The organism is Alteromonas sp. AWJ4_199 (assembly GCF_056159165.1).
In genome coordinates, this window is sequence record NZ_JBSWUR010000001.1 from 173015 (window position 1) to 403700 (window position 230686).

The window sequence follows — 230686 nt, forward strand, 5'->3', positions numbered from 1 at the left end:
TTCACGACCAGCTTTTCTTCATCAATGGCGTAAACCGTTCGTTAGTAATTTCACTATTCTCTCCATCTACACGCTTTACTGAAATAGTGGAGGGTGGTTTCGCTGGCGGCCCGGTCATACCAGCAGACTTCGACTCATCAAAGCCAGAGGCTCTGGAGCTTGTGGCTGCGAACGTGGAAAAAGCGAACATCGTTGGTAGACAGGTTTCAAGTGACTACAGTTGCGCAATGGTAACAGCACAGTTGCTAGATATTGACCCACAAACAGGCGAGCCGCTTAATACACTCGCTCTGGCTGCAGAGCTAGAAGAGCAGCTTCGCGGACAGTATGAAAACGAAAACACGTCTATCCATATTATCGGTTTTGCGAAGATGATTGGCGATGTAGCCGATGGCGCTAAAGACGTACTGTTATTCTTTGCCATTGCAATCGCGATCACTGCGGTGATGGTGTACTTCTTCTCACGCAGCATCATGCTGACCTTATTGCCATTGGTATGTTCAATTATTGCCGTTATCTGGCAACTTGGGCTTTTGACTTCCATTGGCTTTGGCATGGACCCTATGTCAATTTTGGTGCCGTTCCTTGTATTTGCTATCGGTGTAAGCCACGGCGTTCAAATGATTAACGCGGTAGAAAAGCAAGCAGTGACGGGCATTGGCGCGAAACGGGCTTCAATGGCGGCATTTAGAAACCTTCTAGTACCCGGCGGAATCGCCTTGCTGTCTGATACTGTAGGTTTCATGACCTTACTGGTTATTGATATTGGTATTATTCGCGAGCTAGCAATAACAGCAAGTATGGGTGTTGCTGTTATTATACTTACCAATCTATTGTTACTTCCTGTTCTAATGAGCTTTTTAAAACTAGACCAGAAGTATGTCGAAAAATTTGCGGGTAAGGAAAACGCAAATTCTAAATTCTGGGAAGTAATTGCAGCGTGTTCACGTAAGAAGCCAGCCGCGTTTATTTTAATTGTCACCGCGATTTTGTTCGTGCTCGGTCATTTCCAAGCGCAGAACATGAAAATAGGGGACTTACACGCCGGCGCACCAGCGCTACATGAAACTTCTCGTTACAATGAAGACACGTTTTTAATCACTGACAAATACGAAGTTACAGTGGATTATATCTCTATACTTGTAGAGACGACCCCGGAAGCTTGTACTTCGCATAGTGTGATGAAAGCCATGGATGACTTCCAGTGGAAAATGGAAAACGTACAAGGCGTGCAGTCTGCAGTGTCACTTGCGTCAGTAGCCAAAATTGTTAATGCCGGTTACAACGAAGGAAACGTAAAATGGCAAGTTCTCCCGCGTAATCAACAGACGCTAGTTCAGGCTATCTCTCGCGTACCTACCTCGTCTGGGCTGCTTAATGGCGATTGCTCAGTTATGCCTATTATCCTGTTTATGGAAGATCACAAGGCAGAAACTATCTCTCGCGTTGTTGATGCAGTTAAGTCGTATCGCGATGAGTATCAAACTGACGATATGAAGTTTAGCCTTGCTTCTGGACCTGTTGGCGTAATGGCTGCAACCAATGAAGCAGTGAGCGCGGCGCAAGATCCTATGATGCTTTACGTATTTGGTGCTGTTATCGCGCTTTGCTTAATTAGCTTCCGGTCAATTCGTGCTACGCTAGTTGTCGTAATACCGCTATATGTGGTGTCTGTTTTGGCTCAAGCACTAATGACATACCTTCAAATTGGCCTCACCGTTTCTACATTGCCAGTTATCGCACTTGGCGTGGGAATCGGCGTGGACTATGGTATTTATATTCTTTCTACCAAAAGCCTAATGTTGAAGAAGGGTGCTACCGTTCAAGAAGCTTATTTCGCTGCTTTGAAAGAACGCGGAAGTGCAGTGCTGTTTACTGGTATAACGCTAGCTATAGGCGTAAGCACTTGGGTATTCTCTTCACTTAAGTTCCAAATGGATATGGGTATATTGCTAACATTTATGTTCGTTGTGAACATGCTTGGGGCAATAATTGTACTGCCTGCCTTAGCTAGGTTCCTGTGGTGGAATAAGAATGACCCTGATGCATAAATTATTTTTGCATAGCTACGCATAAAAAAGGGCCTTTAGGCCCTTTTTTTTATGTGTTTTCTGCATAGTTATCTATGCTGTTAATATAAGGTTAAAAATGGGCTTTCATTAGCGTCATTTATTAGAGAAAATAGTTTGGTACTCGGCACTTATACCAAGTTGAATTGGTATTACGACATTCAAAAAAGGTTAACAAATGACAGTCACCTCACAGCGACACTCAGTACTGCTAGACAACGTATTTGCACTTATTGATAAAAAAGTAGATACAAAGCAGAAGTCTCTTGTGCAGCAATTCGGACGTCTGTTGTATAAAAACATATCAAGCGATGATTTAGAAGATCGCAACGACAGCGACCTTTATGGTGCAACACTTAGTTTATGGAATGGTTTGGCAAAGTTTGAATATTCTTCGCCTTTCATTCGTGTATTCAACCCTGAAATAGCTAAACACGGCTGGCATTCAAGCCACACTATTGTGGAAATAATAGTGTCGGACATGCCGTTCTTGGTTGACTCTGTACGTATGCTACTGAACCGATTGAACATTACTGCACATTTATTTCTTCATAGCCCTATCGGCGTTAAACGCGACAAATCGAACAAAGTCGAAACCTTTGCAGAGCCAGGAAAAACCCTAGGTGGCGCTAAAAAAGAGACTGTCATTTTCATCGAAATCGATAGACAAACTTCAAAAAAAGATATCGATGCATTAACTAAAGAACTTTATTCAGTGGTTGATGAAGTCTCTTTAGCTGTTGAAGACTGGCAGGGCATGACCAGCACTTTACAAGACGTTATTAAAAATAACGCGAAATACAATTGGCCTGTCTCCGCAGATGCAAAAAAACAGACTAAGGCATACCTTGAGTGGTTAGGTGACCATAACTTTACCATGATGGGATATCGCTATTATGAGGTTAAAGCAATTGAAGGCGACCATAGATGGATACCGAAAAACGACACCAGCTTAGGCCTTCTTAAAAATTCAATAAATGACCGCGAACGTCTGTTATCAAGATTGCCTGCATCAGCAAGAGCTGAAGCGTTAAGCAAAAACCCGTTGATACTGACCAAAACAAATTCTCGTGCTCGCGTGCATCGCCCAGCATATATGGATTATGTCGGTGTAAAAGTCTTCAATAAAGACGGCCAAGTTGTTGGCGAGCATCGCTTCTTAGGTTTGTATTCAGCATCGTTTTATAACAATAGCGTTACTCAACTGCCGATTTTGCGTGAAAAGATTAAGCGTATCTGTGAGTTATCCGGTTTTGAGCCTGGCACACACGCCTATAAAGCGTTCGCTAATATTATAGAAACCTATCCACGCGACGAATTGTTACAAACGCCAGCAGAAGAACTCGCACAAATTGTGATGGGCATTTTTCAAATGCAAGAGCGTGGTATATCTCGTTTGTTTATTCGCAAAGACACGTTTGGTCGTTTCTTTTCTTGTATGGTGTTTGTACCGAGAGAGCGCTACAACACTCAACTGCGCAAAGAAACACAAGCGCTGCTTAAAGCGTCATTAGGTGCAACTGAAGAAGTGGAATTTACCACTTTCTTTTCAGAGTCTGTATATGCCCGTACGCATTACATTGCAAGAGTCAACGACAACAACGCGGAATTCGATGTGAAGGAAATAGAGCAAAACATTATTGAGTTGACCAAAACTTGGAATGACAGACTCGCGTCAGCTATTTCAGCAGCGCACGGTGAAGCATCTGGTAAAGCCCTTGAGCGTAAGTACAACAATGCGTTTTCTCGTAGCTACATGGAGCATAACCTTCCATCAGCCGCGCTAGTTGATATCGGCAAGCTAGAGATGCTTGACGACAACCATACGTTGGACATGTTGTTCTACCGCCCTCAAGAAGAGGATGCTGACAGCCAAGTTGTTAAGCTGAAGCTTTTCCACCGCGCAGAACCTATTCATTTGTCTGACGTGTTACCTATGCTCGAGAACTTTGGGTTACGCGTAATCGACGAAAGTCCTTATAAAATTACCTGTTCAGAAGGTGAGCGTAACTGGGTGATGGACTTCACCATGTTGCACAAAAGCGGCCAACATTTTGATATGGAAGCGGCGCAAACCCTATTCCAAGAAGCCTTCGCGAAGGTGTGGTATAAAACACTTGAAGATGACGCGTTTAATCGCCTTATTCTGGGTGCCAATATGACGGGTCGAAAGGTGACGGTTCTGCGTGCCTACGCTAAATATATGCGCCAAACTGGTAGCTCATTTAGCCGTGACTATATTGCAAATACCCTTTCTAACTACCCAGATATTGCCCGTTTATTGGTAGACTTCTTTGACCAACGTTTTGACCCCAAGAAAAAGCGTAATCAGAAGAAAGAAGACGCGATACTAGAGACCATCAAGACACAGCTAGATAACGTAAGTAACCTTGATGACGACCGTATTATCCGCCGTTATTTAGATATGATGTCAGCAACGCTACGAACCAACTTCTATCAGCCAGACGATGCAGGCAACGAAAAGTCTTACGTGTCATTTAAGATGATGCCAGAGCTTATTCCAGAAATGCCGCTTCCGTTGCCTAAGTTTGAAATTTTTGTGTACAGCCCTCGCGTTGAAGGTGTGCATCTGCGTGGCGGTAAAGTTGCCCGTGGTGGCCTTCGCTGGTCTGACCGTCAAGAAGATTTCAGAACCGAAGTTTTAGGTCTGGTTAAAGCACAGCAGGTTAAAAACACAGTTATTGTCCCTGTTGGTGCGAAAGGTGGCTTTGTTTGTAAAAACTTGCCAGTAGGAGAAGGCCGTGCCGCTATACAGGCTGAAGGTCAAGCATGTTATCGCACTTTCATCACAAGCTTATTGGATATAACCGATAATATTGTAAACGGCGAAATAGTACCGCCTAAAGATGTAGTACGCCTTGATGATGACGACCCATATTTGGTTGTTGCTGCAGATAAAGGTACAGCTACCTTCTCAGATATTGCCAACGGTATTGCAGAAGAGTTTGGCTTCTGGTTGGGCGACGCATTTGCCTCGGGTGGCAGCATAGGTTATGACCACAAGAAAATGGGTATTACTGCGCGCGGCGGTTGGGAGTCAGTTAAGCGTCACTTTAGAGAGATAGGCATTGACTGCCAGACCACTGACTTCACCGCTGTGGGTGTTGGCGATATGGCTGGTGATGTTTTTGGTAACGGTATGTTGTTATCAGAGCATACGCGACTAATCGCTGCGTTTAACCATTTACATATTTTCTTCGACCCAAGTCCAGATGCGGCAGCAAGTTACAAAGAACGCCAACGTTTATTTGAAAACCCAAGCCTTAGCTGGGAAGACTACGATAGCAAACTGATTTCTAAAGGTGGTGGTGTATTCAGCCGTGCCTCTAAGTCAATCAAGCTGACACCTGAAATGAAAAAGTGGTTAGGAACGCGCCAATTAACAATGACGCCTAACGAGCTTATTCACAACATTCTTAAAATGCCAGTTGATCTACTTTGGAACGGCGGTATCGGTACCTATATTAAGAGTAAAAAAGAGTCTCACTCTGAAGTGGGCGATCGTGCGAACGATGACTTGCGCGTTAATGGCCGAGACGTTCAGGCTAAAATTGTGGGCGAGGGCGGCAACCTAGGTTTGACCCAATTAGGCCGTATCGAGTATGCCTCTAATGGCGGACGCGTTAACACCGACTTTATCGATAACGTAGGCGGTGTGGATTGCTCAGATAACGAAGTTAACATTAAAATTTTGCTTAACAGCTTGGTCAATGATGGTGAATTAACGCTCAAGCAGCGCAATAAGCTTCTTTATGATATGACTGACGATGTTAGCAAAATTGTTTTGAAAGACTGTTACCGTCAAACCCAGTCTATCTCTATCACTGAGTTAGCGGGCGTGAAACAGCTTAAAGAGCAGCTTCGCTTTATTCACGGCCTCGAAAGAGAAGGGCAATTAAATCGTGAGTTAGAGTTCATACCGAGCGATGATGAGATCTCCGATCGCGTAGCAACCGACCAAGGACTAACTCGCCCTGAACTTAGCGTGTTAATTGCCTACGGTAAAATGGTGCTTAAAGATGCGCTCAATATTCCAGAAATCACTGACAATCCTTACCATGGTAAGCTGTTAGTTGAAGCGTTCCCGAAGGTACTTCGCGAGAAATTTGCAGCACACATGCAGCAGCACCCGCTTAGAAGCGAAATTATCGCCACTAAATTAACCAATAATATGGTTAATGATATGGGCCTTAACTTCGTGTTCAGAATGCAGGAAGAAACCGGTGCAAGTGTAAGCGAAATTGCTGACGCCTACGCGATTGTGCACGGCATCTTCAACATGGATACGCTGTGGGAGCGTATAGAGGAATTAGACAACGTTATCCCAGCTAAGCTTCAGCTTAAAATGTTGGATGAAGCACGCCGAATTATGCGTCGCGCTTCACGTTGGTATATTCGCCACGGCAATAAAGCGCAATCCATTGAAGAAGCCATTGCTAGCTACCGCGGTACATTCGATAAACTGTCGAAAAACTTACAGCATTATTTGGTTGAAAGTGAATATGCGCAGTTAGAAGCGGCAACGCAGAAGTATATCGATAAAGGTGTACCTCAAGATATTGCATATCAAGTTGCGAGTTTCTCAAACATGTTCTCTAGCTTCGACTTGGCACAAATCGTTGAAGCCGACAAACACGATACCGATGTTGTCGCTAAGCTATACTATCAATTAGGTTATCGCTTAGAGCTTCACTGGTTCTTGGACCAAATCAACAATCAAGCAGTGAGCAACCATTGGCAAGCGTTGGCGCGAGCTTCATATCGCGAAGAACTGGATTGGCAGCAGCGTTCAATCGCAGCGAACCTGTTGTCTTCTCGTGAAGATGTCGGTGATGCCGACCAAATTCTAGATGAGTGGATTGAGAGTAATCAGGTACTTCTTAAACGCTGGTATCACATGATGTCAGAGTTTAAGACCAGTACTACACATGAATTTGCGAAATTTTCTGTCGCTTTACGTGAATTGATGCTTTTAAGCGTGAAGTCTAACCATTAGAATACACGCACCTTAATATTTTAAGCCCTGTTAATCAGGGCTTTTTATTGGCCGGTTGAACATTATTGTATAGTTTCACAGCATTTTCATCGAATATGAGACCTGTGCAACCCCTCATATAGTAACGTTCTTTAGGCCCTTAATAAGCGAGCGTTTAAAACAACCATGCAATCTCTAGTGCAAAAACTTTTACTTCAGTGCGAGCCTGAAAAAAGTCACGATTTCACCATTAACTGGCTGAACAAGACCCAACATACCCCGCTGAAATGGATGTACAGCACACCAACAATCAAAAAGCCCGTTACCGTTGCAGGTATGACCTTTGACAACCCTGTAGGTTTGGCGGCAGGCTTAGATAAAAATGGCGATTGTATCGATGCATTTTCGAGCATGGGATTTGGTTTTGTTGAAATTGGAACGGTTACGCCTCGTCCTCAACCAGGAAACCCAAAACCTCGCTTATTCAGAATACCTGAAAAGCACGCAATTATTAACCGCATGGGATTTAATAACAAAGGCGTGGATCATCTAGTAGAGCAGGTAAAGCAAGCACAATTTAAGGGTCCTATTGGCATAAACATCGGTAAGAATAAAGATACTGAAGAGTCCAATGCCCTTGACGACTATCTTATCTGCCTGAATAGGGTTTACCCCTATGCAAGTTATGTCACTATCAATATTTCATCGCCTAACACGCCAGGGCTGAGAAACCTGCAGTACGGTGAAGCACTTGATAAACTGTTAGTTGGCTTAAAAGCCGCACAAGAAACGCTCACACAAACCCACGGTAAGTATGTGCCACTATTCATTAAAATAGCGCCTGACCTAAGTGATGTTGAAATCGAAAGCATTGCTGCATCGTTAATCAACAGCAATATGGATGGCGTGATTGCTACCAATACCACGCTTTCACGAGATTCGGTTACTGGACTAGAGCACGCTGATGAAATGGGTGGACTAAGCGGTTCTGTTATGACCGATATGAGTTTGGAAGTAACCCGTAAATTAAATAAGGCACTTGACCGCGCTATACCTATTATCGGCGTAGGGGGCATCGACTCTCCTGAAGCGGCGCAAGCGCGCTTAGATGCAGGCGCATCATTAGTGCAAGTCTACTCGGCCTTTATTTATCAAGGCCCATCTCTCGTTAAACGCATCGTAAACGCGTTATAATACAGCCGAAACAAAGTACACCCGAAACCAATCTCTCGTGTACGCGCTTTATGTTAAGCGCGTACATCAAAAACAGGTACATGAATGAATACTATTCTGGTTACGACCAGTCGCGGTCTTGACGAACTATTGAAACAAGAAGTACTAAGCCTTTGCCCTGATGCACAAATTAAACAGGGGCCTGGTACCATTCAGTTTGAAGGGTCAAAAGAAGACGCTTATAAACTTTGCCTATGGTCACGCTTAGCTAATCGTGTAATTTGGGTGCTAGCATCTGGTAAAGCTGGCGATGCAGATGCGCTTTATAACACGGCGATGGGCATTGACTGGCAAATGCAGATGGATTCACGTCATACATTATCTGTACAGTTTATCGGAACTAACTTTGCTATCAAGAACACCCAGTTTGGCGCAGTTCGTGTTAAGGACGCCATCGTAGATTCATTCGTAGAGCAAGGTTTACCTCGCCCGTCAGTAGAGCGCAAAAGCCCTGATATCTCTGTGTATGCCAGACTGCACCGCGACAATGTAATTTTGGGTATAGACCTAGCTGGAGCAAGTTTACACCAACGCGCATATCGGCAAGAAACCGGTGACGCACCGCTAAAAGAGCATATCGCCAGCGCAATGCTTATGCGCAGTGGTTGGACAGAGAATACCGAAGCGCCATTGGTAGATTTAATGTGTGGTTCAGGCACTATTGCAATTGAAGCTGCCTATATTGCTCGAAATATTGCACCTGGTATAAAGCGTTCATACTGGGGCTTTACTAAATGGCTTGGCCATGAAGCTAAGGTTTGGGATGATTTGGTTGAGCATGCCATTTCAGTTCAAAAGCCGAGCTGCGGCGGTATTTATGCGGGCGACTTCAGTCGTAAAATGGTGGCGATTGCAAAAGCTAACGCTGATTTTGCAGGCGTGTTTAACGATATTTCGTTTTCTCAGCAAGACGCTACCAAGTCATCGCCGCCAGTCAGTAAACCTGGCTACGTGGTTTCTAACCCGCCATATGGAGAGCGTTTAGGTGAACTGACTTCGTTAATCCCGCTATTTAGCGATTGGGGTAAGCGCTTTAAAGAAGCTTGGAAAGGCTGGCACGTGTCGCTACTTAGCAGTAACCGCGATTTATTACGTGTATTAAAGCTTCGCGCTACTAAAGACTACGCCATGAACAATGGTAAGTTAGAGTGCCGTTTAGCTAACTATGTGCTTGATGAACAAAACACGGTTCAATTTAGTGAAGACGCCGGCAATCATGAGTTTGCTAATCGTTTGAAGAAAAACCTCAAGCGTATGAAAGGCTGGATCAAAAGTGCAAACACGAATTGCTACCGAATTTACGACGCTGATTTACCCGATTACAACGTGGCGGTAGATAGGTATGGCGATTGGCTGGTCGTCCAAGAGTACGCGCCACCAAAAACCGTGTCAGAAGATAAAGCCCGTAAACGCCTGCAAGAGGTATTGTTACACTTACCAGCAGTTACCGGGGTCTCACCTAAGCACATTGCGCTTAAAGTGCGTAGCCAGCAAAAAGGGACTAAGCAATACGAAAAAATTAATCAGTCTGGCGAAATGATGGAAGTGTTCGAAAATGATGCTCGCTTTTTGGTAAACCTGACTGATTACTTGGACACGGGTCTTTTCTTAGACCACCGCAATACCCGTCAAAAAGTAAAAACCTTGTCTAAAGACAAAGACGTGTTGAATTTGTTTTCTTACACGGGCAGCGTATCGGTATTTGCAGCTATGGGCGGCGCCAAATCTGTAACCACGGTAGACATGTCGAATACCTACTTGGAATGGGCGAAGAAAAATATAGCGCTTAATAAATTAAGTGGTCCCCATGCCTTTATTCAGGCCGACTGCACCACATGGCTAGGTACGCACAAAGGTAAATATGACCTAATATTTATCGACCCGCCGTCATTTTCAAATTCAAAGCGAATGCAGAACACGTGGGACGTTCAGCGCGACCATGTAAAAATGCTTACCAACGCAAAAGCCTGCTTAAAAGAGCAGGGGACTATAATCTTCTCTAACAATAAACGTGGTTTTAAGTTAGACGAGTCAGCCATCAATGACCTTGGCTTGAACATTGAAAATATCACCCACGAAACCATACCCGAAGATTTTGCCCGTAAGGGTAAAATACACCAGTGCTGGATTCTACGTTCATGAAAATAATCTTCTACACGGGCCCGCAATGCAGCCTCTGTGATTTAGCCGATGTTGAACTGCAGCAAACGTCTATGTTTTCATCGCTTATTATTGAAAAAGTTAACATTCGTACAAGTACCGAGCTTTATCACTTGTATGGCGCTCGTATTCCAGTTTTGAAGCGGGCCGATAATGAGAAAGAAATTGGATGGCCCTTTAGTGCCGCCGATTTAGAGGAGTTTCTTCAGTGAGCATTTTGCAGTTAAAAAACATCACTGTTATTTATGGAAATCCGCCGCTTTTAGACGGCGTTGAGCTGGTTGTTCAGCCTAAAGAGCGCGTATGTTTGGTAGGTCGCAACGGAAGCGGAAAATCTACCCTTATGAAAGTTATCGCAGGCGATATTATTGCCGACGATGGCCAGCGTATTATTGAGAACAATACTGTAATCGCGCGTTTAGAGCAGGACCCACCTCAAACCACAGATGTAACTCTGTTTGACTATGTTGCTGAGGGGTTATCTGACGTAGGTGAAACGCTAAAAGCCTATTTCCATCAAACTCGTATTGTGGGTGAAGACCCTAGTGAAGCTAACTTAAATAAGCTACAGCGGTTGCAAGAGCAATTAGAGGCCAGAGACGCTTGGCAGTTCGAGCAGCAGATTGAGCAAACGCTTACCATGCTAAAGCTTGACCCTGAGATATCGTTATCAACATTATCAGGGGGCTGGCGTAGAAAAGCCGCTTTAGCGCGCGCGTTAGTACGTCAACCAGATTTATTGCTGTTAGACGAACCTACTAACCACCTTGATATTGAGATGATCCGCTGGCTTGAGTCGAGCTTGAGCAACTATCAAGGAGCAATTGTATTTGTAAGCCACGACCGTGCTTTCATTCGCGCCATGGCAACACGTATCATTGATCTTGATCGCGGCTCTGTAACTAGCTACCCGGGTAATTACGAAACCTATCTTGAGAAAAAGCAGCACGATTTAGAAGTTGAAGCGTCACAAAACGCTGAATTCGATAAAAAGCTAGCACAAGAAGAGGTATGGATTCGACAAGGTATCAAAGCTCGTCGCACCCGTAACGAGGGGCGTGTAAGGGCGCTGAAAAAACTACGGGAAGAGCGCAAAGCACGTCGCGCAGTGCAGGGCAATGCTGTGGTTAACCAACACCAAGGCGCGCGCTCTGGCAAAATGGTGTTTGAGGTAAAAGATTTAAGCTATAGCATTGAAGGTAAGCCAATCGTTAAAGGCTTGAACCTAAATGTATTGCGAGGCGACAAGCTTGCACTTATTGGCCCTAACGGTAGTGGTAAAAGTACGCTTATCAAGCTTCTTTTAGGAGAGCTGCAGCCGGACAGCGGGAATTGCAAACAAGGCACTAATTTAGAAGTCGCTTATTTCGATCAACATCGACACGGATTAGATTTAGAAAAGACCGTTATTGATGCGGTTGGCGATGGTAAACGCGACCTTATGGTGAACGGCCACCCGCGCCACGTTATTAGTTACCTGCAAGACTATCTATTTACGCCTGAACGCGTTAATGCGCCGGTGAAGTCACTATCAGGTGGTGAAAAAAACCGCTTAATGCTTGCCAAGCTCATGCTAAAACCAAGCAACGTTTTGGTTCTCGATGAGCCAACCAATGACTTAGACGTTGAAACATTAGAAATGCTTGAGACCTTACTCAACGAGTATACTGGCACCGTGCTTTTAGTGAGCCACGACAGGGAATTCGTTGATAACGTTGCCAACAGCAGCGTAGTTTTTGAAGGTAATGGCCTGCTTCGCGAATTTATTGGGGGTTTCACTGACGTAGAAAACTGGTATAAAGAGCAACAGGAAAAACGTCAGCAAATCGAAAAGGAAGAGAAAGCCAAGGTAAAGAATGAAACTAATTCAGCTTCAGACAGTCCTAGTGCTAAGTCTTCTCCCCGTAAGACGAAAAAGTTATCATACAAAGACCAGCGTGAACTTGAGTCCTTACCGAAAGAACTAGAAACACTTGAGGAAGAACTTGAGGCTATGCAAGAGAAAGTTAACGATCCAGACTTTTTCAAACAAGACAGTGACACTACTGCCAAGGCATTAGCCGAATTGGCAGATAAAGAAGAATTACTTTCCCAGAAATATGCGCGCTGGGATGAACTAGAAAGTATGCTGGAAGATAATCAGCAGTAAATAGGATTTTAAATGAAACGAACTCAGCTTGCCGCCGCCGTTCTGTTGGCAACAGGAAGTGTTTCGGCATTTGCCGCGACCTATTCAGTGACGCCTCTTCCTTTGCAGGATACCGCTAGAAACAATTTTGCTCGTTCAATTGATAATTCAGGCAAAATGTTGTCTGTAGTGCAACTTGAATATAACCCACCTATAGATGTGGAGCAGTTAGAAGAAGATACCACTTTCTTCGATGTTAACGGTGAAGATTTAGAAAACGAAGATGATGCACGTCAAGGTGTATTCACTGATGCAGATTACTCAACAATTGTTAACTATCTGCTTTCTAGCACCAATGCAGTCACTGGTCAAAAGCTTGCACCGTTTAGAACTTATATCACCGACACCCAAGATATTTCTTTGGTTCCGGGCTTAGACGAAGTTACTGAAAAGTTCGATGATTATACGCGTTCTGTAGAAGCGATAGGCAGAGATAGTCTGAATGGCAACTTCATAGTAGGTGATTCATCTGGGTTGGTGGTGTTAGACCCTTATGAGAATGAAGATGGTGATACCATCAATTATACCTACCCTGAATCAGCGCAGCAGGGCTTTGTTCAGACCTCCGGTGCGACTAAAGCGTTGCCAGCTGTAGACACGACAGCGGGCGGTTTCTCGTCGGCCCGGGCAATCAACTCGAACCTGCAAGTTGCGGGCTTCAGTACAGTAAGTTTCCAAGATGATGTCGATGAGGCAATTGAAACCTGTGCCGACGCAGAGCTTCGTGGAGACCAATCTGAAGGACGTTGTCTTTTTACCGTTTATAATGGTGACTTTTCGGTACCGCGCATCTCTAGCTACTACTTGAATACATCCACAAACTATTTGCCCGGTTTCGTTTTATTGTCTGAGGTTAATGCCACGATTTGGCAAATTGACGTCAATGGTGATGTGATTAGTACAGATACGTATCCGCTGTTATTTGAGCCAGATGAAGATGACTCAGCACACTATTTCACCTACGCATATGACATCAATAGTCAGGGTATTGCCGTTGGAGAGGGTCTAACAGGTGATCGTATTACGATTACTCGCCCTAACCAGTCTGGATTAACAGAAAGCGAGCGTGTTGCCACAGTATTTAGAGACGGCGAAACTATTGAGCTCCTCCCTCGAGAGGAAAATATTATCAGCCAAGCCATTGCTATTAATGATGAAAACTGGGTAACTGGTGCAGTGCTTCGTTCGCAAAGCGATATTGCACGTTCACGCCTCTTTGTTTACAACCTAGATACCCAAGAACAGAAATATCCCGATGGGTTCTTCGTCAGTGCAGGTGTAACTGCAAACGCTATCAACAATAACAATATTGTGGTGGGCAAGGCGGATGTTGATGCAACAAGCGACACCCTACGCGAAACTGCTGCATTTATGTACAACATCGATACAGAAGAGTTCTTAGACCTCAATGATCTAGTGTCTTGTGACAATACTTATGAATTGATTGAAGCCGTTGATATCAATGATGATAACGAAATTATCGCCAATGCGCGTATTAAAACAAACAGTAAATACGTAACTGGCGTTGACATTATTAACTCAAGCGGAGAAACACAATTAGTTGACTCTATTGTAGCGGTTAAGCTTACGCCATTGGCTAATGGCTCTGTCGATGATTGTGAAGTGCCTGAAGATGAACAACCGTTTGAGCGCAGCGGTGCATCGACAGGTTGGCTCGCATTTTTCGGTTTATTTGCTGCCGCCTTTGTACGTAGACGTTTTAGGAAACAATAGAACGCTATAGTCGATTTTTAGACCGCGTTAGAAAGCCACATTCGTGTGGCTTTTTTTATGCTAAAAAAATGAAAAAACAGACATATTTATGCATAAAAAATGTAACATAAATTTCATCGAAACTTCATTTGTTTAAAGTTTGTCAAGCGTTTTAATTTTATATTTTTCTTGAACCATTTTGTTAATTGCACTATCAAAGTAGTGTACGCAATTAATTTTCCGGCACTATCAACCGATATGACGTAGAGCGCTCGTGAAAATGATTTGTTGTACATTCAACAAACAAAAGAGGCTAATCAATGAAAAGACAAAAAAGAGATAAAATGACTCGCGCCCATTCTAAAGGCTATCAAGCTGGTATCAGCGGTCGTTCAAAGGAAAATTGTCCATTTCAGCAAAACGATGCACGTTCACAGTGGTTAGGTGGATGGCGTGAGGCAGTAGAAGATAGACACTTAGGTTTAAGTGTTAAATAACACTTCTCTTTTATGAACTGATTATGCAAAAAGGAAAGCCCCTGAAAAGGGGCTTTTTTTTATTCTATCGCTTGTTATTCAATGTCGATTAAACAGCGATTAAAAATTCGATGTATCTTGGAACAAGCCTACTTTCAAATCTTTCGCGACATAGATTTCGCGACCGTCGACTTCAACAGAGCCATCAGCCATACCCATAAAAAGTTTTCGCTTAATCACACGCTTCATCGTAATCTTGTAAGTGACCTTTTTTGCTGTAGGGAGTATTTGGCCGGTAAACTTAACTTCACCAACACCAAGCGCACGACCTTTTCCAGGGCCGCCGCTCCAACCAAGGAAGAATCCAACAAGCTGCCACATTGCATCTAGGCCAAGACAGCCAGGCATAACGGGGTCACCTGGAAAGTGACAGTCAAAAAACCATAAATCTGGCGTAATATCTAATTCAGCAACAATTTCGCCTTTCCCATGTTCGCCGCCATCGTCAGTAATTGAAACTACGCGGTCCATCATCAGCATATTAGGGGCTGGTAGTTGACTGTTGCCCGGACCAAACATTTCACCGCGGCTACACGCCAATAAATCTTCTTTGTTAAAACTACTTTTCTTCTCTGACATTCCCAACTCATTGTTGTTATTAAAGTGACGGTGTTAATTTAGCGAACACTTGTACGCCAAACAACTCTGAACAGTCATTTTTCTGAAGAAAAACGCGTGCTAAGATACTTAACGTTAATTTAACCCGTACGGATATCGCCCTACAAGTTCAATTTATAAACAGCGATTAAACTACGCTTCACAATATCGTATCTATGTGTGAAAACTATGACAGAACAAACAACAAAAAGAACCAGTAAAAAAAGCCCTGTAGATAGAGCAAAAGCAAACGCTGATAAACAAAAACGCTTTAGAGAGAGACAAAAAGACGCAGGAAAAAAGTTAGTGAGAGGTTATGTTAGCCCAGAAGCAAAAGTATGCTATGACGAAATCCGAGATAAAACAGGCTGGACCGACAGCGAAGCTATGTCTAATGCTATGCGACTTATGTATGCTGCCTACAAATGTGGCCAAATTAAGCTTCTAAATGAATGGCTTAGAAAAAATAACCGTTAAGTTTTTTTATTAACTTTGTTGTTTAACCACGCGCGGCTTGGACTGTTTTGCATGGTATGACGCCTAACAATACGCTGCGCTTCTTCAATGACATCATCGCGCTCACGAAAGTCCCACAACCTTTTAGCAGTCATACGGTTATTTTGAGCGATATCTATAATTGGTGCGATATAATCACGGTCAATATTAAAGCCTAACATCTGCGCTTCTAATGGCGGTAATAAATAGGGAGCATGAACCGCTTCATTAGGTAGACTCGCCAACTCAGGTACCCATTTCTTTATAAAGACACCCTCGGGGTCTAGCTTTTGTGACTGTGTTGCAGGGTTATAAAGGCGCACAGTGTGAATACCAGTCACGCTTGCCTGCATTTGTATTTGTGGATAATGGATACCGGGCTCAAAATCTAAAAATTGAGAAGCTAGATAGTGAGCCGCTTTTAACCAATGCACATTTAAGTGATGGCACAAAAAACTGGTTACCATTGCTCGCATACGAAAATTAATATAACCAGTATGTTTTAGTGCTCGCATGCATGCGTCTACCAACGGGTATCCAGTGCGGCCAGTCGACCAGCGATAAAAGCGTCGTTCAGATTCAGGTCCATCTATGAAAGGAAATTTTTCGTATGCGCTATTCATAGGTCGCCACTCGATACTAGCTTCGCTTTCAAATTTTTGAATAAAGTGACAGTGCCAGTGCAGTCTCGATGTTAAGGCAGATAGGGCGCGACTCCACTGTTTGCGCTGTGGTGTTGATAAAGCTTTCTTAGCTAGCTTTTCTAGCTGAACGCTTTGATAAACCTGCTTTATTGAGATATTGCCCCATGCGAGATAAGGGCTCAATCGCGAACATGCTCGACGTGCATATTCAGGCTTTGAGATATGCTGGTGATAGTACTGCCCACGATGGCTGAAGAAGTCTTTTAACACCTGCCAAGCACGTTTTTCACCGCCAGGCTGCATTGTAGCTATATCGGATGCCACTTCATTTTTGGTGTACTCAGACTTGTATACGTTACATTCAACTCCGTCAGAATAGTCTTTAGGACGGTCGGATGGAAAGGATTTTAATTCAGCTATTTCCTCAAAAGATTTAGACGCTTTTTGAAGACTAGAATGCTCGCGCCAATTAACCCATTTTGCTGCTTCTATATCAAAATCATAGGTGGCAGTTGCGAAATGATGCTCCCAGTTTTGCTGCCATTGTGTTCGATGTGGCAACCCACGTATTACTGCACCATACTGAGATTCAGAAAATGAAATGGTTTTATTTTTCAGATGCCTAGCGACCGCCAAGTCACGGTTATGCGTAACCGAAAGGCCGATTTCTTGGTAACTCCTAACCGCACCAATGTTGTAATTTTGAGCAATAAGTTCAAGTGCATCTATTACTTCACAGTGCAAGGTCAAAACACGTGCATGAGCGGGTAATTGGCTGTTAATGTCATCTATACTCTGCTGCATAAATCGCCAATGACGAATGTCCATATGCGGGTCGGCAATAACCGAAGGTTCCCAACAAAATAGTGGGAGCAGCTTTTCTCCTGCCTCAATAGCGCGATAAAAAGGCTCGTGATCACGTAAGCGAAGGTCTCGCTTTAGCCATATAACCGTGACTGTATCTTTTGAGTTATTTGAGTTAGCTTTTTTTAAGTTATCTGAGGCCATACAGTTAAATAACTACAGCCATTTATTACGAAATTCGCCTGCCGGATCGTAAATTTCAGTCTGTTTTTGAAGGTTGAATTGCCTATGCCCACGAGGGTCACTACCGACACCCGCAAGATAAAGCCAATTTCCCCAGTTACTTCCAACATCAAAATCTACTAATTGATGTTCAAACCACGCTGCACCATATCGCCAGTCTTGTCGAAGTTCGTGTACAAAGCAGCTAGCGACAAGCTGCCTGCCGCGGTTCGACATATAGCCTGTCTCTGCAAGTTGTCGCATACACGCGTCTACAATAGGGTATCCAGTATTGCCTTCACACCACTGCGCAAAGGTCTCAGGGCAATGTGAAGTGGAAGGAGTTTTACCTTGAATGCCGCTAAAGCGAAACCATTTAGCGCCATATTTACACTGTAACCAGTGAAAGAATTCTCGCCACAACAGCTCGAAATAAATCCAATAGGTGGAATCATTTTTTTCAACGGTCTCTTCAAAGTTATGTACCTGCCTCATCACTTCGCGCGCAGAAAGTGAACCATTAGCTAACCAGGCAGACAGCTTTGTACTGTCTTTCCATGTATCTAGTGCATTACGTGTTTCCTTGTAGGATGCCGCAGCATGCCAGTCAAATAGATACCTGTTTAAATGCGAGAGCGCCGCAATTTCACCACCGACAAAAGATAATTCAGACGGTTCCGGTAAATCGTGGGCGAGAGTTAATAGAAAAGATTCGTCTAGCGTTGGTTTAAAGGGCGGAGGTAAGCGCTCTGGGGTAGCGTGGACCGCTAGTGGTTTACAATGTTTCTCTACTTTCCTTCGAAACGGACTGAAAACGTCGGGCATCTCTTCTATGCCAAACGGTAGTGTTTGCTCATCAAATAAACCAAAAGTCGAGGTTTCGATAACGGCTAATGAATTAAAAAAACGTTTTACTGTGTTTAGCGCTGCTGTTTCGTCATAACCACAGTACTGACTCACTCCAAGGTGGGTGTACTGCCCCGACCTTAACAGCTCAACTAAACACTCTGCAGTGCTACCTTTTACAATAAGTAAATCGTGCCCAAGCTTTGCTAGTTGTTGCTTTAAATCTACTAATGTCTGCAATAAGAAGGTGCGTCTGTGCTCGCCCATTGGAGTAAGCCTGAACGCGTTAGGCTTAAAATTCTTATCGTCTAAAATATAGACGAATGTGACTTGGTCGACCTTTTCGCATAACGCGGAAATAGCCGCATTATCGTGCAGCCGTAGGTCGTGCCTGAACCAGAATAGTCCTCTGTTATCACTAGATTGAGGTTTATCGTTGGAATGCTGATTTATCATACTAATTTTAAGCGTTATTTTTGATAATTTGACGGATCTTGAATCCGCTTTTCTACGTAAGACATTAGATACGAATAATATTTAAATTTGGCGCAACGCCTGAGGAAAAAAAGTGACCGTTCCCGTTAGTATCATGTGGTTCAGACAGGACCTACGCGTAAAAGACAATCCGGCATTAAATGCAGCTTGTGATATGGGCAAAATAGTCCCCATTTATATTTATGATGATACAACCCCTGACGGAAGAGTACCTGGAGGAGCCAGTAAATGGTGGCTTCATCATTCTTTAGCTTCTCTGAATCAGCGCCTTAATGGCCACCTACAAATTTTTAAAGGCAACCCAAAGGATATCATTTCAACATTAATGAAATCCTTTGACGCAAAAGCTATCTTTTGGAACCGGTGCTATGAACCATGGCAGATAAACCGCGACAAAGAGATTAAGCAATTTCTCATTGATAGTGATTACGAAGCGCACAGCTGCAATGGAAGTCTTTTATGGGAGCCAATGAAAGTGCTCAAAAAGGACGGCACGCCGTATCGCGTATTTACTCCTTATTACAAGAAAGGTTGTTTACAAGTAGAAGAGCCGCGATACCCCAAAGCACCACCAGCACGGATAACTTATGCAGACGTAGAAAATGAGGGTATTGAATTAGCGTCGCTAAACTTACTGCCTACTATCAACTGGGACGAGACTATTTCGAAAGAATGGTCGCCGGGTGAAGACGGTGCTGCGGATAATCTAGCAGATTTTATTGAAAACTCTGCGCGTAAATATAAAGACGGACGAGACATCCCTTCAGCTCGCGGCACATCGCGCTTATCACCCCACCTGCATTTTGGCGAGGTTTCACCCAACCAAGTGTGGTATGCGATAAAAGATAAATTTGGAAATAGTGAAGACAAAAGCATTGAAACCTATTTGAGCGAGTTAGGGTGGCGTGAGTTTAGCTATTACTTGCTATTTCATTTTCCAACGCTTCCAAATAAAAACTTCAACGATAAGTTCGATAAATTTCCCTGGCGTACAGATGCGAAGGCACTTGAAGCGTGGCAAACAGGAAAAACGGGGATTCCTATTGTTGACGCCGGTATGCGAGAACTATGGCAAACAGGCTACATGCATAATCGCGTGCGCATGATTGTTGGCTCGTTTCTGGTTAAAAACTTATTGCTAAGCTGGCATGAAGGAGAAAGATGGTTTTGGGATACGTTACTAGACGCCGATCTTGCCAGTAACAGCGCTAGTTGGCAGTGGGTTGCGGGTTCTGGTGCAGACGCTGCACCTTACTTCAGGATCTTCAACCCAATATTACAAGGAGAGAAGTTTGATAAAAAGGGCAAATATGTGCGCAAGTATTGCCCAGAATTGAACAAGCTATCGGATAAGTACATACACAAGCCATGGGAAGCACCTAGTGCAATACTAAAAGATGCAGGGATTGAACTTGGTAAAGAATATCCTAAGCCGCTAGTTGATTTAAAAGCATCACGGCAGCGTGCTTTAGACGCATTCCAACAAATAAAAGAGTAGGGTATGGCAGCACTTATTTTAGTTTTAGGCGACCAGCTTACCGAAACCTTACCGGCTATTACCGATGCTGTAAAAAGCAAAGACACCATTTTAATGGCGGAGGTCCGTGAAGAAGCCACTTACGTAAAACATCATAAGAAAAAAATTGCGTTTTTATTTAGCGCTATGCGCCATTTTGCCAATAGTCTACGTGATAAAAACTATAACGTTAACTACGTTCACTATACCGATAGCGCTAACAAAGGCGACTTACTTGCCCAAGTTAAGCACGCATTGAGCGAAAAGGATTTTGATGAAGTAAAAGTGACCATGCCTGGTGAGTACCGCTTGTTAAAGAGTATGGAACAATGGGAACACGTGCTTGGCATACCCGTTACCATCTGCGATGACAATCGATTTCTATCCACGCCCCAAGAGTTTACTGACTGGGCGGAAGGTAAAAAACAGCTTCGCATGGAGTTTTTTTACCGTGAAATGCGTCGCAAACACAACGTACTTATGGAGGGGAAAAACCCTATAGGTGGTAAGTGGAATTACGATGCCCAAAATCGTGAATCTATGCCAGAAACTCACAAAGTGCCTAAGCACACCACATTCGATATTGACGATATCACTTCAGATGTTATCGAGTTAGTAAAAAACGAATTCAGCGATCATTTTGGCGATATTGATAACTTTCACTTTGCGGTCACTCGGGAAGATGCCCTTACCGTTTTAAACACCTTCATAGAAGAAAGGCTGCCTAATTTCGGTCAGTATCAAGACGCCATGGTCGAGGGAAAGCCTTGGCTTTATCATTCTCATATCGCGTTCTACCTAAACTGCGGATTATTAACCCCAAAAGAAGCCATTCAAGCCGCCGAGCAAGCGTACCATGCTGGGCAAGTACCTCTTAATTCTGCCGAAGGGTTTATTCGACAGATATTAGGCTGGCGTGAATACGTGAGAGGTTTTTATTGGCATTTTATGCCGAATCTAAAAACGGATAACTACTTTAACAACAGCCGCGCGTTGCCTTCGTTCTTTTGGGATGCACAGACCAACATGAACTGTATGCGCCAATGTATTAAAGAGACCCAACAAAACGCATATGCCCACCACATACAGCGGCTGATGGTGATTGGTAACTTCAGCCTGTTAACCGAACTGAGCCCTGAAGAGGTACAAGCGTGGTATTTGCTTGTTTATGCCGATGCTTATGAATGGGTTGAGCTGCCCAATGTAGCGGGAATGATCTTGTACAGCGACGGTGGAAACTTAGCAAGTAAACCCTATGTCGCTAGCGGTAGCTATATCAATAAAATGAGTAACTACTGCAAGAACTGTGGCTATCAGGTTTCAAAGAAAACGGGACCAAAAGCTTGTCCCTTTAACTACCTATATTGGCATTTTATAGATAAGCACAAAGAAAAGTTAAGTAACAATCACCGTATGGCCATGATTTATAAAACCTACGGGCGAATGAAAGAAGAAAATATAGAAACCATGAAACAGGATGCGGCGATATTTCTAACAAAGCTGACTAAAAATGAAGAAGTCTGACTTACCCACCAAGATGTGCCCGGTCTGTGATAGGCCGTTTACTTGGCGCAAGAAATGGGAGAAAAACTGGGAAAACGTGCGTTACTGCTCAAAGCGCTGTGCCGGGAATAAAAACAAACGTTCGACCCTCTGATATAGCTGTATGCGGCGACATTCTATATACGAGAAGTCAGAGTTTTAACATGCCTAGCGCTCGTTATGCTTACTCAAGGAATGTCCGATTAAACATTCGCACCGGTCATCTCGTATACATTAGAAGAGCCATACAAGGAGTGTGTTATGGAAGCACCAATAACCGTAGATCGACTGCGTTTTCTTATCTTCAATGCTAAAGAGAAATTATGGGTAAAACCATTGGGGTTCTGCCTTCTTTCTATTTTAGTTGTATTTCTAGCCAAAGTGGCAGACGGAACATCGTTGGCTGAGCATATTCCTGAAATAAAACCTGAATCAGTTGAAACGCTGCTTTCGATAATGGCATCAAGTATGATGGTAATTGCCACATTTTCTGCGGGTACCATGGTCAATGCATATGCTTCAGCTAGCCAGTCATCAACGCCGCGATCGTTAAGCCTTATTATTTCTGACGATGTATCCCAAAATGCATTGTCCGTTTTTATTGGGGCATTTATTTACAGTGCTGTTGCACTTACAGCAATGACCCAAGCTTTTTTTGATGAAGCAGGGCTCTTCTTATTATTTTGTTTAACGTGCTGTGCATTTGCGATAGTAATTTTAACCTTTATTCGATGGGTAGACAGCGTTGCTCGGTTAGGCCGCGTGGGTTCTACCATATTAAAAGTAGAAAAAGCTACACAAAGAGCAATTGAACATCGAATTAAAACGCCATGTTTAGGGGCTGTTCCCTTAAAAGCGATATCTCAAAGTAAGATAAAAGAGCAGGGCACTCAGCCAGTTTTTAGTCAGCGAGTAGGGTACATTCAACTTATCGATATAGCGCGAATTCAGCGGTGGGCCTGTGAAAACGACGCGTTCATTAATGTAAATATGCTTCCAGGGGAATTTGTTACGCCAGATAAAGTACTTGCCTATGTTAATAAAAAAGATGATTTGGACGCTATTGAACAGGCATATACGATATCTGAGGAGCGTTCATTTGAAGCGGATCCACGTTTTGGTTTTGTTGTATTAGCCGAAATCGCTTCCCGAGCACTTTCACCCGCAATCAATGATCACGGAACAGCCATTAGCATTATTAGCAGTGTGACTAGACTGCTGCTGTTGTGGCAACCATCAGAACATACCACAGCGGATGAACAAGAACGTCAGGATAAAAATTATCAATACGACCGAATTTCGGTACCAGAATTATCTATTCATGACCTGTTTGACGACGCCTATACCAGTATTAGCCGTGACGGTGCTGCTAATATAGAAGTCGCTATTCACATTCAAAAGTCACTCAACGCTATTATTAATTGTTTTGATAACAACAGCGGATTTAAAGAGACAGCCACACATTTCGCGAAACAAAGCTTTAAAAGAAGTGAGCAGGATTTAACGTTTTCTGATGATATCGAGAGGCTTAGCAAATGTTTCAATCAAAGTTCAGATTAACGAATGCTTACAAACAGATACTTGTGTTGTAAATGCGATGCCAATATGTTTACCTGGAATTAAAAAACGAGGAGATTCATATGTTTAAGCAACTTTTGGCAAGTGTGGGTATTGGTAAGGCTAAGGTCGACACTCTGCTGCTTTCGGATAAATTACAAGCGGGACAAACATTTGATATCGAAGTTGTTATACGAGGCGGCGACGTTGAACAACAACTTCAAGGGTTAGAGTTTGCTGTTATGGCTAGCGCGAAGACAGAGGCAGATTTAGGCGACAATGAAGTCGAATACAATAAGAGCGTCGTCCTGCAAAGCTGGCAACAATCGTTCAGCTTGTTGATACAGCCAGGTGAAACCGTCACTAAACAGTTCACGTTAGATTTGCATCCAGAAGTACCGGCAACTTATCTATTTGGTCATCAAATTGGTACAGTATGGTTGCAAACAGGACTAGATATTAAATCTGGAATAGATGCTAGCGACAAGGATGGCCTAACGATAGAGCCGTCTAAAACGCAATTAGCGGTGCTGAAATTAATTTCTGACAGCGGATACCGATTATTCAAATCTGATATAGAATCTGGTGGAGTTCGCGCTCGTGAATTTGTATCACATTTACCTTGTTATCAAGAGTACGAATTCAAGCCAGAATCACGTAGCTTATTTGGCGCTCGAGAACTAGAAGTTACGTTCGTTGATAATGGCAATGAAACTGGCGTACTGATTGAAGTCGATCGCGCATTTTTAGGTGATGGGTATAAGAGCACATCTATACCTAATAGCTGTGTTACGACAGAATCAGTTCGCCACTATATCGAGCCACTTCTAGGGTAAATTCATGACAAGGTGCCGAGTAACTAAACTTTTATTCGGCTCTTATGTGCTACTCATTATAGTAGTTTCTTTATAACCGTATCCTTTAAACTGTTTTCTGAAAGTGCCTCAAATATATCGCATGAGCCTAGATAAAAAAAAGGGCTATTGAGTACGACACATGTTGAATGATTGACCAATTCAATTACTAACTCATTTAATATTCCTGCAATAATGTCACTAAAATTAGCTTTAATTAATACTATGGAAAAATACACCCGATATTTAAAGCCTAACGATTCAAGTAAAAACCTCTTTTAATACACATCAATTTAAAGGCTAACCAGTTTAAAACGGTTAAATATAGAATCGTGCGCTATGTGAATGAAATAGAAAAATCAGGGCTGTCATGCTGCAGATTTCACGTAGCGCACGATTCAATTTATCACGCCTAAATCAAATCATCTGAGCGGTTTTAAATTAAAAACATCGACGTAAGTTAGACGTTTACGCACAAGCCCAAAACAAAACACAGTGCCAACGCAGCAACCACGCACAAAAGTCTGTAAGTAATCACAGCCAACAAACCAACCAAATAGAGCGACATCATCGCCCTAATCGTCCACACGCTTAATTACGCATAATGTATATTATGTTAAATAGAGTATTAAAGTTGATGGTGAATGAGCCAGATTGAGCTTTGCAAGGAGTACTGCGCTATCCTTCCCCTAATAATTAGGTATACGTAAGGTTTAATGACAATTAGCACAGACAAACAATAAACTTAATCATGCTCCTAAAAATATGTATCAGGCTTTAGTCTTCTTTACTTTTTATAATGAAAGTACAGCCAGTAATATTAATTATTAACTAAATCAGCCAAAGGCTTTACGGTGATGAATTAAATAAAGGAAACTAATTATTTCTAAGATAAGACGACTAGCTGTAAGGTTAAGTTTTTTCTAACATTTAGCGTTAAATGTAATAATTGAGGCCGCTAAAACCCATTTATTAGTAGCTCTTTATTTTAAATATCATCAATTATCTATACTTTTTATTAAATTAAACATCGTGCATGGAGACCGTTCATTGTTTTAAAGTTGGGTGGCGTGGATAGCACGTAGAATTAATAATTATCGACGCGATGTTTATTGAATTCATATCTGCGTAGACGTCGTTTATTCGGCAAGGTACCGTAGTCGCCATTAGATAGGCGCTCTATGAAAAGCATATAAAAAGCAAAGGTAATAACTACTAGGTTATCGCCTATTCCGCTTTTGTAACGTTTATTTTTAACTCGTTTGGTTTTGAAAAATGTGCGATTAACCAGCAAACATGTTGGAAGTAAATCATGTGAAGTACTTCTTTTATAAATAAGCTCTTAGGGTGTTTTTTCATCACTTTTCAGCTCATTTTTTAGGCGTCTCTACGTGAAATCTGAGCGCGCATTCGGGGTGTTACCTTGCAGATTTCACGTAGCGCACGATTTAAATTACACAAAAAAGCACTATCTCAGCAGGCCACAAGCGTTATCGAGCGATATGGTTTGGAATAATTACGAGATAGACCAACAATCGACGGCATTGAAATACCTAAGCTGTATATATTTACAGTGGTATGGTAGAGTAGGAATGTACTTGAGATTATAATAGCAAAGCGGTTTGTGGAATGATGAATGGATTAGTGCGTAGCTTCACGCATGATAATTACAGTTATCATGCGTGAATATTGTTGTATATCAATAGTTTATCAAGTTCTGTTAAATCTAGCATAATAGTTACATTAATGTCTTCACCAGGTTGCTCAATGCCCTCAAAAACTAATAGCTCATACTTGCTCACAACTCAATTAGTTAACAGCAACAGTGATAGCAGCTCACAGCCACAGGAGTCAAGCAGTGCGACGGTTCCAGCTTTTGGTATCGAGTACTCTCGTGGTAAGCAGCACACGTCAGGTTCTGACGACCTAACAACAAGTCAATTTTCATCTTCTGAAAAAAACGTTGAAAGCTATTATCAAGATATTTTTATCAAGCTTCCATACAACACACAACGGGCATACATTAGTGACTACAATGAGTTCGCAATTTTTTGTAAGCAAGCTGGATTAAATGGCTTTAAGAACAACTTCGAACACAATGAGATCTGCATTAAACAATATGTTGAAGCCTTGTGTCGTTCTCCCCTAGCCTATAGAACCATTAAGCGTCGGTTATCTGCCCTTAGTAAATTTTTAGGCGTGGCTAAATTGCCAAACCCAATTATTAGATCTGCGTATCTAAGAGACTTCATCCGTTTATCGCTTATAGAGAATAGAAAGTTTCGCTTGTCTCACAAACAAGCGGTTCCGCTTACGATAGATATGCTTGAACAAATAAACAATGCAATTATTCCTGATTCTTTATTAGAGCTCCGCGACCTTGCAATCATTAACCTGATGTTTGATGCATTGCTTCGCGCTGATGAACTAGTTCGAGTTTGCATCGAGGATATATCTGCGCGTAATAACACGCTGTTGGTTGTTTCTTCGAAAAGCGACCAGTCTGGTCAAGGTCAATATCGCTATGTTTCTTCCAGCACTATATCTATGGTTCAAGAGTATATTAACGAAGCTAATCTTGACCCAAAAACTAAAGCAACCCGCCTTTCTTCAGATTTACGCGGCCTGCACAAAGGCGTTTTGTTTAGACGACTAACAAACCATAAAACAGCACTTTTGCCATTTGATGAGAACATTCCTAGCCATAAGGCAAATGTACTTAACTATTCGAGTGTCTATCGGATTTGGCAACGCATTGCTCAACGCGCAGGTATTAGCGAAAACATTACCCCTCATAGCGGTCGTGTTGGTGGTGCAGTTTCTCTAGCCGAAGATGGCGCATCTTTACCCGAGCTTCAACTGGCTGGAGGTTGGCAATCACCGGAAATGCCTGGGCATTATACAAAACAGGCTAACGTAAAGCGTGGTGGAATGGCAAAATTGTCGGCAAAACGGAAAAGATAAAGCTCATTAAATACAGTAACTTAATTAATGCAGGGTTACGCATAACCAATAACATCAGTAACAATGTCTTACTCACCTACTCTCTCCATTCTTTTACCAATCTGAAACTGTATTACTCGCGTATCAAAAGGTAAATTTGCCCTAAACCTATATTAATGAATAGGTTTTCTAAGTTGGCAAACATTCAAGTAAAAGGAGTGATATATGAGTAGCGGTATTGATACAAAGCACGGAAAATTACTCGCGGAAATGGTGGTTCCCTCGTCGTCATGGAATGTCCAACCCGAGAAGCAAGACCCTTTCAAGTCACAAGAAGCAGCACTAGATTATTTAAACTCAAACAATGAGCCGTTATATCTCCACGTGCCATTAGCTCAATCTGATGATTACGTGAGAATCTGCGTAACTTCACGAGGCGATGATGTTGTTTTTACGATAAAAGATATCAATAACGGTGGTGAAACTTCATTGCATTATTCGCACATTAAAAACTTAGATAGCACAATTAGAACCTTAGTATCAGAATGTTGTGACCAAAAAATTAAAGCCCTTTAAATTAGGGCTTTCTTTCCGCCTATAAATTGCAAATTGCACTACCAAAGAATGCTAATCCACGTAAAGCCGGCCATCATTAAGCTAATGAACACCGCTGCCGAGCCGATATCTTTAGCACGCCCTATTAACAAATGGATGTCTGTACTGACATGATCACAGAGTTTCTCAATAGCGGTGTTGAGTAGCTCAGTGATAAGCACTATCAGTAAAGATATCACCAGCAATATACGTTCTACATGCGTAACGTCGATGAAAAACGCTACAGGTGTCATTATCAATATTGCGAAAATTTCTTGTCTGACCGCAGCTTCACTTAAAAAGGCTGCTCGAAGCCCCTTAAGTGAATAGTAAGTGGCATAGAGTACGCGTAAAATACCTGTCCGTTTTCTTATCATGATAAGTAATTTTAAGATTAGTTACAGCCTTACAAAACGTAACTGACCTTCGTTACATCTACATGACGGCGAAGGTATTTATCATGGATATTTAAAGCATTTTCGACGCTATTCGCCGCATTAATTTATACTTTCACAGCTAGCACGTCTGTTTTAACACCATGTAGTACTGCATTGGCCGTTGACCCAAGTAACAAACGAAGACCGCTCTGGCCATGGGTGCCGACAACAATGAGATCTGCATTAATCTTTTCGGCCATATGGTGAATCTCATCAGCAGGAGAACCTATCTCTACATTGATGTGGCTGTAAGGTATATCATGTTTTGCAGCAACGTCTTTTAATTGCCTTAATGCCTGCTCTCTTACTTCTTCTGAAAAATCCCGTTCTAAAAATAGTCCGTAAGGCTCTACATTGGTTTGTGGATAAGCAACATACAGGAGGTGAATTTTGTGACTATTGCCCGCTATAGCGATGGCTTTCTCCACCACTAATTCGTAGTCAGAATAAATATCTATAGGTACTAAAATTGTTTCGTAACCTTGCATTGTGGCTGTCCTCAATTTTTGTTAGGTAGCAGTGCTTTTCTACCATACCGTTAACTGATTCCCTTAAATAGTAGTGGTACACAAATAATTATTCTTTGAGCTAGGTCAATGATTAGTCTGTAGCCTCATTCATAATCAGTGTATACACATTAGTTCTAGCGAACGTTACGTATCCTTACCGTAAAAGAATGAGAGAAATGAGTATGAAAACGGCAATAGTTGTTATAGCAACACTTCTCCTTTTCGCCTGTGACCAGGGCGCGCAGTCACCTCGCGGCTTTAGCTTGCCCGAAGGCAATATGGAAAAAGGCTATCTGGTATTTAAGAAGTATCAGTGCCAAGACTGTCACAGAATCGCAGGAGAAAAAGAGTCCGACAATGCGCAGTACCTAGTCGCGAAGCCTATTCCGTTGGGAGGCAGCAGTGGAAGAATTAAAACTTATGCAGAGTTGGTGACAAGTATTATTAACCCATCACACAAACTTACTCCTCGACAGCCTGCCAGTTTCACCAGCGAAGACGGTGTGTCATTAATGCGAGTTGTAAATGACGAGCTAACCGTTTCTGAACTAATAGATTTAGTGGCGTATCTTCAGCCTAAATATAAAGTAACACCCTACAGAACTAGTGATTACCGCCTCTATCAACTGCGTATTCCAAGCGAGCCATCTAAAGATTAACTCGCAGTTTTAGGCATTAAAAAACGAACAGCGTGACTCCACAATCGCTATTTGATTTGGAGTCATGGCTTAGCCGTTTTTAAGATACCGCTTTCGTTTCTTTCTCAATTTCTGCCAATAAACTACAAGGCATAAAGCTTTCAGCATTTGCTTCTTTTAAGTGTAATTTAAATCTATCGGGAACGTCGTCGGTTAAGAAACTTCCTGTTTTCACTAACGGGAAGATTTCGTCGTAACGCGCAATATGACACTGATCTACCCGTCTGAATATATGGGTACGATTTAGTTCGCTAGTTCTCACATGTCCTGTAGAAGACAAGATATCCATCAGCGCATGAATGGTTTTTTTGTGAAAGCGGTACACGCGCTCATACTTGTCTTCAACGTTTAAGCCCTTGGTAAGCTTAGGGTCTTGCGTTGCTACACCGGTCGGACATTTATTCGTATTGCATGACAGCGACTGAACACATCCAAGTGCCAACATCATTCCCCTAGCGCTGTTGCACAGATCTGCTCCCAAGCTCAGGTTTTTAGCCAACTGAAAAGCGGTAATGATTTTACCCGATGCAATTATTTTGATTTTGTCGCGCAGGCCAAAACCCGTCAGGCAATCGTCCACAAAAGCTAGTGCTTCACGAAGAGGAAATCCAATAGAATTGGTGTATTCGAGTGGTGCCGCTCCTGTGCCGCCTTCGCCGCCATCAACCGTTATAAAGTCTGGCGTAATCTCCTTTTCAACCATGGCCTTACACATAGCTATAAACTCACTTTTTCGGCCGAGCGCAAGTTTAATTCCAACCGGTTTAGACCCACTTAATTCTCGTAACTGGCTTATAAAATCAATCATTTCTAACGGCGTTGAAAAAGCTTTGTGTCTAGGTGGAGAATCAACTTGAGTGCCAGGCTCAACGCCACGAATTTCCGCTATTTCGGGCGTGTTTTTATACGCTGGAAGAATACCGCCGTGCCCGGGCTTAGCTCCTTGGCTTAGCTTTATTTCTATCATTTTTACATTGTCGAGTTTGGCTTTTTCTTCAAAAAGAACAGGATCGAAACCGCCATCTTTACTTCTACAACCAAAGTATCCCGTACCAATTTGCCAAACTATATCGCCACCGTTTTCGAGGTGATATGGGGTTAAACCACCCTCACCTGTGTTATGGTAAAACCCGCCTTTTGCAGCACCTTTATTTAGCGCCAAAATGGCATTTTTTGACAAGCTTCCAAAGCTCATTGCGCTTATGTTAAGTATGCTTGCACGATACGGCTTTTTGCAGTGAGGACCACCTACCGTCACTCGGGGATCTTCATCCATGTCTTCCACTTCGCGAGCAGATAAAGAATGGCCAATCCACTCATAGCCATCTTTATAAGTATCAAGTTGTGTACCGAAAGGGACTGTTTCTCTACTGTTTTTCGCACGTTGATAAATAATCGAACGAAACATGCGGGAAATAGGTGCTCCGCCAGTATCGGTTTCTATGATGTATTGCTGGATGTAGGGCCTTAGTCCCTCGACGGTCCACCTCACTCTGCCAATTAATGGAAAGTTCCGTAAAATGGCATGCTTGGTTTGGAAGGCATCATATAGACCAAAAATGAGTAGCGTGACTGATAAAAGTAAAAACCACCACACTGGCGACCACAACATGCCAATCACCACATTAAGGGCGACCAGCAAGATGAGTATGCTTAAAATTGTTAAACGCATTCAAAGTCCTTCTTAATTTCGGCCATATCAAAATCAGATAATATGCCTATAACCCTGTTCAATACACCTGAAATCGGGAACTAGGTTCACTTTAGCGATAAACAACTGATTTTACATCTAAAACCACTTAGCCTGATTTTACAAAGTAGAGGTTACGCGTTACCAATTCATGACTTATTGATACTTTTTTAGCTGCGAAAACAAGCTATTACATGCTAATCTAAAAGCATTAGAATATTAGATTCATCCAGTGTTTATTATATTGGGTTAGAAATGATGTGACCTGTAAAGGGCAACGGATTTTACGTTCAACATTTTTGAAAGGTAATTCATGGAGTATGCATTTCTTCTTTTCGCATTTATATGCGGCTTATCAGTAAAACTAATTGGCATCCCTCCTCTTGTCGGCTATTTGGTAGCTGGCTTTTTATTAAACTTTGCAGGTTACACACTCACTGAAGACTTAAGCCAGATAGCCAATTTGGGTATTACTATTATGCTCTTTACCATTGGCTTGAAACTTAATATCCGCGATTTGAGTCGTCGAGAAGTTTGGGCGGGAAGTGTTTCACACACCTTAATATGGGTGGGCGTTATTACTTGTTGTGTTTATGCAATAAGTACGATTGCCGCCAATTTCGTTGACGGCCTTACTTGGAAAAGCGCTACGCTTATCGCATTTGCACTTAGTTTCAGCAGTACCGTGTGTGTAGTTAAGGTGTTAGAAGAAAGCGGTGAAAGTAAAACCCGCCACGGCCGCCTTGCTATAGGCATTTTAGTTATGCAGGACGTTTTTGCTGTTATCTTTCTTGTTGCAGCAACTGGAAAGCTCCCCTCTGTGTGGGCGCTTGCGTTGTTGGCCTTATTCCCAGCAATGCCAATCATAAACAAAATGATTAATAAGTCGGGCCACGGTGAACTGCTTCCGCTTACTGGCTTTATCCTCGCCTTGGGTGGCTATCACTTGTTTGAGCTGGTAAACATTAAAGGCGATCTTGGGGCACTAATCTTTGGAATCATGTTAGCGCAGCATGAAAAGGCTTCGGAGCTAGCGAAGTCGCTGCTTAGTTTTAAGGATCTCTTCTTAATCGGCTTCTTCCTTACTATCGGTCTTACCGCCCTTCCCGATCTCAGTATGATTGTCCTTGCTATCGTGTTCTGCTTATTTATACCATTAAAAGCAGCACTCTTTTTCGGCTTATTTACGTCACTTCGCCTTCGCGGTCGCACGGCTTACTTGAGCAGCTTGGTGCTTTCAAATTACAGTGAATTTGGGCTTATTGTTGGCGCACTAGCCGTTTCATTAGGTTTATTGGCAAACTCTTGGTTAGTGGTCATTGCTTTAGCCGTCTCTATTTCATTCGTTATTACCAGCGTGCTCTATCGCAATTCTCATTCTCAATATCACAATCATAAACAAACCATTAAACGTTTTGAGAAAAACGAGCGCTTAAAAGAAGACATTTATCCTACTCTCCACAACGCGGAGTTTTTAGTGTTGGGGATGGGACGAGTTGGTCGCGGTGCCTTCAATGCGTTATCTAAATTAAGTGATGTGAGCGTATGGGGAATGGACGCCGACCGAGTAAAAGTAAAAGAGTTATCAGACGAAGGCTTAAACGTAATATGCGGCGACGGTGAAGACGTCGATTTGTGGGATAATTTAGATATCAAACAGATTCAGCTTGTTTTGCTTGCTCTGCCTTCTATCCAGGACTCAATAAACATCACACGTCAGCTTAAAAACGCGGGCTATGTTGGAAAAGTTGCAGCCATTGCACGCTATGAAGATGAAGTATCACATCTATTAGAAAACGGTGTAGATAAAGTCTTCAACTTCTTTACCGAAGCAGGGCTTGGTTTTGCTGAAGAAAGTCTTGCTTATGCGCGTGCACAACAGTAATGCTGTTCTAAATGCGAACAATGGATGAATTGAGAAACGTTATCGTTTGTAAACAACTGTTTTGCAAAGACTTTTTTGACATGTGGTCAAATTTAGACTAAACTTCACGCAAATACGTTAATAGGGTTTACACAATGCAAGGTGATAAACAAGTTGTTGCAAAATTGAACGAAGTACTGACAAGTGAACTTACTTCGATAAATCAATACTTTCTGCACGCTCGTATGTTCAAAAACTGGGGTTTTTCTGAACTTAACGAAAAGAATTATAAAAAGTCTATCAAGGACATGAAGCAAGCGGACGATCTTATCGAGCGCATTTTATTCCTTGAGGGCCTTCCTAATCTTCAAGCCTTAGGCAAGCTTTATATCGGTGAAGATACCGTTGAAATGCTGTCATGTGATGCGCGTTTTCAAAAGGAACAGCTTCCACTACTTCGTGAAGCTATCGCGCTGTGTGAAGAAAAGCAGGATTATGTTTCTCGAGATTTGCTTGAAGACCTTCTTGAATATGAAGAAGAGCACCTAGACTGGATTGAAACGCAAGAATACCAAATTGATGCTATGGGTATAGAGAACTACCTACAAGCGCAAGTAATGGGAGATGACTAATGAAAGGTAACCAAGCAATCATCAATGGCTTAAACGAACTACTCTCTTATGAGTTAGCCGCCATGGATCAGTATTTCATTCACTCTCAGATGTATCTTGATTGGGGTTTGAATAAGCTTTACGAACGCATCGATCATGAATTTGATGACGAGCGTGGACATGCAACTAAGCTAATTGAACGCATGCTGTTTTTAGAAGGTACGCCTGACATGACGAAGCGCACAGGCTTCAAAGTTGGTAAAGATGTACCTGAGATGCTAGAAAGCGATTTACGTGTTGAATATGAAGTTGATGCAAAGTTACGTGAAGTTATTGCGCTTTGTGAAACCGAGAAAGACTATGTTACTCGTGACATGCTAATTGTACTACTAGACGATACAGAGATGGATCACGCACACTGGCTAGAGCAGCAGCTTGGCCTTATTAAGCGTTTAGGGCTTCAAAACTATTTGCAGTCGCAAATGTAAAAAATAGCGTTCACGCTACAATTTACAGGTAATTAATAAAAAGGCCGCTCTTTAAATAAAGAGCGGCCTTTTTTGTTCGTTTACTCTCCCTTCTATAGAAAGTATTAACAGTTACTGCTGCGTAACAAAATACAAATAGCTGGGGCTTTCTATATCTTTAATATTTAGACGCAACTGCCATTTCATCACTGGCTCACTACAGCTACCTAACATAAACCAACCTGACCATTTACCTTCCCCGTCGTTATCTAACAGCACGGGAATTTTGCCCATATACATGTTTACCCCTTCAATCCATGCACTTTCTATTTCCTCTCCCTCAGGAACTAAGAGCTTAACCGTTACTGACTCTTCGGCGTCAGGCATGGTTGAAAAAGTGGCAATGGCCAACTTGTCATCAATTAAGAATTCGCAAGTTTCATTGACAAAGTTGCAGCTATTTCCTATTCCATTAATTACATTTGTATCTTTTAATGCCGATGATTGGAATTTATGAGCAAGGTACACGCATACGGCTACGACGATAATGGCCACTAGCGGAAGCTGGGAATGTAAAAATTTTGATCGTTTATTGTTATCGTTATTTAGCATTTCTTAAATTTTGTGTATTTCTTCATTGACGGAGATCAAGCTTAGGTAGTTTATGGTATCTTTTTGTAATTAAAAACCTTATCATCCGCGTACCAACTGGCTTGGAGACAATAATTATTACTCTTTCCGAGCTCGGTGTGAAGCGTTATTCCTTAGCTGATACACGTCTCGACCGTACTATTCCGGCAGTTGGAGACCATAGTTCATTTGAAGTGGAAGATTCATTAAAATGAGTGAAATAAGCCAAGCACAACCTGACTACAATTATAAAGTAGTTAGGCAATTTACCATCATGACCATAGTCTGGGGTATCATTGGTATGGGCCTAGGGGTATTTATTGCCGCGCAGTTATTTGCACCTATGCTTAACTTTGACACACCATGGCTAACATTCTCACGTTTGCGTCCGTTGCACACTAACGCCGTTATTTTTGCCTTCGGCGGCTGTGCGCTATTTGCAACGTCGTACTACATCGTTCAGCGTACCTGCCAGGTAAGACTGTTCAGTGACAAACTTGCCGCATTTACCTTTTGGGGTTGGCAAGCCGTTATCGTTTTAGCTGTTATTACCCTGCCTATGGGTTTAACCAGCTCAAAAGAATACGCTGAACTAGAATGGCCAATTGATATCCTTTTGGCACTGGTTTGGGTCGCTTATATCATTAACTTCTTCGGAACCCTAGTAATCCGTAAAGTTTCGCACATCTATGTTGCAAACTGGTTCTTAGGCGCGTTCATGTTAACTGTTGCAATTCTCCATATTGGTAACAGCATGGCTATTCCGGTATCTTTCACTAAATCGTATTCACTGTATGCAGGCGCAGTAGACGCTATGATGCAGTGGTGGTACGGCCATAACGCGGTAGGCTTTTTCCTAACTGCGGGCTTCCTTGGTATGATGTACTACTTCGTACCTAAGCAAGCTGGTCGCCCGGTTTATTCATACAGACTTTCAATTGTTCACTTCTGGGCACTTATCTCTCTGTATATCTGGGCTGGTCCTCACCACCTTCACTACACTGCCCTACCAGACTGGACTCAGTCATTAGGTATGGTGATGTCTATTATCCTATTCGTTCCATCTTGGGGTGGTATGATTAACGGTATTATGACGCTATCTGGCGCGTGGCATAAACTTCGCACCGACCCAGTATTGCGTTTCCTTATTGTTTCATTGTCTTTCTACGGTATGTCTACCTTCGAAGGCCCAATGATGGCAATTAAGACCGTTAATGCACTATCACACTACACTGACTGGACAATTGGTCACGTACACTCTGGTGCTCTAGGTTGGGTTGCAATGGTTTCAATTGGTTCAATTTACCACTTAATTCCAGTGCTATTCGGTCAGCGCGCTATGTATAGCACCAAGCTAGTTAACGTACACTTCTGGTTCGCAACTATCGGTGTTGTTCTATACATCGTAGCAATGTGGATGTCTGGTGTACTACAGGGTCTAATGTGGCGTGCAGTAAATGCTGACGGTACGTTAACCTATAGCTTTGTTGAGTCATTAGAAGCATCTAAGCCTTTCTATGTGGTTCGTTTCATTGGTGGTTGTTTCGTGGTAGCAGGTATGCTTGTTATGGCATACAACACATGGAAAACCGTTCGTGCACCTAAAGGTAGTATCGCTGCAGATCCAGCGACTCAGCCAGCGTAGTAAAGGAGACGAATAATGAAAAACGCACATGAGTTAATTGAAAAGAACGTCGGTCTGTTAACGGTATTAATCCTTATCGCTATCAGCTTCGGTGCCATGGTTCAAATTACGCCGTTGATGTTTCAACAGCAAGTAATGGAACCAGTAACAGGCCTACGTCCATATACAGCGCTTGAGCTTGAAGGTCGTGACATCTACATCCGTGAAGGTTGTGTAGGGTGTCACAGCCAGATGATCCGTCCATTCCGCGCAGAAACAGAGCGTTATGGTCACTACAGCGTTGCCGGTGAGTCAGTATGGGAGCACCCTTTCCTTTGGGGTTCTAAGCGTACTGGTCCTGACCTAGCACGTGTGGGTGGTCGTTACAGCGACGAATGGCACCGAGTTCACCTGCTTAATCCTCGTAACGTAGTACCAGAGTCGAACATGCCAGGTTTCCCTTGGCTTGCGGAAAACACGCTTAATGGCGAGTTAACAGCTGAAAAAATGGAAGTATTCCGTGGATTTGGTGTTCCGTATACCGACGAAGATATTGCGGGTGCGAAAGCGGCAGTACAGGGTAAAACGGAAATGCAGGCCCTTATTGCTTATCTACAGTCTCTTGGCACACATTTGAAATAATATGGACCAGGGAATTGTAGGCAGCATTTTTACTGTCATCGTCTTTGTAAGCTTCATCGGCGTCGTGTGGTGGGCGTTTAGCGGCCGCAACAAGAAAAAATTCGATGAAGCTGCAAACCTAGTGTTTGCAGACGAAGAAAAAGAAAAATCAAAAGAAGATTAGCAGGAGTCTCGAACTCATGAGTATGTTTTGGACAATTTGGATTTCAGTGATAACCCTAGGGTTAATCATTGGTTGCTACTTCCTTCTTCGCTGGTGCCTGTCTAACAAGACTGGCGTAGCTGAAGGTGAGTCAATGGGTCACGAATTTGATGGTATTGAGGAGTTAAACAATCAACTTCCTCGCTGGTGGACAATTATGTTCTATATGACCATCGTTTGGGGCTTTATATACCTAGCGCTTTATCCTGGCCTAGGTGCGTATGAGGGTATTTGGGGTTGGAAGAGCTCTAACCAAAATATTCAATCACTAGAAGAGTCAGCTCAGGCGCGTATCGATGCAAAAGAGCAAGGCTACCTAGTAGAGTATGACCGTGAACTAGATTTTGCTGCTGAGAAGTTCGACCCGATCTTCGAAGCGTATGCACAAGTTCCTGTTGAAGAACTGGCTAAAGACCCAGAAGCAAACAAAGTAGGTCAGCGTTTGTTCCTACAAAATTGCTCTCAGTGTCACGGTTCTGATGCTCGTGGTCAAAATGGCGGCTTCCCTAACCTAACGGACAACGACTGGTTGTACGGTGGTTCAGGTGCGAAAATCGTTGAAACTCTTACGCTTGGTCGTAAAGCAGCTATGCCAGCATGGCTAGATGCTATGGGTGAAGACGGTATCGAAGAAGTGGTTAACTACGTACTTAGTTTAAGCGGTCGCGATGTAGACCCTCAGCTTGCAGAAGCAGGTAAAGCTCGTTTCGCAGCGTGTGCGGCTTGTCACGGTATGGACGGTAAAGGTAATCAAGCACTTGGTGCACCAAACCTTACTGACAATATCTGGCTATACGGCGGCAGTCACAGAGCGGTAACAGAAACGCTTACTTACGGTCGTAACGGTGTAATGCCTTCATTCAAGAAAACCTTGGGTGATGACAAAATTCACGTTGTTGCAGCGTATGTTTACAGCCTTTCAAATGATTAATGATTTAAATCATTAAATATCTTAAAAAGCCTCGTTACTACGGGGCTTTTTTTATGAGAAAATACAGCGATATAGGGAGTGCTGTACGAACAATCTTTGTTCACATTTAGTATGTCTCGCAAACATTATATTTATTCTTATTTCCCGGCTAAACATGTAGTTGGGGCAGTAAAAATAAATATGTTGTTAGCGAAGTAAACACGAGAAAAGATTTCAATGAATAGACCCTGGTATAAAGAGTTCTGGCCCTGGTTTTTAATTGCCGTTCCTATTATCACGCTCATTATGGGCGGCGTATTATTAAAGCTTGCTATTAGTACTGAAGATAGCCTAGTGGTGGACGACTACTACAAGGAAGGAAAAGCAATTAATGCGCGATTGGATAAAGAAGCCGTAGCCCGTCGCATGAATATCACTACCGATTTAACCATTGAAGATGGCAGCATAGCGCTAGAGTTTCATTCAGGTATTCCACAAGAAGGTAATGCGGTTAAACTAAGCTTTTATCACGTAACGCTTGAAGAGCGTGATGTCAGCGTTTTATTAAGCCGCGATGCTAGGGGTATTTATCGCGGTTTTGTCGAAGAAGATCTTGATGGTAAATGGCGCGTATCGCTAACCCCTATTGATGATAGCTGGAAAATTCAAAATACCATCTATCTGCCCCACTCTGGCAAGATGAAATTCAATCCATAATGGCCAAGCACGACTGTTACCATTGCGGCTTGCCTATTGCGGGCTCCGACGATGGAAAATTTACTACCGTCATATTAGGGCAGCAACGCGACATGTGTTGTCCTGGATGTTTAGCCGTGGCCGAAGCCATTGTAACCAATGGTCTTGAAGACTATTACCAGTTTAGAACCGAACCGGCGCAAAAATCTGACGATGGCATTCTAGAGACACTCGACAAACTCAAAGTGTATGACGACCCTGCTCTTCAAGAAGAATTCGTTTTTGATGAGGGGCAAGATAAGCAGATTCAATTAACCCTTGAAGGTATCACGTGCGCTGCGTGTGGATGGCTTATCGAAAAGCAATTATCAAAAGTAGAAGGGATAAAGCAAGTCGCGGTAAACGTCCAAGAGCGTCGCGCTTTAGTTACTTGGTCACCGTTTCAAATTAAGCTTAGCCAAATTCTTTCTACACTAAAACGCATTGGTTATATTGGGTCGCCATTTCACCCCGATGAACACGAAGCCAGTTATAAACGCGAACAAAAGACCTTTCTGAAGAAGCTTGGCCTTGCAGGCATTATGACCATGCAAGTAATGATGCTGATGACAGGGCTGTATTTTGACTGGTTTGGCGCTATTGAATTAGAAACTCGACAGTATTTTTACTGGGTTGCCCTTACGCTTACTACACCTGTAGTACTGTACTCAGGCAGCACTTTTTATGTGGGCGCCGCGAAAGCGCTAAGCGCAAGAACGGTTAATATGGATGTACCCGTTACGCTCGCAATATTCGGTACTTACATTGCAGGAATTCGCTCTACTGTATTAGAGCAAGGTGAAGTGTATTTTGAATCTATTTGTATGTTCATTTTCCTGCTATTACTTAGCCGCTTTTTAGAACATCGTAGCCGTCATCGCGCCGCACAGATCTCTGCCAATATGATGCAGTATGTTCCTGTGTCAGCGACTAAATTAATGCCAGATGGCAGCGTTACTGAATGCTTAGCAAAGCAATTAAAAGTGAACGATGTAGTGCTGGTTAAGCCTGGTGAAACCATCCCCATTGATGGGCTGGTAACAGAAGGTAACGCTGCGGTTGACGAATCTATGCTTACCGGTGAGTTTAGCCCGGTGCGCAAGTCAAACAGTAGCACCGTATATGGTGGTACTGTGTGTCAAGACGGCAGCCTTACCATTAAAGTGACACAAACTCTCAAAAATGCACTGGTAAATCAAATTGTAAGGCTGCAAGCAAGTGCTATGGCGAATAAGCCTAAAGCGGCACAAATAGCTGATAACTTTTCTCGATATTTTGTGACAGCTGTCTTGCTGGTTTCTGCCTTAACTTATGGCTTTTGGGCCTATAACGGCAGTGATGATGCGTTTTGGATCACCATTTCCGTGTTGGTAGCAACCTGTCCTTGCGCATTAGGGTTGGCTACACCATCAGCGTTAACCTGCGCTATGGCAAAGTTAAACCGACAAGGTATTTTACTAAAACGCGCCGATGCGCTTGAGCAAATCACTGGCATTGACACTATCGCACTGGATAAAACCGGTACGCTGACACAAGGCAAATTTACCATTTCAAATGCCTGGTATGCTGACGGTGTAGACAGTGACAGTGCACTTTCAATTGCCCGTGCTCTAGAGTCGCGCTCTGAGCACCCTATTGCAAAAGCCTTTAGCCCAAATAAAACCCTTGGCGGTAGTAACGTCCATGGTACGGATAATTCCTCCAGCAGACCTACTATCCACAATGTGGTTAATTTTAGCGTGACGCCAGGAGGCGGCATCAGCGGTGAAATTAACGACACCTTGTTTTCAATGGGCTCTGCCCAATTTTGTGTCCACGAATCACAACAAAATCTTCTTAAGGATTATCCGTCAGCCAATGTCTTTCTCACGGTGAAGGGCCGTATTATGGCGGCGTTTGAGGTAAGCGACACGTTGCGAGAGGATACTCAAGAAACCTTAAATATTCTGGCAAAAAGTCACACCCTTGCAGTATTAAGTGGCGATACACAACAAAACGTGGACGCTCTTACCGCTTCCTTGCCAATATCAACAGCTAAAGGTGGGCTCACACCAGAGCAGAAATACGATGCTGTACAGGCTATGCAGCAATCTGGCGCGAAAGTGATGATGATGGGTGACGGTATTAACGACGCGCCCGTTCTTGCCAGCGCTGATGTGGCAATTGCAGTGGGTAATGCCACAGACGTGGCTAAAACTGCTGCTGATGTCATATTACTTGGCGATCAGCTACTTTCTGTACCTGAACTGATTAAAACCGCTCACCAAGTGAAGCAAAAAATTAGACAAAATATAGGATGGTCGGTAGGTTACAACGTTTTGATTCTGCCTTTCGCCGTGTCTGGCCTACTTTCACCGTGGATGGCTGTTGTTGGTATGTCGTTAAGCAGTATTATTGTAGTCACAAACTCAACGCGACTTTTGAGCAAATAGCATGAGTATTATTTACGTATTAATTCCAATCGCCATTATCATAGTCGCTGTCGCTATCGTGATATTCTTTTGGGCGGTGAAAACTAATCAATTCGAGGATCTAGACCGTCAGGGGTACAGTATTCTATTTGACGATGACCTTCCGCCAGAAGAAAAAAAGCTAGCTGAGCAACGCAAGCAACTTCAAGACAATAAAGTAGACAAAAGCCAAGCGCCAAATGGAAGGGATTAACTACTTCTCTGCCTTTCTTATCGGCTTAGCCGGCGGAGTTCACTGTGTGGGAATGTGCGGTGGAATTGTCGCTGCGCTAAGGATGGTATCGCCTAAAGGCGCTTCAGCACTACCCTATACCCTTGCCTATAACATGGGACGTATAGTGAGCTACACCATCGCCGGAGCAATAACCGGGGCGCTTGGCAAAATAGCAGCCGACTACGTGCCCCTTGCCAACTATGCCCTATCCTTGCTAAGCGGCCTTATGCTGTTGTTGCTGGCCTGTTATTTAGGCAAATGGTGGACGGGTTTAACGGTGTTGGAAAACGCAGGAAAAGGTTTATTTTCCAAACTGCAGCCATTATCTAAGCGTTTTTTACCTTTTAAAACCCCTTTTAGCGCTATTCCCTATGGTTTTATTTGGGGTTGGCTTCCTTGCGGGTTGGTGTATTCCACACTTACCTGGTCTCTCGCGGCGGGGAATGCGCTAGAAGGCGCTGGCATTATGTTCTTCTTCGGTTTAGGTACATTACCCACCTTGCTCGCCGCAAGCGCTGGTAGCCAGTATATAGTTCGATGTTTTCAACATAACCATGTTAAACAAATTATTGCAGGAATAATGGCCATATATGCCGCTTATCTTATTCATAGCGCAATCGTTTAAAAATGGGTGTATTATTGTCGGGTATTCTTTTACAGAGCGTGCATTATGAGCAAAGGAAGCCAATTTTCTATTCACTGTCAAAACTGTAGTTTCAGTCACCTGTGTTTACCGGTGGCGTTAAACAAAACAGAAATCGAATCTCTTGACGATATTATTGAACGCAAGAAGCCGCTTCATAAAGGTGACACTCTGATTCAAACTGGTGATAAATTCCGTTCTCTATTTGCAGTGAGAACCGGTTCATTCAAATCATTTGTGACTAATACCGAAGGTGAAGAACAGATTACCGGTTTCCACTTTCCTGGTGACATTATCGGTTTCGATGCATTAAGAGAGAACAAACACCAAAGCTACACCTCTGCGCTAGAAACAGCCATGGTGTGTGAGCTTCCCTACGAGACTCTCGACGAAATGTCAGTGCAATTTCCAAAGCTGCGCCACCAGATCATGAGCTTCATGAGCGCTGAAATAAAACAAGATCACGACATGATCATGCTTTTAAACAAGCGTACTGCAGAAGAGCGTTTATTATATTTTATCTCACATCTTTCTCAGCGCTTTGAGGAACGCGGCTTTTCCCATAGAGAATTCCACTTAACCATGACGCGCAACGAAATTGGAAACTATTTAGGCTTAACGATAGAAACCATTAGCCGTTTACTGAGCCGTTTTCAGAAGGAAAACATTATCAAGGTTGACGGTAAATTGATCTCTATTTTGGATTTTGATCGGTTAAATACCAAGTTAGAGGCGTTAAATGGCCCTAGCGTAGTCTGTAACGGTTAATTTATTCTTCTGGTATCTTTAGCGCGCTACATGCGCGCTTTTTAGTTTTAACCTTTAAAGTTTCACTGTATTCCCTCACTGGGTTACACGATATCCATCCATTGGGCGTTAAAGCTCCCGTAACATTTGAATTGGCCCTTTTTTTATCAACGAATTATTTAATCCTTGATCGAAAACAACTCACGTTTTTCTAAATGTCGTTTATAGTTAATGTAAACGGTTTTGAAACAATATCGATGTCGACAGCCATACAAAGCTTTGTAGTTGAGGAGACGTTATGATTGAGTGTAAACGAATTCTTGCCGTGGTGGACGCGGAACGTGACAACCAGCCTGCCCTAAGCCGTGCCTATGAACTTGCGTCAAAAACCGGCGCCACGGTTACCGCTATGATGGTGGTATATGATTTGTCTTACGATATGACAACCATGCTTAGCCCCGACGAACGTGAATCAATGCGCGATGCCGTTACAAAAGAGCACGCCAAATGGTTATCTGCCCAGCTAAAAGAACAAGGCTTTTCAGAGACCGATATTGTGGTTGAGTGGAATAACCGTACTTATGAGTCGATTATTTATTACGCCCTTAATAACCAAATCGACTTAGTGGTAAAAGCCACTAAAAAACATGACGACCTTGCCTCAGTGATCTTTACCCCTACAGACTGGCATCTAATGCGCAAGTGCCCACGCCCTGTACTGCTCGTTAAAGAACACGACTGGCCAGAAGGCGGTGAAATTATAGCTGCAGTAAACGTAGGCAGCGAAGATGACGAGCATGCTGCGTTAAACGACAAGCTTACGATCATCGCTAACGATTATGCTTCTTTGTTGAAAGGTAACGTTAATTTAGTGAATAGCTACCCTACAACTCCACTTAACATTGCCATTGAAGTGCCAGAGTTTGACCCTGATACATATCACGATGCGGTAAAAAATCATCATATGAAAGAAATGCGTAGTCACGCGCTGAAATATGGTATTGCAGAAAATAAATGTGTGGTGAAAGAAGGCTTGCCTGAAAAAGTTATCCCGCAAGTGGCTAAAACACTCGATGCCGAGTTAGTTGTAATAGGCACCGTGGGACGGGTTGGTATTTCGGCGGCGCTTATTGGCAATACTGCCGAGCACGTTATTGATGAACTAAATTGTGACGTACTTGCGATTAAGCCAGATGGGTTTGGATCACCGATAACCGTGTAGTTAACGACTTAATTGCGCTTAAATACCAAGACACTTGGTGGCGACAAATGGCGAATCGGCGATGGGCGTTAAAAAACCTGCGCATTTAGCGGTTAATTCCGAGAGTTAATCATACACGCTTAAATCAGTACTTAACGCTTCTCGATAAATTTAACAACACAGCCATAGTCTCGAAAAGGCGCTTTAATGTATAATGGCGCCTTTATCACAAACCAAGCTAGTTAATTATGAGTTTAGGCACAAGCAGTGCTGATGCGCCGACGTTAAACGCCGCGCAAAGTAAGCAAAAGTACAACTTCAACAAACTTCAGAAACGACTTCGTCGCAACGTGGGTAAGGCCATTGGCGATTTCGGTATGATTGAAAACAACGACAAGGTTATGGTGTGTTTATCGGGCGGTAAAGACAGCTATACCATGCTTGATATTTTATTGTTTTTAAAGAAGATTGCGCCTATTCATTTTGATATTATTGCGGTAAATCTTGACCAGAAGCAGCCTGGTTTTCCTGAACATATTTTGCCCGAGTACTTAGACAGCATTGGCGTTGACTACAAGATTGTAGAAGAAGACACCTACTCTATTGTTAAAGACAAAATTCCTGAAGGAAAAACGACTTGTTCGCTTTGCTCTCGTTTGCGTCGTGGTATTTTATACCGCACGGCGAAAGAATTAGGCGCCACTAAAATTGCATTAGGTCACCACCGCGACGATATGCTTGAAACGTTTTTCCTAAATATGTTTCACGGGGGCAAGCTTAAATCTATGCCGCCAAAACTGGTTAGCGATAACGGCGAACATATAGTAATTCGTCCTTTGGCTTACTGCACAGAAAAAGACATTGAAAAATACTCTCAAGCTGCTGAGTTCCCGATTATTCCTTGCAACCTTTGTGGTTCACAGGAAAATCTACAGCGCCAGAACATAAAAGCAATGCTTCAAGACTGGAACCGCCGTTTCCCAGGTCGTATTGAATCAATGTTCCGCGCGCTTCAAAACGTGGCCCCTTCACATCTTGTAGATAGTAACCTTTATGATTTTAAATCTATCGTCACCCAAGACGGCCCCGTTGCTGATGGTGATATAGGATTTGATGAACCTTCTTTTGCTACAGAAAATAGCGCAGATCCCAGTGATGAAGACAACGCTATCGAAGTAGTAAATATTATGGAACCAAAGTAGATGAAGATTGGACTTGCATTAGGTGCCGGTGCCGCAAGGGGCTGGACACACATTGGTATAATTGAAGCTTTGGAAAAACTTGGCGTTAAAATCGACGTTGTTGCTGGTTGCTCCATTGGTGCTTATGTTGGTGCTGCCTACGCAAGTGGCAAGCTAGAAGGTTTAAAAGAATGGGCCTGTTCACTTAGCGACTGGCAGGTACTCGCTCTTATGGGTGTTGGATTAAGACGTGGCGGTATTGCCAGCGGTCAAAAGGTTTTCGACAAACTTGCCAGCGAGTTTTGTGTCTCCTCCTATGAAGAAATGCTGAAGCCCTTTGCGACGGTGGCAACTGACCTCTATACCGGCCGTGAAGTGGTATTTAATTCAGGTCCTATTGGCGATACCATTCAGGCATCCTGCGCTATTCCAGCGCTTTTTGCCCCCGTTGCTCATGGCGATCGCTGGCTAGTGGATGGCGCTGTTGTGAACCCTGTACCGGTGAACTTGTGTCGCCAATTAGGGGCTGATTTTGTGATTGCGGTTAATCTTAACGCCGATTTTCGCCCGCTTCGGTTGGAAAAGTTAAGGCAAGATCACGAAGAAAACCAACGTAAAACCGAAGACTTTTTTACTAAAAGCCAAAACGTATTGCGCCAATGGTTTTCGCCAGACAGTAAAGATGACAAAACGTCAGACGAAAATGAAGAGCAGCTTCAAGTCAATGCTTCTGAAGATGTGAATACCGAAGAAAGCATAGCCTCTGATGTTATTGAAAAAGTAGAAGAAGAATTTACCGAAGTGCCTGCAAAGGTGAATAAGCGCAACCCGCCAGGAATTATGAGCGTAATGAGCAGCTCACTTGAAATACTTCAAGCTCGTGTTACTCGGTCTCGTTTAGCCGGCGACCCGCCAGATATACTAATAGAACCTCAGCTTACTGATGTAGGTATCATGGAGTTTCATAGGGCGGAAGAACTGTGCGCAAAAGGCGAAGAGACCATCGCGCGAATTGCAGAGCAAATTAGGTATCAGTTACTAACCTGATACCTAATTGTTCAAAAGATAGATTAACTTGAGGCCATAGCTGTAACACGCAGCGGCGCGTGTGGTAGCGTTAAGCCTTTCGCTTCGTTGATCCACTCTTGTTCTAAATGCAGAACGCCATTGTTAATTTGTACGCCCTGCGGCGTAATGAAATCTAAATTTTTGTCTTCGAACTGAATCATCAAGCCCTTCACCGATGGCATCATAAAAGACAAAAAGCTCCCCATTTCATTGAAAAAGGCTTCATACTGTTCGTATAAGAAAGTGAGTTCTTCTTTTTTGTAATACTGTTTTAGGTACTCGGGCTTGGTTTCAAGCTGCACCGACATATCACAAACGTTCGCACGTTCGTTTAAGTCGATACGTACCAGTGCATTAGCCAGTTTTAGTGCTTTTTCAGTGGGTACGGTAAAACGTCCTTCATCAGTAACGTCTAGTGGCATTGTTTTCTTGTCGGTAACGATAGATGCACCGTTAACCTCGCATAAACGCCCTTCACCTACACGAACAAAACCAAAGGCAAACTGAAGCGCTTGGGTATCTTCGTTATCTAGCTTTTTAACATGGCTGTAGAAACGGCTGTACTCTACATCTATCGTTTCAGCAGATACGGATGTACTAGCAAAACCGACAAACAGAGATGAAGCAAGAAATAATGCAGCGCGTATCATTCGGATAAAAACTCCTCGTTAAATAGGATCATTGTTTGAAGCTCTTCAACATAAGCGGCTCCTCGCTCGGAATAGTTCATCAGCCCTTCAGCTAGTGCAATACCTGTGATGGGTAATTGGTTAGCTCTCAGTCGACTGCGGATCTCTCTTAAGTCAGCATAGGCATCGTGTCTGTTGAGGTTACGCATATAGGTGTACGTAGCTCGAGACAAGTTGTCAAACTTGGCCACTTCATGAGATGCGCCGTCGTTTCGACGACTTGGAACGAAACCACACCCTTTTGAAAAACACCACAAACCGAAGAAGTTGTAGCCCTTCCTTGCAAATCGGCTTGTTCCCCATGCAGATTCATTCGCAGCCTGAACAAGTACCAGTTCTTCAGGTAAAACATCAATTTTCTGCAGTAAGGCTAATAGTTTAGTCTTTAAAGGCTGTGTGGGTTTTACCCGATATTCCTCTTCAAGCCACTCAAGCCTAGTCATGTCGTCTTCAGACAGTGACTCATTAGCTAACGTCTTTCTGTAAAGGGTTTGTACATAGTGTCTCAAGGTAAGTAAGTAAGCGTTTTGTTTCTCTACCTCGGGGCGTAGATAATTAAAAAACGCCTCTTTTTTCTCTTTTACGTCACTATAACCAGAGAAATCAGGCACCGGCTTTTTCGCCTCCACCGTTTGAGGTATATCTAGAATATCAGGCTCGTCCTCGGTAAAAATAATGGCGTTAATGACGATAACCGCCAGAACACCCAACGTTATAAGGACAATTTTAAAGGTTTCTCGTTTATGCATCGAAGCTCGACTCATTCACATCGTTTTCAGATGCTTCCGTGCTTACTCCTTGCTCGCCAATTAATTCCTGATAGAGCAACCCCATCATACTAAAATAAAAGGGTAACACCCAAATTAGGGAAACCCCGAACGTCAGCGGTACCGACACGAACAATAAGAAGAGAACGCCGAAAATACTGGCTATTTGAGCCCAGTACGCATTAAATACTCGGCAGGAAAGAATAATTGCGCTTATTGGCGTTAGCTTTCTGTCGGCCACTAACATCAGAGAAAAAGAAGACGCTAAATAGAAGTACACACCTGGAATGATGAGCAGCATCATGCCTAACTGCACAAGGATACTGTTGACTAGCTGGGTTAACGCTACCAAAAATATTAAGGGGAAAAACTGAAATACTGTAAATACCGATGTTTTTACACCACGCGCTACAAAAACCCCCATCATATATAAACCAGTCAGTAACGGAGCAACGATGCAGATTGCGACAATTTCAATGATTGACTGGTGCTCAAAAACATAGGTTCCATCGTCATTTATAGTAATGTATTGCTGAGCAAATACACCTAACACGACAAACGTAAGAAATAGAACAACACTTCCCTGCAGTAATGATGAAAAGTTTGCTTTTGTTAGACCGGCAGCGCGGCGCAAGAGACCTTTGGTATCGAATTGATACTGTTTGGACAACGTACTGTTGAGGCGGTCTGGGTTTACGTCTTTCACACAACTCTCTTATATTTTTAGAAAAATCGGCGCGATTATATCAATTCACGAAAATAATTGCCTGTTTGTGTATTAAACAAAAATTACCCCAACACCAACTTAGCGGCTAACCCGACTAAAAGCACGCCCATAGCCCTATCCAACCAATAGCCCTTTTTGCCAATAAGTTCAGCAACTTTACTGGTACTTAAAAGGTAGGAAAGGAAACAAAACCAAAGCCCGGTGGCAAACGCTAAATAGATACCATAACCAAGCTTTACGCTAAATGGCGTATCAATGCTGATGATGGCGGTAAAAAGTGAAAGGAAAAACAGCGTTGCTTTTGGATTAAGCCCGTTTGTCAGAAACCCCATCCATACAGCACGTTTTGCCGAGATTTGTGATGTCTTTTTTTCCGCATTTACGTGTTGCTCCTGCTTAACAGGGCCGCTTCTAAGCGCTCCGAAAGCAAGATAAAGTAAATAGGCAGCGGCAGCGTAGCTAAAAGTGGTAAATAGCCAGGGCGTAGTCGCAATTACCACACTTAGCCCTACTAGCGAGTAAGCAACATGCAATAAGATTGCTAGCCCAATACCGATACTAGTGTATATAGCGATACGCCTTCCATAAGCCACGCTGTTTCGAACCACCACCGCAAAGTCAGGGCCTGGGCTGGCAACAGCCACAAGATGTACCAATGCAATGGTAAGAAATTCATTCATATACTGCATGTTTTGCGCCTCCTACAGCGCATATTTTGAAATCAATTCATCAACCCACTGCGGAACTATGCGCGAGGCAGGACCAGTAAGTGATTCGTCGAACAAAGCATTGGATACACCTGGTTCTAAATTCGCTTCTATTGTGTGTGCCCCATTTTCTTTAGCAATCTGAACAAAGCCAGCAGCGGGATACACATTACCCGATGTACCAATAGCTATAAATACATCGGCCTGTGAAAGCGCCTCGTAAATTTCTTCCATATACATAGGCATTTCGCCAAACCACACAATATCCGGTCGAAGGGTTACTCTTTTACAGCACGGACATTTAGTGGTGTGATCAAAACTCTCACGCCAATCAAAAGTTTGCTGGCTAATAGCACAGCGCGCCGAAAGTAGTCTACCATGCATATGATAAACCGACTCACTTCCCCCACGCTCATGTAAGTCATCTACATTTTGCGTCACCAACGTTAGCTTATGACCGAAGGCTTTCTCGAGTTTAGCAAGCGCCATGTGTGCTGCGTTGGGCAAAACATCATTCTGTTGAAGCTGTGCCCGGCGCGCATTATAAAAGCGATAAACCAAGCTAGGGTTTTGCTCGAACGCTTCGGGTGTAGCGACTTCTTCAACGCTGTGATTTTCCCAAAGGCCGTCATTATCACGAAAGGTTTTTAGCCCAGATTCAGCGGAAATACCCGCACCGGTGAGAATAACAATATTGGGTAAGGATTGATTAGCTGACATTGGGTTGTACTTACTCTGTTGCTATAAAGCGAGTTATTCGGTTTTCCTATGAAGCTCGCGGTAATATCGTGCTTAGGCATACATCGCACATAAATGATTTTAGTATTTAAAGGATTTTATGCTTTTACACGCCTTTGACTACCGGATACTGGGTATTAGCGCCCCACTCAGACCATGAACCATCATATACCGAAACTTGCGTAGCACCACACATAAGAGCTGCAACACCAATGATACAAGCGGTAACGCCTGAACCGCAGGTGCAGATAATAGGTTTACGCAAATCGACTTTTGCTTGTGCAAAAACAGCGTTAAGTTCATCTACAGGTAAGAAATGGCCGTCTTTTATTAGTGTATCGAAAGGAACATTGAATGCGCCAGGCATATGCCCTGAGCGCACGCCTTCACGGGGCTCTGAAACTTCGCCTTTAAATCGCGGACTACTTCTCGCATCAAGCAGTTGCGCTTCGGTATTTATAGCCTGCAGCACTGCACTAGAGTTTGCAAACCACCCAGGTCGAGGCGTTGCTTGGTAGGTTAATTTTCCATACTGCTGTTGTTCTGAAACGGGAAGCCCAGCCCCCTCCCACGCAGGTTGGCCACCATTTAATATATATACATCTTTATGCCCTAGTGCCTTTAGCATCCACCACACTCTAGGCGCAGAATACATACCTCGGGTGTCGTAAACCGCTATGGGAGTATTTGCTGTGATACCTTGATTGCCAAGATAAATAGCAAGGTCATCAGCTGAGGGCATACTGTGCGGTAAACCTGTAGTGTGATCGCTGCCTTCGCTATCTAGATCAAAATCCACTGAAGCAGGCAATACCATTGCCGTTCGTGTATCCGGCGTTTTTGACACAGGATCATCCATCAACGCCCTTACAAGCGTAACTGGTTTTTGTTGCATTGCATTGGCTAACTCGCCGACTGACAGCAATACTGATGCCATTACATCCTCCTGGAAAGCGCTCACATGAGTGAGCGCCTTGTAATACCGCGATAAAAACGAATCGGTTGGTATTTATTCACATTAACTATGTACTATTTCACTTAGTGACTAAGTGGGCTTCTTAGCTTAATGCAGCAATCGCAGACTCGTAATTTGGTTCTTCAGTAGTTTCTGCTACTTGCTCTGTATAAACCACTTTACCTTCAGTATCGATAACAACAACCGAGCGCGATAACAAACCCGTCAGCGGTGCTGATTCGAAGGTTACACCGTAATCATCGCCGAAGCTTGAACGGAAGGTAGAACCTGTAAGCACATTTTCGATGCCTTCTGCGCCACAGAAACGGCCCGCAGCAAACGGCAGGTCGGCTGACACACAAATAACCGTTGTATTATCTAATTTTGCAGCTTCTTCGTTAAATTTACGCACTGACATTGCGCAAGTTCCTGTGTCGATTGAAGGAAAGATATTCAATACAATGTTTTTACCTGCAAGTTCTGACAGCGTTACTTCGCCCAAATCCGCCTTTACTAAGGTAAAGTCTGGTGCCGCTGTACCTACTTCTGGTAACTGGCCCTTAGTTGTAACTGTGTTGCCTTGAAAAGTAACTGATGCCATTCGCTTTCTCCGTTTTTCATTAATATAAAATAGTGGATGTAAAACAATACTTTCGCAAATAAAAGTGACACTTTTTAGATGTTATCTTTAACCTGCGACTCTGCAAACGCGAGCTTATGCTGTAAATGGGGCTTACCTTTTAAGTATTCCCGCCTAAACACGCTAAAATAGTGCGCTAACGTTTGTGCCCCTTGCTGCTGCTCAGCTAGTGCCAAAACGCTAATACCTACTTCTGCGGTGCAATGTTGGAAATCATGGGTAGACTCTCTTAGCAGATAGTCTGAAGCCACTTCCATGCTAACGCCCAGCACAGGGAAATTATGCAAATAAGGACTTTTTACAAACATCTTCTTTGCTTCACGCCAGGTTCCATCCAAGAAAATAAATAGTAACGTTTTACCAGTATTCAATGGTGGTGCGTCAATACAGCGTTCAGCTGCAGCATATTCGTGTGGAAATACCACAATGGGAAAGTATTTGTCGTCGCTTAGAAGTTTCAGTAACGCTTCATCAGGTTCCGTTCGTTTCCATAAAAACGCGTGGTTGTCTTTAACCACATCCGCTATCAAACGGCCTGTATTGGTAGGTTTATAGTATTCGCCTTTGTACATTAAGAACAAAACCGCCACGTCTGTGCCAGCTTCAGGCTTAAATTCACAAATACAGTTTTGCGTTGGAAGCAAACACGCATCACAGCGAATCACCTTGCTACCACGTGCGTGAAATGGACGCTCAGCACGAGATAGCTCGTCTAAACGAAGTGACATAACAGAATTCAAGATAGTACGTCTTTGCCAAAGATTTTTACGGATTTTACCATAGTAAAACGCAGTAAAAGAGCGAGATTAATAAATACCATTTTTAGATTAGCTAGTTTATGCCTTTACGCGGCTATCATTTATATTGTTACTTAGTTCAGAGTAATAATATCCATACGCACACAAAGTTATAGTTACATATGAATGTAACGTCATAGGTTTAAAAATGAAGAAGATAACCGTTAAAGACGCATTTTTGCACGCCAATATCAAGACGCTTTTTCTAGGTAAGCGTAATAAATTATATAAACTTTAAAAAGTTATTAACTACATGACCTTAAATTATAATGGAGGCGACTCTAGGTTTTGCTGTGACGCCAATGGCCCGCCTAGATATAATTTCGAGCGTTTCCTCTTCGCTAGAATCTCAGTACGTAGACTTAAAGATTCTGTTCAAATTGTCACTTTCAAGCCCCCTTCTAAGGCGTATTTAGAAAAACATGGGAACCTCAAAACTGTCGTGGCGAAGAGGCAAAAAATGTGGATATTGGAGATTCGGGATGAAACAGACTTTGATAAATTAAACGATTTGCTCTCGACAAAGCAATACGCTTATTTTTGTGGAAGTGGACAGTAGCTAACATACCTCACTGCATCAAGATAACGCGAAATCTTAAACTTACCGTTCTTTAGAACGTGTGTGTAACTAACCAAGTTATCAGTAAGTCTCGAACATTTCGGGATCACTGATAGTCGCATTAATGTTGTCTATCAGTTCTTGGTTAATGCTTTTCTTAAACTGCGCAGGCAAAGCAGATTTGATTTCATCTACTGTTAGTTGAGTCATGGTGGGATAAGTTGTAAGAAAGGAATTGTGGAAGGAAATTGAAGGTATTACGAAGGCTTATTAAAGCCAAGCATTGCGCTTGGCTATGGGTATTACTTTAGCACAAGGTATCCAGTTATTTGAATACTAGAGGTATGATGTGATTCATTTCAATGATGCTCACGTGGGCCTTACCAAAAACAACGTTCAACTTAGATTTTAACCGGTAGTAATCTTCTTCATTAACTGTTTGCGAGTGTGCAGCTTCAAAGAGAACAGGTGCTAATTCTTTTTCATAATCTATGACAGGTTCTTTAAAGAACCTTTTCCAATGAGGTAAAAGGTATTCAGGCAAGAGTGCTTCGATTTTTTTAGAAACGAAAGTGACTTTTTTCTCAAATTTAAAAAATTCATCAAAGTCTGAATTTTGTCCGTAGTAACAATTCCTGAAAGATTCAATAGCGTACTCTTCATATTCAATAAGCAAGTCGTTAAATGAATCTAGAGCGCTATTTACCATATTGTAGTTGTACTGTCTCTGCCACCTTTTATAAACCATGAACGCTATGTATGCGGTAACTAATGCCCCTAACCCTGCTAATACAGAGCCCATACCAGACATGAATTGGGATAAGTCTTTATCCACTAAATCAGCAATACCCAACCCAAAGGTTAAGCCTGTAAGTGACCCCATAACAAAGGTCTTAATATCGAAATTCATCATCTATCCTTGTAAAACATCAACTATCCGTCACATATCATAGTTATCTCTCAACTCCTACGGGCGTATGGCTTACCTGAACTAAAATTGCTTACGTAAATAAAACTCTATGCCGTCTACTGAAATAAGGAGTTGTGCAAAATCTCCCTCAACAATTTTGTCAGAAATATCAGGTAGTGTCCCTAGGTTGCCTTCCGAGACTTCTCTAAATAGTTTATAAACATGTTCGATGACTTTAACTATTTCAGTGTCCGTTCCACGATGTATTTCTAGCACTTTTTTGATTGATTTAAGCTTATCTAGAAATCTTATTTTTTCTGTGATGAACTCATTATAAATCTCATTAGGATTATCGGTTCTTCTAAGTATACGAAATTGATAAAGTATTTTAGCTAACTCCCTAGCATGCATTTTTGCTTCTAAGTGAAGTTCTAACGCCTTTTCAAAGTTGTCTTTAACTTTCCAACTTTTTAATGCTTTAGCTGCAATGAACATCGTTCCCACAGCACCAACACCGGCTAAGAATGTACCAGTAGTATCGATAGCTGAAGAGAAATCCAGGTTAAAGATATTGGCAAAACCTAACCCTGACAAAATACCTAACAACAACGCTATGATGAACCCCTTTATATCGAAATCCATTTCATTCCCCTCATAGTGAATTTCCTGATCAAATAATATACCGCAACTTTTTGAAAATTTTCATAATTTAGTATGAGTGTATTACTACCGTATTTTCGTTAGAAACGAAACCTACCCCCCCTATCTTCTGACACAAAGCCTAATTGGCTTTTAGTGGCAATTGTGCCTCAATCATCGGGAGATTTATCATGGTTAAAGTAATCGCTAAAATGCTTAACGTTCTATCAAAGTTCCTAGACTCAGCTGAAGACGTAGCTGAATCTGTAAACGGAGCAACAAAGGTTATGCGAGCTAATGCAGAGAACTTGTAGAAGTTAGAGGTAATCAAACTCCTGACAAAATACGTGCGCAACATGAATCTACTAAAGCAAGCAAGGATGCAAGCGACAAGGATGTTGATGGTAAGGAAAGCTAAGAAGAATTTGTTTCCTATCTTTTATATTTACACTCACTGAAGTATCAAGGCACTGTTAAAACCAGCAACCATTACTGCCGTTATTTATCTTGTTGACCTGTTGAAACAAATAAACGACACTAAATTTACGCAAACTCGATGCTCCAATTTGACAAAATTGTTGAGGCATATTTAGGAAGGCTACTGCTTATTCACTAGGTTTTTAGTCACTCCGTTGGAAACTCAAATGGATCTTGTCAATGTCGTTTATTCACAATTCGCTTTCTAACAAAGAAAAAGTCCAGCACCTTTTCAGTTTTCATTGGCTCATATGGCTCAGACCTTTCCTGTTTGGCCTGTTCTCGATATTAACGCTTATTTTTGGCTCTTTAGTCGACACTACTGTTTATCAATTAGGTATCAGCTTAACTCTTGGCTGTGTGATTTACGTTATATACCTTTTCTTTGATATCAAAAATTCAGAAAGAGGAATCACTGAAAGAAGAGTTATTGCAAAAGAAGGTATATTTACCACTACGAGTAATGAACTGCGTTTGGATGAAGTGGAGTCAATAAATCTTCATCAAGATATTGCAGAGAAAATAGTGGGATCAGGTAAGCTCGTACTTTCAGGCACTGGAAACAAACGTTTAGTTATGACTTTTCTAGAAAACCCTTTTTTAGCTAAGCGCCAAATAGAAGAACTAGTGGAGAACTCTAGAGTTTAGGTCAATTTATAATAACAAGGATGTTTATGATTTCAGAACATGACTATTTAGCAAGAGCAGCACAAGCAAAACATGAAGCCAAAGCCGCAGTAAAAAATAAAAATTTTGATCTAGCTTGGCGCAACTTCCACATTCAAAAAGACAACTACTTAAAGCATGCCACCAAATGTAATTTTACGCTGAGACAAACTTTAGCCCTAGATGCATGTGTTCACGAAGAAATGGCAAATGTGTTAAGAATGGAAGGTCGTCACTTTCAAGCGTTTACTGACATTCTTTATTGGGTCATCGCGCAATCAGAAAGAACTAAAAAACGCCATCACACCAAACTGAAAGCATACTTCAATCGTTGCAAATTCAAGAAGATTGAATTTGAGGATGTTGAAAAATTCACTCAGCTTTATCATGGGTCTCCAGACTTCTTTACAGCCAGTAACATGGTACAAGAATGGATGGCACTAGAGGACTAAGCCAACTTAGACCGTTACTCGGCGAAACTACCCCGCCCTACGTGCATTGTATATAACGAAACAAAAGCTTACCCGTTTCGTGCTGATGAAAACAATGAACCAAAATCGGATGGCGAAAAAATTACCTCAATTTTTAGAGCTTCTTGCGCAGCTGCATCAAAGCCCCTCAAACTCTTAGCGAAGACCTTGATGTCCTGGGTACAACCGATAGTGGCAATATGGCGCTTTACACGAAACAACGGGATCACTGAAGGCTTCCACAACAAAATGGAAATGATATCGAGAAGAGCGTATGGTTTTAGAAACTTTGAAAATTATCGAATAAGAGTGATGACCCATTGCGGATGGGATGGTGGGCTCTTCATCATTAACGGGGGACATCCGCATTCATTAAACTGATTTTGCGAAGAATCATTTAATGGAGAGTACAGATGTCCCACGCAGGTACTATTTTAGGCATAAGTGAGTTAGAAATAGAACGTGTTCATCGACATGATTTTATTGAAGTGTGGGCAAAGCCCACTAAAAAGCCGCTATGCAAACATTGTGAGAGTCGACATTTACGCATAAAAGCCACACATAAGCGTACTGTGAAGCACACGCGCCAAGGTAATCAGGTGCTAACACTACATTTAAAGGTACCTAAGTATCACTGTCGATGCTGTGGTCGTTATTTCAGGCACCCTTTTGTTGGGATCCGGCCACGCTATCGGGCGTCGGAGTGCTTTCGCTTAGAAGTCTTTGAAGCGCACCACGGTGGTGTTACGCAGCGTGGTATCTCACGCACACATCGCATTAGTCCCACTACGGTAGAGCGTTGGTACCAATCACACATCAGCCAAAAATATAAAGAGATTATCAGTCGCCCCTGCCCAGAGATGCTGGGGATAGATGAACACTTTTTTACCCGTAAGAAGGGTTATGCGACGACGTTTGTAGATTTACGACATCGTAGTGTGTTTGATGTAAAACTGGGACGTTCTGAATTAAGTTTACGCTCGTACTTACGCCACCTTCCCAATAAAGAGAACGTTAAGCTCATCGCGATGGACTTATCGGAAACCTATCGTGGTATTGCCAAACGCTATTTCCCTAATGCTACGATAGTCGCTGACCGTTTTCATGTGGTGCGCTTGATAAACCATCACTTCTTAAAAGCGTGGCAGCAACACCACCCTGAAGGACGTAAGAATCGGGGTTTACTTAGTTTGATGCGACGGCATCAATGGCATTTAAGCGAGGAGAATAACAACAACCTACAACGCTACTTAGCTGACTATCCGGTGTTAAAAACACTGTATGAGGTCAAACAGAAGCTCATCAGGTATATGCTGTTAAAGACTATGAATGAAAAACGAATGGAGCAGACATTACCGAGGTTCTTAGACTTGCTTGAACAGTTACATCACAGTCCACTTCGTACACTGGCCAAAACCTTAACTTCGTGGTTGCAACCTATCATCGCCATGTGGCGCTTTACACGAAACAACGGGATCACTGAAGGCTTCCACAACAAAATGGAAATGATATCGAGAAGAGCGTATGGTTTTAGAAACTTTGAAAATTATCGAATAAGAGTGATGACCCATTGCGGATGGGATGGTGTTATCAATCGTGTAAGGTGAATGCTGATCCCCCGTTTATGGGGTAGAGCCGGATGGTGTTATCAATCGTGTAAGGTGAATGCTGATCCCCCGTTTATGGGGTAGAGCCGTTATCAATCGTGTAAGGTGAATGCTGATCCCCCGTTTATGGGGTAGAGCCTAGAGCCTTATGGGGTAGAGCCAGCCGTAAATGGTGCCCGGGGCCGGACTTGAACCGGCACGCTGTTACCAGCGAGGGATTTTAAATCCCTTGTGTCTACCAATTTCACCACCCGGGCATCGGGTTGCTTTTCAGCAAAGGTGTCAGGCGTAGAACCTGATGCTGCGTTGCAGCGTTTGGAGGCGGAACCCGGAGTCGAACCGAGATAGACGGATTTGCAATCCGCTGCATAGCCATTCTGCCATTCCGCCAGATGCGTCTGGCGCGTGATTAAAACTTATCTCAAAGAGATTGGAGCGGGAAACGAGATTCGAACTCGCGACCCCGACCTTGGCAAGGTCGTGCTCTACCAACTGAGCTATTCCCGCACGTCTTAATCGAGCATTTCGTTTGGTTGATGTCCTCTCGAAATGTGGGGTGCATTCTACCTACCCATTCAAAACTGTCAACACAAAAAAGCGTTTAAATTGAGATAAATGCGGTTTTTTATGATCGTTTGCTATTTTTTTATTCACTTTGATTAAACCGCGATCAATTCTACTTTGCCGCGCCACTTCGAAGGTGTGGCCACGCCGCTTTTGTATATACAAACATTGACCAAATAGACAGCACCGCTGAGAAATATAAAAGAATATACCCCAAAGAAACCCAATAAATAGTTATACCCATAAAGGTCTCTAACCCTGACAATAGCCCAATTAAGGCTAACATTTGTGCAGTTGTTTTTGCTTTGCCTATAAATGATACTTTAACAGCGTCCCTCACCCCGTTCGATCCCATCCATTCACGAAGCGCTGATACATAAATTTCGCGAACCAAAAGAGCTATAGATGGCAAAGTGATCCAAAGACTCGCATAGCTATGAGTAATCATAAGAAGAGCAGCACCTACAATAAGTTTATCTGCTACAGGATCTAAGAACGCACCGAAAGGGGTAGATTGCTGTAGTTTCCTTGCTAAATAACCATCGAACCAATCGGTAATAGCCGCTAGCCAAAAAATAAATGCGCCGGCTTCATGTGCCCAACGCCAATCAAGAAAATAAACAACTACGAATACAGGAATAAGGATTACTCGGAACAAAGTAATACAGTTTGGAATAGTCCACATAAAAAGTACGTCTCGGTGTTATGCCTCTATGGGCGTTTTAGCGCGCAGCTTGCAAGCTCTGCTTCTTTCATTTCCACAACACATTACCTTAATTTGCAATGCATTGCTTGTTACTCAGTCATTTATTGATGAAGGTGATCGTAAATAGTATCCGCCAGTTCTGGGCTAATGCCTGGTACACTTGCTATTTCATCTTTACTGGCCTTTTTAAGACCTTGTAAGCCGCCCATAAACTTTAACAACGTCTGTCTACGCTTAGCGCCAATACCAGGAATACTTTCAAGACTCGATGTCGTTTTCACTTTCTGACGACGATTGCGGTGCCCAGTTATAGCAAATCGGTGAGATTCATCGCGAATATGCTGAATAAGATGAAGTCCAGGCGAATGGCTATCCATAGGAAGCACCTGATGACTGCCCGCAAGGATTAGTGTTTCTAAGCCTGGCTTACGGGTAGTGCCCTTTGCTACACCTAAAAGCATGGGCTTTTTGTCATGAGGCCAGTCTTCAAAAAATGCTTCAGCCTGAGCAAGTTGACCTTTACCACCATCAATTAATAGTAGATCTGGAATTTTTTGCACTTCTTTCACTGACTTGTAGCGACGTTTTAACGCCTGTGCCATGGCCGCGTAGTCATCACCTGGGGTGATGCCTTCTATATTATATCGGCGGTAGTCACTTTTATGTGGCCCTTCTCGATTAAATACCACGCAGGACGCCACTGTTTGTTGACCAGAGGTGTGAGAAATATCAAAGCATTCCATGCGCTGAATAGGCGTATCAACTTCCAGTGCCGCTTCTAGGTCTAGATAGCGTGCAAACACAGACTTTTGTTGGCTATATTGAGCATCTAACGCAGTTTGTGCATTTGATTGGGCCAGCTGTAGATACTTGCGCTTCTCTTCCCTCGCCCCTTTGAAGAAATGCACCTTGTGCCCTGCTTCACTGGCAAGTACATCTGCAATAGCATCTTCGTCACTGAGTGTATTACTTAACACAATTTGTTTAGGAATGACTTTGTTGCCCGCTAAATAAAATTGCAGAAAGAAGGATTCGAAAACTTCTTGTTCATCGGCAGTGTTGGGGACTTTGGGAAAATAGGCCTTGCTGCCTAACAACTGCCCTTCGCGAATAAACATTACCTGGATACAGGCCATGTTGCCTTTGAACGCGAACCCAAACACATCCATTTCGTCTTGGGTACCGGCAACCCATTGTCGCTCTTGTACTTTCCTCAAGGCGTTTATCTGATCGCGATAGCGCGCGGCGGCCTCAAAGTTTAATGCTTCGCTGGCTTTTTCCATTTTGTCCACCAGCCCGCCAATGACTTGCTGGTTTTTACCTTTTAAAAATAAGCGAGCAAAATTGACCTGCTCTTTATATTCTTCATCGCTCACATAGCCTTCAACGCAAGGCGCGCTGCACCGCTGCATCTGATACTGAAGGCAAGGTCTGCTGCGCGCACGGTAATAGCTGTCTTCGCATTGACGTACAGGAAAAATACGCTGCATAGAGCGTAAGCTTTCTCGAACCGACCATGCACTAGGGTATGGCCCGAAATATTCGCCCTTTTTCTTTTGAGGGCCGCGATGGAAAGAAAGCCGAGGATGCTCGTGATCTGATAAAAAGATAAAAGGGTAAGATTTGTCGTCACGCATTACTACGTTGTAACGCGGTTTGTATTTCTTGATGAAGTTGTTCTCAAGCAAGAACGCTTCGGTTTCGCTGTTTACAACCGTGACATCCATATTCGCAATCTGGCTGACTAACGAACGGGTTTTGGCATTATCAAGGTTACTACGAAAGTAGCTTGATACACGCTTTTTGAGGTTTTTGGCTTTTCCTACGTAAATAACCTCTTCCTGATTATTGTACATGCGGTACACACCAGGTTGAGAGGTTAGATTCTTAAGAAATGCTGCTGAATCAAATGCAGACATAATCACTTTGACGTTGCGCGTCTAGTGACGCTTAAAAGGTGTTAGGATTAATAAGCTTATGACGATAGGCCAAGTGCGTTAGCTCTACATCAGAATTTACACCTAACTTTTGAAACATTCTGTAACGGTAAGTATTAACCGTTTTTGAGTTAATACTGAGTTCTCGGGCTATATCCGGCACTTTGTGACCTTCGGTTAATCGCATTGCTATTGTAAGTTCTCTACTCGATAGCTCGTCAAACGGATTATCCGAACTAGGCAATAACTTACCGATGGCTATGCTATTGGCCACTTCTTGATCAACATACTTTTGTCCTGCCGCAACTTTATGGATAGCGCGTATTACTTCGTCTGGCTCAGCATCTTTTGACAGAAAACCGTATGCGCCTGCGTCCATAACTTGCATTGGAATAGGACTTTCCTTGTGCATTGAAACACAAATAACACGCGTATTTTCAGACATACGAACAATTTTTTTTGTCGCTTCCAGTCCACCAATACCGGGCATATTCACGTCCATGAGTACCACATCTGGCGCGTTTTTTCGGCACAATAGTACCGCGTCTTCACCGTTCTTCGCTTCTGCGAGGATAGTAAAATCGTCTACGTCTTCCAGAATCCGGCGTATCCCTGTTCTGACCAAATCATGGTCATCTGCTAGGATTATTTTTATCACTCTAGTATCTCACTGACTTCGGTTTTACATACAACTGGAATAAAGACTGGTAATGCTCATTAATGAGAAGTATTACCAGCCTTTAACCTTATCCGAGTCATCATACCACGAGATAAGAATTCGTGAAGTAGAGATACACAAATTGAAACTAAATTATTGATCTAGATTACTTTTAGGCAGCTATTTAGGTAATTCAAACCACAAGGCCACACTTTCCTCTGAGGCTTTCAGACGAATGATGTCTTGTTCGTAAATACCCAAAGCATCGCCTGCCCCTATTTCAACTGCATTCGTTTCACTGTCTACCACAGCCTGTACATTACCGCTAATCATATGAAGGTAACCCTTTTGGTCTTCAGTGCCATGCTCCCATGTTTCGCCAGCTTTCAAAGTTAAACGGCTGATTGCCGCATTTTGCTTAATGCGTAATGACCCTTCCCTTCCGTTATCACTTACTAATAATTCAAGCTTTGAATCATGGTTACTTCCACCCGCCTGTGTGCCAAAGGTTTTTTGCGCATAGCTGGGCGTACCGCCTTTTTCATTGGGCATAATCCAAATTTGCAGAAAGTTAACAGGCTCTTCAGTAGAAGGGTTAAACTCCGAATGCATGATACCCTTACCTGCACTCATTACTTGCACGTCACCCGCAGGCACTACGTACTCATTACCGGTATTGTCTTTGTGCTTTAAAGCACCGCTCACAACATATGAAATTATCTCCATATCTCTGTGACCATGGGTTTCAAAACCTCTACCGGCCTGAACAACATCGTCATTGATAACCCTTAGCGCTGAAAACCCCATATGTTTTGCGTCATAATAGTGTCCAAACGAAAAGCTATGTTGGCTTTTTAGCCAGCCAAAGTTCACTTTTCCTCTTTCATTCGCTTTTCTCAAATACATCATCTTGCATTCCTTATAACCGTAAGCCGCCACTGACTCTTCTACCCAACAGGAGTAACGCTGGGCGATAGAACATGTGTTAAGGGCTAATTATTTAATAAGGTCATTTTAATCCTCTTTAATAGAAATAAAATGTCATATATTTGAGTTTATTATTCTAATATTTAGAATTAAAGTAACTATCGCTCAACCGATGCGGGTTAAGCTAAGAAATAAAGCACAGTCTTTGCAGCGCGGTTTCTACAACCGCAGGGTGACAGGCTAAATTTAGCCTAATATGGTGTGGAGAACCAAAGGTCGCGCCGTCGTTACCTATCACGCCGCGCTCAATACATCCTTCCACAGTGGTCACGGGTGAATATTTGAGAGGTTGACGAGAAGCGTCACCTAAAGGAGCTTCATCCACAGAAGGGATACTGTTCGGCTGTGTAAAATGCGACGGGAATGTTGAAAGGTCTAGCCACAAGAAATAACCAGCGCCGCCCATTGTATAATTAACAGATAAACCATAGTGCTCAAAGAAGCGCACAACAAGCTTTCGATTGAAGCTCAACGCACTTTTTACGCTGTCTAACCAAGTACTTCCCTTCTCATAGGCGGCAATCAACGCAACTTTTCCTAAGTTACTTGCGTTAAGGTGCCTGCTATTAATAGCTTGGGCAAACGTCTCTCTGATCGTTTTATCCTTAATGACCGCATACGATGCACCTGGAATACTCGCTAGGTTAAACGCCTTAGATACGCTATTGATGTGGATAATGCGTGGCAGTTGATGAGTATGGATGTTACCACCGTTTTGACTTTCTTGGCGCCTCTCGCTCTTATTGCTTATCTCTGCACCAAACATGGGGATTAGCGTTGGTTCATTTGACGAGTTAAATGCAAACTCGCTGTGTACCTCATCAGTGATCATTAAAATATCGTTCTTGGCGCAGAAGCTCATAATAACACGCTGCTCTTCTGCACTTAACACTGTACCTGTAGGGTTATTAGGATGGCAAATCACGAATGCAGCCGCAGCACTATCGAAGGCTGAAGTATCTATAGTTGCGTTAGAACCTTCGACGTATTCCTGACGACTCTTGTCGCTATCCTTTGTCGCGGCAACTTCAGAAAGCTTAGTCTGAATTTGACGCGCGTTTTGAATGACTGGAATGGATACTGGCGTTAAGCCGTTATTATTAATAGCCTCTGTTAAAGGGAAATAGGTTGGTGTTAAAACCATGACTTTTTGACCAGGTTGGCAAAAAGTGTGAAGCGCAACGTCTATTGCTCCTATTACGCTCGCAACATCCACAACATCGCCACTTTCTACGTTAAAGCGACTACTTTTTTGCGTGGTACGCTCAAAACGTTTTGCTACCGCGTCACCGATATCAAGGGACTGATATCCATAAGTAGAGCGAAGGTTCTGTGTAATCGCGCTGAGAATTTCATCACAAGGCGGGATGTCCATATCCGCTATCCACATTGGAATAGGGTCTTGCTGAGACGCGACAACGTTCGCTTGAGATGAAGACGCGCCCTGAAAGCGGCGAAATATCGCTGAATATTTAAGACGAGTTTGATCGAGTTTCAGGTGAGAAGGTGCCTGCCATACATCCTTGTAAGGCATAAACTCGCTTTGCATAGCGTTGAACACGGGGAGATGGCTTAGCGCGTTGCTCACCTTCACATTATCCTATTTTTATAGCCTTGCGCATTTACTATTGGCTAAAGGCCTTCTGAAATCTATTATAATTATAAACACGTTACACGCGTACCGCGCTCACTTTATACTGCACACACGCTTTAAAAGACACAGCGCTTCAACAGACACCGCATTATTCTATCTTTTCAAACACGTTAAATTCAGAAAGCGTATGTTGGTATTTCCGCTTTGTTTCTCGGATGACAAATGGAATGTCTTTAGGTTCAGCAATTCGTTTAAAGCTATGACCTAATGCATCTTCAAGCGCCTGAGTAGAGCTAAGCGTTTCACCATTTTCATCTTTGTAGCCGCCCAACCATTCACTTCTTTCGGTATACTCTTCCAACCATGTAAAGGGGCTGGCGACAACGAGCAATCCACCTTTATTTAGCCGCGTAGCCATGTCCGTTAATACCTTTCTTGGACTATACACTCTATCAATAAGGTTGCCTAAGAAGATCAAGTCGTAGCCTGTGAATTGCGGCTTCAAATTACACGCATCACCTTGTGCGAAAGCAACGTTGTCTACACTGTCATCTAAACCGAGCGCAGAAAGCTTGCGCGCCTTAAACGACGTAAGTTCACCTTCTTCTATAAGGTTATAGCGTATTTCACCACGTTCTTGCATCTCAAACGCTGTTTTTATAAAGCGTGCAGAAAAATCGATGCCATCGACATGATCGAAGTATTTTGCAAGTTCAAAGGTAGACCGACCAACAGCACACCCCAAGTCTAACGCTTTAGCGTGTTGACGCCCTTGCATAGCGTCAATACAAAACTGCGCACTGGCTTTAGCAAAATTAGGAACGCCGTAATACTCGTCGCCGTAATGGAATTCACTGTATTGCGAAACCTGTGTATCACTTTCATAATCAAAATCGTTCACTGCTATAACTCGCTTTCCTTGAACATACCGAAACCCCGCGTGCTGAAAGAAGTGGCGCCTAAAAGCGTAACGACTATCTTTCATTGCTTCGTTACCTGTAGATACCCAACTACCGCCTTTAATGAGGTTATGCTTATTGTCGAATGTTGGTGTTGTAAAGTCGTCATATAAAGGGTGAACGTTGAAGCCCTCAAACGGATAGATGGGTGTTTCTGTCCATTGCCATACGTTGCCAACAACATCATAAAATTCGCCGGACTTATTAACATTAACAGGTTCACTCGACGCATACTTTTGCAGCGCTATGTTGAATCCTTCGCTGTATACGGTTTGTGTTACACCAGCCTGCTGACGTAACGCTTGCCATTCATTCTCAGTCGGCAGACGGATAAGCTCACCGCTTTTTTCACTCAAGTAGTTACAAAACGCTTTCGCTTCATGATAATTCACATCCACAGGCCAATCTAAAGGAAGTGGATGCTCTTCAAGCATGCTGCGATATAAATAATCATCACCCTTTTTAATCCAAAATACAGGATACTGAGCCTTCGTATATTCACGCCACTTATTGCCTTCAGCCTCCCAGTATTTTGCGTTGTTATAGCCGCCGTCTTGCACAAACGATAAATACTCACCATTACTTACAAGAAATTTAGACGCACTAAACTCGCTAACGGATTCTTGCTGAGAACCATATTCATTGTCCCAGCCGTAATAAGCACTGTTCCACGCTTTGTCATTTATAACTTTCTGTGCCGGAACGGTGATTAAAACATTAGCCTCTAACGCTTCAGCATTAGTTTGCATAGTGCTACATGCAGGCCATTCTGGGCTGGGGCGTACCGATGCAATGGGTAGCTGTCTGATTAGAACAGATGAGGTTTCTAAATGAATGCGTTCGTGTTCTATTCCCATCACTACAGGCCACATTGGGCTGTCCCAGTCGATAGGCATGGTGAAAGTCATGGTATCTATAAGGTCACATACCAAGGTGCGCACTTGATTGCGATATTGACGCACCTCTTCCACCTTCGGCCAATCGTAATTTTCATCGTTAAGATCATCCCAACTCATTTCATCGACACCAATAGCAAAAAGCGATTCAAATTTAGGGTTAATTCGCTCGTTAATAGCCTTTGAGAGCACGAGCTTATTGATAAAAAACGTGGCGGTATGGCCGAAATAAAAAATTAACGGATGACGCAGTTTTTCAGGTCGTTCGTAAAAGACCTCGTCATTCGCTAGGCAAGAGAAAAGTGATTCATATGTGTTGAATGAGTCGAGGAAATACGCCTTTATTTCCCGTCTTTTTTGTTCAACCGTGCCTTCCCGAAGATTAAGTGTGGGCATTGCCTGCATAATGTCCTCTTGAATTCTTGTTATTACTATCAACTGCGTAGGACCAGCGATATACGTACACGTACACCGCTTTTATATGCCGTAAAGATTTCAGTTGATTGTAAACCTTTTTATATATATCAAGCTTTTGTGAATAAAGCGCGACATAACTTGGTTTTTATGAAATGTTTTGTAATTACAAGATACAGACAGGATGAGATCAGAAAATATTTCACCCATAAAAAAACCCGCAACAATGTGCGGGTTTCTTGTATATGGCGGAGAGTGAGGGATTCGAACCCCCGGTGGGTTTGACCCCACGTCTGATTTCAAGTCAGGTGCATTAAACCAGGCTCTGCCAACTCTCCTGAAGTGACGCTCATCTTAATGATTTACGGCACGCTGTAAAGCACTAATTTCAATTAAATCAATCAACTGGTGAAATATTCATCTTTTTGCAAGAATAATAACCATCTTTGTATAGAATGCTCTTGTTCTCATTATTTTAAAACGCTTCCAGCGTTAACCTAATATAAATGAGCGTAGAAAATGCAACACAGTTTTTTAAAGCCATTGATGTTCTTGCTTAAGAATTCGCACTAGGTCTCGATTCACATCGACAGATGATGATGCCAAAAATGACTATGCACGTTTGAATTTGATCGATGTGATTATGTGCAGATTAAATACTTGGCTATAGCCGTATATTAAAGAGAGTAAATTTATCCCATAAAAAAACCCGCAACAATGTGCGGGTTTTTCGTATTTGGCGGAGAGTGAGGGATTCGAACCCCCGGTGGGTTTGACCCCACGTCTGATTTCAAGTCAGGTGCATTAAACCGGGCTCTGCCAACTCTCCTGAAGTGCTGCGTATCTTAATGATTTATGTGGGACTGTAAAGCACTAATTTTAACATTTTTACTCAAACGACCAATTGATAATCAAACTGTTCAAAATTTAATTGCTCTCGTTTAACGCAACCGTTATCCAATCAGGTGTTGCACTGACGCGGCAATGTTAAGCACTGGTCAATCACTCCACACAAACATGCTTGCAGGTTTAGTTAATAGCGTTAAAGACATCGCTTTATCAGCTGCTCTGTTATTAACGCCATAACAAACATGGAGTGGAAGAAGGTGCTCTTCTCTAGGATGGGCGTATCGAGCATCCGGCGCGCTGTACCAATCAACAAGACGAGCTTTGCGTTCATTCTCGCTGTAGCCACTGGTCTGCATAGTTGTCTGAAGCCAGTTATTAAAGCGCGTTGCTTTTCGTATTGCCTCATCGGAGCTATCAAAAAAGCCCTGCATATTGTGAAAAGAAGAACCCGAGCCCAAAACTAAAATATTCACTTCGTTCTTTGCTTCACTATTTACAGGCTCTACCCCGAGTTCAACAGCTTTCCTAATTGCTTCCCCCAATAGCACATGCTTTTTTGAATCCAAATCAGACGTAATGGATAGTTGAATACAGGGTACATCAGCACTGGGATACATAATACTTAGGGGAATGAACATTCCATGATCGAAACCACGTGCCCTATCCTCCCGCACAGCGATGCCTTGTCCTGCTAAACGCTTTAGTAATAAAGTTGCAAGTGCTGCTTCCCCTTTTGCCGGATATTCAAGGTAATACGCCTCTTTAGGGAAGCCATAATAGTCATAAATCAAGGAAGGTTCTGGGTGAGTAGTTATACAGACTTCAGTGTCTTCCCAATGGGCACTAATCACTATGACTGCATCAGGTTTGGGTAAATCTGTTGATAATGCTTTGAGCGCTTCAATCATTTCAATGTGATAGGCAGGCGTTCTCGCCTCTCCTACTGACTGCATTTCAAGAAGTGGAAGCGGCCCTCCACCATGAGAGATATAAGCGGTGTTAATTCGCACAGACGGGCGAGTTTGCGTTCGCTGTTGCATAAAACCATACCTTGTTAGATGTAGAGAATACCATTCCTGCATTCCCACGCTTCGTTAGGAAACTTGCCAGCGTCTTCTGAGTGGGCAATTATCTATGCGGATTGATATAAGGGCTTTATAGCCATTGAAACCGGCGCATTTGGGCCGGTTTCGTTAGTCGTAGAAATCTCACAACCGCTATTTATCAAGCTTGTGACTAATAAGAGAGTCGATTGAAAATTTACCGCCGCCTTGAATAGCTAGGGCACCTGTTGCAGCAAGTAGCGTTAGTGCAAACTCGTAACCGTTGTTAGTCATAAATAAACCGTTTGCTGCATGTACACTAAAAATCGCAATCACCATTGTGAATGCACTTACTAAAGCGGCTGGGCGTGTTAGAAAACCTATAATAAGCGCTAGCCCGCCAAAAAACTCAGCGCTGCCGGCCAGCAATGCCATTAAAAAGCCTGGCGCTAAACCAATGCTTTCCATCCACTGGCCTGTGCCTTCTAATCCATAACCACCAAACCACGCAAAAAGCTTTTGTGCGCCGTGTGCGGTAAGAATAATGCCCACAGGCACACGTAAAACCAAACTAGAAATACTGTTGTTAGAAGTAAAAATGTTTTTCAGAAATTGCTTGTTCATTGTTGAATCCTCAAAGTCTCTCGTAATTGAAAGTGTCATATTTAAAAAGTGTTGAACGCTCCGCCGGACTTCATTGAGTTGGCACAGCGCTAACCTGATGCATATAGAATAGTTACCAACACCTATTGAATAAAGCGGTTAAATATTGAATGATTACCAACAATTTGTTGTTTATTGAGACGAATGGCTGAACGATGGATAAACTATCGCTACTGAAAACCTTCTGCGTTGTTGCGAATGAAGGCAGTTTTACAAAAGCTGCAGAAAAGCTAGACACTTCAAATCAACTCGTAAGCAAGTATGTTGCCGAATTAGAGAAGCAACTTGATACGCGTTTATTCAATCGCACTACAAGAAAAATTCACCTAACCGAGGCTGGTCAGCAGTGTTTGCAACATGCAAATCATATTCTTGAAAGCGTAACCGATATGGAAAGTCAGCTTGGGTTGCTCAATACAGAAGCAAAGGGAGTTCTGCACGTAAGTGCCCCTGTCTCTTTCTCAACATTACATTTAGCGAGTGCACTCAGTGCGTTTCAACAAGCACACCCTCACGTATCGATAAACTTGCAGCTAAACGATAGAAAGATTGATGTGATAGACGAAGGGTTTGATGTAGCAATTCGTGCAGGCCACCTAGCAAACTCGTCGCTGGTGGCCAAGAAAATCACAACGATAAAGCTGGCCCTGTGCGCTTCACCAGCCTACCTGGAAAAATATGGCACACCGCAACATCCAGCTGAATTAAAACCTGAACACTATCTTGAGTACTCCTACGTCAACTACGATAACGATAAATCAGCGCTTATTGCGGCGCTCAAAGCAAATGCCCAGACTGTGACGCCTAAGCTAACCGCCAATAATGGAGAAGTCCTAACCAATGTAGCAAAGCAGGGTGAAGGTTATGTACTTCAACCTACCTTCATTGCCGGTGAAGCGCTCAGAAACGGGGAACTCGTGTCCATACTGGACGATTTCGTACCGCAAGCCATCTCTTTGTATGCGGTCTATCCTCATCGTAAGCTCATTTCTAATAAGCTAAGAGTTTTCATTGACTTTTTATCAAGCTATTTTGAAAGTACGCCCTACTGGGACGAGTAAATCGCGGTACGCGTAACGCTTAATTTATATAGTAGAAACATAACTTCAGTGGATGAGAGATATCAGCTTAATAAATTAAATAAAAACGGCGTGGAGAAACACCTCCGACGCCGTTCGCGTAATAACATATCTGGTTTCAGTAACGTAAACTTTAAAAGAGTAAACTTACCCTAAAGCCCTCATCACATTCTGAAGGTTTCCATAATCGCGGGCACACCCGGGAACATACCAATTAGTGCCATAACGGTACATAGCACCAAAAACGTAATTCCTGGAATTAGCCAACGCCCTGCTTTGCCGAGCTCTCCAGCTCTATCTTTGCACCCAACGAGCCCCAAATTATCCAAAAGCATGGTAAAAGACCATCCGAATACCGGATTAACTAATACAGATGAGATCACAACCAATGCGGCAGACTGGGTCGTTTTACCTTCACGCGTCATCTGCATACCGGCTTCCATTAACGGCAGAAAGACCCCAACAATAAGCGCTACGCAAAGCACTGGCGGCCAAATTGCTAAATCCATGGGGTAACCCCAAAGTGCCGCTACAACGCATAAAAAGCCCGTTACCAAAGCACCACCGGGTATGGGTCTGCGCGCGATTGAAGCCGGAATAATGTAGGTCCCCCACGAAGATGAGATATTCCCCCCTCCCAGGAGGCTTCCAACTGCCTGACGGCTAGATGCAGCAATCATGGTGTCATCTATATTCATGTGCGCTCGTTCACTATTCTTCGGGTAGCTAAGCTTTTGGAAGACTTGATGGCCTAAGAAATCCGGCGACCACATAGACACAGCCAGCACAGCAAAAGGCAGCACTGCAATAAAATGCGACCAGTCTGGCAGGCCTAGTTTCCAGCCTGTATCTTCGCCCCACCAATACGCAGGATTGAGATTAGGCATGCCAGGCGATGTAGTGAACTCAAACGGCGCACCAAAAGCAAAAGCTATTGCTGCTGCCATTACCGCACCAAGCGGAATGGCTAACCAGCGCTTTTGAATATGCTCTAGCCATGCATACATTAAAATAGTGGCAATGATCACCACGAAGGCTAAGTAAGCCATATCGAAGCTTTCTGCCCACGCAAAGAGTTTCTTTACCTGGCCTGTAATGCCAATAAACCCTAAGTACAACAGCAATCCACCGCATACACCGTTACTGGTTAGCCTAGCAAGCACACTGCCGCCCTTCGTTATTCCTAAAATAAAACCAAAGAGTCCAATGAGCAGACCGAGCGCCATGGGGTGGCCACCAGATGCAACAATAAGGGGTACCAAGGGCAGTAAGGGGCCGTGTGTACCTGCTAAATTAGCTGACGGGTTCAGAAAACCGGAAATCAGTACAACGAACAAGACTGCTGCAATGAGTAATTCAAAGCGCACGTTTTCAATAACAAACTCCGGAGATAGCCCTAACGGTGCTGCGAAAGCACCTACTACGGCGGCAACCATAACTATTTTACCTATAGTTGCAGCCATCCCGGGTACAAAGTCTTCCCATTCAACGCGGTAGTCTTTACCGGGCAGGTTTAACCGCCAGCGTTTAGGAGAAAGTATTTGTAATTCGTGATTTAAATAGTCGTCTCGTGATTCAAAGCTACTACTTGGTTTGTGAAGATTTTGATAAGAAGAACTTTCTTGTGACACATAACACCTTTAGATTGCGCGAAGAAAACGCAAGCCTAAACATGTGAATGGAATGTAACAATGCGACTGTGGTCTTATACGAAAGTTTAACGTAGTAAACAGGCATAAAAAAACCCGCAACAATGTGCGGGTTTTCCTAATATGGCGGAGAGTGAGGGATTCGAACCCCCGGTGGGTTTGACCCCACGTCTGATTTCAAGTCAGGTGCATTAAACCGGGCTCTGCCAACTCTCCTGAAGTGCTGCGTATCTTAATGATATTTTTATGACTGTAAAGCGAAAAATTAAAAAATTTGGTTAAGTGCCCAGATTTCAACCAAATACGCTGTTTAGCACGTATAAAAGATGTTTTTATATTCACCTGACACCATTTTCATCTGAAACTACTTGAAAATGGGAACTAAAACCCATACAACATACACTAAATAATTGTGTACCATTTTGGTCATATCATAAGTCCTGTTGGAGGAAACAATGGATCAACGTTCGATGTATTCAAGTGCATCTCAACCATCGGTATTGCAGACGAACAAGGTTCTACGCAACACCTATATGCTGCTTGCGATGACACTAGCGTTTAGTGCGGTTTGTGCTGGTATAGCAATGGCGGTAGGCATTTCTCCTATGATGTCTCTTGTTATGACTATCGGCGCTTTTATTACGTTATTTGTAGTTCAGAAAAAAGCTGATTCAGCATCTGGTATCTACTGGGTGTTTGCATTCACAGGTTTAATGGGTGCATCACTAGGTTACACGCTTAATTTCTATTTAGGCGTTGCGGGTCCAGGCTTAATCATGGAAGCGCTAGGTGCAACAGCCCTTGTGTTCTTCGCGCTATCTGGTTACGCGTTAACCACTAAGAAAGACTTCTCGTTTATGGGCGGCTTTTTAGTTGTAGGTCTAGTTGTAGTGCTTGTAGCTGCTATCGCGAATATCTTTTTTGCAGTTCCAGCGGTAAGCTTAGCAATCAGTGCAGCGATTGTATTTATTATGTCAGGTTTCATCTTGTTTGATACAAGCCGTATCATCCACGGTGGTGAAACAAACTACATTCGCGCAACAGTTTCGCTATACTTGAACATATACAACTTGTTCACGTCTATCCTTCACCTTCTAGGTGCGTTTGGTGGCGACGATTAAAACAGCGTTAAAGGTTGAAAAGAGAAACACCCCTTAACCGGGGTGTTTTTATTTGTATGGCAGAATATTCAGTACTTATCACATCATCACCGTTTCAAGGCGATACCGCGTTACGTGCCCTCGCCTTTGCACAAGGTGTAATCGATAATGGTGATGTAATAAATAACGTTTTCTTTTATAGCGAAGGTGTACACCACACCAATAACTTAATGCTAAAGACGGGTGACGAGCTGTTCGTACTTGAAAGCTGGAAGACTCTAGCGACTGAACACAACGTGAAATTACTTGTATGCATTACCGCCGCCGTTAAGCGAGGTATTGTTAGTGAGTTAGAGGCGAAAGAGAATGGGTTGTCTCAGGCCAACTTAACCGCGCCTTTCGAGCAAGCAGGCTTGGGCGAATTCTTCACTGCGCTCCATGATTGCAACAGGCTGGTACAATTCTAATGGCGCAACTACTTATTAGGTTTACGCAAAGCCCCTTTTCCAATGCTAAAAGCCAAGACGGTTTAGATTTTGCGCTTGCTGCAACAAACTATGGGCACGATGTTAAAGTGCTTTTTGAAAACCAAGGTGTACTGCAGCTTGTTAAGGCAGCGTCTACCAAAGGACTAAAAAATCACACCAAACGTTTAGCTAGCATGCCGTTTTTCGATATCGAAGAATGCTTTGTGTGTAGAGCAAGTGCAGATACCTACGATATTGAACAGGTTCTTGCTAATAACAGTTTAGTTGATGAGTTAGACTGTAAGTGGCTAACCCCAGAAGAAAAAGTCGCGCTTATCCAAAGCGTAGATCATGTGGTGACATTCTAATGCTTATTACTATTTCAACGCCAAATTTGAGCACTGAATACAAACAGCTTATTGAAGCCACCTTTCAGCAAGCGACCTCTGCATATGTAGTATTCGTTGGTGATGGCGTTTATGCCCCTACGTTAAACACCGCGTTTTTTGAGGAACTAGTCAATACGGCAAAAGACAAACCAACGCTCAACCTGTCGTTCTTGAGTACAGATGCGGCTACTAGGGGCGCAAATCTGCCTGAACATATTAACCCAATTTCCTACAAAGAACTTGCTGCAATATCAGCGAAAAATCAGCACTGGATACCCCTTTCATGACACAAGAAACCTATAGCTTCAATTATAAAGGGCAAGCGATCCCTACTGACAAAGCTGGCTATTTGCTCGACTACACGCTTTGGGAAGAAGACATGGTTGAGTTGCTGGCGCAAGAAGAGAGCATTGAGCTCACAGAGGCTCATTGGGAAGTGGTGCGTTTTGTGCGCGCATTCTATGAAGAATACGAAACCAGCCCAGCGATTCGTGCTTTGGTGAAAGCCATGGCCAATAAGTTTGGGCCAGAAAAAGGTAATAGCCGGTATCTGCAACGGCTATTTAAGAAAGGCCCGGCTAAACAAGCCACTAAGCTGGCTGGGTTGCCCAAACCGGCTAAGTGTCTATAAACGTTTTTTGAAAAGCTTTCAAAGTGGTGCTTTCTCATAATATCGAATGGCTAGCGAAACATGCTAGCCATCTTTTTGAATCTAGTTTTAGGTCGACTTCGTTTGGACAACCCAGCCAATATACGCTACCGCTTTAAGCAATAAACTAGTGTTTTTCCCTACCCTTTTACTTTTTCGTTACCAGTGCAATCTAAGCATATAGCTTTAACTACTACTTATCTTAATTAAGTTCTTACTTCATGAGCCTAGTTTTGTTTCATTTTAGCATTGGTGCTGATATTGCAACAACTCCTTTACATTAGCGTTTTATTTGCTGTTTCAGGCACATTTTTCATACTTGCCTTTGCAAAACACCAGAAACGTGAATGTTTTACATAAATGGACATAGGAGGCTGTATGACAGTTCAAAAACACTACGTAATCGTTGCCAACCACGACAACGCCATTGCTTACACCTATACCAATCATGGAACCGCGCTTGTTGAAGTTAAAAAGTGGCATAACGAATTTAGTGACGCCAGCGATCAAGATATCTACACCGACAGGCCGGGAAGACAGTCGGCTCCTGCGTCGCAAGTACCCGGCGTGGACATTATGAATCGAAAAGACGCAGCTGAAATTGAAGATGAGCGTTTCGCCAGTGATATTGCAGACTGGCTAGATAGCGAGCGTAAAAGAGGTGCGCTAGGTTCATTAGATATTATTAGCGGACCAGGTTTTCTAGGAAAACTCAGAAATGAAATGTCATCCTCGTGTACCGACGTTGTCGATAAAGAAGTAACGAAGAATGTTTTAGGTGCCGATGAGGAAACTCTACTTTCTTATCTTAGATAGCACTCCCCTTAATAAATAGATAAATATAGGCGGCTGTCGCAGACTGAGCCGCCTGCCTTACACATAATGAAAAACTTGTACCTTGGTAGATTCTTGCACTGAGCCACTATTGCACTTATAAAAAACGCTACTAAGCCTTAAGTAATTGCGTGTCTCCTATTGCCTCTGCACTTTTAAACGTCTTTACTCGTGTTACTTCAAGGTGGGTATAAATACGAGGATTATTCAAAATATACTCTACTTCATTATTTAATGAGCCTTGTTTGTCAGCCGTTAGCCACGCATTAATAGCGTGACTATCGTGAGGAAGAAAGCATGGAATCGACTTTTCATGATACTGACTAAAGCCATCGATAGGTGGCCGCGTCACAACTGCACAGGAAAACAGCCCATTGCTAAAGCGCCGGTATACCGCGCCAATGAGCAATGCTCCGCTTGTGGGTTTCATTAGATAATGTGCTTTTCCTTTTCCAACCGGGTTAGACTCACCTACGGCAGTTGCTACAACCACTGCTCGCCGCTCACGGATAAACTTTCCCCAATAAGGGCTCTCTAAATTACGGGCGTTAAACGTGGTTCTATCACCAATTTGCAGTGTGTCACCAACGGGCTTGGCGTCAAACCACCATGTTGCATCTATGGTGCTATCACCCGATACAATTAAATTGGTAATTTGCTTTTCGGGCGCTCTACCAAATGCTGGATAGAAGTTGATAACATTGCTTGAGGAGTGCTCGTTAACAAAAAGCGGAATGGTTTGTGTAAGCCCTACTTCTTCAAGTAGTGCTATAACGTGAGGTGAGTCTGTAATACGTTGTATAAATCCGCACATAAAACATCTAGAAAAGACTGCCTACAGTTTAAAGTACAGAAGTTGTTTGGAAAATAACAAAAAAAGAGCCATCACATAACGCGATGGCTCATAGTATTTAGCAGAACTTATTCGAAGCGAACAGTAATGCCTGCATTCAATCTGCGACCTAATAAGTCATATAACGGATTGAACGTGTAGCCAGGTGGTACTTTATTGAAAGCGTTTCTTAAGCCCACATAAACATCAACATTTTCGTTGTAGGTATATTCAATGCTGAAGTCATGAGTCCAAATACTTCCAACAAAGGCAGGAGACACGTCTTCCGGAGAATCAGCACCTGGTGAAACGTCGAATAATGCAGAACGGTCAATAAAGCGACTCGTGTAGTTGAAGTTCCACTCATCAAGACGATAGTCAACAATGGTTCTGAACTGATACTCAGGGTCACCTACCTCGCCTACTTCTACGTTGATTTCATCTGGGCGGTCTTGGAACGCATACTCTTCAAGTTCGTTCACTTTATTCCCTTGAAGGTTTAAGCGAAGTTCACCTGGTAGACCTAAATCACCCAGTTCAGTGGTATAGCGGATTTGGAATTCAACGCCCGACGTTTTAAGTGCAGAAGCGTTGATAAAGCCTGATCGTACAACTGCAACGTCATTATTTTCGTCACGGTCAATTTGAGAGCAGAAGCCTGCGTCAGGGCCACCGGTTGCATCCACACAGTTATCTAGAATATCTTGTGCGCCAACTTCCGTGATCGCATCTTCAATTTCAATGTCGTAGAAATCAAGAGTTACAGAGAAGTTTTCCAAGAATTCTGGGGTCCAAACAACACCTACGGTTTTTGATTCACTGCTTTCAGAAAACAGGTCAGGGTTACCGCCAGATACTGTTTCAATACTTACGTTATCGTTTGCTTCGAAACCAGCAGGAATACCAAGTGCTAGGCAGTTTGCCGCGCGATCAGGATCGTCATTAATGTTATCGGCATCACACGGGTCGTTAATATTAGCGAAACCTGGTGATTGAGGAGAGAATGCTTCATCAACGTTAGGTGCACGAACAGCCTCACCTACTGTACCGCGAATTCGCACATCTTCTATTGGCGCCCACATAAAGCCTACTTGCCACGCATCTGCACTACCTGCGTGAGAATAGTCAGCTGTACGATATGCCGCATCAAGTGATAGCTCTTTTGCCAACATAACGTCACTAAGCAGTGGTAAGCGAAGTTCGACGAAGAACTCGCTAACATCATAACCACCAAAAGAGTTGGGCGTGGCGGCATTGGTGAATACGCCTTGTTGCGTTAATTCATCGGTCGTTGTCTCTACCTCTTCTTCACGGTACTCGTAGCCTAAGGCGATACCTAATGGACCACCGGGAAGCTCAAACCACTCAGCAGAATCGAATGCGAGAGTTCCGCCAATCATTTCTTGAGTGATTTCATCTTCGCGTTGTACATCACCAGCGATGAAGTCTGCAGCAGCAGCACTTGCTTGACCGAATCCAAACGGATTAAACGGGGCACAGTTTTCTGGGTTAACCAATGCTGGGTCTTCATAGTCATCGCCCTGAAGCGCAGGAACTTGGCTGCGGCACGCCGCTTGACCTGTTTCCGGATCAATGACCGAATCCAGTGCTGCTAAGAAGTTTGAAGGAATTAAATCGTTCAAGGTACGACGCACGTTCGACACTTCACCTCGCGTGTAGTATACGTCGTAATCGAACTCAGTATCGCTTAGCGAGAAATAGCCTTCAAAACCACCAATGAAGCGGAAGAGCTCTCGGTCGTTAGACGCTGTTCGGTTACCAATATCGGTAAAGAAGCGTGACATTTCTACCACGGATTGACCGCCATCAAGAAGGCGAGATCGCGTAGAGTCATCTAAAAAGGCATTATCTTCAACGTCGACGAAAACACCGCCAAAGCGGAAAGATGGTTGAAATTGCTGCTCAATCTTCTTATCTACATGTTTAACGTCACCATAGAAACGTACGTTGTCTGTAATGTCATAGCGGAACGTACTTGCTAATGTAACTGTTTCTTGGTCAGGGATGTAGTTAACATAGTCTTCACCGAAGAAAACCGTATCATAACGCTGGTCAAAACTTCCAAACGCAAAGCTGTTTGTTTCTAGCCGAGACACTTGGTCCATAGGTGTGCCGTCAGGCATAAACGTGATTCTAGGACCACCGCCAAATGGGTTGATAACGCCAAACTCGTTGATCATCTCTGAACCAACAAATGGAACGCGAAGTCTATCTGCGATACCATCGTCTTCACCAGTGTCTAGCGGGTTTACTATAGTTCCCCACGCTGCTGCTTGCTGAAGGTCAGGCTCCATAACTTGGTTGATGTTGTTCTTTTCAGCAAAGAAGGTAATGTTACCTTTACCATCATCAGTCGTATGACCATACAGCGCACTAAAGTTATTAGTTCTATTACCAACACCTTCAAGGTCGGTAGTACCGTCAAATCTAAACTCTAGGCCTTCATAGTCATCTCTTAAGATAACGTTAATAACACCTGATACGGCATCTGAACCGTAAATAGCTGATGCACCGCCGGTAATAACTTCAATTCGCTCAATCATCGCGGCAGGAATTGAACCTGTGTCTACCGCATTTGAAAATGGTGAACCTGCCACGTGACGTTTGCCGTTAACAAGCGTGAGCGTTCTGTTTTCACCCAAAGAGCGTAAATCTGGCGAGCTAAGCCCAGCATTAGCGTTACTATTATTGTTGCCGATTAGCGTTGAACCTGCTGCAATTGCAGGAAGTTCAGCGAGAATACTACCTAGATCAGGCGTACCGAAACGCTTAATTTCTTCAGCACTTACTGAAACAATCGGTGCTGGAGTAGAAAGCTCTGCGCGCTTAATACGCGAGCCTGTCACTTTGATTTTTTCAACTGACTCCTCATCTACAGGAGTTTCTTGTGCTAAAACTGGATAGGCAATTGAGCCTACAAGACCAACCAACGCTGCATTTCTCAACGTCGTGGTAATGAGGTTTTTCTTAAACATGTGTGTTCCCTGAAACTTTTTACGGATATGGAAATTCCAAGACGGATATCTCCCATATTCCCAAAACATTTTTGTAAATTTATGGTTCGATTTTTTTACGCGTAAGTAAGCTGAATATTTCTTTTTATTACGCCCGCCAAACATTAGCCAAAAGTATAAACCATGTAAAGAAGTGTAAATAATGACATTAGTATATGAAAAGTATGATTATTTTGCCGAAAATAAATGGCTATTCACAATTTGAAACAAATTAATTCGCGTAAAAATACACTTATAAGCTTTTGATTATATTAAATATATTTAATTTAAAAGGTTTTTTTAAGGCACGTTACTAATTCAAAGCTGAAAAGTATAGGTTTTTATACAGGGTGGAGAATGAAAAAATCCGACACTGAATTGCAATGTCGGATTTTGTATGATCTAGCTTATGAAGGCCTCTGTTTTGAGGCGGAGCCCAGTTAATGTGCTCCATAAATAGCTCGCTAAGAAGCCTTAATCACTTCCTGCCCGGCCATATAAGGCACTAGCGCTTTTGGAATCGTAACGCTTCCGTCTGCTTGCTGGTTATTCTCTAAAATAGCAACAAGCGTACGCCCTACCGCTAAACCAGAACCATTCAATGTGTGAAGAAGTTCAGGTTTATTCGTTTCTGGGTTACGGAATCTAGCCTGCATGCGTCGTGCTTGGAAGTCCAACATGTTTGAACATGAAGAAATTTCACGATAGGTATTTTGCGCAGGTAGCCATACTTCAAGATCGTAGGTTTTACATGCACCAAAGCCCATATCACCAGTACAAAGCAACACTTTGCGGTACGGTAATTCTAGCTTTTGAAGAATAACTTCTGCGTGTCCTGTAAGTGCTTCTAGCGCGTCAAAGCTATCTTCCGGCTTAACTAACTGTACAAGTTCTACCTTATCGAACTGATGCTGACGAATAAGGCCACGGGTATCTCGACCGTACGAACCAGCTTCTGAGCGGAAGCAAGGCGTGTGAGCCGTCATTTTCACTGGCAGTGTTTTCGCATCTAATATTTCATCACGGGCAATGTTTGTCAGCGGTACTTCTGCCGTTGGAATAAGACTTAGCCCCTGCCCTTCTTCGGTTGCTGGCTTAGTATGGAATAAATCTTCTCCAAACTTAGGCAATTGGCCTGTGCCGTACAAGCTATCAGCATTAACCAAGTAAGGCACGTACATTTCTTGGTAGCCGTGTTCTTGTGTATGGGTATCAAGCATAAACTGAGCAAGTGCACGATTTAGGCGAGCAATATCGCCACGCATCACTACAAAGCGGCTTCCCGTAAGCTTACTTGCGGTGGCGAAATCTAAGCCGTTGTTTAAGCCTTCAGCAACATCTACGTGATCTTTAACTTCAAAATCAAACGTACGCGGCTCGCCCCAACGAGAAATTTCCACGTTGTCGTTTTCGTTTTCACCTTCCGGCACCGATTCATGTGGTAAATTAGGAATGCCTTGGGTAAAGGTATTAATTTCATCTAGCAGTTCGCTAAGCTCTGCTTTAGCGGCATCAAGCTCGTCACCAAGCTTACCCACTTCTGCGAGAAGCGGCGCAATATCTTCACCTTGCGCTTTTGCTTTACCAATGGATTTACTTCGTACGTTTCGCTCGTTTTGCAGATCCTGTGTTCTGGACTGAAGTGTTTTTCTTTTTTCTTCAAGCGAACTGAAAGCTGCTACATCGAGGTTAAAACCACGGGCAGCCAATCGCTTAGCTGTTTGTTCTATATCGCTTCGCAAACACTTTGGATCTAACATGTGTTTCTAATTATCCTTTCATTAATTGAATGGCTAGCCAACCTGCTATTAGGCAAGCGCCAACGTTAAGAAATACATTTGCTGCGGCTTTAAGCCACAACCCGTTTTCTAATAAAGTTAAGGTTTCAACGGAAAATGTTGAGAATGTGGTAAAGGCACCTAATAACCCTACACCGATAAGCGCTCGGTAAGGAGAGTCGCTTAAATCATGACGTTCGATAAAACCGTACAGTAATGCGAGTGCAAACGACCCGACCACATTCACCGTTAGTGTACCAAACGGCATGTGTTTTCCAAATAAGGAATCAACACTTGTGGTAACAAAATAGCGTAAACAGGCGCCGGTCGCACCGCCAGCGGCAATAAAACAATACAAAGCTAACCCTTGAGGCACGAAAACTCCCTAGCGCATTTTTTTATTAACTAATTCATATAATCTGAACTAGTTGAGTTACTTGTCTGCAACTTTACCTTTTATTGTTACTTCTCGCATTAAGTGAATCGAGAAATTCACGCTTGGCTTTCAAAGCTTTCTCTAAACCGCGTTCATTAGGGTTATACAAGCGAGTTCCGGTAAGGCTTTCTGGCAAGTAAGACTCACCCGCGGCAAACGCGTTCGGCTCGTTGTGCGCATAGCGGTAACCATCGCCGTGGCCTAGCTCTTTCATTAGCGACGTAGGCGCATTGCGTAAATGCATGGGAACCGGAGCGTCGGATGTTTTACGTGCCAATGCTTTTGCTTCGTTGAATGCCATATATACCGCGTTACTTTTTGCAGCTAATGCACAATATACCGCAGCTTGAGCAATAGCGCGCTCGCCCTCTGCGGGCCCTACACGGTGAAACGTGTCCCAGGCATTAATACAAAGCTGCATTGCTCTTGGGTCTGCATTACCAATGTCTTCAGACGCGATAGCAAGTAGACGTCTTCCTACATACAGCGCGTCTCCCCCGCCATCAAGAATTCTTGCATACCAGTAAAGTGCAGCGTCAGGATCTGAACCCCTTACAGATTTATGAAAGGCTGAAATGAGGTCGTAAAAAGTATCGCCTTTATTATCATAGCTGGCTACTTTCTCGCCTACCGCATGTTCAATATCGCTGACTGTAATGTCGCTTGAGCTTGTGAAGTCTGCAGCTAGTTCCAAATACGTGAGAAGACGACGTGCGTCGCCGCCACTTAAATCGATAAGCGCGTTTCTGGCTGTTTCTTCAATGCCAAGAACTCTGTCGCCGAGGCCTTTTTCGCTATCACTCAGCGCTCTATCGATTAATTCAGATAACGCGTGTTGTTCAAGTGTTTTTAGCACGTAAACACGGACTCGGGACAAAAGCGCTTTATTTAATTCAAATGAGGGGTTTTCTGTCGTTGCACCAATAAAGGTGACCACACCCGATTCAACAAATGGCAAAAACGCATCTTGCTGGCTCTTATTAAACCTGTGAACTTCATCTACAAAAAGCAACGTTCGCTGATTGTAGCGAGCGTTTTCTTCTGCCGTATCCATAGCGGCCCTAATGTCTTTCACTCCGGATGTAACGGCTGAAATACGCAATACAGACGCATTAGTGTACTGAGCGATTAGCTCCGCAAGAGTAGTTTTTCCGGTACCCGGCGGCCCCCACAAAATCATAGAATGACAGTGACCTGCCTCTAACATTTTACGAAGTGGCTTGCCTTCACCAAGTAAATGGTCTTGGCCGCTGTACTCGCCTATGGAAACCGGGCGCATTCGCGCCGCCAGCGGCGCAAACTCTTGATTAACGTTGGTCATCAACTATGAAGCTATCTGGAATATCAACTGAGAATGTATCGGCGGGTACTGGAAAGCGAGTCTCAATATTATTGAACACTAACGTGCTGATTTGCTGTTGTGCATCAAGCATATTAAGTGAAGTGAGCTCGTTATCTTGATTGAAGGTTAAAGTTAGCGTGAGAATTTGACCGCCTTCTTCTTTTGGCGTGATTTGATAACTTCGCAAGGCATTATCACTTTTGACGTCATTGGCCGAATTACCAGCAGATACACCACTGTTCATTTGGCTGATAGAAAACTTCGACCAAGTTGCTTCATCTGTCGAGGTAAGCAAAACGATAGGGTTATCCTTAATCGCATTATCTTGAGAAAGCACCGTAACCTGCTCTACGAAAGTATCTACATTCCACACCGCTTCACCATCAGCTACCAGCAAAGTTTCATCAGGAAACGTGGTTTCCCAGCGAAGCTTATTGGGACGGGTCATGGTTAGCTTACCCTGGGCCTCGTGCACCACATTTTGCTGGGCGTCTACCACTGTTTGGTCGAAGCCTGCACGAAACTGTTTCATTTTGCTCAATCGCGCCTGCAACGATGAGCTCACTGAGTCATTGTTACTTTTTTGGTGCGCCATACCTGTGGTGTCTATGCGGCTACTAGTAGCTGATTCTGTAAAAGCTAATTCCGCCGATGCGTTGGCAGCATTTATCGTTAGTCCGCCGGCGGCTAGTGCGCTTATAAAATAAACCGAAACTGCTTTATTCATTTATTCAATCCATTCGTTATTCTTTGTGGGGCGGCGGTGCAAGCACCTCACGGTTTCCGTTATGCCCCTGTGCACTTACGACACCACTCATTTCCATTTGTTCAACTAAGCGCGCTGCGCGGTTGTAACCAATTCTAAATTTACGCTGCACGCTTGAGACACTCGCACGACGGGTTTCGGTAACAAATGCAACGGCCTCATCGTAGAATGCATCGAATTCTTGGTCTTCGCCCTCTGGCTGTTCGCCTGGCAGTAAGACTTCCGCCGTTGCCTCGCCATTCAGGATCTCGTCTATGTACTCTGGCTCACCGCGTTTTTGCCAATCGGCCACTACCGCATGCACTTCGTGATCGTCTACAAACGCACCATGCACTCGGGTAGGTACTGGGCTTCCCGGTGGTAGGTAAAGCATGTCCCCCATACCTAACAAGGTTTCTGCGCCTTGTTGGTCGAGAATGGTTCTTGAATCTATTTTGCTTGATACCTGGAATGCACAACGGGTTGGAATATTCGCTTTAATCAAGCCTGTAATTACATCTACAGACGGACGCTGGGTAGCGAGAATAAGGTGTATACCCGCAGCACGGGCTTTCTGTGCAATACGCGCAATAAGCTCTTCTACTTTTTTGCCCACAATCATCATCATGTCGGCGAATTCGTCCACTACCACAACAATAGCTGGTAGTTTTGCTAAGTCTGGCGCTTCGGCATCCATACTTTCTTCATTCTTCCAAAGCGGATCTTTAATTGGTGTGCCGTTCGCAATAGCTTCTTCTACCTTGGCGTTATAGCCTTTTAGGTTACGTACGCCAAGAGCGCTCATTAGGCGGTAACGACGTTCCATTTCACCTACACACCAGCGAAGTGCATTGGCGGCTTCTTTCATGTCGGTTACAACCTCAGCAAGCAAGTGAGGTATGCCTTCATATACTGAAAGCTCAAGCATTTTAGGGTCTATCATGATCATGCGAACGTCTTCTGGCGTGCTTTTATAAAGCAAACTCAAGATCATCACGTTCACACCCACAGATTTACCTGAACCTGTAGTACCTGCAACAAGAAGGTGAGGCATTTTAGCTAAATCAACCACTACCGGCTGACCAGAGATATCTGCACCTAAAACCATGGTTAATGGCGATTTGTTAGACTGGAAGGTATCGCAGCTAATTACTTCACTCAAACGCACCATCTCACGTTTTTTGTTGGGAAGTTCTAACCCAATAACCGACTTACCTGGAATAACCTCTACTACACGAACTGAAATAGCTGACATTGCACGGGCTAAATCTTTAGATAACCCTGTAATTTTGCTCACTTTAACGCCAGGCGCTAAATCAAGCTCAAAACGCGTTATTACTGGCCCTGGGTACACACCCACTACAGTGGCTTCAATATTGAAATCAGCCAGCTTTTCTTCAACAAGGCGAGAAATACCTTCAATCTCTTCCGGCGTCAGCGGATTTTCGTGTTTGTCAGCACGTTCTAGCAAATCAAACGACGGCATAGGTGGTAAATCAGGGTCAACCTCATTCGATCTCGCTTTAACCGGCTTAGCACCAAGTGCAGCAGGGGTGAATGCTTGATTGCTTTCTTGGCTCGCTGTTTGTGCCTGTTCTGCAGGTGCTGGTGCTGGTGAATCGCTAACACTTACCGAAGGCGCGGGCTTACTTCCTGTTTCATAGGGTAAGTCTTCGTCAAATTCTTCTAGCTCATCAAAATTAATATGCGGGCTTTGCTGAACCTGAGGCTCACTTTGAATACTTTCACTTTCTGACGACACTGGCTTATCTTGGTTAGATTTACCCGAGCCTGATTTATCTTTAAAGCTACCCGTTACCGCATTCCGCATACTTGATAATGAAAATGCTGACTTCTTCGTTTCGGGTTCACTTTCGCCCGCATTTGAAAGCGCTTCATCGCTTCGTAAGTTTTCGCTATCTTGCGTCGACTTACCTTCATCTTGCGCCTTATCACCGCCATCATAAGTATAAAACGGTGGTTCATTATCAAGCTCATCAATACTGAAAGAGGGTTCATTGCGAGTCGGAGTAGCTCTCTGCGTAGGCGTTTGCGGTTGCTGTGGCTGTTCCTGGGCTTTCACTGAAGACGCCAAGGGTTCTGCTCGCATACTGGTAATATCCAGCTCGGCAGTATCGGTGCTTTCTTGATTTGAAGATTTATTGGCCAGCGCCAGGCGTGGCATTTCAAGTGCCAATAAACTTTGTGGTGCAGACAGGGTTTTACGCCCCAACCACAGCGTTCCTTCCCCTAGCCTATCGATAATAGTAAGCCAGCTTATACCTGTTAATAGAGTAAACCCGGTACAAAAAAAGCAAAGCAACAAGAGGATCGTTCCAGCGGTATTAAAATAAGGTATAAGTGCCGAACTAATAACGTCCCCAACAAAACCGCCCGCTGAAAAGTTGTAAATGTCGTCAAAATTTATACTGGCGATGCCCGTTGCACCAAGCGCCATTAACAGCCCACCGATAATTCTTAATCCAATAGTGAGGTAATCGAACTCATCAAGTTCTTTGATGTGTTGAAATAAGAACCAGCCTAAGAAGGCAGAACCGAACGGAAGTAGATAGGCGAGAAAGCCAAATGAAAACAACAGTAAATCTGCAACCCACGCACCTGTTGCCCCTACCCAATTGTGTATGTCTAATTGTAAACCAGCCTGACTCCAACCTGGATCACCTGGATGAAAAGATACTAGTGCCAGCAATAAGAAGAAGGCGAAAACACAGGCGATAATCATGCCTGCTTCCCACACTCGCTGAACCCCTGTTAATCGCGCCATAACCCTAAAGAACCTTCAATTTCTATCGCATGTAGTTTTATATCGACTAATGGTCTTAGCCTATACGTACTATCTTTGCGTTAAACGCTACAAAGAGCTTAGCGAACTCTTTGCAATCCCTAAATAATTATTATTTGAGTAATGTTGGTAAGTAGCTGAGCCTATTAAGAAAGCTATTGGGATGCTCCCCTACCCTATTGTATGTGAACCGCAACAATCCTTTCGTTGCACACAAATACTGTATTTTTGCACAGCCTACCATAAAAACACGCTATTGAGCCATGCTTTCATTACTTCAAATTAATGCGCAGTGATGATGTGCTTTTTACTTCTTCCATCACAACATAGGTCCGAGACTCACTTACACCCGGTAAACGCAATAAGGTATCACCCAACAGTTTTCTATAACTGCCCATATCCGCAACACGGGCTTTTAATAAGAAGTCGAAATCACCAGATACCAAGTGACACTCTTGAATATCGTCATGCAGTTTTACCGCAGCAGAAAATTCTGCAAAGATATCTACCGATGTTTTGGTTAATGTAATCTCAACGAACACGAGCATAGCAGCGCCAAGCTTTTCTGGGTCAACTAACGCGTGGTAGCCCTTTATATAGCCCTGAGTCTCTAATCTCTTGACTCTCTCTAAGCAAGGGCTTGGACTTAAGCCCACCTCTTTAGCAAGTTCGACATTAGATATACGCCCGTTTTTCTGCAGTTGTACCAGTATATTCCTGTCTATCCGGTCAAGGTGTTTAGGCGTCTTTACCAACATATAAAATACCTTTCAAGCTATCTTTTAAAGGATTATATGCTACATAACTTCATTATTCAGCAGATAGTTCGTTTTTTTATGACGTATACTCGCCAAATAGGTTTACGGGCTTTCAAGACCGATTGCTACGAAACAAAGTTCAACCAGAGCCGCATAGAAGCTCGTTATAAAATTGAGGACGATACATGTTAGTTGGTGTACCAAAAGAAATTAAGAACCACGAATATCGTGTTGGCTTGACGCCAGCAGCAGTAAAAGAATTTGTTACTCACGGTCATAGTGTTCTTGTTGAAACTAATGCCGGTGATGCTATCGGTTTCACTGACGAAATGTATGTCGAAGCAGGCGCAGCCATTGCACCTACTGCTGAGCAAGTGTTTGCTGAAGCGGAAATGATTGTAAAAGTGAAAGAGCCTCAACCAAACGAATGTAAAATGCTTCGTAAGGGCCAAACACTTTATACATACCTTCACTTAGCCCCAGATCCTACGCAAACTAAGTTGTTAGTTGAGTCAGGCGCTACCTGTATTGCTTATGAAACAGTAACTGACGACCGCGGTGGTCTTCCATTGCTTGCACCAATGAGTGAAGTAGCGGGCCGCATGTCTGTTCAAGCTGGCGCGCACTACCTTGAAAAAGCGCACGGCGGCAGCGGTACCCTTCTTGGTGGTGTACCAGGTGTAGCGCCAGGCAAAGTATTGGTAATTGGTGGTGGCGTTGTAGGAACTAACGCTGCGAAAATGGCACTAGGCCTTGGCGCAGACGTCACCATCCTAGACCGTTCGCTTCCGCGTCTTCGCCAGCTTGACGATATCTTTAACGGTCAAGTTAAGACGGTTTACTCTACGGTTGATGCTATCGAGCATTACTCTTCTAAAGCCGACCTTGTTGTTGGCGCAGTCCTTATTCCTGGCGCAGCAGCACCTAAACTACTTACTCGTGAACAAATTAAAGCGATGAAGCCAGGCTCTGTACTTGTAGATGTTGCTATTGACCAAGGTGGTTGTTTTGAAACGTCTAAAGCTACTACGCACCAAGACCCAGTTTACGTTGTAGACGACGTGGTTCACTACTGTGTAGCAAACATGCCAGGCGGCGTTGCGCGCACTTCTACTATGGCGCTTAACAATGCGACCTTGCCATTTGGTTTGGCTCTGGCAAACAAAGGCCCAGCGAAAGCTATGTTAGAAGACAAGCACTTGCTAAACGGCTTGAACGTTCACGAAGGTAAAGTAACCTATAAAGCGGTAGTTGATGCACTAGGTGAAGAACTAGGTTTAACCTATACGCCAGCTGAAGTAGCGCTTAAAGGCGAATAAGGTTTTTCGATTATTTTAATGGCTCTTGAGCACTCTCGTGAATAAAGAGCCTTAAAAATGGCTTAAAGAAAAAAGCTCGGTATGTGAACGCCACATCCGAGCTTTTTTGTATTTGCATTAAGTCTAACCGTTTATTGATTCGTTTACGGACTTCAATACTGCAATAGGGTCATCTGCTTTCGTGATAGGTCGCCCCATAACTAAATAGCTTACGCCTGCTTTCATTGCATCAGGTGGCGTCATAACACGTTTCTGGTCGCCAGCGTCAGCGCCTACAGGGCGAATACCTGGCGTAACTAATAGAAAGTCATCGCTGTGTTTTTCGCGCAACGCGCTGGCTTCCTGTGCTGAACAGACGATGCCGTCTAAACCTGCTTTTTCTGTTAGTGCTGCCAAGCGCAGTACTTGTTGCTCTGGTGTTACACCGCTTACCACATCAGCCAGCTGTGTCTCGTCCATGCTGGTAAGTACAGTAACCGCAATAAGCTTAGTGTGTGGGTTGCTGCTTGTTGCAATCGCCTCTTTAGCCGCTTGCATCATAGGTAGGCCGCCCGAAGCATGTACGTTTACCATCCATACACCTAGCTCCGCCGCTGCTTTACACGCTTTCGCTACTGTATTTGGAATGTCGTGGAATTTGAGATCCAAGAAAACGTCAAAGCCTTTAGCTATTAGCGCTTTTACAAATTCCGGCCCGAATAAGGTGAACATCTCCTTGCCCACTTTTAGCTTGCATAAGCTTGAATCTAATTTGTCAACAAACGCCAATGCAGTGTCTTTATTGTCGTAGTCTAATGCAACAATAACGCGTGGGTCATGCATGTTCTTTTATTCTCCGTCTAGCCCTTTAATAGGTTTTACTACACCCCACTTTTTGCAGCTAGGGCATAACCAATATAATTTTCGACCGGAAAAGCCACAGCTGCCACAGCGATATTTAGGGCGCTGCAACATTTGCTTTTCCACCAATTCTTTAAGTAAGCGTAAACTATCAGCCGTAGTTTTATCTGAAAGCTGATCTATATAAAGCCCCATAAGGGTTTTAAATCCGCGCATGGTCGGGCGTTTACGAAGCTGTTCTAATAAATATTCTGCGGCTTGGGCTGTTTCACCGCGCTTCATTAGCACATCAACCATGGCTAAATAAGACGTTGCACACTCTTGCCAATGCGCTTCTAAGTTTTTCTGAAAACTATCCCAGTCGTCCGTCTCTTCGGCAATTTTTTCTAAGCTAGGCACGGCTTCGCTGAACCAATTAATATCGCGTTCGGCTACTTGGGTAAAATACGCGTTGGCATCAGTAAAGCGTTTCTGATCAAGCGCTATATCACCTAACATAAGCCACGGCCTAACCGCATGTTCGTCGGCGTTTACCGCTTTTTGTAATAAGGTCAATGCCGCCCCTTGGCTATCGTTCTTCAATTCAACCGATGCCTGTTCACAATAAAAATGGGCTAAGCGTTCGCACAGGTCATCATTATCACCATGACATTGCACCATACGCTCCGCTAACTCTATCGCTCTTTCCCACTCTTTCGTGGTTTGATAGATGCTAAACAGCTGCTGCTGAGCAACCAAGTAATGTTTTTCACTGTTTAAAAGTTGAAGAAATGCGTTTTCCGCGCGCTCTAAAAAGCCGGCTTGCGTATAATCGTGACCGAGTTCTCGAAGTGCATTTTCTCGTTGGGCGGGCTGGAGTTCGTCGCGACTAACCAAGTTTTGGTGAACTTTAATAGCCCGATCTATTTCACCGCGGTGACGGAAAAAGCTGCCCATGGCAATATGGGTTTCAACCGTATCGCTATTCACGTTAATCATTTTGATTAACGTATCAACGGCCTTATCGGGCTGGTCTGAAAGTAAAAAGTTTAGCCCCTTATAATAATGCTTAGATAGGATACTTGACTGTTTTCGCTGCGCTTGACGGACACTATTGCGCCCCATTATCCAACCATACCCTGCCGCAACAGGTAAAAGGAGAAACAGCAGTTCGAGCATTAGTGGTCTTGTTCCAAACTCTGTATTTTAGATTGCGCAGACATTAACTGAACACGTAGTTTCAGCCAACTCATTAACATGATTAAAATGCCGATACCCACGCCTATTGAAAGTGTAATCGCAATCAATGTTGATAAGCGAAGATTCGCCTGAGCAATGAGATAATTAACTGTTACTTGTGCTTCATTTTGAGAGCCAATCACAAATGCGATGGCAAGTAGCACTAAGATAATGAGAAACGCTATGATCCCTTTCAACACTCAACCCTTTTTTATTGATTTATTTACAAGAATAGCAAAATGCGAAAAGAGATAACACTAAAAGCGTGTTGGAAATGCTTTTATACCAATGCACATAGATAATTGTCTACTCAGAAGGCGCAGGCAAGTTTCCTAGCAAAGCGTGGGAATGCAGAAATAATATTAAGCTGCACCTTCACCTTCAATTTCATGGCGCTGAGGTTTTGCTATGAGATTATCCACCACTAAATCATGGTGAAGCGCAGACATATTCGTAATGAAAATACAGTGCGTATAACCTGCCTGCATAGTTTCAAGCTTGTCATACATAGCTTTATCTAACTTCGAAAGCTGAGCTAGCCGCTTTTTGGTCAACGGTGTTATAGCCCCGTGGCAGCGTATTGCGGTGACGTCGGTTGCACTAAGCTGGATTTTTTCTTCATCTAACTGGGTTTTGATTTGCATACGTAGCTTAGAGAACAAAAAATCGCGTTCTTTTATGTATACGAGACGGCTGTCGCTTTTTCTCACGCAATGCACAACTAAAGCTTGTTCAGAGGTTTCTTTAAACATGGCTTCTAATATTTGGGATTTAGGCTTTGCCTGACCTTTGTCTGCAAAGAAACCATGAAGCGGGATGATATTTTGTGTACGTGAAAAGGGATAAAGATCGTCAGATGCATCGCTTTGATAGACGGTTTTTAGCCTGTCGAGTGTAAACCTATTCATTACGCAAAGTACCGATAGCGACGGCATATGCCTTACGGCAAGCTCCCAAATGTAACGATGTGTTAATCGCTGAATACGAGCAATATCTCTCACTTTAAAATAAGCCGTATTCTCTTCAACCATGTGATCGACGTTAGAGCTCACTTTAGCTTTGCGTGTGTCTTCTACGAGGCATAGCCTGACCACGCCAGTTTCAGCTTGGTAATGCACAACCTTATATTTTTCGCCTTTAATTTTTAGTTCCGGCACAGAAACTCGTATCTCTTTTTGCAGATCGCTGTGCGGCGCAACTGTCAATTTCATACCGCTGGCGCTTAAATCGGCCACTCGTGCGTCAAGAGAGGTAAGCAAGCCTACTTTAATGGAAGCGGGTTTATCGATAACGTAGCGAGTTTCACTCCGTCTATCTAAATCTTCTTCCATGACATAATCTATGCGCCAGTTGTCACCGCTAGCTTTCAACGTTTTAGACAAAGGCTTGAAATCGCATTTAGCAGAAAGCGTTAAGTTTGTGAGGTAGGCTGATACATCTTTGCAGTATAAAACATGGGAGATCTGGGCAAGCTGCTCAAATTCTTTACTCGCAATATCGTGAATAGCAAAGGCTTTTTGTTTATCTTCACGGGTTACACTATCGAGTCGACAGTGCGTACAAATGAAGTCACCACCTTTAGCAAGCAGATACACAAGCGCATTAAGTTGTTTAAGCGCAAGGAGTTGCCTATGCGTTGCGGTTATCTGTACGTTACCATTTTTGGTTTTAATGTTGCCGTGAAATACATAAGCTTCGTTGTACTTTCGCAACTCATCAACTAACGTTTCGAATATAGGCTTATCTTGCAAGCTTGCCAGTAGCTTATCTGCATCATTGTGTTCAACATTAGCTTTGGTAAAAAGTGCAATGATAGGTTTGAGCGACTTTCCTTCTGGCGCGAGAAATACCGGCATCCATGGGCTATTTTCAAGTATTCGGTCGCGCTCTAGTTCTTGCATAGCACGCTCTATTTCTAAATCTCGCTGCAGTGGTTGCTTATAGGCAGTTACCGCAACATAACGTTTGAGCGTTGCTAAAAACCCCTTATCGACGTCATCTAAAAAATTAAATGACGTTTCGTATTTCCCTAAATGTTTATTGTATTTTACAGACTCTAGTTCAAGGGTAATTTCAGTAGGTTCTTTGGTTAGGCCTTTAACTTCTGGGATAGTGAAAGTGATAATATCGCCAGTTGATGCATTGGGGGGCCTTTTTGTTTCCAGTGCAATACCTCTATGCGACATAGAGCTTATGGAGCAATGTCGACCTTTCTCAAAGTCAGGAGAAGACAGAGTAAAGTTTGGGCGGATGGCAATGTCATCACCGAAGTCGATATCAGTAAATGATTGACTCTCAACATTGAACGCATCAACGATTTTTTTAAACTGTTCTTTTTTTATCTGGTTTTGGTAGAAGTCTGAGTTCATTACTGACTCAAACACACCTACGGTGTACCTGTCTTGATAAAGCGATGTCTCGTTTTTGAGGATCTGCGCGCCAACTTTATCGAGGCGCATCTGAACACCGAAGTGCTTGAATTTCATTACAGGGAATTGGGCAAAGGCAGAATTATCAGCAGGTGCGTCGGTTAACGATGTTAATCGAACAACCTCTTCTTTCACGACTTTTCGGACACTACTGGGCAAACGCTTCGAAAACTTGTTAATTCCCTCTAACAACCTATTTTGTTGTTCATAAGGAATTAACGCGCGAATGAGCGGCTGGTACTGCTTTATTATTGCTTGTTCGTCGCCGGCTGACATTACATCTATGTATACCGTTTATTATTATCAGAATAATATATAACCCTATTTAAGTCGGGGTCAATAGGCATTAAAAATTAAACAAAAGTATATGGAGATATTCGTAAAATTAGGGGGAATTAGAATAAAAACGAGTAAAGCCTGCACAAAGAATATAGTCAGACACAAAAAAGCCGCTTTACAGCGGCTTTTAAAATGCATTATGCGATTGAGGCGTCTACTCTTTCGCGAAGCTCTTTACCAGGCTTAAAGTGCGGTACATATTTACCGTCTAGTTTCACTGTTTCACCCGTTTTTGGGTTTCTACCTACGCGTGGAGCGCGATAGTGAAGAGAGAAACTGCCGAAGCCTCTAATTTCAATACGCTCGCCCTTTTGAAGGGTCTGCGCCATTTGCTCTAGAAGTTCTTTAATAGCCAGTTCGAGTTCTTTCGCCGGAATATGACGCGCTTGATCCGCGAGCCGTTCAATTAATTCAGACTTGGTCATGCTTAACCTCATTGTCAATATTATTGTTTAAACAGCTATCGCGAATTGGGTGTGCAGATGCACACCCACAAAAGCATTATTCGCCTTTAGCAGCTTTAAATGCTTCTGCCATCGCGTTAGCGAAACCAACATCTTCTTGCTGGTTAACTTTATCGATAGCTTCTTTTTCGTCAGCCTGATCTTTCGCTCTAACAGATAGGTTAACAGTGCGGTTCTTACGGTCAACGCCCATGAACTTCGCTTCGATGCTATCACCAACGCTTGCTACTTCAGTTGCGTCTTCAACACGCTCTACAGCAAGATCTGCAACGCGGATGTAGCCGTCAACTTCTTCAGCTAGGTTTACAGTAACGCCTTTCGCATCAACTGCTGTTACTGTACCAGTAACGATAGCACCTTTCTTGTTATCTGTCAGATACTTGTTGAAAGGATCTTCTTCGATTTGCTTAACGCCAAGAGAGATACGCTCACGCTCTGGGTCGACTTGTAGTACAACTGCAGAGATTTCGTCGCCTTTCTTGTAGTCGCGAACCGCGTCTTCACCAGACTTGTTCCAGCTGATGTCAGAAAGGTGAACTAGACCGTCGATGCCGCCGTCAAGACCGATGAAGATACCGAAGTCAGTGATTGACTTGATCTTACCAGATACTTTGTCACCTTTTTCGTGTGACTCAGCAAATGTTTCCCAAGGGTTAGCAATGCACTGCTTAAGACCTAGAGAAATACGACGACGCTCTTCGTCAATTTCAAGAACCATTACATCTACAGTGTCACCTAGGTTAACAACTTTAGATGGGTGGATGTTCTTGTTAGTCCAGTCCATTTCAGAAACGTGTACAAGACCTTCAACGCCGTCTTCGATTTCAACGAAGCAGCCGTAGTCAGTAAGGTTAGTAACCTGACCGTTGATCTTAGTACCTTCTGGGTAACGAGACGCAATTTCTTGCCATGGATCGTTGCCCATTTGCTTCATACCAAGAGAAACGCGCTGCTTCTCTTTGTCGAACTTAAGTACTTTAACGTTGATTTCGTCACCAACATTCACGATTTCACTTGGGTGCTTAACGCGCTTCCAAGCCATATCAGTGATGTGTAGAAGACCGTCTACGCCACCAAGGTCAACGAACGCACCGTAATCGGTAAGGTTCTTAACGATACCCTTGATTTCGTGACCTTCTTCAAGGTTAGCAAGAAGCGTTTCGCGCTCTGCGCTGCTTTCTGCTTCGATAACTGCACGACGAGAAACAACAACGTTGTTACGCTTAGCGTCTAGCTTGATAACTTTAAATTCAAGCTCTTTACCTTCAAGGTGCGTAGTGTCACGTACTGGACGTACGTCAACAAGAGAACCAGGTAGGAACGCGCGTACACTGTTAACTTCAACAGTGAAACCGCCTTTAACTTTACCGTTGATAACGCCTTTAATTGTAGCTTTATCTTCGTAAGCTTTTTCCAGCTCAACCCAAGCTTCGTGACGCTTCGCTTTTTCACGAGAAAGAATAGTTTCACCGAAACCATCTTCAACTGCATCTAGTGCAACGTCTACTTGGTCACCGATAGCGATTTCTAGTTCGCCTTCAGCATTTTTAAATTGGTCAGCTGGGATAGCACTTTCTGATTTCAAGCCTGCGTCAACAAGAACGATGTCTTTGTCGATAGAAACAACAGTACCTTTTACAATTGAACCAGGACGTGTTTCTAGTTCTTGTAAGCTTTCTTCAAAAAGTTGTGCAAAATTTTCAGTCATAAGTCTCAAATAACTTTTAAGTTGATATCCACGCTTCTTATCCGGATAACGCGGGGTTATTAAAATTAGTCGCCACTTCCTGTAGCAACACTGCTTTGGATGCGATCAGCTCCCGTCATTAAAGGCGTGAGGAAATAATATCCATCGCTTTTTCAAAGACTTGGTCAATATCCAAGTCCGTTGAATCTATAATTACTGCATCTTGTGCCGGTACCAAAGGAGCCACTGCACGTTGTGTATCGCGCTCGTCTCTTGCCTTGATATCGGTTAAAAGGCGCGCAATATTAACATCCATGCCCTTTGCTTTCAACTGACTATAGCGGCGTTCAGCACGGGCCTCTGCGCTTGCTGTAAGGAAAATCTTTACAGGCGCATCAGGAAATACCACGGTCCCCATGTCGCGGCCATCAGCAACAAGACCTGGATCTTGTTGGAAAGCACGCTGTCTGCGAAGTAGCGCTTCGCGAACACGAGGTAATGCTGCAACTTTTGACGCCACGGCGCCAACTTCTTCAGTACGAATATCGTCTGTAACGTCTTCGCCTTCTAAGATAATGCGAGTGGTATCGCCATTCGTCTCGAAACTAACATCAAGACCGGTTGCTAGAGGAACAACACATTCTTCATCATCACACGGAAGGTCGTGGTGAAGTGCAGCAACTGCTAATACGCGGTAAATTGCGCCGCTATCTAGAAAGTGCCACCCTAATTTTTTTGCTAGCAAGCTACTTAACGTACCTTTGCCTGCACCACTAGGACCGTCAACCGTGACTACGGGTGTGGAATGCATACCTGCTCCATCGTTTAAATTACTAAAAATCGCGCGCAATTATACGCTTTAGTGAGAGATAAGCAATGCCGCCTCTTAGAGTCGGCATTGTACATTAGGATAAATCTGATTCAGATCAACGAAGCAACTAAAGGGTTAACCTACATTGCCCTTCATTAACCTCTGACTCATTTTTACAAGGCTTTTACGCGCTATATAAAGTTTTAAAGCGGGTAAAATAGTCTGGGAAGGTTTTGCGTGTACAACCTGGGTCGTTTATTGTGACCGGCGTATCGCTTAATGCAACTAGTGAAAAGCACATTGCAATACGGTGGTCGTTATACGTATCTATTTCAGCATGTTTTAGCGAATCAGTCGGCCATACTTTTATATAGTCGTGCCCTTCTTCTACTTTCGCACCTAGCTTTTGAAGTTCGGTTGCCATAGCCGCAAGTCGGTCTGTTTCTTTAACACGCCAGTTATAGATGTTAGTCATGGTCGTAGGGCCTTCAGCAAACAGCGCTGTAGTGGCAATGGTCATGGCGGCATCCGGAATATGGTTCATATCCATGTTCACACCTTTAAGTGGCGCACCGGTTATTTCAACATATTCATCGTTCCACACTACCTTTGCACCCATGGCTTCGAGCACGTCAGCAAAGCGGATATCACCTTGAATGCTTTTCTGCCCAATTCCGGTTACGCGTACCGTTCCGCCTTTAATGGCGCCGGCTGCAAGGAAGTAAGATGCAGAAGAAGCATCGCCTTCTACCATAAATTTACCTGGCGCAACGTACTTAGCGTTGCCAGAAACCGTAAACGTCTGGTAGTTGTCATTCTCAACAGTAACACCAAATTTAGCCATGGTGTCTAGCGTGATATCGATATAAGGCTTAGACACTAATTCGCCTTTAATACGAATAGTCACATCTCCTGAAAACAGGGGTGCTGCCATTAAAAGCGCCGTTAGAAATTGGCTAGACACGCTGCCATCAACCGACATTTCGCCACCGTTTAACGTCTTGCCTTTAATTTGAAGCGGAGGGTAGCCTTCATTTTTAAGGTAAGACACGTCAGCATCTGCTTCGCGTAGCGCATCAACTAAATCGCCAATTGGGCGCTCTTCCATACGCGGCTCACCAGTAAGTACGGTATCAACGTTACTTGCAGCAAGTGCTGCACATAAAGGACGCATTGCGGTACCGGCATTACCTAAGAAAAGCTCAAGTGGTTCAGCTACGTTAAAGGCCCCACCGTTACCTTGAACAACACATTGAGTTTTGTCTTCGCTTAAGCGATAGCTAACACCTAACTTCGTAAGTGCATTAAGCATATGCTCGATATCTTCGCTATCGAGCAAGTTGGTTAATTCAGTTTCACCTTCAGCCAACGCGGCAAGCAATAGTGCGCGATTAGACAGACTTTTTGAGCCAGGTACATTGACCTCTCCCGATACTTTTGCAATCGGGTCTAATGTTAACTGCTCCATTTTATCCATTCACTCTTTCAAATTCGCGCATAAATTCAACTAGCGCAACAATGCCCTCTACCGGCATTGCATTATAAATACTGGCACGCATGCCCCCTACCGAACGATGCCCTTTAAGAGCAAGTAACCCTGCTTCTTGTGACTTTTTAAGGAACAACCCGTCAAGTTCAGCATTGGCTAAATGAAACGGCACATTCATTTTTGAACGGTTATCAGGGTGAACTTTACTTGAATAGAAGTCAGAACTGTCGATAGCTGAATACAATAACGCCGCCTTTTCAGCATTGCGTTTAGCCATAGCTTCAACGCCGCCCATGTCTTTAAGCCACTCAAATACAAGCCCCGCTAAGTACCATGAAAACGTTGGCGGTGTGTTGTACATAGAGTCAGACTTTGCCGCTAATGCATAATCAAAAATTGACGGTGTTTCTTTACGTGCTTTGCCAACCAGGTCTTCGCGAACGATAACCACAGACAAACCGCTTGGGCCGATATTCTTTTGTGCGCCGGCGTAAATAACACCGTGTTTTGCCACGTCTAGCGGTTGTGACAATATGGTCGAGGACATATCAGAAACCAGCGGAACCTTTCCTGACTCCGGTAACCAATCGTAAGCAATACCGTCTACCGTTTCGTTCGGGCAAAAATGGTAATAGGCAGCAGACTGATCGATATCACTCAGAGCAGGCTTAGCGATGTAGTGAAGCCCGTCCTTTTCTGTAACGTCGCCCACAACTACCGCATTATTGTATTTATTCGCTTCACTCACCGCGCCTTTTGACCAAGAGCCGCTCACTAAATGAAGGCTGGTATCACCGGCGGATGACAAATTGAGGGGAACAGCGGCAAATTGACCGCGTCCACCACCGTGTGTGAAAAGCACATGGTAGTTAGATGGCACGGATAGCAAGTCACGCAAATCCTGCTCTGCTTTTGCGGCTATCTCAATGAAGTCTTTGCCACGGTGGCTCACTTCCATTACAGAGCAGCCTAGTTCGCGCCAATTTGTAAATTCTGATTGTGCTTTTTCCATCACTTCTTTGGGAAGCATGGCGGGGCCAGCACTAAAGTTAAAAACCTCTTTCATCGCGTTTTTCAACACCTGTAGATAATTACCGTTTAACTCGCTTTGTTTTCAACGTTTTGCGGGTCTATTAGGTAAACAAGCGGCTAAAGCCGCTTGTTTGAAAGAACACTGATAATGCGCATAGCCTAAGCCTGCGCGCTATCCCTACTCTTCTGTCGTTGAGCTATCACCGTCTTCTGCGGCGTTTTCTTGCTCTTGAACAGCAGTTTCTGCTTGTTCTGGCGTATCGTCAGAAATGATTGGATTACCGTCCTCATCGAGTTCCTGTAACTCTGCCACTTCTTCAATACGCTGTAACCCTACAACATGCTCGCCTTCTACTGTACGTATTAAGCGAACGCCCTGTGTGTTACGGCCTACTACTGACACTTCGCCTACACGAGTACGAACCAGTGTACCTTGGTCACTAATAAGCATAATTTCATTGGTTTCGTCTACCTGTACAGCGCCAACTACTTTACCATTACGCTCAGATACTTTGATAGATACAACGCCTTGAGTCGCACGGCTCTTCGCCGGGTAATCTTCTAGCGGAGTACGCTTACCAAAACCATTCTCTGTAGCTGTCAGGATTGGACCATCGCCTTTTGGAACAATAAGTGATACCACTTTTTGTCCATCTTGAAGACGAATTCCGCGAACCCCTGTTGCAGTACGTCCCATTGGACGAAGTGCAAGAAGCTCTTCACCCGTCTCTGGGTCACGCTTCACTTCACCCGTTTCGCTGTCACGAAGCTTCTCGTTAAAGCGAACTACTTTACCCGCGTCAGAGAACAACATGATGTCGTCATCACCGTGGGTAATATCAACACCAATTAGCTCATCACCTTCATTTAGGTTAACAGCAATAATACCGCTTGAACGAGGGCGAGAGTATAGGCTTAGGTCAGTCTTTTTCACTGTACCGTTTGCCGTTGCCATCAGTACAAACTTGCCTTCTTCGAATTCTTTAATAGGAAGAATAGCAGTAATACGTTCATTATCTTCTAGCGGCAATATGTTCACAATCGGGCGTCCGCGTGCATTTCGGCTAGCGAACGGCAATTGATACACTTTCAACCAGTACAAGCGACCTCGGGTTGAGAAGCAAAGTATGTGATCGTGGGTATTCGCAACAAGAAGCTTTTCAATGAAGTCTTCATCTTTCATCTTAGTTGCAGATTTACCACGACCGCCACGACGTTGTGCTTCGTAATCTGTAAGTTTCTGGTACTTCACATAACCTTCGCGAGAAAGCGTTACAACGACGTCTTCTTGCTCGATTAGATCTTCAATATCAATATCGTGACTTGCAGCGGTAATTTCAGTGCGACGCTCATCACCGAATTCATCGCGGACTTTTTCAAGTTCTTCTTGAATCACTTCCATCAAGCGCTCTGGGCTATTAAGGATGTGAAGAAGTTCTGCGATTAGCTCTAGAAGCTGCTTATATTCTTCAAGGATCTTCTCGTGCTCAAGACCCGTTAGCTTATGTAAGCGTAGGTCAAGAATAGCTTGCGCCTGCTGTTCCGTTAAGTAGTACTTGCCGTCGCGGATACCAAACTCAGGCATTAACCAGTCTGGACGTGCAGCGTCATCGCCCGCGCGCTCAAGCATTTGCGCTACGTCACCTAAGTCCCAACCTTGTGCTACAAGCGATTTTTTCGCATCTGCTGGGCTTTGCGACGCTTTAATCAACTCAATAATTGGGTCGATATTCGCAAGCGCGATTGCCAAACCTTCAAGGATGTGGGCACGATCACGCGCTTTGCGTAATTCAAACACAGTACGGCGTGTTACCACTTCACGGCGGTGAAGAATAAAGGCTTCAAGCGTTTCTTTAAGGTTAAATACCTTAGGCTGACCATTGTCTAGCGCAACCATATTGATACCGAATACCGTTTGAAGCTGTGTATTGGCATATAAATGGTTAAGCAGAACTTCGGCAGATTCGTTACGTTTAACTTCAATTACAATGCGCATACCGTCTTTATCAGACTCATCACGCAGTGCCGAAACGCCTTCAATACGCTTCTCTTTTACCAGTTCAGCGATCTTTTCAATAAGACGTGCTTTATTAACTTGGTAAGGAATTTCGTTAACAACAATGGTTTCTTTTCCATTGTTGTCTGTCTCGATTTCGGCTTTAGCACGAAGATAAATTTTACCGCGACCAGTGCGGTATGCATCTTCAATACCTTTACGACCGCTGATCATCGCTGCCGTTGGAAAATCCGGGCCAGGAATATGGGTCATCAAATCATCAATAGTAATTGATGGATCTTGAATTAAGGCAACACAGCCGTTGATGACTTCGGTAAGGTTATGCGGCGGTATGTTTGTCGCCATACCAACTGCGATACCTGACGAACCGTTAACTAATAGGTTTGGAACCTTAGTGGGTAATACTTCAGGGATAAATTCAGTACCGTCGTAGTTAGGTACAAAATCAACGGTTTCTTTATCTAAATCGGCAAGTAATTCGTGCGCAATTTTCGCCATGCGTACTTCGGTATAACGCATCGCAGCGGCAGAGTCGCCGTCTACAGAACCAAAGTTACCTTGACCGTCAACCAGCATGTAGCGCAGTGAAAACGGTTGGGCCATACGAACGATAGTGTCGTAAACCGCAGAGTCACCGTGAGGGTGATATTTACCAATTACGTCACCTACCACACGGGCAGATTTTTTGTATGGCTTGTTAAAGTCGTTTTTCAGTTCGTTCATTGCGAACAGCACACGACGGTGCACTGGCTTCAAGCCATCTCTTACGTCAGGCAAGGCTCGCCCGACAATAACGCTCATCGCGTAATCAAGGTAGGAGTTCTTTAACTCTTCCTCAATATTAACGGGGAGGATTTCTTTAGCGTTATCAGACATAAACTGCTTAATCCCTTTATTTTGGTTTGTTCTGCGTTATCCAGTGCTTTACTTCACATCATTGTGAAAGCAAGGCATGGGAGCGCACTGTTGTTATTATGTGGGTCATAATCGTGCTTCGAGTGTACCACTTGATGAGAGAATTATGTAGCGCTTAATTGCGCTTATTAATCAACTAAAAGGCAAGCGATTATTTTTCGTTCATCCCTTCGTATAATTTAGCTATTTCTGTTTAAAAACAGTGAAACACAACATGAATTTACGATATCTTAAAAAGAGATAGGTTAAGGATTGTTTTACTAATGACGAACGTCGATCAACAAGAAATCAATAAATTCTCTGAACTTGCGTCTCGCTGGTGGGATCCAGAAGGCGAATTCAAGCCATTACACCTTATTAACCCACTCCGTTTAGACTTTATAAATCAACACAGTGAAGGTTTATTTGACAAGAAAGTCGTGGACATCGGTTGTGGCGGCGGCATTCTCGCTGAATCTATGGCCCGTGCTGGAGCAATAGTTACAGGGCTAGATATGGCAGAGGCTTCGTTAGAAGTGGCCAAGCTTCACGGTTTAGAATCTGGGGTTAAAGTTGATTACGTCTGCTCTACAGCGGAAGAATTTGCTGAAGCAAACGCAGGTCAGTTCGATGTAGTCACCTGTATGGAAATGTTAGAACATGTGCCCGACCCTGCTTCTGTTGTCATGGCTTGCGCGAAGTTAGTAAAACCTGGCGGCCATGTTTTCTTCTCTACACTGAACAGAAACCTGAAGTCATATCTGATGGGGATCCTTGGCGCAGAATACATTCTGAAATTAGTACCTAAAGGTACGCACGATCACGGTAAGTTTATCAAGCCTTCTGAACTTATGGCGATGACGGACCAAGCAGGTTTGCTTCCTCGCGATATGACAGGTTTGCACATGGACCCGATCTCTCAAGGCTTTTATCTTTCGTCTAATAATGTAGACGTAAACTACTTACTATATACAGTAGCGCAAAGTTAATTTAACACTATATGTTGGGCTGCGGCGATATTTTAAACACCATATATCGTGTCTGTATAAAAATTGAATTCTAAGAATAAATTAATTTTTATACTTAAGATTTTGTTTAAAACGCTTGCATTCCAGATATTTTACGCTTGTAGAACGCTAAAAAGTTAGTTGTTACTAACATAAATTTCATGCCAGATTGAGTGCTTGAAATACCACCAGATATTGGGTTGCAATCAAGACAAAACCTCACTATCTTGTGTCTAATTCAGCACGGGATCCCACCGATAATTTTACGGGATCTCAACTAATGACAAACTGTCTCTGGGACACCACTTATAGTTTGAAACAATAATCTCGCTGAAAACAAAAAAGCAGTAAAGAATTTAACGAGCAGTCTCTACTACAATACTTCTTGGTATTAGTTTAGGCCGCTTTTTGTGTGTGTTTTTAACTGGCGTGAGCCAACAACGTTAACAACATACGCATTTAAAATTAAAACGAAAATGGGCAACAGATAGCCCACGCATCAAGCGCTAACAGACAAACGGCCAGTAACATGAACAACAACTTATTCGTCACCAAACGAAACGGTGAAAAAGAGTCCATCGACTTAGAAAAAATCCATAAAGTCGTTACATGGGCAGCCAAAGGATTAAACAACGTTTCTGTTTCACAAGTTGAAATAAAAGCGCAAATTCAGTTCTATGACGGCATTAATACCAGCGAAATCCACGAAACACTGATTAAGTCAGCGGCTGACCTGATCTCTACTGATGCGCCAGACTACCAATACTTGGCCGCGCGCCTGGCTATTTTCCATCTTCGTAAAAAAGCGTACGGACAATTTGAGCCGCCAGCGTTACTTGAACACGTTGGAAAAATGGTAGATTTAGGAAAGTACGACAAGCATTTACTTGAAGACTACACGCCTGAAGAATTCGCAGAAATGGAAACCTATATCGACCATTGGCGCGACATGAACTTCAGCTATGCTGCGGTTAAGCAACTTGAAGGCAAATATTTAGTTCAAAACCGTGTTACTGGTGAAATTTACGAAAGTGCACAGTTCCTTTATATTCTTGTAGCGGCATGTCTTTTCGCAAATTACGACAAAGCGACACGTATGGATTATATCCGTCGTTTCTACGATGCTGCTTCAACGTTTAAGCTATCGTTACCTACCCCAATTATGGCCGGCGTACGAACGCCTACGCGTCAGTTCAGCTCGTGTGTACTTATCGAAACCGGCGACAGCTTAGATTCAATCAATGCAACGGCAAGTGCTATTGTTAAATACGTAAGCCAGCGTGCGGGTATCGGTGTAAATGCAGGCCGTATTCGTGCACTAGGCAGCCCTATTCGCGGTGGTGAAGCATTCCACACTGGCTGTATTCCATTCTACAAATACTTCCAGACTGCAGTGAAAAGCTGTTCACAAGGTGGCGTTCGTGGCGGTGCGGCTACGTTGTTCTACCCTATCTGGCATATGGAAGTAGAATCGCTACTAGTGCTTAAGAATAACCGTGGTGTAGAAGAAAACCGTGTACGTCACTTAGACTACGGTGTTCAGTTCAACAAACTCATGTATCAGCGCATGATGAAAGATGGCTACATTTCATTATTTAGTCCATCTGACGTTCCAGGTCTTTATGATGCGTTCTTCGCTGATCAAGACAAGTTCGAAGAGCTATACGTTAAATACGAGAACGACGACAGTATCCGTAAGAAGCAAATCAAAGCGATGGAACTGTTTAGCTTGTTCATGCAAGAGCGTGCAAGCACAGGTCGTATATACCTTCAAAATGTTGACCACTGCAATACGCATAGCCCGTTCAACCCAGAAGTTGCGCCAGTTCGTCAAAGCAACTTGTGTCTTGAAATTGCGCTACCGACTAAGCCGCTACAGCATGTAAACGACGAAAATGGTGAAATTGCCCTTTGCACACTGTCTGCATTTAACTTAGGTGCGATTGAGTCAGTTGATGAGTTTGAAGAACTCGCCGATCTAGCAGTACGCGCTCTTGATAATCTACTTGATTACCAAGACTACCCTGTCCCTGCTGCGTACAACGCAACTATGGGCCGTCGTACTCTAGGTGTGGGTGTTATCAACTTCGCTTACTACCTTGCTAAGAACGGCGTTAAATATTCAGATCATAGCGCAAACGGTTTAGTCCACCGCACGTTTGAAGCAATGCAATATTACCTACTGAAAGCGTCGAACAACCTGGCTAAAGAGAAAGGCGCGTGCCCTAAGTTTAACGAAACGACTTATTCGCAAGGCATCATGCCAATTGACAGCTACAAGAAAGACCTTGATAGCGTATGTAACGAACCACTTCATTACGATTGGGATGCACTTCGTGAAGAAATCAAAACTCACGGTTTGCGTAACTCTACCCTTTCAGCATTAATGCCTTCAGAGACATCTTCACAGATCTCTAACGCGACCAACGGTATTGAACCGCCACGTGGTTTCATCAGCATTAAGTCGAGTAAAGATGGTGTTCTTAAGCAAGTTGTACCTGAGTACGAAACGCTAAGAGACCAATACGAGCTACTTTGGGATATTCCTTCAAACGATGGTTACCTGCAACTTGTGGGTATCATGCAGAAGTTTATCGACCAAACTATCTCAGCAAACACAAACTATGACCCAAGCCGTTATGAAGGTAACAAGGTACCAATGAAGCTTCTGCTTAAAGACCTTCTTACTACTTACAAGCTTGGTGTTAAGACACTTTATTATCATAACACTCGTGACGGTGCTTCAGACACCTCGGCGCTAGACGCTAAAGCAAACGAGCCTATGCCACGTCAAGAAGAAGTCGTGGTAGAGGAAGATGATGATTGTGCAGGCGGTGCGTGTAAAATCTAAAACACGCCCTTTTGCAAAAATGGCAGGTTCGTAAAAGGATTTTACGGTAACGCCTGCCATTAACGTTTCGCAGCAAGAACACAAACAATAATACGCGTTAATCATTAAGTTTTTAGTTAGGCCATCATGAAATACACTACGTTTAATCAGCAAAGTACTAATCCATTGATCGAGCCGATGTTTTTCGGTAATCCCGTAAACGTTGCACGCTATGATCAGCAAAAGCATGCCATTTTCGAAAAGCTTATTGAGAAACAAATTAGCTTTTTTTGGCGCCCTGAAGAAGTAGACGTTTCTCGCGATCGTGTCGATTTTCAAAAATTAACCGATCCAGAAAAGCATATCTTCATATCAAACCTTAAGTACCAAACCCTTTTAGATTCGGTACAAGGTCGAAGCCCAAATATTGCGTTCTTGCCTATTATCTCGCTACCCGAGTTAGAAACATGGGTTGAGACATGGTCTTTCTTTGAGACTATTCACTCGCGCTCATATACCCATATCTTGCGTAACTTGTTCTCAGACCCAAGTGAAATATTTGAAGATATCGTAGTAAACGACGAGATTAAGCGCCGTGCCGCTGACATTTCGAAGTATTATGACGACCTTATTTTCGCCACTCAACTTTGGCAAACACAGGGGGAAGGCGTTCATACCGTTAATGGTACTGCGTACACAATTAATATGTACGAGCTTAAAAAGAAGCTTTATCTGTGTATGAACTCGGTAAATGCGCTTGAAGCAATCCGCTTTTATGTTTCTTTTGCTTGTACGTTCGCCTTTGCTGAGCGTAAGTTGATGGAAGGTAATTCTAAAATCATTCGATTGATTGCCCGTGATGAGAACCTTCACTTATCTTCAACTCAGCACATTCTAAACTTGTGGGCCAAGGGTAAAGATGACCCTGAAATGGCGCAAATAGCAGAAGAGTGTAAAGAAGAAGCCCGCGCTATCTTCATGAATGCGGTTGAGCAAGAAAAGCAATGGGCTGACTATCTGTTCCAAAACGGGTCTATGATTGGCCTTAACAAAGAAATTCTTTGCCAGTACGTTGAGTACATTGCGAATCAACGTATGTCTGCCATAGGTCTAGATACACCATTTGAGATTAGCAGCAACCCGCTACCTTGGATGAATAACTATCTAAATTCAGACAATGTACAAGTAGCCCCACAAGAATCTGAAATCAGTTCTTACCTAGTTGGACAAATAGATTCTGCAGTAAGCGAAGACGACTTTGCTGATTTTGAGCTGTAAACCTACAGCTTAATGAGCAGTAACGATAAATCACTCCGCATCGACGTTGTCGATGTGGGGGCGATTAATTCCCCCTCTGATACCACTATCTTAAACGCCTTAGAGTCAGCGGGCGTTAATATTCACTACCACTGCCGTGAAGGTTTTTGCGGTGCGTGTCGAACTAAGCTTATTGAAGGCGAAGTTGAATACACTACCGATCCCCTCGCTTTTATTGACGATGATGAAATTCTTCCTTGTTGCTGTGTGGCTAAATGCCCGCTAAAAATAAAAGTCCCCCTGTAGCCTCTTCATTCACCGCTCTCATCAGCACTCTCACAGCATTTATACGAATTAATGTAATCCACTTCAATACTTAGACGTAGCAACTTACAACTAATCAAACGTAAGGATAATGTTATGAATGAAGTTTCTGGAAAAGTAGTCATCATCACAGGTGCAAGTAGTGGCCTTGGAGAAGCTACTGCGAAAATGCTAGCGGAAAAAGGTGCTAAATTAGTGTTAGGCGCTCGCCGTGAAGACCGTCTTAAAAAACTTGTAGATGAAATTGAATCTTCAGGTGGACACGCAACCTATAAAACGGTCGATGTCACGAAAAAGGAAGAAGTTAACGCGCTTGCAAAAGCCGCGATAGATACCTACGACCGCATTGACGTGCTAGTCAATAATGCTGGCCTTATGCCCCTCGCTCCGCTTGACGAGATGAAGGTTGATGAGTGGGACCAGATGATAGATGTAAACATTAAAGGCGTTATGTACGGTGTAGCAGCGGTTTTAGGGCGCATGCGCGAACAACAAAGCGGACATATTATCAATCTATCCTCTGTGGCGGGTCATGTGGTTTTCCCAGGAGCTACGGTTTATTGCGCCACTAAATTTGCAGTTAAGGCAATAAGCGAAGGTATTCGCAAAGAGTCAAATGGTCAAATTCGCTCAACGAATATTTCACCAGGTGCAGTGGCGACTGAGCTTACTGACCACATATCTCACAAAGACTCAAAGCAAATGGCAGAAGATATGTACGACGATGCTATCGACGCAGATGCAATTGCCCGTGCTGTAACTTTTGCCATTGAGCAGCCTGGCGATGTAGATATCAACGAAATGATCATCAGACCTACCAATCAGGAACTCTAGTGCTGATTATTTTTTGCGTATAAGAATGGGACAGCCATTTACTAAAAAAGCCTGCTAGATGCAGGCTTTAAAAAACTTCATGTGCTCAAAGGACTTTTTCGATGGCATATAGTTCTTCATCAACAACTTGTAATCGCGATGCTACAACCGCTCTAGCATCACTTATGCCTTTGTTATAAAAGGTTGCGCCCATTTCCTTACTGATAAAATCGAGAAGAAATTCTCCGTCAAATTGACCAAGTTCCACATTTAACTCGTCATCAAAATATCGTTGCAGTTTAGCAACTAACACGTCTTTTTCTTCACGGGTAAATGCAATTTCGTTCATTTTCATCCTTCTTTTGTAATGTTCAAAGTATTAGGCTCTTCGCTTATGCCAAAGGATAGCTTTCCATACCCTCAGCTATGAAGACAGTTCAACATTATCACACCAACGGCTTGTTTACCTTTGGCCCACCACTTTTACGTTTAATCAACGCCTTTAATCGCGGAACAGCCTTCCTGCCTAGTGCGTAAACTAATATTACTGTGGTTGAGTTTAAGCAGCCTTAATAACTAAACTTTCTATAGTTTCATGGCAGTAAGCTATAGCCTGGTACAGTTTTCGCTTACTTCAACTAGAAAGATTTTTCGTTACTGGGTTTACAGTAATTCGTATTTCAAAAGAAGGGCCTGATAGCCCTTTAAGCTAGAGGCGCTAACGAACAATTATACTAGGATATCTTGTATAACAATTTCAAAATGGTTTAGCGCTTATATGGAATTTGTGAGGTTAATAATGAAAATTTTACCCGTTATCGGTGTATCGGTTGCGATTGCGATCTACAGCCTACCTGCTAGCGCCATCCCCAATAACCCCCACAAGGGTAAATCCTTGCCACCGGGCATAGAGAAAAAATATGAACGGACGGGGGAATTACCGCCAGGTTGGGAAAAAAAGTTAGCCGTTGGTGAGCGATTGGACCGTGATATTTACGACCATTCCCGCATAATCGTACCGTTAGGACAAGACGGGGTAGTAACGGTTCGTATCGAGAACAAGGTGATACGTCTTGTACAAGCGACAAGGGAAATTATAGAGATTTTAGACTAGCCATACCTTAGCTTGATAAGGGCTCTTTTAAAAGAGCTCTCAGTTCATTCTTACTTATGCCCTACTATCAACATTTGAAAATTGACTTAACCTACCTCACTAGTAGTATCTGGTATCAACCACAATTGCTATAACGTGGCAGTAATTGATAAAGCCCCGCGGGGCCGGGTCTTAGATAAACACTAATTAAACTCCTTATTTAAGACCTCTAAAATAATAACGGTGTCTCAGTTATTTAATAAACATACCAAACGCAAAAATAAAATCAGGAACAAAAGATGGCATCTAACGCACTGTTTAAGCCTTATTCACAAGGCAACCTATCGTTATCAAACCGCATTGTGATGGCGCCTATGACTCGCCAGTTCTCACCTAATGGCATACCTACCAGCGATGTGGCCGGTTACTATAAGCGCCGCGCTCAAGGTGGTACTGGTTTAATCATCACCGAAGGTACTACCGTAAACGACAAAGTCGCTACCATGGATGCGAACATTCCCCAATTCCACGGTGACGAGGCCTTGGCCGCATGGAAAAACGTGGTAGATGAGGTTCATAGTGTAGACGGTAAAATCATGCCACAGTTATGGCATGTGGGTATGGCACGGGTTGCAGAAAAAGCCCCCTACCCCGAGCTTCCAAGCGCTGGGCCATCGGGACTCTTCAAACCTGGTAAACAGGGTGCTGAACCCATGACAGTCGAGCACATTGAATCTGTAATATCCGCATTCGCCCAAGCTGCAGCCGATGCCAAAGCAATCGGCATGGATGGAATAGAAATTCACGGTGCACATGGATATCTAATCGACCAGTTCTTCTGGGAAGGCACTAATCAGCGTACTGATAGCTGGGGCGGTAGTATGGAGAATCGTAGTCGCTTTGCGGTGGAAATAATCAAAGCTATTCGCGCAGCAACTGGCTCCGATTTCCCTATTGTGCTGCGCTACTCACAATGGAAACAGCAAGACTACACCGCCCGTTTAGCACACACGCCACAGGAGCTAGAGAAGTTCTTGCTCCCACTCAGTAATGCTGGCGTAGATATTTTTCATTGTTCACAGCGCCGCTACTGGGAGAGTGAATTTGAAGAAAGTGAGTTAAACCTTGCAGGCTGGACTAAAAAGATTACTGGAAAACCTACCATTACCGTTGGTTCAGTAGGGCTTAATGATGACTTCTTCGGTGCCTTCAAAGGCCAAGATTCAAGCACGCGTGCTGTTGACGATTTACTCGAGCGCCTTGATGCCGGTGAATTTGATTTAGTCGCGGTTGGAAGAGCCTTGTTACAAGACCCCAACTGGGCCAATAAGATTAAAGAAAACCGAACTCAGGAACTAGAACAGTACTCTGGAAAGGCCCTAGCTACCTTGTCCTAATTCGATGAGCTAATTGAGCATTTCAACTAGCACTGCATACCGTGCTAGTTGCTTCTAGAAGAGATTCGAAGTTAACCTTACTCATGGGCCTTGCTATGTAATACCCTTGACCATAATCGCACCCCATTGCTTTGAGAATTTCAAACTGCTCTTGAGTTTCAATACCCTCTGCAACCACTTTTATTCCAAGCTTTTTAGCCATAATGATAATAGCTTCACACAGCACTTTATCGTTACTTACGTCTGTCATCGTTTTGACAAAGCTTTTGTCGATTTTTATAAAATCGGTAGGAAACTTTTTCAGATACGAAATGGAAGAATACCCCGTACCGAAATCATCAAGGGCTATACCAACACCAGCTTGCCTAAACTGAAACAACTTTTTAGAAACCTCTTCGTCGGCCTTCATTAAAAGGTTTTCTGTGACCTCAAGTAAAATGGATTTCGCTGAAACATTTATCTCGAGCAATTTGTTAAGCCAGTTCGTAATATTCGACTCTTGATGAAAATATTGGCAGGGTGATGTGTTTATACTTATTTGAAGATCACGGCGATAATGTGACTGCCAATGCTTTACATTCCTACACACTTCATCAAAAACCCATTCGCTAATTTCGATAATTAAACCAGACTCTTCTGCTAAAGGAATAAATTCATCCGGCGGAATTCGCCCTTTTTGAGGATGCTGCCATCGAAGCAAAGCTTCCGCCTTTAAAATCTGACCATTACTAAGTGTCGTTATAGGCTGATATTCAACGAAAAGTTCATTGTTTTTAACGGCATAGCGGAGGTCATTTAAAAGAGACAGTCGCTTTACCGCAGCTTCATGCAAGTCTAAGGTATAAAATTTGTAACTATTTTTCCCCGACGCTTTCGCTTGGTACATGGCTTGGTCTGCGTACTTCAACAAGTCTTTCGTATTACTAGCATCGTCTGGATATAGAGTTACCCCCACACTACCACTTGTATGTACGCGCTCAATATCGATAACAAACGGCTCTGCAATCACTTCGAGCAGCTTCTGTATTATGGCGTCTACTGAACTTAAGCTATTGATGCTATTTAAAATGATAACAAATTCATCACCACCTAGCCTACAAACAGTATCATTAGCGCGTACGTTTTGCGTAAAACGCTTAGCACACTCTTTTAAAAGCTCATCGCCTACATCATGTCCGAGGGTATCGTTTATATCTTTAAAGTTATCGAGATCTAGAAAAAGAACAGCAACCTTGTCATTTTCTCTTTTAGCTGTCTTGATCGCTAAGTCGAGGTGATCCAGCATAAGGTTTCTATTCGGTAGATCAGTAAGCGTATCGAAGTTGGCTTGTTTCCAAATAAGGTCGTTAGCCGATTCTCTCTCTATCGCTATACTCGCGATATGTGCAAACTGTTCTATAAGAATGATTTCTTCGGGCGTGGGTACCGCTTTATAACTATGATAGATTGCGAAGGTGCCAATTACGTTCCCATTTGCACCTCTAATAGGTTGAGACCAGCAAGACGCTACCCCCGCCTGTGCAGCCAATTCTTGATAGCCATCCCAAAAAGGGTGTGTACGAATATCTTCCACGACTGTAGGACTGTTAGTGGCTGCTGCATTGCCACAAGAGCCTACACCATGCCCAATTTCAAGGCCGTCTATAGCATCATTATAAAAATCAGGTAAGGATGGTGCTGCACCTTTTCTTAGCTTGCCCTCTTGCAGCAGCAGAATACTACAGAGTTTATTCGGATACTCCCCTTCAATGGCATCAACTATATCGAAAAGTACACTGTGAAGAGATTCCGCATTTACTACTTTTTCGAGAATAGTACTTCTGACCCGCGTAAGTTTTTGCGTTTGCTCGAGTTGATTTTGGTACTCAGTAATTTGCTTTGATAGCTCAGTATCTTCTTTCCTACAAATCTCTGAATTTGCCAACTCAGCTAGCTTTTCTAGCTGAAAAAGCTGGCTTTCATTAAAGTCATGAGGCTGTGTGTCAAGTACACATATAGTACCCACAGCGCATCCATCTACAACAAGCTTTATCCCCGCGTAGAAGCGAATATGGGGCTCGCCCAAAACAAATGGATTATCTGTAAAGCGAGGATCTTTTTTGGTGTCAGGGATAATTAATGGGTCTGTTTCACAAATAGTGTGGCTGCAAAAGGCAATATCGCGAGCGGACTCTTTAAGATCAAGATTGACCGAAGATTTAAACCACTGTCTGTTCGTATCGACAAGAGTAATAGTTGCGAATCGGCAATTAAGTACACTACTCGCTAATTTGGTTATCCGGTCAAAACGTTCTTCGTTAGGTGTATCTAAAAGCGCTAACCTTTTGAGGACAGATACTCTCTCGACTTCGTTAGTTAATGCTTCAGGAATTTCCACTCTTTGCTCCAATAAATTTAATCGCCTTTAGCCGCCTTTTATTTTGCCACTCAGGAACAACGACATACCAATTGTTAATAGTTGAACTTTAGCATTACGGAAAGCAATATAACATTTTGCTTTAGTCTAAAAAGATATGAACCTCTCGATAGGTCTTACCACAAACATCTGAGCATGAACAACCTGTAGAAAAGACCCACAATAAAATTTGAGGTACTTAAAAGGGAAATGCCCTATCGTCCGCGTGGCAAACTACCCTTTTATAACCAAATAGATGCCGCCCAGCGTCATGATAGAAGCAATGACAACCTGAATGTTAAGTTGTTCACCCAGTAAGCCCCATCCCATTAAAGTTGCGATTACTGGAACGCTCAATTGAACTGTGGCAGCGGTAGTTGATTTTATAAGTGGCAGCACGCTATACCAAATTGCATAACCACATCCTGACGCCACAACGCCGGAAACAATCGCTGACAACACACCAGTACTATCGAATACTAATTCAGTATTATTTAGCAATAATAGACACACAACTAATGGAATACATAAAATAGATGCGTATATAAAGTTGCCCGATGTTGCAAACAGTGCGGACTTGCTTTTTTTGCCTAACAGAGAGTACACACCCCACGCGATACCTGCGGTGACCATGATTATGCCAGCTAAAAGCGGTGGCGCCGATGAACTCGGTAGCAACAAAATTACTAGACCGGCAAATGCTAAAAGAAAGCCTAGCCACTGAAATGGCTTAAAAAGTTCTCCTTTCACTAAACCAAAAGTAATCATAGTTAGCTGTACTGCACCAAATAGTAACAATGCGCCTGTGCCGGTAGCCATGGAAATATAAGCGTATGAAAAGCACAATGCGTACAAAAACAGTGATGCGCCACCGAGAAAAGTAGCATTACTTTTAAGATTCACCCAAATGCTTGATTCCCCCGGTGCTTTTCGCAAAGATAAGAGCGACAATACTGTAAGAACTGATGCACCACTTATTAAACGCAACGCAGTAAAGCTCGCAGGGTCAATGTCTGTATTTGCTAGTGCCATTCTGCACAATAGTGAATTTGCGGCAAACGCAACCATTGCCACCGTGACTAAAAAAAGTGTTTTAAACAATGTCCGCTCCTTTGCGCTGATTTTTAATCCTTGGACAATCATTCTTTTAAATAATCTAAACTTAAAATAACTACTGAAGAATGTTTCATTTAAATAAGTTACTACAAGAACGGTATTTTTAATGCACTAAACGAAAAAGAGGACCAGAAGGTCCTCTATTATTCAAACTGTAAGCAGGTCAATGACTATAAAGACAAACCCAAACGCTCTGCAACTTCTATGTAAGTCTCTACAACTGAGCCAAGCCCTTGTCTAAAGCGGTCCTTGTCCATTTTCTTACGGGTTTCTTTATCCCATAAGCGACAACCATCAGGCGTAAATTCATCGCCTAACACGATGTTGCCGTTTTTATCGATACCAAACTCAAGTTTGTAGTCAACTAGCAACATACCTGCTTCGTCAAACAAAGCTTTAAGTACATTGTTAACTTTGAAGGTAAGCGCCTTCATTTCAGCAATCTGAGCTTCGGTTGCCCAACCGAATGATAGAATGTGATAGTCATTTACCATTGGGTCGTGAAGCGCATCGTTTTTAAGGAAAAACTCGAAAATAGGTGGGTTAAGCTCTTTGCCTTCTTCCACACCTAGTCTGCGCACTAAAGAGCCAGCAGACAAGTTTCTCACCACACACTCGACAGGGATCATGTCGAGCTTTTTAACCAAAGACTCAGTATCAGAAACCAAAGCTTCAACTTGTGTTGCAATGCCCGCTTCTTCAAGCTTAGTCATTATAAAGTGGTTAAACTTGTTGTTTACTTCACCCTTGCGATCAAGCTGCTCTATTTTTTCGCCATCGAACGCTGAAGTGTCATTTCGAAAGTGAAGAATTAGTTTATCGCTATCATCAGTGTAATAAACAGTTTTTGCTTTACCTCGGTAAAGCTCGTCGCGTTTTTCCATTCTCAGTCTCAGTTATATATCAAGGTTATCTTCTGACATGACCTCAGCGAATGCACTGTAAAGGTCGGAAACCTGATTTGCTTCAAACGGTACACTTTCATTATTCATGAAAGTAACTGATGTGCGATCCGCACCCGCTTTTGCAACTTTCAAGCGATAATCACCCTTTTCAAGTAATTCGACATCGCTTGAGAATAAACCATCCCACCAACTACCTTGATCGCCATTGTAAGTGACGAATAGCAGGCCATTTGATTTATCTAAATCTTTTACGTCAAAGCCAAGTTTGCGCAGAACGAGAAGCATTCTTGGCCATGCAACATCATATTGCGCCTCCACGATGTACGCTGCTTCACCGTCATCATTGAAACCCATTTCCGTGTTAATGCCTTGACGAATTTTCGCTATTCTTCGCGTTTCGGCAAGCTGAATTTGAAATTCGTAATGACCAACAACCTGGTTCAATACTTCGACCTCTTCGCGGCGTTCTTCCATCGAAGATACTTCAGCAACAACATCGTTACCAATGGTTTGCATATAATCTTTTAAATCAACCGTCAATGCGGCACTGCGGCCGTGAGGTTTTACGTCTAGGCTGAATTCGAAGCGACGACCTATTTCACTTTCTTCATCGACAAAACTATACCAAGGGCCGTCAATTTCTTTAGTCATGACCATCCAATCTGTGATCAAGACTTTATCTTCCGGGCTAAAGCTATCTACACCAATCCCCTGCTCATCTAAGAAGCTCAATAGTGAGTTCCAGATTGCTTGGCTCAGCGGCTGGCTATCGTCAACTTGGTCGAACCAAATCGTTGCTGAACTCTTACCTTCCTCCACGTGAGAACCAGTAACTAAAGGTAGTACCAGCGCTGGAGAACGGACCATTAAATCTTTACCCACCAACGACGGGTCTGCCTCTTTACCCACCTCAGGGATGGCAAAGTCTCTTGAAAAAGTAGGTACGTCTAAACCAGAAGGCACTTCTAACGTTTTTTGTTCTTTAGTTTTTAAGTACTCGTAGCTACCCGACGCGGTCTTTCTATCAATTTGGCTTGAACAACCTGCAAGTGCAACCATCGCTACTGAACTTGCTATAGCCAGCGTTCTTTTCATCTGTGTTCCTTATTAACCAGAAATCAATGCGTATTTTTTTAGTAGTTCTTCGATACGTTTTTGGCTTGATAGTTCCGGTAAAACCATAGGTAATCGCATAACAGCGCTTTCCATCATGCCCATTTTGTATAACGCCCACTTCGGCATTACAGGGTTTGGCTCTATGAAAAGGTCGTTGTGCAATAGCTTGATTGATTCATCGATCGCTCGGCATTTATCGAAATCATTATTAAGGGCTGCCTCGCACATCTGTGAAATAGCTCTTGGTACGATATTAGCGGTGACAGAAATAACACCATGCCCGCCCTCGCACATGAATTCAGCACTTGTACCATCGTCGCCACTAAGAATAACAAAATCATTAGGCACAAGTGGCTGGGTTTCTTTTAATCGAGCAATGTCACCGGTCGCATCTTTAAGGCCGACAATGTTTTTGTGGGAAGATAATTCAGCAACGGTTTCAGGAAGCATATCTGCGACGGTGCGGCCCGGAACATTGTAAAGAATCACAGGCAAATCACTCGCATCGGCAATAGCGTTAAAATGAGCAATCATACCGGCCTGTTGCGGCTTGTTGTAATAAGGTACTACGCTTAGGAAACCATCGATACCTGTAGCACCTAATTGCTCGGTAAGAAAAATTGCTTCGGCAGTTGAGTTTGCACCACTACCCGCTATAACTGGAATAGCGCCTGACGCCATTGCCACTGTTTCTTTGACCACGTTGATATGTTCATCGAACGGTAGCGTTGCTGACTCACCCGTAGTTCCAACGGACACAATACCATGAGTGCCCTGCTCTACATGAAACTTCACAAGTTTCTCTAAAGACTTGTAATCAATGTCGCCGTTTTCGAGCATCGGCGTGACGAGTGCTACGTAACTACCAGTAAACATAATCTCTCCGCAAAATGTGAGCGCACATGGTAATTATCTCGGTGCTTAAACACAAGTAATAGCGCATGTAAAATGACAAGAATTTGACAATATCTTATTCAAACGCAAGAAAAAGGCACTGACTTACGAAAAAACTCTGTGCTAACATCCCGACATTATTACCATTGAAGTGAAGAAGATGTCGAAACACCAACTTATCGTTACCATTCTAGGTACAGACAACACTGGCATCCTCAGCGAAATTGCAACAACGGTATCAGAAGCTCAGTGCAATATTTTAGATAGCAGACAAGCTATTTATGGCAAAGAGTTCTCGTTGACTATGATAATCGAGGGAACACAGACTGCCATTACAAAGGCAGAGTGTATACTTCCTGCATTGTTTCAACGCCTTGATTTACTATCTATGATGAAGCGAACAAGCCATCATGAGAAACAGAATCTCGCGCATCTCTTTAATGTTGAGTTTAGTGGTGAAGATGCGGCGGGCCTTATCAAGGCTGTTACCGGCTTTTTCGCACAGCGAAATGCCATGATTAGTGCGTTTAGGCAGCGTACCTACAACGATAAAGTCACTGGAAAAGATAACATGCGATGCAAATTTGTTGTTTCGCTTCCGTCAGATGAAAGTATTGATCTTTTAGAATCTGATCTAATGTCCCTGTTCGAATCGTTAAATGTGACAGGCAAAGTAGTAGACAAACACAAAAAGGATCCCAATGAAAACGTTACAAGCTGGTGATAAAGCTCCACTATTCTCATTGCAGAACCAAAATGACGAAGCCGTATCTTTAGCTGACTACGCAGGTAAAAAAGTGCTTGTGTATTTTTACCCTAAGGCAATGACGCCAGGCTGTACGGTGCAGGCACAGGGTTTACGTGATGTTAAAGACGAACTGACCGCGAAGAACGTGGTTGTGTTGGGCATAAGCCCAGATGCGGTTAAGCGACTGCCTAAGTTTATAGAAAAAGAAAACCTTAATTTCACCCTGCTATCTGATGAAGACCATGCCGTTGCCGACGCATTTGGTGTGTGGGGACCTAAAAAGTTCATGGGTAAGGAATATGATGGTATTCACCGTCAAACTTTCTTGATAGACGAGAACGGTGTAATTGAGCATGTTTTCAATAAGTTCAAAACAAAAGAACACCACACGGTTGTTCTTGATTACCTGAACAGCTAAATTGCTTACTTAGAAAAAAGCCCCGATAACGTAAAGCTATCGGGGCTTTTTTACACTTAGCGTTTGCTACTTTGCCTCTTCGGGAACTGCAACAGGATTGCTTGACCATGCAGTAACCACAGCTTTTACCAGCGTAGCAAGTGGTATGGCGAAAAACACCCCCCAAAAACCCCAAAGGCCACCAAAGACTAAAACAGCAACAATAATATAAAGTGGGTGAAGACTTACCGCTTCAGAGAATAATAGCGGAACCAATAAATTACCATCTAATGCCTGAATAATGCCGTAGGCAATCATTAGGTACCAAAACTCTGGCGATATTCCCCACTGAAACATTGCAACAACAGCAACAGGTATTGTGACCACTGCAGCACCGATATATGGAATGAGTACAGAAAAACCTACTAAAACGCCAAGCAAAATGGCATAACGCAAATCCATAAGAACAAAAGTCACACAACTCGCTACACCCACTATAATAATCTCAATCACTTTCCCTCGTATATAATTAGCGATTTGAGAATTCATTTCGTGTCCCACTTGGGTAATTAAACGGCGTTCTTTTGGCAATAAACGAGAAATGCTATCTAGAAAGAAAAGCTTGTCTTTCAACATGAAAAATACCATCAAGGGCACCAGCACCATATAAACTAGCAGTGCGGCTAAATTGGCGATATTACTGAACGAAGCGGAAATCAGGGTCTCTCCTACTTCTACCAGCTTTTCATTTAACCCTTCCATCATCTGATGGATTTGATAAACCTGTACGTAATCTGGGTATTTATCAGGTAGCGTTAAGATCCATTCTTGGGCCTTTTGCCAAATTAACGGCGTTTCTTGAATAAGATTCACGCTCTGCTTTGAGATAATTGGAACCAATCCAATCAGGGTTAAAATAGTGATAGTGATAAATCCGAGCATAACCACGCCGCATGCCAGAGTTCGGCTAACGCCAGCACTCACCAAACGACTTACCGGCCAGTCAAGCAAATAAGCTATAACCGCTGCAACCAGTACAGGCATAATTAGCTCGCCCCACAACAGCAATACTGTTGTGGTTAAAAGAATCAAAATGAGCAGCATTGCCGCGTCAGGGTCGGAAAATTTGCGTCGGTACCATCGACCAAAAACGCTAATCATAGAAATGCCTAGAAATAACCAAGAATAGGACACGCATCATAGTTGATAGCACTAGCAATTAGCAATAAGTAGTAGTTAAGAATCTTTCAAAATCAAACTGGTATGATGTTTTTACAGTATAGCTATTACTGTGTAGAGTAATAGTATCGACAAATGTTAAATAAAGCGCGCTAGCTTGTCGTAATATGTGGTAAGCGGATGGCTAGGACACTCATTAGCTGAAAATTCTGCTAAGCAGTTATTTAACACGAGTATTCAACACTAGTTTGGAAAATCTTGTCCACTCAAAAAGTGGTTAAAAGAAAAAATAAAATTTGAAACTGTTTAGCAACTTAGTGCTCTAAGTGTTATGCAGTATTAACCATATACAATTATTGTAGGTTCATGAGAAAACATTTTTCAGCGTCTTTAGTCGCCCTTTCTTTCGTGCTCACATTGAGCTTAACGGCCGTTGCACAAGATGCCAATTACAACAATAAAAATACGCTGCCCGAAATAGGCGTGGTTGCCTCAGATGCCATATCACTTGATAAAGAGATGATCGTAGGCGATGCCGTAATGCGCCAAATGCGCGGACAAAGTCCCATTATTTCAGACCCTGTATTAGATGAGTATTTGCAAGATATTGGCAATCGTTTAGTGGTGCATGCCGACAACGCAAAATTTCCCTTTGAGTTTTTCTGGGTTAACAACGATGCCATAAATGCATTCGCGTTTTTCGGCGGTCATATCGGTGTTCATTCAGGGTTAATGCGTAGGGCTAAAAATGAAAGCGAATTGGCTTCGGTGCTGGCGCACGAAATCTCTCACGTTACCCAGCGACACATTGCGCGACGTATGCAGGCACAAAAGCGCTCGTCGCCTTTAGCATTGGCTTCGCTGATTGGTGGTGTTCTTATCGCCATGGCTAACCCAGAAGCTGGGATCGCTGCCATGCAAGCAGGCTCAGCGGCATCGGCCCAGTTACAAATTGATTACACGCGAACAAATGAACAAGAGGCAGACCGAATTGGTATTGCTATGCTGGCAAGAGCTGGTTATGACCCAACTGCTGCAGCCTCTTTCTTCTCTACTATGGCAGAAGAGTATCGTATGGTTTCTAAGCCGCCTGCGCGTCTTCTAACCCACCCCTTAACCGAAACCCGTATAGCAGACGCGAGAAGCCGAGCTGCTGATTACCCCAAACGCTTCCTACCGATTAACAAACAATTTGAATTAGCGAAAGCAAGAATAAAAGCACGCTATTCGTTTAAGGCTGATTACGCTGTCGAGTATTTTGAAGCAGCGGTAGAACAAGATGTTCAGCGGAGTAAAGAAGCATCCCTATACGGTTTAGCACTTGCCTACATGCGAAACGAAAAAGTTGATAAAGCAAAAAAAGTGATGGATAAGCTTATTGCCGGCGATAGCGATAACCTTTTCTATCTTGATGCTATGACAGATATTTACATCTCTTTGGGACAACCTTTAAAAGCCATAGAAATGCTAACGCCTCATGTTAAGCACAATCCGAGAAATCAGGTTCTAGCGCTAAATCAGGCGAATGCCTACATCAGTGCACAGAAGTATGACGACGCTATTTCGTTACTTAAAGATTTTCTACTGGTTAGGAAGGATTATCAAATAGCCCACCAATTGATGAGTGAAGCGTATCAAAAAGCTAAGCAGTTTTCGCAAATGCATCAAAGCAAAGCTGAAGTCTATGCCCTTTATGGCGCCTACAATCGCGCAGTGGATGAGCTTCAGTACGCATACAATTTTGCTGGTGACAATCACCTTGCGAAACAGCGGATTAGGGCGCGCATAAAGCAGTTTCGCGAGCAAGAGGAACGCTTAGAAAGGCTGTAATGCGGAAGCGTGAAGCACTGACATAAGCCTCAAATTTGGGTTTCATTAGTCAGTGTTGCCAGTACCTTTTAACTCTCTGAGGCGTTGATGTAAACTTGATGCCGTCACTTCCCCCATCATCGTATCTTTTACATTGCCATCTGGGCCCACGATAAAAGTAGCAGGTAAATATGGGGGCTTGGACATAGGAAGTTTGGTATCAGAAGTGCTAACAATCACTGGCAGCGCAATACCGTACTTTTTTGTCATCTCTATCAGCTCAGCCTTTGTTTTGGGGTCGTAGTTCACTGCAAATAGTTGGGTATCATCAGGCAAGGATTGATTAAATGACGCTAATTCAGGCATCTCTCGAAGACATGGCGCACACCAAGGCGCGAAGTAGTTCACAACAATCCATTGCCCCTCAAGTTCACTCCAACTATACGTTTTACCTTTCAAGGTTTCAAAATCACTCTGAAGACTTTTAAAGGTAAATACCCCAGCTAGGGCAGCGGTAGTAAAAAGGATAATAAGAAGAAGCGCTTTAGCTTTACCCACATTGCGCTTTAATGGTGAGAACGACATGCAACCCTCTAATTACTTTTTATTTTGAACATAGTGCCAGATTCTATTCCCCTTCTCTAATAGTATTTCAAGCGTCACTATTACGCGTTTAACAGATTGTTGCGGCGTATAATATATTGCTCACTTTAGTAACAACTAGGTGTAAACTGCTTGATATTAGGAAGCAAAAACGCAATAGTTCGCGCAAAAGTTATAACCTTAAGAAGGGCTCGTATGTCAGACATAACAATTATTCACAATCCACGCTGCTCCAAAAGCAGACAAACGCTTGCACTACTTGAAGAAAAAGGCGAAGCGCCAGTTGTTGTTGAATATTTAAAACACCCCCTAGATGCACAAGCGCTTAAAGCAATATTTAAAAAACTTAACCTTGAATCGGTTAGGGATATGATGCGTACAAAAGAGACAGAGTACAAAGACGCTAATTTAGGGGACGATGCATTGTCTGATGAAGCACTTTTTGATGCCATGGCTCAGACGCCTAAGCTAATCGAACGCCCGATTGTTATCAAAGGCGAGAAAGCACGTATCGGTCGACCGCCTGAATCGGTATTGGACATTTTGTAGTGCAACCCGTTCTTGTACTTTATTACAGCCGCCATGGCAGCACCAAACGTTTAGCTGATGCTATTGCGCAGGGAATATCATCACAAAATGTGCCGGTTATAGTACGCACAGTTAAAAGTATTAACGAATCGAGCAGCACTTCTGAAGATGTCTCAATTGATGCTTCTAATACAGTCCCTGAGGTTACACTTCAAGAGCTTGAGCAATGTAGCGCACTGGCCCTTGGTAGCCCTACTCGCTTTGGCAATATGGCCGCGCCTGTTAAACACTTTTTAGACTCAACTAGCAGTCAATGGCTAAAGGGAGCATTGATCGATAAACCTGCCTGCGTATTTACATCATCTTCATCGATGCATGGTGGGCAAGAGTCAACGTTACTTTCAATGATGGTGCCACTTATTCATCACGGGATGATAATTTGCGGATTACCGTACAGTGAGCCTGAATTGCACAACACTACAATGGGCGGAAGCCCCTACGGCGTCACACACGTAGCACACCACAGTTTGAGTGCGCCAGAACAGCTAAGCGAAGAAGAGAAAGCGCTGTGCATTGCGCAAGGTAAGCGCTTGGCTACGTTTGCGAAAAAGCTAGAAAACGGCGATTGAATCGCGGCACAACAGGCGCGATTTGACTTAATTTAAGATAAACATTAAAACCTGATTTTTTCGGAGAATAAACATGGGACCAGATACGCGTTTTTTTCGCTATCTAGCATTAATAAGCCATACTGGGTTGATAGTATGGATTACCCTTTGGCAATTTACATTTACTAAAGCGCATACATACTCCCCCTTATTTATTGCCTTATTTTATATTTTACCTTTATTGTTACCCTATTGGGGTGTTTTAAAAGGCAAGCCTTATACTCACGCTTGGGCAAACTTTGTTGTTTTATTCTACCTAATTCACGGCTGTACTGTCGCATATGCAGTACCTGATGAACGCTGGTATGCGATAGTAGAAATAATCTTGTGCACCGGAATGTTTGTTGGCTGTAGTGCATTCGCCCGAAAACGTGGTCGCGAATTAGGGTTAGGTCTTAAAAAGCTAAAAGAAGAAATGCAGGAAGAAAAAGCGCGTTTCGAACAAAGCAAGCAATAGCTTATAGTCTTCAACCCTACCGGTAAGTTAAAAAATGCCAGCGTGTAAAATACAAAGCAAAGCGCATTAGAAAATAATTATTAAGGGGTTGAGATGGCACGCCGTTTAACTGAGTTCCTATCAATATTTATTTCTGTAATATTACTTGCAGCGTGCGGAGGTTCAGGGTCAAACGACAGTTCAGCGCCTGCTTCGCCCGCCCCAACGCCAACAATCAGGATTTCAGGTTCTACCACTGCGGTTGTTGGCGATGCCGTTGACTTCGTTGTTACCGCCCCAAATGGCATGATAGTCACCGATATAAACTGGCAAGTTTCAGGCATGGAAACGCAGCCGCTCAATGCCCATACCCAAGCTATTGGTTTTGATGCTACTTCTTCTGGCAGTTTCGATATTTCTGTGAATGTGAGTCTGGAAAACGGCGCAACACTGTCTGATACTTTAACACTGCAAGTCAACGAAAACACGGCACCATTGGCTGCGTTACGGTTAGGTCATGAAGCCTCAGAGGGTGGAAGAGTTTCTCTGCGCGTCGACACGGTTAATGCGCAAGGCTTAAATATTGCTGGTATAGAGTGGCGCCAGCGCTCAGGTGCCACGGTCAATAGCTTCAATTACGATGAGGGCGATTACTCCCATTCTATCTACTTTCAAGCCCCCAGTGTCAATAGCGACGCTGTCATAGAAATTGAAAGTATCGTTACGCTTTCAAACGGCGACGTAGTCACTGACGTGGCCCAAGTGTTGGTCAAAAACATTGACGTTAATCGTAATGGCTATTTCGTTGATAATGAAACGAGCACTCCAGAAACCGTCAGTGCGCATATGCAGCCCTATCGTGTGAATAGCCCTTATGCTTCTGCGCTGAACGATTGCGTATACAACAACCAGGTATCAAGCAGCTGTAGCTTCTCCAAACTACCTTTGATTGGTCAAATGACAGAAAATCCGACTATTGACGATATTTTAGATAGAGCATATGTGTCACACCCTTGGATGGGTGATGCATTTAAAGCATTCTTAGAGACATCGGCCACTCGTGACGACATGTTACAACTGCTGCGGGCAACAAATGCTATTGTTATATCCTACGACATTCGCCCTTCTTTTTATTGGGTTGCCACAGGTGCTATATATTTAGACGCCAACAATTTCTGGCGTACGCCGCAAGAGCGGGATACGTTGAACACTCGGCCTGACTACAGAAGCGGCTTTGGTAGTGATTTGGATTTCACAACGTCGTGGAGGTATGTAAAAGATGGCGCCTACTATTTTCCTATTATCAGCACTTCAAATGTCGCAGAGCGACAATCACGAAGCACGCTAGATATTGAAGCCGCGCTGAGCTATTTGCTATATCACGAACTGGCTCACGCCAACGATTTTTTTGATCATACAGAATGGCAGCAGCTAAGTGGCAACGCGAGTCCTCTTTCTTCTTATGACGATACTTCACCTATTTCGACCGGGCTAACATCTTCTTTACCCTTAAGATCTTCGCAGCTACATGCACTTGCAGAAGTGATGTATGGCGGAACAACGGCATCGAGTGCGCAGCGAAATTACACAGCGTTGCAGGTTGCTAATTGGTTTGAAGAAGACGCTGCGGTAACCTTCTACGCTTACTTTACAGAGCGAGAAGACCTTGCCACCTTGTTTGAACGATTCATGATGCTTTATCGCCTTGAGGCGGAGGCTGATGTTGGTGTATTCACACGTGAGACACTGGAAGATGGTACATTTATACCCACCTGGGCACAGCGAAATCGCGTGAGTGATGATAACGTTACTCTGCGCGTAGATTATGTAGTGAGTAGGATCTTACCTGAACTCAATGTGCCTTTTATTCAAGCTTCGTTACCTGCACCCTACCTTCTTCCTAATGATGTGACATGGCGTGAGTCTGCATCTAGTGCCAATCCGAATGAGCAATCGGATGTTAATGATGTGCTTATACAAAGCAATAAGGAGCAAACAATAACTTCTAGTCACAATTCGATGACATTGGCTGAAGAGTTTGCTGCTACCTCTAGGCATAGCAGCAAGAAAGCAAAGCATTAGTTGATGTATGGTTTAAGTTGAGATTCGAATCATCAGTAATGTAACTTAACTATTACTATTTATCGCTTACACGTGAGTGTGGCTTGCAAATGCGCGCATTTAATAATTCAGGTCAAGCGCCCGCTTTAACTAATTTAGGTTAAGCTCACGCTTTAACTAATCTAGGTTAAGCTCTCGCTTAACCATGCCCACCGACAAGCGTTTCTGTTCTTGGAGTGAGCGTGTGTCTAAACGGGCTAGTAAAGACATGAGACTTTTTAAATCGCGTTTACTGTGGTGTAAAAGAAACTGTAATGCTTGGTTTGAAAGCTTTAGGCCCCGTTCTTCGGCACGCAGCCGTACAGCCTCTTCACGGCCACTATCATCCAGCTGATTCACGTGATAGATAACGCCCCATGCCAAACGGGAACGCAAGTCGGGTAGTGCGAATGCCGGGTTTGACGGGCCTAGATGGCTGGTACAAATAACCATGGCTTGCTTGGCTTCCATAACGCGATTGAATAAATCAAATAGCGCTTCTTCCCAGCGCTTATCACCTGCTATAGCGTGTATATTATCTAATGCGATAAGCGATAGATTTTCCAGCCCCTCGAAGATATCTAATGACCACGCTTTAAAGTCATTAAGATTTAAATACAAGTGATTAACCGACCTGCCTGCCAACTGGTGGCATGTAGCAAACAGTAAATGACTTTTACCAACGGCACTGCTGCCTAATAAGGTGAGTAAAGGAAGTTGCAGCGACGCTAACGCGCTCAACTTCGAGGCGTCTCGCCAAAGTGGCTGCGCTTGTGAGATCTGCTCGAGCACTGAAACCACTTCTTCATTACCTGTGGAAACGAAACTATCAAAGTTTTCATCGACAGGTAACGTAACAGGCAAAGGCAGCTGCATGCTAGTTTAATTACTCCAATAAAAGCTGTTGCCGTTAACGGTTTGTCCGTAGGCGTCGGTTACAGGGCGTAACTTATTTTCTAGTTTAACGCTATTAAGTAAATCATCAACGGTACCCACTAAAGTTAACGAGTAGGTTGCCACTGTGCCTGACTGTTCAATAAGTGTCGCACTCTCAATAACGCTTAAACTGTTTAAGTAGTCTGTGGCGCTGGCATAGCTTGAAATTGAGCCAATGTTAGCGATTGAGACCTCGATCACCTCGCGCTCAGACTCCTCAATCCCCACAACCGCATAAAGCGATGACAAGTAATTTGAGTATGCGTCAATCAGTTGATTACCCAAGGCTTCCGGTGAATCACCATAAATGCTGCCGTAACTTACTTTACCACCGCCGATGAATACCCAATCCAGCGCGAAGTTACCTTCATCTGCTCGCTTCGCGTAATTGGTAAATTCGTCCATGGTAAATGGCATTGTCATAGTTTCTACTTGTCCCACAGGCTGAGCTTGACCAGTATTTCCTTCAAGCTGAGTACCTGAGACTTCATCATAACTTTCCTCATTACCAATCACGGAGAGGCGTTCTTCGTTCGCTGAATCGTTGATTTGTTCATCGGGCAACGAATCTGCATCGCGGTGATCGTAAACACCCTGCTGATCATTTTGACGACTAATCTGCGCCTCACCATTAAGCACATTATCCAATGACTCAACTGTACCAGACGGTATCACGTTTGCAGGCAACTCAGGAATGGCACTCGGGTCATTGCGATAAACTCTGGCACCGATAATGTTGTCGACACTATAACGCTTGGAAGCTTTTCTTAGCGGCTCTACAAATCGTCCCCACACGTCATAGGTAGAAATATTGACGTTATCGGTTAAATCCATCAACGGTAAGCTGAGAGGTAACCCACGCTCTTTGGCTGTTTGCTTCAAGGCATTCTGTAGCCCCGTATCAAGTGACTCATCAAGGATAGTATGAGTCTCGCTTTCGTCTTCAAGAGCCAGCCACACTATGGTCTCGGGACGTCTATCACCCCATAACGGAAGCAGTTCTCGCTGCAAAATTTCATTGAGTTTCGCTTGGTCGAATTCAGCAATGTAATAGGTTCTGTTGTTATCAAACGCAAAGCGGTATGAACGAAGTAACGACTGTGGCGACGTCAATGCCGCTCTCACACCCGCATTGTCGAGTACACTCGTGCTGCCCGACATTTTGATGAATACTTGCTTTAGCGCTTTTTTGAGCGCTGTTTGTTGAGTACGCTGTGTTTGATCTTCAACTTCAATTTGCGCTTCATTAACAACAACGCGCTGAGCGGCGTGCGTGACTGCACTGTAGTTAAGTATTGCAATAAGGGAGACACTCAGTATTCGTTTCAAACTTATTCTCTGCTTGTTTGTCTTATCGGTGTTACGCATTACTGCCGTCAACATTGACACTCCATACTCTCTAAAATTCAATTCCTTACCCACCCAATTATGAGCCATACACATTTCAAATAAAGCTTGAAAGCTGCCCAACGTTCAGGTTATTTACTCCGAATATCAGAGCAAACCAAATTATTAAGCAAGATGTTCACCAAAAGGTAGCGCTCTATTGTCTTTTATATTCGGTTTAATTTCATCCTTAAAATAAAAAAGATCAAAAAGGGCATAAAATAGCCGTCACAAATTGGACTTGTGCCGACTTGCTGGTAGAATCCGCGGTTTTCTACCTCTTAGTTTCAGGGCCCAACCGTGAGCGAAAATAAAACCTCTTTAAGTTACAAAGATGCAGGCGTAGATATCGATGCAGGCAATCAACTTGTTGAACGCATCAAATCAGTTACCAAGAAAACCCACAGACCAGAAGTAAAAGGTAATTTGGGTGGTTTTGGTGCACTTTGCGAACTACCTACAAAATACAAAAAGCCGCTACTTGTTTCAGGTACTGACGGCGTAGGTACTAAACTAAGAGTGGCAATGGATGCGAATCGTCACGACGGTGTAGGCATTGACCTTGTAGCAATGTGTGTAAACGACCTAATAGTGCAAGGTGCTGAACCACTATTTTTCCTAGACTATTACGCAACAGGTAAGCTTGATGTTGACGTTGCGGCGTCAGTTGTTACTGGCATTGGTGCTGGGTGTGAACAGGCGGGATGTGCACTTATTGGCGGTGAAACCGCTGAAATGCCCGGTATGTATCACGATGGCGATTATGACATTGCGGGCTTCTGCGTTGGTGTAGTTGAGGCTGATAACGTTATTGACGGCACGAAGGTTAAACCTGGCCAGAAGCTCATTGCTTTAGGTTCGTCAGGCCCCCACTCAAACGGTTATTCATTAGTAAGAAAAATTATCGAAGTAAGCGGCGCTGATGTAAATGCTGACCTAAATGGTAAGCCAATCATTGACCAGCTGCTTGAGCCTACTCGCATTTACGTTAAGTCGGTATTGGCGTTGCTTGAAGAGGTTGAAGTTAGCGCAATTTCACACATTACAGGTGGCGGCTTCTGGGAAAACATCCCTCGCGTACTTCCTGAAGATGCGAAAGTGGTAATTGATGAAAGTTCGTGGGAATGGCCTGCTATCTTCTCTTGGCTACAAGAAAACGGTAACGTAACGCGCCATGAAATGTACCGCACCTTCAACTGTGGTGTTGGCTTAGTTATTGTTGTTGATGAAAGCGATACCGATGTAGCGCTAAACATCCTTAAGCAACATGGTGAAAATGCGTGGGTTATTGGTGACATCGCTGCAAAAGACGGCGAAGAGCAAGTAGAGATCAACGCGTGAGTAGTAGTGTAACTAAAATATGCGTACTTATTTCTGGTAATGGCAGCAATTTGCAGGCCATTATTGATGAAATAAAAGGCGGCCGTCTTAACGCTAAAATCAGCGGCGTAATTAGCAATCGTCCTAACGCTTATGGTCTTGAGCGCGCAAAAGAAGCAGGGATCGAAGCCGTGTGCCTTGACCACACTAATTTTGATACTCGCGAGTCTTATGACGAAGCACTTAAAGCACAAATTGATGCTTTTGGCGCTGACTGTGTTGTGCTAGCTGGCTTTATGCGCATCTTAACTCCAGAGTTTGTCGATAGCTTTGCTGGAAAATTAGTGAACATTCATCCATCTTTGTTGCCGAAGTACAAAGGTTTGAATACGCATCAGCGAGCCATCGATAATGGAGATAAAGAGCACGGTGTAAGTGTGCACTTTGTTACACCAGAACTTGATGGTGGCCCAGTTATCATTCAAAGTCGTGTGCCTGTATTTGATGAAGACACAGCTAGCGACTTGGCTGAGCGTGTTCAGGAACAAGAACGCCGCATCTATCCGCTAGTACTGTCATGGTTTAGTGCTGGTCGATTGACGATGCGAAACAATAAGGCAGTTTTAGATGAGCAAGAACTACCAGAATCTGGTTATGCGAGCGATTAAGCCTTTTGCTGTTGGTGCACTGTTTGCGATATCCCTCTCCGGGAACGCGCAAACAATGTCCAGTGCAGAGAAAGCTGAGCTACCGCTTCAGCCCTACAAGGCTACTTATACGGCTTATAAGTGGGGAGATGATGTAGGAGAAGCGAATATTGAGCTTTCAAAGTTAGGCGACAAGCAATATTCCTTAATCTACACATCGAAGGTCTCAAAGTTTTTCTTGTCAGACAAGCGAAGCGAGCACTCAATCTTCGCGGTAAACGAGGAGACGGTTGTACCCTCTGAGTATTACTACAACCGCTCGGGAACTGGGCCGGATAAAGCGCTTAAGGTAACGTTTAGCCAGCAAGGTCAAGGTAAGATTGAAGTCGAAAATGGCGAAACCTTTGATTGGAACGGTGAGTTTGATAATCAAATTTATCGCATCGATTTAGCTAAGCAGCTAGCCGAAGGTAAAACGTCGCTAGACTATAACTTTGTTAACTATCGAGGTCAGCTACGTCACTATGGCGTTCAAGTGTTAGATGAAGAAGTATTGTCATTGCCTTTTGGAAAAGTTGAAGCAATTAAAGTAAAGCTTATTCGCGACTCTAAGAAACGTGAAACCTTTGCATGGTTCGCACCTTCGCTTAACTATACGCTAGTCAGACTTCAGCAGTTTAAAGAAGGTGATGAGCAAGGCGATATTAAGCTTAAGTCGTTTGAGATGCTGTAAAATATGCCAAGAAGACCCAATATTTTTTATAAAACTTATCTAAATATTGATAAAGCACGCTCTGTTTAAAATTTAGGCGTGCTTTTTTACAAGCAACTTTCAATGAAATTTAGCTTTAGTGCATTCCCATCACAGCAATCTACCTAGATAATTGATATTTACAGTCGCACTTCATATTTTTAATCACCCTATATAAGTAACGTCTATACTTAACACTAGTGAAGCCCACTACCCTATTATTTAAATCGTTGTTAATAGAATATTCATGTAAAAATCTTGATCTTTGCCCTATTAAATAATAGGTTTACAGCATGCTGGTCAGACCTCGATCATTGACGTTTTTCTATCGAAGCGTTTTGCAGGTCGGAGCGTATGGCAAGCGTAACGATTAACGCCTTTCAGGAGTGAAGTATGGCAGATTTTATATGGTTTTTACTGGTCGTTCTGACGCTAGCTATTGCTAGCTATCAGCGTACCAGCTTGGTAACGGCTGTTGCCATGGGCGCAGGTGTTATGATTTTAGGCACCCTTTTCGGTGATATCGGCCTGCTAGGCTGGGTAGTGTTCCTTGCTTTAACACTGCCGTTCACACTTGCTAATATCAGACAACAGCACATCTCTAAAAAGTTGCTAGCCTTCTATCGCAAGGTTATGCCGGAAATGTCGAGCACAGAACAAGAAGCTATTGATGCGGGTACCGTTTGGTGGGACGGCGATATCTTTAGCGGTAAGCCAGACTGGGACAAGCTTCATCGCATTCCTAAAGGCCGCTTAACCGCAGAAGAGCAAGCGTTCCTAGATGGCCCTTGTGACAAAGTTTGCTCTATGGTCGATGAATGGCAAATAAACCACAAAGATGCAGACCTACCTCCTGAAATCTGGCAGTTCTTAAAAGAACACAAATTCTTCGCCATGATCATCAAGAAAGAATACGGTGGTCTTGAATTTTCAGCCTACGCGCAATCACGTGTTCTGCAAAAGCTAGCCGGTGTAAGCGCGGTGCTATCAAGCACAGTTGGTGTACCAAATTCACTAGGCCCGGGTGAACTACTGCAGCACTATGGGACTAAAGAGCAGCAAGATCACTATTTACCTCGCCTTGCAGAGGGTGAAGAAATCCCTTGTTTCGCGTTAACTGGTCCTGAAGCAGGCTCTGATGCTGGTGCAATTCCAGATGTAGGTGTGGTATGTAAAGGCGAATGGAACGGTGAAGAGGTATTGGGTATGCGCCTTACTTTTAACAAGCGCTATATCACTCTTGCACCTGTGGCTACAGTAATCGGCCTTGCTTTTAAACTGCAAGATCCTGAAGGTCTTCTTGGCGATAACAAAGAGCCGGGTATTACCTGTGCGCTTATCCCTCGCGACACTAAAGGTCTAGAAATTGGCCGTCGTCATTTCCCTCTTAATACGCCATTCCAAAATGGCCCTATCAAGGGTGAAGAAATCTTTGTACCTATCGATTACATTATCGGTGGTCCAGCGATGGCGGGTCGCGGATGGCGCATGCTTGTAGAATGTTTATCAGTAGGACGTTGTATTACCCTGCCTTCTTCTGCTGCTGGTGGCGCAAAATCTGTTTCACTTGCAACCGGTGCATATGCACGTATTCGTCGTCAGTTCCGTATGCCGGTAGGTCATATGGAAGGCGTTGAAGAAATGCTTGCGCGTATTGGTGGTAATGCTTACTTAATGGATGGCGTAACGCGCTTTTCAACAGTGGGTGTTGACCTAGGCGAGAAACCTTCTGTTATCTCGGCAATCTGTAAGTACCATTTAACTGAGAAAATGCGTCAAGTCATCAACGACTCGATGGATGTTCACGGTGGTAAAGGCGTAATGCTTGGGCCAAACAACTACTTGGGCCGCGGCTATCAAGGCGTACCTGTATCAATTACGGTTGAAGGTGCAAATATCCTTACTCGTAACATGATGATATTTGGTCAAGGCGCAATGCGTTGTCACCCATACGTGCTTAAGGAAATTGAAGCTGCATCTATTGAAGACAAGAAAGAGGCCCTTCAAGCGTTTGATAAGGCAGTATTCGGTCATATCGGCTTTGCGGTAGCTAACACGGTTCGCAGTATTTGGTTCTCATTAACCAATGGTGCGTTTAGCAGTGCGCCATTTACTGATGAAACAGCGCGTTACTATAAACTGCTTCAAGGCTATAGCGCTAACCTAGCACTTCTTACTGATGTATCTATGGGCGTACTTGGCGGTGACCTTAAGCGTCGCGAGCGCTTGTCTGCGCGTTTAGGTGACATTTTAAGTGGCCTTTACATGGGTAGCACTACTTTGAAACGCTTTGACGAAGAAGGTCGTTTGAAAGAAGATCTTCCGCTTCTTCATTGGGCGATGCAAACCACATTGCACGACATTGAAACTGCAATTGATGACTTCTTAGCGAACTTCCCTAACCGCGCAATTGCGGCAGCACTTCGCGTTATGGTTATTCCATTTGGTCGTCGTATTGGTAAGCCTTCTGATAAAACAGAGCATGCTATTGCGCAAATGCTTCAAACGCCTTCTACTGCACGTAGCCGTTTAGGCTATGGCCAGTACCTCACCCGTGAGGAAGGAAGCTTATTTGGCGACCTTGAGCAGACTCTTGATGATGTATTAGCAAGTGAACCTATCTTCGAGCGCATTTGTAAGCACAAGAAAGCCAAGCTACCGTTCACGCGATTGGATGTATTGGCTGACGAAGCACTCGCTGAAGAAGTTATTAACGAAGAAGAAGCGAACTTGCTACGCAAGACGGAAGCAGGACGACTTCGCACCATCAACGTTGATGATTTCGATCACGAAGAGTTAGTAGCGAAAGTTAATTCAACTTCAACTGCTAAGAAACGAGGTGGTAAAGCTGCTTAATTCAAACCCCAGAGCAAAAGGCCGCGAAAGCGGCCTTTTTTGTCAAAATCTTATTATAGCTACACTGATTACTCTAACTGCACAAAGTAATAGCTTTGCCAACCCTGTAACCTGCGGTAATACGGAGCAAGCCAAAGCCTTATCTTTACTCATTGCTAACGATAAAGGGCAAAAGCGAAAACTCTTGCGGTGTAACCCAGCCCTTGTTGAATTAGCTGAAATTAAAGCAAAAGACATGGCCGAAAGAGGCTTGGTTTCGCACTTTTCGGGCGCAAGCCCAAATACTCGCATCCGAAATGCAGGGCTCACTCTACCTGAATACTATGGCGATGCTATGAGTAACCAAGTTGAGGCGCTAGCTGGAGGATATATTACCGCTGACAGTGTTTGGCATGCCTTAAAAACATCAACGACTCATCGGCAGCATTTATTAGGCGAGCTTCCTTTTTATGAAGAACAAGACCAGATTGGCATCGCCTTTTATAAAGACTATTCAACACCCCATGTTGAATACTGGGCGGTCTATCTTACTAAGTTAGCTGATGCTTTGACTTCATCACAGGGCAGTACCTCGGGGGAGACGCTGTTGTTGAAACGCAAAAAGAAATTTGAGCATGTACCTGATAAAGGTTTGGGCATCGTAACCGAGGGCGGTGAGATTATTTTAAAGACAAAAAAACCGGATGAATAATCCGGCTTTTTTATACATGATGCATTTAGCTAAGCTGAAGCTTATCCATCAGCAACACAGCCTGTGTACGTGTATTAATTTCAAGCTTACGCAATATAGCACTGATGTGCGCTTTGATTGTTGCTTCAGTAACGTTCATTTCATGAGCAATTTGCTTATTCATCAAGCCAGCTCTTAAATAAGAAAGCACCTGAATTTGTTTTGGCGTTAGTTCACGGAAGCGCTGAAGTAGTACTTTCAATTCATCATCAACTTTCTCAAGCTCTTCTTCCATGCCTTGCGGAAGCCATTTTTTGCCAGCAATGATGTCTACGATAGCTTGAGCCATTTCTCGCGTTTGCGATACTTTAGGAATGAAGCCCTGTGCACCTAAGCTCATTACTTGCGCTACCACCTCAACCGTATCACTACCTGAAACTACACCGATAGGGATATTTGGATACTGTTCGCGTAGCGTGATAAGGCCGTTGAAATACTCACCGCCAGGCATGTTGAGGTCAAGAAGAACAAGCTCCACGCCTTCAAATTCGTTAAGCTTTGCCAATGCGTCGTCCAAGCTTCCAGCTTGAATTATCTGTGCATTATCAAAGTAAGGTTCCAACGCGCCGCTCAATGCTTCGCGAAACAATGGGTGATCGTCTGCAACTAGAATTCTCGTCATTAGCGTTACTGCTTCCTTTTTGTATTATCTGTATAGATTAATACTTTAGAATAGTAACTAAAAGACCTAATACCGAAATTACGTGTAAAAAACTAACAAATTTAGTGTTTTCCATTGGCATTTACGTATCAGACGGTAAAATTGCGCCCCAAATTGGCTAATAGAAGATTCACAGTGAAGAAACACGACAATATTTATGCAAAGGCACTCAATAAAGTAGATGACTTTAAATTTGATGAGTCTGTCGTTGATGTGTTTCCTGATATGATTCAGCGTTCAGTCCCTGGGTACGAAACCATTGTTCACACCATAGGCGAATTGGCTAAAACTGCAGTCACTTCAAATTCAGTAGTTTATGACCTTGGCTGTAGTTTAGGTGCTGCGAGTCTATCTGTAGCTAGGGCGCTGCCTAGCGAAACATGTAAAATTATAGGTGTGGATGCATCTGAAGCCATGGTTGAACGCTGTAAGCGTGTTGTTCAAACGTTTTCACTTCCAAATCCTATTTCCATACAGCATGGCTTTGCACAAGATATTGAGATAAGTAACGCGTCTATGGTTGTAATGAACTTTACTTTACAGTTTATTCCACCCGCTGACCGCGAAGCACTATTAAAACGCATTTACGATGGGTTAAACCCAGGCGGTATTTTAGTATTGTCAGAAAAAATTCGTCACCCTACCCTCAACGGAAACGAATTGCTTGTAGACTTACACCACCAATTTAAACGCGACAATGGGTACAGCGAGCTAGAAGTAAGTCAAAAACGTGCAGCGCTAGAGAAGGTCATGTTAACCGACACCTTCAATGAACATGAAACGCGCCTGAAAAAAGTAGGGTTTACAGATGTAGTGATGTGGTACAAGTGCTATAACTTTACGTCCATGGTCGCCATTAAAAGTTAGGCACTAGCGTCTTTCAAACTTCGTGTTATTTCGATTTCAATACATATAAAGAAGACTATGAGTAAACTAGAACAGACTTGGTTTAACGATTGCTACAAATCCTTGATAGACAGCCCTCTTTCTCATTGGCTGCAAACCCTTCCAGCCCAAATGGACGACTGGCAGCGAAATGCTAAGCACGGCGAATTTGATAAATGGTGTCGCATGCTTGGAAAACTTCCTTCGACCTCTCCAAGCCATGTTGATCTTTCATCGAGCGTTTCGATAGGCACAAAAGACGATGTTAACGAATATACGCAAAAGCAAATAGAAGGTTTACTGAAACAATTTATGCCATGGCGTAAAGGGCCTTTTCACTTGCATGGCATTCACATAGATACAGAATGGCGTTCAGACTGGAAATGGGACCGTGTAGCGCCTCACATTACCTCTTTAAAAGGCCGTAACGTTTTAGACGTAGGTTGTGGTAGTGGCTATCACATGTGGCGTATGCTTGGTGAAGGGGCCGAGAAAGTAGTGGGTATAGATCCTACTCAATTGTTTCTTATTCAGTTTCACGCTATTAAGCAATTTATCAGAAATTCCACTACGCTTTATTCCAACTCGCCCTGCGACAACATTCACTTTTTGCCATTAGGCATTGAAGAGATGCAGCCATTGAAAGCCTTTGACACTGTATTTTCGATGGGTGTGCTTTATCACCGCAAAGATCCTATGGCCTTTCTACAGCAGCTTAAAGATCAGCTAAGAAAAGGTGGGGAGTTAGTACTTGAGACACTTGTCGTTGATGGTGACGAAAACACTGTGCTAATGGCCGGTGAGCGTTATGCTCAAATGCGAAACGTTTGGTTTTTGCCGAGTACCGCCGCACTCTCTGTATGGCTAGGTCGCCTAGGATTTGAAAATATTCGCGTGGTAGATGTTAACCACACTACCCTAGACGAACAACGTGCAACGTCATGGATGGAATCGCAATCTTTGAAAGATTTTCTCGATCCAGAAGATATTACTCGCACCATTGAAGGCTACCCTGCACCACAACGGGCCGTAATCGTAGCGAACAAGAAGTAACTCTTAGGGGAAACCCGCCAGTTCACCGATTGGCACAAATGTTGTTATCTTAATCAAGAAGAACGTGCGAATTCTGCATTGATTAAGGTGACAACATGGATATACATAGCTTTTTAACGACGCACCAATTGCCAAGTAGCTATGCAGAAACTGCACAAAAATGGTTCAAGCCATTATGTAAGCAGCTGCTAAAGCACCAAGAGGGTGCAAAAAAACCTTTTATCGTTGGTATAAACGGTAGTCAGGGCTCAGGTAAATCTACTCTGACCAGTTTTATCGAATCTTTCCTCTCGTCAGTACATAATAAACAAGTTGTTTCACTCTCTATTGATGACTTTTACTACGACCAATCTCAGCGAAACGCGCTAGCAATTAAAGTGCATCCGCTACTCGCAACACGCGGTGTACCGGGTACACATGACGTAACTTTAGCTTTAAATACGCTTCGTAGTTTAGCCAAGGGAACGCGAACATCTCTACCTCGTTTTAACAAGGCAACGGATAACCCATTCCCGCAAGAGCAGTGGCCTGTCATAGAATCTTCACCTGATTTCATCATACTAGAAGGATGGTGTGTAGGTGCGCCTCCTCAGGCTTCTAGCGAATTAAAACGCCCCGTGAATCATCTTGAAGAAGTTGAAGATCCACTAAGCATTTGGCGTTCGTTCGTTAATACTGAATTAGCGGGTGATTACCAAACACTTTTCGACAAAATTGACTATCGCATCATGCTTAAAGCACCCAGTTTCGACTGCATATACCAATGGCGCTTAGAACAAGAGCATAAACTTGCCCAAAAAGCCTTAAAAGATAGTGACGGCATCATGTCTGATGAAGAAGTGGCAAACTTTGTGCAACACTATCAGCGTATTACTGAACACGCATTAGCGCATATGCCTGAAATGTGCGATACCGTATTCTATCTTGATGAAACAAGAACAATAACTAAACAGGACGTAAAACGATGACGAAAACGCTTGTTTTCACCGATATGGACGGCACGCTGTTAGACCACCATACCTACTCTTTCGAGGCGGCGAAACCGGCTTTAACGGCATTAGAAGCACAAGACATTCCCGTTATTCCCACTACCAGTAAAACCTTTGCTGAATTACAGCCATTACGTGAACGAATTGGCTTAGACGGGCCGTTCATTATCGAGAACGGCGCCGCTATCTTCATCCCTCACGGCTTTTTCAAACAAAAGCCTAGTGGCACGGTTTGGGTGGACGGTTATTGGTGTAAAGCGTTTATATCCAATAAAAATTACTGGATTAAATTATTAGAAAAAATCGGCAGCGAGTTTGAAGGTAAATATAAGCAATTCTCAAAAATGTCGATATCCGAAATTCAGGAATGTACAGGTCTTGATGAACGTTCAGCGTCTCTGGCGGCAAAGCGTCAGTTTGGCGAACCTGTATTATGGTTAGGCAGCGACGAAGAAAAGCAGCGATTTTTAAAGGTTGTAAAAGATCGCGGCGCTTTTCCATTAGAGGGTGGCCGTTTTATTCATATTTCAGGTAATTGCGATAAAGGCCAAGCGCTTAAGTGGCTGGCCAATGAATACCAAAAGCAACATACCACCAAAGTTAACACCATCGCTCTTGGCGATGGTAAAAACGACGTAGCAATGCTTGAAGCAGCGCACGTCCCAATTCGCATTTTATCACCGGTAAATCCTCCACCAGCTGTAAAAAAAGAAGAGGTCTATACCAGCACCCTAACCGGCCCTGAAGGCTGGAACGAAATGCTTACTCAATTATTATCCCTATGATCAGGAGGACACATGGCTGATTTTTATCAAAATGGTGTGGTTACTACGTTACATAACTTGGCTCGTCGTCCTACCGAAGAGTTAGAAACAGAGCTATTACAGTTTGCACAAAAGCGTCCTATGGCACTTATTCTTCCGTCGCTGTTTTCTGAACTAGAAGGTGATGCACTTCCGCATATTGTTAACGAACTCACTGGCGTTCCCTATCTATCAGAAATTGTTATTGGCTTAGACCGAGCCAATGAAGAACAGTACAAGCACGCGCTAAAATTCTTTGGAAAACTTCCTCAGCATCACAGAGTCCTTTGGAACGACGGGCCACGTCTTAAGGCCCTTGACGAAGAACTTCAAGCTCAAGGTTTAGCGCCTAAAGAATTAGGTAAAGGCCGAAACGTATGGTACTGCATGGGCTATGTGTTGGCGTCTAATCGCGCTGAATCTGTTGCACTACACGACTGTGATATTGTTACCTACAACAAAGACTTGTTAGCTAAGCTTATCTACCCTGTCGCCAACCCCATGTTCAACTATGAATTTTGTAAGGGGTACTATGCACGTGTAGCTAACGGCAAAATTAATGGTCGTGTTTCACGTCTTCTGGTCACCCCCCTACTTCGTGCACTGAAACGCATTATGGGTGATAACGAGTACCTGGAGTTTATGGACAGCTTCCGCTACCCACTTGCAGGTGAATTTTCGTTTAGAAGAGATGTATTAAACGATATTCGTATACCAAGCGACTGGGGCTTAGAGATTGGCGTGTTGTCGGAAATGCACCGCAACTATTCACACAATCGTCTGTGCCAAGCAGATATATGCGATATTTATGACCATAAACACCAAGACCTTTCGCTTAATAATGACCAAGGCGGCCTGTCTAAAATGTCTATCGACATTACAAAGGCAATTTTCAGAAAGCTCGCTACGCAAGGCTACACGTTTAGCAATGAAATGTTCCGTTCGATTAAAGCGACCTATTTCAGAATTGCGCTAGACTTTATAGAAACTTATCACAATGACGCGGTAATGAATGGACTGAACTTAGACATTCACAGTGAAGAGAAAGCGGTAGAAATGTTTGCCAGCAACATAATGAAAGCAGGGCAAAATTTCTTAGAAAACCCCATGGAAACACCGTTTATACCAAGCTGGAACCGTGTAACCAGTGCGGTGCCGGATATTTTAGAACGATTATTAGAAGCGGTTGAAGCCGATACTGCAGAATATATGGAGTAAGTAATATGGCATGGGACCAACTCCATGACAAAGTAAAACACCATTTAGAAAGCATTTATGCTGATGTAGCGCTAGACGTCTCTTATGAGACGCTAGCGACGGATTTAATGAATACAATAGGCATTCAGCAGCAAACGGACATTGCGTCACCTAAGTCACACCACAATTATTGGGATGAGGACGACATCATCATGATTACCTATGGTGATAGCGTTATTGACGACGGTGAGCGCCCGCTGGTTACATTAAACAAGTTTCTGCATCGCTATTGTAAGAATACGGTGAACAACGTGCATATCTTGCCATTTTTTCCGTACAGTTCAGACGATGGATTCTCGGTTATTGATTATTCCACCGTGAACGAATCTTTAGGCTCATGGGAGGATATTGAAGCCATAGCCGCTGATTACGGACTGATGACAGATTTAGTGATCAACCATTGCTCTGCAAGAAGCGTGTGGTTCGATAACTTTATTAAAGGCGAAGGGCCGGGATCTGACTTTTTCTTCACAGCCGACCCAAGCGATGACTTATCTATGGTGACGCGCCCTCGCGTGTCGCCATTACTTCGCGAAACAGAAACCGCGAACGGTACTAAACACGTTTGGTGTACCTTTAGTCATGACCAAGTTGACTTTGACTTTAGAAACCCGAAAGTACTGTTGGCCTTTATTGATATTATTAAGCTTTACATCGACAAAGGCGCAAAGATTTTCCGTTTGGATGCCGTTGCGTTTCTTTGGAAAATTGTAGGTACAAACTGTATCAACTTATTCCAAACCCACGAGGTTATTCGCTTAATAAGAACCCTTATTGAGCATGTAGACCCATCCATCATAATCATTACCGAGACCAATATTCCTAACAGGGAAAATTTGACGTATTTTGGTAATGCAAACGAAGCTCACGCTATTTACAACTTTTCACTTCCCCCGTTACTTGTTAACACCTTGGTGACTGGTGATTGCTCGTACTTGAAAAGTTGGATGATGAGTATGCCGCCGGCGCAAAACGGCACGGCTTATTTCAACTTTATTGCATCCCACGATGGTATTGGACTTCGCCCAGCAGAAGGCTTGCTTTCTGAAGAAGAAATATCTGACTTAGTGCATGCCATGCAGCATTTTGGTGGAAAAGTATCGTGGCGCGCATCTGATCACGGACAGCAAAAGCCTTATGAGATCAATATAACGCTATTCGACGCTCTGCAAGGCACTATAAAGGGCCCAGACAAATTTCAGGTTGACCGTTTTATCTGTGCCCATGCCATTATGTTAGGTATGGAGGGTATTCCAGGTATTTACATCCACAGTTTACTAGGCACATCTAACGATTATGAGAAGGTTGCTAATACCGGCCAAAATCGCTCAATAAATAGGAAACGTTGGGACTTCAGTGAACTAGAGGCTCAGTTAGACTCGCCTTTTTCTCAACATCATAAAGTACTAACGCGAATCTCGCAGCTGATACGCATACGTAAAGCACAGCCTGCATTCCACCCCAATGCTACGCAGTTTACTTTGCAGCTTGGTGACCAATTATTTGGCTACTGGCGCCAAAGCTTGGACAGAAAACAAAGTATTTTCTGTATTAGTAATATTTCAGATGAAGAACAAACTATTCTGCTGTCTGACATTAATCTTATTGGTACCGATAACTGGATTGACCTTATCACCCGTGATGAAATAGCACTATCCAGCGGTTTCTTACAAATGAAGCCTTATCAAGTACTTTGGATCAGCAACCAAGATTTTGAGTAAACAGTTTACGAGATTTAGGTGGCTATAAAATCTACCGCGGTACGGATACTGCGGTGTTATGATTATCACATTCGTTAGTTAATCAAAATTGTAATGCAAGAAATTAATACCTTTTTTTTCGACTTAGACGGAACGTTGGTCGACTCTGTGCCTGATTTGGCTACTGCCCTTAATAAGATGCTAAGTGATTATCAACTGCCAACTTATGGCGAGCACGTTATACGACACTGGGTGGGAAATGGTGCCCGGGTTTTAGTGGAACGCGGGTTAAGTGGAGATACGAAAATAAACCACAACCGTAAGCAATTAGAGGTTGATACTGCGTTAGATAAATTTCTTTTCTATTATCGAACGTTAGAAACTAAAAGCACTGTGCTTTACGATGGTGTTTTTGACACGCTACATGCGTTAAAACAGCGTGGTTATACGCTAGTATTGATAACTAACAAGCCTTCAGAGTTTATTGAGCCTATCTTGTCTTCATTCTCGTTGTCGTCTCTGTTTTCACTTACTATTGGCGGCGACAGTTTAGCGGAGAAAAAGCCGTCTGCCCTGCCCCTCTCGTACGCCTGCGAACAGTTTAAGGTTTCACCTTCACAGTGTGTAATGGTAGGCGATTCCAAAAATGATATTCTTGCTGCAAAGGCCGCCAACATAAAAAGTATTGGCCTTACCTATGGCTACAATTACGGCGAAAGTATTGCGACCTATCAACCTGACTGGGTGTTCGACAGCTTTAGTGAAATCCTGACACTGCGTTATTGATAAAATTCTATAGATGTCACTTGGGTAGAATCCGTGACTGCGCTTTACACGCATTGCTAGCTACTTTCTTTTATTTCACGCTTTAACCTTTGGTATAAGGATGTTTTTTCTGTAATATCCGCCTGTTAAATAATTAATTGGAGTTGTTGGTATGTCATCTAAATGGCTTTCACTCGAAGAAGCCCTTACTAAAGCGCTTAACGCTGCAGAAACGATAAGCGACATTGAACATGTGAGTATTTTTGACGCCAACAACCGCATCTTAGCAGAAGATGTTATCGCTCATATCAATGTTCCACCGTGGGACAACTCTGCGATGGACGGCTACGCCGTTAACGTTGAAGACCTTTCTGATAACGCTGAGCTTGAAGTGCAAGGTGTTATTACCGCAGGTATGAGCGCTGACGAGCCGCTTGAAAATGGCAAAGCGTTTAAAATAATGACTGGCGCGCCCATTCCGGATAATGCCAATGCCGTCGTGATGGTAGAAAATACTGAAACCCGCGACAAGGCTGTAGTCATAAACAAACTTCCTTCTGCCAAAGAGAATATTCGCAAGAAAGCCAATGACATTGCCTGTGGCGATACGCTAATTAGTAAAGGCACCCGCCTTCACGCCGAGCATCTTATGTTGCTTTCCTCTCAAGGAAAAAGCACCGTAGCCGTTTACCGAAAGCTTCGCGTTGGTGTGGTAGCAACCGGCTCTGAACTTGCCGCCCCTGGTGACGCCCTTAAACCAACTCAAATTTTCGAGTCGAACCGCGTTGGCGTAAGCAGTATATTACGCAATGAAAACGTAGAACTTGTAGATTTCGGTATTGTGGAAGATGACGAAGCTTCTTTGCGTACGCTATTTATTGAAGCCAGCGAGCGTGTAGACGTGATGATAAGTAGCGGTGGTGTTTCAGTGGGTGACGCAGACTACGTAAAAGATATCATCGCTGAACTAGGCACTATCGATTTTTGGAAAGTCGCGGTTAAACCGGGCAAACCTTTCGCTTTAGGCAAAATTAATAACACCTTGTTTTGTGGTTTACCGGGCAACCCCGTATCTTCATTTGTCACCGCCAAGTTACTGGTTGTGCCCGTTATCAAGAAAATGCAAGGCCAAGCACAAAGCCACGAGCCGTTTTTTGTGAACGCGACTATTACCACACCGCTTAAGCGCCGTGCGGGTCGACGAGATTTCCAACGTGCAACTATGGTGAGAAACAACCAAGGAGAATGGGAAGTCACGCCGTTTAAATCACAAAGTTCTGGCGTGATGACGTCAATCACCTCTGCCAACTGCCTTATGGTAGTGCATGAAGATATAAGTGAGTTAAACATTGGCGACACTGTTCCCGTTATGCCGCTTCATTTTTAAAATGGCTGTAGTTTAAACGCTTTACGTTAGATCACTTTTTTCGCGATTCGGTTTGACGGCTGTATTTACCTAAAATAATTATCAATGCATTACGCGAAACAATTAGCCATCACCCTCGTCGCTCTTGGCGACTTATATAGAGACACATTACCGTGAATAAGAAACGCTTTCTTATAGAAGGAAGAGATATTTTAAAGCTAGCGTGGCCATTGTTGGTCGCGCAAATCACGCAAATGCTAATGGGCGTTAGCGATACCATTATGGCTGGGCGCTACAGTGCAACCGATATGGCAGCAGTGGCGCTTGGGTTTAGCATAACCGTACCACTTCTGTGTTTTATACAAGGTATAGCCCTTGCGCTTCCCCCTATTATTTCGCGGTTACAAGGCAACAAAAGTATTAGCAGCATTGCTGATGCTAGTCAGCAAGCGGGCTACCTGATCTTCTTCGTGGGACTGGTAATAGCAGGGTTAATTCCCTTCACTGAAAATATGGTAGCGCTTTTTCCAATGGCACCTGAACTGCACAGCATAACGGTAGACTATGTGCTTTACGTGCTATTTGCCATGCCTGGTTTTGCGCTGTACCAATGGCTCAGAAACTATTGTGAAGGCTTAGGTAAAACCAAGCCAACTATGATCATTACCGTAATTGGCTTAATGGCAAACATTGTTGGAAACTACCTGTTTATTTATGGTGTTGGCCCACTGCCTGCCATGGGCGGCGCCGGTTGTGGTATTGCTACCGGCATTGTTATTTACACTATGCTGATTGCAACCTTTGTCTATGTACGCTTTGCCCCTGCCCTGCAAAAATACAATTTGTTTAGTCAGCTGTACAAGCCAAACATGGTAACCATAAGCCGAACTTTTAAAATGGGCTTGCCTATCGCCATGACAATTTTGTTCGAAGTAACGCTGTTCTCGGTAGTTGCATTGTTATTAGCACCATTTGGCGCCACTACAGTAGCTGCCCACCAAGTAGCCCTAAATTTCTCGGCGCTTATGTTTATGTTTCCTATGAGTATTGGGATGGCTGCCGCGATCCGTATTGGGTATCGCATTGGGCAAAGAAATCAGCGTCAGGCCAAAATAGCAGCCCGTACCGCTATTCTTATCGGCTTTTTCACCTCTGCGTGTACAGCGAGCTTCACTTTGTTGGCTAAAGGTTTCATTATTGGGCTATACACCAGCGACCATGCAGTTTACACACTAGCCAATGCGCTACTTATATACGCTGCACTGTTTCAGCTGTCAGACGCCGTTCAGGTTATCTCTGCCAATGCATTACGCGGATACAAAGACACTACGGCGATGTTTATTATTACCTTTGTGTCGTACTGGTTAATAGGTCTCCCTACGGGTGTAGTTTTAGGAAGAACAGACTGGGTCACGGCTGAGCCGATGGCGGCAGCGGGGTTCTGGATAGGTTTTATCGTAGGCTTAAGTGCAGCTGCCGTGATGCTTGGAGCGCGTCTTCTTTACATTCAAAGGCCAAGTGCAGCCCATCGCATCGCGAGTGCTTGAGCACTTTAACTGCCTAAGACTGACTAAAACGCGATAGAAAAAGGGCTAATCTCGCTGTTTAAGTTTTTCCCAGTCTTGCGGGGTGTCTATATCAATTTGTGCATTGGGTATAGACACAGCCGTTACTTTCCCTAACTTCGCATACTTTTTAATGATTTGTTTAGCGCCGGTGTCTCCCTGTAGCGCTAATAATTCGCTAAACATTGCTTCTGGGAAAATAGCAGGCACCGTTAACCTACTATTAGGCTTTCCATCCTTCTGCCCGTTCTTCTGCCCATCCTTGTCCCCACGCTTCTGCCACTCGCTACACACTATGTGGTTTGGGTAAGCTTTAGAAGCATCAATAAGGCGGATAAGATCCTGTGCGTTAAGACTTGGCAAGTCAGCAAGGGTAACAAGCACATGTGAAGGATGGGTGCCCGAAGATGTTCCTTCTAATAACGATGATGTTTGTAGAGGCGATTTTGGAAGCGAAGTTGGTGAAAGCGACGTTTTAGGTTGTAATGCCAGGCGTAGTAAATGTGAAAGCCCGCTGCGAATACTTGATGCTATTCCCTCTTCCCACTGCTTATTGTGTATCACCTCAATATGCGATACAGGTAGACCAGAAAAAGCCTCTGCTAACTGCGAACCTACGCTGTCGTGCCATTTACCGGTAACAATCGTGACTGGATGTTTACTTAATTTCGCTTTTTCATCGCGAGCGCTTATAACTACATGAGCACTGTGCTGAACAAGCGGCAATTTTGTAATCGGATGCTCTGATAAAAGTTTGTTGCCGTCAAAGCGGGAACTCTTCCCGCCTGCAAGTAAAACAAAAGCTAAGCGATAAACATCAGAACTCAATGTAACACCTATTAGTCAACGCGCTTTATCAATACAAACGCAGAATCATTAACGTCGCAATCAGACCCGCTTGTGGTCAGCAAAGCAAGAGCCAACGCAGTATTCGCGTATGCATAAGAGTCTTTAACACCTATGTGACTTAACGGCTTCTGCTAAGCCCTTTAATCGCTTCCGTTAACCCTTCAAGAGTAAGCCCGTACATTCTGTCTTCCATAATTTCGCGAATAATTTTAATAGACGAATAATACGGCCAATAATTTTCAGGCTGTGGGTTAAGCCATACCGCGTTATTAAAGTGGTTTAACAAACGCTGCATCCATACACTACCTGGCTCTTCATTCCAATGCTCTACACTGCCCCCTGGGTAAGTAATTTCATACGGCCCCATGGTTGCATCACCTACAAAGATAACTTTATAGTCTTTACCGTAGCGATGAATGATATCCCAAATAGGAATGCGTTCTTTATTGCGACGAAGGTTGTCTTTCCACACTTCTTCATACACGCAGTTGTGAAAGTAAAAGTACTCAAGGTACTTAAACTCACTTTGCACGGCTGAAAAAAGCTCTTGGGTGCTTTTTACGTGAGGGTCCATAGAGCCACCCACATCAAAAAACATCAACACTTTTACCGCATTGTGACGTTCTGGTGCCATGTGGATATCGAGTAAACCGCCTTTTTTAGCTGTCTCACCTATGGTTGTTGGCACATCTAGCTGCTCACTTGCGCCGGTGCGAGCAAACTTGCGTAGCTTCCTAAGGGCCACTTTTATGTTACGCGTACCCAGTTCGACATCCGAGCTTAAGTTTTTGAACTCGCGTTTATCCCACACTTTAGCCGCCGAGAATTTTCTATTGCCTTTCTGCCCTATTCGCACGCCTTCGGGGTTGTCGCCATAAGCGCCAAAGGGCGAAGTGCCGCCCGTGCCAACCCATTTGTTTCCACCCTGGTGGCGCTTTTCTTGTTCTTCTAAGCGCTTCTTCAAGGTTTCCATCAGTTCGTCGAGGCCGCCCGCTTTACGCAGTGCCTCGCGCTCTTCAGGGCTTAAATTTTTCTCAATTTCCTTACGAAGCCATTCTTCAGGAATGTCTTTACCGAACAAGTCGATAGACTCTACCCCTTCGAAGTACTCAGCAAACGCCCTATCGAACTTATCGTACTGGGTTTCGTCTTTCACCATAATGGTTCGAGACAAGCTATAGAAAGCTTCGATGTCGGCATATACCACGTGATGCTCTAACGCTTTAAGCAAATCAAGCAACTCGCGCAACGTGGTTTTGACCTGATATTTTCGCAGCGTATAAAAAAACTGAATAAGCATTAGCGACGCGCCATAAAGACCAATTTTTCAAACAAATGAATGTCTTGCTCATTTTTAAGCAATGCGCCGTATAACGGCGGTATTGCTGCTTTACCGTCTTTTGAATGCAGCGCTTCAGGTGGAATATCTTCAGCAACTAAAAGCTTAAGCCAGTCGATAAGTTCAGACGTAGAAGGCTTTTTCTTAAGCCCTGGAACATCGCGAATTTCAAAGAATGCTTTTAGCGCTTCATCAAGCAGCTTTTTCTTTATATCTGGAAAATGCACATTGACGATTTCTTGCATTTCATCAGGGTTCGGGAACTGAATATAGTGGAAGAAGCAGCGGCGCAAGAAAGCATCAGGTAGTTCTTTTTCGTTGTTCGAGGTAATAATAACTATAGGACGCTGCTTCGCGACTACGCGTTCTTGTGTTTCGTATACGAAGAACTCCATCTTATCAAGCTCTAGCAGCAAGTCGTTGGGGAACTCAATGTCTGCTTTATCGATTTCGTCAATCAACAGCACTGGCCGTTTTTCTGCGCTAAATGCTTCCCACAATTTCCCTTTTACTATGTAGTTACTGATATCGTGAACACGATCATCGCCAAGTTGAGAGTCGCGAAGGCGTGATACTGCATCATATTCGTACAAACCCTGTTGCGCTTTGGTGGTAGATTTAATGTGCCATTGAATTAATTCGGTACCTAAACTCTCGGCCAACTCTTCAGCAAGCATAGTTTTACCTGTGCCTGGCTCGCCCTTAATTAGAAGCGGACGCTCTAGCGTGATGGCAGCGTTAACCGCCAGCTGTAAGTCTTTGGTTGCGATATAATTAGACGTGCCACTGAAAGCCATTATTGTTGTACTCCGTATAATTTTTCGTCTTTGCAATTTTAACTATAATATCAAGACCTTCTCACGATTGCCCATAGATATAACATATAGCTAAAAAGCACTTTGCATTTTACTGATTGGGACCAATGATATAGGGGTATGACGAAATCCCCTAATTCAGGCTGTGAATTATTAACTATCACACGCGTTGAATTATTAACTACTAAAAAGGTCGTACAGATCACGACAGACGGGGTTTCCTATAAAATAAGGAACGAGGTAAGGATTTATAATGAACGTATTTGACGACAATTCCCTATCTATTGGCCGCACGCCACTAGTTAAGCTAAATCGCGTAACATCAGGTAATGTATACGCAAAAATTGAATCGCGTAACCCAAGTTTCAGCGTTAAGTGCCGTATTGGCGCTAACATGATTTGGGATGCTGAAAAGCGCGGCGTCCTTACCGAAGGTAAAGAAATTGTAGAGCCTACCAGTGGTAACACAGGTATCGCTTTAGCGTTTGTTGCTGCTTCTCGCGGTTACAAGCTAACGCTAACTATGCCTAGCAGCATGAGCCTTGAGCGTCGCAAACTTCTAAAGGCACTGGGCGCAAACCTTGTTCTTACTGAAGCACCAAAAGGTATGAAAGGTGCCGTTGCAGCTGCACAAGAAATTGTTGCGTCAGACCCAGACAAGTACGTACTGCTTCAACAATTCGACAACCCAGCTAACCCAGCTATTCACGAAAAAACGACGGGCCCAGAAATTTGGGAAGATACCGACGGTAAAGTTGATGCCTTCGTAGCAGGTGTGGGTACAGGCGGTACTATCACGGGTGTAAGCCGCTACCTTAAGAACACAAAAGGTAAAGCAATTACGTCTATTGCCGTTGAGCCAACAGACTCACCAGTAATTACACAAGCGCTTGCGGGTGAAGAACTAACCCCTGGCCCACACAAAATTCAGGGTATCGGCGCAGGTTTCATTCCAGGTAACCTAGACTTAGACCTAATCGACGAAGTTGAGCAAGTTACCAACGACGAATGTATGGACATGGCGCGCAAGCTTATGACTGACGAAGGTATTCTTGCGGGTATTTCTTCTGGTGCTGCCGTTGTTGCCGCTAAGCGTTTTGCTGAACGTCCAGAAAACAAAGACAAAGTGGTTGTGGTACTGCTAGCAAGTGGTACAGAACGTTACTTGAGCAGCCCACTATTTGCCGGTGCATTTGACGAGCAAGAAGAAGTGCAATAATTGCCTTCTAATTTCAACAACTCTAAAAACGGGGCCTAGCGCCTCGTTTTTTAATGCTTCTAATAAAACCCCTCTATCACAACAATTTGTAAAATCCTATCGTCGCTTTGCTTTTATACAGGTTTTTGTGAATAATCCGCCTAGCAAACTTCTTGGCAGTCGTTACATTGACTTAGTTAAGATATGAAACTATCAATAAGAAACGGACCTCTTTATATTAAGGTAACCCAAATGAAAACGCGTATGTGGTACGCCCTATTCGGGCTTTTTACAGTTTTGATTTTATCGGCTTGTGGTGAGAAAAAAGAAGGAATTGGGCGGTATGGCATGCTTGACGAAAGCACACCTGAATACACCACAGTTATGTTCCTAAAAAGTGTTTACGAAGACGACAATCTTGACACAGCAATACGCCTATCCAGTGAAAAAATGTCGCGCATACTGACGCGATACCACACCAATAGTAACGTTCAAAGACATCTGCTTAACTTAAAGTACGACACCGTAACCGTAACTCCGCAAAGTGCAGGTAAAATAGGCAGAAACGAATTTTCTGAGAAATCCACTATTACCGTATTTTTGAGCGGAAACTATAATGGCGACAAAGTAGAAGACCTTCGAAGCTTAGATTTGATAAAAGAAGATGGCGAATGGAAGGTAAACAAAATTCATCCCGACGCCTATTTATAACAAGTAAAAAAAGCACTGTTTTTATACACAGCTTTTGCCAATTTTATGATAAGTGAAAATAAAAAGGATGCTTTCCGGTTTTTAAACTAGGTTACACTTATTTTTTGTTTAATGTGTTGTTTTAGGGTGGTAACTTAAAACAACACAAAACTGATATACGGATTTATTCCACCCTGCATAAAGGATTTTTTCCGTACACTAAATTGTTATGTGCAATTGCTAATGCAGAATCGTTCAGGGATCGGATAAGAAAAATGTTCAAAAATCACAATGCTCTTACAATACTCTTGGCAATTTGCGTTCTGGTCAATGGGGTCGTCGCAGTCTTTAACAGTCAAAATATTATCTTAGGCCTTATCAACTTTTCCACGCTGCCAGAAACGATTTATTGGCTTGTATCATTAATAATCATTGTATTCAGTATTTTGGGTGGCATCTTAGTCGTAAAAAAGAAGCAGCTTGGATTGAAAATATGCCTCTGGGTCTACGTATTACAGTTAATCGGTGTAATCACTAGCTCACACAATTATGGACTTATCGTAGGAGTCTCCGTAGCTTGGTCAATCGATTTGGAAGGCTCGTCATTGGACATAAACTTAGTTGCCTTGGCAGTTGTCGTTTTATCTAGCATATCATTATCAAGCGTTGGTAAAACTCCGCAGAATGAAAATTGCACATAACAAACGCATTAACACTCGCTGCGCTCGCTAGGGACAAAAATACGTAGGCTCCCTGCGCTTCGCTTGGTATTGTAGCCTACGTATTTTTGCCCGTTATGCGGGTGTTATGTGCCAACGGAAATTGAAAAATAAATGGAAGTAAGAAACTTAAAATTTTTTGCTATAGCCGTTTCGGTTCCGTTAATTGGCTCCTGGCTCGTTATCCAAACACAGTTTTGGTTGGGAGCAAACGTAGCAAACGGTATTCTTGCCTTCTTTCTACCCTTTATTGGCGTGGTATCGCTCTCTAAAATACGGTATCCAAGCAAGTTTTTTAAAATTTTAGTTGTTAGCACGTACCTTTTTCTATCTCTGGTGGCGATTTGGCTTATAGTTTTAATTACTAGCTGCGCAAACGGAGATTGTCTTTAGTAATGGCACATAACAAAAAAATTAAGTCACTCGCTGGCGCTCGTTGGGACGCTAACACGCAGGGCCGCTACGCTATTATGCCCTACGCGTTATCGCCCCTTATTTAAAAGTTATAATTTAGGGGTAATTTTAATGAAAAGGGCGTTTCTTACAGTTATCACGGTTAGCCTAATCTTATCTAGCAACTATACGATTGCGAAGACTCTCAAAAGTACAGAGTATGAATTTATTGGACACTGGATTTTCAGTAAGGCAGAAACAATTGAAAGCTTTGAAAATTCAGAAATGAGTGAAGAAGAAGTTCATAAATTCTCAAAGATATTAAAAAATCAGGAAATAGTAATATCTGACGGCCTATATTCTGTTTATCCAAGTAGAGGAAACCCTATAAGAACTCATTTCTCGCTAATAACTCCACCGGATGATGAAGGCTGCTTTGTCCTTCAATTTGAAGACACAAGAATACCTCTGGATATACAACAAAATACATTCTGTATCAGAGAGGGGAAACTTCTATTGCCCGCTCCAAAGGGCGCAGAGGAAGTCTATAATAGAAAATTATAACAAACACATTAAGTCGCTTCGCTGGGACAGTAACACGTGGGCTCTGTCGCTTCGCTCGGATTTTAGCCCACGCGTTACTGCCCCTTATGTGGGTGTTAGGCGTCATTTACTTACAGCATTAAATGTGGCTTCAGACGTGACACTCCATCATCAAGGTTGTTTCGCTAGGGTGTCTTTACAGCTTACTTTTTCGGTAGTTTCAACGGCTTTAGCAACGTGCTTTTCATCAACACCGCAACGCCAACATTCTGCATCACCAGTATTCTAAACTCGCTCTTTTATCCAGCATTTTCTCTAACATCTGGCATTTCGCACTGGGTTGTTTTATCTTAAATTCAATAATTTAAATACGCGGTCTATTTGGCTAGTGGTGGCAGCAAAGCTGCGTACGTTCCTTTGTACGCCTAACAAAACGCTGTTGGCACTCCCTCCGGTCGCTGGGACGCTAACACGTGGGCTGACTCACTTCGTTCGGATTTTAGCCCACGTGCTAGCGCCCCAAAGCTTAGCGTTAGGTGCTAAAAGGAAAAATTATGAAATCATGGAATGAATTAACTAATCTACAACGCGCAGTTATCGGCATCGTAATGGTTGTTGCGGCCGCAGTTTTGCCAGAAATAGCCTTCTTAGTTCAATTAGGCGGTGTGGAAATCGCATTTGCTCTCGTTTTTGCTAGCCTTGCTCCAATCATTTCTTGGTTCTCAACAAAATACCAAGCAATTAAAGAATGTTTACAAACCTCAATAGTGGCTTTTAGGCATAGTGCATCTGCTAAACCTTCCGTTTTCTTCGTACAAGCTTCTTTTTGTGCCGTCGCACTTCTATTTACAGGTTCGGGCTTATTGGCTTTTTACTTTTTTATGCCTAGTATGCTGCTAAATGGGGTCTTGGCATGAGCGCACCTAACAACTCAATCAACACACTCACTACGTTCGCTGGGACGCATACACGCGGGGCGGCTGCGCCATTATGCCCCACATGTCTGCGCCCGTTATTGGAAAGTTAGCAGCCAAGTCTAGGAATTTAAGATTAATACGATGTTAGAACCTTCAAACAGCACCTACTTCGTAAGTAATGTGGAATCCCTCAACCTTGGTTTCAATTTAATTGGTTTAATAATCGCATTCGGAGTCCTTTTTGCGATTTTTAAATTCACACCTTTGCTACAGTCGCTGTCAGCACTAATCAAATTAAAACCTAAACACATCGGAGTTATTGTTGTGAGCATATGGATAATTGCTTTTACCACAGTAGTTCTTAACAGTTGGGGGGCGTATCAAGTCCAAAATGCTATTTGGGCGAATGAGGCTCAGGTCATATCTGGTTGTATAACTGACCACAAAACAGTAAAAAGTAATAGTAGAGAAGAAACTTTCTTCGTTTCAGGTATAAAATTCAAATACAACGATTACGCTACTAAACAGTATTTTTTTGCCAATCGAGAGCACGAAACGTTCATTCAAAACGGACAGTGCGTGACTATTGTTTACCTGTCTAAATACGGGAACGGAATTTTAAAAATCGACAAGGTTTGAGTGGCATTGGCTGCTAACAAACCACTGTAGTCGCCCGCAAGCGGGCTGGGACAAATACACGTAGGCTCAGTCGCTTCGCTCCAATTTTAGCCTACGTGTATTTGCCCCTAAGTGGGGCGTTAGCTTTACATGGAGTATCGAGCAATCATCAAACGAATATCCATATCAATACTTTTGTTTCTGTTCTCTTATTTGGGTACTGCTTATTATCACTTGGTTTCAATAAATAAGTTTTGCGTTGAAAACTCAAACGGAATAACTTTTGACGAATTAGCTCCCAAGCTTGAGTCGTTTTCTTTCCTGACTAATGTTAGATACATAAAAGGTTATATGGATGAAGACATATGGGTAGACCCTGAATTTGAAATAAATAGTAAACTGGCATAAGGTCAATTCGGATGTAACTTATTGCTCGGATTTAAAAGCCCCACAGACGACACAATAGTTACTATTGGTCACTATAAACTTGAAGAGTTTGGGTATAATTTTATTAAAATCGGCTTGTTGTAAAGCTAACAAGTTACTTAAAAGGACGCAAAACGCTTGGCTTGCGCTCCTTCGTCGCTAATTTTATCCAAGCATTTTGCGCCCATTAGTAAGGCGTTATATTTAGGACTTACCCAAACTTAGTGGACATCTCCTATAGTTAGATAAGAGGTGACTTATGGCTAATAAAAAGAAGGTTCATGCTTATACTGAAGAGTTTCGTAAGGAAGCTGTTCGACGAGCAGATCAAAAGGGTAACTCCAACCAATCCGTAGCGGCAGAGCTGGGTATTTCCGCACAACAAATCTACAACTGGCGTCGACAGTTTAAGCGCTGTGGGGGTAATCAATTCTCAACCATTCAAGGCGTGAAGTTTCATCAAGAAGACTCTGACGAGGTGCAAGCCCTCAAGCGCCAGCTGGCCGATCTCAAAGAAGAGAATGCGTTTTTAAAAAAGGCTGCCGCGTACTTTGCGAGCGACCAAGAGTAAAGTACGCACTAATTAAAGTGTATGCGGGGCAATTCAGAGTAACGGTGATGTGTCGGGCACTTAAAGTCTCTCGTTCTGGTTATTACAAGTACCTCACACGTCGTATACCCGCGTATCAGCAGCGACGAAAACAGCTGTGTGAGCACACCATGGCGCTCTTTGAGAAGTATCAAAAGCGCTATGGCGCACCTAGATTAACGCGCGCCTTGAAAGCTGACAACGTCCCCTGCTGCGTTAATACAATTGCGAAAATCATGCAGCAGCTACAGTTACGCGCGCGTAACGGGAGAGCATTTCGATACTCGCAATATAGCCACAGTAATGTGCGCGTGAGTCAAAACGTCTTACGCCGACAATTTGTAGCAACAAAGCCCAATACAAAGTGGGTCACTGATATCACTTACATTCGATTTAAAGGCCAATGGCATTATTTGGCTACCGTAATGGACTTGTACTCAAGAGCTATTGTTGGCTGGGCGTTTGATGGCCATATGACCGAAGAACTTATTATACGCGCACTTAATATGGCAATTAGCAGACGAGACATAGAACCAGGGTTAATCATTCACTCCGACAGAGGTGTTCAATATCGCTCTGTGCGATACCAAGACCTGATAATGAGCATTGGCGCAGTGTCCAGCATGAGCAGAAGAAGCAATTGCTGGGACAATGCCGTAATGGAGTCATTCTTCAGTCGTATGAAAGTCGAACTCATATACGGGGAGAAATTCAACTCGCTTCAGGAAATCAAATCTTGTATCTTCGAGTACATTGAAATTTTTTATAATCGCGTGCGTCAGCATTCAACATTGGGCTATATCAGCCCTTACGAATACGAAGCGACATACGCTTAACATGGATGTCCACTTTTAGTGGGTAAGACCAATTTCAGGGAAAAGAAATGAGTTCATTTGATGAATTAAAAAATAGAGATATTGAGTCTTTAAAAAGAAGCTATGATCAAATCGCTAAATCGACAAGTCTTGGACTTAGCTTCTATAGGGAAGAAATTGCTCGCCGCGAAAATGAAGAGTTCAACTCAAAAATCAAATCAATGACTTCTCAAATGCGCAATATGACAATTTTCATTATGATCTTAACGGTCATTAACGTTGGGGTTGTTATTTATGATGTTTTCAAGGATGTTTAAACAATGAAATATAACAAACCACTCAAGGCTCTCGCTTCGCTCGCTGGGACGCTAACACATGGGCTGCGTCACTTCGTTCCTAATTTTAGCCCATGTGTTATCGCCCCTTAGTGGGAAGTTAGGTAAACCTGTATATGGAAATTTTGGTTGCTGTAATTAGCTTGCTTGTTTTCGGGATATTCCTCGCTGTAGCTGTAGCGCTATCTAAAGTTCCCGTTTTAGGCAATGCTTTAGATTTCTTTGCAGAGTTAGTCAGCGGACCTCGTTTCGTATATCTTGCTTGGCCGTTTCTACTATCCACCGCTTACAGAAAAGAGATAATTCTCGAGCATAAAAATAGAATTAAGTGGTTAGCTTGGGTAGAGTATTTTTTGGCAACAATTGTGTTCCTTACAATTTGCGCCATAGGGCTTTTAATCATACACCACAATGTAAAGAGGCTCTTGCTGCAAGGTGCTCTTTTTGAGTAGTTTACCTAACAATCGCATAAACTCGCTCGCGGGCTCGCTGGGACAAAAACACGTAGGTTCCCCTCGCTTCGCTCAGTATTATAGCCTATATGTTTTTGCCCGTTATGCGGGCCGTTAGGCGTCATTTACTCACAGCATTAAAATGTGGGTTCAGCCGTGACATTCCAGCATCAAGGTTGTTTCGCTAGGTTGTCTTTACCGCTGGCTTTTTCGGTAGTTTCGGCGGCTTTAGCAACGCGCTTGTTATCAATACCGCAACGCCAACATTTAACATCATCAGTCTTCTAAACTCGCTCTTTTATCCAGCAATGTCCTTAACATCTGGCATTTCGCACAGGGTTGTTTTATCTTAAATTCAATAATTTAAATAAGTGGCCGTATCGGCTAGTGGTGGCAGCAAAGCTGCGTACTTTCCTTTGTACGCCTAACAAAACGCTGTTGGCACTCCCTCCGGTCGCTGGGACGCTAACACGTGGGCTGGCTCGCTTCGCTCGGATTTTAGCCCACGTGCTAGCGCCCCAAAGCTTAGCGTTAGGCGTCATTTACTCACAGCATTAAAATGTGGGTTTAACCGTGACATTCCAGCATCAAGGCTGTTTCGCTAGGTTGTATTCGCGGCAAGCTTTCTCAGTTGTTTTAACGGCTTTAGCAATGTGCTTTTCATAAACACCGTAACGCCAACGTTCTGCATCACCAACTTTCTAAACTCGCTCTTTTATCCAGCATTACCGTTAACATCTGGCTTTTCGCACAGGGTTGTTTTATCTTAAATTCAATAATTTAAACACGCGGTCTATTTGGCTAGTGGTGGCAGCAAAGCTGCGTACGTTTCTTTGTACGCCTAACAAAACGCTGTTGGCACTCCCTTCGGTCGCTGGGACGCTAACACGTGGGCTGGCTCGCTTCGCTCGGATTTTAGCCCACGTGCTAGCGCCCCAAAGCTTAGCGTTAGGCGTCATTTACTTACCGCATTAAAAAGTTGGTTCAGCTGTGACATTACAGCATCAAGGCTGTTTCGCTAGGTTGCCTTCGCGGTTAGCTTTGTTGGTAGTTTCAACGACTTTAGCAACGCGCTTTTCATCAGCATCGCAATGCCAACATTCTGCATCATCAGCATTCTTAACTCGCTCTTTTATCCAGCAATGCCGTTAACATCTGGCTTTTCGCACAGGGTTGTTTTATCTTAAATTCAATAATTTAAATACGCGGTCTATTTGGCTAGTGGTGGCAGCAAAGCTGCGCACGTTCCTTTGTACGCCTAACAAAACGCTGTTGGCACTCCCTCCGGTCGCTGGGACGCTAACACGTGGGCTGGCTCGCTTCGCTCGGATTTTAGCCCACGTGCTAGCGCCCCAAAGCTTAGCGTTAGGCGTCATTTACTCACAGCATAAAAAAGTGGGTTTAAGCGTGACATTAAAGCATCAAGGTTGTTTCGCTAGGTTGTCTTTGCAGCTTACTTTTTCGGTAGTCTCAACGGCTTTAGCAACGCGCTTTTCATCAACATCGCAACGCCAACATTCCACGTCACTAGTTTTTTATACTCGCTCTTTTATCCAGCATTGCCGTTAACATCTGGCATTTCGCACAGGGTTGTTTTATCTTAAATTTAATAATTTAAACACGCGGCCTAATTGGCTAGTGGTGGCAGCAAGGCTGCGTACATTCCTTTGTGCGCCTAACAAAACGCTGTTGGCACTCCCTCCGGTCGCTGGGACGCTAACACGTGGGCTGACTCACTTCGTTCGGATTTTAGCCCACGTGCTAGCGCCCCAAAGCTTAGCGTTATGTTCCCGCAAGCTACGGAGGATAAATGAAATTATTTAGTCAACTGGTAACAATTGCAGGTATTTTAATATCAGGTTTTTACTCATACCTGAATGACTATAGTTTTGAAGGAATAGTCGCATTTATTTCTTTTCTTGCAGCCTTTTCGGCAACTTTCTTCTTTGGGAATAGTTCCAAGATGACTCAACAGGTAGGCGACAATTCTAAAGCCTATCAGTCAGGCAGAGATATCAATATTAAGGAATAGAGAGTGATTGGGGATATGAAGCAAGAAACAGGTGAAAACTCAGAAGCCTACCAAGCTAAGCGGGACATCAATATTACCCATCAAGGAATGGACTATAACAACGTCAAACAACTTTGTCTTGATTTGATACATGACAACTTCCCTAAGCTTCAAGAAGAAGCTATGAAGCAAGTAAACGAAAATGTTATGGCTTTAGCTGGTGAGCTGAAAAGTGAAATTGCCAAGAAGCAAGCCGTTATTAACCCTGAGAAGCTAGCGCAACCCGATGTTCAAGCAGCCTTAAATGAAGCGGTTCAGGGAGCTGCCAAGAAAGGCAAAAAGACTGACTTGAATTTATTGGCTAATCTGGTCGCATCAAGAATTGATAGGGGTAATAGTGATTTATTAGATATCACTATTGAAGAGGCAATCAGACTCACGCCGAAGCTTACTAGAGACCATATCAACTTTCTTAGTGTTAAGCATTTTGTTTCGAGTATGACAATTCAAGTTCCGAATGTTGCTTTTATCCATCTAGAACAATTTGCGGCTCCCGTCCTAGCGGCCTTTAGTAGAAACTGTGTACTGTCTGTGCCCAACATTCGGTATCTAGCGGGAGTTGGGGTTTTAGATTTCAATCCAATGTTTGGCCATGATGCATATGATGCCCAGTTCAAAGGGTATCCTTCACTCGCAGAAAATACTCAGGAATTTAAAGAAAAGGTTAAGATTCAAGCGCCTAGTTTAAACAAGCTATTAGAACTATATGAGAAGGAAAAATTCTCATCAGCCAACCTAAATAGCTTTGGTCAAGTTATTGCGCTTACAAATTTGAACCGTATTTTCGGCAACATCGATCTTAAGATATGGATAAATTGAACATAACAAGCGGCTGTTGTCGGACTCGCCTACGCTACGCTCTAGCTCGCCGCAAAGCCGCGCGTTAGGTGACAAGTGGAGAGTCTAAGAACAACTCTTTTTTTATGTGGCGCTTTCTCTTATTTGTATTTTTTATATAAATACGTCAATGCACTCGACCTAGTTTGCAAAGAGTTGAAGTCGCAAGACAATTTTAAGGTTTTTGGTATAACGGTAGAACCAACAAAGTTAATTTTACTTGCAACTCCCAAGCTGACTGCTACGTTGATAAGTCGCTCGTATATGAAAGGTCGTCAAAGTGATTCGAGTTTTGTGTGCGCTCATAATTTGGCAAGAAAATACTATTTAGCTATGGCTTTCTCTGCGCTTTCTTCGTTTTTATTGGTAGTTTTGCTCAAGGATGTTTGAGATGTCACCTAACAACTCAATAAACTCACTCACTACGTTCGCTGGGACGCATACACGCGGGGCGGCTTCGCCATTATGCCCCACGTGCCTGCGCCCGTTATTGGAAAGTTTTATAAGGCATCAGCCTAAACTGCGTTTGGCTTAATACAAATCCCAGTGCAACTGCCCTCATCTGTTTTCATTTGCATCGCTCTGACTTGTGGTAGGTTTAAATCCGCCGCTTACAATTCAAAGGTTGCGCATTAGGCGCTTTATCGCCAATTTATTATTCAACGTCAACAAGCGCCAATGCGTTCGACAGTTCAAATGGCGGCTAGCTTCAGTCAGGTCAAAACCATTGCTGCTCAGTCGTTCTACTTGTCTGTGTTAACAATCAATCGTATGCTGGCTTTAACAGTTTTTAAACAGACCAAAGGAACTGGCTTTGCTTATAACAAGGCGCTTAAGACCACTCCCTTCGGTCGCTCGGACGCATTTACGCGGGGCGGCTTCGCCATTATGCCCCACGCAACTGCGCCGCTTAGCTTAATGTTAGCTATTTTGGTGAACATGCTATTTTCAATCGCTATTTTTTTACTCTATTTGTCACCAATTGCCTTTGTATTCCTATACTCTAAATATGAATATCAGCATTCATTAGCGGACAGTTTTAAAAGGTGGAGAAATTCCAAAATAATTGGCATTGTAGTCTTCACTGTGTTGACTTTTTTCATAGTTACTACTGAAGGTACAAGCTGGAGACTATCAACTTATTGGTATTTGCTTTGGGAACCGGGTTTAAGTATAAGCCTCATCGTATTCTCCAAACCTGCCAGTGAAATCATAGAAGGCTTCTCTTCACTAGATTATTTCGGCGAGGACTTTGGACATATTCTAGGGTGGTTCGGTCTGTTATATGTATCATATGTACTTGGGGTTGAAGTTTTAAGGCATAGCTAACAACCCAATCAACACTCTCACTGCGTTCGCTGGGACGCATACACGCGTGGCGGCTTCGCCATTATGCCCCACATGTATGCGCCCGTTATTGGAAAGTTAGGTGCTTCTGGGAAATCAATGGCTAAATCAGAAATAAGACGATTCTCAAAAGAAATCCGCACTAAATTTCCTGACGTTGTTCCTCTTATGGAAAAACATGAGAGTTGGGCGCTTACATTTCTAATGGAAGAGTTCGCAAATTTGACAACTATTTTGTTAAACCAAGGCGACTTAGAAGAAGCACTAGAACAGTTGCAGTACATGAGCGAGAAACTAGATACTGCAACCAAGGCGGAATTCGAGTACATAGATGTATATTATACAGAGCACTTATTCTGGAAAGGTACCAAAGAAGGTATTGAACGTGGCTGGCCTCTCGTGCCGAATAATCTCAGAAAATTGTACTTGGACTTTCATGGTAAACCACCTAGGGTAGTGGTTTAAAAATGCACGCACCTAACAAAAAAATCAAGTTCGCCCGCTCCGCGGGCTGGGACGCAAACACGCAGGGCGGCTTCGCCATTATGCCCTACGTGCCTGCGCCCCTTATTTAAAAGTTATAAGCCAAAAGGAATTTGAATTTGCTCTTCGATTGGTTCAACTCTGAAAAGCCAAATGTATACTTAGGTTCATTAGCTGTAGTTAATGACAGCAACATATCTAAAATAGAGTCGTTCTTTTCTATAACAGGAAATTCACTACAAGATCATATGCGCGAAAAACTCGAGGAGATTTTTTGCCTCCACAGTATTTCTTCCATTAAGGAACCGAAGAAATCTGACATTGGCTTGGATGTCATTATAGTCACACTGCACGGTGGCGAAGCTTTTACCGTTAATCTCGGAACGTCTGGTATACCTATATTTTGGCGTCCAAAAATTAAGTTGGTTTCGCGTCTATACAACATTAATCACGGCAAGACCGTTAAAACATTCAGTGTGTCTAAATCTGTGACATGGCGTGAATTCATTGCAAAGCAATTTAGTCTCAGAGGGCTATTCCGCTGGGGACCTCTTTATCATAATGAGGACATGGAAATCTTGCTTTATCAGGCATGTCTTGAGTTAATAGATAAAATGCGTAAGGCTATTTAAACAGTGGCTTATAACAAACCACTCAAGGCTCTCGCTTCGCTCGCTGGGACGCTAACACATGGGCTGCGTCACTTCGTTCCTAATTTTAGCCCATATGTTATCGCCCCTTAGTGGGAAGTTAGGCGTCGTTTACTTACAGCATTAAAAAGTAGGTTAAACCATGACATTCCAGCATCAAGGCTGTTTCGCTAGGTTGTATTCGCGGCAAGCTTTCTCAGTTGCTTAAACGGCTTTAGCAATGTGCTTTTCATAAACACCGCAACGCCAACATTTAACATCACCAGTCTTCTAAACTCGTTCTTTTATCCAGCATTACCGTTAACACCTGGCATTTCGCACAGGGTTGTTTTATCTTAAATTCAACAATTTAAACACGTGGCCTAATTGGCTAGTGGTGGCAGCAAAGCTGCGTACTTTTCTTTGTACGCCTAACAAAACGCTGTTGGCACTCCCTTCGGTCGCTGGGACGCTAACAAGTGGGCTGACTCACTTCGTTCGGATTTTAGCCCACATGCTAGCGCCCCAAAGCTTAGCGTTATGTTTCTCGAAAACTATGCGTAAAATTTTAGTTGGGATTTTATTATTAATAAGCTGGAATATTATGGCTTCTTATAGTTTGCATATTGAGCGTGATAACCAGATTTCTGTAAGTGAATGGTTGGCGATTTGCGAAAGCGATTCGTCATTAACTGTGCAGCATGTTGCTAAAGCAATGAATCCGGAAACGGGTGAAACCATTGAAATCGAAACTCCAAATGGTTGCGTTTGGACTAGTCCAATTTTACGCAGAAAATATTATTTCACATTCTCAAATGGCAGCATTACTTTAGGTAGTGACAAGGCCCAAATAGGGAAAGCGAAAAAGTTAGCTAAATTACTTGGAGCCAGACTTGTAGGGGATGAGGGTGAGGAGTATTAGAAACATAACAACTCAATTAACTCGCTCACTGCGTTCGCTGGGACGCAGACATGCGGGGCGGCTGCGCCATTATGCCCCACATGTCTGCGCCCGTTATTGAAAAGTTATACGCCTTAAGGATTAAGTATATGAGTAATGAACAAAAAGCATTACAAGACATAAGGAATGCTGTTGGAACTGAAGTTGGTGAATACAGCGTCGACGAATTTATCAGTCATCATTTAGATGAACTCCCTTCAAGTTATTGGAAAGCCAAAACCGGAGTTGAAGTCCCAGAAATACACCAGATTATCGATTTATTAATTTTAAGGAATAAATGGGACGACGAAGAAGTTTACGATTTTACGCTCCCAGACGAAGTTACTGATTATGTTATTTCCGTCAAGTATGACGATAGTGGAGAGTTGGAAGACATTGATATGGAAAGTTAGTACGGCGTATAACAAAAAAATAAAGTCACTCGCTGTCGCTCGTTGGGACGCTAACACGCAGGGCCGCTTCGCTATTATGCCCTACGCGTTATCGCCCCTTATTTAAAAGTTATGTGCTAGGAGAAACATGAGCATCTGGGGAGTATTATTGTTCATTGTTTTAGGCGCGGTATTTTTGTTCACGCTCAAAAACTTTGTGCAATTCCAATTTAAAAAATCAAAGTTTGCCAACAGGATGCGAAACTTAAATAATACAATTTGGGGCGTCATTGTTTTTGTATCGCTGTTTTTGATTGCTATGCAATTGGCCGAAGAGCTTGGGATCAAAGTTTCCTGTAATAGCTACCAACTTAAACACCACCCAGAGCAATGCGAATATCAAAATGAATAAGAACGCACATAACAAAGCGCTAAACACGTTCCCTTCGTTCACTGGGACAGTAACGCAGCGGCGCTTCGCGATTATGCCGCTACGTCACTGCCCGTTAGCTTAGCGTTAGCTTTCATCATGTTTGCCATCTTAATTACTTCAACGCTGTTACTATTGTTTAGCTATTTAAGCTATAGAGAAAATACTCACCCACTATGGAGTGAGTATGTGGCTGTAAGTGAAAATATACCCAAACCACACGGTAAGCCCAACTCAATAGAAATGGTCTTTTTTTGGAAAAATAGCGCTTCTTATAAGTATTCGACGGAGAAAGATTATTGGAATTCTATGGCTATACACTGCTTCAAAGAAGGTTTGCTGGTCAAACGATCATTTTTCCTTTTTTGGCGTAAACCAATTTTTATAAGTTGGTCCAGAATTGAAGAAAAACACAACTTTAGAGAATGGATAGCTAAAAGGCGGGCCCTGCAAATCAAGAATACTTCCCTTTATTTCAGCATCACAGAAGACGCTTATCAACAGTGCGGTAAAATGGTAAAAGATGAAAGCTAACAAAACGCTCAAGCCGTTCCCTACGGTCACTGGGACGCTTACACGCGGGGCGGCTTCGCCATTATGCCCCACGTGCCAGCGCCCCTTAGCTTAAAGTTAGGTACTCATGAATAAATTTCAATTCTTGAGTGAAACAGAAATCAAAAATTTCAGACTGATTTTTGTTGGAATTTTCGCTTTCTGCTTTCTCATGTTTATAGTAGCTGGGCTTTATAAAATTTATTACTTTGAACAAGCTTTCAATAGTCACGAGCGATATAACGTTAGCGGACCAATAACTGATATATTTGGTCCAAGTAGCTACACCTCATTTAATGTGTCTGGGGTGATTTTTCGATCTGAGTTTATGTTTGGCCCATGCTTGGATATCAGGGGTGAAGTTCAAACGAATAGAATAGTTGATATTGAATATATAATGATCGAGGATTGGTTATACACTAAGCGGGACTATGGCTGTATCCTAAATATCAATTATCTCAGCCCCAAAATTAATAGGTATCGTGGACAAGCATCGAGGAATAATTAGCACGTACCTAACAAAAAAATTAAGTTCGCCCGCTGCGCGGGCTGGGACGCAAACATGTGGGCTGCTCACTTCGTTCGGATTTTAGCCCACACGTCTGCGCCCCTTATTTAAAAGTTATGTGCTAAAAGGACTCTCGCACTATGAGTTTTAAAAGCTGGAAAACAGGATTTTGGTTTTGCTTTGTTCTTTTACTTTTTTCAAATGGGTATTGGTTCTTGGTTGTGGTTGACCAAGCAGTAACTAATAAATATACATCAATGGAACTCTACTCTCAGGAGGAAGCTGTAACTGAGCTAGGAAAGCTCATCGTTGCTGGAATAGAGCCCAAGTCTAAAAAAGATGTTATTTTCCTTTTACGTCAAGCAAATCCTGACGCATTTATCGTGGACGGCGAGGATGTAATTAGCTATCAAAACATAAGTTTTTACTTTAAAAATGATAAGCTTGTAAGTATTGGAGAGCCACGCACATAACAAACCACTCAAGGCTCTCGCTTCGCTCGCTGGGACGCTAACACATGGGCTGCGTCACTTCGTTCCTAATTTTAGCCCATGTGTTATCGCCCCTTAGTGGGAAGTTAGATTTACAAGAAACAATGGTGCTATGAATAGGTTACGAAAAGGATTTTCTAAAGTAAGTAAACAGAGCTTGTTGAAGCTGTGGGGTTTAAGCTTTCTGTGTTTTAGTATTTGGTCAGTTTCTTGGGCAGTGATGACTTATTTTGCCCTAAAAGACGATGGGATCTCTCCAAACATAAAGGAATATATTTTAAGTTACTTAGACCACCGATATATCACTACGACTACACTAGTTTTCGTTTTTTCGGGCATCATTCCAAGCTTAATACTTGTTTTTACTGACAAGGTTAAGTTTATAAAGCTATCTAAAATGCTTTGGGCCACCCAAATTATTGGCGTCTCTATGTTTGCAATTTTATCAAAAGCTATGTTTTTTTATGCGTAGTCACGTAAGTAAATCTAACAAAAAAATTAAGTCGTGGGCTAAAGCCCACTGGGACGCTAACACGCAGGGCCGCTTCGCTATTATGCCCTACGCGTTATCGCCCCTTATTTAAAAGTTAGCTGTCAGTAGGTAGACCATGACTCAAAAGTCTTTGCCAAGAAGGGCTTTAAAGTACGCCGTAATATCTTCTTCGATAATTATGCTTTTGGTTTTTTATGCAATACTAACCAGAGATGTTACTGGCTCAGTCATGGAAGTATTTCTCCGCTTAGTTGTAACAACTGTTGGTGTGTTTGGAGCAATGTGGTTGGTTTTTATCTTTTACCTATTCGCAAACCCAGAAGCTGATAAACCTAGAGAAAAGGACTTATGATTAAAGTGGACTTTAAAAGGCGACACTCTCTTCGATTAACAATGTCAGCTAACAAGCCAATCAACACACTCACTGCGTTCGCTGGGACGCATACACGCGGGGCGGCTGCGCCATTATGCCCCACATGTCTGCGCCCGTTATTGGAAAGTTAGGTGCTAAAAGGAAAAATTATGAAATCATGGAATGAATTAACTAATTTACAACGCGCAGTTATCGGTATCGCAATGGTTGCTGCGGCGGCATTTTTACCAGAGATAGCCTTCTTAGTTCAACTAGGCGGTATGGAAATCGCATTTGCTCTTGTTTTCGCAAGCCTTGCTCCACTCATTTCTTGGTTCTCAACTAAATACCAAGCAATTAAAGAATGTTTAAAAACCTCAGTAGTAGCTTTTAGGCATAGTGCATCTGCTAAACCTTCCGTCTTTTTCGTTCAAGCATCTTTTTGCGCCGTCGCACTTCTATTTACAAGTTCAGGTTTATTGGCTTTTTACTTTTTTATGCCTAGTATGCTGCTAAATGGGGTCTTGGCGTGAGCGCACCTAACAAAAAAATTAAGTCGCCCGCTTCGCGGGCTGGGACGCAGATATGTGGGCTGACTCGCTCCGCTCGGATTTTAGCCCACATATCTGCGCCCCTTATTTAAAAGTTATGTTCTAGTATGAATAACCAAGCTCAAGTTGATTTGTTTAAAAGTCGTTGTCGGTCGTCTTTTGACGCTGTAGCCCAAGAGTATGCTCTTAAAGAGTGTATCGTTTGTGGCGGCACTTATATCAACGCGTTTAAAGTTAAGTTTAAGAATCCAGATATTTTTTTTGGATTTGAGGGCATACATTGGGGCTTTGGTCTTCTAACAACATTTGGTGCAACAAAGTTAAATGAGCCATTTACAATAGAGCAAGCCATTTGTTATTTGGATGGCTTGGAAAAGTTGCGAGAACGAGATGCACATAGAACATCTGGTTACCAGAAGATCCTTGCTCTTGATATAGACTTTATCACTCAAAACCTCTCCTTCTTTCTTGAAGGCGGGTTCAAGTCGGTCACTTCAGAATTAAACAAAACTGAAGTAGTACTCAGGAAGTTTTACGGTCGAACATAACAATCACATTAAGCCGCTCGCAGGCTCGCTGGGACAGTAACACGTGGGCTCTGTCGCTTCGCTCGGATTTTAGCCCACGCGTTACTGCCCCTTATGTGGGTGTTAGGCGTCATTTACTTACAGCATTAAAAAGTAGGTTCAGCCGTGACATTTCAACATCAAGGTTGTTTCGCTAGGTTGTCTTTACGGCTTGCTTTCTCGGTAGTTTCAACTGCCCTAGCAACGCGCTTTTTATCAACACTGAAACGCCAACATTCAACATCACCAGTCTTTTAAACTCGCTCTTTTATCTAGCAATGTCGTTAACATCTGGCTTTTCGCACAGGGTTGTTTTATCTTAAATTCAATAATTTAAACACGCGGTCTAATTGACTAGTGGTGGCAGCAAAGCTGCGTACTTTCAGTTGTACGCCTAACAAAACGCTGTTGGCACTCCCTTCGGTCGCTGGGACGCTAACACGTGGGCTGACTCACTTCGTTCGGATTTTAGCCCACGTGCTAGCGCCCCAAAGCTTAGTGTTATACACAATGCGCAAAATCAGGAAGATTAAAGTGAATAAAACCAAAACGTCTCTTCTATTTTCTGCTTTCATAGGAACTTGTTTCGTAACGATAAGTGCATTTGCTTCATCAACAATAGAAGGCGTTTGGAAACATGCAACAAAACCAGCTCTAATCGAATTCAATTTAAAAACTGGTGTAGCAAGTGTCAAAGAGCACCAAATTCATAAACAAAACTCTGGCCTCACAATCATCAAAAATATTGTTCAATCAACAGAAACTGAGTGGTTTGGGGAAATGTACAATGGCTACAAAGAGAAATATGTATTCGTTACAATCAAGTTAAATGGCACATCGCTATCTGTCTTCGACTCCGAAAACAGTGAAGTGCTTAAACTTATCAAGGAGTAGCCTTGTGTATAACAAAAAAATCAAGCTCGCCCGCTACGCGGGCTGGGACGCAAACACGCAGGGCGGCTTCGCCATTATGCCCTACGTGCCTGCGCCCCTTATTTAAAAGTTATGAGCCTAAAAATTAGTAGGAAATCGCAAGATAAGGAAGTTAGATGGATATAGAGCAAACTAGCATAGTCTTCACACAGGTTCGGGATTGGGCTGAACTACTTTATTTTATCAGCGGAGTTATTTTAGTTTTCATTGCCGGCTTTGGCCTGTGGCAATTGAAACTCACTAAAGACCAGCTCGAATTAGCGAAAAAAGACATACATTCGAACGTAAAAATTTTTAAGACGCAAAGTCATAGAGCAGCTGTAGAGGCCGCTGTTGTTGAGTGCAGGAGGTACTCGGATGAAATAGTTCAAGTATCCTTAGAGCTTGATTCTTTTTGTAAGACGCACGAACTAACCTATTTCGAGGACGTAGTTTTCGAACGGACAAATGAGGGGTTTAGGCTTCACACCAAAGATATTAAGAGTAGTGACGTGGAAAAGTTAGCTGAAGCGGAACCTCTTTTAAATAGGTATATAAACGGCATGGAAGCTTTTGCTTTATTTTTTCTCAGCGGAGTCGCTGACGAAAAAATAGCGTTTCATACTAATGGAAAGACATTTGTGAATATGTCAGAGGAAATGTTTAAGCTTTTTCCCATCTGTAACGCGTCGGATGAAGATGCAAAACCAATTAAAGCACTTTACTTCATGTGGAGAGAAAAATTGGATAACCAGAAAATGTTAAAAGAAAAAGAAGAAATTGAACAAAAACTGAAAGAATACGACCAAAAAGAAATTAAGCCCATAGGCACATAACAACCCAATAAACTCACTCACTTCGTTCGCTGGGACGCATACACGCGGGGCGGCTGCGCCATTATGCCCCACCTGTCTGCGCCCGTTATTGGAAAGTTAGGTGCTTCTGGGAAATCAATGGCTAAATCAGAAATAAGACGATTCTTAAAAGAGATCCGCACTAAGTTTCCTGACGTTGTTCCTCTTATGGAAAAACATGAGAGTTGGGCGCTGACATTTCTAATGGAAGAGTTCGCAAATTTGACAACTATTTTGTTAAATCAAGGCGACTTAGAAGAAGCACTAGAACATTTGCAGTACATGAGCGAGAAACTAGATACTGCAAGCAAGGCGGAATTCGAGTACATAGATGTATATTATACAGAGCACTTATTCTGGAAAGGTACCAAAGAAGGTATTGAACGTGGCTAGCCTCTCGTACCAGATAATCTCAGAAATTTGTACTTGGACTTTCATGGCAAACCACCTAGGGTAGTGGTTTAAAAATGCACGCACCTAACAAAAAAATCAAGTTCGCCCGCTGCGCGGGCTGGGACGCAAACATGTGGGCTGCTCACTTCGTTCGGATTTTAGCCCACATGTCTGCGCCCCTTATTTAAAAGTTATGCGCTAGAAGGATATTTATGCAAATAGAATCGGCTGACTCAGCTTCATGGAACATAGCTGAGGGACAACGAAATGAACAACCAATTCTAATTCGCTACAGGCCAGATCTGGATTACTTATTTGGTAACGAGAAATATACTAAGCGATTGACCATTTTCTGGGATTACACCCAACGAGACTCAAGCGGGCTTCCAAGTTCGAGCCAAATGGATAGTATGCGAGATTTCGAAGATACTGTTGTGAATATTCTCGATTATGATCGTTTAGCAATTTTCGTTTTCAGTTATACACATTCTGGTACGCGTGAATGGCATTTCTATGTTTCTAACATCGAAGTAGTTGGTTCAAGAATAAATGAGGCACTATCTTCATTTTCTGAGCTGCCCATCGAGCTGCAAGTTGTTGACGACCCGTCATGGGAGAAGTTAAATAAGGTATATGCGTACTGTATGCAAGAACGCGCATAACAATCACATTAAGCCGCTCGCGGGCTCGCTGGGACAGTAACACGTGGGCTCTGTCGCTTCGCTCGGATTTTAGCCCACGTGTTACTGCCCCTTATGTGGGTGTTATATTTCTAAAAGGATGTTTTAAGATGAAGAGCTTGTTTATTTTTCTAGCAATTGTAGGTTTAAGTGCTTGCGGTTCGACCGCGATTCAATTCTATGATGGGCCGTCAAAATCAAGCAACGAGACTGCGACTATAAGTTTATGGACGGACGCATCTAAGCTTAATGAAGAGCTTTCCCCCTCCGCTCTTCAAATTACATCATTAAAACTCAACGACAAAGATATCATCACAAATTCAGACATTTCTATTCTTGCCGGTAAGTATAGTTTTACAACTAAATGCACTGTAGGTAGCTTTTCTAAAACGAGCACTTTTAACCTTGATGCATCTGCTAATAAAAACTATGCGGTTATAGCTGTTGGTCAAGGCAAAGAGTGTTACTTTAAAAAGTTGAGTTTATTGGTAGATAATTCTCGTTTTGTCGAACTTTGAACCGAAATATAACAACTCAATAAACTCACTCACTTCGTTCGCTGGGACGCATACACGCAGGGCCGCTTCGCCATTATGCCCTACGTGCCTGCGCCCGTTATTGAAAAGTTATAAGACAAAGGGAATTCAGTGAACAAGGTTGTTATCAGTATCCTTTCAATATTACTCCTGCTAACCAACTTGTTTTGGTTGTATCAGAGTTTGGATAACGGTGTCTCTTTAACTTACATGGAAGCAAGCCTGGAAACCCAAACTAAAATATCGGAGCAACTGTTCGTTCTAACAAACGCGCAGCTAATAGGTAAAAGCATCAACGAAGTTAATAATATTGTTCCACTGGATATTTATGGCTCTTCACCATTCATAAAAGATGATTGTTTATATTATGGTGGCGTATGCCTTATTGTTGGTACCAATGGCACTATTCAAGGTTTTAAGTAACATGTCTTATAACAAAAAAATCATGTCGCCCGCAGGCGGGCTGGGACACAAACAGGCAGGCGGCTTCGCCATTGTAGCCTGCCTGTTTGTGCCCCATATTTAGGTGTTAATTGCCATAGGGATTATTATGCTCAGCAAATTTGATGAAAAATTTCTTAAGGCAGTAATACTTGTTCTTTGGATTTTTCCTACATCGATTCTGTTTTACATATTGAATTCTGTGGCAACAGATGACTACTTTGTCTTCGTTTGTGTTATTTTTGGATGTAATGTCGTCTACGATACTTCCAAAAAAATTCTTGCTGCGCCTATAAAAAGTACTGAATCAGCATTGAAAATTATTAAAACTGGGGCTGGTGCAATTTTTATCTTTTTACTGTCTTTCGTCGGTGTATATCTAGAAGCGACTAAGGCTATCTTACCCCACATAGGGATCTATGTAATTTGGTTGCCCTTATATGTGTGGAGTTTGTTTTTACTTTCGGCAGCGGAAAAGCACTACAAAGCAACTTTTGGAAGTGGCAACTAACAAACAAATTAAGTCACTCGCTCCGCTCGCTGGGACGCAAACACGTGGGCTGACTCGCTACGCTCGGGATTTTAGCCCACGTGTTTCCGCCCCTTATTTGGGTGTTAGGCGTCATTTACTTACAGCATAAAGAAGTGGGTTTAAACGTGACATTTAAGCATCAAGGTTGTTTCACTAGGTTGTCCTTACAGCTTGCTGTTTCGGTAGTTTCAACGGCTTTAGCAACGCGCTTTTCATCAACACCGCAACACCAACATTCAACATCACCAGTCTTCTAAACTCGCTCTTTTATCGCGCAATGTCGTTAACATCTGGCTTTTCGCACAGGGTTGTTTTATCTTAAATTCAATAATTTAAATAAGTGGCCGTATCGGCTAGTGGTGGCAGCAAAGCTGCGTACGTTTCTTTGTACGCCTAACAAAACGCTGTTGGCACTCCCTCCGGTCGCTGGGACGCTAACACGTGGGCTGGCTCGCTTCGCTCGGATTTTAGCCCACGTGCTAGCGCCCCAAAGCTTAGCGTTATGCATCAAAGTGAAATTATGAACCGTAACCCTATTCCTTCTGACCCATTTAATAGGCAATATATTTATAAGGGTGTAGTGTTTCATTGGTCACTGGCTACTGGTTTCGTTTATCTAATTTGCTTAGCTATCAGCAAAGCCAGCCCCATTAGCATAGTGTTGCTTATTCCATCTAGTGTCGTTCTTTTTTTATGCATCAATGGTATTACTAACGACTTTGAGTTTAAAACCCTTTACAAAAAGCTGGGCTGGTATAGGAAATACAGTATTGTTACTTTCTTATTAGGAGTGTTATTTGGTATTTCATGCGTTTTTGAGGCTAGCGCAGATTTCTCGGTCATTATCGCTTTTCCTGTTTTCGCCAATGGATTGTTTTTGTGGCCGTTGGTAACAACTAATACATATGTAAAAAACTACACTAGGTTGTTTGGGGTTTTTGATGCATAACAACCCAATCAACACACTCACTGCGTTCGCTGGGACGCATACACGCGGGGCGGCTGCGCCATTATGCCCCACATGTCTGCGCCCGTTATTGGAAAGTTAGGTGCTAAAAGGAAAAATTATGAAATCATGGAATGAATTAACTAATCTACAACGCGCAGTTATCGGTATCGCAATGGCTGTAGCAGCGGCAGTTTTGCCAGAGATAGCCTTCTTAGTCCAATTAGGCGGTGTGGAAATCGCATTTGCTCTCGTTTTCGCAAGCCTTGCTCCACTCATTTCTTGGTTCTCAACTAAATACCAAGCAATTAAAGAATGTTTAAAAACCTCAGTAGTAGCTTTTAGGCATAGTGCATCTGCTAAACCTTCCGTCTTTTTCGTTCAAGCATCTTTTTGCGCCGTCGCACTTCTATTTACAAGTTCAGGTTTATTGGCTTTTTACTTTTTTATGCCTAGTATGCTGCTAAATGGGGTCTTGGCGTGAGCGCACCTAACAACCCAATCAACTCACTCACTTCGTTCGCTGGGACGCATACACGCGGGGTGGCTTCGCCATTATGCCCCACATGTCTGCGCCCGTTATTGGAAAGTTAGATGGCACGGAGATTTAGGTGACTACTGTAATCGTTGCAGATATTTTTGGTAAAACACCAGCTCTTGAAGAGTTGGCAAATATCATTTGTAAGAACCATCTAATCGTCGACCCGTATGACGGTCAATATAAAATGTTCCAAACTGAAAGCGATGCATATGAGTATTTCTCCTCTAATATCGGCTTGGGAAATTACAGCAAGCATTTGATTAACACGCTAACCAACTTGGATTCTTCTGTAAATCTCGTCGGATTCAGTATCGGTGCTGCTGCCATTTGGAATCTCTCAGAAAGTTTTGCATCTTCACGCATAAAAAAAGCCATATGCTTTTACGGGTCTCAAATAAGAAACAACCGAAAAGTTGTTCCATTATTTCCAGTTACTCTTGTTTTCCCAAAAACAGAAAAACACTTTTCGGTACCAGAATTAATCTCGGAATTGCGCAACACAGAAAGAACCAAAATTAGGCAGGTGCCTTATTTTCATGGTTTTATGAATAAATGCTCAACGAATTTCAACTTGCAAGGATACGAAAGTGAGCTTCGAACACTTGCGGCTAATGCCATCTAACAAAAAAATCAAGTCACTCACTTCGTTCGCTGGGACGCATACATGCAGGGCGGCTTCGCCATTATGCCCTACATGCCTGCGCCCCTTATTTAAAAGTTAGGTGCTCTCATGGATATAATAGAAATGGAGTTTCAGGATAGGTTGCCCTTTGGTTTTTCACTCCTCTGTAAAGTAGAAAACGAATTAGTGGGCAAGGCTCACGTCAGTATTAAGGGTAATGATGGTGTTCTTTCGGACATCATAGTTATAGAGAGAACACACTATAATTACTCTTTTTTTTCATCTAAGAAGACAATTGTTTCCCACAGGAATAAAGGCTACGGCACTTTATTGCTGAAATCAGTTATTGCACACTGTAAACGAATTGGCCTAAACAAACTGACAGGAAAGATTGTTGGAGAAACAAATCGATTAGAGCAATGGTACTTCAAAAATGGTTTTTCTGTCGTAAATGGTCAAATTATAAAGGTCTTATCGTGAACGCACCTAACAACTCAATAAACTCACTCACTTCGTTCGCTGGGACACATACACGCAGGGCGGCTTCGCCATTATGCCCTACGTGCCTGCGCCCGTTATTGAAAAGTTAGGCGTCATTTACTTACCGATTCAAAAAGTGGTTTCAATAGTGACATTCAGGCATCAAGGTTGTTTCGCTAGGTTGTCTTTACAGCTTGCTTTTTCGGTAGTTTCAACGGCTTTAGCAACGCGCTTTTATCAACACCGCAACGCCAACATTTAACATCATCAGTCTTCTAAACTCGCTCTTTTATCCTGCAATGTCCTTAACATCTGGCATTTCGCACAGGGTTGTTTTATCTTAAATTCAATAATTTAAACAAGCTGGCCAATTGGCTAGTGGTGGCAGCAAAGCTGCGTACGTTCCTTTGTACGCCTAACAAAACGCTGTTGGCACTCCCTTCGGTCGCTGGGACGCTAACACGTGGGCTGGCTCGCTTCGCTCGGATTTTAGCCCACGTGCTAGCGCCCCAAAGCTTAGCGTTATATGCCAAAGGAATACGGACATTATCTGGTTTAAAAAACTCAAAAGCCCTCACGTACCTCTAGGCATTCCAATAGAAGATGGATTGGCTATTTTAAAAAAGATTGGAAGCCCCGTCTTTTTTGAGTCCGAAGGGGAAAGGCAATATAAGGTTTCAAATTCAGCTTACAATGTAGCTATTTATGAAACGAATGGCATTGTTTCAAGTGCTTGGTACGACGACCCCATTGGAAGGTCTTGGAACCTTGGGAGACAGAAAAAAGTGAATCTATACCTTTCTCGCTACGACAATATCAGTAACTGGGAAGCTAGGCTCAATAATGGATATATTCAGTTCTATTTTAACGATACGCTTGGATTGAGCATGTCTTATGGATTACACAAAGATGTCATCAGGTTTAATAAACAAGGCATATAACAACCCAATAAACTCACTCACTACGTTCGCTGGGACGCATACACGCGGGGCGGCTTCGCCATTATGCCCCACGTGCCTACGCCCGTTATTGGAAAGTTATAAGGCGTCAGCCTAAACTGCGTTTGGCTTTATAAAAACCCCAGTGTAACTGCCCTCACCTGTTTTCATTTGCATCGCTCTGGCTTGTGGTAGGTTTGAATCCGCCGCTCTCAACTCAAAGGTGGTGTAATAGGCGCTTTATCGCCAAGATATTAGTTGAACCTCGCAAGCGCCATTACACTCAAAGGCCCAACTGGCGGCTAGCTTCTGTCAAATCAAAACCTTCACTGCACAGTCGTTTTTCTTGTCTGTGTTAACAATCAATCGTATGCTGGCTTCAACAGTTTTTAAAAAGACCAAAGGAACTGGCTCTGCTTATAACAAGGCGCTTAAGACCACTCCCTTCGGTCGCTCGGACGCATTTACGCGGGGCGGCTTCGCCATTATGCCCCACGCAACTGCGCCGCTTAGCTTAATGTTAGAAGGCGTCAGCCTAAACTACGTTTGGCTTTGTAAAAATCTCAGTCCAACTACCCTCACCTGTTTTTACCAGCATCGCTTTAGCATTTGGTAGTTTTAATATCGCCGCATTAACTTCAAAGGTTGCGCATTAGGCGCTTTGTCGCCAAGCACTTATTCAACGTCAGCAAGCGCCAATGCGTTTGTCAGTTCAAATGGCGGCTTGCTTCAGTTAAATCAAAAACATCTCTGCGCTGTAGTTTTTCTTGTTTGCGTTAACAATCAATCGTATGCTGGCTTCAATAGTTTTTAAAAAGGCCAACGGAACACGCTCTGCTTCTAACAAAGCGCTTAAGTCGTTCCCTTCGGTCACTGGGACGCTTACACGCGGGGCCACTTCGTTATTATGCCCCACGTGCAACCGCCCCTTAGCTTAGCGTTAGGCGTCATTTACTTACAGCATTAAAAGGTAGGTTAAGCCGTGACATTCCAGCATCAAGGTTGTTTCGCTAGGTTGGCTTTACAGCTTACTTTTTCGGTAGTTTCAACGGCTTTGGCAACGTGCTTTTCATCAACACCGCAACACCAACATTCAACACTACAAGTTGTCTAAATTCGCTCTTTTATCCAGCAATGTCGTTAACATCTGGCATTTCGCACAGGGTTGTTTTATCTTAAATTCAATAATTTAAATAAGTGGCCGTATCGGCTAGTGGTGGCAGCAAAGCTGCGTACGTTTCTTTGTACGCCTAACAAAACGCTGTTGGCACTCCCTCCGGTCGCTGGGACGCTAACACGTGGGCTGACTCACTTCGTTCGGATTTTAGCCCACGTGCTAGCGCCCCAAAGCTTAGCGTTAGGCGTCATTTACTTACAGCATAAAGAAGTGGGTTTAAACGTGACATTTAAGCATCAAGGTTGTTTCACTAGGTTGTCCTTACAGCTTGCTGTTTCGGTAGTTTCAACGGCTTTAGCAACGCGCTTTTCATCAACACCGCAACACCAACATTCAACATCACCAGTCTTCTAAACTCGCTCTTTTATCGCGCAATGTCGTTAACACCTGGCTTTTCGCACAGGGTTGTTTTATCTTAAATTCAATAATTTAAATAAGTGGCCGTATCGGCTAGTGGTGGCAGCAAAGCTGCGTACGTTTCTTTGTACGCCTAACAAAACGCTGTTGGCACTCCCTCCGGTCGCTGGGACGCTAACACGTGGGCTGGCTCGCTTCGCTCGGATTTTAGCCCACGTGCTAGCGCCCCAAAGCTTAGCGTTATGTTCCATTATGAAAATATACAACTGCCCAGTTTGTGGATGGAGTCCTTACAAAGAACCATATTGTTCAGTACAGGAGTTAAGATGGAGCTATGATATCTGCGAATGTTGTGGCTGCGAATTTGGTTTGGACGACAATCTAATTCATTATCAAGAGTGGTTGGACAGCGGATGTGAGTGGTTTGAACCTGAATTAAAACCTGCCAATTGGAAAATTGAAAACCAAATCAAGTTTCAAATAAGACCATGGCCCCCTGTAGACAGATGAAACATAACAAAAAAATTAAGTCACTCACTACGTTCGCTGGGACGCATACATGCGGGGCGGCTTCGCCATTATGCCCCACATGCCTGCGCCCCTTATTTAAAAGTTAGGCGTCATTTACTTACAGCATTAAAATATGGGTTCAGGCGTGACATTCCAGCTTTAAGGTTGTTTCGCTAGGTTGTCTTTGCGGCTTGCTTTCTAGGTAGTTTCAACGGCTTTAGCAACGCGCTTTTCATAAACACAGAAACGCCAACATTCAACATCACCAGTCTTCTAAACTCGCTCTTTTATCCAGCATTACCGTTAACATCTGGCATTTCGCACAGGGTTGTTTTATCTTAAATTCAATTATTTAAACACGCGGTCTATTTGGCTAGTGGTGGCAGCAAAGCTGCGTACTTTCAGTTGTACGCCTAACAAAACGCTGTTGGCACTCCCTTCGGTCGCTGGGACGCTAACACGTGGGCTGACTCACTTCGTTCGGATTTTAGCCCACGTGTTAGCGCCCCAAAGCTTAGCGTTAGGCGTCATTTACTTACAGCATGAAAAAGTACGTTCGGACGTGACATTACAGCATCAAGGTTGTTTCGCTAGGTTGTCTTTACGGCTTGCTTTTTCGGTAGTTTCAACGGCTTTAGCAACGTGCTTTTCATCAACACCGCAACGCCAACATTCAACACTACAAGTTTTCTAAACTCGCTCTTTTATCCAGTAATACCGTTAACATCTGGCATTTCGCACAGGGTTGTTTTATCTTAAATTCAACAATTTAAATACGCGGCCTATTTGGCTTGTGGTGGCAGCAAAGCTGCGTACGTTCCTTTGTACGCCTAACAAAACGCTGTTGGCACTCCCTCCGGTCGCTGGGACGCTAACACGTGGGCTGACTCGCTCCGCTCGGATTTTAGCCCACGTGCTAGCGCCCCAAAGCTTAGCGTTAAATGCCAATGGAAGCTACAAAAACAACATCATTTTTGGCTGGAGTATTACTAGTACTCAGCGACACTGTTATTGAGTTTTATTCTCTTCCAGGTGGAGTTTTCGCTTTTACCTTTTTCACCTTAATTTTTTTGCTGGTTATTGGTAAGCAAATTATTGGAGAGTGTCAGCGACAACTTCGTACAGAATATGATTTTGATAAAAAACCATGGTTTGAACCTGATGCATTGCGTTTTGCAGTTAATACTTTTACACGTATATTATTCTTTTTATTGGGTTTTATATCTGCGGCAGAATCGATGAAGTTGGTGATTGGCATTTAACAAACGCATTAACCACTCGCTGCGCTCGCTAGGGACAAAAACACGTAGGCTCCCTGCGCTTTGCTTGGTATTGTAGCCTACGTGTTTTTGCCCGTTATGCGGGTGTTAGACACTTGTCATGGATATCACATTAACAGATCCCGCTATACCTCTCTTTCATTTTGAGGTCATCAAAAATGTCTCCATTGCAGCGGCATTTTTAAGTATTGTTGTTGGCCTAATTTATAAGGTTAAATACAATACAGCTTTGAGTTTATATAAAATCATTTTGTTTTCTCCTGTGGTACCAATATTGTGTACATACTATGGTTACAAACAATATCTTGACGTTTTTTACGCCCTTTATAACAAAGGGAGTGGGACTATCGAATTACGCTATGTATACCCTGCAAATAAGCACATAGTATTGGATAATCCAAAATCAACTTTCGATCCGGATAGCAGAAGCCGAAGCTGTAGGCTAGTTTTCAGAAAAAACGGAAAAAAATATAGTAGTGCTAGGGCTAATGACGTATCTATATGCAAACAAATTTCGAGATCGCTTTAAGTACGTGTCTAACAAACAACTGTTGCCACTCACTGCGTTCGCTGGGACAAAAATACGTAGGCTCCCGTCGCTTCGCTCCTTATTTTAGCCTACGTACTTTTGCCCCAAAGTTGGGTGTTATATGCCAGTGAAAAATTTTAAGTTTCAGCTGTTTTTAATTAGTTTGCTAGCTTTGGCATCTTGCGCAAAGGAAACGGGCGTAGAAGAACGAGTGGTGTTTTGGAAAAGTGAACTATATAAAATTATTCCTGTTGGTACTCCGCAAGAAGAAGCTTTAAATAAACTAAAAGAAATAGATTCAGAGGCATTTGTAAATTTGTTATCGGGAAATATTTCTTCTAAATTAGAAAACACAGAAGGCAATGGTATCCTCTGCAAAGATTGGGTTTTAGTGGCTACAACAGAAATTCAAGACAATGCTGTCATTAAACATTCAATCTCCAATACGGGGCGTTGTTTATAGAATGGCATATAACAAAAAAATTAAGTCACTCACTGCGTTCGCTGGGACGCATACACGTGGGGCGGCTTCGCCATTATGCCCCACATGCCTGCGCCCCTTATTTAAAAGTTATATGGCAGGTGTAATGGCAAAGATTCGTAGAGAACTAGCAGATCCCAAAAAGCACTCCGATTTCATGTCATCGTCGATTGAAGGCGGTATACCTGTATCAAAAAGTCGGAGTAATTTAGTACCAAAATGGGTATACCTAGCAGAGGTGTACAATTTCACTTTTCAGTTTGCCAGCATTCAACAAGTTAGACAGTGCATAGCGTATTTTGAAAGCAAAACTCATCCGAGCACCATTTCTCAACACCCTCCCCATGAGCATTACTGGCAACCATGGTATTGCAAATTGCCAAAAGGAATTAATAAAGGTGTAAGAAAACAAAAGGTCTTAAAGGTTCTCAAACAAATAATCGCGCGCTGGGGTTAGAATGCCATATAACAAAAAAATAAAGTCACTCGCTGTCGCTCGTTGGGACGCTAACACGCAGGGCCGCTTCGCTATTATGCCCCACGTGTTATCGCCCCTTATTTAAAAGTTAGGTTTCAAAGGAACTGATTCAATGAAAGTGATGTTTTTCGGTCTGATTTTACTAGTTACAGCGTTTAGTTCTGTGTCTCAAGAAATCCAATCCAATGGCTTTTCTTTAGCGCTCGGAAAGGGCTGGTCAGTTGTAAATACAAACAAAACTACGACTGTTGCAGCAAATAAAGAATCAGAACAGGTAATCATTCTTTCAGTCTACATTGTGCCATCCGTAGAAAAGGGTGCTGAGATATTAGCTGAAATGAAAAGCTACTTATCAAACCTCAATGAACAACTTCCTAAAATGGAATTACATTCTCAACTTGCCCCTTTAGATATTCAAACAAGTGCTCCTTGGGAATTAGTTGCTTATTCAGGTCCAAATGAAGAAGGGCATTTAGTTGCTGCGTGTCTCGGTACTAATAAAGGCGTATTAATGGTTTCCCTAGAAGGTATGGGCTCTGTTCAATCTGCAATTCCGCAATTGAAATCAGTTCTTTCTTCGTTGAATCACAGTGAAACCTAACAATCGCATAAACTCGCTCGCGGGCTCGCTGGGACAAAAACACGTAGGCTCCCTTCGCTTCGCTCGGTATTATAGCCTACGTATTTTTGCCCGTTATGCGGGCCGTTAGCCATCAAGGAGGAACATGGAACTTCCCAAGTTTAAATATCATTCTGACCCGTTAAAGTCTGGTTCAATAATAGAATCAGACGCAGTTTGTTTATGCTGCGGTAAAGCCACTGGATATATATACGGTGGGCTACCCTATTCTGAAGTAGAGTTAGAGGACTCAATATGCCCTTGGTGCATCGCAAATGGTGCGGCCCATAAGAAATTTGATGCGGAATTTACAGATTTTGACGGTATAGGTGGGTATGGTGATTGGGAGGATGTAGCTTTATCAATTAAAGAAGAAATAACCTATCGAACACCGGGATTTACTGGTTGGCAGCAAGAAAGGTGGTGGACGCACTGTAGTGATGGTGCAAATTATCTTGGTTGCGCAGGCTTCAGAGAAATAAAAGACTACGGAAAGGATTTAGAAGATTCACTGAAGTCAGAGGCAACTGTCACGTACGGCCTTAAAGAAGGGCAATGGGAAAGCTTCTTTCAGTCCCTCGATGCTGATGGATCACCAACAGCTTATATATTCAAATGTATTCATTGCGGTAAACATGGTGGTTACATTGACTTTGATTAACGTGATGGCTAACAAACAAATGTTGGCACTCCCTCCGGTCGCTAACACGTTGGCTGACTCACTTCGTTCGGATTTTAGCCCACGTGCTAGCGTCCCAAAGCTTAGCGTTATGTTCACAAGGATGGATTATGAAATCTAAAGTTTTAATTGGAGTTTTTGGCGGTCTTTTCACCATGGTTGTGTTTAGCCTTGGCTTTTTATCTTCATTCTATTTAACCACTTCTCTAGACTCTACTAGCTACACCAAAGAACACGTAGATAACGGCAGGTTTATGCTTTACGCATTAAGGCATATTGAGAGTGGAGAAATTGAAAAGGCCAGATTAGCTTTAAGAGGCCATGTATCTAACAAAGTTTTAATTACTGACGCCTTTAGACTACCACCTACGAGTGAACGGGAAGATCAAGTTATCCAAGACTTTTATGCAGAAGTTGCTGATTACTTTAATTCTCAAGGTGGCTTCAATGAAACAATGCAAGTTATGGAAAATGGAGAATGGGTCTCAAAGCCTACACCCACTATGCAAATTCTTGAGGAATTTTCAGCAAAGTGAACATAACAACTCAATCAACACACTCACTTCGTTCGCTGGGACGCATACACGTGGGGCGGCTGCGCCATTATGCCCCACGCAACTGCACCGCTTAGCTTAATGTTATACGCGATTGGTCAGAATAACTTTTTAACATCGCGATAAAAGTTTTCATGAGAGCCAAGTGCAATCAACTCAAGTATTACAGTGCCATCCTCGTAGCTGTAACCAAGTAAAGTTAACTGCTTGACCATCTTGAATTTGTACACGCGAAGAAAGGCTAGGTCGCCTTTTTTCTGCTCACCTAGAAGAGGATCGGCCATGAGTTCCTTAACCGCTTTATCCAAGTCTTTTTTCTGATTCTGATGTAACTTCTTTACTGCTCTCTTAAAATTAGCTGTCTGTAAAACACTGGTAATCTTAGCCAAAATCGTAAGGCTCCAATTTTCCAGCCTCTTTTTCAGCTTTAGAAATAATTGCCTGTTTCACGAATTCGTAAGGCAAGTCAGGGTTATCTTCCATCATTTCACCTATCTTTGCCCAATGCTCAATCTGTTTTGGCATAGTTCGGTTTAGTGCTTTGCCCATAATCGTAGCTCTCTCAACTAGATCTTGGTCTAGTCTTACGCTCGCGGTTGCCATAACATGTCTCCTAATGGTTCGTCATTACATTGTAGCAATGCGCTACAGGTGTGGCAAACTGCGTATTACAAACGCAGTAAATCGCTCGCAATCTCGCTGGGACGCTAACACGCAGGGCCGCTTCGCTATTGTGTCCTACGCGTTATCGCCCCTTATTTAAAAGTTAGGAGACAAGGAACCATTGTGAAAACAGTCAAAGGTGATCTGATTAAATTAGCGAAAGAAGGACAATTCGATATAGAAGAAAGGCTAGGTCGCTTTTTTTGGTCAGCTAGAAGGTTCATTGACCTGGGGGGGCCCACTCTCATCCTTGCTAATTCTTTTTGGCTAAAGCAAGAAGAGTAAGATGAAAAATCACCTGATATGGTTAATTTAGTCTGCAGTCTAGTTTTGTAGTCTTTGTGTAGTTGTTGTAATTTCAAGTGTTTAAGGTAGCGCTAATTAGGCGCAATTACGTCTTATTTTCAAGAAAGGTTTTAACTAAATGAAGAATGTTGCATTCCCACTTTTCTCTCTACTTCTTATTGGCTGCGGCACAATTAATACTCCTCATGACGGCTTGGATGCTATCTACAATACCACGTCAGCTGTGATTAAAGGTAACGAAAACAAATCAGAGTGTTCTTCGGGACATTATGATGATAGAAAAAAATGTAAAAGTCGCTCGCAGGCAAAAACAAATGCTATTTCAGAGTCAATTAGAAAGCACCGTAGTGACAGCGACATATAGTTTTATGATAAGGATCGATGACTCATGCTTTGACAACTAGTTAAGCGAATGCCTATGACTCTTGACGAATTTAATCACTTTTGCGAAGCACTACCCCACACTACTCATGTCGTTCAGTGGGGAAATTCAGAAGTGTGGAAAGTTGGTGGTAAAGTCTTCGCTATAGGGAGCATTGGCAAGGACGGGCACCCTGCTTTTACCTTTAAAACGTCAGAGCAAAATTATTATTTTCTGGAAGAAAAGCCCGGCTATAGGCCTGCGCCCTATCTTGCTAGTCGTGGAATGAAGTGGATACAACAGTACAATTGTGAGAACGATGAAGATGAAGCGTTAGAATACTATTTAAGCGCTTCTTATAAACTAGTATCGTTAGGGTTAACCAAGAAAATGCAGAAAGAGCTTGGTTTAAATCAAGCTTAAAAACATAGTGAGCACGCGTTCTAGTGAAAATTAAAATTAACGTTGTCGATGCATTTACCAATGTAAGGTTTAAAGGCAATCCTGCTGCCGTAGTTATAACGGGAAAATGGCTTAGCGATGAAAAAATGCAAGAAATCGCTGCTGAAAATAACCTTTCAGAAACCGCATTTTTGGTAGAAGACGACAACGGTGTATTTGCCATACGCTGGTTCTCCCCCATAACGGAAATCGACTTTTGTGGTCACGCAACGCTGGCATCCGCGTTCGTAATCTTTAGCGAAAATTACCAACTACCGCACATTTTTCTATTCGCCAAATCGGTGGGTATGATGAAAGTCGTTAAGAAAGACGACGGATTCATTCAAATGGACTTTCCCAATAGAATGCCTCCCCCTGTAGATGACGTGCCTGAAGCATTACTACGAGGGCTTTCAATAAAACCAAAAAGCATTTTCAAAAATGACCAAGCTTATTTTGCTGTTTATTCTGACGAAGATGACGTTTTAAGTGTAATTCAAGACAGCGAACAACTAAAAACACTTGCGCCCTATGATGTGGTAGTGACGGCACCGGGTACTCAATTTGACTTTGTATCCCGTTATTTCTGGCCTGCGAACGGCGGTGATGAAGACCCGGTTACCGGTTCAATCCACACTGGGCTGGCGCCCTATTGGGCAAAAGTGTTTGGACGGTCAAAACTTATCGCTTATCAAGCATCTAAACGAGGTGGTACAGTGAAGTGTGAAGTAGCAGGTGATCGCGTGCTTATTTCTGGCCAAGCAGTGTCTTACCTTGAAGGTTATATTACTATTTAATAATTTAAAGAATAAAGCTGTAGAAGGAACTATATAAATGCAAAAAGTCGTTGAATTTAAAACTCGTAACTTTTGGTCTAGCCAACTCAATTTAGACACCCTTAACGAAGAAATTAAAAAGTACAACAATCAGGGCTGGCGTGTTATTCAAGTAACACCTGCGGCGTCGTTCTCCGCACATATTCGGTCAGTATTGCTCCTTCTTGAAAAATCGAATAGTTGAAAGTAAAAACTAGAAAGCGCCGACCATTCCATTTACATTTCCTAGCACAAAAAAAGCGGAAGATATTTAATCTTCCGCTTTCACTCACTCAACAACATACTGCTGTATCTTTTTCTATCTACGCAAGCTCAGCGTTAGCGCCCTACTGCAATGCCCTCCCTGCGAGGATCTGCGCCGCCAATTAATTTACCTGATTTAAACTGAATGCCATGAAGACCGCTGTTTAGATCCACTACTTTGACGTTATGGCCGAGTGCCTTTAACGGCTCTTCAAGCTCAGCTATTGGCGTGCCCTTCTCTAACGCCGTGTAGTCATTTCTATTGGTTATTTTAGGCAAGTTGATAGCCTGTTGAATATCCAAGCCAAAGTCTAAAACACCAATAAGGGTTTGGGCTACATAGCTTACAATTCTAGAGCCGCCCGGCGAGCCGACAACAACCTCTAGGTTCCCTTCTTTGTCGAAGACCATTGTAGGGCTCATCGCGCTTCTAGGGCGTTTACCAGGCTCTACACGATTTGGTACAGGAAAGCGGTTTTTAGTCGGCGAAAATGAAAAGTCGGTAAGCTGGTTATTAAGCAAGAAGCCTTCTACCATAATCCCAGAACCAAACATAAATTCAATGCTGGTAGTCATTGATACTGCATTACCCTCTTTGTCTACGATAGAGACGTGTGAGGTGTTAGGTAGCTCCATTGACGTACCAAGCGCTACATTCGCATCGGCGTACGGATTACCCGCGCGCTTGCGACGCCACTCTTTATCAACAGCAATATTTTCAGCTCGGCGCTCAAGATAAGCCGTGTTGATCATGGCCGCAAACGGCAGGTTAGTAAAATCGCTATCTGCTATAAACTTCTCGCGATCCGCATATGAAAGCGCACTTGCTTGCGTGTACAAGTTCGCAAACTCTACTGAATCTGGCGCATATTGACTAAGGTTAAAACCCTCTAGCATTTTTAGAATCTGATAAACGTTCACACCACCAGAGCTAGGTGGTGCCATACCGCAGATACGCTTTTCGTGATATAGCCCACAAACAGGTTCGCGTTTTACAGGCTCGTAGCTTGCTAAATCTTCTAACGTCATCTGGCCTGGGTTGATTTCAGCGCTATTTACCGCTTTTACTATTTTTTCAGCGACCTCGCCTTTCAATAAATAGTCGCTGCCTTTTTCAGCAATACCTCTTAAGGTTTTGGCGAGCTTTTTGTTTTTCTTAACCGTGCCTTCTTTTAAAGGGAGGCCTGCTGGAAAGAAGTAAGTAGAGCTTGCAGGAAAAGTTTTAAGACCTGGGTGATAGTCCAACGCCACCAGCTTAGCTAAACGCGGGGATACTTTAAAACCATCTTCAGCTGTTTTGATTGTATCGTCGAACAGCGTATTCCAAGGCAGCTTGCCGAACTCACTTTGAGCCATTTCTAATGCTTTTACCGCACCAGGCACGCCTACTGACTTACCGCCAACTACGGCATCTAACCAGCGCATTGGCTTGTTACCTTCAATGAACCAATGAGAATTGACAGCTTTGGGCGCGGTTTCACGTCCGTCGAAGGTGTGAAGTACTTTGTTCTTATTATCCCAATAAAGGATAAAGGCACCACCACCAATGCCTGATGATTGCGGTTCAACCAGAGAAAGCATTGATTGAACAGCCACTGCAGCATCTATCGCGCTGCCGCCTTTTTCTAGAATATTCTTCCCCGCCCAAGACGCATAAGGGTTTGCCGCTACAACCATATAATCTTCGGCTTCAAATGCCTTTTTCTCTATGTAGCCTGTTGCTGCTTCTGGCTCTCCGACTTCACGCGTTTGTTTCGCGTTCACACCAAAAACAAAACAGCTAGATAATGCAAGGGTTACCACTGAAGCTCTGAACAAAGCACTGCGTCTCAAAATAATACTTCCTCTTATTTAAATTTTTCGGGGTTAATTGGGCGTTTTTTAAGAAACGCATCAAACGCTTCTTGGGCTGCGGTTGTGCCCAACGCTTCCAAAAATATATCAAACTCTTCGTTCATTTGTTGATTTGTTCGCTCCCCGTCACCTTTTAATAGCGCTTTAGTCTGTCTAAGCGAGAACGAAGGCTTGGCGACAAGTTTGTCTACCGTAGTTTGAACGGTTTGATCCATTTCGTGTGCGTCAACAATTTTTGTCAGAATACCAAATTGATAAGCATCGGCGGAGGTAAAAGGTTCGCCTAGCATTAACCACTCTGCCGCTTTGATATGACCTGCAACCTTAGGCAAAAGATAACTTGATGCATACTCGGGAACAAGCCCTAAGTTGATGAACGGTAGAACAAATCGGGTATCTGGAGTGGCGTAAACAAAATCGCAATGAAGTAAAAGCGTTGTGCCTATCCCCACCGCCAAGCCATGAACTTGTGCAATAACCGGTAAATTACATGCAGCCAAAGCTCGCATAAAGGCAGCTGTTTCTGGCACTTGAGCGTGATCTTGTTGCTGCGCAAAGTCGCCAATATCGTTACCGGCAGTAAAACAATCGCCAGCGCCTTTGATAACCACCACTTTGGTTGAGCCATCGTTCTTAACACCTAATATGGCATTCGCCATTTCTTGGTACATGTCGCGTGTTAATGCATTTTTCTTATCGGTTCGGTTAAGTGTAATGGTTAAGCATTGTTGATTTGTTTCGGTAATAATGTAAGACATAATTACTCCTTTACTGTCGTCTTTTTTATTTCGGGCGTACTCCAGTTTTCACCCAGTAGGCAATTTCTGTATCATAGCCAGCAAATTCTGAATTCAAAAATAACTAACACTGATGATGTCACTGCCGTTTTCGCTTAAGTATAGCGCTGGTCCTTTATTTATTGCGCTATGCTCCGTTGTCGCGTTTTTCTTTGAGCCTATGTCTGGCAATTTTTTGGCTTACGACAGGTACGCCATTCAAGGTCTAGAAACTTGGCGAATAGTCAGCGGCAATATCGTGCATACCAATGGCTACCACCTACTTTTAAATTTAGCAGGTCTGGCGCTATTGTGGGCCCTACACGGTGAACATTATCGCATTGGTTTGTACTTAAAAGTTTTTGTATGGTGCTGCTTAGGGACCAGTGTCGGGCTTTATTTCTTCTCTCCAGATCTAATATGGTACGCGGGTTTGTCTGGCGCATTACACGGTATCTTCGCATGGGGCGCCTGTGTTGATATAAAAGAGAAAATGAAGTCGGGTTGGTTATTGCTTATAGGTCTAGCCATCAAGGTGGGATACGAACAAATTGACGGTAGTAGCGAACAAGTTGCCAACCTGATTGACGCAAAGGTTGCCGTAGACGCGCATTTATTTGGTGCGCTAACGGGTATCGCAATCTTTTTACTTATGTTCATTACGGCGAAAAGAAAATAGAAACTCGAGCGATATAGTGTCACTCTTTTTGCGCATTTTGATTTGTTAAAGCAGATTAATGTGCTGAAGCAAAAAATGAAGATTAAAAAAAGGCCCTAATTCATTGAATTTGGGCCTTTTGCTGTATGCCTATTACTTTATGAACAACCCAGCGCTTCTTAGACGTTGGGCGATTCAAATAAAGGCTTTGCTTATAAGTTTTCTTCAAATAACTTATAGATACGGCGGTACTCATCTAGCCACGAGCTTGGCTGCACAAAGCCATGTGGCTCTACCGGATAAATGGCCGTTTCAAAATCTTCTTTCTCAAGCTCGATAAGACGCTGTACCAATCGCACGGTGTCGTGGAAAAACACATTGTCATCAACCATAGGCGCATTGATAAGCAAAGGCTTTTCTAGTCCATCGGCAAAATAAATTGGCGAGCTACGCTCAAACGCAATGGGATCGATATCAGGCGTATTCAGAATATTAGCCGTATATGGCGTGTTGTAATGGGCCCAATCGGTTACCGGGCGAAGTGCTGCACCTGCCGCAAACAGATCTGGCGCGGTAAACATAGACATAAAGGTTAAGAAGCCGCCGTATGAACCGCCGTATGTGCCAATACGCTCACGATCTACATTTGCATTTTCAACAAGCCAGTTAACACCATCACGCAAATCTTGCACTTCAGGCGTACCCATTTGACGATAAATAGCGGTTCGCCAATCACGTCCGTAGCCAGCACTAGCGCGATAGTCCATATCTAGTACGACATAGCCTTGCTGCACGAGCATGCTGTGGAACATGTATTCTCGGAAGTAACCAGACCACCCCATGTGGGCGTTTTGCAAGTAGCCTGCACCGTGATTAAACACTACCGCTTTATTTGGTGCCGTCTTGTCGTAATTTTCCGGTAAATATACTCGTGCGTAAATAGGTGCATCGGTATGCGACGATTCAATAGCAACGATGCTAGGCACCGCCCATGGAAGTGCATTAAAATCAGCACTGGTGCTTTGCGTGATTTGCTTTGCCGCTGTTGTTTCGTTTGCTGGCTTAATGTAAAGCTCTTGTGGTTGATTCACCTTGCTATGGCTTAGCAGCAAATTTTTACCATCAGGGCTAAGTGAATAGTCTGTCATACCATTCAAATCAGTCATGGTATCGATGGTATTGTCACTTAAATCTGCACGATAAACTTCGTAAAGCCCCGGGTGCTCCATATTAGCTTTAAAGTAGATATAATTGTCATCGCTAGAAAGCGTTAAATCGTCAACAATAAAACGGCCGCTGGTTAGCGCGAAAGGCTCCTCGCCAGGCTTTTGAACGTATAAGTGAGAGTAACCAGTATGCTCAGACTGATAGTAAAGTGTTTCGCTGTCATTTAGCCAATCAAATGCGTTGAAACGGTAGTTTACCCACGCATCGTCATGAAGCCTATGTTGGTTTTCTAGCGTTTTATTCGCTAAGTCGACCGTTGCAATCCAGCGGTCTTTGTTGTCCCACGCTTCTAGCATGACGGCAACAGCGTTACCGTTTTTGTGCCAGCGAATCGAAGGCTTAGTCCAATACCAGCTTTGCAGTAAGGTAATGTCGCGCGGCAAACGATTAACTTCATAGGTCTCGCCTTTTGCTTTCGCGTTTTCTTCTTTTACATCTGCAAGTACGTCGTCATTGTACCCAGGCAAATTAAAGTATTTAAGTTCACTCTTCTCGCCAGTTTTCAAATTAAGCAGCCACAGTTCATGATTTACCGATTCTGCATCTGCAACACGTTGGCGTACCGGCTTCGCGGCAATGCGGCTGTCTTCTTGGATATAATGCGGCATGATGTCGCTGTCATCACGAGTCGGCTTACTTTCCGTGGTGGCGACTACTGCAAAGTTACCCGCAGGCGATACGCTAATACCCGCTAGTCGATGCGACTTATCAAAGTAAAACGGCGTAGGTGCTACACTGCTGTTTTCTTTGGCCAACGCTTTTTGAGCGTCGTCTTTTTCTTGTCTGTTTTTGCGCTGTAGTTTGATGTATTCCACCAGCGACTGTTGCTGCTCGGCAATATAATCTTTAGGCGGCTCAACCGCTTTGGGTTCGTCGCTAAACTCCCAGCTCAATAATTCTTCGCGGGTGCCGTTAGATAGGTCTATAGCAATAAATTTGTTACCGCTTAACGCCATTAAGCGGCCATCAGTCATAAATGAAAGCGTTGACAGCGCACTCCCGCCACGCGCGATACGCACGGTTTCACCGTTGGTAAATTGCACATAAACACTGTCTTCAAATGAATAAGCAATTACACCATCATTTCTTACTACACGTTCGTCAAAACGATACTTGTGCAAATCTGACAACGGTGCTTTTACGGCATTTGCAGGGTTTGAGAGTTCAGCAACATAAACATCTGTTAACGCGCTATTCTGTCTTTCTTTTTCAAAAACAATTTTATCGCCATTGACCGACCACCCCATACCTTCGGGTAGCGCGCCCATCCATTGAGGGTCTGACATTATTTGCTTTAAAGTAATTTCACCATTTTTCGCGCTGTTCTGAGGCGCGACATCGGGTGTAACGGTTTGCTGGACAGTGGCAGCAGGAAGCGATGTAGACGCTGTTTGGCTAGATGGTTCGTTAGTAGTGCTTGCACATCCGCCCAACGCAAAAGTAACGCTAGCCGCGATGAGTAAAGAAGAGTATTTTTTCATTATTTTAAGTCGTTGTTATGTAAAAAACGTTAACATTATACGCAGAGCAGTTACTAATGCGCTAACGTTCATCGATTGAGATAGTGAACCAAACGTAAACCATCTGCGTTTATGGTTGTGAAACTGGTCTGTCGGCCTGAACAAAATAACAAAAATTCACTGATGAGGTAAAACACTATGAAAGCGAAAGGTTTTGTACCTGCGTTGCTTGCGCTCAGCTTTTTCACTACTCCTAGCTTTGCGAGCGAGTGCCCCAGCGTACTAAAGTTCATGAAGCGTAAGCTCAACTCACAAGAAACGGTGAATTTGTGTAACGAATATGCCGGAAAGACCCTTTTAGTGGTGAACACAGCCAGCTATTGCGGCTACACGCCACAATTTGAAGGTTTAGAAGCCCTTTATAGTGACTACAAAGACAAAGATTTTGTAGTACTTGGCTTCCCCTCGCACGATTTTAACCAAGAAGATAATGATGAAGGCAAAACGGCAGAACTGTGTGAATTGACTTATGGCGTAAAGTTTCCGATGTTTGAACCGATATCGGTAAAAGGTGAAGACGCCGATCCTATCTATAGAATGCTAAAAACCGCCACCGGCAAAGCGCCATCATGGAACTTTAATAAGTACCTTATTGACAGCTCCGGTAAGCAAATAACCCACTACCCTAGTTCAACAAAGCCCACTGATCCGGCTTTTATCGCTGACATAGAGGCACTCCTCAAAAGCGAATAAAACCGCAAATATCAACGCTGCCTATAGGTCACACCAAACGAGAATCTAAAAGCCGCGCATAAAAAAGCCCCGCGTAACACGCGGGGCAATCAAGCACACTCAACTTGGAACACACTTTTAGCTGAAAACATACTTCCTACGTTTTAGCTAACTGCATTAATTTAGTGTGTTTAGTTGTTGGTTAGTTCAATAATTTTTTCGCTCGCCTCAGAAAAAGCCTTGTTTGCTTGCTCTTCGCCCATGTTAAGTCCTTCAGCGTAAACGAATTTTACGTCACTGATACCAACAAAATTTAAAAAGTGTTTTAAATACGGCGTTTGCGTATCAAAGTCTGAACCTGCATACACACCACCGCGAGCAGCAAAAACCGTGGCTGATTTATTTTCTAGCAATCCGACAGGACCTGTCTCGGTATATTTAAATGTTATACCAGCTCTTGCAATACGGTCGAAGTAAGCTTTTAAGCTCGATGGGATGCCAAAGTTGTACATTGGCACGGCTAGCACAATTTCGTCAGCCGCTTTTACTGCTTCAACAATGTCATCAGAGAATTTTGCCAATGCCTGTTGTGATTCATTTCGCTCAGGCGCCTCAGTCATCCAGGCCTGCATTTCTTCACCTGTTAAATGAGGCAGTGCCAGAGAGGCAACATCCACGCGGTTAATGTGTACAGAACCGTCATTCTCGATTTTTGAAAGGTACTCGTTTGCAAGCTTTGAAGAATTACCTTGGTTGCCATTTAGGCTGGAAAATATAGCCAGTACTTTTTTCATGCCGAACTCCAATATTCGTTGTTTCGATAATATATGGTTATATTACGGCAATCGGGTTGGATGAAAATATCAAAAACATGAAGGCTTCGTTCTATTTTGTAGAACAAACTACCAAGGAAAAGAACAAATGTGAAATTATTGAAAACATTACATTACGTTAATGTTGCAAGGAGGTTGATCTTCTCTTATTTGCTCAGCGTAACCGAGTTTGCCACAACACAATTAAGAGGATACAAAATATGAAAAGGACTAAAGCGCTCCTTGCATGTTCAATATTACCACTATTTTTAATCGGCTGCTCTGATGATGACGATGATGAAGTCGTTGAGGTCCCCGCCCCCGTTATTGAGTATTCCAACGTTCGCGTTGTTCACGCAGCATCTGACGCTCCTATGGTCAATGTCACCGCTAACGACGCAATTCTGAACGGGTTGGAAAATGTAGATTACCAGGTCGCTTCATCGCGGTTTGAAGTTGAAACGGGTACATACGATATTGGGGTAACAGGTATTCTCCCAGGTGAAAACGCTGAAGTGCTGCAAGCTGACGTTACTTTAGAAGCTGACGTGAACTACGATATTTTTGCCGTGGGTAATGTTGGCGATGAAACATTATCGCTTTTAACTGTAACCAGCATGGAAACCGCAGTTGATGCTGGTAACGCTCAAGTACAAATTGTACATGCAGCGTCTATGGCGCCAACGGTTGATATTTACGTTACAGCACCAGAAGCAGATATCACAGCAGAGCAACCACTTGTTACCGCTGAATTCACAGATTCTACTGACTTGATTCAAGTACCAGCAGGCGATTACCAAATTCGTATTACACCGGCCGGTGAGACAACGGTTGTATACGACTCTGGTACGGTAAACCTTGCAGACGGTGCCGATTTGCTTATTGCTGCCACTAATAACGTAGGTACAGGCGACTCACCAGTAACATTACTGGCTGCAGACGGTGACAGCAGTTTCAAAATTTGGGATTCAGAGGCAGGTGCCGAAATTCGCGTAGTGCACGGTATTAGCGACGCGCCAGCGGTGGATGTTATTGCCAATAACGAGATTGTGCTAGTAGACGGCATTCAGTTCCCACGCACCACCGATTACCTGTCTGTTGCTGCGGGTGATTACTTAATTGATGTTGTAGCCGATAGCGACAACAGTGTTGTGGCAATTGACGATGCAGAATTGACACTAGAAGTAGGTATGTCTTATACCGCTATCGCAAACAACGTTTTAGCGGCGCCAGAGCTTGATGTGCTTGTTGATATGCCCCGCTCCGTAGCGACTGAAGCGAAAGTGCGTATTGTACATGCTTCACCTTCAGCGGGTAACGTCGATATTTACGTAACCGCAGATGGCGAAATTGATGCGGTTGACCCGGCATTTGCCGATATTGCCTATGAGACTGGCGAGCTTGTTGAAACAGGATATGTAAGCCTTGCGGAAGGTGACTACGTAGTGACGGTTACGCCTACTGGTACCAAGACAGCGGCAATTGAAACAGACGTCTTATCATTAGAAAATGGCGAGATTTACACGGCAATTGCACTAGACGGCGCAATGGAAGGTGATTTACCTCAATTAGCATTACTTGATGGCCTAGCACCACCTCCACCTGCTTTTAACGCTGACATGACTTACAACGTTAATCTGAGTGGTTCACAAGAGGTGCCTGCAGTCGATACCATGTCTACTGCAACAGCAGTAGTTGAGATAGACGAAGACTTGCCTGCATTTAGCGTAAGCGTTGACGTTTCAGGCCTAACCGACGTTACGGGTGTACACGTACACGATGGCGGCATCGGCATGAACGGCCCGGTTGCTTTCCCACTGACAGATGCTGGTAATGGTACTTATGTTCTCGCTGAAACTAATATTTCACCTAGCAACTTAGATGCACTGACTAACGGTGAATGGTATCTAAATGTTCACACCACGGCTAACCCTAGTGGTGAGGTCCGTGGTCAAATTGTTCCTGATACAACAGCGGTAGTGACATTCTCGCTAAGTGGCAGTCAAGAAGTACCAGCAGTAGATACTATGGCAATGGGCTCTGGCTATGCTCTTTTCGATACCACTAACAACAACGTTTCTCTTGTGGCGGTAACCACAATCGATAACGCGACTATGGCACATATTCACACTGGATTTGCTGGTGTAAATGGGCCTGTGCTAGAAGCGTTGGTCGAGAGCGAAGAAACGGCGGGTGTGTGGATGACAGACGGTAGCGTAATGCTAGATGAAGCCACTGCTACGCAATTACTTTCAGGTGGTCACTATGTGAATGTGCATACAGCGGCATTCACTGGTGGTGAAATTCGCGGCCAAATTACGCCTGATAACATTGAAGTGTACGGCATTGTTGCTGATGGTTTACAGGAAGTGCCTGCAGTAACAACAACGGCAAGCGGTGCGGGCGCATTTACGCTTAACACATCCACAGGCGCATTATCTGGTAGCGTAACTATAACTGGTATGACTGCCAACATGGCGCACATTCACGAAGGTGAAGCGGGTGTAAATGGTGGTGTGTTATTGGGGCTCACCGATGGTACCGATGGAATGTGGTCTGTACCAGCTAATACTACATTAACCGCTGAACAAATGGGCGTAATGGCAGACGGGGGTCTTTACACTAACTTCCACTCAGATGCATTCCCAAGTGGTGAAATTCGCGGTCAAATCACGTTAGGTTTTGACTAACAGATGCCAGTAAAACTTATTGCTTCAATCATATTGAGCGCAATTATTACAAAATAAAAAAGGGGCGAAAGCCCCTTTTTCTGTACTTTGCCCCAGCAAAACATTGCCTAGATCGTGTTTAGCGCTGCTTCAAAATCCGCAATAAGATCCTGAGTGTCTTCAATACCTACCGAAATACGTAACATGGTATCGGAAATACCCATTAACTCACGTTCTTCTGCTGTGTTCTCGAAATAAATAGTAGGGGCTACAGGTAGTGCTAGAGTGCGATTATCACCTAAGTGAGTTGCACAAATAACCAGCTCCATTTCGTTCAAAAACGCCACAGGATCTGCACCGTCAATAAGATCAAAACTCAAAATTGCACCGTAGCCACCGTTAAGGTATTCCCTTGCCATAAAATGCTGTGGATGGTCGGCAAGACCTGGATAAAACACTTTAGAGACTTTCGGGTGATTATCTAGAAAGGTTGCTAGCTGCATAGCATTGTGTTGGCTTCGAGTTAAACGCAGATCTAAGGTTTCCATGCCTAAAGCGATAGCCGTGGCTGATTGAGGTGCCAATGTAGCGCCTAAATCACGAAGGCCTTTCTTTTTGATTTGAGTAATGCCCCACTGTGCTGTATCAGCAACCTGATAAGCAGGCTTGAGGTTGTCAAACTTTGTCCAGTCAAAGTTGCCAGTGTCGACTACTGCGCCGCCTAATACATTACCGTGACCTGCTATATATTTGGTTAATGAGCAAAACACTAGCGAAGCCTTAACATCTTTTGCGTAGAAAACAGGCGGCGGTGTCATGGTGTTATCAACCATAAACAGCATGTGCTTTTCTTCACAGAATTGACCAATGGCGTGAAGATCAGCAACCTGTGTTACAGGGTTTGCCACGGTTTCTGTGTAAACACCTTTCGTGTTTGGCTGATAAGCTTCTTTAACTTGTTGAATGTCGGTCACATCTGTGTACGTAACCTGCACACCAAAGTCTTTAATCGTTTCGAAAAAGCTTCTTGTGTTGCCGAAAAGGTATTGGCTTACGATTAAATGATCGCCCGCCTTTAACAAGGCAAATAAAGAACTGCTTATAGCCGCCATACCGGTTGAGTAGCATAACGTACCTACACCGCCTTCTAAGTCATTCAGCATATTTTGTAATGCAGCCACCGAAGGCGAAGAAGAACGTGAGTAAACGTGAGCTGCGCGCTTGCCTTGAAACGCATCTATAATGCCTTGCGCATCTTTAAACTCAAAAAGAACCGAATTAGATGTGCTGCTGTGTACACCACCATGTTCTGGGGTGTTTAGCATGCGATCAGAATGTACCTGACGGGTTGTGAATCCCAATTTTGTCACGGGTGAAGCTCCGAAAATAGATGTTTGCGACCTAGCCAAATACGCACCGGATTAGTCTATTTATGACAGATGCGTATATACCACTTACAAAAATGGTTATGGCTTTATAATGCAGTTTTTAGGATATTTTGCGCAAACATTATCATAAAACGTATAAATAGTTTGCATTTGTTCATCTATATTAGTTACTTTCTGAATAATTGGCCCCAGTACAATTCTTTTTCTAGCGTAGTCCAAACCTATGACTTGAACAGGAATTTCAGCTTGTTGTGCAATATGCATAAACCCCATTTTCCATGGATAAATGGGGCTACGAGTACCTTCTGGCGCTAAGGCAAGAATAAGCTGATCAGCCTCTTTAATTTTATTTGCAATAGAGATGACCACGCCGTGGGCTTTACTTCTTTCAATGGGAATGCCCCCTAGCCTTCTCACAATGGCACCTAGTGGTGGCTTAAAGATGGTGTGTTTGCCAAAAAAATTAATGTTTAGCTTGAATGAAAAAACCACGAATAAGCCGATAAAAAAGTCCCAGTTTGATGTATGCGGCGCTACCGCTAAGATGGCTTTTTTCTGATTAATGAGTTCGCCTTCTACTTGCCACCCTCTTTTCGTGAGCACCCACGCGGCAAACGACGAAAGCCACTGTGGCCACTTACGAGGAATACTGCTCCCTACGATGACGTTACTGACTAATTGAGAATGGTGATTTGGATGCGAGGGTTTTGTCATTATTATTGTGCTCTGCTTTTTGTTCTATATTGGGTTTTATTTAGGTTTTTATTTAAGGTTTGGTTTATAGCTTTAAATACTGATGAGCTACATCGGCGTGACATTATTGGCAGGTTGCTTTCAATACTTCATAGGCCTTCGTGCTTTCTTTTTCTATTTTGTACCCGCATATTCTTTTACTACGTAACACGGCATACTGCACGTATATTGATGAAGAGTAATCAAAACAACAATGTAACGCAATTGTTAACAGAAGCGATTGGACGATGTGCGGTGAACAAGTTAAGAAAAGGACACTAGGTACGCTATGTGTATTTTATTTATCGCAAACAAGATGCGAGATGACTACCCTCTTATCATCGCAGCAAATCGAGACGAGTTTTACGCAAGACCGACTGCACCTTCAACATTTTGGGAAAGCCACCCGCACATGCTTGCTGGGCAGGATTTAGAAGCTGACGGCACCTGGATGGGTGTTACGCGTAACGGAAAAATTGCAGCGCTTACCAATGTGAGAGACCCACACAACATCAATAAAAACGCAGTATCCCGCGGGGAATTGGTTGCTAATTGGCTTAAACAAAACCCGGCCCAAAAAGATTCTGCCGAGCAGTCAGCATATTTAGCTACGCTTGAAAAAACTCGTCACCAGTACAACGGATATAACTTACTATATGGTGATGTAAATGCACTTCGCGTTTACAACAACGTAAACAATTCGACCCATTCAATTGATACCGGTGTGTATGGGTTGTCAAATGCTGATATTGCAACACCATGGCCAAAAGTCACTCAAGGGGTTACTGCGTTAAATGACTATGTGCAGCAGCAAAGCACAATCAATGATGACGATTTATTTGATATTTTACGTCACGAAAATAAGGCAGAGGATGCCCAGCTACCCGACACGGGTATAGGTTATGAATGGGAGAAGGCATTATCTTCCATTTTCATTCAAACCGAAAAATACGGCACGCGTACGTCTACCTTGTTGTTGGTTGATAAAAACAATACGCTTACTTGGAAGGAACGTCGGTTCTCGGACAAGGGAGCTGCACTGAAAACCCGCGCCTTTTCTTTTTCAATTTAGCGTATTTTTGAAATGAAACTTTCGTTTACGCTTTATAAAGCAGATTAATTGAAATATTTTCAACCTTTAGGGGTCGTTTTTTCTACCATCGGTGGCATAATGCCTGCCTGCTAATTATTGCACACCAACGTAACGTGAGGACATATCGTGTTTGAAGTATTACCCCATCTCGCCCCAGATCCAATTCTTGGCCTGTCAGCTGCTTTTCGTGAAGACACCAACCCAAATAAAATCGATTTAGGTGTTGGCGTATATAAAGATGAGCAAGGTAATACCCCTATTCTTTCAAGTGTCGCAAAAGCGCAAAAAGTGCTTTTAGACAAAGAAACCAGCAAAACCTACATCACGCCTCAGGGCAACCAAGGTTTTATCGACGGTATGTTGTCTTTGCTTTTAGGTAAGAATAGCCCTGTACTTCTTGCTGACCGCGTTGCAGCGGTTCAAGCTCCAGGTGGTTGTGGCGCGCTGCGTATTCTTTCAGAGTTGCTAGTGCGTTGTAATGAAAATGGCAAAGTATGGGTAAGCGACCCAACATGGGCTAACCATATTCCACTTATCGGCTCTGCGGGCCTTAAAATTGAAACCTATCCGTACTTCGATAAAGCGTCAGCGAGCATTCGTTTTGACGCTATGATGGAAACCCTTCGCAAGACTGAAAAAGGCGATATCGTTCTTCTTCACGGATGCTGTCACAACCCAACAGGTGCTGACCTTACTAATGCACAATGGGATGAAGTACTCGAAGTAGCGAAAGAGCGTGAATTCTTACCTTTCGTCGATGTGGCTTACCTTGGTTTCGGTGAAGGTTTAGACGAAGATGCTTACGGCATGCGTTTGTTGGTTGAAAATCTTCCAGAAGTAATTGTAGCGGCGTCTTGCTCTAAAAACTTCGGCCTTTATCGCGAGCGCGTTGGTCTTGCAGCTATCATCACTGAAGATTCAGCAACTCGTAAAATTGCGCAGGGTCAAATTCAGTCAATCGCACGTGGCATCTACTCGATGCCGCCAAGCTACGGTGGTGCACTAGTAGACATCATTCTTTCTGACGAAGCACTTAATAACGAGTGGGTATCTGAAGTGAACGAAATGCGCGACCGCATGAAGTCTCTACGTGCCATGCTTGTTCAAAACCTTCACGATAATGGCTCACCAAAAGACTTTAGCTTCGTGAACGACCAAAAAGGTATGTTCTCATTCTTGTGTATCACACCTGAGCAAGTGCGCGAAGTACGTGAAAAGCATAGCGTTTACTTTGTAGATTCTAGTCGCGTAAACATTGCGGGCATCAATCAAGAAAACGTGGAAACACTAGCGAAAGCATTGGTGTCAGTACTTTAATCGCTAACTACCGATCTTCTAATTCTAAAGGCAGAGTTTGATACTCTGCCTTTTTTGTTTTCGTTCGAATTATTTGCCTTTCGTCTTTCCTAATTCTGCGATGAAAGCGCCTTTCTCTGCCTTCATTGGCAGTTTGTCACACTTCCTAACAAATTTGCGCTGTGCGCTATACGCTTTTTTATAGGGCACACAGAGTATTCTAGTTACACTGTAACAATGTTGACGTAAACGTTAACTTGGTATGTATTAAGTTTGATTTATAACAATGAGATAGACGACAAGAACAAGGATCACCGATGTCTAAAGTAAGTGTATTTTGTATTTCGGCTGCGTTGATTGGCGCGGCAATGCAGGTTAACGCTAAGGAAGGTATGTTCACGCCAGAACAGCTCCCTTCAATTGCAGACGATTTAAAAGAAACCGGTTTGGCAATTCCTGCTAGTAGTATTAATGATTTAACCGCGTTCCCTATGGGCGCTATTGTTTCTCTTGGTGGATGTTCAGCATCGTTTGTGTCTGACAAAGGATTAGCAGTAACCAATCACCACTGCGCACGCGGTTCAGTGCAATATAACAGCACTCCAGAAAACAATTACTTAAAAGACGGTTTTCTAGCAAAAGAAATTGGTGATGAACTGCCCGCCGCACCGGGTACTCGCATGTTCGTTACTGTCGATTTTTCTGACGTAACCGACAAAGTCGTTGGCGGTATCGGTGATGATGTTCAAGGGCGTGAGCGCTACGACCTTATCGAAGCTAATCGTAAAGCACTCATTGCAGAATGTGAGTCTGAAGCAGGCTTCCGCTGCTCTGTTCCTTCGTTTTTCCAAGGCCTTGAGTATAAGCTTATCAAGCAAATGGAAATCCGTGACGTGCGTATTGCCTATGCGCCTGCTGACTCTATAGGAAAATACGGCGGAGATGTAGATAACTGGATGTGGCCTCGTCACACTGGTGATTTTTCTTTCTATCGCGCCTACGTTGGTAAAGATGGAAAACCAGCCGATTTCAGTGAAGACAATGTGCCGTTTAAACCTGATCATTTCCTTAAAGTATCGGCTGCTGGCCTTGAAGACGGTGATTTTGTTATGGCAGCGGGCTACCCTGGTTCTACAAACCGCTATGCTCGGTTGTCGCAAGTTTCGTACATGTTTGACTGGCTATACCCTACTTACCTTGAACTGGTAGACGAATGGATCAAGACCATTGAAAGCTCGTCTGAAGAAGGTAGCGATGCGCGCATTAAATATGAAGCAACACTTGCTGGCCTGAATAACTTTCACAAAAATACCTTAGGACAGCTTTCTGGTGCTAAGCGTGTTGGGCTTGTTCCTCGCCGCGCCGAGCGTGAAGAGCAGCTGGCAGCATGGCTCGATGAAAACGGTAAGGGTGAAATGAAGCAAGCACTTGCCGATCTTGATGCGGTTAGCGCTGAACAAATGCAGATGAACAAGCAAAACTTCTGGTATAACAACCTAAGTCGCGCACAGCTTTTATCTTCTGCTCAGACCCTTTATCGCAATGCAATTGAAAGAGAAAAGCCAGATACAGAGCGCGAACGTGGATATCAAGAGCGCGACCAAATTCGCCTTAAAGAAAGCGCAGAGCGTATAGAACGCCGTTTTGATGCGGTTGTTGATCAAGCTGTGTGGCAAAAAATGATCAGCATGTACCTTGACCAGCCTGAAGAAAACCGCGTTGCGGCTTTCGATAAAGCAGTAGGCATTGATGGTAATACTGACAGCAAAACACTTCATAAAAAGTTGAAAGCGTTTTATGACAACACGTCACTGAACAACACTGAAGATCGCTTGAAGTGGTTAACTGCAAGCCGTTCTGATTTTGAAAACAGCAACGACCCGTTCATAAAACTTGCCGTTGCGCTATTTGATACCGAAATGGCCATTGAAGATAAAAGCAAAACGCTTAGCGGTAAAGCAGCTGCACTTCGCCCTAAATACATGAGTGCCATTATCGAGTGGCAAAAATCTTTGGGAAGCCTTGCTTATCCAGATGCCAACAGCACGCTTCGTGTGACTTACGGTAACGTAATGGGTGGCTCGCCAAAAGATGGTCTCATTTACGAACCCTTTACCCGTCTTGAAGGCATTACTGAAAAGGATACAGGCGAAACACCGTTTGATTCACCGAAAAAGCAGCTTGAGCTTATTAAAGACAAGCAGTACGGTCCGTACAAACTTGAAGACATCAATAGTGTACCGGTTAACTTCCTAACGGATTTAGATTCTACAGGCGGTAATTCGGGTTCAGCAACGCTTAACGCAAAAGCAGAACTAATTGGCTTGTTGTTTGACGGCACGTTTGAAAGCGTTAATTCAGATTGGGACTTCGATCCGAAAACAACCCGTACCATCCATGTAGATAGCCGCTACATGCTATGGGTAATGGAATACGTTGACGGTGCAACAAACCTTATCGAAGAAATGACCATAGTTAAATAACCACCAAATAATGGGGTCAGAGTACATTTCTGCCCCCATCTTAAAGTGGCAAAATGGGTTCAGAGTCTTTACTTTGACCCTGATACGTTTCAGTGACAAGGAGGACGTTATGAGGTTACTAATAAGGCTTGTGAGTTTAGCCGTGGCTGCGTACGCATGCTACGCGGGCACTACAACAGGTGACTGGAAAGCACCTATCGCTATTATTGCTCTGTGTACATTGGTGTTCTTAGTGTCGTTTGCCACAAAGACAGGCGGCAGTAAGTCTGGTTCCCACGGAGACAGCAGTGCAGCCATTTACACGCCAAATATAAGTTCAAGCTCATCTTGCAGCAGTGATTCTGGCGGCGGTGGCGACTGCTAAAGTTAATGGGGTCAGAGTATTTTTTCAGGATATAAAGTACCCTGACCCCATATTTTTGGGTGTTACATGCTGTAGAAATGTACTCTGACCCCAATATTTTATTTGAGGTTGCGGAGGCCTTGGGTTAAAAGGCGGTCTAGTGCGTTGGCAAAGTTTTGTTTGTCGCGCTGTGAAAATGCTTTGGGCCCGCCGGTGTGTTCACCGCTTGAGCGCATGGTATCCATGAAGTCTCGCATACCCAGTATCTGCTTGATAGACGACTTGTCGTATTCTTCACCACGGTTATTTAACGCAAGTGCGTTTTTTGCCAGTACATCAGCGGCCAATGGAATGTCGTTGGTAATCACTAAATCACCGGCTTCGCACTTCTCTACAATGTAATCGTCAGCAGCATCGAATCCAGAAGGCACTTGCGTTAAGGTTATATGCTTGTCTGGTGGTACAGACATAGAGTGGTTAGCCACCAAAGACAAAGGCAGCTTGGTACGTCTAGCTGCCTTAAAAAGAATGTCTTTGATAACTGCAGGGCACGCGTCTGCGTCAACCCATATATGCATGGTCGTATCTCGTATTTGAAACTATTTACGCTAGCATACCACCATCTACAACCACTGTCGTGCCTGTGGTGTAGCTTGATGCATCTGATACTAAGTACAATACTGTGCCGGCCATTTCGTCTGGGTCGGCTACGCGGCCTAGCGGAATAACTTTCAGCGCGTGCTTCAAGATTTGCTCGTTGGTCGTTAACGCTGAAGCAAATTTAGTGTCGGTCAAACCTGGCAGTAATGCGTTTACGCGAATGTTTAAGCTACCGCACTCTTTTGCAAACGATTTAGTCATGCTAATAACGGCTGCTTTAGTAATAGAGTAAATACCCTGCATATCGCCCGGCGTTACGCCATTTACTGAAGCGGTATTGAGTATGACGCCACCGCCCTGCTCTTTCATCATTTTGCCAGCTTCAATCGACATGAAGAAATAACCACGAATATTTACGTCTACCGTTTTGTTGTAGGCACCAAGGTCAGTATCTAAAATGTGTCCAAAGTAGGGATTGGCCGCCGCGTTATTTACAAGAATATCCAGCTTACCGAAATCACGTTTGATGACATTGAAGGTTTCGGTAATTTGCTCCATTTCACCTACGTGGCACGCCAGCGCCGTTGCTTTTCCACCTGCGTCGCGAATTGAAGATGCAACCGCTTCACAGCCGTCAATTTTGCGGCTTGATACAATAACGTGAGCACCATACTGAGCCAGCAACCGAGCAATAGATTCGCCGATACCGCGGCTAGCACCAGTTACTAGTGCAACTTTTCCTGTTAAATCAAATAGGTTGTTCATTAAACATTCCTTCTCTTGCTGTTTTTACGCAAACTACGTAGCACAGTGTCCTATCTACGATAGCTGCATTTGTCTTGTAATAAGTTTCTTATAGGCTTTAAAAATATGATTATTTAAAAGCTTATCGATTTATCTTCATCACACTTGGCGCTTATGCCAGCATACCACCGTCAAGTACCACAGACTGCCCCGTCATAAATGACGATTCATCACTACATAGCCATGCTATAGCATTTGCGATTTCTTCAGGCTTACCTAATCGTTTCATTGGATTTGCGCCAATAAGCCCCTTTTGGCCTCGTTCATCCAACTTTGATAACACACCTTGAACCATAGGCGTATCGACAAAACTAGGACATACCGCGTTGATACGAATGTTCGCTCGCGCGTACTCCACCGCCGCCGATTTAGTCAGCCCTATTACTCCGTGTTTAGACGCACTATAAGCACTTATCATTGGCGCTGAGCGCAAACCCGCTACGGAGGCGATATTAATAATGTGACCGCCACCTGTTGCTGTCATGTGCTTCAGTGCGTTTTTCATGCAGTACCACACGCCTGCTAAGTTGACCTGAATGTTTTTCATAAACATCGCGTCGTCGACTTCGGTAAGTGGCGCAGGAAAATGATCGATACCCGCGTTGTTTATGATCACATCTATCTTTTCAAGATGAGAAAGGGCCGTTTCGAACATCGCCTTAACCTGAGCAGGTTCGGTAACATCAACCGTCACTGCATACGCTTTACCACCTGATGCAATAATTTCTTCAGCCAGTGTTTTCGCGTTCTCTTCATTGAGATCGGCAATACCTACTATTGCACCACGTGCACTTAAAACGCGAGCTGACGCGGCACCGATCCCCGAGCCACCACCAGTAATAAGAATATGTTTACCTTCAACATTTGCAGCTACATTCATTAGCTGTACTCCAGTTTAATTTACGTGCGCTGCATCTTCTTCTGCAATGTCTTAAGCGCACATAGTAATGATATAAATTTAGAAATAGCTTGCCTTAACGTTGTTGCAAGATGCTTCTCGTGACGTCAGTACTTCTATATCGCGGCTTACTAGCGGTAATTCCCAATTTAAGAAATACTCTGCTGCGGCAAGCTTTCCTTCGTAGAAGTCAACATCCTGTTCACCAGCACCCTTACTTAACGCTTGCTCGGCAACGTTAGCTTGGCGCAGCCAAATCCAGCTCACTACACAGCTTGAAAAGATATTTAAGAAGCAGCTAGCATTGGTTAACAACACAGACTGTTTGTCAGAACGCAAATCTGCAGCAGCTTGTTGTATAAGTGCACCAAGTTGGTCTAAATACGGTTTTAGTTTTGCTGCCAGCGCCTGTGCTCTTGGGGTTTCTGCTCGCTTCATATCGCGCGTGACACGAGAAAGTAGCACTTGCAAACCTTTACCATCGTGCTGCCACAATTTTCTTCCTAGCAGGTCTAACGCCTGAATGCCGTTAGTACCCTCATGAATTGGGTTTAGGCGGTTATCGCGCCAGCACTGTTCAACCGGGTATTCGCGGGTGTAGCCAGCGCCGCCTAGAATCTGAATCGCCAAGTCGTTAGCTTTAGGGCCAAACTCTGACGGCCACGCCTTAAATACCGGGGTTAATAGCTCGAGAAGCTGAGAAAGCTCGGTACGTTTTTCACTGTCGGCTTCGGTTTCCATCTCATCGATGAGCATGCTGCCGTATAAGCAAAGTGACATACCGCCTTCACAATACGCTTTTTGCGCTAGCAGCATACGGCGAACATCACCGTGATTAATAATAGGCGTTGGATCGTCTTCTGGTGCAAGATTTGGCGCGGCGCGACCTTGTGTACGGTCTTTGGCATATTCTAGTGAATAGCGATAACCGCGATACCCTATCATTGCCGCACCGTAACCTACACCAATACGTGCTTCGTTCATCATCATGAACATATAGCGCAAACCTTGATGAGCTTCACCGATTAGGTAGCCGTGGCAATCGCCATTTTCACCAAAGGTCAATGCAGTTGAAGTGGTGCCTCGATAACCCATTTTATGAATAAGGCCGGCAAGAGTGACATCATTGCGTACATCTGGGTTACCGTCAGCATCAAGTCGGTATTTAGGTACTGCAAAAAGTGAAATACCTTTAACACCAGCCGGACCGCCAGGAATTTTTGCTAGTACCAAATGAACTATATTATCGGAAAGCTCATGTTCACCGCCTGAGATATAAATTTTGCTACCTTTAATGCGGTACGTACCATCGTCTTGCAGCTTCGCAGAGGTGCGAATATCGGCAAGGGACGAACCCGCATGCGGCTCAGTAAGCGCCATTGTTCCAGTAAAATCGCCTGCCAGCATTTTAGGTAAAAATGCGCTTTTAATATCGTCTGAAGCAAAGTGTTTAATTACGTTGGCGGCAGCCGCAGTTAAAAAAGGATATGCAGTAGACGACGGATTTGCCGCTAAAAAGTAGCCCGCACATGCGTTCATCACGGTGACGGGAAGCTGCATGCCACCATCTTCAAAGTCGAAATGACCCGCAATAAAGCCCGACTCTCTGTAGGTATCGAAAGCGACTTTTACTTCGTCGATCATAGATACTTTGGTGCCATCAAACGTAGGCTCATTTTTGTCAGCTACTGCGTTATGGGGAAGAAACAGCTCTTCTGCCATTTTTTCGGCCATGTCAATAACGGCATTGAAGGTCTCAACGTTGTGCTCTTCAAAGCGTGCTTTTTCGCACAGTGCTGCAGTATTTAATACTTCGTACAGCTGAAATTGCATTTCACGGCGTGGTATAAGTTGGTCGGCCATGGTGTTCTGTCCCCTACGAATAATTGTTAACGCATTGTGTCATATTCGTTATCGTGCCATTATTGTCATTTATGACACAATAATGGCCAATACCGTCAATAATCACTAAACTTTATGTTCTTTTATAAATTTAATTATTTTTATGAATAGCGCTAAATTCACTGTTACCGTTCTCGGTTTTGACCAAGCCTTGGCATCTGCCATTACAGGCGCACTTGATGTGTTTGCATTTGCTGGTATTAGTTGGCAGCGAATTCACAATCTGCCTACTGCACCTCAATTTAAAGTTCAGCTGGCGAGTCATCACGGACAGTCTATTCTCTGCTCTAATCAAGTTGTGCTGCAGCCGAATATTGCTATTGAAGATGTATCTCACACCGATGTTTTGCTTATTCCAACTATCGGTGGTGATATTGATGAGGTACTGAATGATACACGGCCGCTACTGGTTCATATAAAGCGCCTTCAAAAAATGGGGGCGGATATAGCAGCTAATTGCACGGGTAATTTTTTATTAGCGCAGACAGGTTTACTCAACAATAAAACCGCAACGACTCACTGGGGTTACGCAGATAAATTCGAAACCATGTTTCCAAGTGTAAACCTGCAGCCCGAGAAAATGGTGACAGAGGACGACACCGTCTATTGCGCGGGAGGCGGTATGGCATGGATTGACCTGTCGATCCTCTTAATAGAGCGTTACTGTGGTCACCAAATTGCCAGCGATACTGCAAAGTCTCATGTGTTAGATGTGTCCAGAACCAGCCAAACAGTGTATGCAAGCAGTCGTCAACGGCGCTTTCACACCGACAAAGATATTAAAGCGGTCCAATCTTTTTTGGAACGAAACTTACAAAGCAAATGTACGCTTCATGATTTAGCAGTGCGGCACAATATGACAGAACGTACATTGATACGACGTTTCAAAAGTGCTTGCGACACCACGCCCGGCCAGTATTTACAATCGCTGCGAATTGAACATGCAAGGAAACTACTCGAGACATCCAGCATGCCGCTAGAGCAATTGATCAATTCGGTAGGCTATGAAGACCTGAGTTCTTTCACTCGGTTGTTTAAAAAGAATACGGGGCTGTCGCCTTCTCAATATCGAACAAAGTTCAAGCGCGCGTGAGGACGCCTAAATCGCTTTGCAAACAAGCACCAAAAAATGTCATTTTCCCTAATGATTGCTCTAAGACCGTGCATCACACTTTTCAGGCTATATTAGTAGTACCTAATATTGTGCACTTTCGACTAATTCACACCTTTTTTGCACAAATATGAAGTTTTTAATTAAAAGTTTGTGTAAAATGCAACGCCAAGCATAGATTGTTAATTTTTGTGCTAAAAACACTACAAAAGTATAATTTATAAATCATCTTGGTGGAAACATGAGAACACACAAAATCGCCACGCTAGCGTTAGCCGTTAGTGCTGCGTTCAGCTCTTCAGTTCTTGCACAAGAGGCCGCATCGACAGAAAAAAAAGAAGCCTCACTTGAACAGATTACCGTAACTGCGCAAAAGCGTACTCAATCAATACAGGAAGTACCTATTTCTGTTGCGACATTAAGCGGTGAAAAATTCGAAAGCCTTTTCTCAGGCGGTGAAGATATTCTTGCTTTAGCGGTTCGCGTTCCAGGCCTTTATGCCGAGTCTTCAAACGGACGCGTTGCACCACGCTTTTACATTCGTGGTTTAGGTAACACCGATTTCGACCTTGCTGCATCACAACCAGTTTCTATTATCATGGATGAAGTGGTAATGGAAAACGTTGTGCTTAAAAGCTTCCCGCTTTTCGACGTTCAACAAGTTGAAGTACTGCGCGGTCCGCAAGGTACATTATTCGGTCGTAACACTACAGCCGGCATAATCAAATTTGACACCGTTAAACCTACACAAGATGTTGAAGGTTATGCGAAAGCAGGTTTCGGTTCATACGGAACTATGAACTTTGAAGGCGCGATTAGCGGCGGTCTTACTGACGAGCTTTCTGCACGTTTATCGCTACTTTCGCAAGAACGCGACGATTACATCGATAATGCCTTCACCGGCGAAAACGATGCAATTGGTGGCTACGACGAAAAAGCCTACCGTCTACAGCTTCTTTGGGAGCCGTCTGCCGACTTTTCTGCTTTGTTAAACGTACACGGCCGTGAGCTTGAAGGCACAGCGTCTATTTTCCGCGCTAACGTGTTTACAAAAGGCAGCAACGAACTTAACGAAAATTACGATCGCGAAACTGTATTCTACGACGGCGATCTTCAAGGCGACGGCATTGATAACAACCCACAAGAATACGACGGTTTTGGTGCTTCACTTAAATTAGAGTACGACATGGACGAAGTTACATTCACGTCGATCTCAGCCATTGAAACAGCTGAAGGCTCTAGCCTAGGTGACGTTGATGGTGGCTTTAATCGTGCTGACGGCACTTCAGGCCCTGGGTTTATTCCTTTCTCTGCGGTAACGCAAGATAACCTTGACGACCTAGAGCAATACACCCAAGAATTTAGATTTTCAAGCAACACGCGCGATGCTTTGAACTGGCAGCTAGGTGCGTTCTACTATGACGCATCGTTTAACGTTACCAGCATCGACGGGTTCTTTGGTGCAACAACCGTATTCCACGAAAACCAAACGTGGGCAGTATTCGGTCAGACGTCTTATCAAGTTAACGAAAAACTAAACGTTACGGGCGGTATTCGTTATACCCACGACTCTAAAAGTTTAGTAGTCGGCGACCAAAACGTTGACGGTTTTGCTCTAGTAATTGGCGCAGCTCAAGTTCAAGACTATGACGACATTGACGTAGATGACGGTCAAACTAGCTTTGAATTAAGTGCAAACTATCGCGTTACTGATGATATGTCTGTTTTTGCTCGCTACGCTAATGGCTTCCGTGCTCAAACAATTCAAGGCCGCGACGTTGCATTCGAAGGCTCGCCTTCAGTTGCAGATGCAGAAACGATCAATTCATTTGAACTTGGTATTAAGTCGGACTTGTTCGATGACTCACTACGTCTAAACGCTGCAGCATTCTACTACACAGTAGATGACATGCAGTTCTCAGCAATCGGTGGTGGCAACAACTTTACTGCCCTTGTAAATGCTGACAAAGGCGAAGCGTACGGTTTTGAAGTAGACGCACAGTGGCTAGCGACTGATGAGCTTACGTTTACAGCGGGTTACAGCTATAACCACACTGAAATTAAAGATGACTCACTGACTGTTTCACCGTGTGGAACAAGTGCTGCTGATGGATTTACCGGTAACTGTACAGTAACAGACCCTCGTCCAGACGGTTTTGTAGCCTCTATCGACGGCAACCCATTCCCTCAGGCGCCAGAGTCTATCTTTAACTTCACTGCACGTTACACCATCCCTATGGGTGATGATGGCGAGTTCTTTGTATTTACTGATTGGGCGTTCCAAGGTGAAACAAACATCTTCCTATACGAAGCGGTTGAGTTCACTACTGACGACAACTTTGAAGGCGGTCTACGTATTGGTTACGAGAACTTCGCGCACAATTACACTGTAGCGCTATTTGGTCGTAACATTACTGACGAAGACAATGTTAAAGGTGCAATCGACTTCAACAACCTTACAGGTATCGTAAATGAGCCGCGCGTTTGGGGTGTTGAGTTCAAGTACACTTACTATTAAGCAAAGATAAGTAGCTACTTTCATTTATTGTAGCTATTTGGATTATGAAAAGCGGTGGCGTTGAAAAACGGCACCGCTTTTTTTATGTCTTTTACGCCGCCATGTGAACGTCTGAGGTTGGCACTTGCACCAGCTGCTGTAGCTTTCTACACACCTGCACCCATCTCGCGACTTTTTGATAGTAGACTTGCTCTATCAATTGCCCTTTTTCATCAAACAGAAAGCTTGCTAACTTCCCTTTGTTACTCGGCATATAAAAATGGTGCACGGTAAACTGCTTTGATAATGGGGCATGTGCCACTTTTTGATACATACAAAATGGCAGTGCGTTTGCGCGCTCATCGCCACCGGTTAGGCGAGTACGGCGTTGAAACGTGTCTGCACCTAAATCAGCCATAATGCCGTGTTTTGAAATAAGTTGATCAACCGCTTTAATGCCTGTTTGCATAATTTTCTCCTAAAGGTTGTGCAAAGTCGCCCAACCAAATAAGACTCAAAATAAACCATACTGATATTTATACAGTATATGACCATTTGTTTAAAATGCAAACAAAAAAGCCGCTTTATACAGCGGCTTGTTTTCTTTGAAAATTGTGAGAAGTTAATTAAGAGCGGATTCTAAAAACGCCCACTGGTCTGCATACCCCTCAATTCTCATCCACGTAGGCGTGCCTGCGCCGTGACCCGCGCGAGTTTCTACACGAAGTAGTACTGGGTTATCACACCCTTGAGCGGCCTGTAATTGCGCAGTAAACTTGTAGCTATGCCATGGTACAACGCGGTCATCGTGATCGCCTGTTGTTACCAATGTTGCCGGATAACACGTGCCGGGCTTAGTGTTGTGAAGTGGCGAATAAGCATAAAGCGCTTCAAATTCTTCTTTATTTTCACTCAACCCATAATCAGAAGACCAAGCTCGCGCATTTGCACTTGGCGTATGATAGCGAAGCATATCTAATACACCGACTGCTGGTAAGGCGGCAGAGAAAAGGTCTGGGCGCTGCGTTAAAGTAGCTCCAACAAGTAAGCCGCCGTTCGAGCCCCCCTGAATACCCATTTTTTCTGGCGTGGTGTAGCCGCTTTCAACTAAATACTCACCTGCCGCAATAAAGTCGTCAAACACATTTTGCTTATCTAACTTTGTACCGGCCTTATGCCACTGCTGGCCATATTCGCCACCACCTCGTAAGTTTGCGATGGCCAACACGTTACCCTGCTCAACCCATACCATGCGCGACACTGAATACCGTGGAAGCAATGAAATATTAAAACCACCGTAACCGTACAATAAGGTTTTATTGTTTCCGTCTAGCTTCAAGCCTTTCTTGTGCACAATAAACATGGGAACTTTAGTGCCATCTTTACTGGTATAAAACACCTGCTTGGTTTCGTAGTCATCATAATTAATACCTGTATCGATGGTTTTAAATAGCGATGACTCACCAGTTTCAACATTATAGGCATACACCTGGCCCGGGTTAGTAAACCCGGTAAGTTTATAGAATGTTATATCTGCATTTTTGCTTCCATAAAATCCGCTTACACTTCCAATGTCAGTAAACGCAATTTCATCTATTTTTTTGCCGTTTAAATCAAATACACTTACCTGCCCTTTTACATCTTTTAGATACTGAGCGAAAAGTTTTTCACCCAGAAGTGAAACGCTGGACAAGGTATCAGATGTACTTTCAATTACGGTTTCCGTTGCTTTAACACCACCATCAAAAGTGACTTTGATAACCTTACCAGTAGGCGCGCCTGCAGTAGACTTAAAAAATAGCGCATCTTTGTGTTCGCCGATTAGGTCGTAACGCCCATCCCATTTGTCGAAAACGGGAACAAGTTCACTGTTTTCTTTTTCAAGAGATTTGGCGTAGACACCATTAGCCTGGTACCCCTCGAAAACGGATATAAGCAAAGTATTTCCGTCTTGCACAACCGATGGGTAAGGATTCCAAGTGGGTTTATTGTCAAATGCAAAGACCTTTATATCTGCATTTTGCTCTGTACCTATAGCGTGAAAATAGATAGATACGGTTTGGCTATCATCATACTTACCCGCCTCATTTTTTGGGTAGCGAGAATAGAAAAAGCCGCTTTCATCGGGCAACCACGCGATATTTGAAAACTTAATGCCTTCAATGTTATCGGTTAAGTCTATTTTGCTGCTGGTGTCACGAACGTGGATGGTTTTCCAGTCGGTACCGCCGTCAGACAGCATGTAGGCAAGATAAGAAGCTTTCGGACTAAGTTCAGTCGACGCCATTGATACTGTGCCGTCATCGCTCAATGTATTCGGATCGATAAGTACTTCGGGTTCTCCGTTTACACCACCGGACATGTAAAGCACGTATTGGTTTTGTAAGCCGTCGTTATACGAATAAAACAACTTGCCATTAACCATATAGGGCGTTGAATACTTCTCGTAATCCCATAGCGCGGTTAAGCGTTCTTTGTAAAGCTCTCTAGAAGGTAGTTCAGCCAGATAAGGGCGAGCCAAAGTGTTTTGCGAATCGACCCAAGCTTTAACTTCTTCACTCTTTTCGTCTTCTAACCAACGATATGGATCGCTTACCATAGTGCCGTGATAGTTATCTTGCTGCGCAACGGTTTTGGTTGCCGGGTAGCCAGGCACTTTCGGCATAGCAAGGCTTTCGGTTTCATTTTCAACCAAATTAGTATCAGCGGTATTTGAACTAGTGCAAGCAAAGGTTAAGCATGCTGACGCTGCTACTACAGCTGCATAAATCAGATTTTTTTTCATTTTTTCATTCCTTAAAAGAAAATGCCGGTTTTACCCGGCATTGTCTATTTAGCTTTCTGTCGTAACTTGTTGGTGTCTTCTTCCTCTAAACACATTTTTAAGGTCGTTGAGAATTAAGTACAGCGCAGGAACAAGCAGCAAGGTGATTACCGTGGCAAATAAAATACCGAAGGCCAGAGAAACCGCCATTGGAATAACAACCTGAGCCTGTAAACTGCGTTCAAATACTATCGGCATAAGGCCCATAAAGGTTGTTAATGACGTCAAGATGATTGCTCTAAAACGCTGCGTACCAGCGCTAATAGCCGCATCCATAAGCGACATGCCTTCTTTACGCGCGCGATTCACAAAGTCCACCATAATCAAGCTATCGTTCACCACAACACCCGACAAAGCTATGATGCCGCAGACAGACAAAACACTCACCGCCATGCCCAATACCAAATGACCGACTATGGCGCCAACGATACCAAAAGGGATCACCGACATGATAATCAAGGGTTGGCTGTATGATTTAAGCGGTATCGCAAGTAAGGCATAAATAGCAAATAACGCAAACAAGAGCCCCTGCATCAGACTAACCATAGCATCAGCCTGCTCCTTTGAATTCCCTTGCAGCTGAAATTCAACACTCGGGTAGCGGGCTAGTAGGTCTGGCATTAAGTTATCAATGACATCATTAGTCACTTCTGAAGGGTCAAGTAACGCTTTATCAACTACACCCGTTACGGTGACTGAACGTTTACCATCTACACGAATAATTGAATCGAACCCTTGCCCTACAGTGAATGTCGCAACTTGTTCAAAAGGGATTTCTTGGCCATTCGGCGCACGAATACGCATGTTTTCAAGATGCTCTATGGAACTGCGTTCCGCTTTCGGGTAGCGCACCATAACTTTTATTTCTTCATCATCACGCTGAATACGCTGCACTTCTGCACCGTAAAAACCAAAGCGAACTTGCTGACCTAAATCGCGCAGTGAAATGCCCAACGCATCGGCCTGAGGTTTCAGCGCTAACTGAATTTCTTCGCTACCGCCTGAGAAGGTATCGTTGATATCGGTAACGCCTTCGTATTTATCTAAGGCCTCTTTTATATCGTCACTTATAGCGCGCAACGCTTTAATATCGCTAGAGCTGAATTCAAAGCTTAAGTCAGCACCGCCGCCAGGACCACCCGGTGAGCTAATATTAAATGACTTCACTCCCGGTATTTCAGGGACCTCTTGACGCCACATATCCTGAATTTCAAAGTCAGTAAGCGTGCGGGTTTCACCTTTTGTAAGCTCAGCAAAGATTTCACCACCTAAGTTACCATTGTCAAAGGCTATCGCGTGCTTAATGACGTTTTCGCCCGTCTCTTCTGCAACTTTGTCATCCATACGATGCATAGCTTCGCGAAGTGTAGTTAGTACCTTGTCTCGCTGTTCTAGTGACGAGCCTGGCTCTAACTCAAAGCTGGCCATCATAAAGTCACTAGGAATATTCGGGAAGAATACAAAACGCACGATGCCGCCACCAAACAGCCCCACTGTAAGAATAAGCATCGCCAAAAAGACAGACACTGTTGTATAGCGATTGCGTATTGCTTTTGCCAGAAACGGCGCGTACTTATCATTAATAAATGTCTTTATGCCTTCACTGAAGAAGTCGCGGAACTTTTGGAACGCGTTAGCTTTTTCCGGATCATAAGGCTTGAGTTTCATATGCACTAAGTGCGCCGGCAGGATTAACTTCGATTCAATAAGCGAGAAGATAAGACAAACAATCACCACCATGCCGATGGTTTTCCAAATAATGCCGAATGGACCGGATACCATAAGCATGGGTGAAAACGCAGCAATAGTGGTTAAAACACCAAAAGTTGCAGGCATAGCAACTTTTTTAACGCCCGCAATAACGTTATCAGCACTGTGCCCTTTTTTATCAATTTCAGAGTAAGCCGATTCACCCATGATAATTGCGTCATCTACCACAATCCCCAATACAAGAATAAAGGCAAAAAGACTAAGCATGTTAATCGACACGCCAACCATATCTAACGGCATGACAAGCAAGGTGCCAAGGAAGCAGACTGGCAAGCCCACGATGACCCAAAACGCGAGCTTAATTTTCAAAAACAACGAAAGAACTAAGAATACAAGCAATGCACCGAAGAACATGTTCTCAAGCATCATGTTGAGTCGGTCAGCTAGATAGAATGAACTATCGCCCCACGTATCTGCAGTGATGTGCGCAGGAAACTCAGACTTTTGACTATCAATGTAATTGTTAACCTGCTCAGAGATTTCTAAGGCGTTTTGATCGCCGACAGCTTGCACACGCAAGCTAACTGCTGGTTTATCATCAAACAGCGCATATTGATTGTTTTCAATGAATCCATCGTTGATATAGGCAACATCGCCCAACGTAACGCGGGTACCGTTTGCGTTTGTGACGAGTACGATTTGAGAGAAGTCCCAACCTGTGTAGGCCTGCCCTTTTGTTCTTAGCAGTATGTCGCCGTTTTCCGTGCGAATTGAACCACCTGGTAAGTCTACACTGGTTTGACTCAAACGAGCGACCACATCAGCAAACGTAAGGTTATACTTTTGCAAATCGACTTCAGATAGTTCTACAGAAATTTCATAGTCTCTAGAGCCTACAACCTGAACACTTGATATACCTGGCAGGTTAGCAATGTCATCCCTTAAGTCTTTAGCAAACTCTTTCAACTCTCTTTCAGAAGCATCCCCATAAACTGATAGCCATATCACGTCCTGTTGAATTTTTTGACGATAAATAACGGGCTTTTCAGTATCAGCGGGAAAACTTGGAATGGCATCAACTTGAACCTTTACTTCATCAAGTAGAGACTGAACATCATAGTCTTCTTCTACCTGTATACTTACTGTTCCCATGCCTTCTACGGCGGTAGAGTTTAGCTGCTTTATTCCCTCCAAGTCCTTTATAGACTCTTCAATTTTAAGCAGCACCCCTTCTTCAACTTCCTGAGGGGCTGCGCCCAAGTAAGGTACACGAACGCTAATGACGTCAATTTCAAAGCTCGGAAATACTTGTTTTTGAATACTGAAAGCGCTGAACAAGCCGCCCACAATAAGCAAAATCATCAGCAGGTTGGCCGCCACATTGTTACGCGCAAACCAAGCAATTAAACCTTTGTTGGTATCGATGCGACTCATTAGTTGTCACCTTCCGACGATTCGCTTTCCACGCTATCCATGCTGTCGGTAGTGTCTGCTTCAGCAGTGTCAGCAAGTACAGGCTCGTCACCCGGCAGGCGCACTTTCATGCCGTCGTATGGGTTTGGAACCGCACTGGTTACCACCAAACTTCCTTCTGCAATACCTGAGCGAATAAACACATCTTTTGCTGTAGTACGGGCTACTTCGACAGGCTTAATTTCAATTTCGCGATTGTCGTTCACCGTCAGCACGGTGTTGTCTAAACGCAAAATGCTGCGAGGTAATACTAAAAGTTCTTCGTCTTGACGTGAGGTAATTTCTGCTTCAACAAATTGCCCAAAACGCAGTGGGGCTTTGTGTGAAGACTTCAAGTTGTAAGGGTCTTGCACCTCAACAATGGCATACACCACTCTGCTTCCTGTATCCAAAATACCTTCTGAACGAACCAGTTGACCTTCCCAAACGCGTTTAACACCACCAACAGTCGCAGTTAATAAAACAGGGGCCCCTTCGCTAGACTGCCCAGCAATATTAATAAACATTAAGTCGCTGTCGGTAATAGGTAACCTAACTTCCGCGGTATCAGTAGAGTAAATAGTGCCAAGTACAGAGCCCATGGCGACAAACTGTCCGAGATCTATATTACGCTCCACCACAATACCGTTGTAAGGAGCGGTAATTTGGGTTCTAGCCAAGTTGCGCTTAGCCCGCTCCAACTTAGCTTCTGCAGCTTTTACGTTTGCCTGTTCTTTTGCCAATTGAGGCTTTCTTAAGCCTAGCTCGGGCGGCGCTACGTTTCTGACTGAACGCCATTCTTGTTCGGCTACTTTTCCGCGAGCTATTTCTTCTTGAAGGGCTGCTTTAGCTTGGGCCAATTCAGCTTCGGCTAGCTTAAGATCAGTGCGATAATCATCTTGTTCTAACGTGGCAAGTACATCGCCTTTTTTAAAAGTTCCACCAGCAACAAAAACTTTCGACAGGCTTATAACCTGACCACTGACCTGTGCACTCAATGACGTTTTATTCTGCGGAACTACGTTACCCTGGGATTTGACAACAAAGTTTACTGCTTCTGAGTAAACTTCTTTTGCGTCAACTAGAAAAGCGGGAATTTCTACGGGCACTTGCTCTGGAGGCTTACGTGATTTGATCATAACCGTCGCGGCGATAAACGCGATCAGCACTATGAATAATGGAATACCACTTTTCATTAACATGGAGTTTTTCATTTACTATCCCTGAGAAAGAAGGCACCTGTGCTAGTGACATTTAGGCTATAGACTACCACCCTATTCACTTATCACCTGATAACCCGCTAGATTCTATTATTATTGTTTCAGCACTAGTGTACTGATTTTTGGTTATTATGCTCAATTAAGATTGTTAAATTTTGTGTCTAATTGTTGTTTTTATACACATTCAAAAATCAGCACACTTAATATAAAAAATTATCAAAAGAATACAAAGTAAGATTGATAATTATCAGGTTTTCGTTGATTATTTGAGCACTCATTGGTTATGAGTTAACCGACGGCTGTTGTTCAAGCTAACTTTCTAATGAGAAATAGCCTCGGGAATGATTTCGCTACGTTGAAGGGAAAACACATTATGAGTCTTAAGAAACAATACCTTAAATCAAAACCTTTGTGCAAAGTGACATTTCGACTGAATGCGGAAGCAGCAAAAGATGCGAAAGAAGCTGCACTATGTGGAGATTTCACTGATTGGAAAACGCAGCCACTGACGATGAAAAAGCTTAAAAGTGGCGATTTCACATTAACAGTGGATTTGGAAAAAGATCACGAATATCAGTTTCGCTATCTTATCGATGGTGAAAAATGGGAAAACGACTGGGCAGCCGACGCTTATACACCCTCTCCTGTTAGCCTAGAAGATAATTCAGTTGTGCGTGTTTGAGTGGTAAATCAGCTTCAAAACAAATCTTGATTCGCCATAGGTACATAGGAACAATACCCCTACAAAAAAGGCTGCATAAATGCAGCCTTTGTCTTATTTAGCCTAAGAGCTCGAATTAAAGCGTTCCTTCCAACTCTGGAAGTACCTCAAACAAGTCGCCTACCAAGCCGTAGTCAGCAACCTGGAAGATTGGCGCTTCTTCGTCTTTGTTGATAGCAACAATAACTTTTGAATCTTTCATACCTGCAAGGTGCTGAATAGCGCCCGAGATGCCTACTGCAATGTAAAGTTGAGGTGCAACAATCTTACCTGTTTGACCCACCTGCATATCGTTTGGAACAAAGCCTGCATCTACCGCTGCGCGCGATGCACCAATGGCCGCACCAAGCTTGTCTGCAATACCTTCAAGAAGCTTGAAGTTTTCACCGTTTTGCATACCGCGACCACCAGAAATAACGACTTCTGCAGCAGTAAGTTCAGGACGCTCAGATTCGGTAAGCTCTGCTGAAACGAAGTCAGACTTCTCACTGCCTTTAACCACATCAATTGCGGTTACTTCAGCACTACCACCTGTTGCAGCTGCATCGAATGATGCGGCACGAACCGTAATCACCTTCTTCGCATCAGATGATTGAACGGTAGCAATCGCGTTACCTGCATAAATTGGACGAACAAAGGTATCTTCGCTCTCTACACCAATGATGTCTGAAATTTGCGCTACGTCTAGCAGTGCAGCTACACGAGGCATAAAGTTTTTGCCTGTAGTGGTTGCAGCGGCAACAACATGGCTGTAGTCGCCAGCAAGCTCTACTACTAGATCAGCTGTATTCTCTGCAAGCTGGTGCTTGTAGGCCGCATTGTCGGCAACAAGTACTTTTGCAACGCCGTCAATTTGCGCCGCAGCCTCAGCAACCGCTTGGCAACCTTCACCTGCCACTAAAACATGGATATCGCCACCCATTTTTTGTGCGGCATTAACAAGCTTATGCGTTTCTGTTTTTAAGCTTGCGTTGTCGTGTTCTGCATATACAAGTACGCTCATGAGATCACCTTTGCTTCATTTTTTAACTTGTCTACCAACTCAGCAACGTCTGCCACTTTAATGCCGCCCTCACGCTGAGGCGGAGGCGTAACTTTCAATACCTTAACGTTAGATTCAAGCGCAACACCGAAATCTGCCGCAGCTTTAACATCAAGAGGCTTACGCTTTGCTTTCATAATGTTTGGAAGCGATGCATAACGCGGTTCGTTCAAACGTAGATCTGTCGTTACAACAGCAGGAAGCGACAGCGCTACGGTTTGAAGACCACCGTCGATTTCACGTGTTACGTTTACTTTTTCACCATCTACAACCACTTCTGAAGCGAAGGTACCTTGAGGCATACCCGTTAGCGCTGCCAGCATTTGGCCTGTTTGGTTGTTGTCAGAGTCAATGCTCTGCTTTCCAAGAATAACTAGTTGAGGCTGTTCTTCTTCAACCACTTTCGCTAAAAGTTTTGCCACTTGAAGTGAATCAAGATTTTGGTCGGTATCAATTTGGATACCACGATCAGCACCTAGGGCAAGTGCTGTGCGTATTTGTTCTTGGCAGCTTTTATCACCTATTGAAACAACAACGATTTCCGTTGCCACGCCTTTTTCTTTTAATCGAACGGCTTCTTCAACAGCAATTTCACAAAAAGGGTTAATGGCCATTTTCGCGTTTGTAAGATCTACGCCTGATTCATCAGCCTTCACTCTTACCTTAACGTTGTAGTCGATCGCGCGTTTGACCGGTACGAGTATTTTCATATTTACCTCAATTGTTGAGTTCGTCAGTGCTAATTACGTTTCATTAATAATTAACTATTAATAATTAAAAACGTATTACTTCACCACGCTTTTTGAAACTTTAACAATGCTTATACGTTAAAAAAGAAACTGTGGAACGTACGTTTTTTAAAGGCTAGCCTTAAAACGACGTTAACACCACGTTTACGAGCAGGTATAATGCGCTGCCAGTTAACGTTAACGTAAACTGCTTTGCAATGTACTTACTGTTGACGTAAACGTCAACCTGCATTACCTTGCAAAACGACAATTAATTTACATGTTTTTGACACAAAGCATTATTTGTTTCATCAATAGTGCACTATAAAAATACAAACATAAGGAGCCTCCCGTGGAACGAGAATCGATGGAGTTTGACGTAGTCATCGTCGGTGCCGGCCCAGCTGGATTATCAACTGCTTGTAAGCTGATGCAGCTTGCGAATGAAAAAGACCAAGAACTTATGGTTTGTGTGGTCGAAAAGGGCTCCGAGGTAGGTGCACATATTCTCTCAGGCGCAGTGTTTGAGCCACGTTCGTTAAACGAACTATTTCCCGATTGGAAAGAAAAAGGTGCACCACTTAACACGCCAGTGACCGAAGACCACATCTATTTGCTTAATGATGAAACGTCAGCGAAGAAGTTACCAAATGGCATTACGCCCAAAACTATGCACAATGATGGTAACTATATCGTGTCTATGGGTAACGTTAGCCGTTGGCTAGCAGAACAGGCCGAACAGCTAGGCGTTGAAGTATTCCCCGGCTTTGCAGCTTCTGAAGTTATTTATAACGAAGACGGTAGCGTTGGCGGCGTGCTTACCGGCGACATGGGTGTTGGTGAAGACGGTGAGCCAAAAGACGGTTACATGCCGGGCATGGAACTACGTGCTAAATACACCGTGTTTGCAGAAGGCTGTCGTGGTCACCTAGGCAAAGAGCTAATTTCTCATTTTAAGCTAGATGAAGACAGCTCACCGCAACATTACGCCATTGGCTTTAAAGAGATTTGGGATATAGACCCAGCGAAGCACCAGCCGGGTTTAGTAGTACACAGTGCAGGATGGCCACTTGATGACGCCACGGGCGGTAGCTATTTATATCACGCCGAAGATAATCAGGTGTTTGTAGGCTTAATTGTCGACCTTAACTACGACAACCCTTATTTGAGCCCGTTTGACGAGTTTCAACGCTTGAAACATCACCCTGTTTTCAAACAATACCTTGAAGGCGGTAAACGTGTATCTTATGGCGCACGTGCAATTGCCAAAGGTGGGTTTAACTCTTTACCTAAGATGACTTTCCCAGGTGGCCTACTGGTAGGTTGTGAAGCAGGCACTTTAAATTTTGCCAAAATTAAGGGTAACCACACTGCCATGAAGTCAGGCATGCTCGCAGCCGAGAGCATTTTCGAGGCTTTATCAGAAAACGCGGAAGCACCAACAAAAGAATTAACCAGCTTTACGGAAAAATTCAAATCGTCGTGGTTATACGATGAATTATTCCGCTCTCGCAATTTCGGCCCTGCTATTCATAAACTCGGTAATTTCTGGGGCGGTGCTTTCAATACGCTGGAGCAAAATATCTTTAACGGTAATTTATTCTTTACCATGAAAGACGAACACAAAGATTATGCACAGCTTAAGGAAGCAAAAGACGCGAAAGAAATTTCTTATCCAAAGCCGGACGGTGTACTTAGCTTTGATAAATTATCTTCTGTATTTTTGTCGAATACGAATCACGAGGAAGATCAGCCGTGTCATTTAAAATTAAAAGACCCGTCTATTCCTTTACAGGTTAACCTACCAAAATTTGCAGAACCCGCACAGCGCTATTGCCCTGCTGGCGTTTATGAGGTTATTGAAGAGGAAGGTGAAAAACGCTTTCAAATTAATGCGCAAAACTGTGTTCATTGTAAAACATGCGATATTAAAGATCCTAGCCAGAATATTAAGTGGGTTGTACCTGAAGGTGCTGGCGGTCCGAATTATCCAAATATGTAATTAAATGCAATATTTGGTTATTTAACTGATATTTTTTAAAAGCGAGCTTAGCTCGCTTTTTTTTTGTGCTACTTTTAATTATTATCTTATAGGAATTTAGTACAACGTATTAAGGTTAATTAATGAGCGAATTTTTAGATATTTTAACCCATGGAAGACGTTTACAAGGTGCTGTTAAGGAATTAAGCATAGAAGAACTTGAACAAGTTCAGGAAAAACTTAACGGTATAATAGAAAAAAGAAAAGAAAAATTATTAGAACAAGAACAACTAAAAAAAGAAAAATTAGAAAAACTGGCTGCTATTAAACAGCAAATGGAAGAAGCAGGTCTAAACGTAGAAGATTTACAAGCTTTGGATACCGGCACAAATAAAAACGTAGGTAAGAAGCGCCCCGTTAAATACAAACTTGTCGATAGCGATGGCGAAGAGCACTTGTGGACGGGTATTGGTCGTATGCCTCGCGTTTACAAAGATGCACTTGATAGCGGCAAATCTCTCAACGATTACGCTATTAATTAATATCACTATTTAACCTGCTAATAAGGTCTGTTTTTACAGGCCTTATTTTGTTTTTAAGACTCAAGCTATGTCTATCAGACAATTATTCATGGGTACATAAGTTGTGAAGTTAAATTATAAACTTTCAAAGCGAGATGCATCATCACCATGGTTAATTTTAATCCATGGGCTTTTCGGCAACGCAGATAATTTAGCCGTTGTTAAACGACATTTTGAATCAGCTTTTAATATTATAAGTGTAGACCTTCCGGATCACGGTGAGTCTCCGTGGACTGATAGTTTTTCTATGTCAGCTGCCGCAGATGCAATTTACGACATTATGCAATCTTTAAATATTGAAAAAAGCGCTGTACTGGGTCATTCCCTTGGCGGAAAGGTTGCAATGAAGCTGGCCTTAAATCACAGCGAAAATATCACACATTTAATCGTAGCTGATATTGCCCCAGTGAGTTATGAACACAGCCACCAAGCGGTATTTGATGGGTTGAATTCTGTTTCTTTGGATACCATTGAAAGTAGAAAGAATGCTGAAAAACAAATGGCTTCTCACGTAAAAGAAATGGGCGTCAGACAGTTTCTATTAAAAAGCCTGTATCAAGACGAAAACGGAGCATGGAAGTGGCGCTTCAACGTGAGCGGACTAATCAAAAGTTACTCGCACATTATTGATTGGGAACAAACAAATCAAACGTTCGATGGCGTAACCTTATTTATTAAGGGCAGCGAGTCCGACTACATTACACCGGCCTATCGCGATGCGATAGCTCGCTACTTTCCAAATGCGAAAGCGCATATTATTGAAGGTACGGGGCACTGGTTACACGCTGAAAAGCCAGCTGCGTTTAACGGAATTGTAGAGAGAACGCTCAACAAATCGTCATAAAGTGGAATATTTCTCATTCAACAGGATGAGAATGACTATTATTACATATTTTTGAACGTTTTAGGCTCTTACAGGCGTACATACTGTGGTATAGTTGCGCCAGAAATTTTTAAGTAACAACACTATGCTTGCAGAAAATTACGAACTCATTGAGTCCATTATGCTGTATGGCGGCTTGTCTATTCTTTTTGGATTGATGGGTTTTGCTGTACACGATGTATTACGTAAGAACGATGTTCCTCTTATTGGAAGAGTGGTAACGTACGGTGTGCTAGGTTTAGGCGCATTGGGATTTCTTGCGAAAGGCATTATTGAATGGTTTTGGCTAAGCACAGGCGTTTAATTAGTAACGATTAATAGAGGTTAGATATGGCAAGCGTTGGCCTATTTTTCGGAAGTGACACGGGTAATACCGAACATGTTGCGAAAATGATCCAGAAGGAATTGGGTAAACAGCTAATTGATGTAAAAGATATTGCCAAGAGCAGTAAAGAAGACATCGCTGAGTTTGATTTGCTTATCTTCGGTATCCCTACGTGGTACTACGGTGAAGCACAATGTGACTGGGATGACTTCTTTCCTGAATTAGAGCAGATAGACTTTAACGACAAGCTAGTTGCTATTTTTGGTTGTGGTGACCAAGAAGACTATGCGGAATACTTCCTAGACGCAATGGGCATGGTACGCGACATTGTAGAAGCCAAAGGCGCTATTTTAGTAGGTCAATGGTCTACGGAAGGCTATGACTTTGAAGCATCTAAAGGCATGGCAGACGACAACCACTTTGTAGGTCTTGGTATTGACGAAGACCGTCAACCAGAGCTAACAGACTCTCGCGTTAAAGCCTGGTGTAAGCAAATTCATGACGAGCTTTGCTTGGCGGAGCTTGCATAAACACTGCCTTGTTGGGCACGAACAAGCCGCTATCAATTGAAAAAACCGCTCTAATGGAGCGGTTTTTTGTTATATCTAAGCATTCTTTGAATTATTAGCTTAGCCGATTGAACTAACTAAAGCTGAAACCGCTCTACCGCTTTTCTTAAGCTCTCTGTTTGCGCATCTAGCATCATTGTCGATTCGTTTGACTGTCTAGTGCTCTGTGCACTTGAATCTGCCAGCGCTACAATGCGATTCAAACTTGTTGCTACGTCACCAAGTAATACATCCTGCTGCTCTGTATCTTCAACAATATGTACGTTAATGTCGCTCAGCCGCTCAATGATTGCTCTGATGCTTTCAACTTGCTGAGAAACTTGCTGGGTTATCTCTACCCCTTCTTGTGCTTGCTCACGTCCCGCATTAATGGCTTTCACAGCTTGCGCTGCGTCTTTTTGCAAGTTGCCAATCATTTGCTCTATTTCTTCCGTAGAATCGTGCGTACGATTTGCTAATGTTCGCACTTCATCTGCAACAACTGCGAAGCCCCTGCCCTGCTCGCCTGCGCGAGCAGCCTCAATAGCGGCGTTTAGCGCTAACAAATTAGTTTGCTCTGCTATAGTTTTGATAACGTCCAAAATACTGCCAATACTTCTAGAGTTATCATCTAAGCGAGCAATAACCTGGGCTGAAGACTCTGCCTGCCTCGCTTGGTTGCTAACTTGCTCACTACTTTTTTGTACCAGTTGGCCAATGCCAGTACTTTGTCTGGTTATAGTGTGCAATGCATCCATTGCTTGATTAATTTGCTCAAGGTTACTTCGACTTTTGTCTTGAACATTCTTAGTGTTGGTGGAGGTAACAGTGACTTGCTCTCGCTGTTTGTCCACTTCAGACAAGCTCTTATTACCAAGCTCAACACTTGCTTTTGTTATTTCAATTAAACGTTTTTCCTGCTCTAAGATATTACCCACCAGTTCTCTAAGGCTGTCCGTTAAGCTGTTAACTTTTGCTGAAAGAGCAGAAAACTCATCGTTGCCCTCTTCGAGTAATTTAGTACTCAAATCCCCTTGGCTTAACTGGCTTAACCCTTTGTTTATATGCGCGAGCGGCTTTGAAATACTGCGCGTTACAATCACCGCTAGAAAGATAGCAGCGATAAGCCCTATCGCAGCAACTATAATATTGCGAACCAAGTTTTCTTGCACCGACTCAAGTATCGCATTCTGGCCTTCAAGGGACTGATTTTGAACGGTATCAAATAACTTATTTATATCGGCAATGGCGGTGTCTAATGCCTGATTTGCCCGTTTTTGTGCTTGCGCTGCATTTTCAACTTCAGCGAGTTTCTGTCGCTGTAACGCGATCAGACCATTTGAACCATTTACCGATTCCAGCAATAAGTCGTATTGCTCGTTAAACGCCTCGATAGTACCGCCGTCATCTACCCCTGTAGCCAAACGGTTCACATAATCCTTATCTACCTGCAGATTACTTAACTGATATTCGAGATCTTCAATAATACTGGCGCTTTGCGTGGCGTCGCTAGATTCGGCCAACTCGATAAATGAGTCGTTCATTGTCAGTAGCTTATTATCAATGGCTGTACCTGCGCCAATTAGCGTATCAAGACTCGGATCACTGCTATCGAGATAAGAAAGATCTAGCATCAACGCGCTAGCTTCGTCTGCCGTCATAAGTACTTTTTCAAGTTGCGTGGCAAGCGCGTTCTCTATATCCATTCTCTTGTTAATTGCAATGTACATTTCATTACTATCGCTCACATAGCTCGAGCTTACCTCAACAGCATTCTTAGCTATTGCGTTGTTAGGCATGAGAGACTTTAGTCGCGACAAATCGTTAGAAAAAGTAGATGACAATGTATCGAATGTTTGCTTGTTATTTTCTAAATCGTTTCGACTTCCTACGTGGTAGCCATTTGCGGTAATTACCGATAAAGACAAAATTTCAGTTTTAACTTTTACCATACTGGTCTGTACTGGCATTTTTTGCTCTACAACATCTTGTGCAGAGTCCTTAATACCGCTTAAACCAAAATAAGAGAGGATACTTGTGAGTAATAGTAAGCAGCCAAATAAGCCGAAGCCTAAAGTGATTTTATTTATTATTGTCAACCGCATGGGTACTTCCACTAAAATACATGCTAAAAACTACGAAAAGAATTAAACTCTTTAAGTTTAGTTTAACAGGATGTTAATTCAATACATCAAAAGTTTTATTTATTTTACTTATTTGTTCGATAAATCGAGTACTTACATTCTGGTCAGGCCACATGGTGCAAGGCCCCCACTTAAGTACAGTATTTTTTGCAAGTAGCGTCTTGGGCAAATTTTCAACGAGAAGACAAAGATTCCACGGTTTTGCTTTTAAATTGTTTCAACTTACCTATAATAACCACCAAACACTTATTCACTCGTTCTTAGTAGGCTGTAATGGATCAAAATAAAGAATTGAAAAAAGCAGGGCTTAAAGTCACTCTGCCTCGCCTTAAAATTTTACAAATTCTGCAAGAGCCAGAAAACCAACATATCAGCGCTGAAGACGTATATAAGATCCTAATTGAACAAGGTGAAGAAATTGGCCTTGCTACAGTTTACCGAGTGTTAAACCAATTCGATGATGCAGGTATTTTGAACCGCCACCACTTTGAAGGTGGGAAGTCGGTATTTGAAATTAGCCATAAAGATCACCACGACCACCTTGTGTGCCTTAAGTGTGGCAAAGTGATCGAGTTTGAAGATGAGATTATCGAAGAACGTCAAGAGATGATTGCTAAGCAGCATAAAATGAAGCTTACTCATCACAGTCTTTACCTGTACGGCGAATGCACCGACGGTAACTGCGATAACGTACCAGACTAAATTATTTGTATTTGTTCAAGAAGAGGCCCGCTTTTATGCGGGCCTCTTTTGTTTTTTACGCTTTAAATTTGTAGGAGTGGTAGGCAGCAATAGCTTTCTCCCACACATCCCCCACTTCACCATTTCCAATGACGTGCCCGTCTACCTCTACCACAGGTGCTACTTCTTTACTCGATGAGGTAAGCCATACTTCATCAGCATTCAAAAGATCTTCTTTACTAAACCACGTTTCGGTGACGACTAACCCAGCTTGCTGAAACGCTTCAATGGCTATAGCGCGAGTAATGCCAGGAAGAAGTTCGTGATTGAGCGGCGGCGTCGATATAGCACCGTCTTTAACCATAAACACATTACATGAGCTTGCTTCGGTTATCATACCGTCGCCGTTGTACAATATAGTTTCGTTAACACCCGCGTCTACACCCGCCTGATAATGCATAACGTTACCTAACAGCGACGTTGATTTAATGTGGCATCGCTGCCATCTTTTATCTTGCTGGAGTGCCACTTTAAAGGGCTTAACATCAGTCTTAGACGTAGGTTGAGGTGGCGCGATTTCAAACGCAAAGCCAAACACCGTTGGTGCTATATGTTTAGGATAAGCATGGAACCGCTTAGTATCGGTACCTCGGCTTACGTGAAAATAAACGCCAATGTTTCCGCTTTCAATGAATGTTTGATTCTTTGAAACCAGATTTGACAGAATATCGTGCCATTGTTTTGCGGTATACGGATTGGTGATTTCGATTGCTTCTAAACCTTGATCCATGCGCATGGTGTGTCCCTTGAACCCGACAGGATTACCAGCGTAAGTTGGTATGACTTCATAAATACCGTCACCAAATAGAAAGCCTCTATCCATTGGAGAAATTTTCGCCTCAGAAAGAGGCATATATTCACCGTTTAAAAACGCAATTGTCACAATATTTCTCCTTGCAAACGGCGGCGTCTACTTGTCATAAGCAGCCAGTCGGCCCTTGCCTCTTCTTCGTTTTGAAAAACAAAATTTACTTTTTCACCGGGCACGGCTTGTGCCAAGCGACTTATATCACAGGGGCTCACACAGCCTAATTTCGGATAGCCCCCCAACGTTTGCCTGTCGCGCATCATCACAATAGGCTGGCCGTCGCCGGGAACTTGAATGGCGCCTAGATGGATGGCTTCTGAGCGCATATTCTCTATATCGGAAGCCACTGACTCACCTGTCAGTCTGAAGCCCATACGGTCGATTGATGATGAAACCGTATAAGTGGTGGTTTCAAATGTACGTACGGCAACAGTACTAAAGCTTGTAAACTGATAACCTGGAATAACCCGGATTGATTCTACAAAGCTATAGTCATCTATGTGCTTCTGCGCTAGCGTTCGCATTTTAGCGTTGTGTTTCACTCTTGTGTTAGCAAAAACCTCGATGCAATCGCCATCTTTTAACACGCATCCCTTACCGTCCAATCCACCAAGCTGTTCGCGAACCACCGTACAGGCACTGCCCACTGCTTTTGGCACTTGCCAGTTACCACATATTGCCAAGTATGCTTTGCTACCTAAAAGCGCACTTTTGAAGGTTATCGATGCGCCTGCTGATACTTTTTGGCTCTGATATACCGCTTTAGCGATCCCATCTATTTCAAGCGAGGGTTCTCTTCCAGTAACCGCAATAACACAATCTTCATCAACGCGTATCTGCATCTCGCCAATCGCTTCAATACACGGTGTGCCATCTAGATTGAAGGCAAGAAAATTGGCCCAATCATAGGCGTTACTATCCATGGGGCCTGACTCGCAAAAACCATCCCTCTGTTTTCCTACTCTGCCCTTGTCGATAATGAGGCTAAACAGTCCCTTGCTGAGTACGCTAATTCTCATAGTTCAACCTGCAACCCTGCTCTGTATTCTTGCTCAGTAATCGAAACAAACTTAACCACGTCTCCCGCTCTCAATCGTGACTCACTGTGCTGATCTTTGTGCAGAAGCATATCAAACGCAGTGAGCCCTAAAAGGTTCCATCCACCGGGTGACTCGTTTGGGTAGACGGCAGTTTGTCTGTCCGCTATCGCAACTGCTCCTTTGGGAACCCGCTTGCGCGGTGTGCCTAAACGGGCACATTTCAACGCTTCTGGAATATCGCCCATGTAGGCAAACCCGGGGGAAAAGCCCACTGCGTATACTTTATAAGTTGTACTTGTGTGCAGCGCGATTATCTCTTCAATAGACAGTGACGTTTTCTTGCTTACGATGCTTAAATCGCTGGCATTTGGCGCGCCATACCACACAGGGATTTCAATCACTGCGCTACTATTGTTTCTATTAAATTGTATAGATTCCGATTGCTGATTTATGTCTTCAGCCTCTAAATTGCGTAAGGCACGGTATACACCGTGGCTGTCAATTAACGCCATATCAAAAACGATTAACAAACTGTCGTAAGAAGGCACGCATTCGCGTAACCAACACCATGAATTTCTACTCTTGTTACTATCAATAGCTGCCAGCATGTTGTGGCAGGCATTATTCGCGTCATCCAAATTTGCGCCGTCAAAATACAAGATAATGGCGTCTGCACTTGCTGTAACTATTCGTTTAATACGACCGAAAGCTTGCATCTACTGTCCTTGTTGTCTTACTGGCCATAACGAGTTGTGATGTGCATTATGTATTCGACGCTCGGCACAACAAAGGTTAATAGCCTTGTGTATTGTTCTTTTAAGTTGTGTTTTTTATATGGCAGGTTTATAGAAATGTTCTGATTTTACTCGCAATACTTACCGCCCCTTTAGTATCGCCATGTACACATAAAGAGTCAGCTTCTACTGCAAGTGTATTTCCCGATGACGTAGTTACCGTTCCCGATGAAATAAGCTGTTTAGCTTGGAGCAAAGCGTCGCTTTCGTTCAACACGGCACCTTCTACAGTTCGAGATTGCAGTAAGCCTTCATCGGTATACCGTCTGTCAGAAAACGCTTCAAAATACAAAGGCAGCCCCCAATTTTGCGCTACTTCTTTAAGCGCCCCATTTTGCGACGTAGCCTGCACCATTAACGCTAGGGGAGCGTGTGAAGACTGTTCGTTTATTTCACTTATGCTTTGCATTACTGTTCGCATGATAGCAGTATCTTTCATCATGTCGTTGTACAACGCACCATGAGGCTTCACATAGCTGACTTTAGCACCACAAATCTTCGCCATACCGCTTAAGGCACTGACCTGATATTGAATCATAGCCTTAAGTTCGTCAGCGGCAATCGCCATACTTCTGCGGCCAAAGCCTTGTAGATCGGGATAAGCCGGATGGGCACCAATGGCTACATCATGCTTTTTGGCTAACAAAATAGCCTGCTTCATGACTAATGGATCGCCAGCGTGAAAACCGCACGCAATGTTCGCCTGATCGATTTCCGCCATTATGGCCGATTCCACTGGCATTGACCACGCGCCAAAACTTTCACCTAAATCGCAATTTAACTTCATAATGGTTTAGCTCTTACCTTCATTCCAGTATCATGTTACCTGTTCTTTTTAAAAAGTCAGTGCTGATGATAAATATTGGAAAAATTAATACATTACGCGTGGTAGCCCAATACCCTTTTGGCTACGCTTTAGCGCCACTTGTCGAAAACGATGACGAGAACGACAGCGTAATAGAAATAGATGATGCTGATGAGCAGCAAACCGTTACACTTGCGATTGACGAAGTAGAGACGCCGTTAACCGAAGGGCAACAGGTTGAAGTATTTGTGGCTACGGATCAGCGCGGTGACCTTTATGCCACCATGAAGAAACCACTTATTCAAGTGGGCGAAACCAAGGTACTTAAAGCGGTGTCTGCCACTAATTTTGGGGCATTCTTCGATTGGGGCTTAGAGAACGATCTATTAATGCCTAACGACTACCAAGCCCAACCTGTAAATCCAGGTATGTACTACGTAGTTCACACCTTTTTTGATGATAAAACTCAGCGCATTTTAGGTGCTACCAAGCTTCATTATTTTCTAAAGGAAACTAGCGCCTATCTCAACGAGGGCGACACGGTAAATTGCTTAGTTTATGCCAAAACTGATTTAGGTTTTAAGGTGGTTATCAATGAAAAAAGCTTAGGGCTGATTTTCCACAGCGATGCCTTTAAGCCGCTTAAAGTCGGGCAAGCTACTGAAGGTGTAATTAAAACGATTCGCGAAGATGGCAAAGTGGATGTTGCCCTGCAGCGAATAGATAAAGGTGGCCGTGATGCACTTCAGCAAGCCATTTTGGATGATTTAGAAGCCCACGGCGGCATTTCAACGCTAACAGATAAGAGTGCGCCGGAGGCTATTTATTCTCATTTTAATGTGAGTAAAGCTGCTTATAAAAAAGCGTTGGGCGCATTGTACAAGCAAAAGAAAATCACGCTTAGCCCAGACGCCATTCGTCTGAACAAATAAGAATAACACTTCGCTGCTGTTCCATACGTTAGTGACAACAGTGGCTTGCAGCCTCTTTCGATAGCTTTATGATATTAGGACAAACAATGAAAGCACGAGTTTCTTGGGACAAAGATCTTACTTTTACTGGCACTACAGACAGCGGTTATAAAACTGTGATGGATGGTAGCGGCAACGCAGTGTCTCCAATGGAGTCGGTACTTATAGCCGTTGGTGCCTGCTCAAGTGTTGATGTGGTCGATATTCTGAAAAAAGGCCGTTTTAATATTGAAGCCTGTAATTGTGAATTAGAAGCAGAGCGAGCCGAAGAGCCGCCGCGGGTTTTTACTAAAATTCATGCACATTACACGGTGTCAGGTGAAGGTATTAGCGAAAAGGCCCTTGCTCGCGCTGTGCAGCTTTCTGCAGAAAAATACTGTTCCGTTATGCTTATGCTTACGGGCAACGTTGATATCACCACAAGCTATACTTTGGTTTA

Annotated in this window: 217 protein-coding genes, 6 tRNA genes and 2 pseudogenes (2 of these 225 cut by a window edge); 136 read left to right on the forward strand and 89 right to left on the reverse strand. The window is 43.3% G+C overall.

Translation table 11 applies throughout. From position 1 onward, the window contains the following. The 8 genes from ACXAER_RS00730 to rmf all read left to right on the forward strand — a co-directional run. Positions 1 to 2051, forward strand: the 3' portion of a protein-coding gene (locus ACXAER_RS00730; RefSeq protein ID WP_474825662.1) for an efflux RND transporter permease subunit. Its footprint begins 268 nt before the window's first position; the window shows 2051 of its 2319 coding nt (coding positions 269-2319); the start codon falls outside the window, past its left edge; its stop codon occupies positions 2049 to 2051. Between the two features lie 196 nt (positions 2052 to 2247). Further along, positions 2248 to 7086, forward strand: coding sequence for an NAD-glutamate dehydrogenase (locus ACXAER_RS00735; protein WP_474825664.1), 4839 nt, complete (start codon positions 2248 to 2250; stop codon positions 7084 to 7086). Between the two features lie 165 nt (positions 7087 to 7251). Next, positions 7252 to 8259 carry a quinone-dependent dihydroorotate dehydrogenase gene (pyrD, locus tag ACXAER_RS00740; protein ID WP_474825666.1) on the forward strand — a complete coding sequence of 336 codons (1008 nt, stop codon included), beginning with the start codon at positions 7252 to 7254 and terminating at the stop codon, positions 8257 to 8259. A gap of 84 nt (positions 8260 to 8343) precedes the next feature. Beyond that, the gene (rlmKL, locus tag ACXAER_RS00745; RefSeq protein WP_474825668.1) at positions 8344 to 10440 is read left to right on the forward strand and encodes a bifunctional 23S rRNA (guanine(2069)-N(7))-methyltransferase RlmK/23S rRNA (guanine(2445)-N(2))-methyltransferase RlmL; all 2097 of its coding nucleotides are present in this window, start codon (positions 8344 to 8346) and stop codon (positions 10438 to 10440) included. Next, a complete protein-coding gene (locus ACXAER_RS00750) occupies positions 10437 to 10670 on the forward strand; it encodes a glutaredoxin family protein (protein WP_474825670.1) in 234 nt (77 codons plus the stop codon). Before rlmKL ends, ACXAER_RS00750 begins: the two co-directional genes overlap by 4 nt. After that, positions 10667 to 12607, forward strand: coding sequence for an ATP-binding cassette ATPase Uup (gene uup, locus ACXAER_RS00755; RefSeq protein WP_474825672.1), 1941 nt, complete (start codon positions 10667 to 10669; stop codon positions 12605 to 12607). The genes ACXAER_RS00750 and uup overlap by 4 nt, the downstream gene beginning before the upstream one ends. Positions 12608 to 12619: 12 nt before the next feature. Beyond that, the gene (locus ACXAER_RS00760; protein ID WP_474825674.1) at positions 12620 to 14380 is read left to right on the forward strand and encodes a DUF3466 family protein; all 1761 of its coding nucleotides are present in this window, start codon (positions 12620 to 12622) and stop codon (positions 14378 to 14380) included. Between the two features lie 299 nt (positions 14381 to 14679). Next, positions 14680 to 14856, forward strand: coding sequence for a ribosome modulation factor (gene rmf / locus ACXAER_RS00765; RefSeq protein ID WP_039220169.1), 177 nt, complete (start codon positions 14680 to 14682; stop codon positions 14854 to 14856). Between the two features lie 99 nt (positions 14857 to 14955). Here the strand turns inward: rmf and fabA are convergent, their stop codons facing one another. Next, positions 14956 to 15474: a bifunctional 3-hydroxydecanoyl-ACP dehydratase/trans-2-decenoyl-ACP isomerase gene (fabA, locus tag ACXAER_RS00770; protein ID WP_474825677.1), complete on the reverse strand. Its 519-nt coding sequence runs from the start codon at positions 15472 to 15474 to the stop codon at positions 14956 to 14958. 207 nt (positions 15475 to 15681) lie between these two features. Between fabA and ACXAER_RS00775 the strand changes: the two genes are divergently transcribed. Further along, entirely contained in the window at positions 15682 to 15969 is a 288-nt protein-coding gene (locus tag ACXAER_RS00775) for a hypothetical protein (protein WP_474825679.1), read from the forward strand. Here ACXAER_RS00775 and ACXAER_RS00780 read toward each other — a convergent pair. After that, entirely contained in the window at positions 15966 to 17639 is a 1674-nt protein-coding gene (locus ACXAER_RS00780; protein ID WP_474825681.1) for a cryptochrome/deoxyribodipyrimidine photo-lyase family protein, read from the reverse strand. The two genes, ACXAER_RS00775 and ACXAER_RS00780, sit on opposite strands and share 4 nt — an antisense overlap. Before the next feature lie 12 nt (positions 17640 to 17651). After that, on the reverse strand, positions 17652 to 18959 hold the full coding sequence (locus ACXAER_RS00785; protein WP_474825683.1) for a DASH family cryptochrome: 1308 nt from the start codon (positions 18957 to 18959) through the stop codon (positions 17652 to 17654). Between the two features lie 112 nt (positions 18960 to 19071). On the opposite strand from ACXAER_RS00785, the gene ACXAER_RS00790 reads away from it, so the two are divergent. The 7 genes from ACXAER_RS00790 to ACXAER_RS00820 all read left to right on the forward strand — a co-directional run bounded on the left by ACXAER_RS00790 (position 19072) and on the right by ACXAER_RS00820 (position 27986). Further along, complete coding sequence (locus tag ACXAER_RS00790) at positions 19072 to 20496, forward strand: cryptochrome/photolyase family protein (protein WP_474825686.1); 1425 nt, start codon at positions 19072 to 19074, stop codon at positions 20494 to 20496. Positions 20497 to 20499: 3 nt separating this feature from the next. After that, the gene (locus ACXAER_RS00795) at positions 20500 to 22038 is read left to right on the forward strand and encodes a cryptochrome/photolyase family protein (RefSeq protein WP_474825688.1); all 1539 of its coding nucleotides are present in this window, start codon (positions 20500 to 20502) and stop codon (positions 22036 to 22038) included. Then, the gene (locus tag ACXAER_RS00800) at positions 22025 to 22171 is read left to right on the forward strand and encodes a DUF2256 domain-containing protein (RefSeq protein ID WP_474825689.1); all 147 of its coding nucleotides are present in this window, start codon (positions 22025 to 22027) and stop codon (positions 22169 to 22171) included. Before ACXAER_RS00795 ends, ACXAER_RS00800 begins: the two co-directional genes overlap by 14 nt. 146 nt (positions 22172 to 22317) lie before the next feature. Next, positions 22318 to 23616, forward strand: coding sequence for a DUF2254 domain-containing protein (locus ACXAER_RS00805; RefSeq protein WP_474825691.1), 1299 nt, complete (start codon positions 22318 to 22320; stop codon positions 23614 to 23616). A gap of 80 nt (positions 23617 to 23696) precedes the next feature. Then, entirely contained in the window at positions 23697 to 24449 is a 753-nt protein-coding gene (locus ACXAER_RS00810; protein WP_474825693.1) for a sporulation protein, read from the forward strand. A gap of 1785 nt (positions 24450 to 26234) precedes the next feature. Then, positions 26235 to 27431, forward strand: a complete 1197-nt coding sequence (locus ACXAER_RS00815; protein WP_474825696.1) for a tyrosine-type recombinase/integrase — start codon at positions 26235 to 26237, stop codon at positions 27429 to 27431. A 204-nt stretch (positions 27432 to 27635) separates the two neighbouring features. Then, a complete protein-coding gene (locus tag ACXAER_RS00820; protein WP_014949580.1) occupies positions 27636 to 27986 on the forward strand; it encodes a hypothetical protein in 351 nt (116 codons plus the stop codon). A 38-nt stretch (positions 27987 to 28024) separates the two neighbouring features. Here ACXAER_RS00820 and ACXAER_RS00825 read toward each other — a convergent pair whose 3' ends face one another. Further along, entirely contained in the window at positions 28025 to 28381 is a 357-nt protein-coding gene (locus ACXAER_RS00825; RefSeq protein WP_474825698.1) for a diacylglycerol kinase, read from the reverse strand. Positions 28382 to 28506: 125 nt separating this feature from the next. Continuing rightward, positions 28507 to 28929, reverse strand: a complete 423-nt coding sequence (locus tag ACXAER_RS00830) for a universal stress protein (RefSeq protein WP_014949582.1) — start codon at positions 28927 to 28929, stop codon at positions 28507 to 28509. A 203-nt stretch (positions 28930 to 29132) separates the two neighbouring features. Here ACXAER_RS00830 and ACXAER_RS00835 point away from each other — a divergent pair, with 203 nt between their 5' ends. After that, entirely contained in the window at positions 29133 to 29609 is a 477-nt protein-coding gene (locus tag ACXAER_RS00835) for a c-type cytochrome (RefSeq protein ID WP_061096378.1), read from the forward strand. A 79-nt stretch (positions 29610 to 29688) separates the two neighbouring features. Here ACXAER_RS00835 and ACXAER_RS00840 read toward each other — a convergent pair whose 3' ends face one another. After that, positions 29689 to 31320, reverse strand: a complete 1632-nt coding sequence (locus tag ACXAER_RS00840; protein ID WP_474825701.1) for an FMN-binding glutamate synthase family protein — start codon at positions 31318 to 31320, stop codon at positions 29689 to 29691. Positions 31321 to 31651: 331 nt separating this feature from the next. On the opposite strand from ACXAER_RS00840, the gene ACXAER_RS00845 reads away from it, so the two are divergent. The 3 genes from ACXAER_RS00845 (at position 31652) to bfr (ACXAER_RS00855) (ending at position 34301) form a co-directional block, all read left to right on the forward strand. Beyond that, positions 31652 to 33223: a cation:proton antiporter domain-containing protein gene (locus tag ACXAER_RS00845; protein ID WP_474825703.1), complete on the forward strand. Its 1572-nt coding sequence runs from the start codon at positions 31652 to 31654 to the stop codon at positions 33221 to 33223. A gap of 134 nt (positions 33224 to 33357) precedes the next feature. After that, the gene (gene bfr, locus ACXAER_RS00850; protein ID WP_014949586.1) at positions 33358 to 33834 is read left to right on the forward strand and encodes a bacterioferritin; all 477 of its coding nucleotides are present in this window, start codon (positions 33358 to 33360) and stop codon (positions 33832 to 33834) included. Then, positions 33834 to 34301, forward strand: a complete 468-nt coding sequence (gene bfr / locus ACXAER_RS00855) for a bacterioferritin (protein ID WP_014979359.1) — start codon at positions 33834 to 33836, stop codon at positions 34299 to 34301. Before bfr (ACXAER_RS00850) ends, bfr (ACXAER_RS00855) begins: the two co-directional genes overlap by 1 nt. A 111-nt stretch (positions 34302 to 34412) precedes the next feature. Here the strand turns inward: bfr (ACXAER_RS00855) and ACXAER_RS00860 are convergent, their stop codons facing one another. Next, positions 34413 to 34892, reverse strand: coding sequence for a hypothetical protein (locus tag ACXAER_RS00860; protein WP_474825705.1), 480 nt, complete (start codon positions 34890 to 34892; stop codon positions 34413 to 34415). A gap of 229 nt (positions 34893 to 35121) precedes the next feature. Between ACXAER_RS00860 and ccoN the strand changes: the two genes are divergently transcribed. The 12 genes from ccoN to ACXAER_RS00920 all read left to right on the forward strand — a co-directional run bounded on the left by ccoN (position 35122) and on the right by ACXAER_RS00920 (position 46527). After that, positions 35122 to 36555, forward strand: coding sequence for a cytochrome-c oxidase, cbb3-type subunit I (gene ccoN, locus ACXAER_RS00865; RefSeq protein WP_014949589.1), 1434 nt, complete (start codon positions 35122 to 35124; stop codon positions 36553 to 36555). A gap of 15 nt (positions 36556 to 36570) precedes the next feature. After that, the gene (gene ccoO, locus ACXAER_RS00870) at positions 36571 to 37176 is read left to right on the forward strand and encodes a cytochrome-c oxidase, cbb3-type subunit II (protein WP_071951601.1); all 606 of its coding nucleotides are present in this window, start codon (positions 36571 to 36573) and stop codon (positions 37174 to 37176) included. 1 nt (position 37177) lies between these two features. After that, on the forward strand, positions 37178 to 37339 hold the full coding sequence (locus ACXAER_RS00875; RefSeq protein ID WP_159613673.1) for a cbb3-type cytochrome oxidase subunit 3: 162 nt from the start codon (positions 37178 to 37180) through the stop codon (positions 37337 to 37339). A gap of 16 nt (positions 37340 to 37355) precedes the next feature. Next, entirely contained in the window at positions 37356 to 38309 is a 954-nt protein-coding gene (gene ccoP, locus ACXAER_RS00880; RefSeq protein WP_136781593.1) for a cytochrome-c oxidase, cbb3-type subunit III, read from the forward strand. Between the two features lie 216 nt (positions 38310 to 38525). Next, complete coding sequence (locus tag ACXAER_RS00885) at positions 38526 to 39005, forward strand: FixH family protein (protein WP_474825709.1); 480 nt, start codon at positions 38526 to 38528, stop codon at positions 39003 to 39005. Further along, on the forward strand, positions 39005 to 41455 hold the full coding sequence (locus ACXAER_RS00890; protein ID WP_474825711.1) for a heavy metal translocating P-type ATPase: 2451 nt from the start codon (positions 39005 to 39007) through the stop codon (positions 41453 to 41455). Before ACXAER_RS00885 ends, ACXAER_RS00890 begins: the two co-directional genes overlap by 1 nt. Position 41456: 1 nt before the next feature. Beyond that, positions 41457 to 41687: a cbb3-type cytochrome oxidase assembly protein CcoS gene (ccoS, locus tag ACXAER_RS00895; RefSeq protein ID WP_474825713.1), complete on the forward strand. Its 231-nt coding sequence runs from the start codon at positions 41457 to 41459 to the stop codon at positions 41685 to 41687. Then, positions 41674 to 42333, forward strand: a complete 660-nt coding sequence (locus ACXAER_RS00900) for a sulfite exporter TauE/SafE family protein (RefSeq protein WP_474825715.1) — start codon at positions 41674 to 41676, stop codon at positions 42331 to 42333. Before ccoS ends, ACXAER_RS00900 begins: the two co-directional genes overlap by 14 nt. A 45-nt stretch (positions 42334 to 42378) precedes the next feature. Next, entirely contained in the window at positions 42379 to 43119 is a 741-nt protein-coding gene (fnr, locus tag ACXAER_RS00905) for a fumarate/nitrate reduction transcriptional regulator Fnr (protein WP_474825717.1), read from the forward strand. Positions 43120 to 43396: 277 nt separating this feature from the next. After that, a complete protein-coding gene (gene uspE / locus ACXAER_RS00910) occupies positions 43397 to 44320 on the forward strand; it encodes a universal stress protein UspE (protein ID WP_474825719.1) in 924 nt (307 codons plus the stop codon). Positions 44321 to 44547: 227 nt separating this feature from the next. Beyond that, the gene (gene ttcA / locus ACXAER_RS00915) at positions 44548 to 45501 is read left to right on the forward strand and encodes a tRNA 2-thiocytidine(32) synthetase TtcA (RefSeq protein ID WP_474825721.1); all 954 of its coding nucleotides are present in this window, start codon (positions 44548 to 44550) and stop codon (positions 45499 to 45501) included. After that, the gene (locus ACXAER_RS00920) at positions 45502 to 46527 is read left to right on the forward strand and encodes a patatin-like phospholipase family protein (RefSeq protein WP_474825723.1); all 1026 of its coding nucleotides are present in this window, start codon (positions 45502 to 45504) and stop codon (positions 46525 to 46527) included. Positions 46528 to 46550: 23 nt separating this feature from the next. Here ACXAER_RS00920 and ACXAER_RS00925 read toward each other — a convergent pair whose 3' ends face one another. From ACXAER_RS00925 to ACXAER_RS00975, 11 genes are all read right to left on the reverse strand, one after another. Then, entirely contained in the window at positions 46551 to 47198 is a 648-nt protein-coding gene (locus ACXAER_RS00925) for a DUF2987 domain-containing protein (protein ID WP_474825725.1), read from the reverse strand. Next, positions 47195 to 47986, reverse strand: a complete 792-nt coding sequence (locus tag ACXAER_RS00930) for a glucosaminidase domain-containing protein (RefSeq protein WP_474825727.1) — start codon at positions 47984 to 47986, stop codon at positions 47195 to 47197. The genes ACXAER_RS00925 and ACXAER_RS00930 overlap by 4 nt, the downstream gene beginning before the upstream one ends. Further along, complete coding sequence (locus ACXAER_RS00935) at positions 47979 to 48710, reverse strand: YciC family protein (protein WP_474825729.1); 732 nt, start codon at positions 48708 to 48710, stop codon at positions 47979 to 47981. The genes ACXAER_RS00930 and ACXAER_RS00935 overlap by 8 nt, the downstream gene beginning before the upstream one ends. An 83-nt stretch (positions 48711 to 48793) precedes the next feature. Beyond that, complete coding sequence (locus ACXAER_RS00940; RefSeq protein WP_474825732.1) at positions 48794 to 49420, reverse strand: LysE family translocator; 627 nt, start codon at positions 49418 to 49420, stop codon at positions 48794 to 48796. 12 nt (positions 49421 to 49432) lie between these two features. Continuing rightward, positions 49433 to 50158: a Sir2 family NAD+-dependent deacetylase gene (gene cobB, locus ACXAER_RS00945; protein ID WP_474825734.1), complete on the reverse strand. Its 726-nt coding sequence runs from the start codon at positions 50156 to 50158 to the stop codon at positions 49433 to 49435. 124 nt (positions 50159 to 50282) lie between these two features. Further along, on the reverse strand, positions 50283 to 51113 hold the full coding sequence (locus tag ACXAER_RS00950; protein ID WP_474825736.1) for a sulfurtransferase: 831 nt from the start codon (positions 51111 to 51113) through the stop codon (positions 50283 to 50285). 121 nt (positions 51114 to 51234) lie between these two features. After that, on the reverse strand, positions 51235 to 51732 hold the full coding sequence (gene tpx, locus ACXAER_RS00955) for a thiol peroxidase (protein ID WP_474825738.1): 498 nt from the start codon (positions 51730 to 51732) through the stop codon (positions 51235 to 51237). 74 nt (positions 51733 to 51806) lie between these two features. Next, a complete protein-coding gene (locus ACXAER_RS00960) occupies positions 51807 to 52499 on the reverse strand; it encodes a tRNA-uridine aminocarboxypropyltransferase (RefSeq protein ID WP_474809255.1) in 693 nt (230 codons plus the stop codon). 709 nt (positions 52500 to 53208) lie between these two features. Beyond that, complete coding sequence (locus tag ACXAER_RS00965; protein ID WP_474825741.1) at positions 53209 to 53337, reverse strand: hypothetical protein; 129 nt, start codon at positions 53335 to 53337, stop codon at positions 53209 to 53211. Between the two features lie 115 nt (positions 53338 to 53452). Next, complete coding sequence (locus tag ACXAER_RS00970) at positions 53453 to 54037, reverse strand: hypothetical protein (protein ID WP_474825743.1); 585 nt, start codon at positions 54035 to 54037, stop codon at positions 53453 to 53455. Positions 54038 to 54118: 81 nt separating this feature from the next. Further along, entirely contained in the window at positions 54119 to 54679 is a 561-nt protein-coding gene (locus ACXAER_RS00975) for a hypothetical protein (protein WP_474825745.1), read from the reverse strand. Between the two features lie 188 nt (positions 54680 to 54867). On the opposite strand from ACXAER_RS00975, the gene ACXAER_RS00980 reads away from it, so the two are divergent. The 5 genes from ACXAER_RS00980 to ACXAER_RS01000 all read left to right on the forward strand — a co-directional run bounded on the left by ACXAER_RS00980 (position 54868) and on the right by ACXAER_RS01000 (position 57896). Next, entirely contained in the window at positions 54868 to 54990 is a 123-nt protein-coding gene (locus ACXAER_RS00980; protein WP_474825747.1) for a hypothetical protein, read from the forward strand. 343 nt (positions 54991 to 55333) lie between these two features. Further along, entirely contained in the window at positions 55334 to 55801 is a 468-nt protein-coding gene (locus tag ACXAER_RS00985) for a PH domain-containing protein (RefSeq protein WP_474825749.1), read from the forward strand. Between the two features lie 26 nt (positions 55802 to 55827). Next, on the forward strand, positions 55828 to 56271 hold the full coding sequence (locus ACXAER_RS00990) for a hypothetical protein (protein WP_474825751.1): 444 nt from the start codon (positions 55828 to 55830) through the stop codon (positions 56269 to 56271). Between the two features lie 129 nt (positions 56272 to 56400). Continuing rightward, positions 56401 to 56670: a transposase gene (locus ACXAER_RS00995; RefSeq protein ID WP_474830479.1), complete on the forward strand. Its 270-nt coding sequence runs from the start codon at positions 56401 to 56403 to the stop codon at positions 56668 to 56670. A 32-nt stretch (positions 56671 to 56702) separates the two neighbouring features. After that, the gene (locus ACXAER_RS01000) at positions 56703 to 57896 is read left to right on the forward strand and encodes an ISL3 family transposase (RefSeq protein WP_474825753.1); all 1194 of its coding nucleotides are present in this window, start codon (positions 56703 to 56705) and stop codon (positions 57894 to 57896) included. Positions 57897 to 58066: 170 nt separating this feature from the next. Here the strand turns inward: ACXAER_RS01000 and ACXAER_RS01005 are convergent. The 13 genes from ACXAER_RS01005 to ACXAER_RS01065 form a co-directional block, all read right to left on the reverse strand. Further along, a tRNA-Leu gene (locus ACXAER_RS01005) sits at positions 58067 to 58153 on the reverse strand. A gap of 59 nt (positions 58154 to 58212) precedes the next feature. Next, positions 58213 to 58286 (reverse strand) — tRNA-Cys (locus ACXAER_RS01010). 41 nt (positions 58287 to 58327) lie between these two features. Next, positions 58328 to 58403 (reverse strand) — tRNA-Gly (locus tag ACXAER_RS01015). Positions 58404 to 58572: 169 nt separating this feature from the next. Beyond that, positions 58573 to 59145 (reverse strand): CDP-diacylglycerol--glycerol-3-phosphate 3-phosphatidyltransferase, encoded by a 573-nt coding sequence (gene pgsA / locus ACXAER_RS01020; RefSeq protein ID WP_474825755.1) that lies wholly within the window; start codon positions 59143 to 59145, stop codon positions 58573 to 58575. A 122-nt stretch (positions 59146 to 59267) separates the two neighbouring features. Continuing rightward, complete coding sequence (gene uvrC, locus ACXAER_RS01025; protein ID WP_474825757.1) at positions 59268 to 61085, reverse strand: excinuclease ABC subunit UvrC; 1818 nt, start codon at positions 61083 to 61085, stop codon at positions 59268 to 59270. A 31-nt stretch (positions 61086 to 61116) separates the two neighbouring features. Next, positions 61117 to 61761 carry a UvrY/SirA/GacA family response regulator transcription factor gene (gene uvrY, locus ACXAER_RS01030; RefSeq protein WP_474825759.1) on the reverse strand — a complete coding sequence of 215 codons (645 nt, stop codon included), beginning with the start codon at positions 61759 to 61761 and terminating at the stop codon, positions 61117 to 61119. Positions 61762 to 61941: 180 nt separating this feature from the next. Then, complete coding sequence (locus tag ACXAER_RS01035; RefSeq protein ID WP_474825761.1) at positions 61942 to 62670, reverse strand: pirin family protein; 729 nt, start codon at positions 62668 to 62670, stop codon at positions 61942 to 61944. 202 nt (positions 62671 to 62872) lie between these two features. Further along, positions 62873 to 64336: an aminotransferase class I/II-fold pyridoxal phosphate-dependent enzyme gene (locus ACXAER_RS01040; protein WP_474825763.1), complete on the reverse strand. Its 1464-nt coding sequence runs from the start codon at positions 64334 to 64336 to the stop codon at positions 62873 to 62875. A 154-nt stretch (positions 64337 to 64490) separates the two neighbouring features. Further along, positions 64491 to 66602 carry a 5-histidylcysteine sulfoxide synthase gene (gene ovoA / locus ACXAER_RS01045; RefSeq protein WP_474825765.1) on the reverse strand — a complete coding sequence of 704 codons (2112 nt, stop codon included), beginning with the start codon at positions 66600 to 66602 and terminating at the stop codon, positions 64491 to 64493. Between the two features lie 255 nt (positions 66603 to 66857). Continuing rightward, positions 66858 to 66949, reverse strand: a tRNA-Ser gene (locus tag ACXAER_RS01050). 399 nt (positions 66950 to 67348) lie between these two features. After that, positions 67349 to 67440: transfer RNA gene (locus tag ACXAER_RS01055), tRNA-Ser, on the reverse strand. Between the two features lie 169 nt (positions 67441 to 67609). Beyond that, positions 67610 to 68500, reverse strand: a complete 891-nt coding sequence (locus tag ACXAER_RS01060; protein WP_474825767.1) for a DODA-type extradiol aromatic ring-opening family dioxygenase — start codon at positions 68498 to 68500, stop codon at positions 67610 to 67612. A gap of 177 nt (positions 68501 to 68677) precedes the next feature. After that, positions 68678 to 69127 (reverse strand): DoxX family protein, encoded by a 450-nt coding sequence (locus ACXAER_RS01065; protein ID WP_474825769.1) that lies wholly within the window; start codon positions 69125 to 69127, stop codon positions 68678 to 68680. 194 nt (positions 69128 to 69321) lie between these two features. Between ACXAER_RS01065 and ACXAER_RS01070 the strand changes: the two genes are divergently transcribed. Next, positions 69322 to 70227, forward strand: a complete 906-nt coding sequence (locus tag ACXAER_RS01070; RefSeq protein WP_474825772.1) for a LysR family transcriptional regulator — start codon at positions 69322 to 69324, stop codon at positions 70225 to 70227. 182 nt (positions 70228 to 70409) lie between these two features. Here ACXAER_RS01070 and ACXAER_RS01075 read toward each other — a convergent pair whose 3' ends face one another. Continuing rightward, positions 70410 to 71876 carry a DUF3360 family protein gene (locus ACXAER_RS01075; RefSeq protein ID WP_474825774.1) on the reverse strand — a complete coding sequence of 489 codons (1467 nt, stop codon included), beginning with the start codon at positions 71874 to 71876 and terminating at the stop codon, positions 70410 to 70412. Positions 71877 to 72018: 142 nt separating this feature from the next. Beyond that, positions 72019 to 72110 (reverse strand) — tRNA-Ser (locus ACXAER_RS01080). A gap of 239 nt (positions 72111 to 72349) precedes the next feature. Between ACXAER_RS01080 and ACXAER_RS01085 the strand changes: the two genes are divergently transcribed. The 6 genes from ACXAER_RS01085 to ACXAER_RS01110 all read left to right on the forward strand — a co-directional run bounded on the left by ACXAER_RS01085 (position 72350) and on the right by ACXAER_RS01110 (position 75315). Further along, a complete protein-coding gene (locus ACXAER_RS01085) occupies positions 72350 to 73015 on the forward strand; it encodes a Bax inhibitor-1/YccA family protein (protein ID WP_014949619.1) in 666 nt (221 codons plus the stop codon). A 56-nt stretch (positions 73016 to 73071) separates the two neighbouring features. After that, positions 73072 to 73461, forward strand: a complete 390-nt coding sequence (gene tusD / locus ACXAER_RS01090) for a sulfurtransferase complex subunit TusD (RefSeq protein WP_474825776.1) — start codon at positions 73072 to 73074, stop codon at positions 73459 to 73461. Further along, entirely contained in the window at positions 73461 to 73829 is a 369-nt protein-coding gene (locus ACXAER_RS01095) for a DsrE family protein (protein WP_474825778.1), read from the forward strand. Before tusD ends, ACXAER_RS01095 begins: the two co-directional genes overlap by 1 nt. Then, complete coding sequence (locus tag ACXAER_RS01100; RefSeq protein ID WP_474825780.1) at positions 73829 to 74137, forward strand: DsrH/TusB family sulfur metabolism protein; 309 nt, start codon at positions 73829 to 73831, stop codon at positions 74135 to 74137. The genes ACXAER_RS01095 and ACXAER_RS01100 overlap by 1 nt, the downstream gene beginning before the upstream one ends. Beyond that, positions 74134 to 74481: a TusE/DsrC/DsvC family sulfur relay protein gene (locus ACXAER_RS01105; protein ID WP_474825782.1), complete on the forward strand. Its 348-nt coding sequence runs from the start codon at positions 74134 to 74136 to the stop codon at positions 74479 to 74481. The genes ACXAER_RS01100 and ACXAER_RS01105 overlap by 4 nt, the downstream gene beginning before the upstream one ends. Before the next feature lie 396 nt (positions 74482 to 74877). Next, positions 74878 to 75315 carry a baeRF12 domain-containing protein gene (locus tag ACXAER_RS01110; RefSeq protein ID WP_474825784.1) on the forward strand — a complete coding sequence of 146 codons (438 nt, stop codon included), beginning with the start codon at positions 74878 to 74880 and terminating at the stop codon, positions 75313 to 75315. Between the two features lie 130 nt (positions 75316 to 75445). On the opposite strand, the gene ACXAER_RS01115 is transcribed toward ACXAER_RS01110, so the two are convergent. The 8 genes from ACXAER_RS01115 to lrp all read right to left on the reverse strand — a co-directional run bounded on the left by ACXAER_RS01115 (position 75446) and on the right by lrp (position 87041). After that, positions 75446 to 76147: an SOS response-associated peptidase family protein gene (locus ACXAER_RS01115; RefSeq protein ID WP_474825786.1), complete on the reverse strand. Its 702-nt coding sequence runs from the start codon at positions 76145 to 76147 to the stop codon at positions 75446 to 75448. A 107-nt stretch (positions 76148 to 76254) separates the two neighbouring features. Then, positions 76255 to 79161 (reverse strand): TonB-dependent receptor plug domain-containing protein, encoded by a 2907-nt coding sequence (locus tag ACXAER_RS01120; protein ID WP_474825788.1) that lies wholly within the window; start codon positions 79159 to 79161, stop codon positions 76255 to 76257. A gap of 482 nt (positions 79162 to 79643) precedes the next feature. Beyond that, positions 79644 to 80939: a serine--tRNA ligase gene (gene serS / locus ACXAER_RS01125; RefSeq protein ID WP_474825790.1), complete on the reverse strand. Its 1296-nt coding sequence runs from the start codon at positions 80937 to 80939 to the stop codon at positions 79644 to 79646. Positions 80940 to 80949: 10 nt separating this feature from the next. Continuing rightward, entirely contained in the window at positions 80950 to 81333 is a 384-nt protein-coding gene (gene crcB / locus ACXAER_RS01130) for a fluoride efflux transporter CrcB (RefSeq protein ID WP_014949631.1), read from the reverse strand. A 73-nt stretch (positions 81334 to 81406) separates the two neighbouring features. Beyond that, the gene (locus ACXAER_RS01135) at positions 81407 to 82714 is read right to left on the reverse strand and encodes a replication-associated recombination protein A (RefSeq protein WP_474825792.1); all 1308 of its coding nucleotides are present in this window, start codon (positions 82712 to 82714) and stop codon (positions 81407 to 81409) included. After that, positions 82701 to 83462: an outer membrane lipoprotein periplasmic chaperone LolA gene (gene lolA / locus ACXAER_RS01140; RefSeq protein WP_474825794.1), complete on the reverse strand. Its 762-nt coding sequence runs from the start codon at positions 83460 to 83462 to the stop codon at positions 82701 to 82703. Before lolA ends, ACXAER_RS01135 begins: the two co-directional genes overlap by 14 nt. Before the next feature lie 16 nt (positions 83463 to 83478). Then, the gene (locus tag ACXAER_RS01145; RefSeq protein ID WP_474825796.1) at positions 83479 to 86265 is read right to left on the reverse strand and encodes a DNA translocase FtsK; all 2787 of its coding nucleotides are present in this window, start codon (positions 86263 to 86265) and stop codon (positions 83479 to 83481) included. 290 nt (positions 86266 to 86555) lie between these two features. Beyond that, a complete protein-coding gene (lrp, locus tag ACXAER_RS01150) occupies positions 86556 to 87041 on the reverse strand; it encodes a leucine-responsive transcriptional regulator Lrp (protein WP_474806603.1) in 486 nt (161 codons plus the stop codon). Between the two features lie 185 nt (positions 87042 to 87226). Between lrp and ald the strand changes: the two genes are divergently transcribed. Continuing rightward, on the forward strand, positions 87227 to 88360 hold the full coding sequence (gene ald, locus ACXAER_RS01155; protein WP_474825799.1) for an alanine dehydrogenase: 1134 nt from the start codon (positions 87227 to 87229) through the stop codon (positions 88358 to 88360). 123 nt (positions 88361 to 88483) lie between these two features. On the opposite strand, the gene pyrF is transcribed toward ald, so the two are convergent. From pyrF to gyrA, 10 genes are all read right to left on the reverse strand, one after another. Next, on the reverse strand, positions 88484 to 89182 hold the full coding sequence (pyrF, locus tag ACXAER_RS01160) for an orotidine-5'-phosphate decarboxylase (RefSeq protein ID WP_474825801.1): 699 nt from the start codon (positions 89180 to 89182) through the stop codon (positions 88484 to 88486). A 6-nt stretch (positions 89183 to 89188) separates the two neighbouring features. Then, positions 89189 to 90358, reverse strand: coding sequence for a lipopolysaccharide assembly protein LapB (lapB, locus tag ACXAER_RS01165; RefSeq protein WP_474825803.1), 1170 nt, complete (start codon positions 90356 to 90358; stop codon positions 89189 to 89191). Next, entirely contained in the window at positions 90358 to 90618 is a 261-nt protein-coding gene (locus ACXAER_RS01170; protein ID WP_474806596.1) for a LapA family protein, read from the reverse strand. The genes lapB and ACXAER_RS01170 overlap by 1 nt, the downstream gene beginning before the upstream one ends. Before the next feature lie 162 nt (positions 90619 to 90780). Further along, positions 90781 to 93123: a PilZ domain-containing protein gene (locus ACXAER_RS01175; protein ID WP_474825806.1), complete on the reverse strand. Its 2343-nt coding sequence runs from the start codon at positions 93121 to 93123 to the stop codon at positions 90781 to 90783. Between the two features lie 200 nt (positions 93124 to 93323). Continuing rightward, a complete protein-coding gene (gene ihfB, locus ACXAER_RS01180; protein WP_014949641.1) occupies positions 93324 to 93611 on the reverse strand; it encodes an integration host factor subunit beta in 288 nt (95 codons plus the stop codon). Between the two features lie 76 nt (positions 93612 to 93687). After that, a complete protein-coding gene (rpsA, locus tag ACXAER_RS01185) occupies positions 93688 to 95358 on the reverse strand; it encodes a 30S ribosomal protein S1 (protein ID WP_474825808.1) in 1671 nt (556 codons plus the stop codon). A gap of 118 nt (positions 95359 to 95476) precedes the next feature. Further along, the gene (gene cmk, locus ACXAER_RS01190) at positions 95477 to 96148 is read right to left on the reverse strand and encodes a (d)CMP kinase (protein WP_014976668.1); all 672 of its coding nucleotides are present in this window, start codon (positions 96146 to 96148) and stop codon (positions 95477 to 95479) included. 184 nt (positions 96149 to 96332) lie between these two features. Further along, positions 96333 to 97616, reverse strand: a complete 1284-nt coding sequence (gene aroA, locus ACXAER_RS01195; RefSeq protein ID WP_474825810.1) for a 3-phosphoshikimate 1-carboxyvinyltransferase — start codon at positions 97614 to 97616, stop codon at positions 96333 to 96335. 1 nt (position 97617) lies between these two features. Beyond that, on the reverse strand, positions 97618 to 98703 hold the full coding sequence (serC, locus tag ACXAER_RS01200; protein WP_474825812.1) for a 3-phosphoserine/phosphohydroxythreonine transaminase: 1086 nt from the start codon (positions 98701 to 98703) through the stop codon (positions 97618 to 97620). Positions 98704 to 98847: 144 nt separating this feature from the next. Then, complete coding sequence (gene gyrA, locus ACXAER_RS01205) at positions 98848 to 101562, reverse strand: DNA topoisomerase (ATP-hydrolyzing) subunit A (RefSeq protein WP_474825814.1); 2715 nt, start codon at positions 101560 to 101562, stop codon at positions 98848 to 98850. Positions 101563 to 101864: 302 nt separating this feature from the next. On the opposite strand from gyrA, the gene ubiG reads away from it, so the two are divergent. The 5 genes from ubiG to ACXAER_RS01230 all read left to right on the forward strand — a co-directional run bounded on the left by ubiG (position 101865) and on the right by ACXAER_RS01230 (position 107832). Then, positions 101865 to 102569: a bifunctional 2-polyprenyl-6-hydroxyphenol methylase/3-demethylubiquinol 3-O-methyltransferase UbiG gene (gene ubiG / locus ACXAER_RS01210; RefSeq protein ID WP_474825816.1), complete on the forward strand. Its 705-nt coding sequence runs from the start codon at positions 101865 to 101867 to the stop codon at positions 102567 to 102569. 547 nt (positions 102570 to 103116) lie between these two features. Then, positions 103117 to 105438, forward strand: coding sequence for a class 1a ribonucleoside-diphosphate reductase subunit alpha (gene nrdA / locus ACXAER_RS01215; RefSeq protein ID WP_474825818.1), 2322 nt, complete (start codon positions 103117 to 103119; stop codon positions 105436 to 105438). A gap of 126 nt (positions 105439 to 105564) precedes the next feature. Further along, the gene (gene nrdB / locus ACXAER_RS01220) at positions 105565 to 106695 is read left to right on the forward strand and encodes a class Ia ribonucleoside-diphosphate reductase subunit beta (RefSeq protein WP_269916991.1); all 1131 of its coding nucleotides are present in this window, start codon (positions 105565 to 105567) and stop codon (positions 106693 to 106695) included. Positions 106696 to 106707: 12 nt separating this feature from the next. Continuing rightward, on the forward strand, positions 106708 to 106980 hold the full coding sequence (gene yfaE / locus ACXAER_RS01225) for a class I ribonucleotide reductase maintenance protein YfaE (RefSeq protein WP_474825821.1): 273 nt from the start codon (positions 106708 to 106710) through the stop codon (positions 106978 to 106980). 114 nt (positions 106981 to 107094) lie between these two features. After that, positions 107095 to 107832, forward strand: coding sequence for an SDR family oxidoreductase (locus ACXAER_RS01230; RefSeq protein WP_474825824.1), 738 nt, complete (start codon positions 107095 to 107097; stop codon positions 107830 to 107832). Positions 107833 to 107917: 85 nt separating this feature from the next. On the opposite strand, the gene ACXAER_RS01235 is transcribed toward ACXAER_RS01230, so the two are convergent. Continuing rightward, positions 107918 to 108160: a DUF2164 domain-containing protein gene (locus ACXAER_RS01235; protein WP_474825827.1), complete on the reverse strand. Its 243-nt coding sequence runs from the start codon at positions 108158 to 108160 to the stop codon at positions 107918 to 107920. A gap of 438 nt (positions 108161 to 108598) precedes the next feature. Between ACXAER_RS01235 and ACXAER_RS01240 the strand changes: the two genes are divergently transcribed. Continuing rightward, on the forward strand, positions 108599 to 108925 hold the full coding sequence (locus ACXAER_RS01240) for a hypothetical protein (protein WP_474825829.1): 327 nt from the start codon (positions 108599 to 108601) through the stop codon (positions 108923 to 108925). 278 nt (positions 108926 to 109203) lie between these two features. Beyond that, on the forward strand, positions 109204 to 110301 hold the full coding sequence (locus tag ACXAER_RS01245) for an NADH:flavin oxidoreductase (protein WP_474825831.1): 1098 nt from the start codon (positions 109204 to 109206) through the stop codon (positions 110299 to 110301). A 22-nt stretch (positions 110302 to 110323) separates the two neighbouring features. On the opposite strand, the gene ACXAER_RS01250 is transcribed toward ACXAER_RS01245, so the two are convergent. The 5 genes from ACXAER_RS01250 to dapA all read right to left on the reverse strand — a co-directional run bounded on the left by ACXAER_RS01250 (position 110324) and on the right by dapA (position 116709). Further along, entirely contained in the window at positions 110324 to 112678 is a 2355-nt protein-coding gene (locus ACXAER_RS01250; RefSeq protein ID WP_474825833.1) for a sensor domain-containing phosphodiesterase, read from the reverse strand. A 252-nt stretch (positions 112679 to 112930) separates the two neighbouring features. Continuing rightward, a complete protein-coding gene (locus ACXAER_RS01255; protein WP_474825835.1) occupies positions 112931 to 113797 on the reverse strand; it encodes a DMT family transporter in 867 nt (288 codons plus the stop codon). 185 nt (positions 113798 to 113982) lie between these two features. After that, complete coding sequence (gene purC / locus ACXAER_RS01260) at positions 113983 to 114696, reverse strand: phosphoribosylaminoimidazolesuccinocarboxamide synthase (RefSeq protein ID WP_474825837.1); 714 nt, start codon at positions 114694 to 114696, stop codon at positions 113983 to 113985. 12 nt (positions 114697 to 114708) lie between these two features. Then, on the reverse strand, positions 114709 to 115812 hold the full coding sequence (gene bamC, locus ACXAER_RS01265; protein WP_474825840.1) for an outer membrane protein assembly factor BamC: 1104 nt from the start codon (positions 115810 to 115812) through the stop codon (positions 114709 to 114711). 12 nt (positions 115813 to 115824) lie between these two features. Next, positions 115825 to 116709 (reverse strand): 4-hydroxy-tetrahydrodipicolinate synthase, encoded by an 885-nt coding sequence (gene dapA, locus ACXAER_RS01270; protein ID WP_474825842.1) that lies wholly within the window; start codon positions 116707 to 116709, stop codon positions 115825 to 115827. Positions 116710 to 116887: 178 nt separating this feature from the next. On the opposite strand from dapA, the gene ACXAER_RS01275 reads away from it, so the two are divergent. Both ACXAER_RS01275 and bcp read left to right on the forward strand, forming a co-directional pair. Next, entirely contained in the window at positions 116888 to 117451 is a 564-nt protein-coding gene (locus ACXAER_RS01275; protein ID WP_474825844.1) for a glycine cleavage system transcriptional repressor, read from the forward strand. Further along, positions 117429 to 117893 (forward strand): thioredoxin-dependent thiol peroxidase, encoded by a 465-nt coding sequence (gene bcp, locus ACXAER_RS01280; RefSeq protein ID WP_474825846.1) that lies wholly within the window; start codon positions 117429 to 117431, stop codon positions 117891 to 117893. Before ACXAER_RS01275 ends, bcp begins: the two co-directional genes overlap by 23 nt. A 66-nt stretch (positions 117894 to 117959) precedes the next feature. Here the strand turns inward: bcp and ACXAER_RS01285 are convergent, their stop codons facing one another. Then, positions 117960 to 119033, reverse strand: a complete 1074-nt coding sequence (locus tag ACXAER_RS01285) for an AI-2E family transporter (protein ID WP_474825848.1) — start codon at positions 119031 to 119033, stop codon at positions 117960 to 117962. Between the two features lie 384 nt (positions 119034 to 119417). On the opposite strand from ACXAER_RS01285, the gene bepA reads away from it, so the two are divergent. Continuing rightward, positions 119418 to 120881, forward strand: coding sequence for a beta-barrel assembly-enhancing protease (bepA, locus tag ACXAER_RS01290; protein ID WP_474825850.1), 1464 nt, complete (start codon positions 119418 to 119420; stop codon positions 120879 to 120881). Between the two features lie 45 nt (positions 120882 to 120926). On the opposite strand, the gene ACXAER_RS01295 is transcribed toward bepA, so the two are convergent. Continuing rightward, positions 120927 to 121445 carry a TlpA family protein disulfide reductase gene (locus tag ACXAER_RS01295; RefSeq protein WP_474825852.1) on the reverse strand — a complete coding sequence of 173 codons (519 nt, stop codon included), beginning with the start codon at positions 121443 to 121445 and terminating at the stop codon, positions 120927 to 120929. Positions 121446 to 121658: 213 nt separating this feature from the next. Between ACXAER_RS01295 and arsC the strand changes: the two genes are divergently transcribed. The 4 genes from arsC (at position 121659) to ACXAER_RS01315 (ending at position 125177) form a co-directional block, all read left to right on the forward strand. Further along, positions 121659 to 122012 (forward strand): arsenate reductase (glutaredoxin), encoded by a 354-nt coding sequence (arsC, locus tag ACXAER_RS01300; protein ID WP_474825854.1) that lies wholly within the window; start codon positions 121659 to 121661, stop codon positions 122010 to 122012. Further along, on the forward strand, positions 122012 to 122620 hold the full coding sequence (gene wrbA / locus ACXAER_RS01305; protein ID WP_474825857.1) for an NAD(P)H:quinone oxidoreductase: 609 nt from the start codon (positions 122012 to 122014) through the stop codon (positions 122618 to 122620). The genes arsC and wrbA overlap by 1 nt, the downstream gene beginning before the upstream one ends. A gap of 73 nt (positions 122621 to 122693) precedes the next feature. Continuing rightward, positions 122694 to 123116, forward strand: a complete 423-nt coding sequence (locus ACXAER_RS01310) for a DUF2069 domain-containing protein (protein WP_474825859.1) — start codon at positions 122694 to 122696, stop codon at positions 123114 to 123116. A gap of 93 nt (positions 123117 to 123209) precedes the next feature. Further along, positions 123210 to 125177: a hypothetical protein gene (locus ACXAER_RS01315; protein WP_474825861.1), complete on the forward strand. Its 1968-nt coding sequence runs from the start codon at positions 123210 to 123212 to the stop codon at positions 125175 to 125177. Between the two features lie 156 nt (positions 125178 to 125333). Here the strand turns inward: ACXAER_RS01315 and hda are convergent, their stop codons facing one another. Both hda and ACXAER_RS01325 read right to left on the reverse strand, forming a co-directional pair. After that, positions 125334 to 126071, reverse strand: a complete 738-nt coding sequence (gene hda, locus ACXAER_RS01320) for a DnaA regulatory inactivator Hda (protein WP_474825863.1) — start codon at positions 126069 to 126071, stop codon at positions 125334 to 125336. A gap of 6 nt (positions 126072 to 126077) precedes the next feature. Beyond that, positions 126078 to 127514, reverse strand: a complete 1437-nt coding sequence (locus tag ACXAER_RS01325) for a DUF2066 domain-containing protein (protein ID WP_474825865.1) — start codon at positions 127512 to 127514, stop codon at positions 126078 to 126080. Between the two features lie 303 nt (positions 127515 to 127817). On the opposite strand from ACXAER_RS01325, the gene purM reads away from it, so the two are divergent. From purM to ACXAER_RS01350, 5 genes are all read left to right on the forward strand, one after another. Continuing rightward, positions 127818 to 128858 (forward strand): phosphoribosylformylglycinamidine cyclo-ligase, encoded by a 1041-nt coding sequence (gene purM, locus ACXAER_RS01330; protein WP_474825867.1) that lies wholly within the window; start codon positions 127818 to 127820, stop codon positions 128856 to 128858. After that, a complete protein-coding gene (gene purN, locus ACXAER_RS01335; protein WP_474825869.1) occupies positions 128855 to 129505 on the forward strand; it encodes a phosphoribosylglycinamide formyltransferase in 651 nt (216 codons plus the stop codon). The genes purM and purN overlap by 4 nt, the downstream gene beginning before the upstream one ends. Next, a complete protein-coding gene (locus ACXAER_RS01340) occupies positions 129465 to 130217 on the forward strand; it encodes a DUF3108 domain-containing protein (RefSeq protein WP_474825871.1) in 753 nt (250 codons plus the stop codon). Before purN ends, ACXAER_RS01340 begins: the two co-directional genes overlap by 41 nt. Before the next feature lie 411 nt (positions 130218 to 130628). After that, complete coding sequence (gene fadE, locus ACXAER_RS01345) at positions 130629 to 133091, forward strand: acyl-CoA dehydrogenase FadE (protein ID WP_474825874.1); 2463 nt, start codon at positions 130629 to 130631, stop codon at positions 133089 to 133091. Then, the gene (locus tag ACXAER_RS01350) at positions 133075 to 133782 is read left to right on the forward strand and encodes a CAP domain-containing protein (RefSeq protein WP_474825876.1); all 708 of its coding nucleotides are present in this window, start codon (positions 133075 to 133077) and stop codon (positions 133780 to 133782) included. Before fadE ends, ACXAER_RS01350 begins: the two co-directional genes overlap by 17 nt. A gap of 25 nt (positions 133783 to 133807) precedes the next feature. Here ACXAER_RS01350 and ACXAER_RS01355 read toward each other — a convergent pair whose 3' ends face one another. Then, positions 133808 to 134443: a response regulator transcription factor gene (locus ACXAER_RS01355; RefSeq protein ID WP_474825879.1), complete on the reverse strand. Its 636-nt coding sequence runs from the start codon at positions 134441 to 134443 to the stop codon at positions 133808 to 133810. A 174-nt stretch (positions 134444 to 134617) separates the two neighbouring features. Here ACXAER_RS01355 and cmoA point away from each other — a divergent pair, with 174 nt between their 5' ends. From cmoA to ACXAER_RS01400, 9 genes are all read left to right on the forward strand, one after another. Then, entirely contained in the window at positions 134618 to 135349 is a 732-nt protein-coding gene (gene cmoA / locus ACXAER_RS01360; protein ID WP_474825881.1) for a carboxy-S-adenosyl-L-methionine synthase CmoA, read from the forward strand. A 57-nt stretch (positions 135350 to 135406) separates the two neighbouring features. After that, positions 135407 to 136420: a tRNA 5-methoxyuridine(34)/uridine 5-oxyacetic acid(34) synthase CmoB gene (gene cmoB, locus ACXAER_RS01365; protein ID WP_474825883.1), complete on the forward strand. Its 1014-nt coding sequence runs from the start codon at positions 135407 to 135409 to the stop codon at positions 136418 to 136420. A 95-nt stretch (positions 136421 to 136515) separates the two neighbouring features. After that, positions 136516 to 137388 carry a kinase gene (locus tag ACXAER_RS01370; protein ID WP_474825885.1) on the forward strand — a complete coding sequence of 291 codons (873 nt, stop codon included), beginning with the start codon at positions 136516 to 136518 and terminating at the stop codon, positions 137386 to 137388. After that, positions 137385 to 138194, forward strand: coding sequence for an HAD-IIB family hydrolase (locus ACXAER_RS01375; protein ID WP_474825887.1), 810 nt, complete (start codon positions 137385 to 137387; stop codon positions 138192 to 138194). The genes ACXAER_RS01370 and ACXAER_RS01375 overlap by 4 nt, the downstream gene beginning before the upstream one ends. A 12-nt stretch (positions 138195 to 138206) precedes the next feature. After that, a complete protein-coding gene (locus ACXAER_RS01380) occupies positions 138207 to 139430 on the forward strand; it encodes a glycosyltransferase family protein (protein ID WP_474806535.1) in 1224 nt (407 codons plus the stop codon). A gap of 5 nt (positions 139431 to 139435) precedes the next feature. Then, entirely contained in the window at positions 139436 to 141190 is a 1755-nt protein-coding gene (locus ACXAER_RS01385) for a sugar phosphorylase (RefSeq protein ID WP_474825890.1), read from the forward strand. Positions 141191 to 141283: 93 nt separating this feature from the next. Beyond that, positions 141284 to 141955, forward strand: a complete 672-nt coding sequence (locus ACXAER_RS01390; RefSeq protein WP_474825892.1) for a phosphoglycolate phosphatase — start codon at positions 141284 to 141286, stop codon at positions 141953 to 141955. A gap of 151 nt (positions 141956 to 142106) precedes the next feature. After that, positions 142107 to 143321, forward strand: a complete 1215-nt coding sequence (gene moeA, locus ACXAER_RS01395) for a molybdopterin molybdotransferase MoeA (RefSeq protein WP_474825894.1) — start codon at positions 142107 to 142109, stop codon at positions 143319 to 143321. 152 nt (positions 143322 to 143473) lie between these two features. Next, positions 143474 to 144847, forward strand: a complete 1374-nt coding sequence (locus tag ACXAER_RS01400; protein ID WP_474825896.1) for an MATE family efflux transporter — start codon at positions 143474 to 143476, stop codon at positions 144845 to 144847. A 45-nt stretch (positions 144848 to 144892) separates the two neighbouring features. Here the strand turns inward: ACXAER_RS01400 and ACXAER_RS01405 are convergent, their stop codons facing one another. The 3 genes from ACXAER_RS01405 to ACXAER_RS01415 form a co-directional block, all read right to left on the reverse strand. Further along, a complete protein-coding gene (locus ACXAER_RS01405; protein WP_474825898.1) occupies positions 144893 to 145693 on the reverse strand; it encodes a nucleotidyltransferase family protein in 801 nt (266 codons plus the stop codon). 139 nt (positions 145694 to 145832) lie between these two features. Continuing rightward, complete coding sequence (locus ACXAER_RS01410; protein WP_474825900.1) at positions 145833 to 147014, reverse strand: vWA domain-containing protein; 1182 nt, start codon at positions 147012 to 147014, stop codon at positions 145833 to 145835. Continuing rightward, positions 147014 to 147850 (reverse strand): AAA family ATPase, encoded by an 837-nt coding sequence (locus tag ACXAER_RS01415; protein ID WP_474825902.1) that lies wholly within the window; start codon positions 147848 to 147850, stop codon positions 147014 to 147016. Before ACXAER_RS01415 ends, ACXAER_RS01410 begins: the two co-directional genes overlap by 1 nt. A gap of 271 nt (positions 147851 to 148121) precedes the next feature. On the opposite strand from ACXAER_RS01415, the gene cysK reads away from it, so the two are divergent. The 34 genes and pseudogenes from cysK to ACXAER_RS01585 all read left to right on the forward strand — a co-directional run bounded on the left by cysK (position 148122) and on the right by ACXAER_RS01585 (position 174083). Next, the gene (gene cysK / locus ACXAER_RS01420) at positions 148122 to 149087 is read left to right on the forward strand and encodes a cysteine synthase A (protein WP_334060357.1); all 966 of its coding nucleotides are present in this window, start codon (positions 148122 to 148124) and stop codon (positions 149085 to 149087) included. 231 nt (positions 149088 to 149318) lie between these two features. After that, on the forward strand, positions 149319 to 149777 hold the full coding sequence (locus ACXAER_RS01425) for a nuclear transport factor 2 family protein (RefSeq protein ID WP_474825905.1): 459 nt from the start codon (positions 149319 to 149321) through the stop codon (positions 149775 to 149777). A 1223-nt stretch (positions 149778 to 151000) separates the two neighbouring features. Next, positions 151001 to 151432: a hypothetical protein gene (locus tag ACXAER_RS01430; protein ID WP_474825907.1), complete on the forward strand. Its 432-nt coding sequence runs from the start codon at positions 151001 to 151003 to the stop codon at positions 151430 to 151432. A 533-nt stretch (positions 151433 to 151965) separates the two neighbouring features. Next, a complete protein-coding gene (locus ACXAER_RS01435) occupies positions 151966 to 152328 on the forward strand; it encodes a hypothetical protein (RefSeq protein WP_474825909.1) in 363 nt (120 codons plus the stop codon). A gap of 141 nt (positions 152329 to 152469) precedes the next feature. Beyond that, the gene (locus ACXAER_RS01440) at positions 152470 to 152967 is read left to right on the forward strand and encodes a hypothetical protein (protein ID WP_474825911.1); all 498 of its coding nucleotides are present in this window, start codon (positions 152470 to 152472) and stop codon (positions 152965 to 152967) included. A 664-nt stretch (positions 152968 to 153631) separates the two neighbouring features. Beyond that, positions 153632 to 153943 carry a transposase gene (locus tag ACXAER_RS01445; RefSeq protein WP_423079162.1) on the forward strand — a complete coding sequence of 104 codons (312 nt, stop codon included), beginning with the start codon at positions 153632 to 153634 and terminating at the stop codon, positions 153941 to 153943. Continuing rightward, positions 153943 to 154797, forward strand: a pseudogene (locus tag ACXAER_RS01450) (IS3 family transposase); the annotation flags it as partial. The gene ACXAER_RS01445 and the pseudogene ACXAER_RS01450, both read left to right, overlap by 1 nt. Positions 154798 to 154844: 47 nt before the next feature. Then, the gene (locus tag ACXAER_RS01455) at positions 154845 to 155093 is read left to right on the forward strand and encodes a hypothetical protein (RefSeq protein WP_189404137.1); all 249 of its coding nucleotides are present in this window, start codon (positions 154845 to 154847) and stop codon (positions 155091 to 155093) included. Positions 155094 to 155227: 134 nt separating this feature from the next. Continuing rightward, entirely contained in the window at positions 155228 to 155563 is a 336-nt protein-coding gene (locus ACXAER_RS01460) for a hypothetical protein (protein WP_474825913.1), read from the forward strand. A gap of 1810 nt (positions 155564 to 157373) precedes the next feature. Continuing rightward, the gene (locus ACXAER_RS01465) at positions 157374 to 157595 is read left to right on the forward strand and encodes a hypothetical protein (RefSeq protein ID WP_220079068.1); all 222 of its coding nucleotides are present in this window, start codon (positions 157374 to 157376) and stop codon (positions 157593 to 157595) included. Positions 157596 to 157598: 3 nt separating this feature from the next. Continuing rightward, on the forward strand, positions 157599 to 158453 hold the full coding sequence (locus tag ACXAER_RS01470) for an LPO_1073/Vpar_1526 family protein (RefSeq protein ID WP_474825916.1): 855 nt from the start codon (positions 157599 to 157601) through the stop codon (positions 158451 to 158453). Between the two features lie 696 nt (positions 158454 to 159149). After that, positions 159150 to 159800, forward strand: coding sequence for a hypothetical protein (locus tag ACXAER_RS01475; protein WP_474825918.1), 651 nt, complete (start codon positions 159150 to 159152; stop codon positions 159798 to 159800). Positions 159801 to 159863: 63 nt separating this feature from the next. After that, on the forward strand, positions 159864 to 160283 hold the full coding sequence (locus ACXAER_RS01480) for a DUF7674 family protein (RefSeq protein ID WP_474825920.1): 420 nt from the start codon (positions 159864 to 159866) through the stop codon (positions 160281 to 160283). A 137-nt stretch (positions 160284 to 160420) separates the two neighbouring features. After that, positions 160421 to 160933: a hypothetical protein gene (locus tag ACXAER_RS01485; protein ID WP_474825922.1), complete on the forward strand. Its 513-nt coding sequence runs from the start codon at positions 160421 to 160423 to the stop codon at positions 160931 to 160933. Positions 160934 to 161486: 553 nt separating this feature from the next. After that, entirely contained in the window at positions 161487 to 161852 is a 366-nt protein-coding gene (locus tag ACXAER_RS01490) for a hypothetical protein (RefSeq protein ID WP_474825924.1), read from the forward strand. A 71-nt stretch (positions 161853 to 161923) separates the two neighbouring features. Next, on the forward strand, positions 161924 to 162283 hold the full coding sequence (locus ACXAER_RS01495) for a hypothetical protein (RefSeq protein ID WP_474825926.1): 360 nt from the start codon (positions 161924 to 161926) through the stop codon (positions 162281 to 162283). 127 nt (positions 162284 to 162410) lie between these two features. Next, the gene (locus tag ACXAER_RS01500) at positions 162411 to 162674 is read left to right on the forward strand and encodes a hypothetical protein (RefSeq protein ID WP_474825928.1); all 264 of its coding nucleotides are present in this window, start codon (positions 162411 to 162413) and stop codon (positions 162672 to 162674) included. A 207-nt stretch (positions 162675 to 162881) separates the two neighbouring features. After that, on the forward strand, positions 162882 to 163226 hold the full coding sequence (locus tag ACXAER_RS01505) for a hypothetical protein (RefSeq protein WP_474825930.1): 345 nt from the start codon (positions 162882 to 162884) through the stop codon (positions 163224 to 163226). 666 nt (positions 163227 to 163892) lie between these two features. Next, on the forward strand, positions 163893 to 164225 hold the full coding sequence (locus ACXAER_RS01510) for a hypothetical protein (RefSeq protein WP_474825932.1): 333 nt from the start codon (positions 163893 to 163895) through the stop codon (positions 164223 to 164225). A gap of 1033 nt (positions 164226 to 165258) precedes the next feature. Further along, complete coding sequence (locus tag ACXAER_RS01515; protein ID WP_474825935.1) at positions 165259 to 165621, forward strand: hypothetical protein; 363 nt, start codon at positions 165259 to 165261, stop codon at positions 165619 to 165621. A 125-nt stretch (positions 165622 to 165746) separates the two neighbouring features. Further along, positions 165747 to 166187, forward strand: coding sequence for a hypothetical protein (locus ACXAER_RS01520; protein ID WP_474825937.1), 441 nt, complete (start codon positions 165747 to 165749; stop codon positions 166185 to 166187). Positions 166188 to 166739: 552 nt separating this feature from the next. Then, positions 166740 to 167099 (forward strand): hypothetical protein, encoded by a 360-nt coding sequence (locus ACXAER_RS01525; RefSeq protein ID WP_474825939.1) that lies wholly within the window; start codon positions 166740 to 166742, stop codon positions 167097 to 167099. Positions 167100 to 167254: 155 nt separating this feature from the next. Beyond that, positions 167255 to 167953: a hypothetical protein gene (locus ACXAER_RS01530; RefSeq protein WP_474825941.1), complete on the forward strand. Its 699-nt coding sequence runs from the start codon at positions 167255 to 167257 to the stop codon at positions 167951 to 167953. A gap of 117 nt (positions 167954 to 168070) precedes the next feature. Continuing rightward, positions 168071 to 168436: pseudogene (locus tag ACXAER_RS01535) on the forward strand (DUF7674 family protein). Between the two features lie 140 nt (positions 168437 to 168576). Continuing rightward, positions 168577 to 169026 (forward strand): DUF695 domain-containing protein, encoded by a 450-nt coding sequence (locus tag ACXAER_RS01540; protein ID WP_474825943.1) that lies wholly within the window; start codon positions 168577 to 168579, stop codon positions 169024 to 169026. A gap of 128 nt (positions 169027 to 169154) precedes the next feature. Then, positions 169155 to 169562 (forward strand): hypothetical protein, encoded by a 408-nt coding sequence (locus ACXAER_RS01545; protein WP_474825946.1) that lies wholly within the window; start codon positions 169155 to 169157, stop codon positions 169560 to 169562. A gap of 129 nt (positions 169563 to 169691) precedes the next feature. Beyond that, entirely contained in the window at positions 169692 to 170003 is a 312-nt protein-coding gene (locus tag ACXAER_RS01550) for a hypothetical protein (protein WP_474825948.1), read from the forward strand. Between the two features lie 127 nt (positions 170004 to 170130). Continuing rightward, a complete protein-coding gene (locus ACXAER_RS01555) occupies positions 170131 to 170532 on the forward strand; it encodes a hypothetical protein (protein WP_474825949.1) in 402 nt (133 codons plus the stop codon). A 541-nt stretch (positions 170533 to 171073) separates the two neighbouring features. Beyond that, on the forward strand, positions 171074 to 171502 hold the full coding sequence (locus tag ACXAER_RS01560; RefSeq protein WP_474825951.1) for a hypothetical protein: 429 nt from the start codon (positions 171074 to 171076) through the stop codon (positions 171500 to 171502). A 118-nt stretch (positions 171503 to 171620) separates the two neighbouring features. Next, positions 171621 to 171983, forward strand: coding sequence for a hypothetical protein (locus ACXAER_RS01565; RefSeq protein WP_474825953.1), 363 nt, complete (start codon positions 171621 to 171623; stop codon positions 171981 to 171983). Between the two features lie 127 nt (positions 171984 to 172110). Further along, positions 172111 to 172662, forward strand: coding sequence for a hypothetical protein (locus ACXAER_RS01570; RefSeq protein WP_474825955.1), 552 nt, complete (start codon positions 172111 to 172113; stop codon positions 172660 to 172662). A 108-nt stretch (positions 172663 to 172770) separates the two neighbouring features. Continuing rightward, entirely contained in the window at positions 172771 to 173142 is a 372-nt protein-coding gene (locus ACXAER_RS01575) for a GNAT family N-acetyltransferase (protein WP_474825957.1), read from the forward strand. 73 nt (positions 173143 to 173215) lie between these two features. Then, positions 173216 to 173404: a hypothetical protein gene (locus ACXAER_RS01580; protein ID WP_474825959.1), complete on the forward strand. Its 189-nt coding sequence runs from the start codon at positions 173216 to 173218 to the stop codon at positions 173402 to 173404. A gap of 346 nt (positions 173405 to 173750) precedes the next feature. Continuing rightward, positions 173751 to 174083 (forward strand): hypothetical protein, encoded by a 333-nt coding sequence (locus tag ACXAER_RS01585; protein ID WP_342325725.1) that lies wholly within the window; start codon positions 173751 to 173753, stop codon positions 174081 to 174083. Positions 174084 to 174813: 730 nt separating this feature from the next. On the opposite strand, the gene ACXAER_RS01590 is transcribed toward ACXAER_RS01585, so the two are convergent. Continuing rightward, entirely contained in the window at positions 174814 to 174996 is a 183-nt protein-coding gene (locus ACXAER_RS01590) for a hypothetical protein (RefSeq protein WP_474825961.1), read from the reverse strand. A 2069-nt stretch (positions 174997 to 177065) separates the two neighbouring features. On the opposite strand from ACXAER_RS01590, the gene ACXAER_RS01595 reads away from it, so the two are divergent. The 6 genes from ACXAER_RS01595 (at position 177066) to ACXAER_RS01620 (ending at position 180726) form a co-directional block, all read left to right on the forward strand. Then, positions 177066 to 177386 (forward strand): hypothetical protein, encoded by a 321-nt coding sequence (locus ACXAER_RS01595; protein WP_474825963.1) that lies wholly within the window; start codon positions 177066 to 177068, stop codon positions 177384 to 177386. A gap of 668 nt (positions 177387 to 178054) precedes the next feature. Beyond that, positions 178055 to 178396, forward strand: coding sequence for a hypothetical protein (locus tag ACXAER_RS01600; RefSeq protein ID WP_474825965.1), 342 nt, complete (start codon positions 178055 to 178057; stop codon positions 178394 to 178396). 124 nt (positions 178397 to 178520) lie between these two features. After that, a complete protein-coding gene (locus ACXAER_RS01605; RefSeq protein WP_474825967.1) occupies positions 178521 to 178871 on the forward strand; it encodes a hypothetical protein in 351 nt (116 codons plus the stop codon). A gap of 133 nt (positions 178872 to 179004) precedes the next feature. Continuing rightward, on the forward strand, positions 179005 to 179493 hold the full coding sequence (locus ACXAER_RS01610) for a hypothetical protein (RefSeq protein ID WP_474825969.1): 489 nt from the start codon (positions 179005 to 179007) through the stop codon (positions 179491 to 179493). Positions 179494 to 179617: 124 nt separating this feature from the next. Next, positions 179618 to 180172: a CbrC family protein gene (locus tag ACXAER_RS01615; protein ID WP_474825971.1), complete on the forward strand. Its 555-nt coding sequence runs from the start codon at positions 179618 to 179620 to the stop codon at positions 180170 to 180172. 128 nt (positions 180173 to 180300) lie between these two features. Continuing rightward, positions 180301 to 180726 carry a hypothetical protein gene (locus ACXAER_RS01620; protein WP_474825973.1) on the forward strand — a complete coding sequence of 142 codons (426 nt, stop codon included), beginning with the start codon at positions 180301 to 180303 and terminating at the stop codon, positions 180724 to 180726. A gap of 116 nt (positions 180727 to 180842) precedes the next feature. Here ACXAER_RS01620 and ACXAER_RS01625 read toward each other — a convergent pair whose 3' ends face one another. Further along, on the reverse strand, positions 180843 to 181133 hold the full coding sequence (locus ACXAER_RS01625; protein WP_018983976.1) for a type II toxin-antitoxin system RelE/ParE family toxin: 291 nt from the start codon (positions 181131 to 181133) through the stop codon (positions 180843 to 180845). After that, positions 181126 to 181347: a TA system antitoxin ParD family protein gene (locus tag ACXAER_RS01630; protein WP_474825975.1), complete on the reverse strand. Its 222-nt coding sequence runs from the start codon at positions 181345 to 181347 to the stop codon at positions 181126 to 181128. The genes ACXAER_RS01625 and ACXAER_RS01630 overlap by 8 nt, the downstream gene beginning before the upstream one ends. A gap of 183 nt (positions 181348 to 181530) precedes the next feature. On the opposite strand from ACXAER_RS01630, the gene ACXAER_RS01635 reads away from it, so the two are divergent. The 5 genes from ACXAER_RS01635 to ACXAER_RS01655 all read left to right on the forward strand — a co-directional run bounded on the left by ACXAER_RS01635 (position 181531) and on the right by ACXAER_RS01655 (position 183535). After that, complete coding sequence (locus tag ACXAER_RS01635; protein WP_474825977.1) at positions 181531 to 181692, forward strand: hypothetical protein; 162 nt, start codon at positions 181531 to 181533, stop codon at positions 181690 to 181692. Between the two features lie 139 nt (positions 181693 to 181831). After that, positions 181832 to 182077, forward strand: coding sequence for a hypothetical protein (locus tag ACXAER_RS01640; RefSeq protein WP_474825979.1), 246 nt, complete (start codon positions 181832 to 181834; stop codon positions 182075 to 182077). A 54-nt stretch (positions 182078 to 182131) separates the two neighbouring features. Next, complete coding sequence (locus ACXAER_RS01645) at positions 182132 to 182497, forward strand: MmcQ/YjbR family DNA-binding protein (protein WP_474825981.1); 366 nt, start codon at positions 182132 to 182134, stop codon at positions 182495 to 182497. Positions 182498 to 182520: 23 nt separating this feature from the next. Next, a complete protein-coding gene (locus tag ACXAER_RS01650; protein WP_474825983.1) occupies positions 182521 to 183312 on the forward strand; it encodes a PhzF family phenazine biosynthesis protein in 792 nt (263 codons plus the stop codon). Positions 183313 to 183349: 37 nt separating this feature from the next. Beyond that, positions 183350 to 183535: a DUF4177 domain-containing protein gene (locus ACXAER_RS01655; RefSeq protein ID WP_474825985.1), complete on the forward strand. Its 186-nt coding sequence runs from the start codon at positions 183350 to 183352 to the stop codon at positions 183533 to 183535. Positions 183536 to 183669: 134 nt separating this feature from the next. Here ACXAER_RS01655 and ggt read toward each other — a convergent pair whose 3' ends face one another. Further along, complete coding sequence (gene ggt, locus ACXAER_RS01660; RefSeq protein WP_474825987.1) at positions 183670 to 185427, reverse strand: gamma-glutamyltransferase; 1758 nt, start codon at positions 185425 to 185427, stop codon at positions 183670 to 183672. A 14-nt stretch (positions 185428 to 185441) separates the two neighbouring features. Continuing rightward, the gene (locus tag ACXAER_RS01665; protein ID WP_474825989.1) at positions 185442 to 186206 is read right to left on the reverse strand and encodes an enoyl-CoA hydratase; all 765 of its coding nucleotides are present in this window, start codon (positions 186204 to 186206) and stop codon (positions 185442 to 185444) included. A 112-nt stretch (positions 186207 to 186318) separates the two neighbouring features. Between ACXAER_RS01665 and rrtA the strand changes: the two genes are divergently transcribed. Further along, positions 186319 to 186903: a rhombosortase gene (gene rrtA / locus ACXAER_RS01670; protein WP_334037388.1), complete on the forward strand. Its 585-nt coding sequence runs from the start codon at positions 186319 to 186321 to the stop codon at positions 186901 to 186903. Positions 186904 to 187094: 191 nt separating this feature from the next. Here the strand turns inward: rrtA and ACXAER_RS01675 are convergent, their stop codons facing one another. After that, complete coding sequence (locus tag ACXAER_RS01675) at positions 187095 to 189590, reverse strand: S9 family peptidase (protein WP_474825992.1); 2496 nt, start codon at positions 189588 to 189590, stop codon at positions 187095 to 187097. Between the two features lie 177 nt (positions 189591 to 189767). Between ACXAER_RS01675 and ACXAER_RS01680 the strand changes: the two genes are divergently transcribed. Further along, the gene (locus tag ACXAER_RS01680) at positions 189768 to 190322 is read left to right on the forward strand and encodes a glutathione peroxidase (protein ID WP_474825994.1); all 555 of its coding nucleotides are present in this window, start codon (positions 189768 to 189770) and stop codon (positions 190320 to 190322) included. A 170-nt stretch (positions 190323 to 190492) separates the two neighbouring features. Here ACXAER_RS01680 and ACXAER_RS01685 read toward each other — a convergent pair whose 3' ends face one another. After that, complete coding sequence (locus ACXAER_RS01685) at positions 190493 to 191095, reverse strand: FMN-dependent NADH-azoreductase (RefSeq protein WP_474825996.1); 603 nt, start codon at positions 191093 to 191095, stop codon at positions 190493 to 190495. A 239-nt stretch (positions 191096 to 191334) separates the two neighbouring features. Between ACXAER_RS01685 and ACXAER_RS01690 the strand changes: the two genes are divergently transcribed. Then, positions 191335 to 193803: a CHRD domain-containing protein gene (locus tag ACXAER_RS01690; RefSeq protein WP_474825998.1), complete on the forward strand. Its 2469-nt coding sequence runs from the start codon at positions 191335 to 191337 to the stop codon at positions 193801 to 193803. 107 nt (positions 193804 to 193910) lie between these two features. On the opposite strand, the gene ACXAER_RS01695 is transcribed toward ACXAER_RS01690, so the two are convergent. Both ACXAER_RS01695 and ACXAER_RS01700 read right to left on the reverse strand, forming a co-directional pair. Then, a complete protein-coding gene (locus ACXAER_RS01695) occupies positions 193911 to 195152 on the reverse strand; it encodes a cystathionine gamma-synthase family protein (protein WP_474826000.1) in 1242 nt (413 codons plus the stop codon). 96 nt (positions 195153 to 195248) lie between these two features. Beyond that, positions 195249 to 195884 (reverse strand): 1-acyl-sn-glycerol-3-phosphate acyltransferase, encoded by a 636-nt coding sequence (locus ACXAER_RS01700; RefSeq protein WP_474826002.1) that lies wholly within the window; start codon positions 195882 to 195884, stop codon positions 195249 to 195251. A 307-nt stretch (positions 195885 to 196191) separates the two neighbouring features. On the opposite strand from ACXAER_RS01700, the gene ACXAER_RS01705 reads away from it, so the two are divergent. The 4 genes from ACXAER_RS01705 (at position 196192) to ACXAER_RS01720 (ending at position 201138) form a co-directional block, all read left to right on the forward strand. Continuing rightward, positions 196192 to 196974, forward strand: coding sequence for an NRDE family protein (locus ACXAER_RS01705; RefSeq protein WP_474826004.1), 783 nt, complete (start codon positions 196192 to 196194; stop codon positions 196972 to 196974). Positions 196975 to 197121: 147 nt separating this feature from the next. Then, the gene (locus ACXAER_RS01710; RefSeq protein ID WP_474826006.1) at positions 197122 to 198312 is read left to right on the forward strand and encodes an amino acid aminotransferase; all 1191 of its coding nucleotides are present in this window, start codon (positions 197122 to 197124) and stop codon (positions 198310 to 198312) included. Between the two features lie 296 nt (positions 198313 to 198608). After that, positions 198609 to 200774, forward strand: coding sequence for a S46 family peptidase (locus ACXAER_RS01715; protein ID WP_474826008.1), 2166 nt, complete (start codon positions 198609 to 198611; stop codon positions 200772 to 200774). A 109-nt stretch (positions 200775 to 200883) separates the two neighbouring features. Next, positions 200884 to 201138 carry a hypothetical protein gene (locus tag ACXAER_RS01720; protein WP_474826010.1) on the forward strand — a complete coding sequence of 85 codons (255 nt, stop codon included), beginning with the start codon at positions 200884 to 200886 and terminating at the stop codon, positions 201136 to 201138. A 98-nt stretch (positions 201139 to 201236) separates the two neighbouring features. Here the strand turns inward: ACXAER_RS01720 and ACXAER_RS01725 are convergent, their stop codons facing one another. The 4 genes from ACXAER_RS01725 to ACXAER_RS01740 all read right to left on the reverse strand — a co-directional run bounded on the left by ACXAER_RS01725 (position 201237) and on the right by ACXAER_RS01740 (position 205282). Next, complete coding sequence (locus tag ACXAER_RS01725) at positions 201237 to 201695, reverse strand: YaiI/YqxD family protein (RefSeq protein ID WP_120959091.1); 459 nt, start codon at positions 201693 to 201695, stop codon at positions 201237 to 201239. A gap of 25 nt (positions 201696 to 201720) precedes the next feature. Next, entirely contained in the window at positions 201721 to 202482 is a 762-nt protein-coding gene (locus ACXAER_RS01730; protein ID WP_474826012.1) for an SDR family oxidoreductase, read from the reverse strand. Positions 202483 to 202633: 151 nt separating this feature from the next. Next, on the reverse strand, positions 202634 to 203401 hold the full coding sequence (locus tag ACXAER_RS01735; protein WP_474826014.1) for an SDR family NAD(P)-dependent oxidoreductase: 768 nt from the start codon (positions 203399 to 203401) through the stop codon (positions 202634 to 202636). 78 nt (positions 203402 to 203479) lie between these two features. Then, complete coding sequence (locus tag ACXAER_RS01740; protein ID WP_474826016.1) at positions 203480 to 205282, reverse strand: acyl-CoA dehydrogenase; 1803 nt, start codon at positions 205280 to 205282, stop codon at positions 203480 to 203482. 142 nt (positions 205283 to 205424) lie between these two features. On the opposite strand from ACXAER_RS01740, the gene ACXAER_RS01745 reads away from it, so the two are divergent. Together ACXAER_RS01745 and ACXAER_RS01750 are read left to right on the forward strand one after the other, a co-directional pair. Further along, the gene (locus ACXAER_RS01745; RefSeq protein WP_474826018.1) at positions 205425 to 206414 is read left to right on the forward strand and encodes a GlxA family transcriptional regulator; all 990 of its coding nucleotides are present in this window, start codon (positions 205425 to 205427) and stop codon (positions 206412 to 206414) included. A 259-nt stretch (positions 206415 to 206673) separates the two neighbouring features. Then, positions 206674 to 208950 (forward strand): TonB-dependent receptor, encoded by a 2277-nt coding sequence (locus ACXAER_RS01750; RefSeq protein WP_474826020.1) that lies wholly within the window; start codon positions 206674 to 206676, stop codon positions 208948 to 208950. A 91-nt stretch (positions 208951 to 209041) separates the two neighbouring features. Here ACXAER_RS01750 and ACXAER_RS01755 read toward each other — a convergent pair whose 3' ends face one another. The 4 genes from ACXAER_RS01755 to ACXAER_RS01770 all read right to left on the reverse strand — a co-directional run bounded on the left by ACXAER_RS01755 (position 209042) and on the right by ACXAER_RS01770 (position 216129). After that, entirely contained in the window at positions 209042 to 209398 is a 357-nt protein-coding gene (locus ACXAER_RS01755) for a hypothetical protein (protein WP_474826022.1), read from the reverse strand. Between the two features lie 153 nt (positions 209399 to 209551). Further along, positions 209552 to 211714, reverse strand: a complete 2163-nt coding sequence (locus tag ACXAER_RS01760) for a prolyl oligopeptidase family serine peptidase (protein ID WP_474826024.1) — start codon at positions 211712 to 211714, stop codon at positions 209552 to 209554. Positions 211715 to 211762: 48 nt separating this feature from the next. After that, positions 211763 to 214897, reverse strand: coding sequence for an efflux RND transporter permease subunit (locus ACXAER_RS01765; protein ID WP_474826026.1), 3135 nt, complete (start codon positions 214895 to 214897; stop codon positions 211763 to 211765). Further along, positions 214897 to 216129, reverse strand: coding sequence for an efflux RND transporter periplasmic adaptor subunit (locus ACXAER_RS01770; protein WP_474826028.1), 1233 nt, complete (start codon positions 216127 to 216129; stop codon positions 214897 to 214899). Before ACXAER_RS01770 ends, ACXAER_RS01765 begins: the two co-directional genes overlap by 1 nt. A 379-nt stretch (positions 216130 to 216508) precedes the next feature. On the opposite strand from ACXAER_RS01770, the gene ACXAER_RS01775 reads away from it, so the two are divergent. After that, positions 216509 to 216817: an isoamylase early set domain-containing protein gene (locus tag ACXAER_RS01775; RefSeq protein WP_334060050.1), complete on the forward strand. Its 309-nt coding sequence runs from the start codon at positions 216509 to 216511 to the stop codon at positions 216815 to 216817. Positions 216818 to 216932: 115 nt separating this feature from the next. Here ACXAER_RS01775 and ACXAER_RS01780 read toward each other — a convergent pair whose 3' ends face one another. Together ACXAER_RS01780 and ACXAER_RS01785 are read right to left on the reverse strand one after the other, a co-directional pair. Further along, the gene (locus ACXAER_RS01780; protein WP_474826030.1) at positions 216933 to 217859 is read right to left on the reverse strand and encodes an electron transfer flavoprotein subunit alpha/FixB family protein; all 927 of its coding nucleotides are present in this window, start codon (positions 217857 to 217859) and stop codon (positions 216933 to 216935) included. Further along, positions 217856 to 218608: an electron transfer flavoprotein subunit beta/FixA family protein gene (locus ACXAER_RS01785; protein ID WP_039216447.1), complete on the reverse strand. Its 753-nt coding sequence runs from the start codon at positions 218606 to 218608 to the stop codon at positions 217856 to 217858. Before ACXAER_RS01785 ends, ACXAER_RS01780 begins: the two co-directional genes overlap by 4 nt. Before the next feature lie 370 nt (positions 218609 to 218978). On the opposite strand from ACXAER_RS01785, the gene ACXAER_RS01790 reads away from it, so the two are divergent. The 5 genes from ACXAER_RS01790 to fldA all read left to right on the forward strand — a co-directional run bounded on the left by ACXAER_RS01790 (position 218979) and on the right by fldA (position 222926). Then, positions 218979 to 220628: an electron transfer flavoprotein-ubiquinone oxidoreductase gene (locus tag ACXAER_RS01790; protein WP_474826033.1), complete on the forward strand. Its 1650-nt coding sequence runs from the start codon at positions 218979 to 218981 to the stop codon at positions 220626 to 220628. Positions 220629 to 220750: 122 nt separating this feature from the next. Then, the gene (locus ACXAER_RS01795) at positions 220751 to 221149 is read left to right on the forward strand and encodes an H-NS histone family protein (protein WP_474806390.1); all 399 of its coding nucleotides are present in this window, start codon (positions 220751 to 220753) and stop codon (positions 221147 to 221149) included. A gap of 103 nt (positions 221150 to 221252) precedes the next feature. Beyond that, on the forward strand, positions 221253 to 222032 hold the full coding sequence (locus tag ACXAER_RS01800) for an alpha/beta fold hydrolase (RefSeq protein WP_474826035.1): 780 nt from the start codon (positions 221253 to 221255) through the stop codon (positions 222030 to 222032). A gap of 124 nt (positions 222033 to 222156) precedes the next feature. Then, entirely contained in the window at positions 222157 to 222375 is a 219-nt protein-coding gene (locus ACXAER_RS01805; RefSeq protein ID WP_012519093.1) for a DUF2788 domain-containing protein, read from the forward strand. 26 nt (positions 222376 to 222401) lie between these two features. Continuing rightward, on the forward strand, positions 222402 to 222926 hold the full coding sequence (gene fldA, locus ACXAER_RS01810) for a flavodoxin FldA (RefSeq protein WP_014949739.1): 525 nt from the start codon (positions 222402 to 222404) through the stop codon (positions 222924 to 222926). Between the two features lie 116 nt (positions 222927 to 223042). Here the strand turns inward: fldA and ACXAER_RS01815 are convergent, their stop codons facing one another. Further along, complete coding sequence (locus tag ACXAER_RS01815) at positions 223043 to 225049, reverse strand: methyl-accepting chemotaxis protein (RefSeq protein ID WP_474826038.1); 2007 nt, start codon at positions 225047 to 225049, stop codon at positions 223043 to 223045. 312 nt (positions 225050 to 225361) lie between these two features. Between ACXAER_RS01815 and fur the strand changes: the two genes are divergently transcribed. After that, positions 225362 to 225790: a ferric iron uptake transcriptional regulator gene (fur, locus tag ACXAER_RS01820; protein ID WP_474826040.1), complete on the forward strand. Its 429-nt coding sequence runs from the start codon at positions 225362 to 225364 to the stop codon at positions 225788 to 225790. 55 nt (positions 225791 to 225845) lie between these two features. Here the strand turns inward: fur and ACXAER_RS01825 are convergent, their stop codons facing one another. The 4 genes from ACXAER_RS01825 to ACXAER_RS01840 form a co-directional block, all read right to left on the reverse strand. Next, complete coding sequence (locus tag ACXAER_RS01825; protein ID WP_474826042.1) at positions 225846 to 226712, reverse strand: D-amino acid aminotransferase; 867 nt, start codon at positions 226710 to 226712, stop codon at positions 225846 to 225848. After that, on the reverse strand, positions 226709 to 227656 hold the full coding sequence (locus tag ACXAER_RS01830) for a 5-oxoprolinase subunit C family protein (RefSeq protein WP_474826044.1): 948 nt from the start codon (positions 227654 to 227656) through the stop codon (positions 226709 to 226711). Before ACXAER_RS01830 ends, ACXAER_RS01825 begins: the two co-directional genes overlap by 4 nt. After that, positions 227653 to 228393 (reverse strand): 5-oxoprolinase subunit B family protein, encoded by a 741-nt coding sequence (locus tag ACXAER_RS01835; protein WP_474826046.1) that lies wholly within the window; start codon positions 228391 to 228393, stop codon positions 227653 to 227655. The genes ACXAER_RS01830 and ACXAER_RS01835 overlap by 4 nt, the downstream gene beginning before the upstream one ends. Before the next feature lie 127 nt (positions 228394 to 228520). Continuing rightward, positions 228521 to 229258, reverse strand: coding sequence for a 5-oxoprolinase subunit PxpA (locus tag ACXAER_RS01840; protein ID WP_474826048.1), 738 nt, complete (start codon positions 229256 to 229258; stop codon positions 228521 to 228523). Positions 229259 to 229323: 65 nt separating this feature from the next. Between ACXAER_RS01840 and ACXAER_RS01845 the strand changes: the two genes are divergently transcribed. Beyond that, the gene (locus tag ACXAER_RS01845; RefSeq protein WP_474826050.1) at positions 229324 to 230208 is read left to right on the forward strand and encodes a CvfB family protein; all 885 of its coding nucleotides are present in this window, start codon (positions 229324 to 229326) and stop codon (positions 230206 to 230208) included. A gap of 86 nt (positions 230209 to 230294) precedes the next feature. Then, positions 230295 to 230686: the 5' portion of an OsmC family protein gene (locus ACXAER_RS01850; RefSeq protein ID WP_105930089.1), read on the forward strand. The gene runs 1 nt beyond the window's last position; the window shows 392 of its 393 coding nt (coding positions 1-392); it begins with the start codon at positions 230295 to 230297; only part of the stop codon is in view: it crosses the right edge, with 2 bases visible at positions 230685 to 230686.

Excerpts from the sequence above, each read along its gene's own strand:
- bepA (WP_474825850.1), top strand. The coding sequence starts at position 119,418 with ATGAGAAAACATTTTTCAGCGTCTTTAGTCGCCCTTTCTTTCGTGCTC.
- ACXAER_RS01555 (WP_474825949.1), top strand. The coding sequence starts at position 170,131 with ATGCTCAGCAAATTTGATGAAAAATTTCTTAAGGCAGTAATACTTGTT.
- ACXAER_RS01060 (WP_474825767.1), bottom strand. The coding sequence starts at position 68,500 with ATGCAACAGCGAACGCAAACTCGCCCGTCTGTGCGAATTAACACCGCT.
- ACXAER_RS00950 (WP_474825736.1), bottom strand. The coding sequence starts at position 51,113 with ATGGCATCAGTATTGCTGTCAGTCGGCGAGTTAGCCAATGCAATGCAA.
- ACXAER_RS01370 (WP_474825885.1), top strand. The coding sequence starts at position 136,516 with ATGGATATACATAGCTTTTTAACGACGCACCAATTGCCAAGTAGCTAT.
- tusD (WP_474825776.1), top strand. The coding sequence starts at position 73,072 with ATGGCAGAATATTCAGTACTTATCACATCATCACCGTTTCAAGGCGAT.
- ACXAER_RS01105 (WP_474825782.1), top strand. The coding sequence starts at position 74,134 with ATGACACAAGAAACCTATAGCTTCAATTATAAAGGGCAAGCGATCCCT.
- ccoP (WP_136781593.1), top strand. The coding sequence starts at position 37,356 with ATGAGTATGTTTTGGACAATTTGGATTTCAGTGATAACCCTAGGGTTA.
- ACXAER_RS01530 (WP_474825941.1), top strand. The coding sequence starts at position 167,255 with ATGGATATAGAGCAAACTAGCATAGTCTTCACACAGGTTCGGGATTGG.
- ACXAER_RS01775 (WP_334060050.1), top strand. The coding sequence starts at position 216,509 with ATGAGTCTTAAGAAACAATACCTTAAATCAAAACCTTTGTGCAAAGTG.
- ACXAER_RS01275 (WP_474825844.1), top strand. The coding sequence starts at position 116,888 with ATGTCGAAACACCAACTTATCGTTACCATTCTAGGTACAGACAACACT.
- pgsA (WP_474825755.1), bottom strand. The coding sequence starts at position 59,145 with ATGTGGACTATTCCAAACTGTATTACTTTGTTCCGAGTAATCCTTATT.
- ACXAER_RS01735 (WP_474826014.1), bottom strand. The coding sequence starts at position 203,401 with ATGAATGTAGCTGCAAATGTTGAAGGTAAACATATTCTTATTACTGGT.
- ACXAER_RS01285 (WP_474825848.1), bottom strand. The coding sequence starts at position 119,033 with ATGATTAGCGTTTTTGGTCGATGGTACCGACGCAAATTTTCCGACCCT.
- pyrF (WP_474825801.1), bottom strand. The coding sequence starts at position 89,182 with ATGCATGACCCACGCGTTATTGTTGCATTAGACTACGACAATAAAGAC.
- ACXAER_RS01310 (WP_474825859.1), top strand. The coding sequence starts at position 122,694 with ATGGGACCAGATACGCGTTTTTTTCGCTATCTAGCATTAATAAGCCAT.
- ACXAER_RS00760 (WP_474825674.1), top strand. The coding sequence starts at position 12,620 with ATGAAACGAACTCAGCTTGCCGCCGCCGTTCTGTTGGCAACAGGAAGT.
- ACXAER_RS01565 (WP_474825953.1), top strand. The coding sequence starts at position 171,621 with ATGAAATCATGGAATGAATTAACTAATCTACAACGCGCAGTTATCGGT.
- bamC (WP_474825840.1), bottom strand. The coding sequence starts at position 115,812 with ATGAAAAGAACGCTGGCTATAGCAAGTTCAGTAGCGATGGTTGCACTT.
- ACXAER_RS01500 (WP_474825928.1), top strand. The coding sequence starts at position 162,411 with ATGAGCATCTGGGGAGTATTATTGTTCATTGTTTTAGGCGCGGTATTT.
- ACXAER_RS00835 (WP_061096378.1), top strand. The coding sequence starts at position 29,133 with ATGAAAACGGCAATAGTTGTTATAGCAACACTTCTCCTTTTCGCCTGT.
- ACXAER_RS00885 (WP_474825709.1), top strand. The coding sequence starts at position 38,526 with ATGAATAGACCCTGGTATAAAGAGTTCTGGCCCTGGTTTTTAATTGCC.
- ACXAER_RS01295 (WP_474825852.1), bottom strand. The coding sequence starts at position 121,445 with ATGTCGTTCTCACCATTAAAGCGCAATGTGGGTAAAGCTAAAGCGCTT.
- dapA (WP_474825842.1), bottom strand. The coding sequence starts at position 116,709 with ATGTTTACTGGTAGTTACGTAGCACTCGTCACGCCGATGCTCGAAAAC.
- rmf (WP_039220169.1), top strand. The coding sequence starts at position 14,680 with ATGAAAAGACAAAAAAGAGATAAAATGACTCGCGCCCATTCTAAAGGC.
- nrdA (WP_474825818.1), top strand. The coding sequence starts at position 103,117 with ATGAACAACAACTTATTCGTCACCAAACGAAACGGTGAAAAAGAGTCC.
- ACXAER_RS01175 (WP_474825806.1), bottom strand. The coding sequence starts at position 93,123 with ATGTCAGCCGGCGACGAACAAGCAATAATAAAGCAGTACCAGCCGCTC.
- ccoN (WP_014949589.1), top strand. The coding sequence starts at position 35,122 with ATGAGTGAAATAAGCCAAGCACAACCTGACTACAATTATAAAGTAGTT.
- ACXAER_RS01430 (WP_474825907.1), top strand. The coding sequence starts at position 151,001 with ATGAAAAGGGCGTTTCTTACAGTTATCACGGTTAGCCTAATCTTATCT.
- ACXAER_RS01065 (WP_474825769.1), bottom strand. The coding sequence starts at position 69,127 with ATGAACAAGCAATTTCTGAAAAACATTTTTACTTCTAACAACAGTATT.
- ACXAER_RS00960 (WP_474809255.1), bottom strand. The coding sequence starts at position 52,499 with ATGTCACTTCGTTTAGACGAGCTATCTCGTGCTGAGCGTCCATTTCAC.
- ACXAER_RS01100 (WP_474825780.1), top strand. The coding sequence starts at position 73,829 with ATGCTTATTACTATTTCAACGCCAAATTTGAGCACTGAATACAAACAG.
- ACXAER_RS01740 (WP_474826016.1), bottom strand. The coding sequence starts at position 205,282 with ATGGCCGACCAACTTATACCACGCCGTGAAATGCAATTTCAGCTGTAC.
- ACXAER_RS01245 (WP_474825831.1), top strand. The coding sequence starts at position 109,204 with ATGGCATCTAACGCACTGTTTAAGCCTTATTCACAAGGCAACCTATCG.
- ACXAER_RS01645 (WP_474825981.1), top strand. The coding sequence starts at position 182,132 with ATGACTCTTGACGAATTTAATCACTTTTGCGAAGCACTACCCCACACT.
- ACXAER_RS00795 (WP_474825688.1), top strand. The coding sequence starts at position 20,500 with ATGGCAGCACTTATTTTAGTTTTAGGCGACCAGCTTACCGAAACCTTA.
- ACXAER_RS01605 (WP_474825967.1), top strand. The coding sequence starts at position 178,521 with ATGGCAAAGATTCGTAGAGAACTAGCAGATCCCAAAAAGCACTCCGAT.
- ACXAER_RS01440 (WP_474825911.1), top strand. The coding sequence starts at position 152,470 with ATGTTAGAACCTTCAAACAGCACCTACTTCGTAAGTAATGTGGAATCC.
- ACXAER_RS01460 (WP_474825913.1), top strand. The coding sequence starts at position 155,228 with ATGGAAATTTTGGTTGCTGTAATTAGCTTGCTTGTTTTCGGGATATTC.
- ACXAER_RS01760 (WP_474826024.1), bottom strand. The coding sequence starts at position 211,714 with ATGAAAAAAAATCTGATTTATGCAGCTGTAGTAGCAGCGTCAGCATGC.
- nrdB (WP_269916991.1), top strand. The coding sequence starts at position 105,565 with ATGAAATACACTACGTTTAATCAGCAAAGTACTAATCCATTGATCGAG.
- cmoB (WP_474825883.1), top strand. The coding sequence starts at position 135,407 with ATGAGTAAACTAGAACAGACTTGGTTTAACGATTGCTACAAATCCTTG.
- ACXAER_RS01410 (WP_474825900.1), bottom strand. The coding sequence starts at position 147,014 with ATGCTTATTCAGTTTTTTTATACGCTGCGAAAATATCAGGTCAAAACC.
- ACXAER_RS01805 (WP_012519093.1), top strand. The coding sequence starts at position 222,157 with ATGCTTGCAGAAAATTACGAACTCATTGAGTCCATTATGCTGTATGGC.
- ACXAER_RS01630 (WP_474825975.1), bottom strand. The coding sequence starts at position 181,347 with ATGGCAACCGCGAGCGTAAGACTAGACCAAGATCTAGTTGAGAGAGCT.
- ACXAER_RS01120 (WP_474825788.1), bottom strand. The coding sequence starts at position 79,161 with ATGTTTAAGAAAAACCTCATTACCACGACGTTGAGAAATGCAGCGTTG.
- ACXAER_RS01545 (WP_474825946.1), top strand. The coding sequence starts at position 169,155 with ATGAAGAGCTTGTTTATTTTTCTAGCAATTGTAGGTTTAAGTGCTTGC.
- ACXAER_RS01575 (WP_474825957.1), top strand. The coding sequence starts at position 172,771 with ATGGATATAATAGAAATGGAGTTTCAGGATAGGTTGCCCTTTGGTTTT.
- cysK (WP_334060357.1), top strand. The coding sequence starts at position 148,122 with ATGAACGTATTTGACGACAATTCCCTATCTATTGGCCGCACGCCACTA.
- ACXAER_RS01780 (WP_474826030.1), bottom strand. The coding sequence starts at position 217,859 with ATGAGCGTACTTGTATATGCAGAACACGACAACGCAAGCTTAAAAACA.
- ACXAER_RS01145 (WP_474825796.1), bottom strand. The coding sequence starts at position 86,265 with ATGGCGCGATTAACAGGGGTTCAGCGAGTGTGGGAAGCAGGCATGATT.
- ACXAER_RS01795 (WP_474806390.1), top strand. The coding sequence starts at position 220,751 with ATGAGCGAATTTTTAGATATTTTAACCCATGGAAGACGTTTACAAGGT.
- purC (WP_474825837.1), bottom strand. The coding sequence starts at position 114,696 with ATGGAAAAACGCGACGAGCTTTACCGAGGTAAAGCAAAAACTGTTTAT.
- ACXAER_RS00980 (WP_474825747.1), top strand. The coding sequence starts at position 54,868 with ATGGTTAAAGTAATCGCTAAAATGCTTAACGTTCTATCAAAGTTCCTA.
- ACXAER_RS00965 (WP_474825741.1), bottom strand. The coding sequence starts at position 53,337 with ATGACTCAACTAACAGTAGATGAAATCAAATCTGCTTTGCCTGCGCAG.
- ACXAER_RS01840 (WP_474826048.1), bottom strand. The coding sequence starts at position 229,258 with ATGAAGTTAAATTGCGATTTAGGTGAAAGTTTTGGCGCGTGGTCAATG.
- ACXAER_RS01610 (WP_474825969.1), top strand. The coding sequence starts at position 179,005 with ATGAAAGTGATGTTTTTCGGTCTGATTTTACTAGTTACAGCGTTTAGT.
- lapB (WP_474825803.1), bottom strand. The coding sequence starts at position 90,358 with ATGCTCGAACTGCTGTTTCTCCTTTTACCTGTTGCGGCAGGGTATGGT.
- ACXAER_RS01705 (WP_474826004.1), top strand. The coding sequence starts at position 196,192 with ATGTGTATTTTATTTATCGCAAACAAGATGCGAGATGACTACCCTCTT.
- serC (WP_474825812.1), bottom strand. The coding sequence starts at position 98,703 with ATGAAAGAGGTTTTTAACTTTAGTGCTGGCCCCGCCATGCTTCCCAAA.
- ACXAER_RS01755 (WP_474826022.1), bottom strand. The coding sequence starts at position 209,398 with ATGCAAACAGGCATTAAAGCGGTTGATCAACTTATTTCAAAACACGGC.
- ACXAER_RS00920 (WP_474825723.1), top strand. The coding sequence starts at position 45,502 with ATGAAGATTGGACTTGCATTAGGTGCCGGTGCCGCAAGGGGCTGGACA.
- ACXAER_RS00975 (WP_474825745.1), bottom strand. The coding sequence starts at position 54,679 with ATGGATTTCGATATAAAGGGGTTCATCATAGCGTTGTTGTTAGGTATT.
- ACXAER_RS00800 (WP_474825689.1), top strand. The coding sequence starts at position 22,025 with ATGAAGAAGTCTGACTTACCCACCAAGATGTGCCCGGTCTGTGATAGG.
- ACXAER_RS01110 (WP_474825784.1), top strand. The coding sequence starts at position 74,878 with ATGACAGTTCAAAAACACTACGTAATCGTTGCCAACCACGACAACGCC.
- ACXAER_RS00785 (WP_474825683.1), bottom strand. The coding sequence starts at position 18,959 with ATGATAAATCAGCATTCCAACGATAAACCTCAATCTAGTGATAACAGA.
- ACXAER_RS01475 (WP_474825918.1), top strand. The coding sequence starts at position 159,150 with ATGCGTTCGACAGTTCAAATGGCGGCTAGCTTCAGTCAGGTCAAAACC.
- ACXAER_RS01115 (WP_474825786.1), bottom strand. The coding sequence starts at position 76,147 with ATGTGCGGATTTATACAACGTATTACAGACTCACCTCACGTTATAGCA.
- ACXAER_RS01640 (WP_474825979.1), top strand. The coding sequence starts at position 181,832 with ATGAAGAATGTTGCATTCCCACTTTTCTCTCTACTTCTTATTGGCTGC.
- ACXAER_RS01835 (WP_474826046.1), bottom strand. The coding sequence starts at position 228,393 with ATGCAAGCTTTCGGTCGTATTAAACGAATAGTTACAGCAAGTGCAGAC.
- ACXAER_RS01540 (WP_474825943.1), top strand. The coding sequence starts at position 168,577 with ATGCAAATAGAATCGGCTGACTCAGCTTCATGGAACATAGCTGAGGGA.
- ACXAER_RS01675 (WP_474825992.1), bottom strand. The coding sequence starts at position 189,590 with ATGAAAAAATACTCTTCTTTACTCATCGCGGCTAGCGTTACTTTTGCG.
- hda (WP_474825863.1), bottom strand. The coding sequence starts at position 126,071 with ATGCAGCTGCCTTTGCCTGTTACGTTACCTGTCGATGAAAACTTTGAT.
- ACXAER_RS01785 (WP_039216447.1), bottom strand. The coding sequence starts at position 218,608 with ATGAAAATACTCGTACCGGTCAAACGCGCGATCGACTACAACGTTAAG.
- uspE (WP_474825719.1), top strand. The coding sequence starts at position 43,397 with ATGATTGAGTGTAAACGAATTCTTGCCGTGGTGGACGCGGAACGTGAC.
- ACXAER_RS01355 (WP_474825879.1), bottom strand. The coding sequence starts at position 134,443 with ATGACGAGAATTCTAGTTGCAGACGATCACCCATTGTTTCGCGAAGCA.
- serS (WP_474825790.1), bottom strand. The coding sequence starts at position 80,939 with ATGTTAGATCCAAAGTGTTTGCGAAGCGATATAGAACAAACAGCTAAG.
- tpx (WP_474825738.1), bottom strand. The coding sequence starts at position 51,732 with ATGGCATCAGTTACTTTTCAAGGCAACACAGTTACAACTAAGGGCCAG.
- ACXAER_RS01000 (WP_474825753.1), top strand. The coding sequence starts at position 56,703 with ATGTCCCACGCAGGTACTATTTTAGGCATAAGTGAGTTAGAAATAGAA.
- gyrA (WP_474825814.1), bottom strand. The coding sequence starts at position 101,562 with ATGTCTGATAACGCTAAAGAAATCCTCCCCGTTAATATTGAGGAAGAG.
- ACXAER_RS01680 (WP_474825994.1), top strand. The coding sequence starts at position 189,768 with ATGAAAGCGAAAGGTTTTGTACCTGCGTTGCTTGCGCTCAGCTTTTTC.
- ovoA (WP_474825765.1), bottom strand. The coding sequence starts at position 66,602 with ATGCAGGCAATGCCCACACTTAATCTTCGGGAAGGCACGGTTGAACAA.
- ACXAER_RS01510 (WP_474825932.1), top strand. The coding sequence starts at position 163,893 with ATGAGTTTTAAAAGCTGGAAAACAGGATTTTGGTTTTGCTTTGTTCTT.
- ccoS (WP_474825713.1), top strand. The coding sequence starts at position 41,457 with ATGAGTATTATTTACGTATTAATTCCAATCGCCATTATCATAGTCGCT.
- ACXAER_RS01230 (WP_474825824.1), top strand. The coding sequence starts at position 107,095 with ATGAATGAAGTTTCTGGAAAAGTAGTCATCATCACAGGTGCAAGTAGT.
- ACXAER_RS01685 (WP_474825996.1), bottom strand. The coding sequence starts at position 191,095 with ATGAAAAAAGTACTGGCTATATTTTCCAGCCTAAATGGCAACCAAGGT.
- ACXAER_RS01620 (WP_474825973.1), top strand. The coding sequence starts at position 180,301 with ATGAAATCTAAAGTTTTAATTGGAGTTTTTGGCGGTCTTTTCACCATG.
- ACXAER_RS01750 (WP_474826020.1), top strand. The coding sequence starts at position 206,674 with ATGAGAACACACAAAATCGCCACGCTAGCGTTAGCCGTTAGTGCTGCG.
- fabA (WP_474825677.1), bottom strand. The coding sequence starts at position 15,474 with ATGTCAGAGAAGAAAAGTAGTTTTAACAAAGAAGATTTATTGGCGTGT.
- bfr (WP_014949586.1), top strand. The coding sequence starts at position 33,358 with ATGCAAGGTGATAAACAAGTTGTTGCAAAATTGAACGAAGTACTGACA.
- yfaE (WP_474825821.1), top strand. The coding sequence starts at position 106,708 with ATGAGCAGTAACGATAAATCACTCCGCATCGACGTTGTCGATGTGGGG.
- arsC (WP_474825854.1), top strand. The coding sequence starts at position 121,659 with ATGTCAGACATAACAATTATTCACAATCCACGCTGCTCCAAAAGCAGA.
- ACXAER_RS01415 (WP_474825902.1), bottom strand. The coding sequence starts at position 147,850 with ATGGCTTTCAGTGGCACGTCTAATTATATCGCAACCAAAGACTTACAG.
- ACXAER_RS00750 (WP_474825670.1), top strand. The coding sequence starts at position 10,437 with ATGAAAATAATCTTCTACACGGGCCCGCAATGCAGCCTCTGTGATTTA.
- ACXAER_RS00840 (WP_474825701.1), bottom strand. The coding sequence starts at position 31,320 with ATGCGTTTAACAATTTTAAGCATACTCATCTTGCTGGTCGCCCTTAAT.
- ACXAER_RS01845 (WP_474826050.1), top strand. The coding sequence starts at position 229,324 with ATGATAAATATTGGAAAAATTAATACATTACGCGTGGTAGCCCAATAC.
- ACXAER_RS01035 (WP_474825761.1), bottom strand. The coding sequence starts at position 62,670 with ATGATGTATTTGAGAAAAGCGAATGAAAGAGGAAAAGTGAACTTTGGC.
- ACXAER_RS00860 (WP_474825705.1), bottom strand. The coding sequence starts at position 34,892 with ATGCTAAATAACGATAACAATAAACGATCAAAATTTTTACATTCCCAG.
- ACXAER_RS01455 (WP_189404137.1), top strand. The coding sequence starts at position 154,845 with ATGAGTTCATTTGATGAATTAAAAAATAGAGATATTGAGTCTTTAAAA.
- ACXAER_RS01375 (WP_474825887.1), top strand. The coding sequence starts at position 137,385 with ATGACGAAAACGCTTGTTTTCACCGATATGGACGGCACGCTGTTAGAC.
- ACXAER_RS00810 (WP_474825693.1), top strand. The coding sequence starts at position 23,697 with ATGTTTAAGCAACTTTTGGCAAGTGTGGGTATTGGTAAGGCTAAGGTC.
- ACXAER_RS01425 (WP_474825905.1), top strand. The coding sequence starts at position 149,319 with ATGAAAACGCGTATGTGGTACGCCCTATTCGGGCTTTTTACAGTTTTG.
- ACXAER_RS01085 (WP_014949619.1), top strand. The coding sequence starts at position 72,350 with ATGGATCAACGTTCGATGTATTCAAGTGCATCTCAACCATCGGTATTG.
- ACXAER_RS00825 (WP_474825698.1), bottom strand. The coding sequence starts at position 28,381 with ATGATAAGAAAACGGACAGGTATTTTACGCGTACTCTATGCCACTTAC.
- ACXAER_RS00820 (WP_014949580.1), top strand. The coding sequence starts at position 27,636 with ATGAGTAGCGGTATTGATACAAAGCACGGAAAATTACTCGCGGAAATG.
- ACXAER_RS00940 (WP_474825732.1), bottom strand. The coding sequence starts at position 49,420 with ATGCAGTATATGAATGAATTTCTTACCATTGCATTGGTACATCTTGTG.
- rlmKL (WP_474825668.1), top strand. The coding sequence starts at position 8,344 with ATGAATACTATTCTGGTTACGACCAGTCGCGGTCTTGACGAACTATTG.
- fur (WP_474826040.1), top strand. The coding sequence starts at position 225,362 with ATGGATCAAAATAAAGAATTGAAAAAAGCAGGGCTTAAAGTCACTCTG.
- pyrD (WP_474825666.1), top strand. The coding sequence starts at position 7,252 with ATGCAATCTCTAGTGCAAAAACTTTTACTTCAGTGCGAGCCTGAAAAA.
- ACXAER_RS00780 (WP_474825681.1), bottom strand. The coding sequence starts at position 17,639 with ATGGCCTCAGATAACTTAAAAAAAGCTAACTCAAATAACTCAAAAGAT.
- ACXAER_RS00875 (WP_159613673.1), top strand. The coding sequence starts at position 37,178 with ATGGACCAGGGAATTGTAGGCAGCATTTTTACTGTCATCGTCTTTGTA.
- ACXAER_RS01390 (WP_474825892.1), top strand. The coding sequence starts at position 141,284 with ATGCAAGAAATTAATACCTTTTTTTTCGACTTAGACGGAACGTTGGTC.
- ACXAER_RS01745 (WP_474826018.1), top strand. The coding sequence starts at position 205,425 with ATGAATAGCGCTAAATTCACTGTTACCGTTCTCGGTTTTGACCAAGCC.
- ACXAER_RS00930 (WP_474825727.1), bottom strand. The coding sequence starts at position 47,986 with ATGCATAAACGAGAAACCTTTAAAATTGTCCTTATAACGTTGGGTGTT.
- bfr (WP_014979359.1), top strand. The coding sequence starts at position 33,834 with ATGAAAGGTAACCAAGCAATCATCAATGGCTTAAACGAACTACTCTCT.
- uvrC (WP_474825757.1), bottom strand. The coding sequence starts at position 61,085 with ATGTCTGCATTTGATTCAGCAGCATTTCTTAAGAATCTAACCTCTCAA.
- ACXAER_RS00775 (WP_474825679.1), top strand. The coding sequence starts at position 15,682 with ATGACAGAACAAACAACAAAAAGAACCAGTAAAAAAAGCCCTGTAGAT.
- moeA (WP_474825894.1), top strand. The coding sequence starts at position 142,107 with ATGTCATCTAAATGGCTTTCACTCGAAGAAGCCCTTACTAAAGCGCTT.
- ihfB (WP_014949641.1), bottom strand. The coding sequence starts at position 93,611 with ATGACCAAGTCTGAATTAATTGAACGGCTCGCGGATCAAGCGCGTCAT.
- ACXAER_RS00900 (WP_474825715.1), top strand. The coding sequence starts at position 41,674 with ATGGAAGGGATTAACTACTTCTCTGCCTTTCTTATCGGCTTAGCCGGC.
- ACXAER_RS00830 (WP_014949582.1), bottom strand. The coding sequence starts at position 28,929 with ATGCAAGGTTACGAAACAATTTTAGTACCTATAGATATTTATTCTGAC.
- ACXAER_RS01655 (WP_474825985.1), top strand. The coding sequence starts at position 183,350 with ATGCAAAAAGTCGTTGAATTTAAAACTCGTAACTTTTGGTCTAGCCAA.
- bcp (WP_474825846.1), top strand. The coding sequence starts at position 117,429 with ATGAAAACGTTACAAGCTGGTGATAAAGCTCCACTATTCTCATTGCAG.
- ACXAER_RS01715 (WP_474826008.1), top strand. The coding sequence starts at position 198,609 with ATGTCTAAAGTAAGTGTATTTTGTATTTCGGCTGCGTTGATTGGCGCG.
- ACXAER_RS01325 (WP_474825865.1), bottom strand. The coding sequence starts at position 127,514 with ATGTTGACGGCAGTAATGCGTAACACCGATAAGACAAACAAGCAGAGA.
- ACXAER_RS01700 (WP_474826002.1), bottom strand. The coding sequence starts at position 195,884 with ATGACAAAACCCTCGCATCCAAATCACCATTCTCAATTAGTCAGTAAC.
- ACXAER_RS01765 (WP_474826026.1), bottom strand. The coding sequence starts at position 214,897 with ATGAGTCGCATCGATACCAACAAAGGTTTAATTGCTTGGTTTGCGCGT.
- ACXAER_RS01515 (WP_474825935.1), top strand. The coding sequence starts at position 165,259 with ATGAAATCATGGAATGAATTAACTAATTTACAACGCGCAGTTATCGGT.
- fnr (WP_474825717.1), top strand. The coding sequence starts at position 42,379 with ATGAGCAAAGGAAGCCAATTTTCTATTCACTGTCAAAACTGTAGTTTC.
- ACXAER_RS01315 (WP_474825861.1), top strand. The coding sequence starts at position 123,210 with ATGGCACGCCGTTTAACTGAGTTCCTATCAATATTTATTTCTGTAATA.
- ACXAER_RS01480 (WP_474825920.1), top strand. The coding sequence starts at position 159,864 with ATGCCCCACATGTATGCGCCCGTTATTGGAAAGTTAGGTGCTTCTGGG.
- ACXAER_RS00815 (WP_474825696.1), top strand. The coding sequence starts at position 26,235 with ATGCCCTCAAAAACTAATAGCTCATACTTGCTCACAACTCAATTAGTT.
- ACXAER_RS01830 (WP_474826044.1), bottom strand. The coding sequence starts at position 227,656 with ATGAGAATTAGCGTACTCAGCAAGGGACTGTTTAGCCTCATTATCGAC.
- ACXAER_RS01665 (WP_474825989.1), bottom strand. The coding sequence starts at position 186,206 with ATGTCTTACATTATTACCGAAACAAATCAACAATGCTTAACCATTACA.
- ald (WP_474825799.1), top strand. The coding sequence starts at position 87,227 with ATGTTAGTTGGTGTACCAAAAGAAATTAAGAACCACGAATATCGTGTT.
- ACXAER_RS00805 (WP_474825691.1), top strand. The coding sequence starts at position 22,318 with ATGGAAGCACCAATAACCGTAGATCGACTGCGTTTTCTTATCTTCAAT.
- rpsA (WP_474825808.1), bottom strand. The coding sequence starts at position 95,358 with ATGACTGAAAATTTTGCACAACTTTTTGAAGAAAGCTTACAAGAACTA.
- ACXAER_RS01385 (WP_474825890.1), top strand. The coding sequence starts at position 139,436 with ATGGCATGGGACCAACTCCATGACAAAGTAAAACACCATTTAGAAAGC.
- ccoO (WP_071951601.1), top strand. The coding sequence starts at position 36,571 with ATGAAAAACGCACATGAGTTAATTGAAAAGAACGTCGGTCTGTTAACG.
- ACXAER_RS01070 (WP_474825772.1), top strand. The coding sequence starts at position 69,322 with ATGGATAAACTATCGCTACTGAAAACCTTCTGCGTTGTTGCGAATGAA.
- ACXAER_RS00845 (WP_474825703.1), top strand. The coding sequence starts at position 31,652 with ATGGAGTATGCATTTCTTCTTTTCGCATTTATATGCGGCTTATCAGTA.
- ACXAER_RS01560 (WP_474825951.1), top strand. The coding sequence starts at position 171,074 with ATGAACCGTAACCCTATTCCTTCTGACCCATTTAATAGGCAATATATT.
- fldA (WP_014949739.1), top strand. The coding sequence starts at position 222,402 with ATGGCAAGCGTTGGCCTATTTTTCGGAAGTGACACGGGTAATACCGAA.
- ACXAER_RS00890 (WP_474825711.1), top strand. The coding sequence starts at position 39,005 with ATGGCCAAGCACGACTGTTACCATTGCGGCTTGCCTATTGCGGGCTCC.
- ACXAER_RS01615 (WP_474825971.1), top strand. The coding sequence starts at position 179,618 with ATGGAACTTCCCAAGTTTAAATATCATTCTGACCCGTTAAAGTCTGGT.
- ACXAER_RS00985 (WP_474825749.1), top strand. The coding sequence starts at position 55,334 with ATGTCGTTTATTCACAATTCGCTTTCTAACAAAGAAAAAGTCCAGCAC.
- aroA (WP_474825810.1), bottom strand. The coding sequence starts at position 97,616 with ATGGAGCAGTTAACATTAGACCCGATTGCAAAAGTATCGGGAGAGGTC.
- ACXAER_RS01435 (WP_474825909.1), top strand. The coding sequence starts at position 151,966 with ATGAAATCATGGAATGAATTAACTAATCTACAACGCGCAGTTATCGGC.
- ttcA (WP_474825721.1), top strand. The coding sequence starts at position 44,548 with ATGAGTTTAGGCACAAGCAGTGCTGATGCGCCGACGTTAAACGCCGCG.
- cmk (WP_014976668.1), bottom strand. The coding sequence starts at position 96,148 with ATGCATTCCACACCCGTAGTCACGGTTGACGGTCCTAGTGGTGCAGGC.
- ACXAER_RS01340 (WP_474825871.1), top strand. The coding sequence starts at position 129,465 with ATGAGCAAGAACTACCAGAATCTGGTTATGCGAGCGATTAAGCCTTTT.
- ACXAER_RS00735 (WP_474825664.1), top strand. The coding sequence starts at position 2,248 with ATGACAGTCACCTCACAGCGACACTCAGTACTGCTAGACAACGTATTT.
- ACXAER_RS01520 (WP_474825937.1), top strand. The coding sequence starts at position 165,747 with ATGAATAACCAAGCTCAAGTTGATTTGTTTAAAAGTCGTTGTCGGTCG.
- ACXAER_RS01815 (WP_474826038.1), bottom strand. The coding sequence starts at position 225,049 with ATGCGGTTGACAATAATAAATAAAATCACTTTAGGCTTCGGCTTATTT.
- ACXAER_RS01495 (WP_474825926.1), top strand. The coding sequence starts at position 161,924 with ATGCCCCACATGTCTGCGCCCGTTATTGAAAAGTTATACGCCTTAAGG.
- ACXAER_RS01720 (WP_474826010.1), top strand. The coding sequence starts at position 200,884 with ATGAGGTTACTAATAAGGCTTGTGAGTTTAGCCGTGGCTGCGTACGCA.
- rrtA (WP_334037388.1), top strand. The coding sequence starts at position 186,319 with ATGATGTCACTGCCGTTTTCGCTTAAGTATAGCGCTGGTCCTTTATTT.
- ACXAER_RS01595 (WP_474825963.1), top strand. The coding sequence starts at position 177,066 with ATGCCAATGGAAGCTACAAAAACAACATCATTTTTGGCTGGAGTATTA.
- ACXAER_RS01770 (WP_474826028.1), bottom strand. The coding sequence starts at position 216,129 with ATGAAAAACTCCATGTTAATGAAAAGTGGTATTCCATTATTCATAGTG.
- fadE (WP_474825874.1), top strand. The coding sequence starts at position 130,629 with ATGGCAGATTTTATATGGTTTTTACTGGTCGTTCTGACGCTAGCTATT.
- ACXAER_RS01725 (WP_120959091.1), bottom strand. The coding sequence starts at position 201,695 with ATGCATATATGGGTTGACGCAGACGCGTGCCCTGCAGTTATCAAAGAC.
- ACXAER_RS01730 (WP_474826012.1), bottom strand. The coding sequence starts at position 202,482 with ATGAACAACCTATTTGATTTAACAGGAAAAGTTGCACTAGTAACTGGT.
- ubiG (WP_474825816.1), top strand. The coding sequence starts at position 101,865 with ATGACGAACGTCGATCAACAAGAAATCAATAAATTCTCTGAACTTGCG.
- ACXAER_RS01380 (WP_474806535.1), top strand. The coding sequence starts at position 138,207 with ATGGCTGATTTTTATCAAAATGGTGTGGTTACTACGTTACATAACTTG.
- ACXAER_RS01135 (WP_474825792.1), bottom strand. The coding sequence starts at position 82,714 with ATGACCAACGTTAATCAAGAGTTTGCGCCGCTGGCGGCGCGAATGCGC.
- lrp (WP_474806603.1), bottom strand. The coding sequence starts at position 87,041 with ATGTTGGTAAAGACGCCTAAACACCTTGACCGGATAGACAGGAATATA.
- lolA (WP_474825794.1), bottom strand. The coding sequence starts at position 83,462 with ATGAATAAAGCAGTTTCGGTTTATTTTATAAGCGCACTAGCCGCCGGC.
- ACXAER_RS00990 (WP_474825751.1), top strand. The coding sequence starts at position 55,828 with ATGATTTCAGAACATGACTATTTAGCAAGAGCAGCACAAGCAAAACAT.
- ACXAER_RS01235 (WP_474825827.1), bottom strand. The coding sequence starts at position 108,160 with ATGAACGAAATTGCATTTACCCGTGAAGAAAAAGACGTGTTAGTTGCT.
- ACXAER_RS01465 (WP_220079068.1), top strand. The coding sequence starts at position 157,374 with ATGAAATTATTTAGTCAACTGGTAACAATTGCAGGTATTTTAATATCA.
- ACXAER_RS01580 (WP_474825959.1), top strand. The coding sequence starts at position 173,216 with ATGCCCTACGTGCCTGCGCCCGTTATTGAAAAGTTAGGCGTCATTTAC.
- cobB (WP_474825734.1), bottom strand. The coding sequence starts at position 50,158 with ATGTCAGCTAATCAATCCTTACCCAATATTGTTATTCTCACCGGTGCG.
- ACXAER_RS01600 (WP_474825965.1), top strand. The coding sequence starts at position 178,055 with ATGCCAGTGAAAAATTTTAAGTTTCAGCTGTTTTTAATTAGTTTGCTA.
- ACXAER_RS01095 (WP_474825778.1), top strand. The coding sequence starts at position 73,461 with ATGGCGCAACTACTTATTAGGTTTACGCAAAGCCCCTTTTCCAATGCT.
- ACXAER_RS01445 (WP_423079162.1), top strand. The coding sequence starts at position 153,632 with ATGGCTAATAAAAAGAAGGTTCATGCTTATACTGAAGAGTTTCGTAAG.
- ACXAER_RS00925 (WP_474825725.1), bottom strand. The coding sequence starts at position 47,198 with ATGATACGCGCTGCATTATTTCTTGCTTCATCTCTGTTTGTCGGTTTT.
- ACXAER_RS00970 (WP_474825743.1), bottom strand. The coding sequence starts at position 54,037 with ATGAATTTCGATATTAAGACCTTTGTTATGGGGTCACTTACAGGCTTA.
- ACXAER_RS01490 (WP_474825924.1), top strand. The coding sequence starts at position 161,487 with ATGCGTAAAATTTTAGTTGGGATTTTATTATTAATAAGCTGGAATATT.
- ACXAER_RS01690 (WP_474825998.1), top strand. The coding sequence starts at position 191,335 with ATGAAAAGGACTAAAGCGCTCCTTGCATGTTCAATATTACCACTATTT.